Origin of the sequence: Aquiflexum lacus, assembly GCF_015476655.1 — a bacterium.
GTDB classification, from domain to species: domain Bacteria; phylum Bacteroidota; class Bacteroidia; order Cytophagales; family Cyclobacteriaceae; genus Aquiflexum; species Aquiflexum lacus.
On record NZ_JABFHF010000007.1, the window covers coordinates 1 to 216,799 of the forward strand.

Sequence of the window (216,799 nt, forward strand, 5' to 3'; positions counted from 1 at the left end):
CTTTGCCTTGTCACCTCGACGTCAGGAGAGGTCTGCAGCCCGCCTTGATGTCATTCCCTTTCTGTAAATGCCAAATTTTAATTACTACCAATGACAGATTTTGAAATTGATGGTTTAGGACTACAAATAGCATTCAATTCTATTACAGGACTTTGCCTTGTCACCTCGACGTCAGGAGAGGTCTGCAGCCCACCTTGATGTCACAACCTTTTCTGTAAATACTAATTTTCATAACTACCAATGACAGAATTTGAGATTTATACCCTTGAACTGAAAAATGCATTCAAGACTATAAAGAACTTTGCCTTGTCACCTCGACGTCAGGAGAGGTCTGCTACCCGCCTTGATGTCATTCCCTTTCTGTAAATGCCAAATTTTCTCCACTACCAATGACGTAAACGAAATCTTCCGTCTCCTGTCTTCCGTCTTCCGTCTATTTCCCCCAAACATTCCCCAAATTATTGTAATACTTGATCTTCTCATTGAGCATCTTAAAATCTAACTTGCCTTTTACATCCTTGAGGTGTTCGATGATGGCAAGGGACTTGTTGAGTCTCGAATTGGAATTTTTAACTTTGGTGACAAGGTAGACAAGACTTCGTTGTTTACCCTTGGTAAGTGCATTAAATAGCTCATTTCCCAGATCATCCTGATCCAACAATACCTGTAACTCTTCGGGCATCTCGTGCCCATATTCTGAATGGTCTTTTTCAATTTGAACTATCAGTTTTTCACCTTCGTTGATTTTTAGTTGATCTCTCAAAGATTTGTTGATGAGTACAAACCAATACGCCTTACTTTTCATCAAAGCAGCAGGGTAGGGAGGCAGATCATTCAGTTGGCAGAGAATTCTCTTGTTATCCCCTTCAATAAAAGTAAGGGCAATTTCCTCAGGAACAGGGGTGTGAAACTGCCATAAATTAGTATGAAAATTTTCAAGTGTAGAGGCAAAAGATTTTTTCATTTATGAAAATATTATATTTTTAAGAATATATGCATAAAACATTCCTCTTGTTTCTCAAATACATACTTAAATCTACCGGTTTGGGTCTCTTGGTCGGTTTGATCATGTATGTTATAGCCAAGTTTTCAGGAACGGGGGTAAATTCAACCATGATTGGGGCGGTCACAGCTTCAGTAGTGACTGTTATAAATCCACCCAAATTGTTTTCCTCAAAATCAAAATAAGCATTATGAAAAATCTATCTTTTAGGTCCAGGTTTTTTCTAAATATTCTAATCGGAATACTCGCAGGTCAACTTGTTCATATTTTGCTGCGTCTGTTTGAATTTCCTTTTCGAGATGCAGCAGTGAATATTACAACTTCAGTAGTGATAGTGGTGTTGTTAGGCCGAATGGAAAAAAAGTATGATGAGGCTCAAAAATGAAAATTATTTTTTTTCCAGGAATAGAAATCAGCCCATTCTCAAATAAATACAATACAAACGGGGGCCACAGCCAAAAAGGATGGATGTGATTTAAAGAAAAATTTTTCAAAGCCCGTGCTACATCGGTCATTAAACAAAACCTAAATACGGATAAAAAAGCAGAAAGCCCTAAGTAATCATTAATTAATAAGCTGATTGCCATTTATTCTTAAAGTAATTTTCATCCTCTTCATTGTGCGGGAGAAAATTGATAGAAAAATCTTTTGGATCGGTATGTTTGTTATTACTGTCATGGGAATTCAAGGGGAAAAGTGATCCGAGCATAAACCCAAGCACACCTCCCCAAACCGCACCTACGGAAAGAGAAGTGATGAGAGTAGCTATTGGTGAAAGAGAAGTACCGCTATCAGAAAAAAGCATAATCAACCCAACTATACCACCGGTAATGATTGCTCCCAAAATAATCCCCAATTTTAATCCTTTAATGGATTTTCTTAAAGTAGCATTCCCGGAATTCTGATATTGAACCAGGTCTTCTTCTTCGCTTTTTTTCCTTCCCGGCGATTAATTTTTATTTCATCATATTGATAGCCTTTAGCTAACAATGAGTTGAGGGCCGATTTGAATTCTTCCCTGTTGTTGAAAATTCTTGTCAGTTGTTGCATTTCAAACAGATTAATATTTTGAATAAAGTCAATGAACATTGACACCTTGAATAGGCATCAAGTTATTAATTTTGGTATGAAGGAAAGATCACAAATTATATTGAAAATTATGTTATAGATTTCCGGGTTAGATTTACAACCCTTACATAATTTCATTAGAATTTTGTAAATGGAAAATAAATCCTTACAACATTTACAGAAATATCAAAAGCATTTTTTTTAGTATTCGGAACACAAGTTGATTAATTGTATATTTACAAATAAGGTTTTGATTATTGTTCTTAATTCTTAAAATAGGGCTATTCCTTCCCTGTCTACAAAATTGTATATGGAAAAATCAGGGAATAAAATCAAAGTTAAAGATTCAAGTTCAGTCATTGGTTTTCCAATAGTTGCTATTGGTGCCTCGGCGGGTGGACTTGAAGCTATCACAGAATTGTTGAAACACTTGTCCCCAAAAACGGGCATGGCTTTCATATATGTACAGCACCTCAAACCTGACCATAAAAGCATGCTTACACCGCTTTTGGCTAAAACCACGTCTATGGTGGTAAAAGAAGTTGAGGACAAAATGCTGATAAAGCCTGATTGTGTTTACATCATCCCTCCTGACAAAGAAATTTCCGCTGAGAATGGTCACATCATAGTCAGACCAAGACCCGATGTTCCCAAATTTAACCTTCCGATTGATATTCTTTTTTCATCGCTTGCCAAGATCCATACTGAAAATGTCATAGGGATTATTTTAAGTGGAAGTGCTACAGATGGCACCAAAGGGTTGAAGGAGATTAAGCAAAACGGTGGACTTACTTTTGCCCAGGATGGTTCTGCCAAATTTGACAGCATGCCCAAATCGGCGATTTCAGCAGGTATTGTGGATTTTATATTACCTCCAAAAGAGATTGCCTTGGAGCTGAATAAATTAAGTAAACATCCGATGATCATTAATTCAGACCGGAAGAACAGAGAGGAAGATCTAATTGATGATGACAATGATGACCTGAGGGCGATTCTTACCTCTCTTCTCCAATTAACCGGAGTCGATTTCACGGTTTATAAGATGAGGACCATCAAAAGAAGGATTTTGAGAAGGATGCTCCTCAATAAGGTAAAGGACCTCAAAGTATATTTAAATCTGGTGGAGGAAAAAAAGGAAGAACTCGATATACTTTATCAGGACTTATTGATCAATGTGACGAGTTTTTTCAGAGATTCTGATACCTATAAATATTTGAAGGAGAATTTGATTCCGAAGCTCCTGAAAGCCAAAAACGATGGCGAACCTCTCCGAATCTGGGTACCTGCATGTTCCTCAGGTGAGGAAGCTTTTTCCATCGCCATGATGATCTTGGAAGTTCAGGAAAAAATGGACAAACCCACTCCTATCAAGATGTTTGCCACAGATCTGAGTGAAAAAGCGATCAATAAAGCCAGGATTGGCATATATACCAAAAGTGAATTGGAATCTGTCTATCCCAGGCGATTGCAGCGTTTCTTTTCGAAGAGTGACGGCAATTACAAGATTTCCAAATCAATCCGGGATATCTGTGTTTTTGCTACCCACAATGTTCTTAAAGATCCTCCATTTTCAAAGATAGATTTTATCAGTTGCAGAAATCTGTTTATTTATTTTGACATACAGGCCCAGAAAAGGGTACTTGCTACTTTTCATTATGCACTGAATGAAAACGGGTATTTGATGCTCGGAAAAGCCGAAACTATCAGTTCTTCTGCCCACTTGTTCACCCAGCTTAACAAGAAGTATAAAATTTATTTGAAAAAAAGCAATACGGATAACGTCCTGTTTACATTGCCCAACAAAAGAATGCCAGAAAAAGAGAATCACCCCACAAACCAATCAGACCATCACAAAACACGGAACGTTGTTTCTGAAGATAATGCCAAACAGAGTAGTATGGGACTGGCTGAGGCCATAGATGCCATTATTGTTTCGGGCTTTTTGCCACCGGCGGTGGTGATCAATCAGCAGCACGAAATCAAACAGTTCAGGGGCAATACAGACATGTATTTTAGCCATGCGTCGGGAAAGGCCTCACTGAATATATTTAAACTGGTGCGGAAAGAAATTTCCTTTCATTTAAGAAATCTTATTTCAAAATCCTTCAAAACCAATCAGCGTATCCGAAAGGGAGGTATTGAGATAAAAATCAACAATACGCCATTTATCATTAGTATTGAGGTAGCCCCTATCCAACTTGATTCTGAGGAACAGCTGATGTTGGTGGTTTTTTCACATCATGAACAGATTTTGAGTCTGAGGGAGTTCAAAGGAAATGAAGAAGGAAAGAATGCACAACTCAAGCTTCAGGAAGAAAGAATTAATCAGCTTGAGGAAGAGTTGGCTGCTTCTCATCAGGATGCTGTCGAACTTGCGCATGAACAGGAGGGCTTTATTGAAGAACTACAAAGCGCGAATGAGGAAGTGGTCTCCAGTAATGAAGAACTGCAGACAGTCAATGAGGAACTGGAAACTTCTAAAGAAGAGCTCGAATCTTCCAATGAAGAACTGATTACGACCAATCAGGAACTACAGACACGAAACGACCTCCTGAGCGAATCCTATGATTATTCCAGAGCCATTATTTCAACCCTGCACGAACCATTGATTGTGTTGGATAAAGACTTTAGGATAAAAACATCCAATGATTCATTTTTTAGAACCTTTGGAATAAAAAAAGAAGATATGGAAGGGAATATTCTGTTTGACCTCGAAGAAGGTGAATGGAATATTCCAAGCTTGAGAGAATTGCTTGAGCATATTATTCCCAAAAACTCATCCTTTACTAATTTTAAAGTGACTCATGACTTTCCAAGGATTGGGGAGAAGGTCTTTTTGCTCAACGCCAACCGCATCATCCAAAAAAGTCACGGGGAGCAATTGATCTTACTTTCCTTTAATGATATTACCGAGACTGTAAGGCTCCAAAAAAAGGAGATGGAAGTTTTTACAAAGGATATTGAGGAATCTAAAATAAATAACCAAGAACTGGAAAAAGCGGTAAAGATAAGAACCAAACAATTGGACCATTCCAACAGAACTTTGGAAGAAAGAAACAATGAACTTGGAAAACTGAACAAAGAACTTGAGTCCTTTGCTTATGTCTCAAGTCATGATTTGCAGGAACCTTTGAGGAAAATCCAAACTTTTGCAGAAAGGATAATGGAAAAAGAATTGCCTAATTTATCACCAAGTGGAAAAGTCTATTTTAAGCACATGCAGCAGTCGGCCAACAGGATGCAATTGCTGATAGAGGAATTATTGACTTTTTCGAGTCTCAATTCTGCTGAAAGGAAATTTGAAACCCTTCATTTCGAAGACATTGTCAAAGATGTGGAAAGGGAATTAAAAGATGAATTAGAGAATAAAAATGCTTATATTGAACTACATGAAACCTGTGAAATCAGTGTTATTCCATTTCAGTTCAGGCAATTGATCCAAAACCTGACCCGAAATTCATTGAAATTTTCCAAACCCGATACCCCTGTTAAAATAAAAATCTCCTCCCAAATTGTAAAAAGGGAAGATTTCAAAACGACAGAAAATCTAAGCCATACACATTATTGCCATATCACCTTTACAGATAATGGAATAGGATTTGATCAGCAGTACAGTGAAAGGATATTTGAGGTTTTCGAAAAACTCCATAGCAAAGATGAATACCCGGGAACGGGGATTGGGCTTGCTATCGTAAAAAAAGTGGTTGAGAATCACCATGGACTAATAAATGCAACAAGTGAATTAACTAAAGGAACTAAATTTGATATTTATCTCCCAGCAAAAATATGAGTGATACATCCCTAAAAATACTACTCGCAGATGATGATGAAGCAGATAGACTGCTTTTTAAAGATGCATTTACAGAACTAAAATCAGGAATTACCATTGCAACCGTAAATGATGGTATTGAATTGATGGATCTTCTGTATCAAACTGAAACTGAGGACTTGCCCCAGATTTTGTTTTTGGATATCAATATGCCACAAAAAACCGGCATAGATTGCCTGAAAGAAATCAGGGCTGACCATAGATTCAAAGATCTGACAATCGCCATTTATTCTACCTCTTCAAACGAGAAAGACATGGAACAGACCTTTATCTATGGCGCCAATGTGTACATTCACAAGCCCAATAGTTTCGAAAAATTGAAAAAGGTACTGGAAAAATCAATTATGAATTTCAAAGTATATCAAGAACCGCCATTCAATAAAGAAAATTTTCTCTTAAACGCCGAGTAATTGGTATAATCAATATAAAATTGGAAAATCAGAAATTACATATCAAATACATGGTAAGCCTCCGATGCATCATGGTGGTGAAGGAAGAGCTGTTTAAATTAGGTATCAAGTATGTTAATGTTAATTTGGGAGAAGTTGAATTGTTGGAGAAAATCTCCAAAAATCAAATGGATGACCTCAGAATTAATTTGAAAAACATCGGACTTGAACTCCTGGAAGACAAGAGGAATATACTGATCAATAAAATCAAAAATGAAATTATCAATTTGATTCATCATTCTGATAGTATCCTCAAAGTCAATTTTTCAGAGCATCTCAGCCAACAGCTGGGATACGATTATACTTATTTGTCCAATTTGTTCTCCGATGTCATGGGAATAACTATACAACAGTTTATAATTTTTAATAAAATTGAGAAAGTAAAAGAACTCTTGCTTTACAATGAGCTTAATCTGACAGAAATCTCCTATAAGTTGGATTACAGCAGTGTTTCCCATCTTTCCAATCAATTCAAGAAAATAACAGGCCTGACACCCTCTTATTTTAAGCAAATGAAAGAATTTAGACGGGCTCAACTACAATGATATTTTGTAATTCCTAACTGTAAATCCGATATTGAAACTAGAGTTTAATCCAGCAGATTTTTTTCTTAGATTGGGATTTTAATTTTTTCTTGGTGATTGGGCGGATTACCCAAATGGATAGAAGAAGCCCAAAAAGCTAGCCGTTAAATTATGGTGAAAACACAGCAATTTGAGAAATAAACGACTTTTAATCTGATTTTTTTAAAAAATTATACTCCGTTAAATTGGATTTAATGGAATTTTTAAACTGTTAATTTCATAATATATTCAAAATAAGATGTAATTATTCTGATGTAATTATCCTGAAATTTGTATTGTGTAAATTTTCAATTACATAAAACAGAATCATGAAGAAAGCGCAGAAGAAAAAGTCAATTCCTGATAAAGGTGTTTTGTCAAAATTAAATGACAATTCGGATCAAAGCAAAAAGGTAGCCCCCGCTGACAAGAAAAATGGGATTCTATCGGAACTGAATGATGATCCCGATCAAAAAGAATGAAATTTCTTTACTCTTCACAATGGAAGTTAATGTCCTGATTTTCAAAGCGAAATTTTTTAGATAAAGGAATCCAAAATGTTCAAGATCCGAATCTCCATATACCTGAATTAAATAACCACATACGATCATTTTAACTAAACCACAGAGATATGTTCCATCATGTAAAAGAATTACAATTCAATGCCAGGGTCTCAAAGCCAGATGTACGTTTCGCGAAATTATTGCTAGAACAATTTGGAGGGCCAAATGGAGAGCTTAAAGCTGCCATGCAATATTTTGTACAGGCCTTTGGCTGTAGAAAAGCCTTTCCTGACAAATATGATATGTTAATGGACATTGCGACGGAAGAATTCAGCCACCTTGAAATTGTTGGGGCGACCATTCAGATGTTGCTTACCGGAGTGACAGGCGAGTTGAAAAATGCAGCAGATGAGTCAGACCTGACAAAAATGTTGGATGGTAATGCGGCCAAGGAAAATTACATCCACGATGCCATGGTCAACCCACAATTCTTCATCGTCAGTGGTGGAACACCCACCCTGACTGATAGTGTAGGCAATCCTTGGAGTGCGAGCTATATCATGGGTATGGGTGATTTGACAGCTGATTTACGATTAAATTTAGGTGCTGAGACAAGTGCAAAAATGGTCTATGAAAACCTGATGAAATTTACAGACGATGTGTATGTCAAAGAAACGCTGCGTTTTTTAATGACCAGAGAAGTAGCCCATTATCAGATGTTCCAGGCGGCTTTAGATACAATTCAACCCAACTTTCCTCCGGGGATTTTGGAAAGTGATCCCAAATTCAGCAACAAGTATTTCAATATGTCAAAAGGCGAAGATTACAAGGGTCCTTGGAACGAGGGAAAAAGCCCATTGATGGGAGAAGAATGGCAGACGGTGGAAAATCCGGTTCAGCATGTCAGGGATACCGATGGCCTGTTGGAGGAAGAGTCCAAGGGAACAGACCGAACTGAAAAATCAGTCCAATCTGCCAATAAAAAATTGAGTGCCGAAAGGAAAGAAAAAATAGATAAAGCAAATGCTCCAAAAAACGGAGTGATGAGTTGGTCGGAATATGAGGACAATCAAAAATCAAGAGACGAGAATAAATCTCTCATTTCAAAATAAAACAGCCTTGAAGTAATTACTTAATATTTAATCTAAAACAATAACCAGCTAAAATGGAAAGTAAGAAAACCACATCTCCAAGTTCAACCAAAAAAAGTTCGGACATAAATGGATCTGAAAAATCAAATTCGGGTACAAAAGCATCCATGAAATCGTCGCAACTATTGAAATTATCTGATGTGGCCATGGAGGCAATCATTGTTGGGGCAGCGGTCTAATTAATAAAAAGATGAATAACATATTCAAAGGTCTGATAGCAGGCTATGGTGCAAAAAAATTAGGAGGAGGGTGCTTGGGTACAGTAGTAGTCTTTGTAATCATATTCTTTCTTTTGGGCCAATGTAGCTGATCCGTAAAAATTTAACACATTCAAAAAAATATAAATAACTTAAAAATGGAAAATCAACGCAATGAAAATGATCTTCTTCAGGATAGGACTTCTCAAAGAAATGAAGGCCATAATGAATGGTCCTCAAAACAAAATGAAGATCTAAATGAGAGGACTTCTGAAAAGAGAGTCCTGACAGGTATGTTCCGTGACCGTGAAAGCGCAGAAAATGCATATAATTCCCTTCACGAAAGAGGGTATTCAAAAGACGAGATTAACCTGATCATGTCTAAAGAAACCCGTGAAAAAGATTATGACGAAAAAGGAACAGAAAAAACTGAGATAGGAACCAAGGCTGCTGAACATGCAGGCAAAGGTTCTGCTATCGGGGGTACAGTAGGTGCTATAGTAGGTGTGATTGCCGCTATCGGTACAAGTGTGGCGATTCCTGGATTGGGAATACTAATTGCCGGACCTTTAGCTGCAGGATTGGTTGGAGCCGGTGCAGGTGGAGTTACAGGCGGTCTTATCGGTGCCTTGGTTGGCTCCGGTATACCAGAAGCAAGAGCCGAACTATATGAATCAGGTATCAAAGAAGGCAATGTAGTCATTACGGTAACCCCTAAAAATGAAGAAGACGCCAGATACCTGGAAGAAAACTGGAAAACAAACCAAGGTGAAGAAGTTCACTGGTAAGATCCAAATATATGCAAGGGATATTTAAAAACCCCTTGTGTATTTTATGTAAAACTAAACCAATTAATACTATGAAAAATCTAATTAATTTTAAATCTATCCCAATCCATTCTTTAGGTTTGGCAGGGCTACTTTTATTTGCCACATCTTGCTCAGAAAATAAAACTGTTGATTCAAGAGAGGCCGCTGAAAAAGAGAACATTGCCAGACTGGCTACTGATGATAGAACTGCTGTGGTTATCGATAATGATAGTGATGCGCAGTTTTTGATGGATGCTGCTGAAATGCAACATAAGGAAATCAGATTAGGGCAATTAGCACAACAAAAAGGAAATGCTGCTCATGTAAAAGAATTGGGCAAGATGATGGAAGACGACCATAGCAAGGCCTTTTCCGAACTTCAGACATTGGCACAATCTAAGTCAATCGCAATCCCTACTTCAGCAACAGAAGATTCAATGGATACATACGGTGACCTTAATGATAAAACCGGTAATGATTTTGACAAATCGTACAGTGATTTGATGGTCGAACATCATGAGGATGCCATTGAATTATATGAAAACGCAGTGTCTGATTCAGAAGATGCAAATATCAGAGCTTGGGCTTCTGAAAAACTTCCAGGTTTAAGAACTCATCTTAGACATGCTGAAGAGAGCAGAGACAAATCTGATAATAGGGATTAATTTTTTGATTGAAAGCATTTTTGATAGTACAGTAATTTATGACGGAGTTGTAAATCTGCAACGATTGTTTCCATGTCAGAAATGAAAAAAAAAAGAGTAGATAATCTTTTGGTGTGCAGCGGACAATGTTTGCTGCACATTTTTTTATATCACTGATTCTTTGAAAATCAGGATAAATAGTATTATCTATAAAATAATATTTAATAAGTTAAATATATAAATAATAGAATATTTAATATAATTAAATAAAATATTTATAATATATATTTGTATAAAAATAATATGAAAAAAAGTATAATAGTACTCTTGGCCATTTCGGCCTTTTATTTCCAGGGATGTGATGATTTTCCTGATGGCCCTGCTGTAAGTCTCTTATCAAAGACAGAAAGAGTGGCAAATGACTGGGTAGTTAGTGAAGCATTGAATGAGGGAACAAATGTTTCCGATAATTATGAAAACTATGAATTGAACCTGACAGAAGGTGGCTTAGCAAGCCTTACTGCTAAATATAGTTTGCTTGGAATCTCTTATGATTACACAACAGCGGGAACATGGGAATTTGTTAGCAATGAAGAAAAGATTTCCTTCGATTTTGATAATAACCTTGCGGATGGGGTTTACGAAATATTAAGATTAAAAGATGATGAAATGTGGTTGAAAGAAGATGCAGGAACACTAGAATTACATTTCGTACCAAGGTAAATCAAGGTATTATCTTTCAATAATCCAAATAATAGAAATTATGAAAAATAAAATGAAAACAGCGAAGTCAAATAAAAAAGGCAAAGTTTTAAAAACCATAATGATGGTGATTGGGGCAGGCGCATTAGCGGTTTATTTTTCCAAAGAAAGAAACAGATCCAAAAGCCAGGAAAAAGCATTGGAACTGGGAAATTACCTTCTGGGAAAAATGAATGATGAAAAGAGAATCTTGAGTAGCAAAGCCAAAGATTTGATAAAAAGAACAAAAGCCTCTGGCAAAGAAATCGATAATATACTCTCGGAGTATAATAACTAAAAAATAAAAATTTAAAAGATAAAAAAAATGAAAAAGTTAACAACAGAAATATCGAAAATAGCAGTTGTAAGCGGCCTAATAGTATTTGGCTTATTCGGCTGCGCACATCCTAATGCCAAGGATATTGATAGCAATGAGAATGATAGAACAGAGGTTGGTAATGAAACTACACATGATATGAACTCAAATTCTGAGTCTACCATGTCAAGCACCGGTTTACAGCAGGATTATGATACCTACGCTTCGGAAATTGATGAAAGGTTTAATCGAAATACTGAGACATTGAATGAAATGACAAAAAACTTGGAATCTGGAGTTAATGCAGGTCAAACTGAAATTAATCAAGAGCTTTATGAGTTGAACAAGAGAAATCTTGAAATTCAAACCAAAGTGAAAAATCAGAAAAACCAAGGTTCAGAATCATGGGATGATTTTAAAGAGTCAGTCAACAATGAGATGAATGAACTTGAAAAGTCTATCAAAACTTTAGGTGAAAAAGATTCCTAATAAGTTTTAGGAAAATCAAAAGCCGATTGAACCTTACAAAGGTCTGATCGGCTTTTTTTTGGTATTTGGTTTGCTTTATTTTGTCGACAAGGTCAAGTAACATACCTAATATTTTTGTCGGAATTGAATCATCAAATAACCTTCCGTATCGCGATACGTTCTGTAGACACATTCATTCTCATTTGCGCTGATCAAAATACTGCATCGCTAATTTATGATGAGTTATTTATATAATTTAAAATATAATATTTATAATTAAATATATTAAAAAATTAATAAATTTGTATAAATTTAATATTTAAAAAGTGCTTTATGCCTTAATCTCAATCTCCTATTTATTTACAAGGCTGTGAGATATTCCCCAATTGTTTTGTGGTGAGATAGATAGCTTACTTTTAGGATAAAGAAAAAAAATAAAAATGAAAAACATAAAAACGAAAATTTCGAAAATAACAATAATGAGTGGCCTCGTGGTATTTGGCCTGTTTGGTTGCGCACATCCCAATGCCAGAGAGATTAATAATCCAGAAAGGATTACCAAAACAGATAGTTTGGCCCTAGCGAAAATAAATCCTCTTTCAGAAATGGAAAGATCAGACGACTTGTTGGATTATATTGATCACAATGCACAAATTGATGCAAGATATATTCAGAATGTCGAAGCGCTGAATGATATGGCAAGTAATACCAAATCTGATGTCAATGCTGTACAAATGAAATATGATCAGGGCCTTTATGAATTAAAAAAGACAAATCTGAAAATTAAATCCAAGGTAAATAATCATGTTATTCAAGGAAAAAATTCCTGGGATGATTTTAAGACATCTACTAATAATGAGATGAATAGTCTTGAAAACTCCATCAAAGTTTTTGCTGAATAATATTCTCAATATAATTGGAGAAATATTAATGCCGATTGGACCTTAAATGTGGCAGATCGGCTTTTTTGTTTGGGGGTATTTAGCTGATTTTCTGTTATCTTTGATAAGGTCGCTATATGCTGATCCCGGATAAAAATATAGCACAGCGTGGCCGGTGGTTTTACTCCTTAATAAAAGAAGCAAGGTATGGAAAGTCAAAAATTAGAGGGAATGGGTTCAATTTTGGGCGAAAATGGCGTTACTTTTAGGGTCTGGGCACCACATGCTGATCAGGTTTTTGTAATGGGTGAATTCAGTGAGTGGAGAGAGGAACAGTTTCCTCTGGATCATGAAGGAGACGGTTATTGGGCAGTCCATGTCAATGAGGCCAATGCTGGCGATGAGTATAAATTCATTATTATCAACGGAGATCAAAGGTTGCATAAAAATGATCCCTATGCCCTCAAACTCACCCATAGTAATGGGAATTCTGTGATTTATAATCCATTTGATGATTGGAAGAACCATGAGTTCAGAATAGCCCCATTCAATGAATTGGTAATCTATGAACTGCATATTGGTACTTTCAACAGAGAGGGTCTAAATGACGGGGAAGTAGGGACTTTTTATTCTGCAGTTGAAAAACTGGATTATTTACAGGAATTGGGCATCAATGCTATTGAATTGATGCCAATCAGTGAGTTTTCCGGAGATAGCTCTTGGGGATATAATCCATCTCATCCATTTGCTGTGGAGACGGCCTATGGAGGACCTGAGGGATTGAAACATTTCATTTATGAGGCACATATCAGGGGAATAGCAGTCATCTTGGACGTGGTGTACAATCATTTTGGTCCCTCAGACATGGATCTTTGGCAGTTTGATGGATGGAGCGAGAATGGTTATGGAGGTATTTACTTTTATAATGACGAAAGGGCTAAAACACCATGGGGAGAAAACCGTCCTGATTTTGGAAGAAAAGAAGTCAGAAATTATATCAGAGACAATGCCATGATGTGGTTACATACGCATCAATGTGACGGGTTGAGGTTAGATGCCACTGCAATGATTCGGTTTCTGGGCTACATAGATCCAACAGATCGGACAATATTGGAGGATGGCTTTTCTTTCCTGCAGGACCTGATTGCTGAAATCAGGGCTGAGTTTCCTCATAAAATTCTGATCGCAGAAGACTTGAAAGAAGATGCCGCCGTTACAGCACCTATATCAAAGAACGGGCTCGGTTTTCATGCCCAATGGGGGGTAGGGTTTGCGGATTATGTCAAGAGGGTCTTGTTGGAGGTGGAAGACCGGCACCGAAATCTTCAAATGATAGTGGAATCCTTGTTTTTTTCTTTTAACAATGACGTTTTTCAAAGAATCATATTCACAGAGTCTCATGATGAAGTAGCCAATGGTTCTTCCAGACTTCCTGAGGAAATTGATCCCGGAAATGCTGATGGCGAATATGCCAAGAAAAAATCCACACTAGGTGCCATTACCCTATTTACCTCTGCTGGAATCCCAATGATTTTTCAAGGTCAGGAATTTATGACCCATGGTTATTTTTCAGATTCCGAGGAATTGAATTGGGAAAAACAAAAGGAAAATCAGGGGATTTCACAAATGTACAGGGATTTGATCTGGATGCGTTCGGGAAGAGATAAAGATTTGGTGGGTTTGACAGGTCATAAAATTGAAACCTTGCATTTCCATCAAGATAAACTAGTATTGGCATTCAGTAGAACTCATTTGGATTTTCAGGATCGACCTGTCATTGTCATTCTAAACTTCTCAAGCAACGAGTACTTTGGGTATCGAATCGGTATTCCCTTTGAATCTGAACTTGACGTGAAGTTCAATAGTGGATGGAAAGGATACGATGAAGATTTTTCTGATACAACCCTTTCAGGTGTTCAGATCGAAGGGGCATTTGAAGGTCAAGCGCATTCTATAAAAGTGGATCTGCCATCTTTTGGTGGAGTGATTTTAGTGAGGAAGTAGCTTCAGAACTACCAATGACAGATTTTGAAATTGATGGTTTAGGACTTCAAATAGCATTCGAATCTATTACAGTACTTTGCCTTGTCACCTCGACGTCAGGAGAGGTCTGCAGCCCACCTTGATGTCACAACCTTTTCTGTAAATGCCAATTTTCATAACTACCAATGACGTAAAACCAGGGATGTCACTCTGATGAAGAGATGCCTACCCAGTCCCGATAGCGGGATTCGTGGAGCCTCAACCCGAAGGCTTGTTTCCTTCCGTTCCTGTTGAAATAAGGGTCTGGCAGTACCTCCTTTTGGATGACGCCAGCCTGCCAAAAACAGGAGTAAACTCTTGTCATTCCTTTTCTGAACATTTTAAGAATGTTAGGGATTCGCAATGATGAAAAATCTACCTTTTTTGATCTAATTTTTTCACAAAAATATACCAGATTATTCAAATAGGCAGAAATAATATTTAGTTTTGTATTCACCTATTGATACCCATCATGAAAAGAAATTCACAATTAATTCAGGCCTTTGCAATCATATTGTCAGCTACCATATTTTTAGCGGGATGTGGCAGTACCACGATGATTCAGTCCAGACCGGATAATGCCAAGGTCTATTTGAATGGAGAGTATATGGGGACTACACCCTATGCCCATAGAGATACCAAAATAGTGAGCAGTACAACCATCGTAACTTTGGAAAAAGAAGGTTATCAGCCTTTCAACACATCATTTTCAAGAGATGAGGAATTGGATGTGGGAGCATTGATCGGAGGTCTTTTTCTTTTGTTTCCTTTTTTATGGATCATGAAATATAAGCCTTTCAGGACTTATGAAATGAAGCCTGATGCAGAATATCAGGAGAATGAAATCCCTGAAGTACCAATTGAAGTATCCCACAATTAATTGGATTTGGGATTATGGTATTGACCATAATCCCCGCTTTTGCTTTCTGGCATCCTTTTGAAGCTTAACAAAGAGCTCTGCGTGTTTTACATTTGGTATAACGGTCATAACCATAGCATAGCCATTTTCCACTAAATGTGCATTCAAAAAAGTGCCGTCTTCAAGATAGACGTAGGCCAAAGTTCTTTTGTACCGATCATATTTACCCACATCATATTCCAAACGGATTTTTTGACCATCCAATAGCTTTACCACATAAGCAGCAGCTTCTTTGCCATAATACCCGATATCCTTTTTTCCGGTTCTCCTCGTCTCCGGTGTATCAACACCAATCAATCTGATCTTTTCACGTTCACCTTTGGAATTGGTAATCCAAAATGTGTCCCCATCTACAAACTTGGAGATCTCAACCCATTCATGCTGAGTTTGAGCAGGAAGTTCAAGTAGGGGAAAGGTAAGGAGGAGAAGAAAGAAGTAGACTTTTTGAATTGGGCGCATCGTTTGGAATAAAGGGGCAATATAAGAAGCAGGAATCAAAAGAACCAAGAGGCAAGAATCAAGAGGCGAGAATCAAGAGCCAAGAGTTAAGAGCCAAGCGCCAAGAATGATAAATTCTTAGGAGAAATATTTTACAATATTGAACTATGTGCTCTCCTATGTCACTCCTATCTGGTAAATAATAAGCATACCCTTAAGTAAAAGGAGGATTTTTTCTTGAAGATGTTATTCTCTTAAACATCAAACTGTTAGGTTAAAACCTTTGAGGTCTTTTTTAGACCTCGAAGGTTTTGTAACCTTTAAATCGCCCATTTTCTATCATTGGTAAACGCCACGTTGAGCCACTTTTTAAGTGAAATGGGCTGCATTTGGGCGAGGATTTCTTCCCGAATATTGTCTTGTTCTGAAAGTGTGGGTTGCCAATTGTCAGGTGATACAACAAAGTCAATTTCTATAAATAATTTCGGGCCTGATTTGGATACACGGAGAAAGGATTCTTGAAATTTATACTTTTCCTCTACTCCGGCTACGATCTCTTCACAGAGACCAAAGTATTTATTTTCAGCTTTCATATCCAATACTTCCCGGATCTGTCTGCCCATATTGGTGATGGGAACTTTCAGAAAGTAGCCTGATACCAATACCACCATCATCGGATCCATGTAGGCCTGAAGATATTTGTAATCTGTATACCCTAAACCAAAGGACAAAAGGAATCCTGCAAGAACAGCTAGGCTGAGGTAGGAGTCCATCAGCCATTGCAACGATTCCGCTTCCACTAGTCCGGAGTGGTTGGTCTTTTGTTTCTTTTTGAGAACAAGATAGACTAAAAAACATCCAATTGTTGCGATAAATGCATAGATGACTCCTGATCCTGCATTGACTTCCTGACCTCCGGAGAGCAAAGTCGAAAAACCCGAAAAAAAGGAAAATAGACATAAAATGGTGATGACCAAAAATTTCCCCAAAATGATGATGGGTTCGATCATTTCCTTGCCGTAAGGGAATCGGTCATGATCCTGTTTTTGCATAAATGATGCCGTAACCAAGGAAATTATGGAAAGTCCCACACTGATCAGGGAATAAATACCATCAAACAAAATGATTTTGGAGTTTTCCACTACTCCCCATACCACCGCCAGTAATGCAAAAAATAAAGCTCCATAAACAGAGACTTTTAAAAGCATTTTTTCATTGTTCATAAGTGCTTAGTTTGAATGGTAATAAATATAATGCTTATGGCATCCCGATACAAAACCTTGAATACAAGGTAAATTCTAAAAATAATTCTATAAAGTCTTTTTTTTATTCTTCATTTTAATAAAACGATTGAATGCTATAACTCTTTCTAAATTTTGTATAACACTTTTTCTTTCATTTTTGAAGAAATTTGTATTTCTGCCATCTTACTTTAAACCAAATAAATCAGATTTGAGATCTAAATTCTTTGAATAGGCAAACCAAGAGCGGTATTGTCTAGGCATAAATCTGTGTTGAAATTCATTTATAGTAACGTGCAAATGGCCTAAGATTTAAAATCACTTAATCGTAAACTATGATCATTGAAAAAAACATACCCATGCAACTTGTATGCTTTTCCCATTTGTCTTGGAAATTTGTTTATCAGCGCCCGCAACACCTGTTAAGCCGATTTACAAAGCAGTATGATGTTTATTACATAGAAGAATTTATTTATGATACCGAAGAAGATGGCTACTATATCAATGTAACCAATGAGAATGTTTCTGTCATCGTGCCCCATTTAAACAGTAGCCTTCAAGGACAAAAGCATGAAGCGAAGAGAGTAGAGGTTATCCTTAAAAATCTGTTTAGGCAGCAGTCCATACAATCATACATTTTCTGGTTTTACACACCGATGGCACTTGCTTATACCGAAAGCTTTCATCCAAAAGCCACAGTATATGACTGTATGGATGAATTAAGTGCTTTCAAATTTGCGCCACCTGAGTTGAAAATTTTTGAACAGAAATTATTTAAAAAAGCTGATGTCGTTTTTACGGGTGGCAACAATTTGTACAAGTCAAAAAAAGCACAACATCATAATATTTATTCTTTCCCAAGTAGCATAGATAAAGCACACTTTAAAGCAGCTAGAGCTTTCAAACAGGAAATTTCAGATCAGGCAGCTATACCCCATCCTCGGCTTGGGTTCTATGGGGTAATAGACGAGCGCTTTGATATTGAACTGATAGAGCAGGCAGCGAATGCAAGACCGGACTGGCATTTTGTATTGGTAGGACCGGTTATAAAAATTGATCCCGCCACCCTTCCAAAAAACAAAAACATCCATTATCTCGGCGCTAAAACTTATGAGGAGTTACCTTTTTATCTCAGTGGATGGGATATAGCCTTGATCCCATTTGCCATCAATGAATCTACACGGTATATCAGTCCCACCAAAACACCGGAATACCTCGCAGGGGGCAAGCCGGTGATTTCTACAGCCATTACAGATGTGATAAACCCCTATCATGAATTAGGGTTGGTGCATATAATCCAAAATGCTGAGGACCTTGTGCAGATAGCCACAACAGAATTGAGTAGTACCGACAAGAGTGATTGGTTAACAAAAGTGGATGAATACCTGAGCGCTATTTCTTGGGATGCTACCTGGCAAGGTATGGATGAATTGATGCAGATTGAAATAGACAAGAATCAAAATAAATTAACCGACAAAATCAACAAACATGTACGATTATTTAATAGTGGGGGCAGGACTGGCAGGGTCGGTACTGGCAGAGAGGTTGGCATCAATAGCCAATAAAAAAGTATTATTGATAGACAAGAGAAACCATATCGGTGGCAACACCTTTGATTATTACAACAGTGATGGCATTTTGGTGCATAAATATGGGCCTCATATTTTTCATACCAACAGCAAAGAGGTTTTCGATTATCTTGGTAAATTCACGGAATGGAGACCTTATGAGCACCACGTTTTGGCAAGTGTGGATGGGCAGTTGGTGCCCATACCTATCAATCAAAATACTGTTAATGCTTTGTATGGTTTAAATCTTTCGGGTGAGCAAGTTCAGGAATTTTTTGATGCAAAAGCAGATAAAAAAGACCAAATACTAACCTCTGAAGATGTAGTGGTAAATGTAGTAGGTAAGGAATTGTATGAGAAATTTTTTAAGCATTATACCTTAAAACAATGGGCGCTTGACCCCTCGGAATTGGATGCTTCTGTAACAGCTAGGGTACCTACCCGAACCAATAAAGACAACCGATATTTTACGGATAAATTTCAGGCAATGCCTCTGCGCGGCTATACAAAAATGTTTCATAACTTATTGGATCATCCCAATATCCATATCATGCTCAACACAGATTACAAAGATGTGATGGATGAAATCAATTTTAAAACATTAATTTACTCAGGGCCTATTGATGCCTATTTTGATTATTGTTTTGGTAAGCTGCCTTACCGTTCCATCGATTTTAAAAGCCAAACCATAGACAGTGAAAATTATCAGGCAGTGGGAACAGTAAACTATCCCATGAGCCAAGCCTATACCCGCATTACGGAGTTCAAGCACTTGACAGGGCAAAAGCATGATAAAACTTCCATTGTATATGAGTACCCCACAGCAGATGGCGACCCATATTATCCAATTCCACGCAAAGAAAATACGGAGATATACAATCAGTATAAAACATTGGCTGATTCGGAACCAAATACTTTTTTCACAGGGCGGTTAGGAACTTACAAATACTATAACATGGATCAGGTAGTTGCACAATCGCTAGCCTTGTTTAAAAAATTAAATATTAAAGAGGTGGCGTTTGTAAATGGCAATGGATCCCATAGGTAATGGGTTTATTTTATAGTAGTAAAATAAAAACGAAATAAGTTTCGATGGAAAATCAATACCCTTTTCAAAAACCTGAGATTTGGGGTGGTATAGAGTGTACAATTAATCGTATTCAAAATAACTACCGGGATCAATTGGCGCTATTAGGTCATTATGATAGACCTGATGATGTAAATCACATTGCCCAATTAGGTATAACAGCATTACGTTATCCGGTTTTATGGGAACACCATCAACAAACCTTGGGACAAGTAATCAATTGGGATTGGATAGAAAATCAATTTAATTTAATTAGAGAACTCGACATAGTTCCTATAGCAGGCTTGGTTCATCATGGAAGTGGACCTTCATTTACCAATCTTCTTGACGATCAATTTCCGTATCACCTTGCCAATTATGCCTACCAAGTGGCTTCAAAATTTCCCTACCTGGAATATTACACACCAGTTAATGAGCCACTGACCACTGCCCGTTTTAGCGGACTTTATGGTTTTTGGTATCCCCATGCTGCCAGCGATTTAAGTTTTGCAACCATGCTCATTAACCAAGTTAAGGGCGTGGTACTTGCCATGAAGGCAATTAGAAGAGTAAACCCAGCGGCAAAACTTATTCAAACAGAAGATCTAGCCAAAACCCATAGCACGCCTTTATTAAAATATCAGGCAGATTTTGAAAATAATAGGCGTTGGCTGACCTACGATTTACTCTGCGGAAAAGTAAATAAAGAACACCCACTATACGAATATTTTTTATTTGTAGGCATCCAGGAAAAAGAACTTATTTTTTTTCTGGAAAACATTTGTATTCCAGACATCATAGGACTGAATTATTACATCACATCGGAGAGATACCTTGACGAAAATCTTGCAAAATATCCAAGCAATACCTACGGGGGAAATGGACGACATTGCTATGCAGACACAGAAATGGTAAGGGTTACTGACCGCAAAATTGAAGGATTCAAAGCTTTGGTAAAAGAAACATGGGAGCGATATAAATTGCCGATAGCTATTACTGAAACTCACCTTAGTTGTACACGGGAAGAACAAATGAGGTGGTTTAAGGAAATTTGGAATGAAGCAAATCAATTATCACAACAAGGAATTAATCTAAAAGCAGTTACAGCGTGGTCGCTTTTAGGGGCTTATGATTGGAATAGTTTGTTGACAGAAAGCAATTTTCATTACGAAACAGGCGTATTTGATATTCGTAGTAAAAAATTACGGCCAACCGCTGCCGTAAAATTGATTAAATCATTAAGTGGGAATTTAGATTATCAACATCCTCTTTTGGACCAAAAAGGGTGGTGGCATAATTCCGAACAAATTAATGTACCAACCAATCAATCGCCAATTCTGATAATTGGGCAAAGTGGAACGTTAGGCTCTGCTTTTATTAAAATTTGCAAAGCTAGAAACATTCCATTTATTCCAATTTCAAGAAATGAACTTGACATTTTTGATATGGAAAGTATAAAAAAAGTTTTCAATAAATATCAACCTTGGGCGGTGGTCAACGCAACAGGATATGTAAAAGTAGATGATGCCGAAACTGATACTCAAATTTGTTTCGCTGTAAATTCTACAGCCCCTGCATTGCTTTCTCAAGTTTGCAAATTGTTTGAAATACAATTTTTGACATTTTCATCTGATCTCGTTTTTAATGGTTCGAAAAATAATCCATACACTGAAACAGACCTTGTAAACCCTTTAAATGTGTATGGAGAAAGCAAAGTTGTAGGAGAACATTTAGTATTTACAAACAACCCAAATGCTTTGATTATCAGAACGAGTGCTTTTTTTGGACCTTGGGATAAGAGTAATTTTGCCTATCATATTTTGCAGGCACAACATCAACAAACACCAATTTCTGTTTTGAGTGATGTCGTTGTTTCACCAACATATGTGCCCGACTTGGTAAATACGGCACTAAATTTATTGATAGATGAAGAAAAGGGTATTTGGCATTTGAGTAATCAAGGTAGTTTGACATGGGCAGATTTTGCTTCTGAAATTGCCTTACGAGGAGGAATGGAGCAGAAAAGAATTCAAACAAAAAAATTAATACAAATGAAATGGAAAGCTAACCGGCCCCTTTATAGTGTATTACATAGTGAAAAGGGCATTCAGCTTCCAGCTTTAGAAAATGCTTTGAATCGATTTTTTGAAGAAAAAATTTATTAATAATCTTGAAAAACATGCAAGGAAGTAAATTTATGTTCGCCACGGGGATTGAGAATAGTTATCCCAATATTATGTTGCCGGACGGCACTACCAAGCGGGTGGATGAAATGGAGAAGACCGGTCATTATACCCATTGGGAAAAGGATTTTGAATTGGTGAAAGAAATGGGGATTGAATTTTTGCGCTATGGACCTCCTTACTATAAAACCCATCTAGCACCTGGTAAATATGACTGGTCATTTACAGATATTACTTTTAACCGTCTCAAAGAAATGGATATTACGCCATTGGTTGACCTTTGTCATTTTGGTGTTCCGGATTGGTTGGGAGATTTCCAAAATCCTGAATTTCCCCATCATTTTGCCGAATACGCAAAAGCTTTTGCCACTAGATTTCCTGACCTGCAGTTTTACACTCCGATCAATGAAATATTTATTACTGCGATGTTTTCTGCGCAGTATGGATGGTGGAATGAAAGGCTGAGTTCTGACAGGGCTTTTGTAACTGCATTAAAAAATCTTTCCAAGGCAAATGTCATGGCCATGCATGCCATTTTGAAAATACAGCCGGAAGCTACCTTTATTCAAAGTGAGTCCACCGAATATTTTCATGCTATCGAGCCAAAAGCTTTGCCCCTAGCCCGTTTTCTAAATCAAAAAAGATTTTTATCGCTTGACTTGACCTACGGCTATCCTATCAATGTGACCATGTATGAATATTTATTGCAAAATGGTATGACCAAAAATGAGTACAATTGGTTTGCACAAAATCAGGTTAAAGCGAGGTGCGTCATGGGCAATGATTATTATGTAACGAATGAGCATCTTGTACACCCTGACGGGTCAACCCAAGCCTCAGGGGAGATTTTTGGATACTATGTTTTGACCAGTCAATATTACAAAAGATACAAATTGCCCATCATGCATACCGAAACAAATTTGAAAATGCCTGCAAGCAAAGAATGGTTGTTGAAACAATGGGCCAATCTACATATGCTCAAGCAAGATGGGGTACCTATTATAGGTTTTACTTGGTATAGTTTAACACATCAGGTCGACTGGGACTCTGCACTGAGGAACGATGCAGGAAATATCAATGAGCTTGGCTTATACGACCTTGACCGGAATATCATGCCGGTGGGTGTAGCCTATAAAAATCTGATTGAGGAATGGAAAGATATTCTGTTGGAAGAAAGCTATGGACTTCTATTTCACCACCATTAATTACCTGGTAAAAATGACATCCTTCTTAATGATGTCAGCGGTATAGTGTGAAAATAGGTCATGTGCATTGATATGATCTGGACTTTCTATATCAGTTTCACAAGGCATCTCCTTAAATGGTTGAATAAACGTATTGACAGTAACTTTGATTTGCACGTTTTTTCTAAAGGTCTTTCTTTTCAATCTAATTTTTGAAGTATTCATATTCGTACATTTAAATTTAATGAAACTGTCTTCTTACCAAAGTAAGAAATGGTGTAATTCTACAAAATTGCCATAAAGAGCTATTAAAGGTGTTATACAAATTCTCTTTTTTATTATAAAAAATGAAGGTATTGCCAGTGACTTGATTCAAGCAAAATTTTAAATAGAATTTTTTCCCAACATGAGTCTTGCTAATTGAGATTTTTTCTTACAATTTAGAGATCTTATGAAGGTATAATTTTTCTTCGGCCATTTTGCCTGCATGCGAAAGCTCAAATCGCAGGTTATCTCCAACTCCATTTTTGGATAAATCCTTCATATATGACATTCAAAACATTTATACAACATTTCAAAGCTGCTGTAAGTGGTCTAGAGGACGACTTCACCAATATCAGCATCAAAAAAGCCATATTTTATCTCTCTGTTCCCATGATTTTGGAGATGGTGATGGAATCGCTCTTTGCAGTTGTGGATATTTTCTTTGTAGGTAAATTGGGAGTTTACGCTGTTGCCACAGTAGGTCTTACTGAATCTGTTCTGACAATTATCTATTCCATTGCCATTGGCCTGAGTATGGCAGCAACAGCCATAGTTGCTAGGAGGATCGGGGAGAAAAAGCCTAAAGAGGCCTCTACTGCAGCTTTTCAGGCGATTATTGTGTGTTCTTTTTTTGCGGTAGCAGTAGCAATATTGGGGGTGTATCAAGCCAAAAACATGCTGGCAATTATGGGAGGAGAATCAGATGTCATTGAGTTGGGATATCGCTATACGCAAGTAATATTTGGGGGTAATGTCTGCGTCATGCTGCTTTTTCTCATCAATGGGATTTTCAGAGGAGCCGGTAATGCAGCTGTTGCGATGAGGGCTTTGTGGATAGCCAATGGATTCAATATTGTGCTGGATCCTATTTTGATTTTCGGATTGGGACCTATACCAGCCATGGGGTTGGAAGGTGCGGCTTGGGCCACCACTACAGGACGGGGTATAGGCGTGATTTATCAGTTCTACATCCTCTTTAATGGTAAATCCATTATCAAATTTTATTGGGAAAGCCTGAAGATGAACTGGAAAACCATATGGACTATTCTGAAAGTGGCTTCAGGAGGCATGGGGCAATTCTTGATTGAATCTGCCTCTTGGATATTCCTGATGAGGATTATTTCAGAATCAGGTTCTGTGGCTTTGGCCGGATATACCATTGCAGTGAGGTTGATCATTTTTGCTTTACTTCCTGCTTTTGGTTTATCCAATGCCGCTGCAACCTTGGTTGGCCAAAATCTTGGAGCATTGCAACCCGGGAGGGCTGAAAAATCCGCATGGCTATCGGCACATTATACTGCGATTTTTCTGGGATTTTGCTCGATTATTTTTATAGGTGGAGCAGGGTTCTTTATTGGGATTTTCAATCAGCAACCTGATGTAATTGAAGTTGGAAGATTGGGTCTGACCATCATTTGTTTGGGGTATGTGTTTTTCGGATATGGGATGGTGATGAGTCAGTCTTTGAACGGGGCCGGAGATACCAAGACCCCAACCATCATCAACTTGGCAGTGCTTTGGGGTTTTCAGATTCCATTTGCCTACTTTTTGGCAAAAACATTGGGCATGGGTGCAACAGGCGTATTTGTAGCCATTGCGGTCAGTCATTCGCTTCATGCTGTGGTGAGTACTTTGGTATTTAGAAGGGGGAAGTGGAAGTTGGTGGAGGTGTAGGGTGTACGATGTACCAAGTATCAAGTACCAAGTACCATGTACGAAGTACAATGAGCCAAGAGACAAGATGTGAGGAGCGAGAGCCGAGAGGCGAGATGTGCTGCTGTTCGTTACCGAAGGTTCGGTAGTGGACGACAGATAATTAGGATTCGTAATCCTGGTTTGGGTTAAGATGAAGATTTGAATTACAAATTCCTTTCATCTGACCTCGCGGTTGCAAATCACGAAGAGTGGGTTCCCCGAGAATTTTTGGAGAAATATAAAAGCAGGGATCAATCTCTTTTTTAAAATATCATTATATTGTGATACAACCACTTAGTGCCACTTTGAAAAAGATGGAAACAAAAACAATCAACCCAGCAGACCGGGATAGTCCCAATAAAAACCATAAGGAAATTCCGGGCAACCCATCCACTGCCACTAGCAGCAAAATCCGTTTGAACGATCGCTCCAATGGTAAATCTCTAAGAGTTTTATCGGAAGAGGATTGGCAGTTTTGGATTCACAATGGCTACGTGGTCATTAAAAATGCTGTTCCAAAGGAGCAGGTCTCAAAAACGGCGGCCTTCTTATGGGAATTTGTGGAAAAAGACCCAAACAATCCAAGTACCTGGTATGCCAAACCCCATCAGGAAATGGAGATGAAGGAATTAGTAGGCACAGGAATGGTGGAAGTGTACAACCATCAGGAATTATGGACCAACAGGCAAGTGCCAAAAATTTACGATGCATTTGTGGATATTTGGGGTACAGAAAAACTTTGGGTAACGATTGATAGGGCAAACCTGAATTTTCCGATCAGAGCAGGTCATGAATACAAGGCGTTTATCCATTGGGATTATGACCCTGAAACCAAGCCCCAAAATGTTCAGGGTGTTTTGGCCTTGGCCGATCAGACAGATGAAAATATGGGTGGCTTTCAATGCATTCCTGAATTGTACAGGACTTATGAAACATGGAAGCTCACTCAACCTAAAGACCGAAACCGTTTTCAACCCGATATTTCAGCATTCAAAGATCAAATTGTCAAAGTAAAACTGGAAGCAGGTGATTTACTCATTTTCAACAGTCTGCTTCCCCACGGCATCAGAGCCAATCATTCCGATAAAGTCCGAATAGCCCAATACATTTCCATGATGCCTGCTGAAGAGGATAATGAAGCCCTCAAACAATGGCGCATCAATTCCTGGAAAAACAAAATAGCTCCTTCAGGCTATGCCTTTCCCGGCGATCCAAGAAACTGGGAACAAACCAAGTATGGGGTTGCTGAACTTTCTGATCTAGGGAAGAAGCTGTTGGGGGTGGAGAAATGGGAGTGAAGAGGGTTTATAGGCAAGAGTTTAGAGCCAAGAGTCAAGAGCCAAGAATCAAGAAACAAAGCCTGCCCCGAGTATCGGGGAGTCAAGAGACAAAATCAATAGACCTAAAATTCAAGAATTAAAAACCAATTTGACAAAATGCCGTAGGTATGACCGATGTAATAGCCCGGTAATTTATTGCCGGGTTTATTGGATTAAGTGTTTGTTTCAAAAGTGCCGTAGGCAAGGGCGATATAAAATTTCATGAAAAAGAGCTCTAAATACCAATAAACATTATTTATAACCAGGGTCAGAAACCAATGAAAAAGATGGAAATTAGTTTCTAGCCCCAACTGTTATTCTACAATATTATAGAAATGTCAGTTACCACGACATCGAGGTTTCTTTTTTTATTGCAAAAATCCACTGAAAATAAATTAATAGCATAAATATTTGAATTAACTCAATAGGATGAGTAAAAGGAATTATGTCGTGTGAAAATCTTATGTCTCTTTCAATTTCTCAGAGATGTAAACCTTTATAAGACTTTGGCGGGTAATTCCTAATCGTTGGGCTGCCTTATCCAATTCCTGAACCATCCATTCAGGAAAATCCACACTGACACGTTTGGGCTTTAATCCTGGTTTGCTTGCCTTTTCTAGGTTTAAAAAATCAGACAAATCCTCATTATCCTCAAACTTTTGATCAAACTCAGCCGCTGTAATAGATTGCTTTTTCATTTTCTCTGGATTTTCTTACTGAAATTATTCTTGTCATATCATTTCTGATGGTGAATATTGCCGACCAAATACTATGATTGAATTGGGCAATCAATAAATAGCGTTTTTCATCGATTGTTTTTGCCTCAATAACTACTCCGTTTGGGTCATCCTATAATTGCTTTGCTTGATTAAAATCAATACCATGTTTAATTCTATTTGATTCACTTTTTTGAGGGTCGAATTCAAACATTTCTTAAATTTAAGTCAAACAACAATTGATAGTTTGTCAAAAATAAGTAAAAACGGCTTAATTAACGTTGCTTTTTTGCATGTTTCTTAACTTCAATTATCTATACATTTAAAAAGAATCAAGCAAAAACTCCCCAGCGGATATATGAATTGAACTCTGCTGAATAAGGAAGGAGTTTTATTGATTTTATACGCTGCGGTTGGCAGTCTGAAGACTGCAATGGGGTGGTCCAAGTCTGAAGACTTGAACCAATCCTGTCCGAATGTGGATTAATTCTGTCCATGCCTGCCAAAGGTAGTTAGGTCTGAAGACTTGAACCAATTTGAAGTCTTGAACCATTCTGAGCGAATGTTGTAATTTATTCAATCCCCTCAAAAATCTTTTTTCCTAAATACCCGCATCGCCACTCCCAATGGCCATAACATCCATAGCAGCATCATCGCTGAAGAGAGCAATATTCCCTTGGCAGATCCGAAGAAATTCTGGAAAAAGGCCCCTGTATATCCCATCAAGGCGGAGATGTCCAACTGCATCAGCATAATGATACGCCCAAGGTCAACGGGATTGAAGAAAACTAAGCCCAAGGTGGTTTTTTCCAGCGGGTAGTCAGCGAAACTGTAAATCAGGTACAACACAAATCCATCATAGATCAGCGAGAAATAAATCCAGAAGGATAAGCTGATACCAATGGCCTTAGCTTTGTCCCGGGTAAGTACGGAGGCAAGGAAGGCCAACCCTGCAAAAACCACACTCAGGGCTATCCCTATTCCCAACAAAGTGAGAACAGTACTATCTGCTCCCCATAGTATCATGGGGATGCCAAACCCAATGACAATGGCTGCGCTCAACATGATGACCACCGCCAAAACCTGACTCAAGAAAACATCTCGTCTCTTTACCGGTTGCGCGAGCATCAGCTCGGTAAATTCCAAATTATTGAAAAAGTGTGTGGTAGCAAATACGGCAGCTATCAAGGGGACAATCATCAACATGATATTGAGCAAACTTAAAGAAACCTTGCTCATGTCTTCAGAGACCTGATAGATGGAAACAGCCACCAAAATCATAAAGATGGTATATAGTATCGCAAACCTACTTTTCACAATATCGTAAAGCGAGTATTTCAGTAACTTAAACATGGCTTAAATCAGTTATTTTCTTCTTTTTTTTTAAACTCCATTCCATCAATCTGGCTATGGCTGTTGAGAATTTTTCTTCCCCTGTGATATCCTTTAGGCTGTTAATGGTATCATTGAAAAAGACTTCTCCCTCATTGATATAGATGGCATGGTCAGTCAACTCATCCAATTCACTGAGAATGTGGGAGGTGATCAAGATGAGTTTGCCTGTATCACGTTCTTTCTTGATTTTATTTTTCAAGGTTTCCACCGCCATTGGATCAAGACCTGCGGTGGGTTCATCCAAGATCAGGATTTCAGCCCTGAACATAAAGGCAAGGGCGGCACTCACCTTTTGACGGGTTCCCCCACTTAGGGTGTGCATGGGTTTGTCCATGATTTTGTCTAGGCCAAAAGCTTCTATCAGATCAAGGTCATATTCTTTTATTCCCGGTCTCATGTCCTGCATCATGCTGAAAAGTTGTCCAATACGTATATTGTCAGGGTAGCGACCTATCTGAGGCATGTAACCAATATTGGATCTGTAAGCAAAATTTCCTTTGATGGATTCTCCCTGAACAAACACTTCCCCTGTGTTGGGAATGACCATGCCAAGGATAATTTTGATCAGCGTGGTTTTTCCGGAACCGTTTGGCCCCATCAATGCATAACTTTTGCCTGCATCAAACTCTAGGTTGAAATCTTTCAAAACTTCAAGTTTGCCGAATTTTTTATGGATTTGTTGTGCCGAAATCATAAGGTTTCATTTTAGGGGAGTTGTCAATCATATTTTCAGGAGTAATGGAAGGAATGACTTTTTCCATTCTGTCCAAGAGCGTTACCATAAAACTTCTCCAAAGTATTACAGCTGAGGGTATTTTTTCGACGATGACGCTAAAGAGGCTAATGGGTCGGTATGGGATATCACCGATTTTATCTTTGTCCAAATCATATCCCTCGTATTTATCCCAGTAGTTTTCCTGAAGCTTATTCAGAACCAAACTGCCATTGGTGCTGATGTCGAAAGTATTGGCAAAGAAGTTATTGGCTTCGAAAGTATTTTGATCACAGCTTGCCATCAACTTCAAAGCCCAACCATTATTATTGAAGGAATTGTTTTTGAAGATGGTCCGGCTGCTTCCTTCCATATAAATACCAATGGTGTTCTTGCGGAAGATATTGCCAACAACTTCACTGTCACTGATATCTTTGAGCAGGATGCCATAAGAACTTGGACCTTCATTCTCTTCAAAAATATTTTCTTTCATCAGTACATTTTTGGTATACATAACAGCTACACCTGCACCATTTTTTTTGAAAGTATTTTTGATGTAGCTGTTGTCATGTGAAAACATAAAATGTAGACCATACCTGTTATTTTCTTCTATGAAATTACCCTGACTGACAGTGTTGGTGACAAACTCAAGGTAAATTCCGTCCCGGTGTCCTTTCACATAATTCTTTTCGATATGGGAGTCTTTACATTTCCAGAGGTGGATGCCATTTCCAGTTTGGTATTCTTTTTCTGCTGTCGAAACCAAATGATTATTTGTGATGGTCATGTTGGAGGAGTTCGAAAAATGAAGACCAAAAAAAGTGTTTTCCAATTGCACATTATCCACACTGCAATTTTTCGAATCAAAAAACTTGATCCCAGCAGAATCGTCCATATTTGATTTTCCAGTGTTGATGATTTTGATTCCCTTGAAGTGAATATTTTCACCGGCCACCAAAAATATATTTCCTTTGTCCCGCCCATCGATAATTGGAAATGATTCTCCCAAAATGGTCAATGGTTTTCGGATGATAATTTCATTTTCCTGATAGAGACCTGAACTCAGAAGTAAAGTATCTCCGTCAGAAGCATTATTTACAGCCTCCTTAATGGACTGCCCAGCCCTAAGCCGAATAGTCTCCGCCCCAGATGGAAAAGCCATTAGGACTGTCAGTATCAATGTGAATATTGCTTTCATTTTACTGTGGTTTAATTTTTTGAGAACCAAAGCCTCCCCGAGTATCGGGTAGCCAAGAATCAAGAAGCGAGAACCGAGATGCGAGAGCCAAGAAGCAAGAGCCAAGAATCGAGAGCTGAGATAAATTCCATATTTAACCCATTTCTAATCGATAAACGCCTCAAGAGATGTCGCACGATGGGCTACCCTAATTATAAAGGTTACTAGAAGTGCACCTCCTGCCAAAGGCAGGCAGGCGCAATGACGCCCTTGAATCTTGTCACCCTTCCTCCCTCATCCTTCTTCAATCTAAAATCTACCCTCTACAATCTACCTTCACTTAAACTGCGTCACCAATTCTCCCCAAGCCAAATACACTCCGCCATGCTCTTTTTTATACTTCTTGAGCGTTTCATAATCTGAAAAGGCAATGATATTGCTGGCCATAGGGGTTTTGAAAGCTTCCGATTTGAGGTAAAATGACATCATCGCATCGGAAAGTGATTCCGGTTGATCGTAATCTGTAATCAGGATATGTTTAAGGTCTTGTTCATTGACCTCATCAGAATCCAGAAAGGACATCAGGCAATTGACATCATCAAAGATGTAAATCTTTCCTTTTTGCGTGACCACTTCTGCACCATAATGCGGATCCATCAATTTCATTTTGCAATGATGACAGACATCCTCTCCGTAATTGATAGCTCGTGGGTCAGCACTGCAGCCAAAGAGGAGAGCGATTAGGAGTATGTTTATGAGATGTTTCATTTTTTGAGACATAAGACGTGAGACATAAGATGTGAGATTGGAGAAATAAGAACCGAGATGCGAGAACCGAGATGTTGGTGATAGAAACAAGACCCAAGATGTTAGAGCCAAGAAACAAGATTTGAGATATAGCCTAATTTAATCCCCCCCGATACATACAGAGGCCTAAATCTTCAATCTAAAATCTAAGATCTAAAATCCTTCCTTCATCCCTCATCCTTTCTCCTTCATCTTTTCTGCTTCCCCCATACTTGGTACTTTGTACATGGTACTTCGTACTTCACTTCCTCCTCCATTCAGTTACCACTACTACTATCATTATCAATGCCGATACAGTTATAATCCAACCTCCTATATCAGGCCCAGAGTATGAAAGGAAATTCAACAGCTGCTTATATCCGATCAATGGTGGCTGATAGGCCATTCCGGGGACTTTTATAGCTGCGGTGGGATCCAGATTATGTCCATAATCATATCCCCATATATACATATCTACGAGTACTCCAATTCCCATTAGGACAATAAGTCCGAAGAAGGAATATACCATCCATTTTTTTGCAATGATCGCAGATAAAATGCCAAACCCAATGATGGCTCCAAATACATAAATGAGGTAAGTGAATTCAGGAAACATTTCTACCCCTATATGTTTCATTCCTATGTAATGGTTGACTCCATTGATGATATCCACATCACCACTGAGCTTGTCAATCCATATTTTCATATTCAAGCCTTCAGGATATTGTGGTGCCCAAAGACTGATTTGCCAAAGTGGTGTGAAGTAGGCTGAGACCATTAATAGGGCAGCTATTAACACCAAAACTCTGTTTATGGGAAGGAGATTCTTCATGTTGATTTTAGTAAACCGCCAGCATTTTTGCTGGCGGTATTTGGATGTTAGGCAACTATTCTGCCTCGCCTGTTGAGAATTTTAAAGGTGTATTGCTGCCTGCTGCCGATACCCTGATATACCCTTGCATCTCCTGATGCAATGCAGAACAGAAATCTGTGCAATAGAAGGGGAAAATTCCAACTCTATCCGGCACCCATTTCAGCGTAGCTGTTTCACCTGGCATTACAAGCAGTTCAGCCGTATTAGCTCCTTTTACTGCTAAGCCATGTGGTACATCCCAATCTTGTTCCAGGTTGGTCATGTGGAAGTAAACTTCATCACCAACCCTTACGCCTTCAATATTGTCGGGTCTGAAATTGGATCGAATACTGGTCAGGTAAATGTGAATTTTATTTCCATCTCTCTCTACCCGGGCGTCGTTGATTCCTTTGAGTGCTCTAGGATGATTATTGTCTTCCATTTTGTAAAACTTCACCTGCTTATCCATGATCAAAGATGCAGGAAATGCTTCTGCGTAATGTGGCTCACCAATAGTAGGAAAGTCAAGAAGAAGCTGCATTTTATCTCCGGAAATATCATATAGCTGTGCGGAATGTGCCAATTCCGGACCAGTTGGCAGATATCTGTCCTTGGTGATTTTATTGTAAGCAACCATATATTTTCCATGAGGCTTCCCTGTAGGACCGCCCGGGATCATTAAGTGACCAACTGAATAATAGGTGGGTACCCGATCCACCACTTCAAGTGTTTCTATATTCCATTTTACAATTTCAGAGGATACAAACATAGAAGTGTAAGCAAAACCTTTACCGTCAAACTCAGTGTGTAAAGGACCTAAACCGGGTTTCTGCACTTCTCCGTGCAGGACAGACTCGTAGTTCAATACGGGCATTCCCTGCAATGAGCCTTCAAAATCCTCATTTTCAATGGCTTTTAGCATCTTGGTAAATGAAAATACCGGAATTATTGCAGCTAATTTCCCACTACCAATAATATATTCACCTGTAGGATCAGTATCAGTACCGTGAGGAGATTTGGGGCAAGGGATAAAATACACCATGTCTTTCAATTCCGTTGGGTCTAGGACCAAAACCTCGTTTTTGATGGTAGATACCCCTGTATGTGTATGCTCATCCCAAACATTATGTGCGTATTTCACACTTTGTTTTTTTCCTTTTCCCTGCTTGATATATTCCTCTGCTTTCTTCCAATTGACAGCCATGATATAATCCTTGTCTTTTTGGGAGGCGTTGACTTCAAGAAGGGTGTGCGCCATTTCTGTGTTATAAGTGGAGAAAAAGAACCAGCCATGAGATTTTTTCTTACCAGCCCTTGCTAAATCGAAGTTGAAAGGGGGCGCCTCAATTTGGAAACTGAGGTCCATCTGACCGGATTCAGGGTCTACACTGATAAAACTGATGTGTCCCTTGAAATTTTCCTTGTAGGTTGAGATGGGTACGTCCCTGTTTTCATCTGAACCGGTTGGAACAGAAAATCTAGTGCCTGCTACCACATATTCAGTGTTTTCTGTAATATATGGAGAGGAGTGATTTCCTGCTGAATTGGGAATTTCTATGATCTCCACAGTTTTGAAAGTAGTCAGGTCCACCCTAGCTATTCGCGGGGTATTATTTGCGTTGCCAAATGCCCATCTTGCGTCGTGTTCCGCATTGGTGGTAGAAATCGATATATGGTGCAAATCATCCCAAGGGACAAAACCATTTGATGTGTTCAACATAGGTTTGGTCTCCTCTGAAAATCCATATCCGTTTTCGGGATGAACTGAAAATACCGGGAGTATCTTGAATACCCTTCCTGATGGAAGCCCTACGACCGACATCTGACCGTTAAATCCACCTGAAACTATGTTGTAAAATTCATCATATTGTCCAGGTGGGACATATACTTTACTGGCTGCATCACCGGAGATCGTGCTTTGCGCTCCTTTAGGTTTACATCCATAGGCAAAAGCCATTGCTATCGCAGCCCCTGCCAATAACCACATTCTTGTTTTCATTTTTGTTTGGGATTTAATTGGAATTAATTTATTGCGGCATCTTTAGTACCAGTTCTTTCAAGATCATTTTGGCGGAGAAATTCCAGAATGTCTCTTGAATCATCCAAAGTGATGTTTTGATTGGGCATCCTTGTGAGACATTCCTCTAAAAGCGCTTGAGCAACAGGATCTTCATCGAGCATCACCTCTACATTGGTAATCATGTTCATGATCCACTCAGGACGTCTTCTGTTGGTAACACCTTCAAATCCAGGCCCAACTAATCGCTTGTCATTGTATTGGTGGCATGCGGTACATTTCATGTCAAGAATTGCCTTACCATTGTTTGCCATGGATTCGTCTATTCCATCACCGAGATCTACATTTTTGATTTCACCGATACCCTTTGGATCAGCGGGTTTCTCTGTTTCGGCACTTGGTGGGGTGTAGGAGCCTTGGTTTTCACCTCCTCCACCTCCACAACTGATCATGAGGAGTAATGCTGCTCCAAATGACATGAGCATTGAAGTTTTCATAGTTTGTTTGTTTATTGAAATTTGAGTTTTGGATTTTATTTGATTTAGAATGTTTGAAGGGGTTTTTTGGTTTTTCACCATGCTGATCAAGAGTAATATCAAGGCCAATGGAAATAGGGTGGAGGAGAGGAATAATAGCAAGTGATATTGTGGGATAAATCCCATTTTGGCCCAAAGCAATGTGCCTTGTCCCAATAAGAGGATCTCGGAACTGATAAATCCAAGGCTCAGAATGATCCAAGCCCATTTGGAGGTGCCGTTGGCAGGGAGCCAACCATTTTTAACTGCAAGACCACCGATACCAAAAGTGATGGCACCGAGCATCACCAAATGAATAAATCCAATGACATACATTCTGATGGTAAATGCCATCGTAGCCATATCGGGAATGACCAGGGTAATCTGAATGATTGCTTTTGCCAGCAAACTCAAAATTCCAAGATAGATCATGCCATCTATCCAGTGGTTTGGAATTTTTAGAAAATCCGAATTGAGGAATCTTGTAGATTTTAAAATCCAGATATAGGCGATACCTTGAAGCAGGACGCCAAGTGTATTGAAAAAATAAAGACTTTCAATTGGTGTGCTCCAGGATACTGCTAAAGCAAAAGTGAAGAATAAAGATAGGTTGAGCAGAAGAAATGTGATTTTGCTGATATTGACGGTAAATCCTTTTTGGATGGCGAAGTGCACCAAAAAGCCCAACAAAGCATAGACAAACCATCCATTGAGTTGGAAGTGTAGAAACCACTGGACACTTATAAAATATAGCGGGTGCAATCTTCCCAAAATTGACCCAATGGGTGCAAGGGCCCATAGTCCTAAACTGGAAATCAAAAGCCAATAGATCGAATATCGGATCAGTTTGATGGAGGGTGAGTTGGTTTGTTTACTCAAATCATTTAAAAAATAAAAGGCGAAGGCATAGCTCACCAAAAGATGAATGGTTGAAAAAGTAATACTGATCATTCCATAGCCTTGAAAGGGGAAACTGAACATCATACCGAAATTGGCAATGACGGCTAAGAAAAATAATTTTCGGTAGATATTAAGCCGGCTCTCTTCTTTCACCAAAGTAAACACCATTACTCCCGAAACCAACAGATATCCCCATCCCAATAATGCGATGTGGGAATGGGCATGAAGCAGGTGTTTGTATTCAAAGTAAGGGATCTCTCCAAGGTGAAAGTACCTCATGGCCAATCCAAAAAAAGAGGCAAACAAAAAGAACAAGACTGCCCATCCCATCCAGGTCTTGGCAAGCAAATGACCTAAAGTAAATTGCCTTTGAGTTGTGGTATAGGGATGGGCAGTATGCATCTGCTTAAGAATTAAGATTGTTGTATAGCACAGTTGCCTTTGGAAATAGAATATTGTTTTCCAAGTGGATATGGGTATGCAGATCAGATTCAAATTCCTTTAGCATTTCAAATGCTACCCGGTATGTCTGACAGCCATCAGAAGGGGTTTTATATCCATCACTCAGTTTTGAAATTGTCCTGAATCTTTCACCTTCTGTTTCATGCTCATCTTCCATCATATTGATGGGATTATCTATATGACCAAAGTGAGGTTTTGATAGTGGGAAGCCACTTTTTTCAGCTTCTTCCATGGCTTTGACATATGGGAAGAGTATCAGTTCCTCTTTTTTCATATGAGATGTCAGGGCATATGATGCCGCCATAAACTCATCCCGGATCTGAAATAATTCGGGGTGTCTTTCACCATGGACCGTAGCAAGTTTTTGTAAATAGGCTTTCAATGCCGGTATGGCATTTTCCACATACTGATGGTGGGTGTCTATAATGTGGTCTATTAATCGGCTCAGCCCAAACTCCTTGTAATGCACTTCTTCTGGTAAGATTGTAGCTTTTTGAAGTGCTGCGGTTACTTCCTGAAGGTTTACTTCATTTTTGGAACAGGCATCTTGCAGACTGATACCCCCTTTGCAGCAGAAGTCGATTCCATATTGTGTGAAGACTTTTGCGGTTTTGAAGTTTTCGGCCACTATGGCTCCAACTTTTCTATTTTCCAGTTCTTTGATCATGGATTTGAGTTTTATATTAAGACTTTTTTATCTTTTATTTGGTTAAATTTTTTTCAATACCTGAGAAAGCTGATTCCAGTATTGACCCTATCTGCTACATCTCTCAAACTAGTGGTCATCAGCATACCTGTAAGGTGATCTCTGACCGCTTTGAATTTGTGATGAACAGGACAAGGATGGTCTTCAGAACATTTTTCCAGTCCCAATGCACAACCTGTGAAAATCAAGTCACCATCTATGGAATGCACTATTTCGGAAAGAAATATTCGGGAGGGGTCTCCTTGTAAGTGAAATCCACCATTTGGTCCTTTGACTGAATTGAGTAATTCATTTTTGACCAAATCCTGTAATATTTTAGCGGTGAAGGCCTCAGGAGAATTTATTGCCTTGGAAATTTCCTTTAGGCCAGCCCTTTCTTGACCCTGTGGTAAAGTGGCCATGTAGATCATGGCGTTGATGGCATATTTACAGGCTTTGGAAAACATCTCTTCTTTAATACAGGACAAATATATCCTTTTTTATAATAAAGACAAAAATATCTTTTATTATTTTTTTATGCTGTTCGATATTTGTAATGTCGAACGACAGATAAACAGGATTTGTAATCCTGGTTTCGTTTAGGGAGGGTTGTACTGGAATTGCAAATTTCATTTATCTGTCCTCGGGATTGCAAATCCCGAGGAGCAGCCCCAAATATTGACTTTTTAACATCCTGACATTTTCTTATGAGGGAATCATGCAACATATACCAATCATAGTGTAATGAATAAACTTAAGATGTAACGTACTTTTAGTGAAGTAAACTTTATGCAATCCAACCAATTCTGATTTATGTAATATGCCAAGGCAAAAGGAGCTATAGTTTATACTACCACTAGCTCAACAAATGTAGAATGGGTCAAGGCATTCCTTAATTCCCCAAAAATGGAGCTAGTGAGTGTCTTATTTAAATTAAAAGGAAAAATCATGAGTGAAAGAAAAAATGTATTAGTGGCAGGTGCTAACGGAACCACAGGGAGAATCATCATCGATTTATTAAGAAGATCAGAAGTCTATCAACCTATAGCGATGGTCAGAAAACAAGATCAAAAAGATTATTTTGAAAAGCAAGGCGTATCAACGGTGCTTGCCGATTTAGAGGAAGATGTAAACCACGTAATGAAAAATGCGGATAAAGTAATTTTTGCGGCTGGATCAAAAGGTAAAAATATAATAGGTGTGGATCAGGAGGGCGCAAAAAGGCTAACAGATGCTGCTAAGGAGGCAGGACTTGAGAAGTTTGTCATGTTGAGCACCATGGGAGCAGATAATCCATCTGTGAGTGACGAACTTGAAGATTATTTGAGAGCAAAGCAAAATGCAGATGATCACCTGCGTTCAAGTGGTATGAATTATAGTATTGTAAGACCCGGTCATTTGACGGACGAGGATGGAACAGGAAAAATTCAACTCAATGAGAAACTGAAAATTCAGGGGAGTATTTCAAGAGCGGATGTGGCTAAAACATTAGTTGAATCCTTGGGAGATGGCGTTAAACAGAACCAGGTTTTCGAAATTCTGAGTGGAGAAGTTCCAATAGAGAAAGCCGTCCAACAAAATTAAAAATGAAAATTATGAATAAAATAATCCTTTTGATTGTGGAAATATAAAAAACAGAATCTATGAAAAGACTCGAAAATAAAATTGTCTTTATCACAGGTGGTAATTCAGGAATCGGAAAAGCATCTGCATTGGAGGCCGCCAAAGAAGGCGCTACCATTGTAATAGCTGATCTATCCACAGCCGACTATTCTGAAACGTTAAACGAAATTGAAGCATTAGGTGCAAAATGTATGTTTGTTCCCATTGATGTTGCTGATGTGGAAAGTGTCAAAAACGCCATTACAAAAACGGTTAAAGAATATGGTAGACTAGATATTGCACTAAATAATGCAGGTATCGCTGGCACACCATCAGGTATACATAATATGCCGGAAGAGACTTGGAATAAAATCATCGCTATAAATCTTACAGGCCAATTTTATTGCGTGAAATACGAACTACAACAATTTTTAAAGCAAGGAGGCGGTGTAATTGTAAACATGGCATCACTTGGAGGCTTAATAGCAGAGCCAGGATTAGTCCCCTACACGGCTGCTAAGCATGGGGTTTTAGGCATTACGAAAAACATTGCAGTACAATACGGAAATGAAAATATCCGAGCTAATGCTATTTGTCCTTACTACGTTGAAACGCCCATGATAAGCGCTGCTCCTGATGAAGCGCAAAAAGCTTGGATTGAAGGAACTCCAATGAAACGACTTTGCAAGCCGGAAGAAGTTGCTAAAGCATTTATTTATCTGGCATCTGAAGAATCCAGTTACTGTAATGATACCCATCTTATATTAGATGGTGGTGTTTTGGCTTAATCTTGCGAAGATCCATGATTCAAAGTAACTAGACAGGAATTCAAGAATTTGTCAACAAGAAACTTATTCGGGTGAGTAAGTCCATGATGGATAATCCAAAGATGATGGAAATGATGGAGAAGATGAAGGAAAAGGACACAAATTAATCTGACTGATATTTGAAAATAAATTAATCGATTAAATACATAACGTTACGATGCATAATGGGGATTACGGTTATATGGGAATGCACTTTGGTTGGTGGTTGTTCATATTTGTATTGGTACTTGTGGCTTTCGTAATGTTTTACAGGTCACGTAGGAGAAGAAAATAATTCAAACAATATCAGGAGCAGCTGTTCGATATTTGTAATGTCGAACGACAGATGATCAGGATTTGTAATCCTGGTCTCGTATAAGGATGGTTCTACTGGAATTACAAATTCCACTTATCTGTCCTCGCGATTGCAAATCACGAGGAGCTGGAATTACAAATTCAATTCATCTGTCCTCGGGATTGCAAATCCCGTGGAGCAAAAAAAAAGCCCGGTTTCCCGAGCTTTTTCACAAACTAGCCTTTCGGCTTACTAATCAATCACAATTAACCATTAACCAACACTTTCTCTTCTGCTACCCAATCATTCCATCCACCTGAATAATTCAGGATATTGTCAAATCCATTGGCTTTTAAGATAGAGTAGGCGATAGCTGCCCTGCCTCCTGCCTGACAATGGATGATGACGGGTTTGTCTTTGGATACTTTGTCAAGATTCTGGGGTAGTTTTCCAACAAATAAGTTGACTGCGTCTTCTATATGACCTTGATTGAATTCAGAGGCACCCCTTACATCAACTACCTGAACATCTTCGTCCAATTTAGCTTTTACGGTTTCTTTATCTATTGGCGTGTAAGTTTCAAGATTTCCTTTTTCAAAATTGGCCAATTGGGCAGGGGTGATATAACCTGACAGGTTATCCAAACCAATTCGCATCAATTTCCTGGTAATATCCTCAACCTGGTTTTCCTCGGCGATGATGATGAATTTTTCTTCGTAGTTCAAATACCAACCCATCCAAGTGGAGAAGGAATTATTATTGGTGATACTCAATGTGCCATTTAAAAATCCTTTCGCATAATCTTCCCAAGCTCTGGTATCAATAATTTTCAAGCCTTCTCGCTTTACTTTTTCAAATGCTTCTTTCGAAAGGTTTTCAATTGTAGGAACCTCAGTTACCAATTTTCTGTCCACCTTGTTGAGTTTTTTCATCATGGCGAAGTACTTTGGCGGCTCAGGCTGACCGGCCAACAATTCCTTGGCAAAAGCTACTTTGTCATCCAAAAGCTGTAAGGCCCAGTTTCTTATTTTTTCGTATCCTACTGTAGTCGATGGTACGGCACCGAGGGCTTTACCACATGCAGAACCTGCACCATGTCCTGGCCAAACCTGTATATAATCTCCCAGTTTGTTGAATTCCTGTAAGGAATCGAACATCTGTGCAGCGCCAATGTCCTGGGTTCCTTTGAGACCGGCTGCCTGCTCCAACAAATCAGGTCTTCCCACATCACCTACGAATACGAAGTCACCCGTAAATAGCATCACAGGCTCTTTGGTAGCAGGTTTGTCAGTCAACAAAAAGCTGATACTTTCAGGTGTATGTCCAGGAGTATGTAAAACTTCAAAAGTTAAATTACCCATTTTGACCACATCACCATGTTTGATTTTGTTGTGTGGAAATTCGTATTTCCAGTTTTCATCACCTTCGTCAGATAAGTACATTTCTGCATCGGTCAAAGCTGCCAATTCTCTTGAACCACTCAGGAAATCCGCATGGATGTGGGTTTCCAGGATATGGGTAATTTTCAAGTTGTTGGCTTTTGCAATGTTGATATAGGTATCTACATCTCTTTTTGGATCGATTACAGCAGCTATTCCTGCCGCCTGACATCCGATTACATAACTGGCCTGCGCCAAACTTTTGTCATAAACGAGTTCGAAGAACATATTTTTCTATTTTTTATTTTCTGATTATTTAAAGCTTCGGCTTATAATAAATCCCAAGCTTTTTGAATTTATGATTACAAATATAAGCTTATTAAAACCCTTTAAAGTGTGATAAAAATTACCTAAGGGAAAAACTGTTCAGCTGTTCGATATCGAATGTTCGGTGTCGAATGACAGATCAGTAGGATTTGGTATCCTGAGGAGAAAACTTTAGAAACTCCTGTTGTTTTGATATTTTTAAACAAAAGAGTAAAGAAATAAATTATTTTAGGTTACATTTTTTGAAGTTATAGCGACTAATTATTGCAAACATGGCCAAAGAGAAGCAAAAACTTACTGATAAAGAAATTCTAAATGGGATTCGGGACAAGAATCAAATCAACGAGGTTCTCAAATACCTTTACAGTAATTGCTATGCTTATTTGGAAACTTGTATTCTAAGAAAATATGGGGATCAGGACGATGCTGCTGATATTATCCAAGAAACGTTTCTGGTTTTCATTGATTTGGTCATCAATGAGAAGTTTAGAGAACAGGCAAGTATCAAATCCATGCTTTACAGCATCGCAAATAATTTGTGGGTTTCTGAATTGAGAAAAAGAAGTAGTATGAATAAAAGAAACGAGGCGTATGAATCTGAAAAAGACATTGTACAGATGGACATGGTAAAAAGACTTGAACAATTTGAGAACAAAAAATTTGTCATGGACATTTTTGAAAGTCTTGGTTCATCCTGCAAAGATCTTTTGATCAAATTTTATTACTTGGAGATGTCGATGAAGGACATACTCTTATCGGAAAACTACGCCAATGAGCAAGTCCTGAGAAATAAAAAATATAAATGCCTTCAGGGCATGATCAAAAAAATAGAAAACAATCCCATGTTGTACCAATCACTCAAAACAGCACTCAAAAATGGATGACTTTACAATATTAAAAGAAATCGAGGCTTACTTGGATGGAGAAATGACTATTGAACAAAAAACTGCTTTTGAGGAGGAAATTCAAAAGCAGCCGGAACTCCATGACCTGTTGAACATCATGAAAATCAGCCGGGAAGCCATTATTTTGGCTGGGCATCAAAAGACAATTTCCGATACCCATGATGAGTATATGGCATCAAGAAAATCTTTGGGTGAGGAAGTCGCCCCTTTGAAAAAGTCAAGAGTACTGCCATTGTTTTTGAAAGGAATTGCTGCAGGATTTGTCCTTATTATGTTGGCTACTTCGGTTTTGATTTATGACACAAGTCAGAATTTTTTTGATAGGAAGTATTTAAGTTATATGATCCCGGTAGAAAGATCATCAGAACAAAACATTGAGAACCTGACAGCCTTATATATAGCAGAAAAATGGCCTGAAATAATTGACTTATCGATTTCCAATCCCAATGACTCCAAATCTTTGTTCTTTGTCGCCATGGCGAATTTTAACATGAAAAATTACGATCAGGCCAAGGATAAATTTGGACAAATACTGGACTTGAGTCGTAAGGGCCAAGCAACTTCCTTTGTAGATGAAGCAGAATTTTATTCAGTATTTACTTTGATCAAAATGAAGGATTATTCAGAAGCCTTGACCATGATCGAAAAAATAAACAGTGAACAGGAACATAGTTATCAGGGCTATTTTTCGAAGTGGGATCAATTCAAATTAAAACTTTTGAATATTTTTTAAAAAATAACAATCCTTTGGTTACGTTTTTGATTATAGGTTCGACTAAGTATTGAAAACAAACCAAATTTAAACATTATGAAAAAGATTAATTATTTATTGGTCACCGTTATGATGCTGATGTATTCATGCAATCAAGAAGAAAATGTTCCATCATTAGGAGAAGGTAATGGCAGGCTAGGTCTTGGATTCGTCATCTCTTCAAATACTGATCCGAATGCCAGGGTGTTACAGGATTATCTTGTCATTGAAAGCGGGTTTATTCAGATTGAAGAATTGGAACTAGAATTGGAAGGCAGAAATGAATCGGGAAATTTTGAAAAGGAACTTGAGATTGAGTTTAATGAAATCAAGAAAATAGAATTTGACAGATTTGACACTACTGAGGACTTTTTCATCAATATTCCGGAAGGAGAATACAAAGAAATTGAGTTGGAATTAGATCTTATTGACTATAGAAATGAGCCATCAATCTATCTATCCGGGACATTTAATGATTCAGAAAGCAATGCTGTTCCTCTAATTTTCGAATTTTTTGATGACGAGATTGAATTTGAAGTTGAAATAGAGGCTGAAGATGATGATGAATATTTCAGAGTAGATAGGATTGAAAACCCTTTGGTTTTATTTGAATTAAATCCCGGAAAATGGTTTAGCGAAGTGAGTTCGGATGACTTGGAAAACGCAGAAAGAACTGATGGAGTAATCATTCTTAATAAAAACTCGAATCGTGTACTTTTTGATAAGGTATCAAAAAAAATAAAAGAGGCTTCAGAAATTGAAATTGAAATAAAATAAAAGGAAAGAAGTCGCTTAAAACCATAAAACTACCTCAACTTTTTGAGGTAGTTTTTTTTATATAGTAAAAGTAGAATTCCTAAAATAAAGGATATAATCATTGCTGCAATTAGCCAATTAGGTTGTGCTAGTTTAGCTGGACTACCAATGTATATAAAGGGAGCCCAATATTTTGGATGTCTATATTGGACCATGATTGGATCGCTCAATAACTGGATTTTTGCAAGCTGAAGAGCTTGTGAAAAACTCTTCCCCTGATTTACATTTTCATAAAAGGCTTTGCTGATATATTCAGAAACCTGATCGGAAGTCTTCCATTTTGTTGTAATCATATTAGGATAGCCTGCGTAGGCAAATGCTCGGGATAAACCTAGGATGCCTTCACTGTTACTGATTTGTCCTGCGTTGGATTCGCAAGAGCTCAAAAAAACAAATTTGCCGATTTCAATATTGGCTCTCATTATTTCGTCGAGGTACAATTTGTGGTCTATTTCATCTGGATAAAATGCCACAAAAGACCTTCCTATGTCAGCAAGATTTACTTCTGCGTGTGTTGCTAAATGGAGAATTGGATATTGATTGAAATGCTGAAGGAAAAAAGCTTTTGTCGCTCCACTACCAATTTTTGAAGTACCCTGAAGTTGCTGCACTTCACTCAATGTTGAAGGTAAATCTGTAAAATTGCTTTTAACAATAAGCTCATCTTGCACTGCAAAAGGTGCCATCGATAGGATCTTATGAAAATCAGACCTTTCAAAATCATTTGATTTCAAAAACTTAGAGGAAAACATATAGCTAATTGCAAAGTTCTCAACTAGGAATTTATTTTCCTCGTTTTTCAAAACTTCAAATGGTATATCATTAAGGGAGGCATGAGGGATTAAAATCAAATGATCCAATGAATTTGTTTTTTCAAAACCTAATAGGAGGGAGTACAAAATCTGATTTTCAGTCGAATTATTGAATTTTTCGCCCAGACTTGAATTGAATACCTGACTGTTAAAAGCGTCTATGCTAGTGTCCAAATTTTTAGGTAGTGGATTTACAAATGCTTGAATTGTATTTTTATCAACAAAGAATGTGTAGAGTATCCGATCAGCTACATAGTATGATATTAAACCGGTATTTTTGAGAAGTATGTTTTTCTGAATATTGTCAAGGTCAATTTCACTTTCGGCAAATTTAATATCTACAAATTGTTCGCTTTGATTGAAATCATCATGTAAACGGGACAATTCTAATTTGATATCCAACAATTCCTTTTGAAGCTCATCGATGGTAGTTATATCATTTTCATTGTTTAGCTTGACCAAGATACTTGAATACCTGAAATTAAGATTTCTTTCTTTTTCCAGAAGTTCTGTAGGTAATCCAATGGAAGTTTTGAACCGGCTTTCTGCATTCCCGATCAATAGGCCGATAGATTTGCTGCTTTCAGCAAAGAAAAATGCCTTCTTAAGATATTCTACATTGTTGTCGCTGATATATTTACAGTAAGCATACTCCACCGCAATATTGTAAGCATCAATCACAAAATCTCCCAAGAAAATCCTGGCCTCGTCATTATCGTAGATTGCACTCAAGTATTTCACCCGATTAAATGCCGACTCAAAAGTCTCAAATGCTGCATCCCAATATTGTTGATCATTTTTTTGTTTTGCGATTTCAGCCAACGCTTCAGCCTTTTTGATGTAACTTTTGAACATGGTGAAAGCTGCAAAACTTATCTCTCTTTGGTCAGGATTGATAAAAAAATCAGGATCATTGAATGAAGGATCAAAGTGCATGAGTGAGGTATGGAAATGATCTAAAGCTTGATCCAATTTTTTTTCCTCCATAAAAATTTTACCTAACAAATAATGAGACGTACCAATCCTAAAATCCTTTCCTGCTACATTGAAATCACGGTACTCCCTCTGAATATTTTCAATGGCTTGGTTCAATAATTCTTTAGCTGAATTCAAACTATCTTTTAGTATGAAAACCTCAGCCTGTTGATTGATGAACCCTATATTTTGATAAATTTCAATATTTGAAATCTGATCTAGGTAATACCCTGCTGAATCCGGTAATTCTTTTTCAATAAAAATATCAGCAAGATGAAGGTAGATGACGTCATTATTCACATCCAACGGCAATAAAGACTTGAAGACATGCACAGCAGTATCCAACTGATTGGTTTTCATCATTGATGAAGCGATGTTATTTAAAAAAGAATGGTGGGCATATAAATAATAAGGATTGTCCAAATCCCCACCTGTTTCCTGTTCCACCAAATCGTCTGCTTTTGTAAAATAATTGATGGCTTGGAAGAAATTACCCATCTCATAGTAGATTACTCCTAATGAATTGTAAAGCCTAGAAGCCTCAAGTTTTGAATTTTTATACTCAAAAATATCCTCCGCAATGTTCAGAAATGCTGCTGCACTGTCTAATTTACTAATGCTATAATATGCTTCTCCCAGAAATAAATTAGAGGCAAAAAATATAGTGTCCTGAATATTATGCTGAAGCTCCAGACTTTTTCTGAATATGCTGATAGCTTCATCATTCTTATTTTGTTCAAGCAATAAGACACCTGTATTTTCAAAAATTCCAACTTTTATTGCAGTATCAAATACCTCGTTAAAAGAACTGTGGCCAATCACCTTTTGGTAATTAAATAAGGCCAAACTATCATTCTTAGAATCAGGCGTCTCAGTATAAAAATTTAAGTCTGCCTCCTTCAGGTACTGATGTACAGTATCTTCTCCCTGACCTATTGCCAATGTAACTAACACCATTAAAAAACATAAGACAGGGAGAGACCTTTTCATCAATGAAATCTAACCATAAATTCACTATTTACTGAAGCCTTGCCACGATTACAAGATATGGTGGCCTTGGTTTTCTTTTAATAACATCATCCTGCAGCGTCCGAAAATTAGGCCCGACTTCTCCGGAGGAAAGAATCAAATCTCTTTTTTCTTGAATTTCGTCTATTAGTTCTTGAGGGACATCTGCCATAGTTTCATAATAAAACAGCCTCACACCGATCTTATTCAATGCACTCAAACTTTCATCAGATATCCTGTAGTACAATGTAAAGTCTCTCGCATCCCCATTGATCGGGTTTTCACCAAATGTTTCTTCTTCCAAAGTTTCGAGCATGTCTATTTCACCGGTATCATGGTCTACGGAAACTCCAAAGTCAGCTAATTTATTCCCATCAGGGCCATCGATATCAAATTTACAACTGTCATCGTCGTCATCTTCTTCGTCTTCTTCATCCTCTTCATCTTCGCTATTGTATTCCTCACATGGAATTATCCCGTCTTGATTGCCATTGTAAATTGCCTTAGCAAACCTTTCACCTTGATCTAGGACAAAGATTTCATCTAGATAATTGATTCCGGCAATTGATAAAAAAAATGAACAGGAAGATGCATTGTTGGAAGGCTTAAATTCAATTCTGTATTTCAAACCTGTTTCACTTTTATTGATATCGATTGCTCCTGTGATCGAGTCTAATTCAAGTCCTTCAGGAAAGGATTCGAACGTCCCCGATAATTCATTGACTGGAAGAATAATTTGCTCTGGATCAATATTAATATGATAAAGTGTGTCACTATAGCTGAAGTTGTTACAGTCAAAAGTAGTACCCGTTGACCCATTGTTGATACTGCCGCCACCGTTGATGTTTATGTCAGTGCTACCATTTTCATTTCCCCTAAGGTCCTCTTGAGACATACAGGAAGCCATGCTGATTAATCCTAAGATTAAAAATGGAATTCTATAAATTGTATCGAAAGTTTTCATAAACTAATTATCTGTTTCGAATCACTTTGAGTAAGATCATCGAAAAATTATCTTTTGTTTTATTTTTACAGGTATTGTAAATATTGATACACAGTTCTTTAATTTCTGTGGTTTTTGTAAATCTATCTTCAATAACAGTTTTGTTAACTTGTTCCAGCAACCCATCACTACAAATCAGAAAAAAATCACCTTCTTTAATTTCTTCCACATCAATTATTTCTGGCTTGATTTCTTTCTCTGCTGCAACTACCCTTGTAATTTTATGTCTTTTTGGATGAAGTGCCACATCTTGTTGGGAAAACCCCTTTTGGTACATGAGGTAATTCCCATAAGAATGATCCACTGTTTGAAACATAATTTTACCATCTCTGATATGAAATGCAATGGAATCTCCTAACCATACAATTTTCAAACCAAATTTATCTGCAAATATGCCCGCCAAGGTAGTTTTCATACCTAGGGTTTCCGGATAAGCTGACTCTTTTACCTTTATTGCTTCCTTAGCTGCTTCCAAACTTTGAAGAATATCAACTATTTTGATTTCCTCCAATTTACTCTGTGAAAAATAATCTCTAATGGTCTCACAGGTAATTTGAGAAGCAACTTCACCCGCTGGATGTCCCCCCAAACCATCGCACACCATGTATAGATGTATACCTGATTCAAGTTTACAAACCAAAATACTATCCTCATTGTTTGGTTTTTTTCCTATTTCTGAGAAGGATTCAATTTGAAAACCCAAGTTTGTGGAATATTGTTCTGTCATCATTTGATTTTTAAAGAGTTTCAATTAACTGTAACAACTGATAGCTGAAGTAAAGGGACAATTTGGCTTGGTTAAATTTGCTCAGGGATTCATTTAAGATATCTCTGGCAGTGAGTAATTCTACTGAAGATATTCTTCCAAGTCTGAATTTCTCTTCTTGAAGTTCATAGGATAGTATGTTTTTTTCAAGTGCATTAGATGTGATCTGATACTTTTCACGATTGGCAATAAAGGTATTGTATAGCTGAAGGGTATTTGAAACCAAAGAGTTTCTGGTCTCATCCAAATCCAATTTGGTATTGTGAAGTCTTATTTTTTCTTCCCTCACCTTATTGAGATTTTGCATTTGGGTAAAAATGGGGATACTCAACCCCACACTGACATACTGTCCAAGGTTATTGAATACCTGTTCCATCACCATGGTTTCATTGGGTATTGGTTGGCCTATGTTTACACTGTAGTTGGACAAAACACTCGCTCCAAGTCTTAATGACGGATAAAATGCCCTATTGGCACTTTTTAAAACCATCTCTGACACCTTCAGTTCTTCTTCAAACTGTCCAATTATGGGATGATTGTTCATTACCTGAAGAACCACCTCCTCTTTGCGAATAGGCAAAAAGATGATATCCTGCAGTTCGGTGTTGTTCACTTCCTGTAACTCAACATCTGCATCATATTGAAAATTGAGCAATTCTTTTAATTGTTGAAGGATGATTTCAGATTCATTATTTAGCCTGATCATTTCAGCTTTTTCTGTTTCCAGCCTTGCTTCAAACGCATATGCCTCGTATTCCGTCAACCTGCCTATTTTTATTTTTTCATGGATTATTTCCAACTCATTGTTAAGGGTTTCGATATTTCCGGATACTGCTTTGACATTTTCCTGAATGATCATATAGCTGGAAAAGAGGTCAACGATCTGAAAGCATACTTCGAGGAAAACAGCTGATTTGGCATATTCTGCTGACCTTTGTCTATGGACATTTTCGGAAATGGCAAGTAGGTTTTTAAATCCTGAAAAAATATTCATCCGAAGCCTAAGACCCATTTCTCCCCCGCTAAATTGTTCAAAAGCAAAGCTGTTTGTAACCGGATCAATGTTTTTGCCAAAAGAGAAATAATGGTTCAGGTCATAAGATAGGCTTGGCAAAAGGGCAAACTTGGAAGAGGATTTTCTGATATTGGCTATTTCTATTTCGTTTTCGGCCTGTTGGACAGAAATGTTCTGATTTGCTGCTATCAAGAAGCAATCGTCCATCGACAGTCTCGTCTGCCCCTGCAATGAAAGCATGGGCATCAGAAATGCCAACAATGTAAAAGTCAATATGGAAGTAGCATTCCTCATATCAACTGGCGTTTCTGAAGATTTTCCTGAAAAAGAACTTATATACCGGTAATCTGTCTTGGATAATTTCTCCCCGTAGCTGATATCCGGGTTTCAAGGCAAATCGCTCATTTTTGACTATTTCGATAAGTGCAAAAAAAGATTCGTTTTCTTTTCCTTCTCCCACAAAACTCACCTTTCCCTCCAAGGCACCAAATTCAAATTGGTTGAACGCACTTAATTTCAGTCTGGCTTTTTGTCCCACATTGATCAAAGGCAAATGGTGTTCAGGTATGGAAACTTTGGCATAGTAATCCATGGATTGGGGGATGAGAGATATCAACATTCCGCCTTTTAAGATATAATTGGTAGACTGACGCGTGTTGAATAAGAAATTGACATTCCCCTCTTTCGGTGCGATGATGTATTGCATCTTTAATTCCTTTTCCAGATTGGATAAGGATTGCTTGGTTAGGTTCAACTGACTTTTATGTTCAATCAGGTTTTGCTCCAAATAGGCAATCTCCTCCTGCAATTCAAGTTTAGCTACTTGCAACTGTTGGGAAGTCCTGTTCAGGTTATTTTGTGACAACATCTTATCTCCTGCAAATTGTCTTGAGATATTTGAGAGTTCAGCCACCTTTTCCTTCATGGCCAGGTAGGCATCTTTTGCATCCATATATTCATATCGGCTCAGCATTCCTTTATGAAAGAGTATAGAATCTCCCTCAAACTTTTCTCTACTTGATTCCAATCTTTCCGCCAATAGAGACTGTTGCTCTTTGGTCATCGAAATATGATTGTCCAGCTGACTTTGGTTGAGATCAAATTCATTTTGGGATAGGCTTTGTCCATTGAGTAAAGCAGTCAGCTTTTTTGACTTTGCGGCTATCAATTCTGAAATGGATTGTATTTTTTCGGTCAAAAGATTGGCCTCAATAGATGCCTTGGCTTTTTGGTCCTCCAACTGAAGGTTTTCCAGAATCAAAAGCGTGTCATTTTGAGCTACCTCCTGACCTTCATTTACCAGGATAGACTTGATCTGCACATCATAAGGTGCAATAAAGTCGATCTGAGGGTCTTTGGCGATGATCTCACCTTCTCTGATAGCCACCGAATCATTGATCTTTAGGCTGATGAAAAGTACCAAAACAGATACTGTGATCAGGATCAAGACTCTGAAGAACCAGGTGGTAAACCTATCCTCAGTGATATTGTAGCTGTAATTTTTCGATTGTTCCATCACTTAAATACAATGTTTTGTTAAACTCAATGTGCTCCAATGGCTCATGGGATATCACTATGAAAGTCCGGTCAGTTTGTCGGTTAATGAATTTTTCAATATTTTCTCTTGATGCCCTATCGATACCGGACAAGGTTTCATCGAGAATGATCATTTGCGCATTGGACATAAAAGCCCGCATCAATAGGACTTTTTTCCTTTGTCCTGTTGAAAGGTTTTTGCCTTGTTCATTGATGAGAAAATCAAATCCCTCCGATTTTTCATTTATAAATTCATAGAAGCCCAGTTCTCTTGCCAGATTTAGAGCTTTGGAAGTATCTATATCGTAGTCAAAATTGATGTTATACTCAAGGGTGTCGTTGAACACGATATCCTCATTGCTGACCAAGAGTATCCTCTTTCTCAATGAACCCTGACGAAAGAATCCCGATTTTTCCCCGTTGATAAACACATCTCCCTGTTGGGGATCATAAAGCAAGGCAAGCACTTTACATATTGTGCTCTTACCTGCACCATTTCTTCCTTCCAAAAGGATCTTTTCTCCTTTTTCAATTTTCAGGTTCAGGTCAGTGAAGATTGGTTTTTGGGGCAAGTAGTAAAATCCCACATTCCGGAATTCAATACTGTCAATGTCTTTGAGTGCTATCCCTGATTTGGATTGATTGGGTAAATGCCGATCAGTATTGCCGAAATCAAAATACCTTCTAAGGATGATTTCATTTTCCTGAATGTCCAGACTTTGCTCAAGCAGGTTTTTCACTGCCGAAAATATCTGTCCGGTAAATGCCAAGAACGTGATAATTTGTCCAACTGAAACTGATTGGTCAAGAATGGAACTACGGGTAAGAAAATAAGTAATTCCGATCGTTGAGGTCACTACAATAAGATTGACTACTACAGAATTGACCAAACTTACATACCTGACCCTTTTTTGAACATTTAAAATACTCCTGATAGAAGGCACAACCCGTTGGAGGAATGCCACTTCTATTCTGAATGATTTGATAACCTGTAGTCCTTCAATATTCTCGAAGAGTAGAGAAAACAACCTTGATTTTTCAAGAAAGCGCCTGTTTTCATTTGATCGAATGTAAGGTGTAATGACATAAAACCAAACCACGAAAAGGGACAGAATAAACATCACCGCCAAAGTCGCCTTCCAATGGATGGCAAACATAAATGCCAGTGCTGCAAAACTGACAAATGTGTCCAGCAAGACAGTAGTAAAGAATTTTATAAAGAAGGTTTTTATCTTCAGACTGTCTTTGACTCTTTCCGTCAAATCTCCTTTGCTAAAAGTCTGAATATAATGAATAGGGTAATAATTGAGTTTTTCTACAAAGCCTGTCAGGAAATAGTTATCAAAAATATTTGACAGGTGTATCGAAATGTATTTTTTGTAAATATTGATTGACAAGTTGAAGATCTTGAATAAAAATAAACCTAAGGCAAACACCAATAAAAGATTGAGGTCTTTATCAGGAAGTATATGATCTATCAGAATCTGACTTTTAAATAGCGTAAACTGGCTGAAAAAAGAAACCAACACTGCTGTGGTGACATACATAAACCACAGCTTGTGGTAAGGCTTCATTTCATCGAAAAGTCTCCTATATGGGTTATTATGCGTAAAAGTTTCCCGATTAGGAGTCTTGATTTTTTGGTTTTTCTTTACTGTCAGGATAACAGGGACTTTTAGCTTCAGTTTATCCTCTTTGATTTTTACAGATCTGAACTGTTTTGGAAGAAAGTTGATGTCCTGATTTTGCAGCAGGTCAAGTAGAAACTCCTTTTCGGAATTTTTATCGGCGAATCCAAAATTGTCTTTCAAATAGGAAAAATACGTCAGCTTATTCATAAGGACCCCAGGGCTTTCTGTCAGCTCCTGAGTATCAATTTGATATTCAATGAGTTCAGTTTTGATAAGTTGATCTATGACATGACTATTGCTGACCAAGTCGTAATTGACAGAGGCCAAATGGACTTTATTGAACAATTCTCCATGTGACCACCTGATCATCTGACCATGTGCAGGGTCGATGACCACATACTTTTTATTTTTGATTTCCTTGATCACCACGAAGTGCAAACCGCTTCTGCTTTTGACAGAAATGATGCAGGGAAGCATGGCTTTGATTTTTTCGGGTTGGGTTTTGAGGGTATGTTGATCCAAAAGATTGAAGTTTGATTCAAATCCCTGATCTGAAAAAAAGCGCTTGATATCCTGTAGACTGGACCCTGATTCACTTAAGAAAATATTGTCAGCAATAAATTCTCTGTCCACCGGGATTCCGTGAAGATCATAAAGAATCTTTGCAGAACTGATTCCACAGTCATTATGCTTTAATTGCTGTTCAGTTATCCTTGCCATATCTCTTATTTTTGAGCGGAATTGAGGGTATCCGTCAACCTTAAAAAATCCTGATAAATGGCTTCTGCTGTTGAATACCTTTGGGTAGGAATTTTGGAAGTACAGTTCTTAATCAAATTCTTATATTCGGTTGAGATAGGTCTTCCCCAAGCAGTTTGGGCTGGAAAATCCAGATCTTTTGTCTGAATTTGATCAGATAATTCTTCCCAGATAAATCCGGAAAAGGGCACTTTTCTATAAAGCGTAAAATAGACAATCATTCCTATCTGATACACGTCTGACAAAAAATTCGGTCTGTAGGAAAATTTATCTATGCTGATGGAGTTGATTCTTTCAGGGGGTAAATAATATAATACCCCACCTACCTTGACGATTTCATTCCCTGAGTTAGCAGCGTCAATAGACATACCAAGATCAATGATTTTGACCTCGAGATCTTCACTCACCAATATGTTTGATGGATGGACATCTCCATGAATTATACCTCCTTTATGAAGTTCTCGAAATCCACGGAGTACATTATTGATCAACTTAAATTCCTGTTGCGCTGTAAGTGGTTCTGATTTTCTAAAAAATCTAGGTATCCCCACACCACTGACCAATTCCAAAACCATATAGGCGAATTGTTCTTGCTCCTGATAATCAAAAAGTTGATAAATGGCAGAAATTCCAATTCCTTTCTTCAAAAGGCTCTTTTCCAGTCTAAAAAAGCCCAGTTCTTTATTATAACTTTTTTTATTAGCAGCTTTTTTCCCATTGAGCAATTTTATGACTCTGATTTCATTGGTAGGTAAGTGGAGGACCTTGTAAATGTCAACCAATTTTTTGTTTGAAATCACGGAGATTACTTTGTAATCACCTATATGATCATCCGGTTCAAAAAATGGATCAATGGATGAAATACTTTCTTCCTTTGTTTCAGGGATGAGGAAACCTTTTTTTAGGGAGATTTTAAAAATACCCGAACAGTGATTTTTAAGGCTTTCGGAACTATGGTCAAATTCTTTTTCAAATTCCAAGACAACCTCATCCAAGGATTTTGGGGTTTGAAACTTTTCTAAAAAATGTTTGATAGAATCATTGATAAGGAAATCTCTTTTGATAAGTGGACTGGAGATTTTGTAAGAATTTCCCCTGTATTGAGGCTTGATTTTTTGTGATGTTTTTGCGTCGAGTTCTCTGATCTTTAGGAAACTTGACATTCTGTATCTTTCCATGATCATTGGATTTTATAATAAATACTGCTTTTGTAGAAACCACAGAAGGGCAATATGATCGCCCTTCTGTGGACCCACATTAAGAACTGAATGAGCTTTCGGAGCTTTCAGAACTTAAAGATTCAGCGCTCAATGAAGATTCAGAGCTGATTGAATCTGAGCTTGAAGAACCTGCTGCAACGATTTCGTTGATGGCTTCTCCTTTCAACTCGTTCATGAATTTTTCTAAAGTAATCATGGTTGTGTTTGTTTAATTGTATGGCTACTCTATTGAAATGGATTTTCGCCTTCCCCCAAAATACCTCCTCTAAAATCTGAGAAGATGTGTGCCCCGAAGAGCACGGTACAGGTTACGTAACATAGATATGTCGAAGCCATACAAAAAAATGTAACCACTTAGAAGGGGAAAATTAAAAAAAGTCGTTTTGAGGTGTGGTATTTTTACCGATAGCTATCGGTAACGAACCCAGATAAACAGGATTTGTAAGTCCGGTCACCTAGGATATTCTAAGTCAATGGAATTACAAATTCCATTCATCTGTCCTCGGGATTGCAAATCCCGAGGAGCGGCAAAGCAATTCATTTTATTTTTTCCTAAATACACAAAAGCTGTAATTCTGACTTAGTCCTGAAGGAGTGATATGGTCAATGTTGAAACTTCTGACAGTTTCAAAATAGGGTGAAAAGGTTTGCTGCAATTCTTCCAATGCATATTGCATGACAGGAAGGCCACTGCAGGTGTCAGGTCCTTTATCTGAAAAAGTGCCTATAATCATCAAACCATTTTCGTTGATTCCATTTTTTGCTGTTTCCACATAGTTACTGATGTCAGCTTCTTCTGTCAGGAAATGGAATGCGGCTCTATCATGCCATAAATCGTATTGGCGATGGGGTTCGAATTCCCGAATATCTGATACTATCCAATCGGGAAGTTTACTTTTTTCGGCTAATCTCAGTTTTGCTTTTTCGATAGCCTTGGTAGAAATATCCAACACGGTCACATTCCTGTAATCATCGGCCAATAAGAAATCTACCAAATGGCTGTCCCCCCCGCCAATATCAATAATTTGAGAATCTTTGGGTATGGCAAGTTCTTCCATCAAAGATAAAGTCAAAGCAGGTCGTGGTTGGAACCAACCTACTTTTTTTGTGTCTTTGGTCGAGTAGATGTTTTCCCAATAGGGTTTTGAATTGGTGTGATTCATTGTTATTGATGGTATTTTTATTGGTTTTTGAGAAGCTTTTTAGAAACATAAAATTTATCCTCAAAAATGACTGTTAGGATCAAAATCTCATTACCCGAATTGTTTGGGACACGTATTATCAGGTCATTTCTTCCGATTACTTGATTGGTATAATTTCCTTGCTTGATAATTTGTCCATGGCTATTTGTGATGAAATAGTCTGTTTTGGTAATTCTATTCAGTTGGAACCGAATGGTTATCATGTCATCAAATGGATTTGGAAATACCAGGAAATCAAAAGGATTACTTCCGTCCACAGGAAGAATGCTTGATATAGGACTTTTAATCAATTTGACTTCAAATATAGAGGGTTCTGCACTTGTTGTATTGGTTTGGTTGTTGGAAAATGGATTTCGGGTTGGGCTGGTAATTCCCCCGTAAATATGTCCAAGAACATAGGATTCCTCTTTGATGTCAAAAAGTTTGACAACCTTATTGGCGTAAAGCGGTAAGTCGAAATTGGGGATAAACTCGGCGCTCGCACCTTGAAGATTGGGCATTTCAAGAGGTAATAAATATTCCTTTAGACTCCCATCTTGGTATCTTGTAACCCTACTGATGGTTTTGGTAAATGGAACAAGATTGTCTTGAATCAACTCTCCATTTTGGTAATAATACTGGCTCATTCCCCCAAAAAAGAGTGAATGCATCTGTTCGTTTTCTTTATCGTATACGCCGACTTTAGCCCCGTGATAGTTGCTTAGGTATTGATTGAAGGTAGTTCTAGGAGTGTAGCCGTCTTCAGTGATATCGACAGGATATAAAAAAGGCAGATTAGCATTTATCTGAAATACTCCTGATGAAATCATATATCCAAGTTCTTCATGAGCAAAGACCTGAGGAACCAAGTTATAATCTCTTCTTCTTAAGTGGACAGGATCGGTGATGGTTTCGTAATCAGTAACTGCCAATGGACCAATGGTAGGAGCAATTTTGAATTTACGGATTTGGTTGGTGTATTCTTGGGAGTAGGAGGGGCCACCAAATGGATTATACCTACCATCAAAACGATTGCCACCGATTAAGTAGAAAACATCTGCGATTTTTCCCATTTGACCTCCTGATACCGCAAATCTTTCATCTTGAACCTGAATGAAATATGGCGAAATGTCTGACTGATTTACAACGGCTTCAATAAGGCCATATACATCAATTGCTGTGAGGAATGGAAAGGTGACATGATTTCCCCTGGATTCCGAAAACGCATATCCACCCGCAAAATATAGTCTAGTTCCATCTTGAATAAAATTCATGTTGGTAGTCTGAAGCTGTTCTCTTAAATCAGTTGAAAGCTGATTAATGGAAGCAGACCAAAATTGTTTCTCTTTTATGTCAACCACATAAATATTGGTGTTATTTGCGCTTGCTGGAAAGGCAGTATTTGGCGTGCGGGCATGTAAACCATCGGTTCGGCCCCCAATTATCAACCACTTTCCTTCATGCTGCGCGAAGGCATAAGAATGAATTCCGGGAAGATTTGGGATTTCTATTGGATTGATTTCGAGTATATATGGAAAAAAATCCACTTGAGCTTTAGCGTATGAACTCCAAAAGAATGCCAATAGGAATAGTGCTTTTTTCATGACTCTTAGGGAAGAAGAATAAACTTAGTGATATTGAAAAAGAAATAAAGTGACAGCTGTCACCTATTAAACTTTATTTTATCAAGGTTTACTGGCTCTTTAAAGCCAATATTTTTTATCAAGATGTATATCCAAACTGTAAAAAAACCATCTGATTTTAGATTAATATTATGAACTAAATGGTTCAAAAATTTTGTCAGCCTGAACGAGGAAACTAGTCCGCTGATGATCAAAATTATATTCTCAATCCTCCATATTTTTTGATTTTCCACGCCTCACCAACTCCCAAAAAGTACCTGCATCTTTAGGTATTGGAGTTTTTTCGATTTTAAAATTGATCTTGTTTATCCCTATGGCAGATAGATAATGGGTCAGGTCTTGGAGTGAAAAAGTAGTTTTGTATTCATCCCGGACTTCTTCTGCATCTTTCAAACATAAGTTTGGGGTAGGATTAGATTCAAATGTTAAGTCTAAGTTTGTTTGAAATTCATTCATTAAATCCTTAAGGGTTCCATCTTTGGCTTTTTGTTGAATTTGTTTAATCAATTGATATTTTGGGCTATCCATTAGCTTGTGTCAGAGATATTTTTAAGTTCAATATAAGTAATCTTTAATAAAAGGTTATTAATGGATAGGTCGTCACTTCAAAATTAAAGATATCCCTATTAAAATAAATCAAACAACTGAAATCGATATAACTGGAGAATAAAAAAGGATAAATAGGTCTTTTATTATATTCTTTGTATATTTGTTGAATCAGTATGGATTAAAAAGCGCTTTTTCTTAATAAGTTACAAAAGAAATATTCACCATTTAAACAATATTGTCATGAGAAGATTTGAAGAATTTACATTGGGAGAGATCTTGGAAGCCGACTTTAGGTCCATCAGGGTTTTTAGGAATTTGGGAATAGATTCTTCCACTTTTAAAGAAAGAACGGTGAAAGAAATATGTAAGAAATATCATATTCAATCAGAAAACCTATTGGACAGTATCGTTGATAATATGGAGTCAAAGGCTATTTTCGAGTCACATGAAGTAAGTTAAGAGCAAGTCACCACCAATATTTCAGGTTTTATCAATCTTTGAGATTTTTAGAATCGAGTGGTGGGATGAACCATTTTTGAGTCCTTATAAGGTAGTTCATGAAAATTCACAGATTTTATATCCGCTAAATGAGCGCTTTCAATCGAAGTCATCATGTTGACTTCATCGGTTTACAATCCAGATAGTATCAAATAACAAGGAGCTACCTCAGCGAATTGATATATGCAGCAATTTTCAGAGCCTCATCTCGAGGAACCTGAGGCATTGCAGCCATAGGCGTGGAATAATCCGGCCAATTTTCAGGCTTGGGGTTATAGATCAGTTCTACAATCTGCTCGTTGGTATATTTCCTTTTTGCAATATCCGCGTAGGAAGGACCGACCTGTCTTTTATTGGCCTGATGACAGGCTGTACAAGTGTTTTTGGCTAATAATGAATTGATCACTTCCATGGAAGGTACTTCTTCGGCTTTTGGTGTGGCTGGTTTAACAGCAGCAACAGCTACCGGTTTCTTTGAGGTTGCTGCTTTTTTTGCCTCCTCAGCTTTGATCTTTTCCTGTTCTACTATAGAATTATACCGACTGACATCGACAAGGTCTAGTTTTTCGCCTGTTGGGATATTGTTTAAGGTGTAGTAGGCTGTTGGATGGACTAGGGAATGGGAGTCTTTTCTCTCTCTTATACCATCCAATGAGATACGATGGATATAATATTTTCTCAGTCCGTCAACGATGATCCTGACTTTCATCCCATCATCCGAAACTTGGACACCTAAAATATTATTGTCCACAATATTTACAGGAGGACTACCGTATACAGGGGTGTATTTATAAGTAAAACTTTGAACGGCATAGGAGGCCAGGTCAGTGGCTAATTTGAAATCAACAGGTTTGGTAAACTCAATTTCAAATCCATCAGGCATGGCTTTGACGGTTCTCATTTCAAAAGGTATCTCGTTGTTCCAAACCATTCTTTGAAGGCCTTCATTGGCTTCTCCTGCTGAACCCCAACCCCTGTTGGTTTCTCCGACAAAAAGTGATTTATCAGGAGCAAATGCCATCCTTAAAACCCCGGATTGAAAGCCACTTCTAAAATCTATGGAAGCACCTTGATACTCACCATTTACTTTTTCAAGGAAAATCCTCATGATCTTACTTTGTCCTTGATCACCGATCAGAATCTGACCTTCAAAAGGGCCAAGATGTCCTTTCGGGATCTGTAAAGGTTCTGCATTGGAAATGCCATGTATGCCATGTGGAAGCCAAACTGCCGGTAATTTTAGGTCGGGCAATTTCTCCTTGGCCTGATACATGGTCACAAATTCCTCATCAATTACATTTTCAGGTTTGATGTATCGGCCATTTTCATCCTTTACTTTTCGGGGATCCACCACAGCATCAAATTGGGCAGAAGTAAGCTTCAAAGGAGAACCTTCCATTCCAGTCCAAGCCAAGCCGGCCGGATGTCCTGAAAAATCCCCTTTTTCCAAATGCCATAAACCTCCGGAACCTATATAATCCCCTTGATTTTCGGTATAGAACAATTCACCGTCGATAATTCCCAATCCTGCAGGTGAGCGCATACCTGTTGCAAATGGCTCAATGGTTCCGTTCGGAGTGATTTTGATCACCCAACCTCTGTAAGGAACCCGGCTTTCACCTCGCCACCATTCCTGATTGCCGAAAGCCACATTTCCTGAAACATAGAAACTACCATCTTTTCCAATTTTTGGTCCAAAGCTATATTCATGGTAATGTCCTGAAATCGGCCATGAAGCAAATGTTTCGTAAAGATCAGCCACACCATCCTGATTGGTATCTGTCAGCTTGGTCAGTTCCCCTCTTTGGGCACAATAAAATGAGCCGTCTTTGTAAACCAGTCCGAGTATTTCGTGTAATCCAGAAGCGAATTTCCTGAAATAGGGTCGGGGACTTGTGGGATTTTCCACGATAAAAACATCACCTCTTCGAGTCGCAACTGCAAGGTGTCCATTGGGTAACATCACCAGCCCACCTACTTCCAGTAAAGTGCCTTCCGGTGAACTTACTTTCATAATCTTGTAGTAATCCTCCTCCATAGGAGACTCTTGGGCAAATGCCTGATTCATTAAAATACCTGAGAGGCAAAGCAAAAATGAAAGCGTATAAATTAAATAGAATTTTTTCATCAGTTTATGGCAATAGGTTAAAACAAGAGGGAATATTGTAAAGGAAGGCTGATAGAAACCATCAGGTTTTGACCATCGGTACCGCTTTCAATGGACGGCTTGGACGGTGATTTTGGGTCCATTTGGATATAGTAACCTTTGTCTACTACCCAATACAAACCGTCCTGAATCATTTTAATTTCTCCGCCCGAAGCGATGCTGTAACGCTTATTGGCAGTGATCCCTTCTGTAGTAATTGATCTATCCAATCCTTTACCATCTGCCCTTGCGATTATAAAATCCTGAAATTTCACACCAATGTTCTGATACTGGTATTCTACGCCTCCATTTTTAAGCTGATAGCCATTGGCTTTAAACTTTTCACTCATGGCAGTGAACTCTGTATCATGGAGATTTTTTTCTGGATTCCCCAGAAAGACCACAGCGCCCATTGGTCTGGAGACACCATTTCCGCGGTTGTTCCACATGGGCGTGGCATCCAAAAATTCACCCCGCCATACCTGGGCAAGGTTGCCTTTACTCAGGTCAAAAGAATAATGCACTTTTTGGGCACCTGCAACCGAAACTGCGTGGGTCAATCTTTTTCCATCAGGTAAATCGATAAAACTTCTGAGAACAGGGACTTCGTTGGGATTTACCAAGATTGGATCGACCATATTAGTGGTTGATATGTTGCTTTTGGAAAGGGGGGAAAGACGGAGACCGGGACCTGCAATACTTAGGTCCAGGCCTGTGTCAGACCAGTCCTTTGTTTTGGAAACCAGAATCTCTACAGGAACACTTCCTTTCTCAAGCTTGATTTCCTTGAATTGATAGCCTTCCTGTATGGGTAGTAGGTTGATTCCATTGATATAAAACGCTCCCATTCCTGAGGGAACCCCCATCAAAAAGGTGTAATTTCCTGAGGAAGGAATCTCCAGCTTGCCTTCGTACCTGATGAGGTTTTGTTTGGTAGGAGTATAGACTTGATCATTGATGTTTTTAATTATTCCTATCCCGGATTCATTCAATTTGTCAAATTCCGGAACTTGGTTAAAAAAACCTTCATATACCATATAGCGCAGGTCTGACAGTACCGGGACTTCCGCATCAAATTTGGTGACTTGAATATTTCTAAAAGCCACAGCACCATGGTCACCTTGAATGCGGATGGGTCCTTTTGGTATATCATTTGGCTTCAAGGAACCTCTTGTTGGTCCAAATACTTCCAGATTTTCATGGATCAATACACCGTTAAGGTGGACAGATAGGAATTTTGCATTTTCTGTTTTTTCACCCTGATCATTGAATCTTGGGGCTTGGAAAGATACTTTTAAGTTTTGCCAGACTCCGGGTGCTCGGCTAACATTTTGGCGAGGGGCATAGCCTTGATATCCTTGCTGTCCATCGGGCTCGTTATCATCCCATCTTTCATAGACACCACCCATATCTCCTGCACGTGCTGTGGTTTTACCCCAACTGTCGAGTATCTGAATTTCATACTGTCCCATCAGGTAAACACCGGAATTGGATTGTGGAGCTACCATGACTTCAAGCTCCAGGTCAATATCACCGAATTCTTCCAAAGAAATCAGGTCCTGTCCATTGTTCTTTTTGGTAGGTTGGTTGACCAGAACCCCTTCACCTTTGTTGAAATTCAGGAGATTGGGCTTGTCCAAATTACCCGACACTTCTCCTGCATTGTGCCAAGTGCCGGTATTGGGTTTAAAGTCTGAAAGGGAGTTGATTTGTACGGTCTGTTGGGCAATGAGTCCTGCTTCAGGAAAAAATCCGGTCAGAAGCAGACAAGCAACACAGGTCGCCCAGTTTTTTAAATTAGTTATGGTCATTTTTTCAAAATAGGGGGTATGGTATATTGAAATTTTACTGACCCTAAAGATGCCCCAAAAGGGAGGTTTTTCCAAATGTTTTGGATTGGTTGAGACCTAAAGAGATTAAATTTCTACTAAAAAAATTCCAAGTTAGAGAGGATGGAAATGACAAGAGGTTAAGCTAAATGAATTTATTGGATTTTTTGCTAAGATTACTTTCTGATTGAATACCGGAAGGTTACTTACTTTTAAGAAACTTCTTAAGATTAAAACGCTATAAAAATAGAAAGACAGGTTAACAAACCTGCCATTCTTTCTATGAATAAGCCCTAATGATTATCTATTGTTCTTAAAGATTTTTTCCAAGTCACCAATCATTGTCTCCAATAAATCAATTTTTGAGTAAAATCTTATGTTTCGCATTTTCTCTACAAAGAGAAAAAAAATTATCCATTTTCAGCCAGTGTCGGTATAATTAATTCACCCAAACAATTCTACCAAATTAAAAGTGTCATTAGCAAAGTGATTTCTCCTCTAAATAAAATCACTTACTAAAATGTTCACTCGCCTACTCATGGATAATCAAAAAAAATGCTGTTTTCTTTGTAGAATCCTCAATATTACTGATCACTTTTGATCATTATTGTTTTCCTAGTGTCTAAGTCAAATACTTAATTTTGTTATTACAAAGGTGGTCAATGATTTTCGTATCCAGCTTACATTAAGTCCTCTTAATGTTGCATACATCCTTGATTTTCTATTTTTTTGGAAGATCCTGGAGGCAGGAATCAGTCATGGATCAAATTGGTTTTCTACCGCTGATGACTCTAAACAGTACTGCGATTATAGCAATGACCAACAGAATGTGAATGATGCCCCCACTGTTGTAGCCTAGGAATCCTACAGCCCAAATGATGACCAATATGACTGCGATAATGTATAGTAAATTTCCCATGATTCTGTTTGTTAGATGTGTATGTTTAAATGAATATTGTTTTTTGTTGATTTTTCTACAGTTGCCAAATTATGAAATGCAATGTCCAGTCACTGGCCTATGAAATCAAAGCAACAAAATCAACAATACAATGACCAAAATCAGAGCCCCAACGGATAAATAAACACCTCCGTTGTTTCTGGTGATTTCTTTTTTGGTTTCTCTCAACTCCTTTCGAAGTTCTATCCTTTCTGCTTTCGTCAAGGAAGATTTGTCCATTTTCTTAATTTCTTCCAATCTGTTTTTCAGGACCTCAATTTCCACAGGGGTCATGGTAGACTCAACTGGTGTTTTTCCCTTGCCGACGGCCAAGACAGGACTCAGAGAAAGTGAAAAGAAAATAAAGACTGTAACCCAGGTAATTCTTAAGTTTTTCATGTGAGCAGTAAGTTGTTTTGTGCTGGGTGTAATTGACAGCGCTTGATTTGATTACTTTGATTTCCAATCATCATAACAATACAAATGTAAGATGATATTCGCCTAAAAATTTTATATAAAATCAGGTACTTATTGTATAAATTACATAAAAAAAGTAGGTTTGAGCATGATGAAATGCTTTTATTGTTTTTTCTAATCCATTTGGATAATGTCACCTTTTGGCACATCTTTATCCTTGATTTATTAAACAAGTCTTTTTAATTCATAATATTACCATGACCAACAATGACATCCTCCGCAGCTTACGTTATACCTTTGATTTTGGAGATGATCAAATGATCGGGCTTTTTGAGTTAGGGGGTAAGGTCGTTACCCGTGCTGAAGTGAGTGACTGGTTAAAAAGGGATGAGGATGACGGTTTTAAAGGAATTTACGACAAAGATCTTGCATACTTTCTAAATGGTCTGATCATCAAGAAAAGAGGAAAAAAAGATGATGCGCTACCTGTTGCTGAAAAAACCCTTACCAATAATATGATCCTCCGAAAACTGAAAATCGCTTTGGAACTTAAGGATGAGGATATTTTAGAAATGTTGGAGCGATTGGATATCCACCTCAGCAAGCATGAACTCAGTGCTTTTTTCAGGAAACCCACCCAAAGCCAATACCGACTTTGCAAAGATCAGGTTTTAAGGAACTTCTTGCGTGGCCTTCAATTAAAGTATAGAGCAGATTAAGTTAATTTTTTTGTTCACTTAGCCGGAATTTTTATAGATACCTGCATGCCGGGAGGCGGGCGAGATTTATGGATATTTATTTGCTACACTAAAGAAACACAAACGTATCAAGGTCAATAAAATAATGCTTTAGATTTTTATTCCTGATTTCAGACGACCTAAACCTAATCGTTTCTGGTAAAAGGCACGAAGCGAACTGATCCAAGGTTTGTGGTTTTGACCTTTCCTTTCACCTTTTCAATTAATATCAATTCCTGAACAGCCCCCTCTTTGCCGACGGGAATCACCATCCTTCCGCCTTCTTTGAGTTGGTCAATAAGTGGTTGTGGAATCTGTTCGGCAGCAGCAGTTACCAAAATGGCGTCAAACGGTGCCTCAGAAGGCCATCCTTGATAACCATCCCCGATTTTTACAAAAACGTTTTTGTACCCTAATTTTTCAAGGTCAGCTTTGGCTTTTTTCCCCAGATTCTCTACGATTTCTATGGTAAAAACCTGATCTACGATTTCTGCTAATACCGCAGCCTGATATCCCGATCCTGTCCCGATTTCCAATACCTTCATGCCTTTATTGGGCTTGATGATATCTGTCATGTGCGCTACAATATATGGTTGCGAAATGGTCTGCCCATCACCAATGGACATAGGCCTATCTTCGTACGCATTGGCTTTTTGCTTTTCGGGAACCAACAAATGCCTTGGAACTTTTCGCATTGCCTCAAGAACCAAAGGATTTTTTATCCCTCTGTTTTCTATTTGTGACCTGACCATATTTAACCGTTCGGTATGGTATGCGTCAGCTTGAAAGAATGCGATTAGTATCATCATTATCCAGATATGCTTCATTTTTTAATTCAGTTTTTATTCTAAATCAGTATCAATTTAAGGCTTAATTAAAAAGATTACAATTCGAGGTATTTAATCCTCCAATTTTTTAATTCATTAAGCCCAACTCCCATTCTTTCTAACTTCCAATCTTTTAATTACATGACAAAAGTCACCTTGTTTAATGAGTTATGCTTTCTATTTGCAATCAAATAGAGGATAGTTTTGTCAACTAATATATATTCTACGCAATAGGAGACCAAAACACTAATTCTTGTAAACAATGATTGCCACTCAAAACACACTACATAAATTCCATATCCCTGTAATGGGTTTAGGATTTACCGTTGACTCTCCGATAAAAATTGCCAAGTATGGTATTTCTTCTGCCGTATCCATAATGGATGATCACTTATTGGAAGATATGAGACGGATTTATAGTAGAAAACTAAATATTCCTTATCTATACATTGATGAAAAAGAGGAAGATTACAGAGCAAAAAGAGTAAAAGCATACTTGAACCTCCTTCATCAGGCAGTTGAAAATCAAATACAGGAACTCAAAAATCAGAATTTTGATAGCGATTTGGAAATCAATCAATACTTTGAATTGTTGCCAGAGGAGCATGATTTATATCAATTATATAAAAAACTTTCCTATGTGACTGATTCTGAGAGGGTCCAATTTGAGAATACTTTAAGGGAAAACATTATTCCAGGAAGTATTGATGTCAATATCATGACTAAAGTGGATAAAATCAATCATGATTCTAAAGGCAATGAATTACCAAGGGAATACTCTGACGCGCTATCAGCTTTGAGAGGTTTTGCAGAAAGTAATCTCAACAGTGCTGTGGTTTTTTCAGCTGGATTGAATCCCGCATTGTATAGTTATATCGAACAATTCCCCGATTTTTTTCCTGATGCGAACGGAAACATCAAAAAAAGAATAATCCTCAAAGTTTCAGATTATAGGTCAGCATTGATCCAAGGCAGGTTTTTGGCAAAAAAAGGAATATGGATATCAGAATTCAGAATAGAATCAGGTTTGAATTGTGGAGGCCATGCATTTGCGACCGATGGATTTTTGGTTGGTCCCATTTTGGAAGAATTCAAGGCAAATAGGGAAAGCTTAAAAGAAACCTTATTGACCGGATGCCAACAGGCTTTGCAGCAAAAAGACCTGCCATTGCTGCCGGAAAACATCAAACCTAAGATTACTTACCAAGGAGGAATTGGTAATGCAGAAGAAAACAGTTTTCTGATGGATTATTATCAATTGGATGGAACAGGTTGGGGAAGTCCCTTTCTTTTGGTTCCCGAAGCTACAAGTGTGGATAAAGATACTTTGGACAGATTGGTCAAATCCAAAAAATCCGATTATTACCTCAGCCATGCTTCACCACTTGGGGTGCCTTTCAATAACCTGAGAATCAGTAGCGGCGAAGAGCAGCGAATCGCCAGAATTGAAAAAAACAGGCCAGGAAGTCCCTGCTATAAGAAGTTTCTGACTTTCAGCAAAGAGTTCTCTGATAAAGCCATCTGTACAGCATCGAGGGAATACCAAAATCTTAAGGCCAAACAATATCAAGCAGGGGAAACTACGGAAATGGAGTTGAATGAAGTACTTGTAAAGGACTGCCTTTGTGAAGGGCTTAGTGCGCCTGCAATATTGAATGCAGGAGAAACACCCCGTCGAAATCTGTCTGCTGTGACGATTTGTCCGGGGCCTAATTTGGCTTATTTTAAAGGTGTCTTTAGCCTCAAAGAAATGGTGGGACACATCTATGGGAAACTCAACATTAATTTAGATACCGAAAGACCCCATGTGTTTGTCAAAGAACTGCAATTGTACATGCAGTACTTGAAATCTGAGATGGAAAAAGCACTTCCAGAAAACAGTAAGAAGTTTGAAACTTATGTTGAGAAATTCCAAAAGAACCTTGAATCAGGAATACAGTACTACAACGAACTTACCAATGCGGTGACTATAGGAAAAGAAGATGTCACCAAAAAAATGAAAGACCAATTGAATGCCATTCTCCTCGAGATTCATGGGACGGCTTCTATTGTCTGATCAACTTAAATCCACACTAAGATGAAAAATTTCGAAGATTTTACCGTAAATGAAATTATAAAGGCAGACTTCCGGGCAGCAACGGTATTCAGAAAATTTGGGATTGATCCGGTTTTGAACAAGTCAAAGACTATCCAAGATGTCTGTTTTCATTTCCAACTGGATTCGGAAATGATTTTGGATGAAATTATTGAACAAATGGAAGTAAAGGTACCAATGCCTGTTCAGATGATTGCGTAAAGAAGCTTTGCATAGTGTTTATTTACCTAGTTTCAGTATCCTCAATGCCCCTCTAATTACGATAATAAATACAATCATGCCCACAACTAAATCCGGATATCCTGATTGAAGCCAATTGACCAATACCCCGGCAATGATTACTCCAATATTGATGACAATATCATTGGAAGTGAAGATCATGCTGGCCTGCATGTGGGCCTCATCGCTTTTTGCTTTTTGTAAAAGATAAAGTGAAAAAGCATTGGCGATCAAAGCCAAAATTGATACGATGATCATGGTAGAAAAATCCGGCATTAATTCGGTTCCAACAAACCTTCGGATAATTTCGGTTAATCCGATTGTAGCCAGAATAATCTGAAAATAGCCTGCTATGCGTGCAATTTTCTTTTTCAAAAAGATACTGCCACCTACTGCAAAAAGACTGATTGCATAAACAAAGGCATCTGCCAACATGTCCAAACTGTCAGCCACCAGTCCCATTGATTTGGAAATAATCCCTGTAGTAATTTCAATGAGGAAAAAAGAAAAATTGATCAGCAGAACCGCCCAAAGCATTTTCTTTTGTTGGACTTGGGAATTAAATGAGGTGATTGATGATTCTTCTGATGATTCTAAGGTATCACCTAGGTTCAAGGAGCCTATCAAACTTTGGATTTCCGAAATGCCGGCTTCGTGATAGATTGTCAATTTTCGTTCATTTAAATCAAACTCAAGGTTTTTGATTGATTCTTGATCTGCTAATTTCAACCTTAATAAATTTTCCTCAGAGGGACAGTCCATCTGTGAAATTTTAAAAACTGATTTATTCATAACCTAAGATATGTCTCAAATTGTAAAACTTTAAAAAAAATTTAAACAAAAATAGCTTTGTCTTTGTATCATTTAATACGGATAGAAAGATGATAATATCTTTATTTACGGACTTGTTTACCTCAAAAAAAAATTATGTTCTCTAAAGCTTGTCAATACGGAATCAAATCAGTGATATATATCTGGAAACAAAGTCAGATTGGCCATAAAGTAGGTGCTAAAGAAATAGCGGCCTTTGTTGATGCACCAGAACCATTTACTGCAAAAGTTCTCCAAGAACTTGTCAGAAAGAAAATAATCGGTTCGCAAAAAGGACCCATGGGTGGCTTTTATGTAGGAAAAGAACATGAGAACTTTACTTTAAAGGATTTGGTGGTTGTCATTGACGGGGATCATCTTTTTTCAGGATGTGGTCTGGGACTGAAACAATGTTCGGAAGATAACCCATGTCCCTTGCACCATGAAATCAAAAAAATAAGGCTTGATCTGACCCAAATGCTTACTCAAAAAAGCATTAAACAACTCGCAGAAGAAGTTGAAAGTGGGGAAACTGTACTTTCAAGATTAGTTTAATTAAGGTCATCAAACCACTAGTTGTTTAACCTCTGATTCCTTTAATTTTTTATATTTTACAACAGCCAAGACTGATATAGTCAATAGAATCAAAATTACCCAATAAACCCAATTGGGAACTGGGACAGGATCACCGGCTGCATAAGAATGAAGGCCTGATAAGTAATAATTGACCCCGAAGGAAGTCATGATGATTGAAGAAAAGGCCCATAAGCTTGCAAGGTTGAAGACCAGACCATCTTTGAATTTGGGGATCAATCTTAAGTGCAAAACAAAGGCATAGACAATCACTGAGATCAAGGCCCAGGTTTCTTTTGGATCCCAAGCCCAATACCTTCCCCAACTTTCATTGGCCCAAACACCACCAAGAAAAGTTCCGATGGCCAATAGAAACAATCCTATGGTAATTGACATTTCATTGACCATTTGAAGTTCCCGGATACTGTTCCACCATTGTTTCCCTGGAATATTGGGTTTGAATATGGTCAGCATCAAACTTAGCAAAGCAATGATTGCGGCTAGGGCCAAGGGTGCGTAACTGCTTACGATAATAGCTACGTGTATTTTCAGCCAATAAGAATTCAAAACAGGCATCAAGTTGGTGATTTCAGGATTGAGCCAGTCCAAGAATCCTACGAAGAGTAAGGTTCCCGAAAAAAGCAGTCCAAGTGGCAATGTGAATTTTGACTTGGCAGAAAACAACAACCCAAAAAGCAACACACCCCAAGCCACAAATACCAGCATCTCAAACCCATCACTCCAAGGCGGATGTTTGGCGATGTACCATCTCAAACTGAGGTGGAAAGTAAAGGTCAGAAAACCCAACCAAGTCAATATTTTACCGACTGACCAGACTTTTTTCCAAATGCCATCATTATTGAAAAGCATCAAAATTCCCAAAAAGAGCATTGCTGCACCCAAAAGCCAAAACAGACCAAAAAGTCTGGTTCCAAGATTCAATTTGTTATAGAGCAATTCTGCTTGGATTTCATTGGATGTGGGATAGACATCCTCTCCGATTTTTTCCTGATACAATGCAATGTATGACAAGGTTTCTTCGGCTTCCTCCCAATTTCCTTCTTCAAGGCCTTTGGTGAGTGCACTGAGGTAGAGTGGAGTAATGTTTTTGACAAAAACAGCATCTTCTTCATCAAAACCCTGCATATACTGCTGGCCGGTAAACCATGTATTGTTTCCGTCCAATTTGTTTGGGAATAGCCGTAAAAAGTCTCCTGTAAGCAAACCATAGAAAATATTGAACCTTTCATCAGTTTTGAGTAACTCTTTATGTCCTTCATTTCTTTCGGAAGGTTTGAGTTGATTTGCTTTTTCTACCAAATCCTGTATCAGGTAATTTCCTTCCTCATCCAAAAAATCCCTGAAACTGATCCTGTCACTTGCTTCCTTACCCAAAAGCTGAAAAACCTCAAAGGACTTTGTCTTGTCAATTTTTATCAGGGGTAAATGACTGTATGTACTCGGGTCCATTTGTACCGCAAGGAGGAATTGTTCCGGACTTAACCTGAATTCGTCTTCCTGATTTGGGATAGTTACGTATGTTTTCCCTGTTAGCTTTCTCGTGATTTCATTGGCCAATGTATTCAAAGGCTTCATTCTTCCATCCAAATCCTGAACAATGAGTTTGCCATAAGCCTCCGCTTGTTCCAAAGGGACTATGGCGGGGTTTATTGATTCTGATTCTTGGGCAAAACTGTTGGAAGTTGTACCCAATAAAATCAGAAGAGATGCAGCGACTTTTTTGATATTTCCGAGTTTGGTATTCAGGATTCTGAACCTGCTACCTTTTGCAAAGAGTGTTAGAAACATACCCACCGTCAAAAGTAGATATCCCAAATAGGTGATATAGGTGCCGGGCCTGTCTTGATTGACAGAGAGTACCGTACCTCTCTCATCGGTATCATAAGAAGATTGGTAAAACCTGAACCCTTTATGATCCAATACATTATTCATGAAAATACGATAGGGAACCTCTTCTCCCTGATCCATCACCATGACTTCGCTTGCATAGCTTGCAGGGCTTTGACTTCCGGGATATCTTTCCAGTTCGAATGCATTAAGGTAAAGACCAAAGGGCAAGTGTATGGGTTTAGGGCCAAAAGTGGCCGAATAGTTTTTGCCTTCATAAGAAAAAGTAGTCCAACTTGGATTGAAGCTGACCATCTTCACAAATGCCTCTGTAATGTTTTGACCTGATTCATCCTGAATGCTGTATTTGATGACATCCAACAGATTTTTGGCTAATTCGGAATCTTCTTCCCCTACATAGCCCAGTTTGGCGTTTTCATGAATTCCTTTGACCAAAAATGCCCCACCTTCCCATTGATAAAGCGTCCGCAATTGGAGTGGTTGGGTTTCTCCGGCATGTTGATTTCCCATTTGTTGGGTAGCCATCTCCATCAGTTGTAAATGTATATCTGATTCAATGATCCAAGATTGATTTTCTTTGTAAATCCGAATAGTGTGGTTTGGGTCATTTTTGGTACTCAATGTGATATCACCCATTTGAATAAATTTACCTTTATCCACCAAATAATCTTCCCGTCCTGCACCAATGGCAACTGCCAAATCAACAAAAGTCTCCGTTCCGTCCAAGAATTCTTCCTTTGCACCTTGAATATATTTTTCAAAGACCACCTTGAATTTGGAGTCACCCAAATTGGCAAAGACGGTTTTGGGCTTGAAGTCCTTAGGGAGTAGAAGGAGGGGTTTTTCAAAGGAATGTATGCCATCTTCATTGCTTTCATTGATCTGCAGGTAATGGGCAGTGGTGTAAAAAGTATTCTCTTCTTGGCCCTGACGGATATGCATAATTCCTTCTTCACTAAAGTATCGTGTCACTCCTGCACCTAAGATGATGATGACAAATGAAATATGGAAGAGCCCGATAGGCCATCGGTTTTTATGAAACAGTCGGTATTGGTTGATATGCGCCAAAAAGTTGATGGCCATCCAAATCATGATAATTTCAAACCACCAAGCATCATAAACCATGGAGCGGGCTACTGGAGTTCCATGGTCATTTTCAATAAATGTAGCCACCGCCATCGATCCGGCAAATGCTATGAACAAGATCAATGTGACTTTGGTGGAAAGCAGTATTCTGATGATTTTCATGTTTTTAGAGCAAAATACCGATAAATTTATTTTTCATGGTTGGCCTGAAGATCAACATTAGGTAAGCCCAGTTTTGGGTTCCTTTTGGATTATTGTTATTCTGAATGTAAGCAAATGAATCGGTACTGAAGAATTGACTGTAACCACTTTGGATGGAAAATGCATCATTGACAATATATCCCAATGAAAAATCCAATTGTGTTCCAAAGTATGCATCCAATTGGTTTGAACTGCCCGGTTCTTCTAGCCTGAATATTTTATTCTGAGCAAAGAAAGCATGGATGTCACCTTGGAGAAAGAACTTTTTGTTGAAAGCATACCTGGATCGAACAAAATAATCTTCCAAACCAACATTGTCCTCATGAGTTCCTCCCACAAAAAATAAGTCCATATAGCCATTGAATAAATGGTTGGTGCCATAAAGAGGGTTATACGAATTGTTTTTTTCGGTTTCATTGTTAGCTGTGCCACTGATATGTTCAGTGCCCACGGATACAGTCCAGACTTTACCTTCCTCTGCATTGATTGGAAATGTATGGTTATATGCGATGCTGAAATTGTATGCGTTCAGATTTCTTCCCGCGATGTCCTTTCCGAATTGATGGTAATAAAATGCAGAAACTTGAGAATTTCCGGAATTGTATTTGAAAGTAGGAACGCCCAAAGTAGATCTATATCGTATACCTTTTTCCAACAGTGCTCCGTTGGTATCAAAGTTTTGCCATTCTCGCCCATCATTCCAGAACAAAGCAGAAAATTGGACTTTGCCCCATTTATTTTCATACCGGGCCATTTGGGCTATTTTGTATTGGTTGGGGATTAGAAATGGCTGATCTACAAGCGCCTGGGAAGCTTGGTTATAGGCGCCTCCAAAATGGAACTTCATGTTGTCTTTTTCGTGCATTGCCAAAGCAAAATCATGTGCCCGTCCCTGCAATGCCCAATCCAAGTTTCCCAAAAACCTGAAGTTATCATAATTGAGTTCCTGTCTTCCTAATTTCACCTTCCAGGTATCCGAAATTTTAGCCATTGCCCAAGCTTCATGAACTGATAGGAAATTGTCAGAGGCTTTTACCTGCGGTGTATTTCCCCATACCCTAACATCCTGTATGCTCATATAGAAAGTGAAATTTTCCATTTCATATGCTGCTTGTAGCCTGGCACGGTGACCTATAAATGCAAAGGGTTTTTGATCTTCGGAGATAAGTCTTCCAAATCCGTTTCGGAATTCCGAACGTTGAAGAATTTGTCCATCTATTTTAAATTGGGCATACAGACTTTGGTAGGAGAGGAAAAACAAAATTCCCCATCCCAATATCAATAGCTTTTTCATGGCTTGGGAATTAAAATGATTGGTTATTTGCTGCTAAGGACTTTTACTTCTTTTTTGGCTTCCCGAGCTTTACCATCCTTTAGCCATTGCGGTACAACCTGCTCTAAGAATTTGGTTTTCTCCAAGAGTTCTTTTTCCATATCAAGTCCGATGTAGGCTTGTAAAGCAGCTTTATCATTGAAGTCAGGCATATCAACAGGTTTATTATGTCCCATTGAAGCCAGCAACCTTGTCAGTTGGATTCTGCTTTCCTGAATAGTACTCATGGCAGAGGTGATAATTCTACTGGACTCCAAAGGTGCATGAAAAGCACCTCCATGAGAAGCCACTACAAAATCCCATCTCCATTGAGCATGGCGGATTCCTTTCAGAATCTCTTTCATTTGCTCTTCTGTGGCCCCTAATTCCCAGGCTTTGCCGGCCTCGATGTGTGCCATGGCCAATTGTTTTTGTAATTTGGAGGATCCTTCTTTGACCTTTCTTTGCCTATCATACACATCGGTCATGAGGTCTTCCTGTTTTTCCCGGTGGCAAACGAAACAGGAGTTTTCCACATTGCTGAGGGGTGAACCGATATGGTGGTCTGTGAATTTCTGTCCACCTTCGTTTTTGTACGGCATATGGCAATCTGCACAGGATACACCTCTTTTGGCATGGACTCCCATTTCAAAAATTTCATAATCAGGATGCTGTGCTTTGAGCATTTTGGCCTTGCTGATGGGATGTGTCCAATCTGCAAAATCAATATTGTCATAATAATTCTCCATGGCTTCCACACTCAACCCATCTTTCCATGGGAAGGTGAGGTAATTTGCATTTTCTTTTCCCGGCTTTGTCTTGTCAAAATAATATTCCACATGACATTGAGCGCAGACCAAAGAGCGCATTTCCTGATGGGAAGCCTGATTGATGTCTTTGCCCATGGCTTCAAAAGCTTCAATTAATGCAGGACGCGTGATGGTCAGGTTCATGGTTTCAGGATTATGGCAATCAGCGCATCCAATGGGATTGATCACCTCAGAACCCAAATTAGATAATTTGGTGCTGTAATATTCAGTGACTCCCATTTCGCTCATTAATCTAGGTACATCAGGGCTTTTACAAGTCCAACAGGTACTGGGCATCACACCATCACCCGGCTCCATGGGCGAACCAATTCGAACTGAGTTTAATACATCCGTGATGGCATAGGCATGACCCCTTGGTTGATTATATCCTTTGCTGAAGGCATATCCTGCCCAGAGAACAATTAGTTCAGGCTGATCATCCAATACATCCATAAAACCACTGGTATTGTACATACTTTTGAAAGTAGTGTCTTGGGTCTTCATATAGGATTGATACTGTCTGGGGTAATTCAACCCCCATACCGAATCCCTTGGTTCGATTCCTTCAATCTGTACTTTAGGCTGATAGGCAAATCTTGCCTCAGTTTTTCTGTCCATGATAGTATAGGCCAACATAGCCAGCAAAAAGACTATTACGGCTGTTAATCCAAAAAGAATCCAATTTTTCATGAGTGTGGGGTTTTGAAAATGATGTTTTTATTGCTTGTTTTTTTGCATGCTTTCTTTGAGCCATTGGGGAATAATTTCCAAGTCCGGTGGGGCATGGGCACGGATGGGTTCAATCTGATGCCCTACTGAAGCCAAACTCCTTATTTTTCCATGAGGCACTTCCCTATGACACTCCCAGCAGATTCTATCGGTTCGATGTGGATGGTGATTTTCTACAAGCCCTATCAACTTTGCATCTGTCACCTGATCCTCATGGCATCGGATACAATTACTTTGTATGACTTTAATGGATGGTTCTAAAGCTTTGATAACCTGTGGTTCAGCCCTTAGGGTAAAAACTGAAGCATGGTACAAACCATCTTTGGCTTTGAAGAAATATTTGTTGGCAATATTGTTATGAGGTACATGGCAATCATTGCAATGTGCTACTTCCCGGTGTGAACTGCGTGTCCACGTGATATATTGGGGTGTCATGATGTGGCAATTGACACAGGCCTGAGGATCATCCGATAAGTAGGATGCTGCGTTGCTTAAGCGTATCAGGTATAATCCCAAGCCAAAAATAGCTGCAACCAAAACAGTCGCATAAGGTCTCCAAACTCTAGGAGGGACTAAGTTGTATTTGAATAAATTTCTTTTGATTTTTTGACGTTTACCCATAGGGTGGATCTTTTATAGGACAAAGTTGTCTACTATTTTTTTCTCAAAACATGACAAAAATCATGAGAACTTTAAATTATAAAATAATTTGTGAATTTAATAGAATAGATAGTATTTATGATAAAAATAAATCTGTTTTTATAATAATGTCATTCAAAAAATGCCTTACTTTTTTTAGTTATCTTCCTTTATCAGTAAAGAAGATAGGGCTTCGAGGTTTCGGGAAGAAGGAAATGTTCCTGATATCTAAACTGAATTAAAAACAGTAGTTTGGCAATATTGATCAAAGAAGATATTCCCAATAATTTTTTATCAAATGTTTTCAAAGTATGATCTTTATCATAAAAGATAAAAATGTCTTTTTATATATTGCGCTCATATTCAAACCCAAGACAAAATGAAATCGATATTTAAATCCTTTACAATTATTGGTTCGCTCCTATTGATTATAGGATGTGGGTCTTCAGAAAGTCAAAACAGCAACAATACTGCTTTGGAGACAACACATGTAGGTCAATCTGGAGTCAAAGATGATGTGTCAAATCCCAATATAGTGCAGGTAGCTGTAGGTTCTGCCGATCATTCTACTTTGGTAGCAGCATTGAAAGCTGCTGATTATGTAGATGTCCTAACGAACGTGGGACCTTTCACTGTTTTTGCACCTATCAATACTGCTTTTGATGCTTTACCCGATGGCACACTCACAACTTTGACAAAAAAAGAAAACCAAAGGCAACTTAGGGATATTTTAGAATACCATGTTCTCCTAGGAGTATACAAAGTGGAAGACTTTGTAAATGGCAGAAAGCTTGGCACTGCACATGGTGCTTCTGTAGTAATAGAGAAGTCAGACGATGGTACCGTATTGGTCAATGGAGGCAAAATCGTAGGAAGCGTTCCCGCTTCAAATGGTATAATCCATGTGGTGGACAAGGTGTTGTTGCCCGATTGAAAATACTTATTCTATTTAAATGGATGTTGGATTTTAGAAGCAATTAATTTGGCAAGGAATACAGGCATTCCAAACACTGCTCATGGCCTTATATGGGCTAGGTACTCACCTGACAAGCTATAAATCTCCTAACGCATCTCGGGGGTCACAAAGCTATATCCCTCCAGGCCCATCCTTCAGGGTCATATACTTCCATAAAAGGAGCATAATCATCCGCCTTCATTAACCTTAACAATACTGCTGAAGTGGAAGCGATTCCCAATTCGCCATGGATTTCACTGCTTTCCTTTTTGATCAAGTAATTTCTTGCCAGCTCGACCAATTCGGTTTTTTCGGACACCGTCAAGGGTTCAAGGTTGGCATATTGGCTAAATATGATCTCTAGGAAAATAATCCTGAACTGGTAACTTCCAACTTCCACAGGTTCCCAATCCATACTGTATCCTAAAGGATCTATTGTCTTATATTTACTAAGCAATTCGGTACCACGGTCAGGTCTGGATTCTAATTCCCTGGCACCTCTAAACCTCAAATATATTAAGGAAGTATACCCGTGCTGTTCATTTGAGCCGGCCAAGATTAAATAAATATTGGGATAATCTAAGACAGTAGGTATCAAGCCTTTCGTGGATATACATGCAGCTAATTCTTCTGGAAGATCCCAATATTCATCTATTTCCTCGCGAGTCATGCCATGATTTTTTGGGAGTTCTGGAAATTGATAAACCCCATCTATCAAAACATGACATGCCTCCATACTAGAATCCTCAAAGTTGCACGAACTCAATAAAATCAATAGAACAAAAATTAACCTAATCTTAATCATTTTGAAACTGGTAAGATGAATGTAGCATGAAATGCATTATGTCAATGTTCTTGATATTACTTATGTCTAACAAATTTCTGAAGTAAATATCAGTATCCTTGAAGTCATTAAAATTGAATCATGTGATACTTAAAAGCCTTTAGCATTGAAGTATTCAATCTATCAATTGTAAAAAAAAAAAAAACAATTCCAAATTTTAAATTTTTGGTGATATTGAATGACATAGGAATTTATTTCTAAACTTATATTTTTAGTCAGTATAGCCTACTGAGGTAGAATAGCTTTATCAATAGCCGGAGTTGTGGCAAATACTAAAACAGAACTAACGATAAAAAAACTTAACTTTGTAGAATATAAATTTCGTACATGAATATTTCAGAAAAAAAATTAGAACGAATAAAGCAACTTTGTATAGAGTATAAAGTCAAGAATTTTTCAGTTATTGGTTCTGTACTCACAGATAACTTTTCTGCAAATTCTGACATTGACTTTGTCGTTGATTTTGACGAAAATGACCCGATAAAATATACAGATTTATACTTTCAACTAAAAGATAAATTGGAAAATATTTTAAAGCGTGAAATTGACTTAATTGAGGAACGGGGTATTAAAAACTCATTTTTCAAGAAGGAAATTGACAAGTCTAAAGTTGTAATTTATGGATAACAAAATAAATGCATGGCTTGAGGATATTTTAAGATCGATTGACGAGATTTTTGATTTTTTACCTGAGAATAGAGATTTTTTCGAATTTCAAAAAGACATTAAAACTAAAAAAGCGGTTGAAAGAAATATTGAAATTATTGGAGAGGCGGTAAACAGATTAACTAATTACAAAAACACTAGCATTGAAATTCAAAATGCTAGGCAAATTATTGGGACGAGAAACAGAATAGCTCACGAATATGACAACATTTCTGATGAAGTAATTTGGACAATAATTGTGAGAGAATTACCAAAATTAAAGGACGAAATAATAAAACTCAGAAAATGAAGCACCTGATTGGATAAAATAATTCATCATGTATTCTCCTTCCAAACACTTTTCTCATTCTCCAAAATCTCCTTCCCCCAAACCGGAACTTCTTTTTTGATTTTTTCTACCAATTCTTCACAGGCATCAATGGCGGCTTTGCGGTGTTTGGAGGAAGTAAATACAAAAAGACAGATTTCTCCGGATTTGACTTCACCAAGACTGTGGTAAATATGCATGCAGGAAAGTGGGTATTTGGCGAAAATGGCCTCGCGTATTTCAAATGCCTTCTCCAATGCCATTTCTTCATAGGCGGTGTATTCTATGGCAATGACTTTTCCTTCCTCTTTTTGATCTGCTCTTACCTGTCCCAGGAAAATACTGTGGCCGCCAATATCGGTTTTCGTACTGTGGTTAGCGATGGATTTGGCAATTTTATCAGGAGAAATGGCCCCCTGAACAAATATGTTTTTTGGTGTTCTTTTAGTTTCCATGATAGTTTTTGTTGATCGGTGAATCCAATGCTTCTATACCTCCCGAAATAGAATGGATTTTTTTTCCGGGAAAAGCTTTTTCCAATATTTTTACTGTTTTTAAACTTCTGATACCGCTTTGGCAAAATAACAATACGGGATCAATTGAATTCAAAACGCCGATAGTTTCTTCAATTTCAGAGACAGGAAAAGACAGGTGTTTTATTTTTTTAAGCCTAGGGGCTTCATCTTTTTCTCTGACATCGATCAGCTTTCCATCAGGAAATTTCTTCAAAAGTCCAATGGCTTCTACCCAGTTAATACTGTCACCATTTCCACAAACAACAGCATAGTCAACTTCCATGAATTCGGCAATGGTATTTGGCATCGAAAGATGGGCATCAGGATTTTTATTCAGGCCAACTTCGTAGGATTGGTGATCAAGCAGATTGTAGAAAAGCATTTTATCTATCAAGGTACTGCCAAATCCTGTTATAAATTTAATGGCTTCTGTTGCCTGAATTGTCCCGATAATGCCTGGCAATACGCCCAAAACACCCGTCTCGTTGCAATTGGGAATTTCATAAGCAGTAGGCGGATCAGGGAAAAGATCTCTATAATTGACGCTATTGGAATCTTTTGCATTGAGGATTCCAACTTGTCCCTGATTTTGATAAATGGCTCCAAATACCAAAGGTTTTTTCAATAAGACACATATGTCATTGACCAGGTACCGGGTGGGGAAATTGTCCGAACCATCTAGGATCAAGTCATATTTTGAAATTACGGGTGCAGCATTTTCGGTGGTGATAAACTCTGGAATACAATCAATATGGATATCAGAATATTTGGATTTCAAAAAATGAGCGGCAGTTTCCGCTTTGTTTAATCCAAGGTCACTTTCACCAAAAAGTATCTGTCTGTTTAGATTGGACAATGAAACCATATCACCATCCATGATGCCTATAGTACCCACACCTGCAGCAGCCAAATATAACAATGCCGGACACCCTAATCCTCCAGCACCAATTACCAATATTTTGGAATGCTTAAGTTTTTCTTGGGCCTCTTTTCCAAATCCGGGCAATACCTGTTGTCTTGCAAATCTGTCCATAATCATTTCCTGTTCCAGTGTTTCAGTTCTTCCCTACTATTAATATTTGTCAAAGCATTTGGTTCTATTTTTTCAAAATGATCCATTTTTACTTTGTGGTGGTTTTGGGAACAAATAAAATCCTGCATCTTGAGTCGGTCATATTTTAAATGCACCTTTAGCTCAGGAAGGATGGATTTGGGATAAATGGCCAATAGGGGATTGATAAATCCATTAGTCTCGGCCACTGTAGTCATATTTTCTCTGCTATTGTCAATCAAGTGATCGATGGCTTTCTTGGTAAGAAAGGGCATATCACATCCCAACAGTAAGACATAAGCAGCGGAGGTCTGTTGTAAAGCAGTCATCAAACCTCCCATGGGACCTTTATTCTTAATTTTGTCCTTGTATAAAGGTAAGCAAAATTGAGTGTAATCGGGATTTTCTGTAATCAATTTTACCTCCAAAGGGATCGATTGTAAGGTTTTGATGACTGAGGTAATCATTGGTGAACCATTTAATAATGCCAGGCCCTTATCTTCCCCCATTCGAAGGCTTTTACCACCGGCCAATATAAAGGCTTCTATGTCTTTAAATAAAATCACTGAATTCTAGATTTCCCAAAAGAAAAATAACCAAATAACCAACCCATAATTTATCAATACCCCATCGCTCAATCACCCTCCCGAAAAAGGTGGCAGCAGTGCCACTTCGGCACCAAGGGGTATCATGGTTTTTCCAACTGCCTGCTTTCTATTGACCGCAAGGCTGAATTTGATATGTTTCAGATCGGGAAATTGTTGGTGCAGAAACCCAAGGAGGACTTCTGTGTCAGGCATGTATTGCAATTCCAATTCATTCGTCCGGATTTTTTCTGCTACCATTCCGAAGGCTTTGACCTTAATCATAAGCTATTATTTTTTTAATTTAAATTTAATCAAAATCTATTAGCCAGTCCATATTAATTTAACAGCAGCAATGAACAGGACCACAGTCAGCAAATATTTGATGGCAACAGGATTGAACTTTCTGGCACCCAAATAAGCGCCAAGCCCTCCTCCTAAAATAGTCAGAGGCATCACAATCCATAACTGCTGATCAATCTGAATCTGAAAGCCATCAGCTCCCAGAAAGCCGGAAACAGAATTCAGGAAAATAAACAGGGCACTGACCGCGGCGGTTTCCTTCATAGTGGTCCAGCCCAGCATCAACAGAATGGGGGAAAGGATGATTCCACCACCAATACCAATCAGGCCGGAAAAGAAGCCTATCAATAATCCCAAAAGAGGTGCCATCCACCATTTTTGTTCGACTGAATTGCCTTCATTGATAGGGAAGACATTGAGAAATCTCAGGATGGGGAAGAAAAGCAAAATTCCTAATATCCTTTTGTAAAGGATGGTATCTACCAAAATTGAACCGCCTAGATATGCTGCAGGAATGGAAAAAATGATCAGGGAAAGAAACAATCTATTTGGAAAAACCACAGTCTTTCTGAATCCAAAAAAAGCCATCATGGACACAAACATATTCATGATGAGTGCAGTGGGGCGGATTTGCTCAGGAGCAAAGTTCAATAAAGCCAATACCATCAGATAACTGCTGGCACCTCCATGGCCCACTGAAGCATATAAAAATGCCACCAAGGGTAGGACGAGATACAGAAAAAGATCGCTCAGTTCCAATGCCATATTTTACCAAACATAAACATTGACAGGGGCGCCGGCCTGTAGAGATTCCACTTCTTCCCCGATTTCTGCAATGCAATTGGCAGTCCCATAAGAAATCAGGTTAAAAGATTCCTGTCCTGGAAGGATGTGAACTGAGCCATTTTGTAATTTTGCTTTGAGAAAATGGGAGATCCCGGCTTTTTTTATATAATCATATACCAAAGGGAAACTCCCCGTTGGTTCCCAAACATTGGTTTTGCCCATCCATGCCATCAGACAAGGCTTGACATATTGGTTGAAGCAGGTGAGGGTGGAAGCCGGATTTCCAGGTAAGGCAAAGATCCATTGGTTTTGTCTTTGGCCGACGAAAAGCGGTTTGCCGGGTTTTTGCCTGATTTTGTAGAAAAGTTCTTTTACTCCTGCTTTTTCCAAACTCCCTTTCACAAAATCATAATCGCCTACTGAGATTCCTCCGGAAATAAGGACGACATCGAATTTTTCAATAAAGCGGTCTATGGTTGCCTGCAATTTAGCCGGTTCATCCAAGGCCGTGGCCAATTCAATTTCATCTATTCCCAACTGTTTGAGGTAGGTTTTGAGAACAGGGCCATTGGAATTATACACTTTTCCAAAACTTAAAGGCTTTCCGATTTCCTCCAATTCATCCCCTGTCAGAATGATTCCTACCGTAGGTTTTGAAAATACTCTGACTTCATGGAGTCCAACTGAAGAAAGCAAGCCAATCATTCCCGGAGTGATTTCAGATCCTTTTAAGGCTATGATATCGCCAACCTTATTTTGTGCTCCTTGAGACCTGAGGTTGGACCCTTTTTCAAATATATCTGTCTCAAATGATAATGTATTTCCGTCTATCTTCACCCATTCCTGAGGAATAATGGTATCTGCACCCTTTGGTACCGGGGCTCCTGTAAAGATCCGTATGGCTTCATTTTCATCCAACACAAAATCCTCCAATTCCCCAGCCCTGATTTTGGTCTCATTCCTCAGCTTTCTTTTGTTGTCCCCATCCTTCCAAGCAATGGCATAGCCATCCATGGCTGAGTTGTCAAAAAATGGTATATCATAACCGGAAGGAATATCCTCGGCCAAAAACATTCCCAAGGCTTCCTCTAAAGGCATGTAAACAGGTTGACCCTTTATGATGTATTTGGATAAAATCTCTTTGGCTTTAGTTACGGATATCATCTTTATGTTTAAATCTTTGGGGTTTTTTAGGTTTCCAAAGATCAATCAATTCTTAATGCGATATTGATTGATATTTGGATATTAAGATATTGTTTGGTAGGCCTACATTGAATTATCTAGATTTGAATATTATGGATGCTCTATTGATTTTACTTCGTGAAAAATCATAAAGGAATTAACCTCCTATTTTGATCATGCTACGGTTTTCGATTTTATCGGCATCAGCCTTTTCATAGTCTTGGGTAAACTGTCCACCTAAGATGGCATGCTTCCTGAAAATAGAAAGTTTGATCAAAGGAAGTATATCCTCACCTTTTCTTAAAGTCCCCAATAAATCCATTTCTTCTTTTCCAAAAAGGCAGTTTTTCATTTTTCCATCTGCTGTGATTCTCATCCTGTTGCAGCTGCCACAAAAATGCTCGCTCATGGTGGTGATAAAGGCAAAGGTGCCTTGATGACCAACTGCTTTGAATTTTTTGGCGGTGTCATGTTTTTCGTCTACCAATTTGACGGTGTCAAATTCAGTCTGTACCATTTCCAGCATTTGACGGGCAGTGATTACTTTATCACTTTTCCAATGATTGCCTGTAAATGGCATGAATTCTATGAAACGTACATGAAGCGGTAATTTTTCGGTAATCTTTACAAATCCCAAAAGCTCTTTTTCAATAATTCCATTGAGAGCTACCGCATTTATTTTGACCCGGAAGCCATTATCCAAAAGCAAAATGATATTGTCCCAAACTTGTTGGAATTGATTTCTTTTGGTCAGTTTGAAAAAAGTCTCCGGATCCAAAGTATCCAAACTGACATTCAGGGAACGGATGCCGGCCTCTTTGAACAACTCCAAATGCTTGTGCACCAATACCCCGTTGGTGGTCAGGGTCAGTTCAACAGGAAGTTTGGATAACCTTCTTACAATCTCGGGAAACTCTTTCCTTACCAATGGTTCTCCTCCGGTCAACCGGATTTTGTTCACGCCCAAGCCTACAAATGTCTTTGCTATGGACTCGATCTCATCAGTGGACATGAGTTTGGAATTGGGCATGCATTCGATCTCCTCATTGGGCATACAATAGGCACAGCGGAAATTGCAGCTATCAGTGAGCGATATCCGGAGGTAATTGTGAATCCTTTGATGTTGGTCTATGAGCATGCAATCCTTCTTGGATGAAAAACAAAGATGTCTAAAAAGTGAAAGAAATGAAAGGAATATGTGTTGGATAGTTGGGAGACGGAAGACCGAAGACCGAAGTTGGTCGTAAGTGAAATTCAAGCTTCTCTTTGTTAGAGAGCTAAAATTGGTGAAATTAGTCGATTCCAAATAGAAATGTTTGGCTATACAGAGGAATGGAAGTATTTTAAAAAAATATGACTAGTAATTCAACTAATTTTCGTCTTGATAAAAAAACTTAGAACTTCCCTTTATGGAACATATTCTAAAGACAGAGAGACTTATAATCAGGAAATTGAATCTTGATGACACACTCTTTATAGTAAAATTGCTTAACAGCCCCGGTTGGTTAAGGTATATTGGCGATAGGGGAGTCAGAAATTTAGAGGATGCAAAAAATTATCTTCAAAATGGCCCTTTGCTCAGTTATGAAAAATATGGGTTTGGACTTTATCTAGTTGAGTTACTTGAGTCGGGTAATCCCATTGGAATGTGCGGAATTCTCAAAAGAGACAGTCTAGAGTATCCTGATATGGGTTTTGCTTTTTTGCCGGAATATATGGGGAAAGGATATGCTTATGAGGCAGCTGATGCGGTCATTCAATATGCAGGTGAACAGTTGCGGATCAAAACTTTATTGGCCATCACACTTCCTGAAAATGCAACTTCAATCAAACTGTTGGAAAAAGTAGGGATGAAATTCGAAAGTGTAGTTAAATCACCTGACGGGAAAGAAAACCTGAATCTTTACAAATTGGAATTGAAGACTGATTAATGTTTGTTTTTAGATTTATGGAACGCAGATGACGCTGATTGGGCTGATGCACACAGATAAAAAATCAGTGGAAATCAGCTTGATCAGTGTCATCCTCGTTCTATCAAACGATTCTACAGAATCTCATGAATATTAACTGATCAAAGAAGTTCGATTTCTTTCAGTGATTTTATCACCTCTTTTTCAAATCTGGTTTCTTTGACCAAGGGCTTCTCTTTGACCAAAGGCTTCAGAATATTTTCCCATTTTTTGACCAACGGCCATTCTCCATCAAGATCCGATAACTTATCACAATCATAGATTTCCAAAACATGGGTTTTGTCCATACATTCTATGTGGATTGCCAAATGATCTATGATCTGTCTCTTGTCTTTTCCATTGCTTATTTCGTGCTCAACTTTCTGAACAGAAATTCTATGGGATTTTTGGAGATCTATGATCGTCGTTTCTGAAGGGGTTCCGAAATATACATAAATGAGCTTTTTATTTTTGATATCGAGACCCATGCCGTATAATCCTCGCCAATGATCTTCATGGTCAAATTGAAGTTGGGATGCCTGACGGATATTGTCAAGAAATTCTTGCTGCGATTTCAATCTCCGTTTTTGTTTTCTGCTGTAATAATATAGTGGCCAGATAAAAGCCAACAATGCGATCAGGGATATACCCAATGACGCAGGATCAATGTCTAACATGATGTAAGTGTAAATTTGTGAATGTAAAAGGAAGAATTTGGGATAACCGAAGTTTATCGGGAATCCATAAATCAGCTTAAAGGAGGAATTGGACCTTTAGCTACTCTTTCAATTCACATTTAAAGAAAAAAATGGAAGGGGTAAAGTAGTTTTTGAATATCAAAAAATCTCAACTTCTTCTTGAACCAATCTGACCGGAGGGTTCCAATTTCTAGTAATGTCGAACCTTCATTTGAACCAAGACCCAAACCTGCATCTCCCAGATCCTTAATTTTAATAGAAGGAATAAGGATTTTTTCAAATGATGTTTCTACAAAAAAATGGAAATCTCCATCAACTTGAGAATCGCTAAGGAAATCCTGCTCAAATGAAAGCAACTGTTTATCCTCAATTTCGGAGAATCCGCTCAAAATACTGTTTGATCCAATGACCAATACCAGCAATAAGGATAAGGAGTTAAAGAGGCTTTTCATTTATCTTTTGAGGATCTCTCAATATGGGGCAAATATCATTTTATTCTTGATCAAAATGTGAACCATATCTTAATTTATTTTCAACAAAGTGAAAAAATATTTCCAACAAACACGACATTTGATTCAATTTCTCTGAACTATGGTAATTCCTGTCATTTTATTGGTTTTAGGTTTTGTGCTTTTGGTTTTTGGAGCGGAAAAACTCGTTGATGCTGCATCTGCATTGGCTGCGAATTTCGGTATTCCCAATATTGTCATTGGCTTGACCATTGTCGCTTTTGGCACTTCTGCCCCTGAAATGGTGGTCAATATTTTTGCTGCTGTCAGTGGCTCATCTGAAATGGTCATGGGCAATGTTCTGGGAAGTAATATTTTTAATGTGCTGGGGATTTTGGGGATTTCTGCTTTGATCTATCCGCTCACTGTCAAATCCAATACAACCTGGATTGAGATCCCATTAAGTTTATTAGCAGCAGTTTTGATTTGGGTTTTGGCCAATGACATGCTTTTAGACTTTCAGGTTGGGAATCTGATTTCCAGGTCTGATGGCTTGGTGTTGATCTTATTTTTTGTGATTTTTTTGGTCTATAACATTACGGTTGCAAAAAACTCCCAAGAAACAGATGAAGCGGTAGAAATTCCTCAAGGCTATACAACAACAAAGTCTATCTTTTGGATTTTAGTTGGATTGGCAGGCTTGATATTAGGTGGAAAACTGATAGTAGACAATGCCGTTGAATTGGCCCAACTATTCGGCATGTCAGAAAGAATAATTGGACTGACCATAGTTTCTATCGGTACTTCCTTGCCGGAATTGGCCACATCTGTTGCGGCAGTTAGGAAGAAGAAAGTAGACATAGCCATAGGGAATGTGGTGGGTTCCAATATTTTCAATACCTTTTTGATTTTGGGCCTTTCATCCATCATTACACCGGTACAGGTCAATCAGGCAAGTAATCTTGATATCCTGACCAATATTTTAGCGGGGCTGTTGTTGTTTATGTTTATTTTTACAGGAAAGGGTCGGGCTTTGGAGCGATGGGAGGGAGGCCTTCTTTTGGCTTTATATATCGGTTATCTTCTGGTTTTGGTGATAAACTGATTTTCTTTTAGACGATGAAAGTATTGAAATGGATGATTAATTTGGATTTAGTCAGAAATGGAAAAAATAAATCTTGGAATTAGTCTCTCATACCATCAAACTCAACCATCCGAAAACTGACCCAATAAATCCGCCTACAATGAGCTCTAATTCACTATGTCTTTTTAACCTCAATCTGGACCATGAAATCAGCAAAGCCAAAACCAATAATAGAAAACCAGACCATAAGCCAATGCTGAAAACAGATACAGCAATATAGAATGCGATCCCAGCATGCATGGAAGCTTTTAACCGAAGGTTGATCAATGCCATCAGCAAGACCATTGCAAAAAACACCAAAGACTTTGAAATCACCTCTATTGGGAAGTCAAAAAACCAAAAGACCAAAAGCAAAACAATAAATAAAGTAATGGCAAAGGGATAAAAACCTTTCCGCTGTTGCTGATCCGAAACATCAAAGTTGGTATAAGTTCCCTTTTTTGTTTTTCTCCAATTATTAAAAATAATGGGGATCGTAATCAGTCCGATAACAGAAATAGAAACGGCCATTGCCGTGTGTTTTGGCAGGTTATGAAAACTCATCAAAATCACATATAAGGTTCCCAAAAGTAGGGGATGGCCAATAATTGAAATGGTTCTAGCCAAGTTCATTGCTATCTTCTTTTTTATGGGCCGACAGGGGCTCAATGAGATCCCATAGGTTACCATATAAATCTTTGAATACCGCCACTTTTCCATAGGGCTCATTACTTCGTTCTCGGAAAATACTGATCTTTTGATCAAGGAGATTCTGGTAGTCTCTATCAAAATCATCGGTATATAAGAATAAAAATACCCGACCACCACTTTGGTGGCCTATTGCCTTCTCTTGATCTTCTCCTACCGCTTTTGCCAATAAAATTTCACAGTTTCCCTCCTGAAATCCTGGAGGGGCAATTCTCACCCACCTTTTGGTTTCTGACATAGCCGTGTCTTCCAATAGTTCAAAATGTAGTTTTTGGGTATAAAATTCGATGGCCTCATCATAGTCTCTGACCACCAAGGCAAATCTGGAAATAAATTGTTTCATATTTTTTTGATTCATAAAATCCAATGGAAGGCTTGTTTTCGTAAATCTACGCACTAGAGCGTTTTATTATCTATCTCGAATTAAAGCACTGTTTACTGTTTAGTTTGTGGTTAATTTTTTGGACATACAGGTGGCCCCTTACGGGTCACTTGTATTTTTGGAAGGATAGAAGAGTCGCTTTTGCCAACATTGCATAACCGGTATCTGAGGGATGTATTCCATCCGAAGCCAATAGATCGGAGGTCATTTCAATTTTGAAGTTGTTAAAATCCAAAGCAGGAATCTTCTTTCCCAAAGACTTAAGTTCACGGGTCAGGATACTCCTGTGAAGACCGAGAAAAAATCGCATGGGTCCTGGAATTGAAGGAAAATGTTGTACAGGTGCTATGGATGGGATGATAATCCTTTGGACTGACTTTTCTATTTGTAATAATTCAATGAAATCTTTCAATTGATACCGGAATCTTCCCGGAGGTGTGAATTTGAAACAGTCATTGGCCCCGATCAATATGATGGCAAATTCAAATTTTTGAGGAATTTCCTGTTTTGCATGGGTCAATAGTCTTTTTAATTTTTTAGCTTTTAATCCATTTTTGCCAAGGTTATGGATATTGTAAGTTTGTTGACTTTGATGATAAACCTGTGAAGCAAATGTGTTCTCTTTGGTACTTGCTCCAACTCCTGCTGCGGTAGATTCTCCGATGATCAAAATATTTTTGGCATCCTTATCAAAACCCAATTCAAGGAATTCACTTTGAGGTTTCAATTTAATAATGGTCTCTCTAAGTTTTTTTCCTTTAAAATAGAAAAATGGAAAAAAAGGAAGCAATAGGATTAATTCGAAAAAATAGCGAAGTCTGTTTATCATTTCATTGCCGGTTATTGATTTAAAGAAAACACCAAGCTTATTTAAAACTTGGTGTTCAGTAGATTGATCCAGGTAAGGATTGGTTTCATGAAAGAGTAAAAATTTCCCGGATTTTTGAGCTTAAAACAAACTTTCGAATAGCAGACCTTCGAGGTTTGGAAAAAACCTCAAAGGTCACTGGTGTTATCCGCCGGATTTTTTGGCTTTATAACCCTCCTGAAGTAAGATTTGCAATACCTTATCTCTATGGTCTCCTTGGATGAGTATTTCACCGTCTTTGGCACTTCCCCCAACACCACATTTGCTTTTCAGAAGTTTGCCGAGTTCTTTGAGGTCATCTTCCTTACCAATAAAGCCATCAACCAGAGTTACTTGTTTGCCTCCACGTGATTTTTTATCCAACATCACTTTCAGATTTTGTTGTTGGGCAGGAAGCGTATTGGCTTCTGCACCAGCTCCAAAATCAAAATTGAAGTCATCACGGGTCGAATACACTACCCCATCTCTTTTCTTCCAATCGTTGTTTTTATTTTTGGACATGTTATTTTTTTGATTTCATGGTCCATACAGGTCTTTTGGCTGCATTGACCACATCTTCAGCAATACTGCCACTCAAAAGGTGTAAAAATCCTGTTCTTCCATGCGTGGCCATTGCTATCATATCAGCATTGATATCATCTGCATATTCCAAAATCCCATCTTCCTCTGAAGAGCTATTATAGACTTCCATAGAGGCGGCATCCAGTTCAAAGTCCTCTGCAAATGATTTAATTTTTTGAATTGATGTTCTTGTATTTTCAAAAATACTAGGTGTATTGATTTTTACAAGATGTAGTTCAGCATTGATGATGGTCATAGAAGTTTTGAGTCTGTTGATCACATCAGTGGGAACTTCATTGAAATCACTGGCAAAAACAACTTTGCGGATATCCTTAGGTGAGATCTTACTTTTTATGGTGAGTACGGGACAGGATGCGTTTCTGACCACTTTTTCAGTATTACTACCTATCAATACCTCTTCAAGTCCTGAAGACCCTTTACTTCCCATAATAACAATGTCTGCCTTCGCATCGACTATCTCCTTGGATATGCCTGCAAAAGGATTTCCAAAAACCATCTTAGTTTCGAAAGAAAAACCCTTATCAGCAAATTTGGCCTCGAATTCAGCCATCTGTTTTTTTCTTTTTTCAACCAATTCAATCATGAAAATTTGGGAAGATTCATTACTAAAAGTACCAGCTTCTCCCATACTGTTAAAACTCTGTGGTGTGGGGAGTTCTATTACATGGAAAAGTTTTAAATGGTTCTTAGTCCTTTTCGCCATTTCACAGGCAAATTCAAATGCATATTCCGCTTCTTGGGAAAAATCATAAGGTACGAGAATTGTTTTCATATCTAAGGGTGTTTTTTGATTCAGGAAAATACAAAAAATACATTAAACCCATCAAAAGCTTTCCTTTTTTATCTAAAAAAATATTAATCCTGTCCCAAAGGCCAATACCCAAAGTAAGGTGGAGATTGCCATTTTTTTCAAATATGGATCTAATTCTTTGGAGCTGGTTTTTTTACTTATGCCTTTCCCAACTTGTAGCATCATGGGAACTGTAATCAAAGCAAGTAAGCTACCCAAACTCTGAACTGAAACAGCAAAAAACAATAAAAAAACATTTCCACCAATGATTAAAATCCAATTATAAAATATTGCTTTTTTTCTCCCGATTCTGACTGGAATTGATTTTTTTCTGGCTTTGGTGTCGGAGTTGATGTCCCTGATATTGTTGATGTTCAATACAGCAGTACTAAAAAAACCCAAAGAAAATGCAGGTAATAAAATGATGGAGTCAAAAGAGAGACTATGAAGGAAGTATGTGCCCAAAACTCCCAATAAACCAAAAAAAACAAAAACTGAAACATCTCCAAACCCCGCATAGCCATAAGGCTTATTACCTGAAGTATACGTGATGGCAGCTAAAATGGCAGCGATACCTAGCCCCAAAAACAAAAGGAATAATTGCAAATCCTGAAGAGCAACATATAATAGAATCAGACCTGAGATAAGAGAAAAAGCAGTAAACAGAAAGATGGCTTTTTTCATATCTGAAAGACTGAGGATTCCTGACTGAACCGCACGAATCGGGCCTTCTCTTTCCGAACTGTCAGCACCATGCACACTGTCTCCATAATCATTGGCAAGATTTGAGAGAATTTGTAAAAAAATGGTCGTCAGGGCCGCAAAAACAAATACTTCCCACCGAAAGGCATGATTGTGGGCAGCAAGGAATGTCCCGGTCAGGATACTCGATAAAGCCAATGGAAGGGTTCTCAATCTGATGGCATGAAGCCATGCCTCTTTCTTATTTGATAAGGTAATCTCCACGGTTTGTTTTTTGGCGAAAATACAAAAAAAGACCTATTTCCTGAAAGGAAACAGGTCTGATGGGATTCAACAACTTTTTTATGCTTGAATTAATTTTATAATCTCTTCATCCATTGGTTTGACTGATGAAGGAAAGAATTTTACCAACTCCCCATTTTCATTGATAAAATACTTACAAAAATTCCAAGATGGTTCCTTGTCATTCCAACCGTTCATGTCTTTGTCAGAAAGCCATCTGTAAAGAGGATCTTTGTCAGCACCTTTTACAGAGACTTTATCCATCATTTTGAATGTGACACCATAATTTTCTGAACAAAACTGCTTGATTTCTTCATTAGTGCCAGGCTCTTGACCTCCAAAATTGTTGGCAGGGAAACCGATGATGGTCACTTTGTCTCCGTGTGCCTCATGTAATTTTTGAAGATCAGCATATTGGGGAGTGTAACCACATTTCGATGCAACATTTACCAATAATAATTTTTGACCTTTGAATTCAGAGAAATCAATCAATTCTCCATTGATGTCTTTCATTTTGAAATCATAAATTGATTTTTCCATAAGTAATTGTTCCAATGTTGTGATTTGACTTTGGTCAGTTTTTTCTTTTTGAATGCTGGAAGTGCAAGCAAATGCGATAATGGCGAATAAGAATAGGATTTTTTTCATAATTACATTCTATCTGGGACATTTATACCTAATAACCTCATGCCTGCTTTGATTGTTTTCGCAGTCAAAGAAGAAAGAGAAATTCTAAATGATTGAACTTTTTGATCAGATTCATTGAAGATAGATAATTCCGCATAAAATCTGTTATATTCTTTAGCTAAATCAAAAAGATACTGGGCAATTTGGGAAGGTGAAAATTCTTCACCGGCCTGTCTGATTTTTTTCTCGAAGTCATTCAAAACCACAATTAGATCTCTTTCTGCATCTTCAAGTTTTGCCAATCCTTCAAATCCCTTAAGAGAATAATCTACGCCAATTTGATCTGCTTTTCTTAGAATAGAGGATATTCTGGCATGAGAATATTGGATAAATGGGCCTGTATTTCCTTGGAATTCTATAGACTCCTGTGGATTGAATAACATTCTTTTTTTTGGATCCACCTTCAACAAGAAATATTTCAATGCCCCCATGCCTAAAGTTTCGTATAATTCTGATGCTTCCTCAGCAGTAAATCCATCTATTTTACCCAATTCTTTGGTGTGGGACGCAGCAGTGGCAACCATCTCATTCATCAGGTCATCCGCATCTACAACCGTGCCTTCTCTTGACTTCATTTTTCCTGAAGGTAGATCCACCATACCGTAAGAAAGATGGTACAATCCATCTCCATATGGCCGGCCTAGTTTCCGCATGATTTTGAAAAGGACGTCAAAGTGATAATCCTGTTCGTTGCCTACGACATACACTGATTTGTCAAATTTGAAATCGCTGTATTTGAGTTCACAAGTACCCATGTCCTGGGTAATATACACGGAAGTGCCATCCGCCCTGAGAACAAGTTTTTCATCAAGCCCTTCTTCACTCAGGTCTACCCAAACAGATTCATTTTCTTTTTTGAAGAAAACTCCTTTTTTCAGTCCTTCTTCGACGATATTTTTTCCCAAAAGGTAGGTGTCTGATTCGTAGTAAAATTTATCGAAATCTACGCCCATCTTTTTGTATGTGGTATCAAAACCATCATAAACCCAATTGTTCATGGTTTTCCATAGTCCAACAACTTCACTGTCCCCAGCTTCCCAAAGTCTCAACATCTCTTGGGCTTCAACCATCAATGCGGCTTTTTTCTTTGCTTCCTCCTCCGTATCGCCATTTTCAATCAAATGGGCTATTTGCTTTTTATATTCCCTGTCAAATATCACATAATATTTTCCAGCCAAATGATCTCCTTTTAATCCACTTGACTCTGGTGTTTCTCCATTGGCAAAATGCTTATAGGCAACCATTGATTTACAAATATGGATACCACGGTCATTTACCAGATTGGCTTTGATGACTTCATAGCCATTGGCCTTCAAAATTTCTGCTACCGAATATCCCAGAAAATTGTTCCTGAGATGACCGAGGTGAAGGGGCTTGTTGGTATTTGGTGAACTGTATTCCACCATTACTTTTTGACCGTTTTTCGGGAGTTTTCCCAAATCTGGATTTTTGTATAATTGAGTAAAAATATCAATCCATGAAGTTTCTTGAATAGAAATATTAAGGAATCCTTTTACCACATTAAAGCTCTTGACCACATCAGAATGGGTAGTAAGGTATTCACCGATTTTGGTACCGCTGATTTCAGGGTTAAGTTTGGTGACTCTCAAATAAGGAAAAACCACAAAAGTATAAGTACCTTCAAATTCCTTATTGGTGGGTTGAAGGGATATTTGATCACTTCCAACTTGATGGTCAAACAGCTCTTTGAAAGCTTGTTGGATTGTAGCAGATATTTTTTGTTCTAAATTCATTAATTAGACATGAGATTTGAGACCTGCTTTCCGGCAGGAAGTTGTGAGATATGAGATGTCCGCTACGCCACAGGCGTAATTGCTTGGCAGACAGGATTTTTTAGAAATTGTCCACCAATGATTTTGTGGTGGCTTCAAGGATGTCAAAGGCGTTTTCTGCCATTAGATTTTCAGAATCCAAGGTAGGATTTACTTCTACAATTTCCCAACAGCACACCCTTTTGTCCTTGATCAATTCCTCATTGAGTTGTAAGGCTTCTTCCACTGTCAATCCATCAGGAACAGGCGTACCCGTCCCAACCGAAATCGAAGAATCAAGGCTGTCTACATCAAAGGAAATGTAAATCTGATCACAGCTTTTAAGAATCTCCAATGTTTCAGCGGCAATGGTTCTGATTCCTTTTGACCTCACTTCAGCAGTCGGGAAATTTTTGATTCCATATTTTTTAATCAGGTGGTCTTCTGGTTCTTCTGTATCCCTTACCGAAATAAACACAATATCCTCAGGCTTCACCTTTGGGGATTCACCTCCTATATTTTTGATTTTCTCCCAAAACTGTACAGTATCTTCCGAAGGGTCATTTACCTGACACTCCAAGTTGTCGGTTTGAATGCACATTGCCAAAGGCATTCCGTGCATGTTTCCAGATGGGGTAGTATATGGTGTGTGGAGGTCAGCATGCGCATCGATCCAAATGACGCCGAGACGTTTTTCAGGATGGGCTGCTTTGATTCCCATGATGGTACCTGCTGCAGTGGAATGATCTCCTGCCAGTACAATAGGGAATTTTTTATCCAATCTGAGCGATTCAATGCTGCTGTACACATTTTTGAGCACATGGTAAACGCCATCAATATATTTGGCATTTGGAAATTTATTGCCTCTGAAAAGGAAATTATTTGCATCTTGAACATGCACAGGTTCAAATTGAGTAAAAAAGTCAGAAGTTTTGTCAAGACTTGCTATTTTCAGGGCGTCAATTCCCAAACTTGCGCCCCTGGTGCCTGCAGCAATTTCAGATCGGACTTCTACTAGCTTGATATCTCTCATAAAATTATATTGTAGGGTTTATTGAATTTGCTTTTTGGTGTCGCAAAAGTAGGGATTTGAGCGTGGAGAACCAAGGGAAAGGGGATAGGGTAGATTTAAGATTTAAGATTCTAGAACTTAATAACGGGGTTGGTACCTAAAAATGTAGCGGTTCCAAAAAACAAGAGCTAAGAAGCGGGATTCCAAATGCGAGATAGGATAAGTTAGAGACTTGAGATAAGATAATAGAGGCAAAGCTGGACCTCACTAAAATGGAAATAATATGGATGCCTGATTTAAATTTTGATTAACCAGTTTAAGTTTGTGATTAATTGCTTAACTGATGTGGATCCCAAATTCCAATTTCAATGACTGCTTATAGGCTGGGATGTTTGTCCTAAATGAACTGAGCTAAGCTTTATTCAGAATTAGCTTATTGAAACCTTAACAACCATTGAAACTTTAGAATCTATAAAAACTTATAACCTCAAAAACTCCTTCAGCCTTTGGAAATTAAATACAAAATTGGATGGAAAACTGCTTCGGGTCTTGTAATCGCCAGCATGATCGGGACAGGGGTTTTTACCAGTTTGGGTTTTCAGGTGATGGAAAGTCAAAATACTTGGAGCATAGTCCTTCTTTGGCTTATTGGAGGATTGATGGCATTGGTTGGGGCATTTGTCTATGCGGAACTTGGTACCCATTTCAAAAAATCCGGTGGAGATTATATTTTTCTTTCAAGGACAATCCACCCTGTAGCTGGATATCTATATGCGTGGATTTCCCTGACGGTTGGTTTTTCTGCACCCATCGCCATTGCTGCTATGGCCATGGTTCAATATTGGGAACCACTGATTGGGTATACTTATAGCATGGGATTGGGAATAGGCGCTATCCTGTTGATGAGCACTTTTCATTCCTTTTCTGTTGAGCAATCTGGTAAAGTGCAAAATGTACTGACAGCCATCAAATTACTTTTTGTGTTTGGATTGATCTTCTTGGGAGCATTCCTTGCTTCTCAAATAAATGGAGAAAGTTTTGATTTCACATCTTCCTGGAAACAGGAGGTCATCAGTCCTGGCTTTGCTGTATCCCTAATCTATGTTTTTTACGCCTACACAGGTTGGAATGCTGCAGCTTATATTGTGGAGGAAATTGATAATCCAAGAAAGAATCTTCCCAAGGCGTTAATTTTTGCTTCATTGCTTGTCATGGCAGTCTATATTGCCATTCAATTGGTATTTTTAAAACATGCCTCTATTGATCAATTGTCGGGAAAGGTACAGGTGGCCACTCTGGCATTCGGCAATCTTTTTGGCAATCAGGGTATTTTTTGGGTAAGTCTATTTATTGGAATTCAATTGGTGGCTACCATATCAGGATATACTTGGGTGGGGCCGAGAATCACCAATGCCATGGCAAAGGAATTCAGACTTTGGGCGCCTTTGGCAAAAACCAATGCCGCAGGGATTCCGGTCCGTTCTATTTGGTTCAATACAGCAATTAGCCTTTTATTGGTGTTTTCGGGTTCTTTTGAAGCTGTCTTATTGTATGCGGGATTTGTCCTACAATTGATGGGTACTTTAACAATCAGTGCCTCACTTAAAGTAAAAAACATTGAGGGTTTTAAAAGTCCATTTAAACCTTGGCCACAGTTGATTTATATCCTTTTCAGTGTTTGGGTGATGATCTTCATGTTAATTGACCGTCCAAAAGAAAGTCTTTTTGGTTTGGGAATAATCTTGGTAGGTTTTGTTGTATTTTTATTAGATCGTAAGACAAACCACGAATTGAAAACAATTGACCATGTTTGAGTCTAAATTACCACAGGTAGGAACAACAATATTCACAGTAATGTCAAAAATGGCCACCGATCACGATGCCATAAACCTCTCACAAGGTTTTCCCGGTTTTGACTGTTATCCATTTTTGAAGGATCTGGTAAGCCAATACATGGGTAGTGGCCACAACCAATATGCCCCAATGAGTGGGGTAGAGGATTTGAAAAACAGACTGGCGGAAAAAACAAAAATTGTACAGGGGATCCAATTGAATGCGGAAGAAGAGATAACGGTAGTCTCAGGAGCCACCGAAGCACTTTATGCAGCGGTGACTGCTGTGGTCAGAAATGGAGATGAGGTCATTCTTTTGGAACCTGCGTATGACAGTTATGCTCCTGCAGTGGTGCTGAATGGTGGTATACCAGTGTATGTTTCCTTGAATTTACCTGATTTTTCTGTTGACTGGGAAAAGGTGAAAGCTGCCATAACCGATAAAACAAGGTTGATCATGGTCAATACGCCTCACAATCCCTGCGGCTATGTGTGGACTCAGGAAGACCTTAACACACTGGCCGACCTGATCAAAGACAGGGAGATTTATGTGGTCAGTGATGAGGTATATGAGCATATTACATTTGATGGTAAAAAACACCTCTCTTTAATGACACAACCACTACTGAGAGAAAGGACTTTTGTGTGTTGTTCTTTTGGCAAGACCTTTCACATTACAGGTTGGAAATTGGGGTATTGTCTGGCTCCAAAGGACTTGACGACCGAATTTAGAAAAATTCATCAATTTCTGACTTTTAGTAGCTGTACTCCAATGCAATATGCTTTGTCTGAATACTTGATAGAACCCTCCCGATATATTTATCTTAATGACTTTTATCAAAAAAAGAGGGACTTCTTTTGTGAAGGACTCAAAAATACACCATTTGAATTTACACCGGCACAAGGTAGTTTTTTTCAGTTGGTTTCTTATGGACATTTGTCAGATGAATCTGATTATGATCTTGCTGTCAGGTTGACCAAAGAGATCGGAGTAGCAAGTATACCGGTATCGGTTTTTTATCATGACAACAGAGACCACAAAATGTTACGGTTTTGTTTCGCAAAAAATGAAGATGTACTCCAAAAGGCTTTGGACCTACTCAGTAAACTATCCTTCTGATTTAATCGATTTTTGATAAGAGAATAACAATAGAATTTGACTCTAAATGATAAGAGCCATTAGCAAGAGGTTTTGCATGTTGCCAAAGACAGATGTCATCCGGTGATTCTTTAGCCGTGTCTATCCATCTTCTCCAAACTACTTTTTTTCCATCCACTTCCCTGGGCACCTCAAAAGTCAGGGGTTTCCTGTAAGCATTGACCATGTAGTGCATCGCCATTTTTCCGCTCAGAGCATTAATGGTCATGGCTATACTGTGGGAGTTTTCTGACCAATCAGGCTTATCAAGTTCTACACCATGCCATTGAATGGTGGACTGTGTCAGGAATTCCCTAAGATTGAGATTGAAATTTGCTTGTGCAGACTCCCGCTTGAGCCTTTTTTTGATCAGAATTTTTACAAACCTGAAAATATCTTTGTTTGTATTGATCAGGTCCCAGTTAAACCACGATAATTCGTTGTCCTGACAGTATGCATTATTATTGCCTTTTTGGGTATGAAGAATTTCATCCCCCATCAACAGCATCGGAGCTCCAAGAGAGAGCATATTCAATGTTAAAAAGTTTTTAATCTGTCTCCTTCTAAGTTTTAATATTTCGCGATTGTCAGTCGGACCTTCTACGCCACAGTTCCAACTTAGATTTTCATTGGCACCATCTCGGTTGTTTTCGCCGTTGGCTTCATTGTGCTTCTTGTTATAAGAAACGAGATCATGTAAGGTGAACCCATCATGACAAGTGACAAAATTGATACTTTGTTCCAGTTCCCGTTCTTTAGCTTCATACATATCAGGACTACCGATCAACCGGGTCACAAAAGCACCTACTTTTCCTTTGTCTCCTTTCATAAAACTCCTGACATCATCCCGGAATCTTCCATTCCATTCTTTCCAGCTGTCTCCCGTGAAATTGCCGACTTGATACAGTCCAGCGGCATCCCAGGCTTCAGCAATCAACTTTGTACCTGCAAGGATAGGATCAGACTCAATGTCCCAAAGAATGGGTGGGTTTTCGAAGGGATTGCCTTTTTCATCTCGTGACAAAACAGAAGCCAAATCAAATCTGAAGCCATCGACATGCATGTCTCTGACCCAAAAATGAAGACTTGAAATGATCATTCTTCGTACAATGGATTGATTTGCATTGAGCGTATTACCTGTCCCTGAATAATTTTTATACTTGGACCTGTCATTTTCCAAAATGTAATAAATGCTGTTGTCAATTCCTCGGAAAGTGTAGGTAGGACCATCTTCGTGGTTTTCTGACGTATGGTTGTAAACCACGTCCAAAATAACCTCAATCCCAGCTTTATGGAAAGCTTTGACCATATCCCTGAATTCATCCAAAACCTGAAGTGGGTTTTTTCCGGTACTGTAACCCTGATGTGGGGCAAAGAATGATATCGGGCTGTACCCCCAATAATTCACCCTGCCCTCAGGTGCATCTTGCCTGTCAAACTGAAAAACCGGAAGCAGTTCTACTGCAGTAATACCCAATTCAACCAAATAAGGAATTTTCTCTATCAAACCCAGAAAAGTTCCTCTTTTACTTTCTTCCACTCCAGAATTGGCCATTTTGGTAAACCCACCAACATGCAGTTCATATATCACTGTTCTGGAAAAAGGGTTTTTTGGATGCTTATCCCCTTCCCAATCATATTTGCTAAGGTCTATCAAAACACTTTTCATTGACCTCGCTGTTGAATCCCCAAAAATGCTCAATGCCTTTCGGTTGTAACCTTCAGGAATCGCAACAGATTTGGCATAGGGATCTAAAATCACTTTTGAGGCATCGAAACGATGACCTTTGGAAGGCTCAAAAGGGCCGTGTATGCGGTATCCATATAACTGACCCGATTTTATACCTTCAACAAACACATGCCAATACTTGTATGTCTTGTTGATATTTGGATCTAATCGGATGGTGTGGGTGGGTTCTATGTCTTCTGCTTTGTCAAAAAACAATAATTCCACCCATTCTGCATTTTTGGAGAATAAACAAAAATTGATTCCTCCTTCTACAAAGGAAGGACCAATAGGAAAATTTTTCCCAGGGCTGTGCTTGTATTTCAATTTACGGGGTGACATTGGGGTGACTTATTTAACAAAGGAAAGGATAAAATGTTAACAAACAATGGTTTTATAGCGTCTTTCAAAAGACCAATTAGTGTAAAGTTTTCTTAAAAAGCATAAACTACTTATTCGTTTGTTTATGAATCATTATCTTGATGTTTTAAGTAAATGTAATTTAAAAAAAATAAAAAATCCATGGAGTAGTTTATTGGGTTTTTTAAGAAAAAATCATTGTGGAAAAAAGGGAATACGATTCGATTGTGGTTGGTTCAGGGCCAAACGGTCTAGCAGCAGCCATAAGGATGCAGCAGAAGGGATTGGATGTGCTCTTGATTGAGGGAGAGGATACCTTGGGTGGAGGGATGCGGACCAAAGAATTGACTTTGCCAGGATTCCGTCATGATGTTTGTTCTGCAATCCATCCTTTGGCTGTTTCCTCGCCATTTTTGAAAACCCTGCCATTGGATAAGTTTGGTCTAGAATGGATGTATCCTAAGGTATTGGCAGCCCATCCTTTTGACGATGGTACTGCTTCATGTCTATATCGATCAATTGATGAAACCGCAGGAGAACTGGGCCTGGATGAAAAAGCTTATAGAAGCTTGATTCAGCCGATTGTCAGAGATTGGGAAAATCTTGCTGTCGATTTTTTGGCACCCTTGGGAATTCCTCAAAATCCCGTTTCTTTTACCAAATTCGGCATCAAGGCTTTAAGATCTGCCAATGGACTGGCCAGGTCAATTTTCAAAACCGAAAAGGCCAAAGGGCTATGGGCCGGTATGGCTGCCCATTCGATTCAGCCATTGGATAAACTCACCACATCTGCAGTGGCACTTGTACTGTTGGCTTCAGGTCACCACGGATCCTGGCCGGTTCCTAAATTGGGTTCACAGTCGATAGCTGATTCCATGTCAGCTTATTTTGAATCCTTGGGAGGAGAGATCCAAACCGGGTTATATGTCAGGCATTTAAAGGATTTGCCAAAAGCTAAAGCTTATTTGTTTGACATTACTCCAAAACAATTGATGGAGATAGCAGGGGAAGAATTTTCAAGGCTATACAGATGGCAACTGAGCAGGTTTAATTATGGTATGGGAGTGTTCAAAATTGATTGGGCATTAAAGGAAGCCATCCCATTTTCTGCTCAAAAAGCCCGATTGGCGGGAACAGTTCATCTCGGTAACACTTTGTCGGAGATAGCAAAATCCGAAAAAGAAATTTGGGAAGGAAAGCACCCAAATCACCCTTATGTATTGCTTGCGCAGCAAAGTATTATCGACAAAAGCAGGGCACCCGGAGGAAACCATACGGCATGGGCTTACTGCCATGTGCCACATGGATCTAGGCAGGACATGACTGCAATCATTGAAGCTCAGGTAGAAAGGTTTGCACCTGGTTTCAGGGATATTATTATTGGAAAAAGCACCATGAATGCCATGGAGATGCAGGATTACAATCCTAACTATATCGGAGGTGATATCAATGGTGGTGCTATGAGTATTACCCAACTTTTCAACAGACCGGCCCTGAGGTGGTCACCTTACCGGACTTCCTCCAAAGGGATTTATATCTGCTCTTCATCCACCCCACCCGGTGGAGGGGTTCATGGGATGTGTGGATTTCATGCGGCCGAAAGGGCAATAAAAGACCTATTCGAATAAAAGTTTATTTATAATCCTATTAATATTATAGGGTAATTAGGAAATTAAAATACCATCACTTACTTTTGGATCATTCATTTAAACTCTCAGTTATGAATTCACATTCATTATCTTCACAAATCGCAGCAAAAGATTCGTTTTCATTCCAGAAAATCACCAAAAAAGAAGGTGCCTTTATCAAAGGTTTAAACCCATTGGAAATCATAAAAAGCTGCGAAATGGTGAATGTGTTGGAGACAGCATCTTTTGATTTTCCGAATTTTCCGGAAGCCAAAAAGAGTTTCCAAGTAATCTACTTTGAGCTTTCCGAAGAATTTCAGGCAATAAAAGGGTTATTTAATGGTCTAATCAGTTTTGGTCATAAAAGCACCGTTATCCTTGATTTTGAGAAGGAATTGTCAAGGTATTCTTTAAAATTCTATCTTTCTGACGAAGAGGTAGTCAACAACTATTTAAACAAAATATTCAGTTTCGTATCGGATGAGATAAGGTTTAAACGCATCCTTAAAAAATCAATTGAAAATCAAAAGGCATTTGCCAAAGAGGAACAACTTCTTAGAATGGAGCTTTTCTCATAATGTTTTCCAAATATTAAATCTTGTAAAAAAGGGGAGATTCCAATTGGATTTTCCCCTTTTTTCGTTTGAATTACCAATATTAAAAGCAAGTTTTGTAGTTGGTTTTCAAGCATTAAATCGACTATTAATATGAATAAATACATTGATCTCATTCAGCAGACCTTTGATTTCCCCACAAAAGAATTTCATGTAGATAATAACGAGCTTCATTTCAACGGTGTCAACCTTATGGAGATCATCAAAACCTACGGCACACCGCTTAAGCTGACCTATCTGCCCAAGATTTCGGAGAATATCCAAAATGCGAAAACCTTTTTTGGCAACGCAATAGAAAAGCACGATTATAAAGGAAAATATACTTATTGCTATTGTACCAAGTCTTCGCATTTCAGTTTTGTGTTGGATGAAGCTTTGAAAAATGATATTCATATTGAAACCTCTTCAACCTTTGATATTCCTTTGGTCAAAAGTCTGTATGAGAAAGGAAAAATCAACAAACAGACTTACATTGTCTGTAACGGTTTTAAAAGACAGTTATACAAACAGTATATCACCGAATTGCTCAATGATGGTTTTGTTAATTGTGTGCCTGTATTGGACAATTTGAGTGAGATTGATTATTACCTTGAGCATGTGAAAGTGCCGTTTCAGGTTGGAATTAGGATTGCTGCAGATGAAGAACCTAAGTTTGGTTTCTATACATCCAGATTAGGTGTCAGGTACAATGACATCATCAAGCTCTATGAAGAAAAAATCAAAGACAATCCCAATGTCAGCCTTAAAATGCTTCATTTCTTTTTGAATTCTGGTATCCGGGATACTGCCTACTATTGGTCTGAATTGACGCGGTTTATCCAAAAATATGTAGACCTGAAAAAGGTAGCTCCAACCTTGGATACAATGGATATCGGTGGAGGCTGGCCCATCAAGACCAATGTGTTTTTTGACTACGACTACCAATACATGGCAGAGCAAATTGTAAAAAACATCAAATGGATGTGTGCTAAAAACCATACCGAAGAGCCACATATTTTTACCGAATTCGGTAGCTATACAGTTGGGGAAAGCGGGGCTGTACTTTACTCCATTTTAGATGAAAAGCTTCAGAATGACAAGGAATTGTGGTATATGATTGACGGTAGCTTTATCACCCAACTACCCGATAGTTGGGGATTGAACCAAAAGTACATTATGCTGGCCATAAATAATTGGGAGGAAGAATATCATAACATTAGTTTGGGAGGGCTGACCTGTGACAGTATGGATTACTACAATTCGGAAGCGCATCAATTCAACATTTACCTTCCAAAAATCGAAGGAGGAAGAACTCAATATATTGGATTCTTCCATACGGGTGCCTATCAGGAATCCCTTGGAGGCTATGGCGGTATACAACATTGTCTGATACCTGCACCCAAGCATGTCATCATAGATAGGGACACAGATGGCAGTATCAAACATTGGTTGTTTTCAGTTGAACAGAATAGTGAAAGCATGATGAAAATATTGGGCTACTGATAAAAAGCAAGGAATAAAAAGCAAGGATTATTTGGACCCTATGGAAGTGGTTAGATTCCCATTTTGGCAAAAGGGGTTTCTACCACTGTATTTTTGTTTGAAAAATCCCTAAAATCCATGACCTCACAAAATTTAAACTCTCAATTATGGATTGCCTACGAGGGATTTAAAGAGAAAAATTGAATTATTTTATTTCAAGGTTGTTCTATTATTTATGGTTTCTAAAAAATCCAACTATTTAGTCTTTGTTTTTTTGATTTGTTTGATTCCAAATTCCCTATTTGGCCAAACACCTTACAAGGGTAAATATATTTTTAACGGGATTGACGGGGAGGGTGAATTTACCTACAAATTAGGGGCAAACAACCGTGCTATTTTAGATGGTGAATTTGAATTCGAAAGCAAACGAATTGATTCACTTGACAAAAGAAAGTTATATAAATTAAATGTCACAGGGAATTATTCCGACAATAAGAAAACGGGTCAATGGAATTATATCGATGAAAATCATTTGATTTATTTGAACGATGTTATGGAATTCGTTCCTGATATTTCTTTGGAAAGTACAAGGAAAGAAATTAAAGCAAATTATAAAGAAGGTGTTCCCCATGGTTCTCTGGAATTTAAGGAAAATGTTTTTATAGATGAAAATCTCAGGATTCAGGCTAGAAGTTATAATTTAAGTTTTTTTGAAGGTAATCTTCAAGGTGAATTTCGATTTGAAAAATTACATCAGGGTAATATTCTCAAGATTAAAGGTGACGCTACAGAAAAGGGTGTTATGACTGGAAATTGGGAGTTCGAATACCTTGAAAATGGCATTCTAATAAAGGAAACTAGAAGGTATGAAGATGGTTTTCTAATCGGTTTGAATAAAATTGAAAAAGATTCAGGGACTACTATTCAAGAAGTTATTTATTACAATACCATAAATAAACTGAAGGCCATTGATGAAGAAGAAGATGTACCGTATAGGATTTCGGATAATTATTTCGAATTGACTTTTAATGATGGGTTCCGCAATTTATCTAATGAGTTTTCTGGGCAGACAAATGGGAATCAACTATTGGGTGAATTTCTATTAAAAATTTTAACCTATGATACGCTTTATGTCAATGCACAAAATGAACTTATAGCGTATCCCTTGCATACCAAAAGGTTTAGATATGACTTGTCTGATGAAGATAAAAGTAATATAGACTCCTTGGAAAGAGAATTTAATAAACTGGAAAATGATGTTACTGTCTTAGCATCAAGGAATGCGCTTGCAATCAACAGAAACAGAAAGGACTCTTTAGCTTTTGCGTATGAATTTTTTCAATTCAACCAGGAAAAGATCATGGATTTCAGGGATGTTGTCGATATTTTTTCGTCTGATGACATTTACTACATTGATCAATCTAACTTTTTCAGAGAGGGTTTTGATTTTTTGACTTCAAAGGATGTTATCCGATATGAATTTGAGGAAAAAACTTATGAAAAGGTGATTGAATATAATTCTTTGGATAATAACTCTAAGAAATTAATTGAATTATTCAGGGTTTATATCAACGAAATTCAACAAAAGGTAAATGAGGTTGGGGGTTATGTTTTGGGTGAATTAAATCAAATTAAGCAAAGCGAAGATCTAGAAACGATTGAAGATGAAATCCTTCAAGCTAAGAATCAATTAGATTCCCTTTATTCAAATTTTGAATCTGAAAGCATTTCAGTGAATTCAGTTGCTTTCCAGATAAGGCAGAATATTCTTAATAATCAGTTTAACGATTTGAATGAAGAATATTCTTCTCTTGAAAATTATGAAGAAAGATTTAAAAAAGGGTTGGAAATCATGGTATTGCTTGAAACAACGGAAACTGTTTTCCAATCTTTGCCCAAACTTTCAGTTGCATGGGAGGGAATCGTAGAATTATATACCGATGTTACCTTGGACCCATTCACCTTCAACCCAAGTTTTAAGGTATTAAGGAAAAGAAGGATTGTTGAAGCAGGAGAGAAAGTGTTTTATTCATATTTAGAGGATATTAAAAATGAATCATCGTACAACAATCTAAAAGATCATTTCCTCGACATTGATAATTTACTTTTCAGAATGGAAGAATTAAGGGAAGGTAATACTAGTAGGTTGGAAAGAAGGCTTGGGTCAGAAACGGATATATCACAAATCAAAAAAATGTTAGGGATATGATGTTAGGGTTTGTAAGGGTGAAAGTGTCCAAACAATATTTTTTTTCTTTTCTATTGGTCAATCTTTTTTGTCTGATGATGGCGCAGAATTCAAATGGGCAGCAATCAGAAACAGATTCATTCAGAAATACTGAGTTCTATAATTCGCAGCTTTTGTGGAATGGTATTTATACAAAATATAGAATCGGCGAAAAGTTGTGGTATAATGGGGAATATCACGTCCGTACCAGAAATAACTTTGTAAATGAAATGGCTCAACTTTATATCAGAATTGGGTTATCTTATCTTGTGACCAAAAATTTTGAAATCACAGGTGGAATTGTAACTCCGTTTTATTGGGTAAATGAAAAAGATTATCCTGAAAATACACCTTTGGATAAAGTAGTTCCTCAATTTCGTTTTTGGCAACAGTACCTTTTCATTCAGTCTGTTGGAAGGAGTAAAGTATACCATCAAATCAGAACAGAACAGAGATGGAGAAGAGACTTTATTGTAGATTCTCCATTTGAATTAACACATAGGTTCAGATATAAAATAATGGCTTATATACCAATTAATAAACCTGAGTTGCAGACAAAAACATGGTTTGTTTCCCTTTACAACGAGGTTTTTATCCAAGCTGGGAAATCTATTCAGTTAAATTACTTAGAAGACAATAGGACTTTCGTAGGGATCGGTTATATCCTTAATGAGAATATTCAATTACAGACAGGTTACATGAAAAGCTTTCAGCAAAGGGCGAATGGATTTGATTTCAATAATAGGGATATCTTAAGAATCAGTGTATACCATAATTTTGATTTTTACTACAAAAAGAAGATCAGTCAAGGTGAGAGTCTATTACCTAATTTTTATTAAGTCAAATACTTAGTGAATGACAATCAAATTCAATAATTATTTACTGGAGGATTAATGTTGGGTATTCATTTTTCAAACTTGGTTGTTTATAATTTTTGAGGTTATAGTTTTGAACAGGCGGAATGCTCAAATTAGACGATGAATTTGGGATCAACCATGAGATTAGGTTTCAGCCTATCTGCAGAAATGATTTAATGTTTAAGCTTGGAGCTGTGTATTTTATAAATTAGCCTCCGCATGGTCAACTGTTTCACCATTGATGGTGAGGTATCCCTTCATACAATCCGCAGTCATGCAGCTATGGATCGGCAGAATGCCCAATAAGTCGCCCACTTTCACTTGAGCAAGGAGTTCATCAGAAGCTTTGACAAGACCATGTTCTTGGGAAATACTTTTCAGAAAAGAGCGGCCTTGAGGAATGGTCCAGCCGTTTTCATTCAAGATTACCACCTCGCCAAAGTTTTTACCTCCATCAGGTTCTGTCAGGACATCCTTGGCCAAGTGTACCCCTCCGCCATGGATCAGGATTTCTTTTCTCTCTTTTTTGATATCCACTATCGGCACCGCCAAGGCGACTGCGATATCTTCTCTTTTACAGCTACCAATATTGACTTGCATCATGTCAAAGAACACAAAGTTTCCAGGGCCAATTTCATCTACATCACCGAAGTCTTCAATCACAGCACATCCTGGTGTGTCTCCTATCCGGGTGATCAGTTTCGGGTATTCAGAGCGGTATTTGTTTTTAAGCATATTAAGGGCAGAGAGGCTTTCTTCATAGATCTTGACTTTGTCAGCAGTATAGTATGTGTGTCCCGGATGAATATAAAACCCCTTGAATCTGAGTTTATCTGTACTTTTTGCCTTTCTTAAAATGGCTTCAATCAGTCCAAAATCAGAAACTTCCACGCCGGTCCTACCATATCCTGCATCGATTTCAATAAAAAAACCAACAGGGTGATTCAGTTCATTTGCCAGTTTTTCAGTGACAGCTTCATTGATCAGCTGTACAGAAAGAGATTGGTTTTTGGCCAGATCACTGAGTTTTTTGGTTTCTAAGGGATTGAAGGGGAATGCGATGTGGATATTTTCCCAGCCATGGCCGCAAAAATATTCAGCCATTTTGATGGATGAAACCGTGATTTCTGTAATCCCATACTCCTTTGCCCATTCCCCCACTATATGGGATTGTGCAGTCTTAAAATGCGGAACAAGTTTCTTTCCCTGAAACTTTGCTTTCATAGCCATTTTTTTCAGGTTGCTCCTACATATTTTTTCGTCCAATAATAAAGTGGGGGATGTGATTCGGGATAAGTATGACATGTAAATATTGTTATAATGGTTTCAAGCCTGAAATTAGGAAAAATAGCCTGAATAATTCAACCCTTTCAGGGTTGGGTGTTTAGGTAGGTTCATATTTCTTCAATCCCCCGGATTTCCATCCGGGGCAAATAACCTTGCGGTATTCAACCCCTGTCGGCATTGGTGGTCAATGTACCTTTTACCCAAATAGAGGATTTTCTGGAAGTCAACGAATACGATATCAAATAAAAGACTTTAATCTTCTATGTATGCTGAAGGAAAACACCTCCGGATAGAAATTGAATACAGCATGTTCATTAGTTTACTAATCTTTGAGAAATGACTATAAATAAAAACCCAAAACCCCGCAAGGGTTAAATACCTCTAAGTTATTTACTTCCCCGATGATCCTGATAGCTTGAGATGTAGGGGTAAATGGTCTTCTAGTCATCACCGCACCCAACCCTACAGGGGTTTAATACAGCAAGGTTATTTACCCGGGATGATAATCCGGGGGTGGGGAGGCAGTACGGTTATTACCCCCACCAACCCCGACAGGGGTTGAATTATCCTTTCAACCCCAACACACCTTAGCACGGACTGCCTGCCGGTAGCCAGGATTGAATTCTACTCAACCCTCCAAATTCCTCTTGGCTTTTCCCCTCCACATTGACTCCTAAATCACCTCCCCAAATCCCCAATCCACCATTGTCCCAATTACCTTATCTTTCCTTTTAGGTTTTTTGGTATATTTAGAGCCAATTGAAAAAACCTAATAACCTACAACCGCTTTATGAAAGTATTCACCCGTATCCCCAATCAATCCATTGCAATTCTGTTACTGATTTCATTTGGGTTTTCATGTGCCGAAAAAACACCTGTGGACCTTCGTATCAAGCAGATGGAACAGGAAGAAGTCAAACAACTAGCTTCCACCATTGAATCTATGGTCAGCCCCAAATTGGCAGAAGGCCTTAGCCTTTCCTTATGGGCGGTGGATTCCCTGATTTTTGACCCCATTTCTATTCAGGTGGATGATGAGGGTACGCTTTATTATTCAAGGACCAATCGTCAAAGAGATTCTGAATTTGACATCAGAGGACATCAGGATTGGGAAATAGAATCCATCAAATTGCAGTCTGTCGAAGACAAAAGAGCTTTCCTCAGAAAAGAATTATCTCCTGAAAGATCTGAATTCAATACTTGGCTGAAAGATCTCAATGGCGATGGTTCGCATGATTGGAGGGATATGTTGGTCCAAAAAGAACAGATTTATAGAGTTAAGGATACCGATGGTGATGGGCTAGCTGATTTTTCTCAGGTGATGGTAGAAGACTTCCATGAAGAGGTGACTGACGTAGCCGGTGCAGTATTGATGCATGAGGGAGACCTGTTTGTAGGCGTAGGTCCAGATATGTGGAGACTGAAAGATACAAACGGAGATGGGCTGATGGATGAAAAAGAATCCCTTGCTCATGGTTTTGCGATCCATATAGGATTTGGTGCTCATGGGATGTCCGGAGCAAAAGTCGGCCCGGATGGAAGGATTTATTGGGGGATTGGAGATATAGGCTTCAACGGGACCGACAAAGAAGGCAAAGAATGGAAATATCCTAATAGAGGTGTAGTAGTCCGATCAAACCCTGACGGATCCGATTTTGAAGTATTTGCCATGGGAGTCAGAAATACCCATGAATTTACCTGGGATGAATACAATAACTTGATTTCAGTAGATAACGACGGAGACCACAGAGGCGAAAGTGAAAGGTTGGTCTATCTCGTCAACGGTTCAGATACAGGATGGAGGATCAACTGGCAATTTGGCAAATACCGTGATCCCAATAACAATACCTACAAGGTCTGGATGGACGAGAACATGTACAAACCAAGACATGATGGACAGGCTGCTTACATTACCCCACCCATTATTAATTATGTGAATGGACCAACAGGAATGGTCTATAATCCTGGTACAGCTTTAAGCCCGAAATGGAGAAACCACTTTTTTGTGGTTGAATTTGTGGGAACACCAGCTGGGTCTGGAATCCATGCCTTTACCCTGAAGCCAAAGGGAGCAACCTTTGAATTGGACAAGACTGAAAAAGTACTTGGCGGTGTTTTGCCGACAGGATTGGATTTTGGACCTGAGGGTTCACTCTACCTTTCGGATTGGATCAACGGTTGGGGCACCAAAAACTATGGTAGGGTGTGGAAATTGGATGATGAATCCGAAAAAAATTCCACAGTGAGAATTGAAACAAAAAGACTTCTTGGTCTCGACTTGAAAAAATTATCCGAAGCTGATTTGGAAAAACAACTTTTTTATGAGGATTTAAGGGTGCGGAGAAAAGCCCAGTTTGAACTGGCCAAAAGAGGGGAAAAGGGCGCGGCAGTTTTTGAATCAGTAATGAAGCAAGAGCAAAACCAAATGGCCAGAATCCATGCCATTGTGGGCACAAGTCAATTGGCAAGAATGGTGGATATGAAATATGCTAAAGCAATTTTACCTTATCTGAAAGATCAAGATCCTGAAATCAGAGCACAAGCGGCAAAGTGGTTGGGCGATATCAAATATCAGGATGTCGGACCAAATTTATTGGCTTTGTTAGTAGATGAACATCCGCGTGTCAATTTTTTTGCGGCAGAAGCCATTGGAAGAATCGGATACGAACCAGCTACCCCTTCATTGTTAGCACTGTTAGAAAGAAACAATGATGAGGATGCATATATCAGACATGCGGTCACTTTGGCTTTGGCAAGATTCAATAACCCAGAACCTTTAATTGGCCTTTCAAATCACTACAGTAAGGCGGTCCGGCTTGGTGCGGTCTTGTCTTTGAGAAGGATGCAGGATGCAGGAATTGAGAAGTTTCTATCGGAAAGTGATGAATATATTTTGACTGAAGTCGCCCGGGCAATCAATGATGATTTTTCCATAGAATCAGCCTTACCTGCTTTGGGAGATTTATTGACTACCACAAAATTCACCAATGAAGCCTTGATCAGGAGGGCAATCAATGCTAACCTCAGGGTAGGCACTGAGAAGTCCATGCAAAATCTGATCATTTATATGTCAAACCCTTCTGCTCCAATCTCAATGAGAAAAGAGGCCATTGACGCACTTTCCACCTGGACCAAGCCTTCTGTCTTGGATAGGGTTGATGGAAGGTATAGAGGAGAAATAACAAGAGAGCCCGATTTGATCAGGGAAAAAGCATTCAAACCGTTGGTGACCATCCTTGCAGGACAAGAAGAGTCCCTTCGTGAAAGTACCGCCAATGCCTTGGGAAAACTTGGTATTGAAAGTGGATCAGAAGCATTATTAGCGTCGGTAAAACAGGATAAATCCAGTAAAGTTCGCATTGCAGCCATTCAGGCATTAGCCAAAATGAATGCAGGGAATACGGCCCAGGGAATTGAAGTAGCATTAGCAGATAGGGAAAAATCAGTCAGGATCGCAGGCCTTACCTTGTTGGAGCAATTGGATCTTGATGTACAGCTCAAAGTTAAATTATTGACTGAGGTAATTGAAAAACAGACTACCGAGGAAAAACAGGCTGCGATAGTGGCATTGGGCAAATTGCCTTATTCAGCAACCAAAGAAAGCTTTGATGTATTGATTGCCAAAATGGACAATAAAAATATCCAAACAGATGTTTTGTTGGAATTATCAGAAGCTATCGAAAATATCAATGATCCCGGACTGAAGGATAAATACGCCAAAAGTGAGGCTTCATTTTGGGAAGGCAATCAATTGGCCTCTTATCAAAGCAGTCTGAATGGTGGTGACCCTGTAAAAGGGAAGAGTTTGTTTTTGCAATCTCAAACTGGTCAATGTATGCGTTGCCATGCCATTGATGACATGGGCGGAAATGTAGGTCCCGCGATGGATGGAATAGCTTCCAAACTCAGCAAACAAGAATTGTTGGAATCACTGATTGATCCCAGCAAGCGCATCGCCCCAGGTTATGGTATAGTAACCTTGGACTTGGACAATGGGCAAAAAATCAGTGGTATATTGGGTAAAGAATCTCAAAAGGATTTGTTGTTGCAACAAGGATCCAAACCTGATACCTTGATTCAAAAAACCAATGTAGTAGCGCGAAAGGACGCTGCATCGAGTATGCCTGATATGAAAGCAATATTGAGCAGAAGGGAAATCCGTGATCTTGTGAGTTATCTATCAACTCTGAAAGATCATTGATGAAGCAGGTTGCGATAGTTATTTTGGTTGTTGTTTTAGCGGTAATTTTTTTATTGGCATTTTTGATGCTGTGGGGTAGGTTTATGCTTCATAATTCAGAGATTCCTGTCAAAAACCAATTGATAGAAGAGACTTCTCCCCAAACCATCATGACCTTTTTCTCCCATCCCGATGATGAAATTGCTGTAGGAGGAACTTTACTTTCTTTAAAAGAAGCTGGTCACAAGATTATACTTGTCTGTCTGACCAAAGGTGAGGCGGGACCTACAGGAGGGTTGGTAGAAAAAGAAGTTTTAGGGGAAACAAGAGCAAAGGAATTGCAGGAAGTGGCTTCAATTTTAGATGCCAAACTGGAACTCTTTGATTTTCCTGACAGCGGCTTAATAGAAATACCTCTTGATACCTTAAAGCAGGTTGCCATTGAAATGATTGAAAAACATCAGCCGGATTATATCATCAGTTATGACAATAAAGTCGGGTTATATGGCCATCCTGACCATGTCATGACTTCCAAAGCAATGGAAGAAGTTTTCCTGGAAAATGGAGAAAGAGAGAGGTTTCCAGTAAAGAAACTTTTCCAATTGACCTTATCTCCTAAACAGATTCAGATAGCTTTGAAAATTGCTCCGGGATTCCAAAGGAATTATCCCAAAGAAGGTCCCGGCTTACCTGTTCCAGACTTTGCTGTGAAGACAACTCCTTATTTTGAAACCTTGGTCAAAATGATTGAAGCCCATGCTACGCAGCAGGAGGTATTCAGAGATTTATTGCCCTACAGGGAAGAGACTCCTTCATTTATTTATTCGAGGATATTTGATAGGGAGTATTTTGCGGAGGTGAGGTGAGAAAAGGATGAAGGAGAAAGGATGGGTTTAGAGACAAGAACCAAGAGACAAGAACCGAGATGCGAGAGGAACCTTATCAATAGCTTGTAGCTTCGTGATGTAGAGTCTTGTAACGCCCATTTTTAGGGCTCTGTTTTGAATGGAAACACTCACAAATAAAAAAAAGCCCAAGGTTGATACCATTGGGTCTTTTATTTATTTTGAGAGGGGTCAAATTATTTTACAAAATCAATTAAGATTTTAATGAAAACCGTATTTAAAGTTCCATCGTCATTAAAATCTTCCATTTCCTCTTCTGAAAATGAAAGGCTCAGCTTATTATTAGTTAATTCTTCCACATCAAATTCCTGAGGACCCTCGCTTGAAGTGATCGTTAATTTGGTGTTGTTGCTATTAAGCTGATAGGTACCTGATTCCTGTACTGCTCCGTTTTCACGTACAGAATAGGTTCCGTCTGCGTTGAAAACAAAAGACGAACCCTGAAGGTCTAGTGAATCTTCAAAGATACTTTCTATCAAACTTTCTAAAGCTGCAGCTTCTATTGGATCTTCACCATTGGCTATCAAGAACGCAGCAATACCCTGATTGTCAACTAGGAAAGTAAGTTCTGAGTCACTATATGTCCAAGTCCCTACAATAGGGGAGGAATTATTTGGCAAATCATCATCGTCACTTCCGCAGGATGCTAATAGAGAAACTATTGATATTGCAGAAATAAAATAAAAGAGCTTCAATCTGGTTTTCATAGTGTTTTGATTTAAATTAAAAATTGATTTTTAAATGATATTTAAAAGTAAGCCTAATAATCAGAATTATCAATTAAAATACCCTATATATCAACAATTGGATTTGTAGTTAATTTATTAAAAATCAGTAATTTATCAACTAACTCCTTCAAGCTACAGATGTGGTCTTCCATTTGTTTATTCAAAAAAAGCCAACAATCTAAAACGCGCTAAATTACTGATATCAATTAGGTTGACTTGTCTGATCTTGAATCAATACAGGAGGTATTTTTCCCTCATTTCTTTATAGATTTCAAGATCATTATGCCACGAATCTCTTATTTCTGATTCAGTTTTACCAGCTAAAATGTCTTTTCTAAGCTGATCATTTCCGGCAAGCTTGTCAAAAAAGTTATTGAAGAATTTTTCCTTCTTATCTGAAATATGATATGCCTCCAAAAGATATTTGAGGGTGAATTGATGGTCCAAAGGTTCGTTTCTTAAATCCTTTCCGTAGCATTTTTTATCTTTTTGGGGTGGATTTTTTGACATACCATCGATGCTGACAGGCATAAAAGTAAAATCCCCGAATTTAGGATCAGGATAGCCATAGACCTGAAAGGGAAAATAGGTCCCTCGGCCCAATGACACATCAGTACCTTCAAAGTAACAAAGTGAAGGATAAAGTCTGATGGCGGTGTCATTGGGTAAATTGGGAGATGGCTTTACCTGAAGCCCGTAGGGTATGGAATGATTCCAGTTTTTCACAGGAATAATCTGGATGTTGCTTTTAACCTTTCCTTTTAACCAACCTTCACCGTTGATCATTTGAGCCAATTCACCTACAGTCAATCCATGGACTACTGGAATAGGATGCATGCCTACAAAGCTTTCAAAGCCTTTTTTCAGAACCGGGCCATCCACATAATTCCCATTGGGATTGGGCCTGTCAAAAATCAAAAGCGGCTTTTTGTTTTCTGCCGCACTTTCCATGACATAATGCATGGTACTGATGTAGGTGTAAAACCTAACTCCGACATCTTGAAGATCATAAATGAGAATATCCACATCAGATAGGGTGGGGGCAGAAGGTTTTTTATTGTCCCCATACAAGGATACGATGGGCAAGCCTGTACTTTTGTCGATTTCAGAATTAACTACTTCACCAGCATCGGCATCTCCACGAAAGCCATGCTCAGGCACAAAAACTTTGACTACATTCACCCCTTCCATCATCAGGTAATCTACCAAATGCATATTATTTTTAGTGGTCAGGATTGAAGTCTGATTGACAATCAGTCCTACTCTTTTTCCTTCCAATATTGGCAGATATACCTCAGGTTGATCTGCTGCGGGTAATATCTGGGCTTGGATCACCTCATTCTCGGCAAAAACTGCTTTGTCAGGGTTTTTGCAAAATGCTGTAGTCTGTATTAAAAAAAGAACAAGAATGATACATTTCAATGACTTCATATTAATTTGCGCTAGATTTCCACCAAAATAATCAAACTTCATTGAACCTTTCCTATTTTATTGCCAAAAGAATCAGTTTTAAGCGAACAGGTGGGTTTACAGGTACCATTCACCGCATAGCGGTCGCTTCAGTCGCCATTGGCATAGCAATATCGATTATTTCATTTATGATATTGGGTGGGTTTCAAAATGAAATTTCGGACAAAGTTTTTTCTTTCACGGGGCATTTTCAAGTGCAGAAGTTTATGTCAGGAAATGCTTTTGAGGAGTCTCCTACCTCCAAATTATCTGACTTTTACACTACCTACACCCAAAATGAGCTGATCAGGCATGTACAGGTCTATGCGCACAAACCTGGATTATTAAAGGGAGATGAAGAGGTAGAAGGTGTCTTGATGAAAGGAGTGGGGCCGGATTTTGATACACTTAGATTCAAGGATTCAATCATCAAGGGCCGCTTTATTCAGTTTTCAGATTCGAGTGCCAGTAATGAAATAGTGTTGAGCAAAAAGATTGCTGACAAACTATTGTTGGATGTTGGGGAAAGGATTACCATGTATTTTGTGCAGGAACCTCCACGCTTCAGGCGGTTTGAGATTGTCGGATTATATGAAACATTTCTTGAAAATTTTGATGATAAAATCATTCTTGGAGACATTCAAACCATCAGAAATCTAAACGATTGGACGGATGATCAAGTAGGAGGTTTTGAAATCTTTGTACATAATCCTTCAAAGATGGAGGAGTTCAGTGACCCGATCTATGAATCTTTGGATTATGATCTTAAGCTGATCAAAGTGACGGACAAATACATTGAAATCTTCGATTGGTTGATTTTGCTCAATAATAATGTTTATATCTTTTTAGGTTTGATCCTTTTTGTGGCAGCATTTAATATGGTTTCCATCTTATTTATCCTGATCATGGAAAGGACTCAAATGATTGGGGTATTAAAGGCACTTGGAGCAAAAAACAAACAGATAAGAAAAATTTTTGTCTGGAATGGTGTGCGGATAATTGGCAGGGGTTTACTTTTTGGGAATGCCATTGGATTGGGTTTCGGTCTGTTACAACAAAAATTCCGGTTTATTTCTCTTGACCCCGAAAGCTATTATATGTCCTTTGTCCCAATATCCTGGAATTGGCCTGTATTTTTGATTCTCAATATTTCTGTATTACTGGTAACTACCTTGGTTCTGTTTATACCTGCTATGCTGATCAGTAATATTCAACCCATCAAAGCGATACGTTTTGATTAGGTTTGTAAGATTTAAACCAACTCATCACTTTCATTTGAAACACCCCAATTACAGCTTCCCTGAAGATTCTTGTGTTCATTTTTGAGGTTCCTTTGGTTCGATCTGTAAAAATGATAGGAATCTCTTTGATCTTGAAACCAAGCTTCCATGTCGTGAATTTCATTTCGATCTGAAAAGCGTAACCGATGAATTTGATCTTATCCAGTTTGATGGTTTCCAACACATTTCTTCGATAACATTTGAATCCGGCAGTGGCATCCTTAAATGGCATTCCTGTAATGAACTGAACATACTTGCTCGCAAAGAAGGATAGCAAAACCCTTCCCATTGGCCAATTGACCACATTTACCCCTGTAACATATCTTGAGCCTATCACCAAATCATAACCTTCCTCAGCAGCAGTTTTGTGTAATCTGATCAAGTCATGTGGATTGTGGGAAAAATCAGCATCCATTTCAAAAACATATTGATAGCCGCACATCAGGGCATATTGAAATCCTTCCAAATAGGCTGTTCCAAGACCAAGCTTTCCTGGTCTTTGCAGCAGGTGAATTCTTTCGGGGAATTCATGTTGAAGTTTTTTTACTTCCTCAGCAGTTCCGTCGGGAGAATTGTCATCTATCACCAACAATTCAAAATCACCCTCCAAAGCCATGATAGCCAATGCAATGTCCCGGATGTTTTCCAGTTCATTGTAGGTAGGGATGATGACCAATTTATCTTTTCTCATAAAAACCAAAACCCAAAAATATGATTAATAGCATGTAATTTTTGATTTGTTGCCATTAAATGCAAAAATTGATATATAATTGTTTGAAAATGAGAATAACAAAATGATGAAAGTAGCCATAGTTACCTATGATTCTAAAGGAAGCTATCCTGATTATAATGAGGAAGATGAAAATTTAGTATTGGGAAATATTTTAAAGAATTTAGACTTGGATTACAAATTGGAAATCTGGTCTGATCCTCAAGTGGATTGGACACAATTCACTCACTTGTTGATCAAGTCTCCTTGGGATTATTTTGATAGGTATCCCGAATTTTTGATTTGGTGTAATTATGTCAGAAGTCTGGGATTGAAGATTTTCAATAACATGGATACCATTTTGTGGAACTCAGACAAAAAATACCTTTTGGATGTTCAGAAAAAAGGATTTCAAATTGTGCCTACATTTTTTCTTGAAAAAGGAAATGAACCTGATTTGGAAATTTGTTTCCAAAAATTCGACACAGATCATTTGGTGATCAAGCCTACGGTAAGTGGCGGGTCAAAAAACACTTTGAAACTCGATAAAAATAATTGGAGAATTCAGAAATCTACCATTGATTCTTTTCTGGAATCTGAGGATTATATGGTGCAACCGTTCATAGAAGAGATTGCATCGGTAGGGGAGTATTCTTATTTATATTTTAATGGACAGTTTTCACATGCTGTATTAAAAAGTGCCAAAACAGGAGAGTTCAGGGTACAGCATTACTTTGGTGGGCAGGTCCAACAAGTAAATCCTTCGTCAGATCAACTTCATTACCTTCAAAAAATCGTGAATGAGTTTGCTAGTGAGACACTTTACGCTAGGGTAGATGGCATTTGGATTGAAGGTGTTTTCTATCTGATGGAACTAGAACTGATAGAGCCTTATCTATTCCTGTTTACATCCGAAAGCGCGAAAAACAATTACAGGGAAGCAGTGAAAAAGAAGTTGGGGGTTTAGAAATATTGAAAACGTATTCCTGGCAACGATCACATTGAGTCTTTACATATTTTTTTTAAAAAACTTCAGGAATTATGCCTGAAGCTATTAAAACCATGTTAAACTTTATTTTATGATAAATATCTATCAATATCCAACCCGCCGCCCGGAGGGAAGGTATCAACGAATATCTATTGAGTTAATAATGACGGTCAATTTGATGATTGTCAGATTTGCGGACATTCACTGAACAACCCTACTCACAGTACTCCATATGCATCTGAGCATAAACACTTCCCTTTTCAGCAGCCTCTTTAAGATCTTTGCAACCTGATCTATCATCCATTTCAAGTTTTGCGTACCCCCTTCTTGCAAGTGCCTCAATATGATTGGGGTTGACTTTCAGAATATCATCAAAATCTTCCATGGCCCATTCAGAATATCCAATCAGCAAACGGATTAGACCCCTGTTATATTTGGCAGGAAGGTTGTCCGGGTCAAAGTTAAGGCACATATTAAAGGAACCTGCGGCACCTAAGATATCACCTATTTGGGATCTTGCCATGCCCTGATAGAAATACACTTTGGAATCCTTTGGCCTCATTTCTTTGGCAAGCTGTAAAAACTCATCAGCACTTTTGTAATTTTTATTCATCAGCATGGCCCTACCCAAAAGATAAATAATCTCAAAATCTTCCTCATCCTGATTGGCGGCCAATAAAAGGTATTTTTCAGCATTTTTATAATCCTCCTGTTTCCAATATAACTTTCCAATGCCTGCATAAGCTTGGGCATAATTGGGTTCAAAACGAATAATGGTCTTATAATCCTCCAAGGCTTCCTCATATTTTTCAAGCTCTTCATAAGATCGGGCTCGCAGATGTAGCGATTTGACATCAGTGACATTTAAAAATAACGCTTTAGAAAACTCAGAAACTGCTTGTTCATATTTTGCCTGATGGAAGTACATTTCACCTTCCGAAAAACTACCAAAACAGGAGGGCAGCATTAAAAGTAGACACAAATAGAAAACCAAGCGCATAATGATAAATTGTATTCATCCAAAACTAATAAAATAATTAAATTTACACAAATAATCTACTATGCTTTTAATATAAAATCTGAACATTGCCCTCTGCCCACTACAACACCCCCTTCGTACTCGGAAGTTGATTCAAGGCATTCAAGTCTCTTTTGACAGCCATCTTTATTGCCCTTGCAAGCCCTTTGAAAATTGCTTCAATCTTGTGGTGTTCATTGGTGCCTTCGGCTTTGATGTTCAAGTTACATTTGGCGGTATCACTAAATGATTTGAAGAAATGATAAAACATTTCGGTGGGCATATCCCCGATTTTTTCTCTTTTGAATTCTGCATCCCAGACCATCCAAGGCCTACCCCCAAAATCTATTGCAACCTGTGCCAAGACATCATCCATAGGCAAAAGGAAACCGTAGCGGTAAATACCTTTTTTGTCACCAAGGGCTTTCAGATACGCTTCCCCTAAAGCCAATGCAGTATCTTCGATGGTGTGGTGTTCATCTATATGCAGGTCCCCTTTGACTTCGATCAAAAGGTCAGTTCCACCATGCTTGCCCAATTGTTCCAACATGTGGTCAAAAAAAGGTAATCCTGTAAAGATTTCGCATTTTCCGGAACCATCAACATTAACCCTGATATGTATTTCGGTTTCAGAGGTTTTTCGAAACACTTCTCCAATTCGGGATGGCATTTTAAGGTGTTCATAGATTTCATCCCAGTTTTTGGTGCAAAAAGTAGCCTCCTTGTTTTGTTCACCTATAAATATGGACTTGCAGCCCAGGTTTTTGGCCATTTGAATATCAGTTTTCCGGTCACCGATCACATAAGAATTGGCCAAGTCATAATCGCCGTTCAGGTATTCCGTCAACATGCCAATGCCGGGCTTTCGTGTAGGAAGCTTTTCATGTTCAAATGACCTATCGATATGAACTTTGGAAAAATGAATGCCTTCATTTTCTAAGGTCAGCATCATTTTATTATGGGCTGGCCAAAAAGTATTCTCTGGAAAAGAATCGGTACCCATTCCATCCTGATTGGTCACCATCACCAATTCATAATCTGTTTCCTCCGCAATTTTGCGCAGATTGGATATTGCCTTAGGCAAAAACTCAAGATCCTCAAGACTATCAATCTGGAAATCACTGGGTGGTTCTACTATAATGGTACCGTCGCGGTCGATAAAAAGTACTTTTTTCATGGGTTATAGGTTTGTTTGATTTTAATCTAATTATTCAGAAATGGTGCCAATTAGGACATTCACTTTATTTTTGGACGGAAGACGGGAGACCGAAGTCTGCGAGGATTGATTGTAAAGCATCTCTATGAGTTTACAGCTATTTATTTTAATAAATTTAGATATCCATTCTCTTCAAGAATCATAGTTTGTCACGTTCTAGTTTACTTTTTCATTTATTCTAGAGACCTTCGAGGTTTTAAAAACATCAAAGGACACGGTCTTCCGTCTCCTGTCTTCCGTCTTCATGCCTAAAGAGAACTGCATTAATAAAATTAAGAGTCATAATACCTGAGATACATATTTTTCCAATTCCCCGATCAACTTTTGATTTTCTTCCTCAGTTCCTACCGAAATCCGTAAACAGTCATCGCAGAGAACCACTTTTGACCTGTCTCTTACAATGATCAGATCATTGATCAGATGGTCATATACTTTTTTTGCTCCTGACATTTTGACCAAGACGAAGTTTGCATTGGAAGGGTAAATATGTGAGATAAAGGGAAGTTTTTCCAATGCTTTTGATAAATGGTCTTTTTCATTCAAGACTTTCTGAACCAATTCTTCAATTTTATTGGCTTGCTCTAAGGATTCAAGTACTTTTTGTTGCGTAAGTCCTGATATGTTGTAAGGTGGTTTGATAAGGTTAAGAATCCTGATGATTTCTTCAGACGCGAAAGCCATTCCTATTCTTAAATTGGCCATTCCCCAAGCTTTAGAGAAAGTCTGCATCACCAATAAATTGGGGAAATCATTTAATTCGTTGGTAAAACTTGGCTCGTCACTGAAATCAATATAGGCTTCATCTACTACCACCAATCCATTAAAGCCTGCAATAATGCTTCGGATGTCCTGCCTTTTCATTTTGTTTCCACTCGGATTGTTGGGTGAGCAGATAAAGATTATTTTGGTACAGGAATCTACAGATTCTATGATTTCCTTTGGTTTTAATTGAAAATCTGCTGTAAGGTTTACTTTTTTTACAGCAATGTCATTGATAGAAGCCGAAACCTCATACATCCCATAAGTTGGTGGCAGCAAAATGATATTATCCTTTCCGGGAATGCAAAATGCCCGCATCAATAAATCTATGGCTTCATCACTTCCATTGCCCAAGAAAATCTGAGTAGGTCGAACACCTTTGATAAAAGATAGCTTTTCCTTTATCTCCAACTGATATGGATCGGGGTAGCGGTTAAAAGGCTCCCCGGTCAATGAACCGTAAGGATTTTCGTTGGCATCCAGAAATACACCTTCTTTTCCTGAATATTCGTCGCGGGCAGAGGAATAAGGTTTGATTCCCAAAATATGGGGTCTCAATAAGTTCTCTAATGAAAAAGACATTATTTTTTCTCTTTTAGGTATTTAAGGCGGATACTGACAGCATTCTTATGAGCATCCAACATTTCATTGGCAGCCATGAGCTCTACTATAGGGCCGAGTTTTTTGATACCCTTCTCCGTGATTTTTTGATAAGTAATCTTTTTGACAAAACTATCTAAAGAAACCCCGCTGTAGTTTTTAGCATAACCATAGGTAGGTAAGGTATGGTTGGTACCTGAAGCATAATCACCAGCAGATTCGGGTGTGAAATTACCTATGAAAACTGATCCAGCATTTTTGATTTGACGGACCACTTCATCTTCATTTTCAACACAAATGATGAGGTGTTCGGGCGCATAGTCATTGATCAGGTCGATCGCCTTTTCCTGTTTGGCGATTATAACTGCAACAGAGTTTTCAAGTGCTTTTTTGGCCATATCCTTTCTTGGAAGTTTGGGAAGTTGTACTTCTATTTCCTCTAGGATTTTATTGGCAATTTTTTCAGAGGAAGCTACAAGGATGACCTGTGAATCAACTCCGTGTTCTGCTTGGGAAAGTAAGTCTGCTGCAACAAAAGCCGGTATAGCAGTATGGTCTGCATATACCAATACCTCCGAAGGACCCGCAGGCATGTCAATGGCAACGCCTTTTTTAACTGCCAATTGCTTCGCTGCAGTCACATATTGGTTTCCTGGACCAAAGATCTTATCCACTTTGGGAACGGATTCAGTACCATAGGTCATGGCGGCAATTGCCTGTGCCCCTCCGGCCTTTACAATTTTATCAATTCCGATTAAATCTGCCGTGTAGAGAATTGCAGGGTGAATATTCCCTTCTTTGTCTGGAGGTGTACAAAGGACAATTTCTTCACATCCTGCAAGATTAGCGGGAATGCCCAACATCAAAACTGTGGAGAAAAGTGGCGCTGTGCCGCCGGGAATATACAAACCAACTTTTTGGATTGGAACAGACCTCCTCATGCAGGTGACCCCTTCCATCACTTCCATTTCTAGGTCCGGGGTTGTTTGGGCTTCATGAAATTGCTCTATATTTTGTTTTGCAACCTGAATCGCTTCCTTTAGTTTTGGATCGACAGTCTCCCTTGCATGAAAAATCTCTTCCATCGATACCAATAGGGTTTTAATTTGAACATGGTCATACTCCAATGCAAATTTTTTCAATGCCTTGTCGCCCAGTCTTTTGACCTTTTGCATGATCGGCTTGACGATCTTTTCAATTTCCTTGGTTTTCTGAACAGGTCTCTTTAATTCCTTTGTCCATTCGGATTTTGTGGGGTTGTATATGGTTTTCATTTCAAATTCATTGATGGTTGGAAAAGCTTGCCCGCCGTGGCGGATTATTTGGTTATTTCTTGTGTATTAAGTCTCAGGTTATCAATTTTTTTAGCCCTTTCCCCTAGAGCAACGTTTGATTTTAGTTCAATTATCAATATTCTCTCATTTCAGGAACCAAATGCCCGTTCTATATCATCCGTGCCGATGGCACTCCGGGGACTTTCAATTGGTCTATTTTCCCTTGTTGTGCCGAGGGGTTCCCCAAAATTCATCGGGGAATGCTTCCACTTCGCTAAAGTGTTAACATTCAATTTCAAGGTTCTCCTAAGCTCGTTCAGAATGACGATTCCTAAGTTTCAGCCAAACCAACATCGGTCATCCGTCATAGGACAATGTAACAACCCCTCACACCAGTCATGCTGTCACCCATCTCAAGTCTCACATCTCAAATCACCATTTTCTCAATCGGAACCACCAAAATCCCCTCAGCGCCAGCAGCTCGAAGTTCTTCGATGTTTTCCCAAAACTGATCTTCGCTCAAGACGGAATGGACGGATGACCAACCTTCTTGTGCCAAAGGTAATATGGTAGGACTGCGCATTCCAGGAATCAAGCTAATGATTTTTTCAAGTGATTCATTCGGTGCATTTAATAGGACGTACTTATTGCTTTTTCCTTTTTGAACTGCATTGATTCGAAAAAGCAGTTTATCCACAATGGCTAACTTTTCCTCAGAAAGGAATTTATTAGCGATCAGTACTGCTTCTGATTTGAAAATTTCTTCTACCTCTTTCAAGCCGTTCATCATCAGAGTAGAGCCTGAACTCACAATATCACATATCCCTTCGGCTAAGCCTATGCTTGGAGCTATCTCCACAGAACCACTTATTTCATGGATTTCGGCATTGATATTTTTTGATCTGAGATAATCTCCTAGTATTTTGGGATAAGAGGTTGCTAGACTTTTGCCTTCAAAATAACTTACATTTTCGTAATGTTCCCCTTTTGGAATGGCAAGGGAAAGGCGACATTTGGAGAATCCCAATCTCTTGAGTATTCCAACTTCTCTGTCCTTTTCAACCAGTTCATTTTCCCCAACGATTCCCAAGTCAGCCACACCATCGGACACATATCCTGGTATATCGTCATCTCTTAAGAAAAGGAACTCAATGGGGAAATTGGTGGAGGTAGATTTGAGTTTGCCTGTACCATTATAAAATTTGATACCACATTCTTTGATGAGGCTGAGTGAGTCGTCGCTGAGTCTGCCGCTTTTCTGGACAGCAATACGGATTATTGAATTCATGGGTGCAATATACGTTTAGTATCAAAATGCCAATAAGAATTTTGGATGATTAGGCGGTATGATTATATCAACAGCCATCCGGGGCGATATGTTAAAAATTTTCCTCTTACGAGGAATGATGGATATGAAAAACATTGCCAAATGTGGTTTTGGCACAAAAAACTGAGCTATGTAGGATTGAGCTTTTCATAAGATGTACAAAGTTAACAACAGCTTTTGAACATCCAAGTTTGATTAACTTTTTTAACTTTTTGATAACAATATTTTAATTGGAATTAAGTTTACATTTCCCAAAAATGGCTTTAACTTTAAGAAAAGATTATAAACCCAAAATGCTATCTCGCCAAAATAATACTTTTACAACTGAAAATTCTTTGGAAAACAGCAGTTTAACTGTGCCAAAAGAGGATGTTGTTTTATGGGATTCCTTTAGGGATGGAAATGAATCGGCATTTATCCGTATTTATGAGACTTATTTTGAAATGCTTTTTGCGTATGGTTGGAGGATTTGTAAAAAAGAAGAGCTGGTCAAAGATGCCATTCAGGATATGTTCATAGAACTTAGAAAACACCGTAGCAATCTTAGTCCGACAGATTCAATTAAATTTTACCTTTTCAAATGTCTCAAAAGAACAATCATCAAGGAAGAAGGAAAGTGGTATAGTAATTTAGAAGACATTGATAACAGTTATTTTTTTGATTTTACATTTTCACATGAAAAGCTTTTAATCGACAGGCAAATCAACGAGGAGATAAAAGAAAAACTCAACAAAGCCATTGCTTTACTGAGTCCCAGAAAAAGAGAAGTCATTTATTATTTTTTTTATGAAGGTCTCAATTATCAGCAAATCCAGGAAATCATGAAACTGGATAATATCAAATCCGCCAGAAACTTGATTTATAAAGCCCTTGGGTTTTTGCGTCAGGTGATGAAGTAAGCAGATTTGGATTTAAAAGCCTTCAATAATAAGTCTGTATTTCAAAATAGCAGTAGTTAATAAACAGGCTTTAACATTAAGAGTGTAGGAGATTTTACAGTAAAATTACTGTCTCCCCACCCCCAAAGGGATAAATAACCTGACAGTATTCAATCCTTTTCGGGATAATTAATGTCACTTTTCGGCATCAGTTCGGTAAGGCTTCCAGGATTCACATACCCAGTTACGGTAAACTTTCTCAAAATTTATTTTCCTTAAAATCAATATCTTATGATAGATAAATAATTTTTTTTCAAAAATAAAGGTGTCATTTTGACTTTTTTTTTCTTTTGATAATATAGTAATAAGCCTCAAATGAATAAAGTTGAATTCTTATTGACCAACCCTGAATTTGTGCGTTGGGTCAGATATCCTGATAAGGATTTGGATACCTATTGGAAAAACTGGATGGAAGCCAATCCTGAAAGGGTTGAAGATATTAAGTCGGCAAGAGAAATAGTGAAAGGAATTCAATTTGAAGAAATACTTCCAAATGTTGAAATCAAAGATGAAGTCTTGGCCAAAATTTTAAAGGAAACAAATACAAAGGAAAAAGAGAGTTCCAAAGATTCTCAAAAGAAAAAATCTTTGATCGATTGGTTTAATCAAATCGGTCAGATTTATAAAGTAGCTGCCATCCTGATTATTGCTATGGCAATGTATCTGCCAAATTACCTTCATAAAAACACATCTTCTGAAGGGCTGGAATCAGACAAGGTCCTTTGGGTTGAGAAATCAACCTCAGCAGGAGAAAAGTTGACTATCACGCTTCCGGATGGATCTAGGGTTTGGCTGAATTCAGGAAGTAAATTAGAATTTCCCGAGAAGTTTAATGAAACGGAAAGGTATATGTCGCTAAAAGGTGAAGCGTATTTTGAAGTAAAAAAGGATTCTCTTCGGCCTTTCAGGGTCGAGTCAGATGGAATTGTTACCACAGCATTGGGGACTTCCTTTAACATCAATACAAAAAGTAACTCATTGTTGAAGGTTTCTTTGGTGACGGGTAAGGTCCGAGTTGACAGAAATCTTGAAGCGGAACAAGTGGAACTGATTCCAGGCCAAGAACTTCAATTGAATAAAATAGTGAACGATCTAGTGGTGAAAAATTTCGATCTGGAAAAAGTGCTGGCATGGAAAGAAGGAAAAATAATTTTTGAAAATGCCAACCTTTCTCAGGTAGTGGAGACATTGGAAGATTGGTATGGTGTGAAATTTAACCTGATCAATGCGGAAAATGTAAAATGGAATTTTTCGGGAGAATATCAAAACCAAATACTTGATAACCTGCTGAACAGTATGAGTTATATTGAAAATTTTGAATACGAAATAATTGGGAAAAATGTAGAACTCAAATTTTAAAGCTATGTGGGAGCAAAATACATCGTAAAGAAAGCCGACAGATTAGATAATCCGTCGGCTAGGACCGGTCTGATGATGGTCTACATTGGGGAATGGGAGTCATCAAAAAACCGCATTTAATGAATAGTTAAATTCAATAAACCTTTAAAAATATGAAAAATAAACTACTTAGTGTAATCTATATGTTTTCCAGGTACTTCCTATATGGATTTATAGTCCAATTGATGGTATTTAACCTTGTATTCGCAACCGAAGTCAATGGTCAGTACAAAAGCATAGAAGAAGTGAATATCAGTTTTCAAAAAGAAAACTACAGTCTTGGCCAGTTTTTCAGCCAGGTAGAAAAGCAAACAACTTTCAAATTCTCATTTGATAAAAAAGACATTGAAACATCTAAGCCCATTTCACTGTCCCAATCTTCAGGAACTGTTGAAGAGTTTTTGAAGGAAGTAGCAAGACAAACCCTTTTGAGTTTTCGTCAGATCAATAATAATATTGACGTAAAAAAAGGGATAGTGGCAGAGACTGCAACTGTTATTGTGCAAGATCTAATCACAATAACAGGGACAGTACTTGACCCTATAGGAGAGCCTTTACCAGGAGTCACTATCATCATTGATGGAACCAATACAGGAACTGTCACAAATATTGATGGCCAATATTCTCTCGACGCCAATGAAGGAGATGTGTTGATTTTCTCCTTTGTCGGATTTGAAAAAGTGAGAAGGATAGTTGGTACTTCCAATGTGATTGATGTAACCATGGTAGAGGACTTGAGTACTTTGGGTGAAGTGGTTGTAATAGGATATGGTACACAAAGAGAGCAGGATAGGATTTCTGCGATTTCCACAGTGAAGGCCGAAGATATTGTCAAGACTCCGGCCACCAACGCAATGCAATCTCTTCAGGGACGAGTTGCTGGTGTGCAGATAGTAAGTAGTGGTGCGCCTGGTGCGTCTCCTACAGTTCGGGTAAGGGGTATTGGATCATTTGAGGGAGGAGGAGCTCCTCTATATGTTGTTGACGGAATGTTCTTTGACAACATTGATTTTTTGAACCCAAATGATATCGAAACAATGTCCATTTTAAAAGATGCTTCTGCATCTGCTATCTATGGAGTAAGGGCTGCAAATGGAGTTGTTCTGATAGAGACGAAATCTGGATCTTACAATCAAAAACCTGAAATAGTATACGATGGGTATTATGGCACCCAGGTCCCCCAGAATGTCCTCAAAATGGCGAATACACAACAGTTTGCGCAATATGTAAATGAGACAGGTAGCCCCGCAGATATTGCATTTTTAAACAATGCTATCCAAAGATTTGGGAGAAGTAGGGTAGACCCCAATTTACCGAATGTGAATACAGACTGGTATTCGGAAATAATGAGCCCTGCTTCTATACAAAATCATTCCCTGACATTTAACGGAGGGGGAGATCGTACAAGATATTCCATTGGGGGTAGCTATTTTGAACAAAACGGACTGATGAAGGAAAGGAGAAACGAATTTAAAAGACTTAATTTTAGAGTTAAATTGGATACCGACATCAATAGTTGGATGACAGTAGGAGGTAATCTTAACATCAGTACAGCAAGAAGATATAATGCAGATGATGGCGCATGGTTCAGGGCTTACAATACGGTTCCTATTTTACCAAAATTTGATGAGCTCAATACGGGAGCTACAGGAACTGAAATTCCCTTATCTAATGCCCAATTGATCGGTTATAGGGGTAATCAAAACCCTTTCTATAGCATCCTTTTCTCGGACAATAGAAATAATATTGCAAAGGTAATGGGTAACTTCTATGCAGATATGGAATTAATTCCAAACAAGATTTCATTCAAAACAGCGTACAATTACAACATAGACCAAATCAATACCAGAAATGTATCATTTGCCTATAATGATGGAGTTACAGAAAGGCAATCTTCACTAAGCAGGAGCAATTTTACCAGGTATAATCAGATTTGGGATAATTTCCTTACCTACACCGATAATTTCGGAAAGCATAATTTAACGGCAGTATTGGGACAGTCCTTCAGGAGTGAAACCTTTGAAAGTTTAAATGTAAGAGGTGAAGGCCTTAACCCGGAACCGGCTTTTGGTCAAGAACAATTCTGGTACCTCTCCAACTCAACCAATTTTGACTTGAATGCCATTGGTGACGGGGGAGGAAAGTTGTTTTTCCAGTCATTTTTTGCGAGAGTGGCTTACAATTATGACGACAGATATTTGGTATATGGAACTGTCAGAAGAGACGGAAATAATAAATTTCAGCAAAAGTGGGGTAATTTTGCTACCATAGGAGCTGGTTGGGTTGTCTCTTCAGAGAATTTCTTTAATGTACCAGCAATCAATTTCCTAAAAATCAGAGGTTCTTGGGGGCAACTTGGAGATGATGGAATAAGCCCTTCAGTAGGTGTACCTACCTTGCAGGAAAATAATTTGGCCATCGATGATGTGCGGATTATCGGTAGAAGGTTGAATCCTACGTTTGATCTGATTGATAGGTGGCAAACGACAGTAGAAAGAAACTTTGGCCTAAATGCTACGATGTTTAGAGAGCGACTTTCCATTGAAGCGGATTATTTTATAAGAGATACTAGAAACCTAGCAGTAAGCATCATTCCACCTGTGTTCAGAGCGACAGAGAGAAGAAGTGTCGGTAGAATTCGGAATCAAGGTCTGGAAATCTCGATGAATTGGGATGACAGAATCAATGATGATTTCTCCTACTATATAGGAGGAAATATTACCACGTTGAAAAATACGGTTTTGGGTCTTGGTGGACCAAATCACTTGGATGCGGGTTCTGCTGAATTCCGTCAACGCTCTATTGTTGGACAGCCTTTTATGGCATTTTATGGATATGAGGTAGAAGGAGTTTTCCAGAATCAGGAGCAGATTAATAACAGTGGCTACTCGCAGGAATTTATCAATGATAACAGCCTTGTACCTGGCGACTTTATATTCAGAGATCAAAATGGTGATGGAATCATAAATGATGAAGACCGTGTGGTACTGGGTTCTTTCTTACCTACTTTAAACTATGGATTAAATGCGGGTTTTAGATACCGTAATTTTGATTTTTCTGCCTTGTTTCAAAGTCAAAGAGGTCATAGCATTCTCAATAGAAAAAGAGGAGAACTTATTTTCACCAATGATACTAACCTCGATGCGGAGCTTATTGACAATCTATGGCGAGGAGAGGGTACATCCAATGTTTATCCTTCAGCATCTGGTCTCCGAAGGGGATGGAATCAGAATATGAGCAGTTATTTTGTGGAAGAAGGATCTTTCTTCAGGATCCAAAATGTGCAGATGACTTATTCATTGATCGATCGGGAGCTATTTGGCGTCTCAATGCCATCTACCAGAATTACATTGACTGCTGAGCGTCCACTTACCCTGTTTAATTATAATGGATTCAATCCCGAGGTTGCCAATGGTATTGATAGACAGGTATATCCTATACCGGCTATTTATACCGTGGGATTAAATGTAACATTCTAACCTAATCGAAATACAGTCATGAAAAATATAAAATTTATAAAAAACACGCTGGCTTTGATGATGGCCTTTTTGGTGACAACATCCTGTTTGGATTTATTGGATGAACCGCTCGAAAATCAGATAATAGCCGGCGAAACTGACTATTCGCAGTCCAGTAATATGATCTTGATGCTATATGGTGCTTATGGTGAACTATACCGTTCTCAATGGGAGACTTATACGCTTCTATCTGTAAGAGGTGATGATGTAACCGCAGCAGGTGACCAGTTTCCCTTGATTGAAACTGATGAATTCAGGTATGACAGGAATTTCTGGATGTACAATTCAGTTTGGCTCAACCTTTATACTGATTTGATATACTGGCATGGAGCGATTGAGGAAATCAGAAAGTACCAACAAGCAGGCGCAAATGCTGCCAATGCAGAACAGTATATAGCGGAGATAAAGGTCATGCAAGGTTTCGAGCTTTTACAATTAGCACGTACTTGGGGAGCTATACTGATACCAAATAGCTCCCAACCAGGCGAGCTGTTTAATATAGAGCTTTCATCCTTTGAAGAAGTTATGTCGCATATATCTTCATTGATGGATGAGGCTATTCCGCTATTGCCCACGGTGCATCCCAAAGACCGCTCCGATGTGAGAGGAGGAGTTACCAGAGGTACAGCTTTGGCGGTTAAAGCTATGGCAAACCTGGAATTGAAAAACTATCCTGCCGTGGCTGAAGCTACAGGTCAGATAATTGGTAGTAACAATTATGTATTGGAACCAGATTATTACCAGTTATTTAAAATACCCGGTAAATTAAACAGTGAAAACATCCTGGAATTCCAATATTCAGATTTTGGAACGCCTACAGGTACAAGAACTACTTATCCCTTTGTCACCTACGGCCCTGCATCATGGACTCCGGCTGTACCGGGAGCTTCGACAGGTTGGGGTTTTTTCGCACCTAGTCCAAAATATGTAAAGTTTATGCTGGATCGTGGAGAACAAGAGAGACTTCAGACTACTGTCCTGTTTACTCCCGATGGTATGGATGAAATAATGTCAGATCCACAATATGCGACTTTGCCTGCCTGGGTTTCAAATGTGACACCTGACGGAGATAGGTTTAATAATCACCCAAGATATAATTTCCTAAGTGGCAAGCATTATCTCCCATCTACCCAGCTTATTCCGGGAAGGTTCGGTTATGGATCAAATAAAAACTTCACTGCCATACGATACTCTGAAGTATTGTTGATGCACGCAGAAGCATTGGTAAATGGAGCAAGCAGTTCGGTGCTTTCTGCTGATCAAGCGGTAAACCTGGTAAGGGAAAGAGTAGGTCTTGGTCCGCTTAGTGGCGTAACGCTAGATGATGTGTTGAATGAAAAGTATGCAGAATTCGGCATGGAAAGCGGTATAAGATTTTATGATTTAATGAGATATGGAAGAGCTTCTGAACTGAATTTTGGAGGAAGAAATTTCAATATAGATATCCATAGGTATCTTCCTTATCCTTTGGAACAAGAAAATATACTTCCTCAGCTGACAAAACCAGAATAATAAAATTGAATAATTAAAACATGAGATCATGAAAAGATATAATTTAATAATCATAGGATTGGTATTTTTCATCTTTGGATGTACAGATAGTTACATTGATGAAATTGTAGCAGTAGATCCGGGTCCGGATATGGAGGCTCCCGAAGTTATCATTAACTTCCCCTTGGAAGGTACCCTGATAAGAGTTCCTGAAGAAGTCACCCCTATTAACATCAATTTTGAGGTGATGGATGATATTGAAATTGAATCAATAAAAATCCTTTTGGACGGAAATGAAATAGGAAACTACAATGAGTTTTTGGATTTCAGAAGAGTTGTAAAAATCCATACTTATGAAACTCTGGGGAATGGTCCACATACCCTGACCATAGAAGCTAAAGATCTATCGGGCAAAAGTTCATCAAAATCGGTTTCGTTTGAAAAAGTTGAGCCTTACACTCCAATTTACGATGATGAGATCTTTTATATGCCTTTTGACGGCGACTTCATGGAGTTGGTTTCTACAGAAATTGCAAGTGTTCAGGGAAGTCCAACATTTGCCAATGGTGTCATAGGTACTGCATATAATGGGACAAATAATGCTTACCTGACTTTCCCAACTACGGGGCTTTTACATGATGAATTCAGTGCAGCTTTTTGGTACAATGTCAATGGTGACCCCAATAGGGCTGGAATCTTGGTAATTGGTCCTCCTGACACTGTTAATCCTAATAATATGAATAACCGAAGAAATGGATTCAGGTTGTTTAGGGAAGCAGCAGGGTCCATGCAAAGGGTAAAATTAAACATAGGAAACGGGACAGCAGACAATTGGTTTGACGGCGGAGCCGCCGCGGATATAGATCCTGCTTCCGGAGAATGGGTACATATTGCAATTACGATCTCACAGAGCAATGCTGCAGTTTACATCAATGGAAATGTGGTCAGAGAAGGATCTTTTCCTGGAGTTGATTGGACAGAAACTGATATACTTTCCATAGGTTCGGGTGCTCCGAGATTTACGGGGTGGGGCCATTTGTCCGATGGTAGTTTGATAGATGAATTGCGGATTTTCAGCCGAGCATTAAATCAGTCTGAAATTCAGACAATCATTGATGCTGAAAAACCATAATCAGTGAACAAAATAACCCAAAAGGGAATTCAGATACCCATCTGAATTCCCTTTTATTTTCTAAATACCTATCCATGAGTAAAGTGATATCATTGTTGTTGGTTTTGGTTGTTTTTATTAGCTGTGATAAAACTGAATCTGAATTATCCCATTTAAACCTGATTCAGGTAGATATTGGAGGACAGGAAATCAGTTTATCAGAGCCATACTCAGAAAATATTCCCATTGACCGACCCATTACCTTACTTTTTTCCGGACCCCTTGACCCTGCAACAGTTGCAAACAACATTACGCTTTATGAGGGAATCGAAACTGTTGATTTTTCAACAAGCCTTATTTCAGACAATAAAAGTCTCATTATTTACCCTGAGGGAGTTCTGAAAACCAATACCTGGTATAAACTTGTGATTTCAGAGTCTTTAGCAGGTCACAACACTGGTATATTCTCTGGTAAAGACTTTAGCTTCAGGACAATAATGGGATCACTTCAGGTTACTCTGGAAATAACGGAGGCTCAAATAACTAAATCTGGTCGAATAGTAGATGTTCCGTTAGACTTAAAAGCCACACTTCAGTTTTCAGATCCTGTAAATAAAAATACACTGGAATCTGCCATCAAGTTGACTGGGGCAAACAGTTCTGGTTTACAATTTTCATATTCAGAAGATGACAGGAATGTAGAGATAATTACTTCTGCTCCCTTGCAATACCTGACCAAATACAGCCTTGTTATTGCTAATACACTAGAAGGTGCTGAAGGGGAAGCATTTGCAGGATTGACCAATACTTTTTTCACTGAAATTGACCCAAATCCTAAATTCCCTCAAATCTCTGAGGAGGCCCTATTGAACCTTGTGCAAGAACAGACCTTCAAATATTTCTGGGATTTTGCCCATCCAAACTCCGGTTTGGCCAGAGAAAGAAATACCTCAGGAAATCTGGTTACTATCGGGGGCTCAGGTTTTGGTGTCATGGCTCTTTTGGTGGGCATGGAGAGAGGTTTTATCAGCCGAGAAGAGGGGGTGGAAAGACTGGAAAAAATAGTAAACTTTCTAAATACCGCTGATAGATTTCATGGTGTATGGCCACATTGGCTCAATGGCAACTCAGGCCAGGTAATCCCATTCAGTCAAAGAGACAATGGTGGAGACCTGGTGGAAACGGCATTCATGATCCAAGGCCTACTGACTGCAAGTACTTACCTAAACGAATCCAACACGCAGGAAAAATCCATTATTGACAAAATAACCCAACTTTGGCATGAAGTGGAATGGGATTGGTATACAAGGGGTGGTCAAAATGTGCTTTATTGGCATTGGTCTCCGGAGTATAATTGGGAGATGAATCTGCGTATTCTAGGTTGGAATGAATCCCTGATCATATACATTTTGGCTGCAAGTTCTCCGACCCATGCCATAGATAAACAGGTTTATGACAATGGTTGGGCCCGAAATGGTGCAATGCGAAACGGAAATACATATTATGGCATTGACCTGCCTTTAGGATATCAATTTGGTGGACCACTATTCTTTGCCCATTATTCATTTTTGGGTCTTGATCCCCGTAATCTCAGCGACCAATACGCCGATTACTGGGAACAAAACAGAAAACACTCACTGATCAACCAAGCGCATGCAGTGCAAAATCCCTTGGGATTTGTAGGTTATTCGGAAAATTCCTGGGGTTTTACCGCAAGTGATAATCACTTGGGATATAATGCTCATTCACCCACAAATGATTTAGGAGTCATTACTCCTACAGCAGCCCTTTCATCATTTCCTTATACTCCTGAAGCTTCGATGAAGGCGTTGGAATTCTTCTATTATCAAATGGGAGATAGGCTTTGGGGAGAGTACGGATTCTATGATGCCTTCAATGTTACTGAAGGATGGTATGCCAATTCTTATTTGGCCATTGATCAGGGGCCGATCATTTTGATGATCGAAAACCACAGGTCTGGATTACTATGGGACTTGTTTATGCAGAATCCGGATGTTAAATCCGGCTTAGATAAATTGAATTTTAATTATTAACCCAACAGATGATGAAAAGAAATTTAATATATGTTTTGATGATCCTATCGACTATTTTTTCTTGCTCAGAAAGGAAAGTTAGTACAGCTGAAATTCAAGAAAGCGAAGAAATTTCGGACGATTCCCTGATGAATCTTGTGCAATACAGGACATTCCAATATTTCTGGGATGGAGCAGAACCCACATCGGGTTTGGCAAGAGAACGATTCCATGTGGATGGAGAATATCCCCAAAATGATAAAAATGTGGTCACTTCCGGAGGCGGCGGCTTTGGTGTAATGGCCATTTTAGTGGGAATTGAGCGGGGATTTATTACACGTGAACAAGGACTTGAGAGGTTGGAGAAAATCGTAAATTTTCTGGAGAATGCTGACAGCTTTCATGGTGTTTGGCCACATTGGTGGAATGGAGAAACGGGTGAGGTAAAACCTTTCAGTAAAAAAGATGATGGAGGGGATCTTGTTGAGACCTCATTTATGGTAACAGGATTATTGACTGTGCGACAATACTTCCGTGATGGAAATGAAAGTGAGCAAGCTTTGGCAGAACGGATCGATAAGCTTTGGAGGGCAGTTGAATTTGATTGGCACACCAAAGGAGGTGAGGACATACTTTATTGGCATTGGAGCCCAAACCACGGTTGGGATATGAATTTTGGGGTCAACGGATATAATGAATGTCAAATCATGTACATTTTGGCGGCATCTTCGCCAACCCACAGCGTACCCGCTTCTGTATACCATAAAGGATGGAACAGAGACGGAGATATCAAAAATGACCCAAATCACGAAGCATACGGATATCATTTGGCACTTAAACATAATGGAGCTGAAAAATACGGTGGACCATTGTTCTGGGCTCATTATTCCTATGTCGGTTTGGATCCAAGAGGCCTGAAAGACCAATATGCTGACTACTGGGAACACAATACCAACCACACCTTGATCAACCGGGCATGGTGTGTAGAAAATCCTTTAGGTTATAAAGGTTATGGTCCTGAAAGTTGGGGATTGACTGCAAGTTATTCAGTAAAAGGATATGCTGGACATGCCCCGGGAGAAAATCGTGACAGGGGAGTGATAACCCCAACGGCAGCCCTTTCTTCTTTTCCATATACTCCTGAATACTCCATAGAGGCCATGCGTCATTGGTATGAAAATCTTGGAGATAAATTGTTCGGTGAATACGGCTTCTATGATGCCTTCAGTGAAACAGAGGATTGGTTTCCTCAAAGATATTTGGCCATTGACCAAGGACCGATTGTGGTGATGATGGAGAATTATCGCAGCGGATTGCTTTGGGACTTGTTCATGAGCAGTCCTGAGGTTAAAGAGGGTTTAAAAAAATTGGAAATGGAAAGTCCTCATTTGTAATGATATAGAACTTTCTTAAGGAAGTCAAAATAAAGGTAGTAGTGAAAAAAACAATTATATATACCATCTTCTTTTTATTGATATCTTCAAGTGTTCAGGGACAAAATAGGCCTTTCAGACTCGTGGTATTACCAGATACCCAATCCTATTTGGAATCCTGTCCTGAGATTATGAAATCCCAATTTGAATGGATTTCCGCTAATGCATCAAGTATTGATTATGTACTCCATGTTGGGGATATTACCCAAAGTAATACTCCTGTAGAATGGGCGTTGGCTTCCGAATATTTTGATTTGATTCATGGTAAGATTCCTTATGCTTTCTCCTTGGGCAACCATGATTTTGGAAGTGCTCCTGACAAGTATGCCGACAACAGGGATTCCCGCTGGGTCAATAAATATTTCCCGATATCCAAGATGAAAGAGATCGCAGGTTTCTCAGGTGCTTTTGAGGAAGGAAAAATCGATAACACTTATCACAAACTTGAATATGAGGGACAAAAATGGCTGATCCTCGCTTTGGAGTTCGGTCCCAGAAACAAAGTTTTGGATTGGGCCAATGAAATTGTTGAGATGCACCCCGAACACAAAGTGATTTTACTTACCCATGTTTATATGTATGTCGGAGATACACGACAATCTGAAGGAGACAATTGGCGACCGCATGCTTATGGAATTGGAAAGGATACAGGTGACGATGCAGTAAATGATGGTGAAGAGATATGGGGAAAGTTGGTCAAAAAACACTCAAATATTATAATGGTTTTTTCAGGTCATGTCCTACTAGAAGGATATGGGCAACTGGTAAGTGAAGGAGATGAAGGAAATAAGGTTTATCAGTTTTTGGCAAACTTTCAAAGAGGAGTTAAAACTCATGGAAATGGGTGTAATGGCTTCCTGAGGATAGTGGATATTGATCTAGAGGGCAAAACTCTTGAAATAAAAACCTATTCACCGTGGTTGGACGAATGGTTAGGGGATGACAACCATGAATTCAATTTCAGTTTAAAATAAGCCCAATGACTGTTGATATTGAAAGCTGGCAAGTAAGAAATCATTATGGATATTGAAGGTTGTTTCTATAAGATTTCGGAGATTCTGTTGATTAAGGAAATACCCAAAATACTATAGAAATTGAAAAAATTTTATTCAGATAAAATAAAAAAATTGACATTATGAAAAATACAGGAATAATTCTTTTCAGTATTGCTATAGCAATTTCACTATGTATCCCATCCTTTGCTCAAACTTCCACTGAAGCACGATTTATTCAAAAGGCCGATTCCATAATATCTCTGATGACCTTAGAAGAAAAAATCGGGCAGCTGAATCTTCCTGCGGTGGGTGATTTTACCACAGGTCAGGCCTCAAGTTCCAATATTGCAGAAAAAATAAAAGCCGGAAAAGTCGGGGCACTTTTTAATATCAAAACAGCTGCTAAAATCCGGGATGTCCAAAAGGTTGCTGTGGAGGAAAGCCGATTGGGAATTCCATTGCTATTTGGGATGGATGTGATCCATGGATATGAAACTATTTTTCCAATACCCTTGGGCATAGCCAGCAGTTGGGATATGGAACTGATTGAAATGTCTGCCAGAATTGCAGCAAATGAAGCCAGTGCTGATGGGATCAATTGGACTTTTTCGCCCATGACGGACGTGTCCCGAGACCCAAGGTGGGGCAGGGTTTCCGAAGGAAATGGAGAAGATCCTTATCTCGGCGCCCAGATTGCCAAAGCCATGATTAAAGGCTATCAAGGCGATGACCTAACACTCAACAATACCATTATGGCCTGTGTCAAGCACTTTGCCTTATATGGGGCGCCGGAGGCAGGAAGGGATTATCATACCGTGGATATGAGCAGACAGAAAATGTTCAATGAATATTTCCTTCCCTACAAAGCTGCTGTAGAAGCAGGAGTAGGAACGGTCATGACATCCTTCAACGACATTGATGGAATCCCTGCAAGTGGAAATAAATGGTTGATGACAGACGTACTTAGAGAGCAGTGGGGGTTTGATGGATTCGTGGTGACCGATTACACGGCCATCAATGAGATGACTGATCATGGATTGGGAGATTTGCAACGGGTATCTGCTATGGCACTCAATGCCGGAGTGGAAATGGACATGGTGGGAGAAGGGTTTTTGACCACTTTACAAAAGTCCTTGGAAGAGGGCTTGGTGACAGAAAAACAGATTGAAAATGCAGTTAGATTGATTTTGGTGGCAAAATATAAGCTTGGCCTTTTTGATGATCCCTACAAGTATTGTGATCTTGACCGTGCCGAAAAAGAGATTTTTACACCTGCAAACAGGAAAATAGCCAGAGACATCGCAGCCCAGTCTTTGGTCTTGCTGAAAAATCAAGATGGGATTTTGCCTTTAGCAAAGAAAGGAACCATTGCTCTGATAGGTCCTTTGGCTGACAATAGGGAAAATATGACCGGGACTTGGAGTGTAGCTGCCAAATTCGAAAAATCAGTTTCAATACACGATGGTTTGAAAAACGCTGTTGGTGACAAAGCAAAGATAGTGTATGCCAAGGGAGCAAATGTGGTCGTGGATTCCTTGTTTGAATCAAAGTTCAGTATCTACGGAAAACCGACTTACAGAGATAACAGACCAGCAGATGTGATGATTCAGGAGGCCTTGGATGCTGCCAAAAATGCTGATGTGATTGTAGCCGTTATGGGAGAAGCTGCAGAGATGAGCGGCGAGTCTTCCAGTTTAACCAATATTGATCTGCCAGAAAACCAAAGAGATTTATTGAAAGCATTACTAAAAACCGGTAAGCCTGTGGTGATGGTATTGTTGGCCGGAAGACCGATGACGATCAAGTGGGAGGATGAAAATGTGCCCGCTATTCTGAATGCTTGGTTTGCCGGTTCGGAGGCAGGAGACGCCATCGCTGATGTGCTTTTTGGAGATGTCAATCCATCCGGTAAGTTGCCCGCAACTTTTCCTCAAAATATTGGGCAGGTACCGATTTATTACAACCAAAAAAGTACAGGTCGTCCGCTTCCTGAAGGTCAGTGGTTCCAAAAATTCCGATCCAATTACCTGGATGTATCCAATGACCCACTATATCCATTTGGTTATGGTTTGAATTATACTACTTTTGAATATGGTGATCTGAAATTCAGTAGTACGGATTTGAAAGGAGATAATAAGCTTCAGGTAAGTATTGATTTAAAAAACACGGGAAAATATGATGGGGCAGAGGTAGTTCAATTGTATATCAGGGATTTGGTGGCAAGTATGACAAGGCCTGTCAAGGAACTGAAAGGGTTTCAGAAAGTTTTCCTGAAAGCAGGAGAATCAAAAACCATAACATTTGACATTTCCACGGAAGATTTGAAGTTCTACAATTATAACATTGAGTTTGATTGGGAGCCGGGAGAATTTGAAATCATGGTAGGTGGCAATTCTAGGGATTTGGTCAAGGGGAAGATGAATTGGGAAAAATAATTTATTGAGAAGTGCCAGTTATTATTATTCCACAATAGTAGCATTGGATATTGATGGATATTTAGTGGAAATTGGGATATTGTGGGGTTTCTGATCGGATTAGGTGATATTTGAACCCATCTGGATTAAAGGTTAGTAATTTTCTCACGGATAAAAAAACAATTCTTATGCGCCACCCCTTCTGTCTTTCATTATTTCTCCTGTTTTCTTCGATTTCCTTTGCCCAAAATCAAGATTTAAAAAAGCTCCTTGATAAAGAAGCTTCCAACTTTCAGGGAGATGTTGGGATATATGTTCTTCATCTTCAAACCAAAGAGGAAATCGCCATCAACGCGGATTCGATTTTTCCGACTGCCAGTATTGTGAAAGTCCCGATTTTGGTTGGCGTAATGGACAAAATTGAAAATGGTGAATTGGAGTACCATCAAAAGTTGGTTTACAGGGATTCCATCCAATACGGTGGTTCCGGTTTGATGCAGTTTTTCAAAGACAGTGTGGAAACGGAACTGAGTGTATTGATGTCCTTGATGATCAGCTACAGTGACAACACCACCTCTCTTTGGTGTCAGGCTTTGGCCGGTGGCGGAGAGCGGATCAACGAAATCATGGAGGATTTGGGATTGGAACATACCAGGGTCAATTCCAGAACTCCAGGCAGGGAAGAAATCTGGAAAGTCTACGGTTGGGGTCAGACCACTCCAAGGGAAATGGTGCAATTGCTGGTAAAAATCAGAAAGGGAGAAGTTATCAGTCCTAAAGCTTCTGAACGAATGTACCGCTTGATGTCAAACATTTTTTATGATGAGTATTCTCTATCCGCAATTCCACCTTATATACAAACGGCTTCAAAACAGGGAATGGTCAATGCCTCAAGATCTGAATTGGTGATGGTCAATGCCCCAAAGGGAGATTATGTATTTTATATAGCGACCAAAAACAATGAAGACCAACGCTGGGAAGAGGACAACGCTGCTTATGAATTGCAACGAAAGGTGAGTAAGATTTTGTGGGAGTGGTTTGAGGGGGAATAAATGATTTTAAATAATTTTCTACTAATATCAATCCAAAAAATACATCTTCATGATACCCCTGTTTTTCATTTCTATTTCGCCTCGAAAAGTGCATGGGAAGTCACCTTTTATTTTCTCATAGGTGGTTTCAGAAATGTTGATTTTTCCGGGAAGTGAGGCAGATTCCATGCGGGAAGCTATGTTTACAGTATCTCCCCAGATATCATATTGCCACTTTTTGATCCCTACTATACCGGCAACCACAGGTCCTGTATGTAACCCGATTCGGACATCAAAATGTGGCATTCCATCTTCATTTTGCTTTTCCTGCTCAACAAAGGCCAATATTTCTTTGGCTGCTTTGATAATCTTAACCACATGGTTTTCATCTGGAAGAGGTAGACCACCTGCACACATATAAGAGTCACCGATGGTTTTTATTTTTTCAAGTCCATATTTAGAAATGATTTCATCGAATGCCTTGAAGTAAAAATCAATACTGTTTACCAGTTTTTTGGATTCTATATTTTTTGCCAACACAGAGAACTCAACAAAATCTGTAAATAAAACTGTGACCATATCGATTTTTACAGCCTCAACTTTCCCATTCAGCTTCAGTTCTTGGGCAGTTTCAAAGGGTAAAATATTGAGAAGGAGTTTTTCTGATCGTTTTTTCTCAATCTGAATGTTTTTATAATACCAGTATAATGTGCCCAAAATAATAGCTCCCAGAAAAACTATGATAATCAGCCCAATCATCACAATCCGCGTGTTTTTTTTGGCTTGATTGAGCATATCCACTTCCGCCTGTTTTTGTGCCACTTCAAAATCTGTCCTTAGGTCAGCCATTTTCTGGATGGACATTAAATTATTGACACTGTCCCTGAAGGCGATATGGTTTTTATAGTATTTTAAGGATTCTCCAGTATTTCCGCTCTTTTCGTAAAGTTCAGAAAGTTTAAGGTTGGCATTTGAGATTTGCTCTTTGAGTCCATGGACTTCTGCCAATTGTAAACTTCTGATTGCGTATTCCATAGCAGTACTTTCATCACCTTTTACCGAATAGATATCGGACATGTACAGCAGATATACACAAATCGGATAAAAATCTTCCAATTCTTCAAGAATCATAATGGCCTCATTGATATTTTTTTCTGCAAGGTCCCGCTGTCCAATATTGGCATAAACCATACCAATATTGCCCAAACTATATGCCTTTCCTGTCAGGTAATCCAACTTTTCGAATATGAGGCTTGATTCCTTAAAGTAAACATAGGCAGAATCAAACATGTCCCTATTCAAAAATTCATCTCCTGCATTCAAAATATTTGACGCCAAGGCAATGGAATCATCAGATTGCCGCAAAGTCGAAATAGCTTTGCGGTAATAAAGCATGGCATTGTTATGATTATTGGAAATAGAATAAATATCTGCGATTGCACCGTAAGTAATGCCTTCTCTTGTCAATGAATTTGCATTGCCAGCAGCTTCTGCACTTTTGATGTAAGCTTCCAGTGCTTCATCCAATTCCCCCATTTTTCTTTTATGAGTTCCTTTCAAAAAATAGCCGCTTTGTTCAGATAGAGGACTGGTAAGTTGTTTTGAAAGCAAAATCAGTTCTTCAGCATATTTGATAGCTTGCTGAAGATCTTTCATTTCATTGAAAGACAAATCCTCAAGCAAATCTAATTTTTCAGAATCAGTCAGTAAACCTTGTTGGTATATTTTGGCAAGACTGTCAGCAATTTTTTGATCCTGACCAAATGCAGTACCTGAAAAAAACCAAATAAAACCAATAAATGAAAAATAGTATTTCATTTTGGAATACATCTGAATATGCTATGGTTTAACTGAAATTTTAGGATCGTGTGAACCGCTACCACTTTCGGATTTGTATTTGATCGTATAAGTTTCTTCTGATTTACTTTTGAATTTAGATTTCACTATCCCGAACCACACTTTCGAATTTTTGATCTTTGAGGGACCTTTGGTAAAGATATTTTTTCCTTTGGTTTTAGAAATTCCAGAAATGCCAGTTACTTTGGATTTTGGTGCTATTGTCCAAAATACCAAATCTCCTGGGTTTACTTTCGTATCACCATGATCTGATAGTTTCAGTTTTCCGCCTTCTTTAATAGCCAATATTGTGATGTAGTGAGTTTTCATAATCATTAAAAATTAATTTGAAAGAAATTGTTTAAAATCGAAGTAAAGCAATGTAACGATTTTCGTACAATTTTTCAATGAATATGTATTTAAAGCCAATAAAAAAGTATCTAATGATTTCTATTCACTCTAAAGTTTAACCGAAATTTTTGGATCAAACATCCTGTTGGTTGTGGATCCGTTTTTGGTATAGGCAATGTCATACTCTTCTTCAGAACCTCTTCCAATGTTTGGATTCACTGTTCCTCTCCAGTTTTTCGAATTTCCGACTCTTGAAGGCCCTTCACTGAAGATATTTATTTCTGAATTATTGATGATACCCGTGATTTCATTTACTCCAGAGCGAGGATGGATTATCCAGGTCACAGTGTCTCCCGGGTCTACTTCAGTGTTACCTCTGTCGGAAAGGATAAGCCCACCATTGGAGTCAATCCCTTCAATTGTAATTGGATGATTTGGCATATTAAAATCATTTTTGACGTAAAAACACAAATAAATTACCAAAGCAATATATGCAATAATATGTATTTATATTAATTCAAACCGATTTAAAATATTTATGAAAAACATAAATCTGTGGGTATATTAAGTGAGGGGGAATGAGAATACTTAATAATTTAAATTCAATTCTCGCCTCAAAAACTCATCTTCAGATTTATTCTTGGTCCAATAATCCACGATTTTCAAACCTTTTCTTTTCGCTTTACTGATTTCTTTGGTACCATCTTGTTTGGTTTGACTCTCTTCCCAACCCATAATTTGATAAGGAAACTCTTTTTCAAAATCAATCTTCAATACCCTGATGCCAGAACTGTAAGTTACTTCCAATTGACTGAGGTTGTTACTGATGTCAGTTATTCTGATAAAAGCCTCTTCGGTTTTAAATTCATCATGTGTAAACCGCTGATAAAATAGTGAAGGCATCATTTCTACACTTCCTATTGGGATTTGGTTGGGATTGATTCTGATCAGATTCCAAAGCTCATCCTCTGGCAATCCAGAAAATGAAAAACTGTCATCGCCCTCTTTTTCGAAGTAGGAAAAAACCTCTCCCTGATAGCTGTCTTTGCTCTTCAAATTGAGTTGTGTGAAGGTATGACCGCACCATTCCTGCGAACTGGCATTAATCTTTTGACTTTGACTTTTTTCTTTTGTTGGCGTAAAAACAGATAGCATCATATGGTAGGGGTAAATTCCTGTCACAAAATCCCTTGTTTGGTTCATTTTAATTACCGAAATCTTATCAGAACCCGCATTTTCTGCTTGATCCAATTTAACATGGTTTTTTCTTGAAAATTCTTCAGTTACAAATATCAAAACTGCCTCACCCGTTCTTGGTTCCCCGTATCGGTACTGTTCCAGATCAAAACTCGATATTTCGGCCGTGCCCTGAAACCAATATTTTCCCCAAGCATCAAAATCTATTTCCTCACGCTGAGGTCTAGAACAGGAGGCCAAGAGTAAAATTGAAAAGGAAAGGAATACTATGATAATTCGCATATTAACTGGTTTTTATTTCAGAACAGGAAATCTTTAGATCAATCCGGGATTTTGTAGTATGCTTTCACAGCCTTATAGTCTTTCAAATTTACAGGAGCAATCCTTCCTGAGGTTGGAGTCCCCCCAGGAATTATTACATACCTGAAACTAACATCAGTGCCTATAGGTATGATTCCCATCGCATTATCTTCATTCGAAAGTGTCATTAAGATTTTATTCAATTGCAAATAATGGGTCAATCTTTGGCTTTTCAATTGAGTAATGGTCTGTGTGATTGGAAGAGGTTGGACTATATCAGGGAATAAATCAAACCTGATAAATACTGCTACAGTTCCCCTATCTACAATCCCGGAAGTTACTTGAGGCTCATCTACGGTATAAACTATGCTGTTTCGGCCAAAAAACATCGTATTTGCACTCCATCTGGACTCATCAAATGGTATCCAATCTGAGTAAATGACATTTGCCGTACCGGCTTCTCCTTGAGGTCCTGTTTCTCCTTGTGGACCCTGAGGTCCTATTGGACCAGTCGGTCCTCTATCGCCTTGAGGTCCTGTTGGTCCAGTCGGTCCTTGAGGTCCAGTTTCTCCTTGAGGCCCTCTTGGCCCAGTGGGTCCGGCAGGGCCTTGTGGTCCTGTTTCACCCCTAGGACCCGCGGGCCCCTGAGATCCGGTTTCTCCTTGAGGTCCGGCGGGTCCTGTCGGTCCGGCGGGACCTTGAGGGCCTGTTGGTCCTTGAGAGCCAGTTGGTCCCTGAGGTCCACTTGGTCCCGCAGGTCCCTGTGGCCCAACAGGCCCTCTTTCACCAGCTTCTCCTTGAGCTCCCTGTTCTCCATCTCTTCCTGCTTCTCCTTGTTCACCCTGCGGACCCTGTTCACCCTGAGGTCCTTGTTCGCCAGGCTCACCCTGAGGTCCTCTTTCACCCCTTGGACCTTGGATTCCGGGAGGGCCCATAATGGGTTCATCATCACTGACACAGGAAACAACCGCGAAAGCAACCATTACAAATAAGCAAAGCCTTATCAATGTTTTCATATAATTGGTGGTTTTAAAAATTTTGTAAAGAATTAAATAATTCAAATTCTTGTAAAGTGAAAATTTGGTATATCTCTTTTCATTTTGAAATTAAATCGTGTTCAAGGATGAATTTGGAGATTTTCACTTATGATTTCGGTCTCAAAAGAATATATTGATTAATTATGATGGTGTTAACAATATGTCTTTTTAGCCAATCGAAATGAGTCCTTAAAAGTTTTAAATTCTAAACAGCCATAATTTAAACATCAAATACAGATAAAAAAATAAAATCAACATAAATCTGTATGGTAAAGGGATACATCTAATGTTTTTCTTAATTGCAGTTATTTTTATTTGGCTAAACTCAAAAACTGAAAATCTGCCTCATATTAGAATTATTAGGATTCTTGAGCAATGGGTTTGTTATTTCTTGACCATTCACTCCAAGATCCTACATATAGCTTTGGGATTTCAATTCCTGCATGGGCAAAAGCCAGTAAAGTATGGCATGCTGTCACTCCCGAACCACAGTGTACAATGATGTTTGAAATAGGCTTGTTCTTTAAAATGTCACTGTAAAGTACCTTCAATTCCTCAGGGGATTTAAAAAAACCATTTGGATTTAAGTTTAGGGAAAAGGGTATATTGACTGCTCCAGGAATATGTCCCGCCACAAGATCTATGGGCTCTTTCACACCATTGTACCGTTCAGATTCTCTGACATCAATGACGAGATAGTCTTTGTCCAAAGATACTTTTTCGACTTCTGACAGATCAGCTTCTGGCAGTATCCATTCATTTTGTTTGGGATAACTAGACGGTATTGGTTCAGTATTTTCACCTCTTGCTATGGTTATTCCAGCTTTTATAGCGGCATCCAAACCTCCATCAAGTACCTGGATTTTTGGATGGCCAATGGATTTCATCATCCACCAAAACCGGGAAGCTGCATTTGATCCGTTTTTGTCATCATAGACTACCACATGGCTTTCAGGGCTTATTCCAAGTCTTGAAAGGAGGCTACAAAACTGACCTTCACTAGGTAAGGGATGCCTGCCCCCGTTAGCAAAATCTTCTTTTATATCAGATAATTCGGTGTTCAGGTCGACGTGCAAGGCTCCTTTGAGGTGTTTGTTCAAGTAGTTGCTTTTTCCAAAACTGGCATCTATGAGAATAAACATTTTATTTTTTTTTAAATCAAGCAGCGCTTCGGGAGAAATGATGGGGGATGAATATTGAGTCATTGTATTTTCTTTTGATATAAATATCCCAAATAAATGATGAAAAACCAGATAAGATTTTATGTCAATTTAAAAGCAGGCCTTGACCAGGTGACTTGTCGGACCCCATCCTTTTAAGTAATTTATAGTGTGATACAATCGCTCCCCACATGCTTTCTTCATGGTATTGAATATTAAACTCTTCTGCAGTTTGTTTGATGATTTCAGAAAGAGCGATGTAATGAACATGACAGATATTGGGAAAATATGATGGATAATATGAGTATTGAGTCCTCCAAACAAGAAATTTGCGAGTTTACTTTGTCTTGCGAAATCTATGGTATTTTTGAAAATATGAAAAGTCCAAGTGTCCAATAATTGATCTTTTTGGTCCACAGTTCCAAATTCTGACTCATTTACCAATTGCTCAGCAATAGCCCATATAATATACAGAAAAGTGTCAAAAGGAAAATGGTTTTCAATGAAGCTTCCCAACCTCCATTTTTGGATTTTCCTGTTTCTTTAAAGTAGTTTTCAACTCTCAAAACAATGGTTTTGGAAAAGTCATCGAACTTCGATTTTTAAAGATTGGCTTAGCAGTCACAGGCTTTTTTTGGTTTAAAGAAGTAGACATAGCATTATGATTTTTTTGAAACTATTTTTTATGTTCTGAAAAACTCAAAAGTCACTTGGCGTTTTTATTTTATTGAAATAATATTTGTCAATTAATTTTTGGTTTATCCAAATTTTACAAAACATAAATTTGAAGGGAAGATATTTTTTGGAACAAATTATTATTTTACGTCTATTTTAAGAAATGAAATTCTTAAACTGTACAAAATCAGATTGAGAATGGAATAATCAATCAATTAATCAGTAAAAATTGCAGATGTAATTTTGACCTTTTAAATTTTTTAAAAAATTTAGCTGGAAATTGATCTGTTTGAATTCGAAGTAGAATATCAAATCAATCTAATATTCTTAATTTTTAATACTTGACTATGTTATTTCACTGAATCAATCAAACTGTTAGCAATTCATTAAAAACATTTTTATTTTGGAAAAAATATAATCATATGCAATTGAGATATCCGAGCCCTCTTATCCATCTATTTCTGTTTTTATCCTTTGTTTCTTTTCATTCTGAGGCCCAAAAAACCAATTTTACCGTGGCTGATGCTATTCAGGTCAAAGTAATGGGAAGCCAAAATCTTTCTGATGATGGAAAGTATTTGGCAGGAGTTATCAGCGATGGTTCCGCACGCTTCCAAACAGATCATTTTAGATTTCAGGATCCATCCTATATGAATGTACTGCCGGGAGAATTTGTAATCATCCAAACAGAAACAGGAGAGCAGTTGAAGCCAAATGCTGGTATTTCAAGAGTAACCTCTTTGTCTTGGTCACCCACCAATAAGGAAATCGCATTTTTGGAACAAAGAGAGGATAAACTCCATTTGATGGTTTATGATATAGGAAGAAAAAGAAAAAGGGAAATAAAGATTTCAGGCAATCCCATTTTGGCCAACGAAAGTCTGCTTTGGGCACCTGACGGAAAGTTCCTTTATATAAAAAGTAGAGAAGCTGACTGGTTGGAAAAAGCCATGCCGCTTTACGAAGAAGCCACAAAAGGACCTATTGTAGTCTATGATGGCTCAGAGCCTTTCCTCAAATGGGATAAAATCCGAAATACAAATGCACTGACGAATATTCTGAAAGTAAATCCTAAAAACGGGGATAGTGAGAAGATTTTACCCGAATCCATTTATTCCCAGCTGAATATAACGGAAGACGGATCAAAATTGATTTTCACAGAAAATTTTCCTCTAAAAACTTCTTATGTACGCGATAAGGGAACGGCCTATCAAGTTGCCTACATTGACCTTGCCACTGCCGATTCTGCAAAAGTAATTTATAAACGCAATGAAAAAAGAAGAAATTTTAACTGGTCTGATTCCAAAACAAACTATGCTTGGGTGGATTCGGGCTATGTGTTTGTGAGGAAATTGGGAAGCAATGATTCCATCAATCTGACAAAGGGAAAAGCCTTTGAAGAGGAGGAAAAAAAGAAAGAAGTGAAATTCAATGTCCTTTCCTGGAGTCCTGATGAAAAAGGCTTGTTATTGAGTACAGATAAAGGGTTTTGGTGGGCAGATGTGCAGGGCGAAAGCCTTGAGATGATATATGATTTCAAAGAGGAAAAGGAGAATAGACCGGAGCTGGACCTGATCAAGTGGACTGAAGATGGGCGTCATATCTATTTCAGTTATTCAGCCAAAAAAGAATGGAAAAGAGGGTTTGTGAAGTTGGATATAAATGAAAAACAAATGTCTGAAATCCTGTTGGACACAAAACTGTATACCAGCGTCCAATTTGCCAAAAATGGGGAAAAAGGAATTCTGAATCTTTCTGATGGTGACCTGCCTTCGGATGCCGTGGCGGTTGATTTATCATTTTCCAGTATGCAGCCTTTGACAGATATGAATCATTGGATAAAAGATAAGAAGCTGACAAGATCGGAATTGATCACCTATAGAAATGTGGATGGAAAGGAAATGAAAGGGATTCTTTATTATCCTGTGGACTATGAAGAAGGTAAAAAATACCCACTTGTCTGTGAAATTTACGAGATTTTCTTCACCAATGGATTCAACAGAAACATGAATCTTTTTGCTAATCAGGGTTATTTTGGTTTGCGACCTTCAGTTGATTTGGAAATGGGTTATCCTGGGGAAGCATGGGTGAAAGGGATCACTTCTGCCATCAATAAGCTGGTTGATGAAGGAAAGGTGGATAATGATAAAGTGGGAGTTCAGGGCGGAAGTTATGGCGGATATGCCACCTCGCTTTTGATTACACAGACAGATCGCTTTGCCGCGGCGATCAATATTTCAGGTAAGGTCAATATCATCAGTTTTCTTGGGGATAGCCCTAAAATCGGAACAAGGAACTATACCGCTGCAGAATATGGTCAGGATAGAATAGGAGGTTCCCTTTGGGATGAACCGCTCAAATACTTTGCAACTACTGCGGTTCTTTATGCAGACCGGATCAAAACCCCGCACCTGATTTTGACCGGTGAAGGTGATTGGAATGTGCCTGGTGGGAATTCAAGAGAGCTTTATTATGCCATGAGAAGGTTGGGCAAAGACGTCACTTGGGTCAATTATCTTAACGGAGGTCACGGCGCCGGAGTCGCAAGTAATGAAAGTGATTTTCATGACCATTGGAAGCGTGTTTTTGATTTCTATGAAAAACACTTCAACAAGAAAAAAGAAAGTGAAAAAGACAAGGTTGATGAGAATTGATTGGTTTTGTTTTTTTCTATTATGAATCAAAATACTTATAGATATAAGATCCCATGAATCTAGCAGCCATCGATATTGGTACCAATTCCATTCACATGATCATCGTCAAGGTGACTTCCAAACAGACTTTTGAGGTATTGGTACAGGAAAAGGAAATGGTCAAGTTGGGTGTCGGTGTTTTTGCAAATAAAATGTTGAGCGAAAGGGCATTCAACGCCGGCATTCAGACCATTTCCAGGTATGTCCAATTGGCAGATGAATATGGGGTCGAGCATATCATCACAGCGGCCACATCTGCAACAAGGGAAGCAAAAAACGGAAGGGAGTTTTTGGATCGCCTTATTCAGGATATTGGCCTTTCACCTCAGATGATTTCTGGAAAGGAAGAATCGAGGTTGATTTTTTTGGCGGTAAGAAAAGCCATAGACCTTCAAAAAAGAAAGGTATTGGTCATTGATATTGGCGGAGGAAGTACAGAGGTGGTAATCGGAAATAAAGAATCTGTACTCTACAAATGCAGTATGAAGCTTGGTGTATTGCGGCTATTGGATAAGTTCGGAGACCAAGAGCAGCATTCTAAACAAACCCGGGAAGAGCTGAAGTCACATATCAGGGGGATTGCCGAAAAGGTGTTTGTAGATGCAAAGGGAGTTGGATTTACAAAGGTGGTCGGTACTTCAGGAACCATCAGGGCAATAGGTGAGGCCATTCTACTGATGAATGGCAAGGATATACTCAATTCCGTCAATGCTGAGACAGTCAAGGTCAAAGACATTGAAAAGATTGTAGAAAAGCTATGGGAACTGCCTGCTGAAAAAAGAGCCACAATCCCAGGAATCAATGAAAACAGGGCGGATGCAATTCACTTGGGTGGAATGCTTTTGCTCGAATTGCTCAATTTGGCCGATGTGAAGGAAATGACACTTTCAGATGCTTCTCTTAGAGATGGACTGATTGTGGATTATGTGGAAAAAAATGGCCAAAAACTTGAAGATTTGGTTCAGGGAAAAAATATCCGTGAAAGAAGCTGCTTATTGAATGCCATGAAATATGAGTCGGATATTTCAGAAAACAAGCATGTGGCCAAGTTGGCTTTGCAGCTGTTTGACCAATTGAAAGACCATCATGGCATGAACGATAGTGCCAGAGACCTGCTTTACCATGCCTGCCTTATTTATGACATTGGTACTTTCGTCAATTTTCAGGATTACCACAAGCATTCAAAATATTTGATTTTACAGGGTAGGTTGAGGGGGTTCACCAACAGTGAATTGTTGATATTGGCCAACCTTGCCAGGTACCATCGGAAGTCAGGACCCAAAAAGAAAAAGATCAAAGACCTGGTCAAGAAAGACCGGAAGTTGGTTTTGGGACTTTCGGGAATTCTTCGGATAGCGGTAGGGCTTGACAAAACAAAAAACCAATGGGTGGAGAATGTTTACTGTGTGTTTGAGGATGATAAACTGACCATAAAGATTTTTGGGGATGCAGGCATGGACCTGGAAATCTGGGAGGCCCAGCGGTTTTCAGATACACTTACCAAGTTTTTGGGAAAAAAGATAGAGGTGGTAAAGGGGTAAGTTTGTTCAACAATTTCCGTCTTTTTCTTTTGGTTAAAGCCCATTTTGCGATATGCATTCATTTGAGAATGGGGTAAAGCCACATTCCTATTGATATAGAGACCAAATCTGGTGGAACTCATATCAATTGCCTCCTGCTATAGTTGGAGGAATATATTGGTAAAACACCATTTTAGCTTTAGCCAAACATTTCTCCTTGAATTTCCAAAATCCAACCACTATTTTGCTATATGTATCAATTGATCCATCAGACAGTCAGTCAGGTTGCTAGTCTTAGTCCAAGAGAGAAAAGGATTTTTGAGGAAGCCTTTACATTTAGACAGGTGCCGAAAAAGTTTAGGTTGATCGAAGAAGGGAAAGTAGCCAAGGAGTTCTATTTTGTTAACAAAGGATTATTGAGGCTGTTTTATACTAAAGAAGGGGAGGAGATTACGGCTTTTATTTTTCAAGAGGGGCTATTTGGAGGTGCTTATGACTCCTTTCTTAGGCAATGCCCTAGTATACAATCTTTGGAGACATTGGAAGACTGTGAACTGCTTGTGATCACAAAAGAGCAGATGGATGACTTGTATATGAAATTACCCATCTTGAATACCATCACCCGTAAAATAGCCGAACAACGTTTTATCAATGCACAGAAAATTTTGTCTTCATTTATCTTAGATAGTCCCGAAGAAAGATACAGGAAGTTTGAGGAAGAGCACAGAGACCTGATTCAGCGGGTTCCACAGCATTATATTGCCTCATTTTTGGGGATAACTCCGGTGAGTTTAAGCAGGATCAGGAAACGGTTGATGGAGAAAGGATGAAGGTAGTTGAAGAGGCAAAAGGACGGAAGACAGGAGACCGAAGACGGAAGAGAAAAAAAAGGTCTTTATGTTTTAACAAGCTTAAAGTGGAATTTGGGACTTCAGGGATATGAGTGAAGGTACTTACATTGGCCCCTATAGCATTGAGTCCGAAGCTGGAAGTAGAAAGAATATTCAAATTGTAAATTCATTTATTGATTCATCGGATCAATCCAATGAGAAAATTTAAATTTTTTTTCAAACAAAAAGAGACTTCTTAACAAAAGATAACGAACCTAAGGGTACCGATTATCTACTTTTGACAGGAACATCAAACGATACGCTCATGAAGATCAGAACTGAAATCATCATCAATGCATCCAAGGAAAAAGTATGGAATATCCTGACGGATTTTGGAAATTATAGCAGTTGGAATCCATTTATCATCCAAAGTAAAGGGCAGGCTGTTGTTGGAAAAAAATTGACCAATACCATGAAAAACGGTGATAAAGACATAACCTTTAAGCCCACGATACTAAAAGTTGAAAGCTATCGGTATTTCGATTGGCTGGGGAAATTATGGATCAAAGGTTTGTTTGATGGCCATCATTATTTTGAAATCGAAGAAATCAACCCAAACCAGGTCAAATTAAACCACGGTGAGCATTTCTCAGGGATTCTGAGCAGTATGATTTTGAAGAAAATCGGGAAGCAGACCAGGGAAAACTTTGTCAAAATGAATATGGCATTGAAGGAGAAAGCGGAGGGTTGAATTTTGGCGTTACAATACTCAGGGTCACGAAGCCAAAGGCTTAGGACAACTTGCCTACTACAATTCATCTTCAACCTTTTAAAGTTCCGCAGGGGATTCTTCACTTCGCTTAAGAGTTTTCTGGAAAATAATAAGTTTTATAAAGCTCGTTCAGAATGACGTCAACTTCATACTTCGGACTTCCAACTTCCAATCTCATTCCTTATCGCAATCGGTGCCCCAATGCAGCTTTCGGGAATGTCAAAAGCATCCGTAAGAGCAAGGGCATTTTTCCTAACTTCCCAGCAGAGTTGATTGACTTCCTTACGGATGGCTTTGGTTTTGTTTCCTTCCATGTAACCCTGTTCCAAATACCAACCTCTGTTTTGTTCAATGGTATGCAAAGCGTATAGCTGACAAAGTTGGGTCAGGGCTGATTTGCAGTTTTCATCGGTGATTTCGTGAACTTGTTTTTGGAACTCTTCCAAGACTACCCTCTCAATATAAGCTTGTCCAACATTGAGCAAATGGTGCTGGGCCACATTGAATGCATCGAAGGAGTCCATACCTTCATCAATATGCCTTTTGAGCCTTTGTGCTGCGCTGCTCAAGATGGCTTTTTCTCTATACATAAATGCACTGAGATGAAAGTTGAAATCTAAGAGATGGTCTTGGTCAGTACTGCGGATGATGATGGGGTTTTTCTCAATAAAGGAAGTCTTTGCTTGGTTTGCTATATAATTGAAAACGGTGAAAATGTTCATATCCCCAAACTCCTGTCTGAATTCAGTCAGCCTATTTTTGGCCACCAATTGCATCAGAACTACATTATCCCCTTCAAAAGTCGTGTACACGTCCGTATCATTCTTGAGCGCATCAATCCGGTTTTCGGAAAGATATCCCTTTCCACCACAGGCTTCCCTGCATTCCTGCAAAGTGGAGGTTGTAAACCAGGTTGTATAGGCCTTAAGTCCTGCTGCCAAGGCTTCGATTTCCTGGGCATCCTCTTCTTTTCTCTCCAAAAATCTTTGGGTAAGGTATTTTAGGGCAAAATGAAGTGCATAGGATTTTGCTAAAGGAGGCATCAATCTCCTCTGATGCATGCGGTAATTCAGGATAGGCACCTCTTCTCCACCTTCTGGACCAAACTGCTTTCTTGTTTCCCCATACCTGATGGCGATGGTCAGACCTGTCTTGCTGGCTGAAAGTGCTGAACGGGGAATACCGATTCTGCCGCCTACCAAAGTTCCCAACATGGTGAAAAACCTTCGGTTATCTGAACTGATTGGACTTTCAAATTCTCCTTGCTCATTGACAGCGGCAAATTTATCCAGCATGTTTTCTTTTGGAATAACTACTTGGTCAAAATAGATAACACCATTGTCCACCCCATTGAGGCCCATTTTTCTGCCACAGTCTTCTATCCTCACACCTTTGATGCTTTTTCCTTCGGAAGTTCTCAAAGGAACAACAAAAGCATTAACCCCATAATCTTCCCCATCAATGATCAGTTTCGCAAATACAGTTGCAGCTTGACCATGAAGTGCTGCATTTCCAATATATTCTTTTCTGGCTTCGGGATTTGGGGTATGGATGACAAAGGTTTGGTCTTGGTGATTGTAAGAGGCGGTCGTTTCCAATCCCCTCACATTGGAACCATGGCCGGTTTCGGTCATGGCAAAGCACCCGGGCAGTTTCAGGCTTCCGATATCTTGGAGGTATTTTTTATGGTGCTTTTCTGTTCCCAAAAAGAAAACACTCATACCCCAAAGTCCAAACTGTACCCCAAATTTGATCACCATGCTCAGATCATGATAGCTCAAAGTTTCCATGATGGTGAAATACCCCTCCATATCATCTTTGCCTCCGGCATATTCAGGGAATGCCCAGGAACCATAACCTTGTTTTGCCAATTCCTGACACCATTGCAAGACTTGCTCTCTTTGGTCGAAAAGGCTGTCGTATTCTCTGTAGGCAAATGTGGGATCAGCGATAATTCTTTTTACATTTTTGATTAAAGTGTGTTGGCTTCCATCCAATAAGGAAGTCATTTGACCTATATCAAAGTTGCTTTCTTTATGATACTCTGTGGTAATGGTCTTATGGTCTGATTTGAAAGTGTAACCTGCTTCCTTGCTCAATAAACCCAGGGCCAACTCTGTTTCCTGAAAATCGGTTTGAAGGCTTGATTTGAAGTTCAGCTTTTTCTGTCCCGAATGATGAGTGGCCAAAGCTTTCCCGATTTCATATAGATTTGGCAAATTGTTCAGATCCAGTTTTTTGACAGAAGATTTCCAGGATTTGAAGTCTTTAGGTTTTGGAGGTTTGCTTGGGTCCAACAGTGAAATCAGCCAATTTTTCTCCTCTGCATTGATCCAGGATTGTTTATCGATCAATGAATTGATTTCTCTAAGTTCTGATGGGGTCAGTACCCCGTCCGCCCAAAGCGTATAGTAAAGTGGTAAAAAAATATAGAGTTTTGGGTTTTCTGTGATAAATTTGGATTTGAGCATGTCTTTGGTAATTTGGGATTAAAGTATGATGAACTTAGAAAGCCAGTAAAATTTTTAGTTCTGAATGGAACTGTAGACGTACTCTTTATAACGGTGCCAGCTGAGAATGGATTGTTTATTTGATCAGCCGGTGTTTTTAAGACCACTAGCCAAAGCGGTGGTGATTTCCAGCAGTTTTTTTATCATAGGCTCTGCCACATCCGGATTATCTGTTTTGAGTTTTCTCCACTCCCCCAATTTTTGTATTTGAAATTTATGCAATGTGTTCAAAGCAAATTCCCTTCTTTTCATGTTGTTGATTTGGCTGGTTCTTCTTGTTTCACGATCACTATCAAACATATCTCCGATTTCATCCAGACTTCGTCGGTGCTCTTCCAAAATGATTTCCATAATTTCATTTTTGACATTTTTATTGTTGACCAAATCTGAATACCGCTCCATCAAATTGGTGTCAGAATTCATGAGATTGGTTTCCAGTTGGATAAGTATATACATGAGTAGTGGCCACTCTCCTGTAAGGCTCCGCAATTTTTGATAATCTTTTGGCTTTTCCTTTCTCAATCTAGACAGTGCATGGCCTATACCAAACCAGCCTGTAATATTGAATCTGGATTGACTCCAGCTGAATACCCATGGAATGGCCCTGAGGTCTGAAAGTGACCTTGTTCCGGTACGTCTTGCAGGCCTGGATCCGATTTTGGTAAGTTCCAGGACATCAATAGGAGTTGCCTCACCATAAAACTCAATAAAGGATTTGTGTTTGATCAACTGTTTGTAATATTCCAAAGAAAAATCTGAAAGCAATTTCATGATTTCATTTGGGTATTCCGGTATTCCGTTTGGATGCTTGAAATAAGCCGTTTGCAAAGCAACTCCCGACAGCAGCATTTCCATATTGTAGGTTCCATTGAGCAGATTGGCAAATTGTTGGGCAATGGTCTCACCCTGTATGGTAAGTTTGATTTCACCGCTTAGACTTCCTGCGGGCATACTTTCAAGAAACCTGTGGTATTTGCCACCTCCTCTACTAATGGTACCGCCGATTCCATGAAAGTACTTGAAGCGAATACTATGGTCTTTGGCAATCTTGGACAATCTGAGTTCAGTTTGGTAAATATTCCATCTGCTGGAAAGTATCCCTCCGTCTTTATTGCTGTCACTATAACCCAACATAATTTCCTGTATATCACTTTTTGGAATAAAAGGATGGGATAGGTAGGCATCCATGATTTGGTCCGAATGGTCGAGGTCATCTATGGTTTCAAATAGCGGTACTACATGAAACTGATTTTTATCCAAACCAACTTCTCTCATGAAAACAAAAACCACCAATAAATCTGCAACGCCTCTCGTCATGCTAACAATGAATGAACCAATTCCCTCATTACCAAATTTGTCCGAATGTTCTTTGATCACTCTGAAACAGTCCAGTACTTTATCCGCCTCCTCGCCAAATGATTTTCCTGAAGCTGCAAATGGTCTTCCGCTTTTCAGTTCCTTGCTCAAAAAGTTGATCTTCTCTTCTTCTTCCCATGTACTGAAGGAGGAGTTTTCAAACCCGGTTTTTTCTAAAATTTGTTGTATGGCCCGATCATGAAATTCACTGTTTTGACGGATGTCCAATTTGGCAAGGTGAAATCCAAAGCATTGGACAAACCGCTGCAAGGGGAAAATCGATTTTTCGATAATCCTGAATGCTTTTATTTCTAAAAGGCTCTTTCTAAGAATTTCAAGATCTTTTGCCAATTCGTTTGAACTCGAATAATGCTTGTTTTCTTCAAAATTCCCGCCTATTGTGTTTTCAAGTTTCAACAACATCAGGTTGATATATTGTCTCCAAGGTTCATAAGTATTCCTTTCCACAGCTTTTTTTCCCTGTTCGCCAAAAACTACCGACAAGTTGTTGATAGCTTTTACAAGATCAGGAGGAACTGGGTTTCGGATCTCAGAAAAACTCATTTCTGCTGCAAGGGCAACCAATTGTTTTTTGAGAAGCCAAAGCGCTGCTTCTCTATGGGCTATCAAGGTATCCTTTGTAAGTGCTGCGGTGACATAGGGGTGTCCATCGCGGTCACCACCCACCCAACTACCAAAAGTCATTTGCGGGAATTCCTCTGCCATGCGTAAAGATTGTGGATCAAAACCTGCTTCAATCCAGCTCATCCTTAATTTCTCGTCACTTTTTTCAAGGATTTTTGGAAAAACCTTGGTAAGGTAATGCATGACATTATTGCGTTCAGCTTTCACAGTAGGCTTTTCCAGATAAACTTCACCTGTCCTCCACCACCTTTCTAAAAGTGTGGTGATTTCTTCTTCAATGGCTTTTCTTTCGATATTAGAGTAAATGCTATTGTCCAGCTTGAGTAAAGTGAGGTACAACTCTCTATGAAGTTCGAGAATGGATATTCTTTTGGCTTCTGTTGGGTGGGCAGTAAGCACAGGGGATACATTGACCATCTGGATGATTTCCAAGATCTGTGATTCTTTCAGTCCCCGTTGTTTCCACCTATTGAAAGTCTCTGACCAAGAACCTCTGATGCCGGGCATTCCGGCCTCATCTACTTTTTTACGCCTAAACTGAACAGCCGCATTTTCTTCAACCAGATTCATCAGTTGTAAGTAAATGCTGAGTATTTGGATCTGCTTTTCTTCCAAATTAGGTCCCAGATCAGCTATTTTGTTTAGATCGATTTCTTTTTCAAGGAGTCCTGATAGCTCAGTCTCACCCAAGCTGTTCAACACTTTTTTAAAACAAGTAGTCAAAAATGACATGTCTGAGTCTATTTTATCAAATAAAAGCAGCGGTGATAGTTTATTCATTAGTTTAAATTTTTAAAATTGAAAAATCAATCAATTTATAGGTTTGAAGTTTGGTTAAATGTATTCATCAATGCAATAAATGAAAGTGTCCTATATATCAGTCATCCGACTTCGGTCTTTAATAGCATAATGGGTCATTGGCAAAGAAGCGTATAACCATGAATAAGAAATTCAGATAACTTAAATTTAAGTATATATTTAATAAAGACTAAATTTATTCTTTTTAAAAAGGCGAGAGGCTTCGTATTTGGAAAAATTTTAATTTTAGGGTAATGAAAAAAATAATAGATAGTAATATTCATTGGGGAGTATTGGGTGTAGGCAATGTCTGTGAAATAAAATCAGCACCTGCCATGAATCTCATACCCAATAGTCGCTTGGTGGCAGTAATGAGGAGAAATGAGGAAAAAGTCAAGGATTATGCAAAAAGACATCATGTTCCTAAATGGTATACCTCAGCAGAGGAATTGGTCAATGACCCGGAGGTTAATGCCATTTACATTGCCACCCCACCTCATATGCATTTACCATATACCAAATTGGCTGCTGCTGTCGGCAAAGCCGTTTATGTGGAAAAGCCTATGGGAAGGACACATGATGAATGCAAAGAAATGATAGCCGTTTGTGAAAAAGCAGGTGTACCACTTTATGTGGCTTACTATCGGAGGGCTTTACCGCATTTTCTGAAAATCAAAAAATTCATTGAGGAAGGTGCATTAGGGGATGTCAGAACTGTACATATCAATTTAAAGCAGGTTTTGATCCCTGAATTGGTGGCTAAGATGGGTGACAATTGGAGAATACACCCGGAAATAGCAGGAGGAGGGTACTTTTTTGATCTAGCTTCGCATCAATTGGATTTATTAGATTTCTTTTTTGGACCTATTGTCCAAGCCAACGGTTTTTCTGCCAATCAGGCCAAGTCCTATCAGGCTGAAGATATTGTCGGTGGGAGTTTTGTTTCTGAAAATGGGGTACTCGGGACAGGAAATTGGTGCTTCACTACTTCCAAAACTTCGGAAATAGATGAGATCATTATATACGGTAGTAAAGGGAAAATCAGCTTTGAGACTTTTGGAAAGGGAGAGTTTGTCCTAGAAAAAGATGGTCAAGAAACGATGCACTTCCAAGTGGACCTGCCACATCATATTCAGGAGCCTTTGATCAAAACTGTTGTTGAGGATCTTTTAGGTTCAGGAGAGTGTATGAGTACCGGGACTTCAGCTGCAAGGACCAATTGGGTGATGGATAGGTTGGTGTATAGGAGAGGGTAGATTTTAGAAGGTAGATTTTAGATTTGAAAAAAGTACAATCCGCCATGGCGGACAAGTCGTACGACGTACCAAGTACCAAAAAGGGGCATGATCAAAAGCAGACAAGTAGTGCAAAGTTAAAAGTAGGATGATTTGAGAATTCATTCATTACCATATAATCCATTTTATAAATCTAAAATAAAAAATCACAAATCTTAAATTTTATCCGTGGACTAAGCGTGGATTTGATCTACACCTTTATTTCATTGCAATTTGTAATTCCAGTATATATGGCTTAATGTAATGGCAAATTGGCACACCTTTAATTAGAAATTCAACCTCAAGAGGGTAAACATCTTAGTTCCTATGGGACCGGCCGACAGGTCTAAAATCTCACGTTTCAAGTCTCAACTATCGAATATGGATCATAAGGGCAATCCACCTGGAGTGAGATTTAAAACATCTTTAAAATATTGGCTACCAAAAAGCCCAGATAATTCCCAATGGCATATCCAATGATTCCTATGGTAATACCAGATACCATAATTTGTCTGTTTCGTAATGCACCGGCAATGACTGGCACAAAAGGGGGGCTACAGATAAAAGCTACCGAAGTGATCATGGTGGTGTCGGCATCAATTTTGAAAATTTTACTCAGTAAAACGTGGACTGTCAGCGATCCAAAAACAGCCAAGGATATATAACCCAATAGGGCAGGGGTGAGTCCTTCAAAGTTTCTGATATCAGCCATAGATGCCACCACAAGACTGAATATCAGGATCAGATACATACCGGCATCAAATGATTTTTCTACTCGGTTGATTGCAGGGATGAGCGAAGCCAATATACCCAAGGTGGTAATGCTGAGGATTACTACTACCATCAGCAAGTTCTCCGGGACCATGAGCGATAATCCTCCGCCAATGCTCAAAATGCCAATTGCCACCAGCAAGGCCTTTCCCAATTGAAATAGTGTTTTTTTATTTAAAAAACCCCAAAAGTTTTCTTTTTCTTCATTTTCCTGAAGTTCGAATTGTCCTGTAGGCAAAGGGAATTTGGTAAGGTATTTATTAAAAAATCTATGTCCTACGGAAAGTAAAAACGAAAGGTAAAAAACACCAACTATCAGGTCATAGGTATGCGTCAATATATAGGTGTTGGCATCCACATCCAGCATCATTTTCAAAGAAGCCAAATTTGGAGTTCCTCCTGTATAAACCCCGATCAATAAACCTGAAACTTTCCATAAGTCTTTAATACCACTTTCCCGAAAAATGAAAAAGCCAATTACAATCACAAAGACTACTGAAAACAGACCGATCAATAAGGAGGAAAACGTTTTTCCAGCCATTTCCTTCCATTGTTTGATATTGGAAGAGAATAGCATTAAAGGAATGGCCAAAAGAATACTAACACTCATTAAGACGTCTCTTAATTTATAAATCTGAAAAGCAAGTAAATTTTCTTCAACGATTTGACCATTATCCAAGAGTTCTTTTATTTCCTCAGGACTTGCTTTGGGATTGGTGACCAGAAATTCATTCAGGAAGGTCCCCATACTTGGCAGGAGTCCTGTGTTACCCAATAATATTCCAATGATATAAGCGATGATGACAGGGCCAAGTTTATTGAGTGTGGGGTACTTGAAACAAAAGTATAATATAATTGCTGGCATCAAGATATAGAAAATTGCCAAAAGAATGATACCTATTGTCATGGGTGCTTGTTTTGAAATTGAAAATAGTAAAAAATACTGTTCCAATTCATATAGTTATTTTTTTTGATCCTGTAACCACGACGTCAGTTAAGGATTTGTTAGACATTATTTGACTGAATAGTGGAAATTTGGTACAAATATTCTTTGGTTATAAAAACATGACTTTTATCTGAATTGGTTGGTAGATATATGAATAATAATATCTTTGTCGGATTAAAATTTTGACAGTAAACTCTTAAAAAGCATTATGGAACAAATGTTTATTTATTTGGTCCCTGTATTGGGGATTATAGGCCTGATAGTGATGGCATTTAAATCTGCTTGGGTAAACAAGCAGGAAACCGGGGATGAAAATATGGTGGAATTGGCAGGCCACATTTCCAAAGGTGCCATGGCCTTTTTAAAAGCCGAATGGAAAATCCTTGGTTATTTTGTAGTTATCGCCGCAATTATTTTAGGTTGGTCAGGAACATTGGTGGAAACCTCAAGTCCGGTTATTGCAATTTCATTTATCATTGGGGCCTTTCTGTCGGCCTTTGCGGGTTACATGGGTATGAATATCGCTACCAAGGCCAATGTAAGAACAACACAAGCAGCCAAAACAAGTTTGAAAGGCGCATTGAATGTGTCCTTTACCGGAGGTTCGGTGATGGGCCTTGGAGTTGCTGGATTGGCAGTACTTGGTATGGGTTCTCTCTTTATTGTATTTTATAATATGTTTGTCCTTTCCACGGGGGGAGATGTAAATGGAGCTGCCATGGAAACTGCCCTCGAAGTATTGGCAGGGTTTTCATTGGGTGCTGAATCCATTGCATTGTTTGCGCGTGTGGGTGGTGGTATTTATACCAAAGCCGCTGATGTAGGTGCTGACTTGGTCGGTAAGGTTGAAGCCGGAATCCCTGAAGATGATGTAAGAAACCCTGCTACCATTGCCGATAACGTTGGGGATAACGTAGGAGATGTTGCGGGGATGGGAGCTGATCTTTTTGGTTCTTATGTAGCTACTATTCTTGCTTCCATGGTATTGGGCCGAGAAATTGTTTCTGCTGATAACTTCGGTGGAATTGCTCCTGTCTTATTACCATTGGTGATCGCAGGTTTGGGATTGATGTTTTCCATCGTAGGAACTTTCTTTGTCAAGATCACTAAAGAAACTGATAGCGTACAGGCTGCATTGAACAAAGGAAACTGGATTTCTATTTTGTTAACTGTTGCGGCGTCTTACCCATTGATTATGTATATGTTGCCTGATGGTGATTTGATTTTATCAAGAGGAGGTTCAATTGTCTTTACAAAAATGGGTGTTTTCGGTGCCGTAGTTATCGGTTTGATTGTAGGTGCTTTGATGAGTATGATTACCGAGTACTATACTTCTATGGGCAAGCGTCCGGTGAATTCGATTATCAAACAATCTTCTACAGGTCATGCCACTAACATCATTGGAGGACTTTCTGTGGGAATGGAATCGACTGTTGCACCGATTCTGGTTTTGGCTGCCGGTATTTACACTTCCTTTTTGGCTGCCGGATTATATGGAGTAGCCATAGCGGCTGCAGGTATGATGGCAACGACAGCCATGCAGTTGGCGATTGATGCTTTTGGTCCTATTGCAGATAATGCAGGTGGTATTGCTGAAATGTCAGGTTTACCAAAAGAAGTAAGAGAGAGAACTGATATCCTCGATGCTGTTGGAAACACTACTGCTGCGTCAGGAAAGGGATTTGCGATTGCATCTGCTGCTTTGACGGCCTTGGCATTGTTTGCCGCCTATGTTGGAATTGCGGGAATTGATTCCATAGATATTTATAAAGCAGACGTACTGGCAGGTCTTTTTGTCGGAGCGATGATACCTTTTATTTTCTCTTCCTTGGCAATTGCAGCTGTAGGCCGTGCTGCCATGGACATGGTCAATGAGGTCAGAAGACAATTCAGAGAGATTCCCGGAATCATGGAGTATAAAGCCAAGCCGGAATATGAAAAATGTGTTGAAATATCCACTCAGGCGTCATTGAGGGAAATGGTTGCACCAGGTGCAATTGCTTTGTTGACCCCAATAATCGTTGGCTTTGCGTTTGGCCCGGAAGTGTTGGGGGGAACCTTGGCAGGCATTACAGTATCAGGGGTACTGATGGGTATTTTCCAAAACAATGCCGGTGGTGCCTGGGACAATGCTAAAAAATCTTTCGAAAAAGGAGTGATGATTGATGGTGTGATGCAATATAAAGGTTCTGATGCCCACAAGGCTTCTGTTACAGGAGATACAGTAGGCGATCCATTTAAAGATACCTCAGGTCCATCTATGAACATATTGATTAAATTGACCTCAATAGTAGCCCTGGTAATCGCACCGCATATTTCTGAAGGTGATAGACATACAAGAACTCATAATGAGGTAGAAAAAATAGAAATTCAAGAGGTAGTTCCTGATGTTTCGAAGGAAATCGTTTCAATAGAAAATATCGAGATACAGTAGAAGTACCAAAACCGATTTAAAAAAAGCCGTCTTGAAGATGGCTTTTTTTTTGACTATGACATATTAGAGTATTTTAAGTCTCTTGTCAATAAATCTATAGAAAGAAGTGTAAGAACACTGTAATGAAGAATTTTCTGCATATTCTTTTAATATTCAAAAACATATTTTTTAAATGTATTTACACAATGATGCCAGTTAAATGGTAATTCAATAAACTTCTAGTCAGGTAATCGAAATGTACGATACTTCCAACTTCGGACGTCCGAACTGTTAATTGAAAAATATTGAATTACTGGCAATGAGGCGAATAACTTTTTTTATCTAAAATCTAATTTGTAAATTTTTGCAGTAATTAGAAATTATATGTCGCAAAATAACTTAATTAAAAATGAAATTTTATTTTTCGACTTAAAGTAAAATTATAATTTTTTGTTAAATTAAATCAAGCCTATTTGTTGTAAAATTTTATAAAATGTAATAATATAGGTTTTTATAAATCTTAAAAACAGTTTGGTTTGCTTCTAAAAATCTGTATAAAAACCAGAAGATATGCTGGTTTTTGCTGTTTTGATTCAAAGAATTAGATTGATCAACCTGTTTTAATGCCTTTGGTCTGTTATTTTAATGACGGTGAATATTGAAAACTAATCTTTAACCTTAATTCAAACAACTATGAAGAGAAAATTTACTGGTCTCATTCTTTTCTTATGGGTGATTTCTTTTGGCATACCGGATGTGTTTGCCCAAGACGCCACCATTAGAGGAAAAGTAACTTCCCGCGATGATGGACAGCCACTTCCGGGAGTATCTGTTTTGGTTCAGAATACTACCATCGGTACTGTAACAGACATTGATGGAAATTATTCTATTAGTGTACCTACAGGAAACAGTGTATTGAATTACTCATTTATTGGTTTTGAAAGCCAATCTGTTCAAATTAACAATCGGTCTACAATTGATGTGGTGATGGTCACTGATACCAAGCAACTTTCAGAAGTGGTAGTGACTGCATTTGGTATCGAGCAGGATAAAAAGACTCTTGGGTATGCTGTTCAAAGAGTAGACAGTGATGATATCATCAGGACCAAACAACCTAATTTGGTCAATTCATTACAAGGTCAGGCAGCGGGCGTTCAAGTGACCAATGCAGGTGGTGCACCTGGTCAAAGTGCCAGAATCGTCATAAGAGGGATCAATTCATTGAGTCCAGGAGCGGACAATCAGCCCCTGTTCATCGTGGATGGTATTCAGATTGACAACTCTACCGTCGAATCTCCAGGAACACCTAGAGGACTATCCAATAGGGTGGCGGATCTTAATCCTGATGATGTGGAATCGATGAGTATTCTTAAAGGAGCCGCTGCAACTGCTCTTTATGGAGTTCGCGCGGCAAATGGTGCAGTCATCATCACCACCAAAAGAGGAAAAGCAGGTCAAACTGAGGTAAACTTCAGTTCTTCTGTGGGTTTTGAAACCCCAAACCGAATCCCAAGACTTCAGGAAAATTTCGGTCAAGGATTTAGTGGTGTTTTTGATCCAACGAGCTTTTGGCCTTCCTGGGGCGCTCCTATCTCAGAGGTAGCCCAGACTGTACCTGGACACAAATACCAGAATAACTGGGAAAGGGTTTTTAATACAGGTGTTCAGGTGTCCAATAATTTAAACATTTCGGGAGGAAGTGAAAATGCCACATTCTTTGGCTCTTTTGGAAGGTTTGACCACGACGGTATCATGCCATTTAGTGGATGGTCAAGAACCTCGGCAAAATTAAATGGACAGATAAAAGTCTCAGAGAAATTTAATTTTTCAAGTTCCCTTAATTATATCAATTCAGGTGGAAACAGAGTCCCTCATGATAGGTTCATGGAAAGAATGGTTTATTGGGCCGAGACACAAGATGTAAGGGATTACATCAATCCTGACGGAACCATGAAAACATATGGTTCTAACACAAACCCGATCTATGATGCAAGGTTCAGTACCTTTGAAGATAATGTGGACAGGTTGATAGGAAACGTTACTTTAAACTACAAGCCTGCGGATTGGATAGATTTTACTTATCGGGTTGGAGCAGATGTTTTTTCCGATAGCAGGACTGAAATCACCCCTGGCCCTAAAGGGATCGATGGCGAAAGGCCTTTGAGTGCCACAGGTTTTATCAGAGAAATAAGGATCAATAGTAGAGATCTGACTTCCACTTTTATTGTTTCCATGCAAAAAAGGTGGAGTGACAAATGGCATACCTCCCTGAGATTTGGGAATGATATATTTGAGAGAAAATTTGACAGATTATCTTCATTAGGACAAGATTTTGTTATTCCTGAGTTTTTTAACTTATCCAATACAAGGCAGGTATTCAGTGATCAGGGAAAAAGTATCAGCAGATTGGTAGGTTTTTACGGGGATGTTACTGTGGATTATCAGGGGACAGTTTTCTTGAACATTACAGGTAGAAATGATATATCTTCCACCTTGCCCCAACAAAACAATTCATTTTTCTACCCATCCTTCAACTTAAGTTACCTGTTTTCTGAAACATTTGATTTACCATCTTGGATGTCTTTTGGAAAAATCAGAGCTTCCTATGCAGAGGTAGGTAAAGATACCAACCCTCATTTGCTTGGGGCGACCTATGTGACACCGTCGATTTATCCATTGGATGGGCAAGTTGGTTTCACAAGATTTGGTGGATTTGGAGATCCTAATTTAAGGCCAGAGAGAACATCATCCATAGAATTAGGTACTCAACTTGGTTTTTTGAATAATAGAATAGAGGTTGATATTGCCTATTATAAAAATAACACCAAGGATCAGATTATACCAGTACCGGTATCGCCAGCCACAGGATTTACTTCCTACATTACCAATGCGGGTGAGATTCAAAATGAAGGAGTGGAATTCATGATCAAAGCTTTGGCCATGCAAAGAAGTGATTTTAGGTGGAATATCAATTTCAATTTATCCTACAATGATAATCAGGTCAAATCTATCAGAGAGGGTATTGATGAAATAATCATTGGCAGCCAATTTGGATATGTCGGTAGTACGGTTACCATGAAACTGATTGAAGGAAGGCCTTATGGGGATATTTATGGAAGTAGCTACACTAGATTTTATTCAGGAGGAAGACCTGAAGGGGTAGAAACCCTGGATAGAAACCTTCCCCTTGTGATAGGTGCTAATGGATTTCCTGTTCGAGACGGAACCCAGTTGATTTTGGGTAATGCCATTCCCAAATGGTTTGGTGGAATCCGAAATGATTTCAATTATAAGAATTGGGATTTCTCCTTCTTGGTAGATTGGAGATGGGGTGTAGATCAATATAATCAATTTGATAACTTCTTGTCCGCATTTGGACTCAATGAATACACAAATGACCGAAATGATACTAAGGTATTTGAAGGTGTATTATCCGATGGATCCCAGAATACCCAAGAGGTATGGTTAGGTCAAGGAGTAGGTCCTGATGGGAGAAATTATGGAGCGGGTTTTTATAGAAATACCTATAGGTCAGTCAGTGAAAATTTTGTGCAAGACGCGAGCTTTGTGAAACTGAGGAACATCACACTTGGCTATAATTTCAACCCAAGGTTATTGGAAAAGACCTTTATCAGATCTCTGAGGGCATCGGTTGCTGCTAACAATATCATCCTTTACACACCTTGGGATGGATTTGACCCTGAATCGTTCAGTGCGGGTGCAGGCGGTAATGCTGTCGGCTTTTCAGGTCTTGGATTCCCGGCGGTTCAAAGCTTCTTTTTTACTTTAAATCTTGGATTCTAAAAACCAGCAATCATGAAAAACTTATCAAAAATTAAATTAATCTTGATAGCATCGATGATGGTGTTTTTGGCATCTTGTGATGAATGGCTCGATGTCAATGAAAACCCAAATAATCCAACTGATGCCCCTATCCAAGGATTATTGACAAATGTAATACTGGAATCTACAATGAATGTATATAGAGCAGGTTCTATTTCCAGTAATTATGTGCAGCACCTCGCTTCTCCAAATCCATCCAGCTCATCTGATATCATGGATCCGTTGGATTTCAGTGGTACTTGGGGTTCCTTTTATTCGGTAATGTCTGATAACACTGATTTGATCAGGAAGGCGGAAGATTTGGGAGCCTCACACTATGTGGGTGTTGGCCAGACCATGATGGCTTTGAATCTTGGAATGGTCGTGGATATGTGGGGTAATGTCCCTTTTTCTGAAGGTTTTACCTTTGAAACTGTAACGCCGGTATTTGATAGTGATCAGCAATTGTATGCTGAGGTCATTTCTTTACTGGATCAGGCAATCACCAATTTTAACAGTACATCCACTGTCACGCTAAGGGGAGATGATTTTATATATCAGGGAAATATCCCTCAATGGATCAAATTTGCGAATTCACTTAAAGCAAGGTTTTTAATCCATACCAAAGGTAAAGCCGGATACAATGCTGCAGATGTTTTATCCGCAGTTTCAGCTGGATTTGCTGCAAACGCTGATGATGCCAAGATGAATTTCTTTGAGCAGAGGAGAAATCCTTGGGAAATCATTGCACTCAACAATCAAAACCTTCTTTTAGGGGGTTGGATTTCTTCCCAATTTATTGAAGCTTTGGATGGTACTTCTTATCCAGTATCAGACCCGAGGTTACCATTGATGGTAGGAGCAACGGACGCTGGTGAATATATCGGAGTACCAAATGGCGCAGGAAGGGGCGATGCTCCTGAAAGGGGAGCCAGATCAGTGTTGATTCCAGGACAATATTATACTTCCAGAATAGGACCGGTTTTGATCATGACTTATTCTGAACTCAAGTTCGTTGAAGCGGAAGCAGTGTTTGAAACGGATAAACCACGTGCCTACGCAGCTTACCTTGAAGGCATAAGAGCCCACATGAACATGTTATCTGTGGACAATGCATCCTTGGAGCAATATATTGCCCATCCATCAGTGAGTATGGGAGTAGCTGTATTCACTGTCAACGATATCTTTAAAGAGAAATGGATCGCTACTTTCCTAAACCCTGAAACTTGGAACGACGCCAGAAGATTCAATTACGCTTATCAGGATATGACACTTCCTGAAAATCTTAATCCTAATCTCAATGGTCAGTTTATCCGAAGGTTGGCTTATCCTGACTCAGAGGTGAGTAGAAATGGGCAGAATGTACCATCGGTGACACTTCTGGATAGAATTTGGTGGAACCAATAAAACAGAAAGTAAAAAAGTCCTCACACCGTTGAGGACTTTTTTGTTTTTATTTCAACTTAAATTTGTAAATTATTTTTTACACATATAACCTAAGGTAAATGAAGAAGTATCTACTCAACACATTCATAAGTTTCTGTTTGGTAATTGGTCAATCTTATGCCCAATCATTTACAATAGAGGAAATTTCATCTTTTTCCTTTCCTTCCGAGCTTGTCAGTGCTCCATCTGAAAATAGATTTGCTTGGTCAATGAATGAAAAAGGATTGAGAAACATATATGTTGCTCAATACCCTGTATTCGAGGCTAAAAAAGTAACTTCTTTTGATAAAGATGATGGGCAGGAAATCACCAGTCTACAGTTTTCCAAGGATTCTGAATGGTTGGTTTTTGTCAGGGGTGGAGAACATGGAAGCAATTGGGAGTATAATGTAGGGATCAATCCCTCCCAAGAACCATTAATACCCAAAGTCGAAATATGGAAAGTGCCCTATAAAGGAGGTAGTGAACAGGTCTTGGCGATTGGAGACAATCCTAAAATATCCCCTTTTGATAATACCATTGCATTTATCAAAAACAGGCAGGTTTGGACTATCCCGCTAAGCGGTGATAAAGAATCCCAACTATTTGAAATAAAGGGAGGGATTTCTGGTTTTGAATGGTCTCCTGATGGCAAAAAGATTTTATTTTCAGTAAACCGAAATACACATAACTTGATCGGCATCTATGATGTTGAGTCAAAAGCAATCCAATACCTAGCGCCTTCTTTTAGTAGAGATGGTATGCCTAAATGGTCTCCGAACGGTGAACAGGTTGCTTTTATCAGGAGGCAGGGAGGTACAGGAGGAGTTTACCCGATTTTGGAACAAAGACATATTCCTTGGGAAATTTGGGTGGCAGACGTAAATACCGGTATGGGGGAATTAAGATGGAAAGCACCTGAAACTTTAAGAGGATCGGTGCCCACAACTCATGGAGGACCCAATCTACATTGGGCCAATGACACTACGCTGGTTTTCCTTTCCTATGGTGACGGTTGGCCACATATGTATGCCCTCAATGCCAAGACCGGGCTTCCCCGTCAACTGACCAAAGGTGAATATATGGTAGAGCATATCAGTTTGAGCCAAGATGGGTCCTACTTGGTCTTTTCAGCCAACACAGGGCCTAATGAGGAGGATATAGACCGAAGGCATATTGGCATGGTGCCGGTTTCCGGTGGCGAAATGGAGCTTTTGACCCAAGGAAAAGGAATAGAGGCTATTCCTGTTGTTTTGTCTGACAATGATCACATAGCTTACCTTTCTTCTACAGCCCAAAGACCCCTCCTTCCTGCTGTTTCCCGCAAATCATCTGGCGAAAGCACGTTAATTGGTCAAAATCTGATTCCTTTTGAATTCCCGGAAAGTAAATTAGTGGAACCAAAACAAATTAAATTCAAGACTTCCGATGGGTTCACTGTGCATGGTCAGATCTTTGAAAAGGAAGGTGGTCCAGAGAAGAAACCTGCTGTTTTGTTTGTACACGGAGGTCCCCAAAGACAAATGCTGCTAGGCTGGCATTATGGAGATTATTATTCCAACACTTATGCCGTTAATCAGTATTTGGCTGAATTGGGATTTGTTGTTGTTTCAGTCAATTTCCGTTTAGGGATAGGCTATGGATATGAATTTCATAAACCTGCTAGGACCTATTGGCAAGGCGCTGAGGAATATATTGATGTCAAAGCTGCGGGGGAATATTTGGCAGGATTATCCCAAGTAGATCCAAATAGAATCGGGATTTATGGGGGGTCTTATGGAGGCTATTTAACAGCCCTTGCCTTGGGAAAGGATTCAGATCTTTTTGCAGCCGGAGTAGATATCCATGGTGTTCACGAACTTTCAAGTAGATTACAAATGCCGGAAGGCTATGAAAAAGTCCCGGATTTTGATAAAGCGATGACAACAGCTTGGTTTTCTTCACCACTTGCTTATTTGGATACCTGGACATCACCCGTACTGTTTATTCATGGTGATGATGACCGTAATGTTCAGGTCAGCCATACCACGGATTTGATCAGGAGATTTGAGGAAAGAAAAATGCCTTATGAATATTTGATCATACCGGATGATTCACACCATTGGATGAAGCATTCAAACCTCGTCAAAGTCAATAGAGCTACTGTTGAATTTTTAAAAAAACAACTTAATCCATAATGAATAGGTCTTTTGTAATTCTCATAATTTTTCTTGTTGCATTTACCAACCAATCAGAAGCTCAAAAGTTGAGAGAAAGAAAAGTGCGGAAAATGTTGACAAATTCTGAAATTATGAATGAACATTTTGTCGGATTTATGCTTCAGGAAGAAAGTGGTAAAGTAGTTTATGCACAACATGAGGACATCCATTTTGTACCTGCTTCCAATACCAAATTGTTGACATTATACACGGCCATGAATGTCCTGGGAGATTCTATCCCGGCTTTCAAATATCAGATACTTGGGGATTCCTTGATTATTTGGGGGACAGGCGATCCTTCGTTTCTTCACCCAAAGTTGGATAACAGAAAAACTTATGATTTTTTGGTAAATTCTACTTATAAGATTTTTTTGGCAAATGAACCTGATCTGGATTTTGAACCTAGCTATTGGAGATCAGACCTAAGTTATTTCCCGATGTATGGAAATATGGCAACGATCAAAGCCGATCCTTCATTAGGTTTATTTGTTTTCCCAAAACCAATTTCCAGATATGTGGTACTGGATTCAACAATTACCTCGACAAGGTTTAATATCAATCGGTCAAAAACAGGAAAACAATTGGTATACCCCAATAAGACAATTCCTGAGGATTTCCAAAGGACCATACCATTCCCCATGGACATGCAGGTAACACGGATATTGTTACAGGATACGCTGAAAAAAGAGATCAATTTGATCCAAAAGAAAAGACCTTCTGAAATAAACACTTTTTTTAGTATACCTTCTGACAGTCTGTTTAAGCACATGATGTTGCCAAGTGATAATTTTCTGGCAGAGCAGATACTATTATTATGTTCGGGAGTAATTTCAGACTCCCTGGATGTCAAAACAACCATTGCTTTCGGATTGGAAAACCATTACAAGGATTTTAAAAATCCACCAGTTTGGGAAGATGGATCCGGGTTGTCGAGGTTCAATCTTTTCACACCAAATACAGTCTTGGAGGTTTTGAACCTTTTGGAAACTAAGATTGGCGATAAAGAGCGGCTTAAATCATTATTGCCAGCTGGGGGTGTGAGTGGGACACTCAGAGCAGCCTATAAAACGGACAATGGTAAACCCTTTGTTTGGGCTAAAACAGGCTCTTTAAGATATATGCATCTTCAAAGTGGTTGGCTTGAGACAAGGAAAGGAAAAGTTTATAAATATGTCTTTATGAACAATAATTTTGTTCGACCTACCTCAGAAGTAAGAAATGAAATGGTAAGGATAATGACCGAAATACATGAAAAATATTAAGGCTTCCAAAAATATTCTTGTTACCATTTCTACCTGTTTTTTAACATAATGTTGCTATAGTCATCCCTTGATAAACATAAATAAAATAATCTATTTTAATCAATAGGCTTAAATAATTGTTCTGATTTATATTAAAATGCTAATATAATAGATTGAATTTTACATATTTTTTGTCAAAAATACCCTGTTTACGGGATTGTTTAAAGAGTTTCTAGTTGTTAAATTTGGTAAGTCCTAAATAATTCGCAGATTTTTAAATTTTCGCTTTTATGTACATCGAAAGAAAACATTGTGAATACTGTGGCAAGATGGTTCATGGTAGATCTGATAAGAAATTTTGTGATGATTACTGTAGGAGTAGTTTTAATAATGAAAGAAGGGTAGTCGATTCCAAAGAGATGAGAAATATCATCAACACCTTAAAATTGAACCGAAATATCCTCGAGAGCATTGTTGCCGGTGGAATTGAAAAAGTCAGGGTTCCTAAGGAAAAGCTAGCTCGATTGGGCTATAATTTTAAATACCACACGCAAACCAATACCAATTGGAAAGGAAACTCTTATACTTATTGTTTTGATTATGGTTTCCTGCGATTGGAAAATGATTGGTTATTAGTATTTAGGGTAATCAAAGACCTAAATTTTGATGATGAAGATTAATGAATGGAGTTTTTTATGTCAAAATTTTGTTCAGTAATTAATGTAGCGTACAGCGAATAGTATAATGTAATTTACATTGATTTCTGATACAGATATATGCCTTCTCCAAGATTACAAGTTACTGATTTATATGAAGAAATTGCATTTGCGGAACTCACCGCATGGTTGTTTAAAACCAAGCAAAGACCTTCCATATTTAATAAACTTACGAAAAGTACCCAAAATGGTATCAATAATCTGATTCCTGAAAAAATCCATAAAGTAATTACCTACGCCATAAAAAAAATGGTAAAAGGAGTTTTATTTGGAACCAAATTTATAACCCCTCAGCCATTAATTGAAAATAGATTGGAATTGCGGGAGTTTAAAGTCAAAAAAATCATTAAGATTTATAAAAACTCAGCATCTGCTGAAGGTGCAATTACCGGCGCAGGTGGGATTTTGATGGGGTTCGCGGATTTCCCGGCTTTTTTGACCATAAAAATGAAAATGCTTTTTGAAATAGCAGCAGCTTATGGATATGATGTCAAAAAATTAGATGAAAGGCTGTTTTTATTGCACATCTTCAAATTGACTTTTTCAAGTCAGGAAACCAGAAAAAAGACCCTAGCAATCATTGAAAATTGGGATGAGTATATCAAGACTATTCCTGCTGATATAGAACAGTTTGATTGGAGGGAATTTCAATTAGAATATCGGGATTATATGGATTTGGCGAAACTAGCCCAATTGATCCCAATCATTGGCGCGGGAGTTGGGGCAATTGCAAATTATAATCTTGCAAATAAACTTGGGAATATAGCAATGCAATGTTATAGGTTAAGATATTTTGATTGGGATATATGATATCAGCTTATATACAATTAGCTATCGGTTTTCGAAAAATGGTTGGAATCCCGACCGGTTCCTTGGGACGAAGTCTGAAATACCCTGTAATTCAAGATGCTTCCTGACAATGTTTATATTTTGTTATATACTTAAATAATTGGGATATACATATTGGGATATTCGGAATTTGATTATTATTGGATACGCATTCAGAGCTATCACCCATTTTCTATCATAATTTTTATTAAGCATTAAGAATTCCTAAGTAATAAAACATTCTTAAAGTTTTTGTAAAATTGTGGGTTGCATTAGTATAGAATGAAAATTATCGGCCAAGATTTTGCTTTTAAGTTTATTTGATCCAAAAGCTAAAGACCGTAATAAAATAATGGGGATTTTAATTTTTTCAAAAAAAGAAAATTAAAATCTTTATTATCATTAAATAAATATTTACTTTTGCATAATAAAAAATGTACTTTATTTAAATAAAAATGTATATAATAGTTAAAAATTCAAGATTATCTCTTCTCGCATTTATTGTATTGATTGTTTTTTCTGTTGTATCTTACTCTTGTATCAAGGAAGAAGATCCAAAAGCTGTGGTAATTGGAGAGCCTTTTGAAGGTGGAGTTGTAGGTCATATTTTCGAACCGGGGGATCCTGGATTTGTTGATGGAGAGACCCATGGTATCATCATTGCACCAGTTGAACAGGTTTTCGAAGCTCAATGGGGATGTCAAGGAACAGAAGTAACAGGTACTTCTACTGAAGTAGGTTTCGGAAGAATTAATACTGAAAAAGTACTGGCCTTCCATGATGCTTTGCCCAATTTTTACACTAATCCTACCCAGTGTCACCCAGACAATGATGGAACAGTAGCAGCTAGACTTACCATTGGGTTTGAAAATGGAGGTTTTAATGATTGGTTCATGCCAAGTTTGAAAGAAATGGATTTCCTTTATCAAAACAGGGATAAAATAGGAGGGTTTTCAACTGTAGAATATTGGAGTTCATGTGAGTCCAATGCCGTGAATGCTTGTGTGATGTCCTTTATCACCGGAGAGCAGCTTTCAAGACCAAAAAGTGAACTTAGAAGAGTTAGGGTAATCAGATTCTTTTAAAGTTTTATTATAAAAACAAAAGCGGGTCATGAATAGATTTTCATGGCCCGCTTTTGTTTTGCTAAAAATCTGTCCCCTTATTGCCCAATTCCAAATCTTGAATCCAGACATTACGATACAGGACATTATATCCCTCAGCCTGTAATTTAATTCCTCCCGGACGGTCGGTAATACCTTTTCCGCCATCATTTCCACCATCCTGACCTGAATTTGGACCACCCCAAACTTGTTGGATTGACTTGTCTTCATGGATTTTGGTTCCATTAAAATAAATTGTCACGCGCGCTTTTTCGGTCAATTTTCCACCTTCAAATCTGGCAGCCTTAAATAGGATGTCATAAGCATTCCATTTCCCAACGCCATTATATGCTTCCTCTGATGGTAGGTGTTCATTGATAATAGCAGCCATTCCATGAAGTCCATAATCTCCATCAAGGATCTGAATTTCATATCTGTTTTGTAAATAGACACCTGAGTTTCCCCCTTCTTCCTGAACCAAAAATTCAACATGTAACCTGAAATCTCTAAATTCTTCTTTGGTTACAATATCTGCAGCTCCATAGAGACCACCTGCAGCGGCGGGATCGTTGCTGTTCATAGCCGTACCTTTGTCTACAGGATCTTTTACTATTTGCCATTTGATAGGTAGTTGGGCTTTAAGTCTTGGGCCTTCCCAATAAGTCCAATTATTTTCCAGCATTTTTTTACTACCATCGAAAAGCATTTTGGCATTTTTGGGTTTTTTGGTCCCCACACCAACTTGGGAAAAAGATAAGTAAGGAATTGCCAATAGAATAAGGGTCAATAACGATTTCAATGAATTGTTCATGGTTTTTGATTTTGGGTTTGATTCATCAATTTAGTCAGGATTTTTCAGATATGTTGATAGTTTCAATCCTAAAAATTATAAACAAAAGATCTTTATCTTGCTTTTTAATTCCAACCCTGTCTGTTTATGAAAAAAATTGAGTCAGTCGCTTTCGTTTTACCATTCCTAATTGCCTTATGTTTCTGCCAAAACCCAGAAAAATCCATCGAATTTACTTTTGAGGAACATCAGTATGACGTTGAGGATTGGTATGCAAAAAGGGTAGCCTCTTTAAAAGCAGAAGAAGGATGGCTAAATTTAACTGGTCTATATTGGTTGGAAGAAGGAGAGAATACATTCGGTTCAGATCCTAAATCTGATTTACAACTTGAATCAGAGCTGTTCCCCACTTCTTTGGGGATTTTTGAATTGGAAGATGGTAAGGTCTTTTTTACTCCCAAAACAGGTGGTATAAAAACCCAAGATATAGAATTGGAAGAAAGAACCTTGATTTTTGATTCTAAAAATAATAAGGAGCCTTACAAAATTGCCTATCAAAGCCTGAAATGGAATGTCATCAAAAGATTGGATGCTTATGGTGTGCGACTTAGGGATTTGGAAGCCACCGAAGTTACCGAGTTTGAAGGGATTGAAAGATATCCGGTTTCTTTGGAATGGCGATTTGAGGCAAAATATATTCCATATGAACCTGTTAAGGAGATAGCCATTACCAATGTTTTGGGTCAAACAAGTCAAAATCCCTGTCCGGGTTATGTGGAGTTTCAAAAAGGTGGTAAGAGTTATAGGATAGATGCATTGGACGAAGGGGATGAGTTGTATTTGATTTTTGCAGATGAGACGAGTGGGGGAGAGACTTATGGCGGCGGAAGGTACATCTATGTCAAAAAACCAGAACCTAATGGAACCACTATTTTGGATTTTAACAAAGCCTATAATCCCCCTTGTGTGTTTACCCCACATGCAACCTGCCCATTACCGCCAAGACAGAATATACTTGATTTGGCGATTAATGCAGGGGAGAAGAATTATGGGGAGCACTGAAATTAAAGGATGAAGGATGAATTATAAAGGATGAGCTTGGTTTGACTAAATCAAGGTGTTGAAATAAAGTACCATGAACAATGTACCAAGAACCAAAAAGCGAGAACCAAGATTCAAGAGCCAAGAATAAAGATGCGAGAACCGAGAAGCGAGATACGAGAGTCAAGAGGAACCAAGATTTAGAAACATTAAAGTAACATTTTATTCTGGCTTCTAATCAAAAAAAAATAGTCAAAAAATGAAAAAACAGCATCTCCCGACCAAACTTTGTCCTGTATGTAACCGCCCTTTTGCTTGGAGGAAAAAGTGGGAAAAGAACTGGGAAAATGTCAAATACTGCTCTAAGAAATGTTCAGGAAAAAATCCCTGAGTAGCCTGCTTGGAGATTCTCCAAGCAGGCTACTCAGGGATTTTTAATCAATATTCAAAATCGCAAATTAAATCGGTAGTGCCGATGGGCGCGCCATCGGGGATAGCCAACTCTGCAGGGATGCTGAATTCTTCTTTTTGGTTGAGGAAGGTATTGATTTTATCGGCCAAGTATCTATTGAAATCTTCGTTGGTTGCTTTTGCTTGAAGGGATTTGGAAGCTTCGGTTTTATTTTTTGAATCTTTGTTCCAATACAAATAGGCAATTTCCCTGAGTTTATTTCTGCTGATGGCCTTGACAGAGGCAGTCGCCCTAGGATCTTTGGACAGGTTGATCAAATAGTCCGTCATCTTGTTCTGTATCATCAGATTGATTTCTCCCTGATAGGTCCCGTCAAAATCACTTCCAAATACCTGCTTGGTTGTCTTGTCCAAAACCTCTGTAAAAGATGGCAATGCATTGTCAAATAACTTTTGTTGGTGCAACCTGTTTGCCCTTCCTGCTTCAAACATGAACCCGAAAGTCATGTCAACAATATTTTCTCCGGGAGCCAAAGGATCAAAATTCAATCCGTTCCTTGATGGGAATGTCTCCCTGTTTCGGGAATAACCCATGGGACGGGGTGGAAGTCTGTCGATGATTTGATTGGGGACTGCCAATTGGTTGGGATGAATCGTGAATAGCAGGGCATCCAAAGCGCCATTTTGCTTTGAAGCTTCCAATCTGGATTGGAATCTTTGGTTGTCACCTTTTATCTTATAAGTGTAATCCAAGCCTCCCAAAAGCTTGCTTGTCGCTTCTATCTGATACCTGTGCATCAAGAACAAAGGTACAAGCACTTCTTCCATCAAGGCCTCCGGTTGGTTGTCATCAATGGCGTTCAACCCAAAAGTATCAAGCTTTTTGCCGCGCATTTCCAACATCCTCATCAATTCAGCAGAAGCAGACTCGCCATTGTCCCAAAGATGGGAGGTAGGATGGCTACCACTTGGATGTCTGGAATCTGTATCTGAAATAAATGTGTGGCCTGCTGCATAGGTGTCTTCAAGCAGGTTATTTAAGTGGCTTTCCTCAGTTTCACCTTCAGGAACAGGCTCATAACCATACCGGATAGCCCATTTATCCCAATCACCGATTTTATCATCATAGGCATCGCTGAGGTCGATATTTCCAGCGGCATCCATTTTGATTAAGGGGTATGGATAATCCATAACGGAAGCCCTATTGGTAGGAGACGAGGCATAAGCATGTGCCAAGCCAATGGTATGACCAATCTCATGGGCAGAAAGCTGTCGCAGTCTGGCCAAAGCCAATTCAAGCATTTCAGGGTTTTTGGGTTTGCCATCTTCAAAGGGTTGCAATAAACCCTGCGCTATCAGATAATCCTGACGGACTCGTAAGGAACCAAGAGAAACATGTCCTTTCATAATTTCCCCTGTTCGGGGATCCCTTACAGATGAACCATAAGACCAACCCCTTGTTGAGCGGTGTACCCATTGGATGACGTTGTACCTCACATCCATGGGGTCCATGTCTTCAGGAGCCAATTCTACCCTATACGCATTTTTGAATCCTGCAGCTTCAAAGGCTTCCGCCCACCAATTTCCTCCCTCCAACAATGCGGAACGTACCGGTTCGGGAGTTCCCCTGTCAAGGTAATACACGATGGGTTTGATCGGTTCTGAAACTGCCGCTTTGGGGTCTTTCTTTTCCAGTCTATGTCTTGAGATGAATTTCTTTTCCATTGGCCCACCTATTGGAGAAGTGAAGTCCATGTAGCTGATATTGAAATATCCGGCCCTTGGGTCAAATTCCCTTGGTTGGTAATCATCATCAGGAAGCTCTATAAAAGAATGTCTTTGTCTCACTGTAACTGATTCCGGAGAAGGAGTAACCGACCGGATATAACCTCCTGTTGGCGTACCGGTCACAGTCACAATTGCCTCTACTTCGGTATTTTTCGGAAAATTTTTGGTCATAGGGTAATGCAATGCACTTCTACTAGGTTCGGGTTTGTAGGTTCCCTGCTTGGCTCTTCCAAGGGTTTCGACGACCATGTGGGCATCCTGCATGTAGAATGTGGTGGCATCAATCAGGTGTTTTCCTCCTTCTGTACTGCTGATTTCAAATCCCCAAAGCACAGATTCCGCAAAGGCATCCTGAACTGATTTGACCTCAGCTGGATTGTCACTATAAGCCCTAAAGTCATAATTCTTATGCACCAACAATAATTTATTGCCTGCTTTTCGGAACTCAACGATTCTGGTTCTGCCAAGTTGACCACGATCAAGGCCAATGTCATTGGATCCTATACCTGCCGGCATGGAATTGACATAGAGGAATTCATGGTTGAGTTTATCTATTTCCAGGTAAATCTTCCCCTTTTCTTCATCGGTGTAGAAAGTAATGAACCCTTCTTTCTTGGACAGCTTACTTTTATCAATACTTTGGGAAAAAGCCGGGATGATGGAATAAAATCCAAGACAAAAGAGCAATAGTAATGTTTTTTTCATGATAGGTGGTTTTGTTTCGAAGTTAAAAAAAAGGTTCGACTTGGCTTTACCGATAATGGAAATTATCTGTTGAATTGGTACCTCAACTGGAAAACGGTTTCAGTTTGTCGAGAACCGTTGATTTGTTGTAGCCCCGTTCCGATGACTTCCCGATCTGTGTAGATGGTTCTTGAAAATCTGGCCCAAACACTCAGTTTTGGACTCAGCCTGTATTGACCCAAAACATAATACCGCATCCCCTGACCGCTCAAAGCAGGAATGGAAAATTGCCAAAGCACATTCCTTTCATAGATAAATTGCCTGTTGTCCCAATCTTCGGTATCAAACAAGGCAACTCTCGAAGAGATTCTCCATCTCTGAAAATCCACATTCACATCCTGACTGATGGCAAATCCGGTGGTTTTATTCCCATTGAAATTAAATGAACTGGCCATCACCCGGGATTTGATACTCCAATGCTTGTCAATACCATAATCCAAGTTGAATACATAATTCCATCTATTCCCCTGACTGAGCAGATAGGAGGATTGAAAAGAGGGGTATTCACTGATGTTTCTGGCTTTGGATTCCTCTCTGATCTGGACAAATAGCAACAACTTTCTGGAAGGGGAGTAGGCAAACCGGGTCAACCATTCATGCCCCGAGGAAGGTGCATACATCCTGTACCGCAGCCAGGGAAACTTAAAATAATCATAGTAAAATGACCAGGTGTATTTTTGATTGGGCTTGAAGTTAAGACCAAAATATAGCCCATGCTCGTTAATGGGCCTGGTGCCTTCCGAGAATGCATTTCCATAGAAGCTATGAAAGTTTCTGTCAAACCTTCTCCAAAGCACCGAAAAACCCAGTTTGGGATGTAGGGAACTCATCATGCCCAGAATATTTCCTTTACCTCCACTTTTGGAAAAGGCAGATTCCCCAAAGAAAAAGTAATTTTGATAGTTGTAGGCAAAATAGAGGCTATGGACATGGTTCTCCTGTCCATAAAATTCAAATTGGTTATAGATTTGCGGGTTCCTGATAAAAGGTTGTCCGAATCTGGTGAAGAGTGAATTGACACCGAGTTGAAGGCTTCGGTTGGGACTGTTATAGTGGATATTCCCGCCCAAGTTGCTTTCCCGGATCCTGCTTTTGTTTGCAATTTCGGTTGGTGTCCGGTGAAGACCATTGCTTTGAAGTGAGGTGATGATGGCTTCTTCCCTTTCCAAGGTGTCGATTAGAATACTCAGATTCCCATCCCTTGGGGCATTTGATGCCATCAAGGTAATCTTTACCGGTCCAGCTTGATAAGTAGTGGAGACACCCCTGAAAAACCCAAATTCAAGCGCTGCCGTGTAGGGTCTGATACCTATGGAACTTCTTCGGACCGTGGTGATGGTTTCTCCCCCTTTGCCCACAGCGAATCCGGCACCGTAAACCAAGCCCTGCCCAAATTGCATTTGGAAATCACCTATTGAAATGGCTTTCCATTTCCCTTGATTGTAAAGTGTGACATGGTAAGAGAAAAAGTTGAACCCATACCGTTTGGTAGCGGTATCCCAAATAAACTGTTCCCCCGGATCTTTGTCAATGGTAAATCCAAAGCTGAAATCTTTGCTGTGCTGTACCCGAAACCTTCCATATAGGTTGTTGGCGCCACCAAGGTACCTGCTGCTAAGCCTGCCGCCACTCAAGGTGTCAGGTGGTGTGAAGCCTCTTCTTGTCTCCCAAACTCTGCTGTGTCTAAAGATTAAATAGGCATCCCTTGATTCCATGATCCTTTGGGAAAGTGGTCCATGGATTTTTTTACTGTCATCCAAAACCACAAAGGGCAACAATTGGAAAATCGTTTCCAGATCAAATTCGGGGATTGCCTGTAGTTCATATAAGGATAATAGTTTGCCGAAATTATTCCTGTATTCCATAAAACTGTTGATCTGGATCGGGCTTAAAATGTAAATGGATTTCAGCTCCTCAGCATTGGTCTTATTGAGGTTGATGGGATTCAGAAAAACCTGGAGCAAACTCTCATACAGGTCTTCATAATTGTCGTCTGTTCGCTGGATTCCAAACAATTCCTCAACAAAGTTCTCCAAATTGATTTCCCCTTTTCTATAGGTCTGGGCTTTTCCCGGAAAACAGAAAAAGATGACCAAAAAACTGATTGACAAAAGTATTTTCATTTTTCAGCAAATACATAATTGAAAGAAAAATGATGAAAACTCCCCAAGGTCGGATGTTGGGTCATGGCATAATCCAGGTGGAAATTGCGAGGTTTGAATCCAATACCGAAAAACAACTTGCCCGGATTGGTATTCATACCTGCCCTTGCCCAGAACCTGTCCAAGAGGTTGTATTCGACCCCGGTTTTGATCAGAGGGTCGAGTAGGATGTCTTTTTCGGCCTCAATGTTGACCATGACTTTTTCGGATGGGCGATAGGAAATTCCAGTCTTTACCACTGTAGGCAACCTTTCCAAGGAGTTTTTTCCATATTTTGACATGGTAATGTTGTACACATGCGCTCCAAAAAACAGTTCGGGTGTGAGTTCGGCCACCCCACCAAACTCCAGCAATGGGCTTGCACCTCTACCAAATCCCTCGATGCTGGTCTGGAAATAGCTGACTTTGATACCTAGACTTGTGATTCCCAATTGGTTTGAAAATCCGATCCCGATCTGGCTTTGGGAAAACAGTTCCGATCCAAAACTAGAAACTCCCAACCCAAACGCCGAATTCTCCCCCTTTATCACCGCACCTGCTGAAAGCGTGGTCAGCTCATTTATATTCATTCGATGGTCATAGGCAAAAGTGACCTGTGAGGAAGAAATATGGCTCATTGCACCGATATTGTTAAAAATACTCCAAGCATCACCCAAAGTGGAATGGGCATTTCCGATACCCACACTTCTTGCGCCTCTGGGCAAGGCTTCGAGTCCAGATTGTGCCAAAACCTCTTCCTTTACCAGGACAGCACCTAAAAGAAATATAAAAACAAGTCTTCCCATGGGTATAAAAAATAAGATCCAACAAAAAGCCAACAGAATAAATTTAAAAAAGCCGGATATCAGATAAAAGTAAGGGGATGATATTATCCGTTTAATTTCGAGGTAGGCTTCAAAAGTTTAATCATGTCTCTCTTTCCGCCGATGTTTGTGTCTCCACAAAAATCCCTCTAAAGAAGAAGCGAAGTTTCCCCAAAACCATCAAGGATTCAAACCTTCCCTTTTTTTGGCGGAAAGCCAAATTCACTTTTTACATTGTTTCGGCCAAAAACCGGAAATTACCTTCATTTTAACCCCCGGATTTTATCCGGGGTAAATAACCTATTGGTATTTAACCCCTGCCGGGGTTTGGACTAGTGGCTTCATCCTAAACAAATCAATTTGGCAATAGAATTCTAAAAAAAATCCCGATAGGGATTAAACACCGCAAGGTTATTTGCCCCGGATGCAATCCGGTGGAAGAAAAGATCATTCAATCAAAATCTACCAACCCCGACAGGGGTTGAATTTGTCCTCATGGATTAATCAATTTGGCTAAAGCCGTGAGAAAACAAGGTTCTTCCATTATCTTCCAGCTAAAGCAGGAAGCAATTGATGGAAGGCAAATTGTTAGGGTATTATTCTGAAATTGGATTTCGTAAATTACCATTAATAGGTACAAATCCTCTAAATTAACTACTGACCAAGTCTTGTTTCCCCAATTCTCGGGACAGGCTTTGTTTCTTGGCTCTTGGCTCTTGTCTCTCGCCTCTAACCTCTCGCCTCTAAAAAATCTCAAAAAGGTGCCCTGAAATTAAAGAAAAATGCACCTTCATTTTGGTTGTTGAGGGAGTATTCAAATCTGAAAACTATGTCGTAGAGCGTGACAAGGTCCAATCCAAGGCCGTATCCGAAAAGATATTGGTTGGTCAGTCTCAGGTTTTCGGGAAGCTTATTTTTGTCATTGACAAAGCCGTGGTCAAAATTGCCACTGAGGTAGAGCTTTATGGGAAAGTATGCAAATTCATCAAAGGGAACATATTTGCCGATATCATAGCCTACATTGATCAGATTGAAGCGGAGACTGTTTTTGTGGACAACGGTCTGCTGTCCCTCGACCACATTCAGTTCATAGCCCCGGATAAAAAACGGATTATATCCAATACCCCTTACCAAGGTAAATGGTTGCCTATCTCCCAAAAAAGCATTTAGGGAAAGTCCTGATACAAAATGGAATTTTTCATTGAACTTCAGGTACTTGTTTGCATTGATGGTAAATTCCGTGTCATGAACATTATCACTTCCAAAGATACCATACCTCGTTACACCGATATTGAGCAATTGCCCTTCAGTGGCATAAAGCACATTATCCCTATTGTCATGTCTGAAATTGTAGCCCATGACGAAATAATTCAGCTTGTTGCTGCCATGGAGAAAATAATTGGGGTTTTGGGTAAAAACATCCTCATTGATCAAGGTATTGTTGAATCCTAAAGTCACCAAGTGAAAGTTGTAATAACTGCCCCTGTAAGTGTATCTTAGAAATGCAGATCGGTTTCTCCGCAGGACATCTTCGTTTTCATTGGTGTAGAAAACCTGCCGATTGTTTGCAGACTTGACCTGAATGGTTTTTTGGGTAAAATAGGTCAACTGTGCTGCGATACCGTGTTTTTGTTTCTTGTCAATGTATGGGATACTGTATAGCATCTCAAACGACTTTGTAAATCCCAATTGACCTCCTATACGCAATTTTTCGTTTCTTCCCCCTACATTATTATGCATGAGCCTTGCCCCATAATTCACTCGGGAAAAATCCCTGTTTTGGTTGATCCACCATTCTGCCAAATTCCTGTCCGCCAAATTGAAAATGATATTGGGCAAAATATACCAACGCTCAGTCACAGCTACAAGCAGTTCAATGTCTTCGGTTCCGGTAAAAAGTGGTGTGATTTCTACATTGTTGAAAAGTTGTAGATTATATATTTTCTTTTGATCTGCCTCGATCATCAACAATAATTCCGCCCAATCATACGTGATTCCTGTCTGAAGGTCTATTTCACGGAGAATGATGTTCTTCTTTGTTTTTTCATTTCCAATAATAAAAATATTATTGATCACAACTTTATCCGGAATCTGAAGACTATCCAACAGACCATCTTGAGCATAGACCATTTGGACTTGGGTTATACCAAAGCATATCAAGTAGAAAAGGAGGATATGTAATCTGATGTTTTTCAATGGTTCTGTAAAACTGTTTATGGATTGGAACTATTGAAGGGTTAAATGTTTTATTTCAGAAATATCAGATTTGAAAACCATTATTCGCAAAATTGCCATTTTCCCTGTTTTGGTATATCAATACCTCATTTCTCCATTGTTCCCTTCAAGTTGTAGGTATTCACCTACCTGCAGTCAATATACGAAGGAAGCCATCTTAAAGCACGGGATATTTAGGGGAGGTTGGTTGGGAATAAAGAGGATTGCAAGTTGCAACCCTTGGGGCGGTCATGGACATGACCCCGTTCCTTAGGGTTTTTCAGGTTTAAAGCCCTTTTTTAAAGCCAAACCCATCAACACCAATCCGCCGATCACCAAAGGGATACTTAATGCCTGACCCATATTAAAGGTCAATCCTTCCTCAAAATCCACTTGATTTTCTTTGAGAAACTCCCAAATAAACCGCATTCCAAATACGGAGACCAGGAAAAATCCGAGAAACAATCCATCAGGAAGCCTGGATTTATACCTGTTCCAAGTGAGATAGAGTATCAGAAAGATGATGAAATAGGAGATTGCCTCATATATCTGTGTGGGATGTCTTACTACTCCCTGTGTATAGACAGTCGCTAGATAATGATCACCCCGGTCGCTCAAGTCCATTTTCAATGGGGTAGCAGGATCTTCTGAAAGGTATTTCTGGGAACTCTTGAACCGCGTCAACACATATTTGACATCTGTCTCCAAGGCAGTCCTGAGGTCACTTTCGCTGTAGCCACCTTTTTCAATTTTAATTTCAAAATTGACAGGAACAATCCCGTTACCAGTAAGTTCCTCTTGTCTGTTGTCCGGTTTATAGGCACTGATAGATTCAACCGGTATTCGGAGTGTTTCCATAATTTCTTCTGCATCTCTGGCAAATACAAAGCCACTGTCTGTACCGGTTGGCTTGCCGCCAATCTCTGAATTCATCAGGTTGCCTACACGGATCATGGCTCCTACCATGGCCACTACGATGACAATCCTGTCCACTACCCATAAATAGGTTTGAGTAGGGATTTTCCTAGCATAAAGGTACAATGCAAACAAAATAGCAATGGCGGCACCATGAGAGGCCAAACCGCCTTCCCAGACTTTTAGAATATCTATTGGATTGCTCAGGTATTTTTCGGGTTCATAGAACAGTACATGGCCAAGTCTTGCGCCTATGATCGTAGCAATGACCATATAAATGGTCAGCCTGTCTACCAGTCTTTCATCTTGATCCTCTTTTCGGTAAATATAGATCATGATCTGCTGGGAAATGATAAATCCCAAAGCAAAAAGCAGACTGTACCACCTTAGCCTTTCAAATCCTGAAAAAACCGAAGGATCGGGACTCCATACAACATAACTCAATATACTTTCAATAGTCATCATACTGTGTTTTTATAAACAAGATGGTGAAATTACCCTTTGTTTAGTAAGTATCCAATTCCTTTAATTCTTCCTGAAATCCTCCTGACAAAATCGGAAACCTGCACCAGGTCTTTGGATCAATATTGAATTCATCCAAATGGAAGGATGGTGCTAGTCTTTCTCTTTTCCACTGATTTTGTGCCCAAAGTCTGAAGAATTTTTTGATATAAGATTTCAATAAATCACTATCTGCGTCCAATTCTTCCTTTAGGATCAAAAATACATCCAAAGGCGATCGTCGGTCCCTGATGGCCAACCTTTCTATTTCCACTATGATAGCATAGGGCATCAGGTCATTTTCATCAGTCTGTTGGTTTTCGGCAGGTCTCAGTTCCGCGGTGGGCTGTAGGCTGTTTACTTTTTGCAGCCCCTGATAATTCAGTTCTTTCTCTGCCCAACTAAGCCATTGCAAGACAAAGTATTTGTCCACAGCGGCGATGGGGGAGATGCTTCCACTTGTATCTCCATCCATGGTGGTATATCCTACGTCTCCTTCACTTCGGTTGGAAGTACTTAACAGCAGGGCATTTTTTACATTGGCAAGCATCCAAATAATCGGAGAACGGGCCCTTGCCTGAATATTTTGCAGGGCGATGTCATCGGTTTTCCAATTCATTCTCCTTCCGAGGGCTTTTTCAATCTTTTCTGTGTAAGATTTGACTTCGTCCCCGATTTCCCAATTCAAAAAAGCTGCCCCGATACTTTCTGACAGTAATTTTGCGCTCTGAAAAGTAGCAAAAGACGAATTTTCTGAAGACTGATAAGCCGTAGTGAGAATTTGGCCTACAATTTCTTTGACGGGGTTATTGGTTTTGGGATTATATTCCAATCCCAATTTTTTCAAAAATACAGTGACTCCCAATTCTTCTATTCCCCTTCTGACCATTTCCGAAACCAATATGGCAATGGTGGAGGAATCCGCCCCACCACTCAGTGAAAGTACAAAGCCCTTGCTTTTGCTTTTTCTCAAATAGTCGAATAATCCTAAAGCCGAGGCTTTAGCAAACTCTTCATTTTTATCATGGAAGCTTTCAACTTCCTGATTAGATACATCTCCTTTTCGGTAGTCAAAAATTCTAAGCTGGAAATCTTCAAAGGACAGCAATTCATTTTTAAGTATCAGTTTGCCCTCATGCGCGACCATGATTTCTCCATCGAAGATCATTCTTCCGGCCTCATTTCCCAACAAATTGAGGTAGAAATAGGTGGCATTGAGTTCTAAAGAACTTTCTTTTACCAGTTCCTCTCTCAGGATACTTTTGCCCATGGCAAAATGACTCGCACTGGGATTGAATATCAAGTCTATATTTCGGTCTTTCAATCTATAGCCAGGTCTATGCGGACCGCGCCATGCGTCTTCACAGATTTCAAATCCATAGGAAACACTGTTTTTTTCAAAAACCAAGTCACCCAATTGAACACTTTGACCAAAAAAATCCATTTCAATCACTTTGCCATGTTCCCAAGGTGTAAACCATCTGAACTCATAATGTACCCCGTCAATAGCCATAAACTGTTTGGCTACAATCCCCTTTAGTGATGCGTTCTCAATGATGGCCATACAGTTGTACACTTGAGAATCAATTCTCACCGGTACACCCACTGCAACTGTAATATCAGTGCAAAAAGGAATCAGTTCCTGTAGTTTCTGAAGTGCTTTTTTGGGATACCAATAACTCAGAAACAGATCTTCACTCCCATATCCGGTGATGGCTAATTCAGGGAAACAAAGGAGATCTATTTGCTGTCTTTGGGCTGAATTGATTGCCTCGAGGATATGATTGAAATTTCCTGCCCAGTCCAAGGGTGTTTGATTAACTGTGGCGCAAGCTGTTTTTAATATTGACATGTATTGGTTCTAAAAAGATAAAACTCCAATTCCAAAGATACTGTTCTAAACCGCTATATTGAGAATCTCGCAGGCATTTTTAGCAGCTTCCTGTTCTGCTTTCTTTTTGGTAGCACCTTTGCCTGTAGCAACGACCTCATTGTTGATATACAGGTCAACAGCAAATTCCTTGAATCTTTGAGAACCGCTTACAGAAACTGTCCTGAAATCCACCTCCATGCTTTCTTTTTGGGACCACTCAATTACTTTGCTTTTAAAATTTGAAGTCGTTCTGATGATACTGTCCAGGTCAAAATGGATGATAATTCTTTTGAGAACAAACTTTTTACAAAAATGATATCCTCTGTCCAGGTACACTGCGCCAACCATGGCCTCTAGGGCATCACCATATATTGATTTATGTGAACTCAAATTTTTACCCTTGTATTCTTCCTCGATTATTTTGGAAAGACCGATTTTCAATGCGATTTGGTTTAGGGCTTCCCTGTTTACCATCCTGCTTCGGGTTTCGGTAAGAAAGCCCTCGTCTCTATAAGGAAATTTGATAAAAAGAAACTCTGCCACTACCGCGCCTAAAATGGCATCCCCAAGGTACTCCAATCGCTCATTGGATATTTTCATCCCATTGATAGATTCTTCTGAGGCAGCAGCATGTTTAATCGCGAGCTTGTACAAAACCAAATTAAAAGGCTTGCTCCCTACCATATGTTTGATGGAGGCAGCAAGCCTTTTTTCATATTTTGAATAGAACAGGGACCTAAGCTGGAGTATTCTGGAGAATTTCAATTTACTCACTGATTTTTTTGAAAATGACAGAACAATTGTGTCCTCCAAATCCAAAAGTATTACTTAAGGCAGCCCTGACTTCTCTTTTTTGAGCTTTATTGAAAGTCAGATTCAATCTTTTATCAAAAACCTCGTCATCCGTGAAATGGTTGATGGTAGGAGGGATTAGGTTATTTTTTATAGCAAGTATGGAAGCTATTGCCTCCACGGCTCCTGCAGCACCAAGCAAATGACCTGTCATAGATTTGGTGCTACTGATGTTGAGATTAAAGGCATGTTCACCAAAAACCTTTTGAATGGCTTTTACCTCGCTCACATCACCCAAAGGAGTGGAAGTCCCATGTACATTGACATAATCGATGTCTTCAGGCTTCATCCCTGCATCCTCTAATGTTTGGAGCATCACATTACTTGCGCCCTCACCTTCAGGGTGCGGGGCTGTGATGTGATAGGCATCAGCTGTCATTCCGCCACCTACTAACTCTGCATATATCTTTGCTCCACGGGCTTTGGCATGTTCATATTCTTCAAGAATCAGGATTCCTGCACCTTCTCCCAAAACAAATCCATCACGATCTTTGTCAAAAGGCCTTGATGCTGTTTCCGGAGAATCATTTCTTTGAGACAAAGCTTTAAGGGCATTGAAACCTCCAACTCCTGCTTCTACCACAGCTGCTTCTGAGCCACCACTGACAAAAATGTCAGCTTTTCCCAAACGGATATAATTGAATGCATCAATAATGGAATTTGTAGCTGAAGCGCAAGCTGAAACTGTTACGAAGTTTGGTCCTTTAAATCCGTATTTGATAGAAATAAAACCTGCGCTGATATCAGCGATCATTTTAGGAATGAAAAAAGGATTGTACCTAGGTGTTCCATCACCCAAAGCAAATCCTGAAACTTCATCCTGAAATGATTTTAATCCTCCTATTCCGGCACCTAAGATGACACCAACCCGCAAAAGATTTGTTTTTTCAAGATCCAATCCTGAATCCCGGATTGCCTCATCGGCAGCAATTAAAGCATACTGAGCGAAAGGATCCATTTTCCTTGCCTCTTTTCTTTCAATGAATTGATCTAAGTCAAGTCCTTTGACTTCACAAGCAAATTGCGTCTTAAAAAGCGAGGCATCGAATTTAGTAATAGGCGCAGCACCACTCACACCATTTGAAAGACCTTTCCAAAATTCAGGAACGGTATTACCAATCGGTGTAAGGGCACCTAAACCTGTTACTACAACTCTTCTTAAATTCATAAATGAATTTTAGTGATTTATTATTTGACGTTAGCTTCCAAATAGCTAATAGCCTGACCTACTGTACCGATTTGCTCAGCCTGATCATCCGGGATAGAAATGTTGAATTCTTTTTCGAATTCCATAATGAGCTCAACTGTATCCAGTGAGTCTGCACCAAGATCATTAGTGAAGCTAGCTTCAGGAGTTACTTCAGATTCTTCTACGCCTAACTTATCTACGATAATGGCTTTTACTTTTTGTGCAATTTCAGACATTTTTTGAACAGTTTAATTTAAAACACTCCGCAAAGAAATATATTTAAAACCTTATTGCCAAAAAAATGAGGTACCTAAATCAAGATATTGTGTGAGAACCTTGAAGTTGGGAGATTATTTTTACCTTTGCCTGACATAATTCTTCCATCATGAAGAAAACAAAATTATTCGTTGAACATCAATATGATTTTGATCTTTTAGGTCTTATGGCGCCTGTTAAGGATCATAAAATGGCTTGGTGGATCAATAAATCATTGGGAACAAAATTGGTCAAAACAGACGATTTTGTGCTTGAACTGATGAATCAGTCCACTCTGAAAATTTCAAAATATTTTCAGGAAAAAGAACATGGATTTGTACAATTGCTCAAAAACAGGTCTTATTCTGAAGGATCAAATTCATTATACCTTGTTCCCGAACTAAAGATCATGGACTACTTTCTGTTGCTTCAAGACTACACTTTTGAAATGGATTTAAATCGCTATATTGACAATCTTTCCGACAGTCAGTTTGTCCAAAATGTAGTTAAACTTGATATTTATAAATTGAAATCAAAAGATAATTTACTTACCTATTAATCCCTTATTTAAAAATGAGTATTGCAACCTATAACAAAACAAAAATATTAGCTACAATAGGACCCGCCTCCAATAATCTTGAAGTATTGAACAGTCTTGCGAAAGCAGGAGCAAATGTTTTCAGATTAAATTTCTCTCACGGCGACCACAAAGGTCATGCTGAAGTGATCAAGATGATCAGGTCTATCAACGAAAAAACCACTAACAAAATCGGGATTTTACAAGATCTTCAAGGCCCAAAAATCCGGGTAGGAGAAATGGAAAATAACGGGGTGGAAATTTTGCCAGGTCAAAAAATCACCATTACCAATGATCCGGTTATCGGTAATGCTGAATTGGTCAGTACTGTGTATCAAAATCTTCCCAATGATGTAAAATCAGGAGACAGAATCCTTATTGACGATGGAAACATTGAATTGGCAGTGAATAACACGGATGGTAAAAATGTAAAATGTGTTGTGATTCACGGAGGAATTCTTAAATCAAGAAAAGGGATCAATCTTCCAAACACCCGTGTTTCTGCACCATCACTTACGGAAAAAGATATTGAAGATCTTGCATTTGGACTTGAAAATGAGGTAGACTGGATTGCTTTGTCTTTTGTCAGATCGGCAGAAGATATCATTGATTTAAGAGAAAGAATCGTAAAAGCCGGAAAGCATTGTAAAATAGTTGCCAAGATTGAAAAACCTGAAGCACTGGAGAATATCGATGAAATTATTGAAGCGACCGACGCCATTATGGTTGCTAGAGGTGACTTAGGGGTTGAGGTCCCTATGGAAAAAGTGCCTCTGTGGCAAAAGAAGATAGTCCAAAAATGCAAGCTTGCCTGCAAGCCTGTGATTATCGCCACCCAGATGCTGGAGAGTATGACGAATCATCCCAGACCTACAAGGGCTGAAACAAATGATGTGGCCACAGCAGTACTTGATGGTGCCGATGCTGTCATGCTTTCTGCAGAGACTGCCTCAGGTCAGTTTCCCATTAATTCGGTGAAGGCCATGAGCAGCATCATTCATTATATTGAAAACAATTCCGATGTGTTCCACCACCTTTATAAAATCCCCGAAGATGACCCTAATTTTTTGAGCAAGAACCTGACTTTGATGGCAGCGAGGTTATCAAGAAATGTAAAGGCAAAGGCGATTGTCGGCATTACCACATCAGGAATGACAGCTTTGAGATTAGCTTCCTACCGACCTTTGGCGAATCTTCTCGTTTTCACAAGAAATGAAACACTGATGAATCAGCTAAGCTTGGTGTGGGGTGTAAGAGCTTATTATTATGAAAGCAATATATCTACGGATGCGACCTTTATGGATATTCAAAATCACCTCAAAGATGAAGGCTATGTCAAAAAAGGAGATATCATCATCAACACGGCAAGTATGCCTTTGAAGGCCAAAGGAAAAACCAATATGATGAAGATACATATAGTGGAGTAGGTTAGTATTGATAATGCTGGAAGTAGGAAGTGGGAGTAATAGAAGCAAGACACAAGACGCAAGACATAAGATGGTTTTAATCTCTGGTGCTCGAAGTAGAGAATGAGAGGTTGTCACTTTGGTAAGGTTGAATTCTTCAATAAATAGCTTTGAGATATAAATTGAAATTGATTTAAAAGTGTTTAAAAGCCTTCAAATGGAGGCTTTTTTTTTGCTGTAAAAATTGATTTTTTGAAATGGGCTTGCAAAATCCCAATCAAATAATTTACAAAGTAAACGCACTTGTGACATCTTGATTTTTCTTGACACATTATTTGTGTGCACGCTTGACTCTGGGTTCTCACTGAACTTCGGACTCTGGACTTCCAACCCCAGACATCAACTCTTTTTAACAACTCATTCTCCTAACCTTACCAACATCTTACCTGATTTTTAACTACAGTTCATGACGCTTTATGAACAGTCTGTGGTAGAAATATTACAACTCAACTAGGTTTGAAAAATCACTTTCTGGAATTATATGTTTATACATCAAACTAAACATCTTAACTATGAAAAATTTCCTAAAGTATCTTTTGACAGGTTCGCTTTTATTTGCGATTTATTCCTGTAATGATGATCCAACACCAGAACCACCAGCACCTAATTTGGTGCAGGCAGCAAATGCAGCGGGTTTAACCACTTTGCTTAATGCAGTTGAAGCCATTCCAGGTCTTGGATCAGCGTTAACTAGTGCTCCGGCCATTACAGTTTTTGCACCTGATAATGCTGCTTTTGCTTCTGCACTAACAGAATTCGGTGCTACAGATTTAAACGATTTGGTAGCTAAATTGGGAGGCGCCCAAAATTTGGAAACTGTTTTAGGTTTTCATGTTGTTCCTGCAGTTGCTTTTTCTACTGATTTGGCAGCAACAAATACTTTTCCTACCCTATCAGGGCAGAGTCTTACAGTAAACTCTTCAGGAGGTGCAGTCACAGTAGTGGATGCAGCTGGAAATACAGCCAATGTTACCACTGCAAATGTTGAGATCGAAAATGGTGTGGTGCATGTAATCAATAGAGTTTTAATACCTGAAATTGATTTACCAACTCCAAATTTGGTTGAGGCTGCTACAGATGCCGGACTTACTATACTCTTAGATGCTGTTACGGCAGTAGATGGCTTGGCTGATGATTTGTTGAATGCTGATGCAATTACAGTTTTTGCGCCAAGAAATGAAGCATTTGTAGATGCTCTGGAACTTTTCAATGCAGCAAATTTAGACCAATTGGTTGCTAGGATTGGTGGTATTGAGAACTTAGAAACTGTGTTAGGATTTCATGTTGTTCCTGCTGTTGCCTTTTCAGGTGATTTGGCAGCAACAAATACTTTCCCAACATTAGGAGGTCAGGAATTGACGGTTACGAAAAATGGCAGTACAGTCACTGTGACTGATGCCAATGGCGTGACTTCTACGGTAGTTGCAGCCGATGTTGCCATTGAAAATGGTGTAGTCCATGTGATTGATAAGGTATTGTTGCCCGAATTGACTTTACCAACTGTAGTTGAGGCAGCGACTGCTGCGGAATTGAATATATTGTTAGAAGCAGTAACCAAAGCTAATTTGGGTGGCGCTTTATTGGATGCAGAGGCAATCACTGTATTTGCTCCAAGGGATGAAGCATTTCTAGCATTATTGGAAGCTCAGGAAGTTGATACTTTAGACGAATTAATCGCCAAATTAGGTCCTGACAATATTAGTAAAGTTTTGACTTTCCATGTTGTTCCAGCGACGGCATTCTCCTTTGATCTTGCAGAGGGGCCACAGTCTGTACCTACACTTGCTGGGGAAAACCTAACGGTAACCAGAACTGGTGATAGTGTTACGGTAACTGATACTGCTGGAACCACTTATAACGTGACCATAGCCAATGTAGCTATTCAAAACGGAGTAGTCCATGTAATCGATGGCGTAGTACTTCCTACATTAGAATAATATTTAACTACCCTTCATATTGCTTTTACAAAAGGGGGATTTATATTCCCCTTTTGTTTTTGAAAGCCTTTTAAAAAATAAGAAAAAGCATAAAAAATGTTTAGGCATAAGTATAACTTTATATTTCCAGCGCTGTTGGCATTGTATTCATTCCTGAATATTTTGGTTCTGGAAGGAGATAGATTATACCAAGCAGAATTACCTTCGGATAGTTTATTTTACATTATTTTTTTTCTCAGTTATGCAGTATGGTTTGCAAATTCCGGAATTGAAAAATATGTGATCAATACCCTAAATGGCGTACATCCATTATTGGTACAGTTTGGGTTTAGTATTTTGATAACTTTATTGATCAGTTTAATTTCTGTTTATGCAACAGGATTGATTATGGGTGATCCCTTTACTTATTCTTGGCAAAATTTTCTTTTGACAAGCGGATTCACTTTTAGAATCAACCTGTTTTTGAACTGTATCAATGCCATTTATTTTTTTAGCAAAAAATTTAAAGAAAAAGCTGTTGAAGCTGAAAAGCTACATACCTTGAATGTGGCTGCAAAATTAGAATCTTTACATGCACAGATTAATCCACATTTTTTCTTTAATAATCTCAGTGCATTGTCTGTATTGATCCATCAGGATGTAAAAGCAGCAGATGCGTATTTGCAGAAACTTTCAAATATTTATAGATATATATTAAATAAAAAGGATCAGGAACTGGTACCCCTTTCGGAAGAGATGGATTTTTTGAATAATTATATTGATCTCCTTGCTATCAGGTTTCAGTCCTCATTGATTTTTGATCTGGAGGTTGATAAACAATGTTCAAACTTTTTAATACCCCCGGCGGTCCTTCAATTATTGGTCGAAAATGTAGTCAAGCACAATTATTTCACCAAATCGGAACCTCTTGAAGTGGTCATAAAATCAGATTGTAAGACGATAACAGTTTTCAATAAAAAACAATTGAAAGAAGCAGTGGAATTCTCAAGTGGCATAGGTTTGCAAAACATATCCGACCGTTATAAGTTCTTAAATTACGCTGTCCGTGTTTTTGATATGCCGGATTATTTTAAAGTTGAACTTCCATTGATAAAAACCTATGAAAATAGTGATCGTAGAGGACGAACCTTTGGCCTTGCAAAGAATTAAGTCCATCATAAGTGATAATAAAATTTCTTGGGAGGTTGTAGGAACTGCACAAAGTATCAAAGAGCTTGTAGCTATTTTTGAAAGCGAGTTAAATTTTGACCTGATGATATGTGATATCCATTTGGCAGATGGGCTGAGTTTTAAAGCTTTTAGGGGTAGGAATATAGATTTTCCAATCATATTTATTACAGCATTCGATCAATACGCCCTACAATCTTTTGATCACAATTGTATAGATTACGTGCTGAAACCCATTCAGGAAGAAAGGCTTTTGAAAGCCTTTGAAAAATTGGAATCTCTCACTTTAAGTAATTCCCCTACCAATTTTAATGCAGACTTTGTCGAGACTTTTTTAAATTCCTATTCTCAAAAAAACTATAAAAAACGATTTCTCTCCAAGACAGGAAATAAAATTCGATTTGTTCCAGTTGAAGATGTTGCTTATTTTTATTCTGAAGGCGGGATTACTTACCTTGTCGAAACTGGCTCTGCCAAAAAGTATATCGTCGATTTCAATCTGAGTGAATTGGAAAATCACCTACTTGACCCGATGAGGTTCTACCGCATCAATAGGTCGATGATCATCCATTTGGACAGCTTGGTAGAGATGAAACCCTATTTCAACGGTAGGTTAATGCTGTATATGAGTGCTGCTTTTGAAAACGACATCGTAGTTGCCCGTGAGCGTGTGAATGAATTTAAAAACTGGATCAACCAATAGAACATGCAAAAGGTTTACATCGCTACATTTTTTACATTCTGGTTTGTCTGCAATATAAATGCACAATCCCAAGAAAAAATAAATCTTGATTCTCTGGTTAATGCAGTGGTCAAATTGGAAAAAGAGGTTTATGAAGTTCAGCTGAATTTGCATCAATCCCAAAAACAATTAAAGACCGGGATTTTTGTAGCCACTTTGGGCTATACAGTCACTATTATAGGTGGTCAGTTATTGGGAACCCGTCCGGAACTAGGAGAGGCCTTGTTGTACACGGGAGGAGCAATCGGAATTGCAGGTACAGTAGTGTTGGTAAAAGGATTCAATAAAATTAGTTTAGGGCCTCCCCGAAAACCAAAATATTATTAAAAGATATTTACGTTTAATCACGAATGATCTTCCTGAGGTCCTTTTGGTGGTACCATCAGTACACTTTCTTTATCAACCATAACGGCCCCCGGGGCAGAACCTTTTATCTTTCTTACATACTTTGAGGGGGTGTAAATCACCGGTGCGAGACTATCATTTTTGTTTTTGGAATAGTAGGCCGCCAATTCTGCTGCCCTCTCTATCACTGATTTTGGGAAATTAATTCCGGATCTATATTTGATCAGCACATGTGACCCCGATACGTCTTTGGCATGAAGCCAAAGGTCTTCTTTCCAGGCAAAATTCCGTAACAGTTCATCATTGGCTTTTGCAGATTTCCCTACCAAAATCTCAAAACCTTCAATCTCAAAACGCTTGTAGGGCACTTGTTCTTCCTGTTCTTTTGATTTGGGGGTAAGGTGATTTCTTTTGATAAAATCCCTCAAGGATCTGAAATCTGAAAACTCTTTAATCTCGGCTATCCATTCGTTAGTTTGGCCCAGAAGTTTTTCTTTTTCGATCAGGTTTAGAAAAAGTTGTTCAGTTTCCTTTTTTCTGTTCTTGGATTTCCGATATAGGTTTTCAGCATATTTCTGAGGACTCTGTTCTCTTTTGAGTTTGAATAGTTCGTGTTTACCGCTGTAAAAATTGAATAGTTCAATATCCTCTTGCCCCTTTTCTATTAGGTGCAGGTTTGCCATGATGATATCGGCAGTTTGCGAAGGAGATATCTCATTTTCCAATCCTTCAAGTTTCTGGGTAGTTTTTTGAATATATGCTACTGTCCTTTTATTCTGATCTTCAAGTTGCTTTAACCAGTGATTTTTTTCCTTTTCGAATGACTGAATGACTACTCGGTACCTAAACAGTTCATTGCAGGCTTTGATCGGATCCTCGGTTTGAAATAATGAATCAGGTGCAGGTAATAGACTCAGCAAATATTCATTTCCCTGATGTACAATATGATATAGCGGACTCTCCAACATGTCCAAAAGCGTGGTCATCAATTCCCATTTTTTGTCTATGCTACCTTCGAGGTATCCATTGCTTTTTAGCCATTCCCTTGGGATTTTTCCTAATGTGGGGAGGAATTTGGAAGCATTTCCTTCCAGAAATTTGAAAGTATCATAATCTAAAGTCAGCTCTTTGGCAAGAGATTCTATTTCTATCTCTTTATCATCTCTTAGTTCATTTCTGAATAAAAGAAGTGGTAGTTTAGATCCAACGTGGAAATATAGGATATTGCTACGTGTCCCATGTAGCTTAAACAATAGATTGCTTCCATCGGAAAGACTAATTACGAAAGCCCTTTCAAATTTGATAGGATCAATTCCTGTTATCTTTTTCCCGATCAATTCCGGAAAGAGGGAGATGGTGTTTTTTTTACTTCTTTTGAATCCATCAGGAAAGGCCAAGCATGAAACAGACGGCAATAGATTGGCCCTTATATAAGCTTCATTATTTTGTAATGAGCAACCTATGACCAATTCGTCTTTGTTTTGGGAAAAACATTCCATAATTTCCATACCAACAAATTTCCTCTCCAATTCTGGGATCAGGAATTTCAAAAAATGATAATTAAAATGCATGGTTATATTTCTATTTGAAGTCCGTCATAAGCTAGACGGATATGAGGGGGCATTGTTTTCTCGACTTCATTGTGTGTTCCTAATTTGTGGCTTATGTGTGTGAAATATGCCCGCTCAGGTTTTAAAAAATCTACAATTTCAATGGCTTCTTTTAGGGTGAAATGGGATAGGTGATGGGTTTGTTGAAGCGCATTCAACACCAGTACTTTTGTCCCTTTGATTTTTTCAAGTTCAATGTCGTCAATATACTTTGCATCGGTGATGTAAGTGAAGTCACCAAACCTAAATCCGAACACAGGCAACCGATAATGCATCACTTGAATTGGAACAACTCTTATCCCCTCCGCTTCAAATGGAGCATTGGTGATTTCATGGGTGGTTACGGAAGGGACACCGGGATATTTGACTTCTTCAAAAATATAAGAGAACTCCCGTTTTATTTGATTCAGCACTTTTTCAGTCCCGTAAATGGGCATGTCCTTTTTTTGAAGAAAATTGTAGGATCTGATGTCATCTAATCCTGCTGTATGGTCTTTGTGTTCGTGGGTGAAAAGTATACAATCCAGCTTTTGGATTTTTTCTCTGAGCATTTGCTGCCTGAAATCAGGCCCTGTATCAATGACGATATTTTTGTTTTCTATTTCTAAATGGATGGCACTGCGGAGTCTCTTGTCTCTGTAATCCAGAGAACTACAGACCGGACAGTCACATCCGATTACTGGAACACCTTGGGAAGTACCTGTCCCTAAAAATGTAACTTTCAAAGTTTCAATTTGGTTTGTTGCAGTTCAGAAATCAGGTCCTGCAGTTTTTTATCAGAAAAATCCTTGGTGCTGAAACCAATTTCTTTGATGATATCAATCAAAGTATTGATTTTGCCGTCGAGGGTATAATATTTATTGATGATGACAATTTTATTTTCTTTAAGGATACAATATCCCGATTTGAAATTGCCTTTTTCGTATCTCAAAATATATTCTGAGGAAGCAAATAGGTTTTCAAGCTTATCCAGAAAATTTTTGGTGTACTTAATAGTCATTCTGTTGATGTCAGATGTTTTTTTACTGTAGCCAATAAATGGTCATAATCCAGAGGTTTTTGAATATAATCATTTAAACCTGCTTTTTTGAAGTCATCAAGGGTGTAATTCTTGTAATTCCCGGTGATAGCAACAATTGGAATATCTGCTTTCTTTTTGTCTTCTAAATTCCTAATGGCTTTGGTACATTCTATACCATCCATTACAGGCATATTGATATCCATTAGTATAAGATCAAAATTCTCTGACGAAAGTTTATCCAATACCTGTTTACCATTTTTTACGGCTGTGATATTGTAATTTTCAAACATCAACACATTTTTTGTGAGGTTGATGATAACTGAACTGTCTTCAGCGACCAGAACTTTTTTATTTTCCGTCATGGATTTAACAATTGAGAAGTTTTAATTTTGGATTTGAATGATTGTATAAGGGTTTTCAAATATAGAGATTCTTCTAACGTATTTTCAAAATTTTGGGTTTTTATGTTTTTTTCAAATTTTCTGCAGAAGTTAAATATTTCCATTGCCCCCAAAGTCCCGGAATTCCCTTTGATAATATGCAACTTTTCTCCAATTTCATCAAATTGTTTATTTGAAATGAGATTTTCAACATCTAAGAGAATCTGATCTGATTCTTCCATGAACTCATCATACACAGCACGTATATTTTCTGGTGTATTAAATCTCAAAAGCTGCTTTAAAACTTTTACATCTAATTCATTGTCAGGGTCTATTGTAGGATTGGATAAAGGTCCCGTATCGGTTCTTCTTATATGTTGGTCTATGCATTCCAAAAGCATTTTTGGTTTGATAGGTTTGGGGACAAAATCATCAAAACCTGTTGCCAAAAAATAATCCCGGTCACTCTCGTTGGCATAGGCGGAGACAGCAATGATAGGACAATTGCATATCTGTTCGTTTTTGATGATTTTCAGCGTGTTTATTCCGTCCAATACAGTCATTTGAATATCCATAAGGATCAAGTCGAAACTTTCCTCTTTTAACTTTTCAAGTGCTGCCTTGCCATTTTGGGCTGATTCAAAGAGATATAGTTGGCCAATGATGTGCTCAAAAACCTTTCTGTTTAGCGCATTGTCATCCACTATCAGCACCTTTTTGTTATTCATTTTATTTTATTGGTAATTTTGATACTTACACTAAACCCTCTTTTTCAATCTTGGATCCTAAAAATAAACATTTATTAGTAATTGCTGGCCCTACGGCGGTTGGAAAAACAGAAACATGTCTAAATCTAGCTGGATTTTTTCAAACAGAAATCATCTCTTCTGATAGCAGACAGTTTTATAAAGAAATGGATTTGGGTACAGCAAAACCAAGTCAGGAGGAATTGTCAGTCGTACCCCATCACTTTATTGATTCTCTTTCAATTCATGAGGAATATGATGTTAAAAAATTTGAGCATGATACCATGCAGCTTCTTCAAAATCTTTTTCAAAAGCACGATGTGGTTTTGATGACCGGTGGTTCAGGTTTGTACATTGATGCTGTTTGTCATGGATTTGATGACATTCCTGATCTTGACCCTTCTATCAGAAAACAACTAATATCGGATTATGGAGAAAAAGGAGTCGAATACCTACAAGTAATGTTGGAGAGGATTGATCCTGTTTATTATAATCTTGTCGATAGAAATAACCCCCAAAGGTTGATGAGGGCTTTAGAGGTTGGTATTGGGACCGGAAAGCCCTATAGTTCTTTTAGAAAAAACAAAAAAAATATCCGTGACTTTCAAATCATCAAGATTGGTCTAGAAAGAGATCGAGAAGAATTGTATCAGCGTATTGATCAAAGAATGGACCTGATGATAGAAAAAGGATTATTTGAAGAGGCAGAGCAACTATTTCCGCTTCGACATTTGAATGCATTGCAGACAGTGGGTTATTCTGAGATTTTCGGATTTTTGGAAGGTAAATATAACAAAGGAGAAGCCATACGTCTGTTGAAAAGAAATTCCAGAAGATATGCCAAAAGGCAACTGACATGGTTCAAGCGAATTTCAGACATGAAATGGTTTCATCCTGACCAATTCAAAAAAATGTTGGATTATATCACTTCTGAAATCGAATAGATAGATCAACAAATCATAGAGGGTTTAAATGGTTTTGTGCCCCATTAAGCTTGCAACAAAGCTATATGGTCTTTTTCCGATCAATTTATTGTATTGTGCTTTGGTAAGTTTAAGAGACTGAAACGGTACTTTTACTTCTGTGTCAAAAATGTTGTCGTTTTTAGCTTCAAGACCTGACTTTGTTTTTTTATACGCCCCTTCTATCAGCTCAAAAGTCTTTTCATCAATTTTGGGTTCAGTCTTGACCTGATTTCCAAATTTAGACAATCCTTCAATGATTGAATTCTGATAGAGGAGAATTGCCTTTTTCTTTGAATTTAAGGTGTTGTTGACAACCATAAAGAATAAGGCTACCACCGCCCCAAGAATAATTATTAAAGGAATGTATCCCATATTTTTTTATATACTTAAGATTTCGATAAGTTTTAGATGGTCTCCAGTGAGTGGTTTGGTTTTATTGATACAATCATCAAATGGAGTGTATAAAACCTCTCCACTTACCACTCCTGCCATACAATTGGATTTGCCATCAATCAAACCTTCAACAGCTGCCATCCCGCATCTTGAGGCCAATACCCGGTCACGAGCAGTAGGGTTTCCTCCCCTTTGAATATGTCCTAAAGTCGTCACTTTGAATTCCTTATCTTCATCCTGGATTTTGTTTTTGACTTTTTCCATGATTTGGTCTGCGTTGCCCTCTTCACCCCCTTCTGCAACGACAATGATACTCGAGGATTTAGTTTTTCGAAGATTCTTCAGGGATTTCACAACTTTCTTGATATCAGTTTCGGTTTCCGGAACCATGACAAACTCCGCACCTCCTCCAATTCCACATTCGACAGCAATATAGCCACTGTCCCTTCCCATCACTTCCACAAAAAATATCCTATCGTGTGCTGCTGCGGTATCCCGGATTTTGTCAATAGCTTCCAAAGCTGTATTGACAGCAGTATCAAAGCCAATGGTATAATCTGTACCATAAATATCGTTGTCGATAGTACCGGGGCATCCTATCACCGGAATGCCAAACTCTTCAAAAAACACTTTTGCACCTGTAAAAGTACCGTCCCCTCCGATGGCAACCAAACCTTCAATACCATTGGCACGAAGTTGGTCATAAGCTTTCTTTCGACCTTCTTTGGTCATGAATTGCTCACTCCTTGCAGATTTGAGGATGGTGCCACCCCGTTGAATGATATTGCTGACTGAATGGGATTGCATTTTTTTGATATTTCCATTGATCATCCCATCATATCCGTAACTGATACCATAGATTTCCAATCCTTTAAAAATTGATGTCCTGACTACTGCCCTGATACAGGCATTCATCCCCGGCGCATCTCCACCTGAAGTATAAACTGCTATTCTTTTCATGTTCAATAGGTCTTTCGAACCTTAAAATTACTCATAAAAAGATGCTTTTGTTCATAGAAAGACAAATTTTTGACTTATTTGATATTTAGGAATTGTTAGACCCTAAGCTCCAAAAGAGTTACTGTCATCAATCTCAATGAGTTAAAAAAATGAATTGGTCAGCGGTTGTTTTTTCCGCTGACCAATTTGTACTCAAACTGAAGTCACTTTTTCACCGAGGAGTAAAACTTCATCAATCTGCACTTCTGAAAAATATTTTTTGTTTCCGTCTTTATCGTTGTAGGATCTGTTGATCAATTTCCCACCTACTGCGACCTCTGAACCTTTGTCAGTGTATTTTTCGATGATTTCGGCCGGAAGACCCCAAGCTATAATGTTATGCCAAGTGGTTTCTTCCACTTTTTCCCCTTTGTTGTTTTTGAAAATTTCTTTGGTGGCCAACCTAAAAGTTGCCTTGATCGTTCCTTTGTCAAAATGTTTGACCTCTGCTTTGGCACCCAATCTCCCGATTAGTTGTACCTGATTTCTGATTCTGTTCATGATTTTTTGTTTTGATTTGAAAAAAGGACTTTTGTTCCTGATAATTTGGAAGCAATGCTACAAAATTGATTGATTCATTGAAAAATAGTCGGGTTACAGTCGTTTGTATCCGTTTGTATCCGTTTGTGATACGGATAAATATCAAGTTTTCTCAATTGCCATGTACTGATTTTAGTTTAAATGAATTTCTAAATAAGACATATGTCCTTTATAAAAAATAGGATGGAGGTATTCATGAATTTATTTAGCTTTAAGCATCAATCAACAAAATATCTTATATGAAAAAATTAATATTAATACTAAGTCTGTTTGTCTTTTTTGAAGGCCAATTGGTGGCCCAAGAAAAAACAGCTGAAAAAGCAATACCTGAAGGTGAAGTTTTTAACTCAACACAAACTGTACGAATCAACAATGTGACCCACACGCTGAAGACCCGTGCAGGAACAATGCAGCTCAGGGATGAAAACAATGAACCAATTGCGCTACATGGCTTTACAGCTTATTTTAAGGAAGATGGCCCTTCCAAAAGACCGATTATCTTTTCCTACAATGGTGGGCCAGGTTCATCATCCTATTGGTTGCATATGGGAGTAATGGGGCCAAAAAGGATAGTGGTGCAAGACCCTGGTTATACTCCTGCCGCTCCGTATCAATTGGTCAACAATGACTATTCAATTTTGGATGTTGCAGATGTGGTGATGATGGATCCTATTGGTACAGGATTGAGTATGCCAATTGGTAAAGCGGAGGGCAAAGATTTCTGGGGGGTAGACCAGGATATCAGAGCGATCAGTTTATTCATTATGCAGTTTTTAAAAGAATATGACCGCCTGCAATCCCCCAAGTATTTATTGGGCGAAAGTTATGGCACCATGAGAAATGCTGGAGTAATGAAATATCTATTGGACAAAGGATATGCCCTCAATGGGGTAGTTATGGTATCCTCAGTGTTTGATATCAGGTCATTGGCATTTCCTGTCCAAGAAAGTAACTCATACCTAGTGCATTTCCCTACTTATGCTACTACTGCATGGTACCATGACAAGCTGCCTAACAAGAATCCAAATCTGGAAGCTTTTGTAGATGAAGTGAGGGAATTCACGGAAGAAGAGTATTTGCCTGCTCTTTTTAAAGGAAGCAGGCTTAGCGATGCGGAAAAAAACAGTGTTGCCGAAAAGATGGAAAAGTATGCAGGTATTTCGAAAGATATCTGGAAAAGGAATAACCTGAGGATGACAGCCCGGGAATTTTTCAATGAATTGCTAAGAGAAGAAGGCATGACCGTGGGTAGATTGGATTCAAGATTTAAGGGCATTAACCCATTGCCACAAAATCAAAATGCAATTACCGACCCACAGAGTGACGCGATTTCCCCTGCATATACAGCGGGTTTCTTGGATTACTTTCACAGAGATCTTGGTGTCAGCAAAAATTTGACTTATAAGACATCAGCCTATGCCTCACCTGGCTTCAAATGGGATTGGTCCCACAGAGGAAATGAAGGATGGGGCAGTATGATTTCCATCAATACAGCCATTGACATGGCAGATGCCATGAACAAGGATCCCAACGTCAAAGTATTGATGATGAATGGATACTATGATCTGGCCACCGTGTTTTATGGAGTGGAGCACACCGTTGATCAGATGAACTTAAGACCGGAAATACGAGACAATATCATCATGACCTATTATGAGGCAGGACATATGTTTTACACGCATATGCCTTCTTTGGTGAAGTTCAAAAAAGACTTGGCAGACTTTATCAAGGATACGAGCAGATAGGTCTGTCTAAAGTTTGATTATAAATTATAACTAAAAAAGAAAAGCACCGGCAAGTGGCCGGTGCTTTGTTGTTAGTGGTTCAAATAAATTAGTCTTTCTTTTCTTTGCCAGTAGCATCATATTTTTTGGACATCTCTTTGCCATTATGATCGAATTTGATCGCATAGTACATTTTGCCATCTTCCCCCCTCATCTGCCAAGCTTCTTTTATTTCCTCTTTGCCGGTTTTTTCATCCTTTTTGAAAGCATCTCTTACAGCTTGAGGTAAATTTTCCTTTTCAATCTTCACTTTATCTTGCTTGTCTTGTTTTTCTTGCTCTTGAGTGAAATTAGACTCAATTGCTGTCACATCAAGTGTATTTGACATAGCTAACATAGGAGCAGTTGCAAGTCCTAAAATTAAAATTCCTGTGGTCATTAATTTGGTTTTCATGATAATTAATTGGTTTAGTTAAAAGATAATATGTATAAGGCACGATAAACGTATCAAAACTGGAAATCAAAAATGAGATCGGACTTCCTTTTATGGTTTTATCCATTTAAATAGCTGATTTTGTAGTAGATGCAAATTAAAATTTTTGCAATTTGAATTTTTTTACAAGGTTAAATTTTAAATTTATAAAATATGTCAACCTTAAAATAGATGAACTTATGTCCAATTATTCTAAGTTTTCAAAAACCACATTCTTTTTTTGCTTCTTATTGATCTTATTTTCGTGTTCCTCTCAAGAAATTCAAGATCAAAATCACCAAATTGAAATTGAATCAATATGGGATGTATTTGTAGCATCATGGCATAGTCAGGATGCAGCTTCCTGTGCTTCAATTTATTTGGAAAATGGATTGAATATCGCTCCTGAGTTCCCTGTGAATCAAGGAAGGGAAAAGATTGCATCATTTTATGATTTCCTGTTTTCCGATCACATTTCGAGTGTCTATCAACATAATATTTTGGAATTGACACCATCAGGAGAGGATCTTATAGAAAGGGGAGAATTTCAGGTTGATTGGGTCAGGAATGACCAAAGTACTTGGACATATCGGGCAAGAACACTCACCCACTGGACTAAAGATGAGAAAGGCAATTGGAAAATCAAGAGTTTGATTTTCAATCAAGCACCGGAAAAATAACCCATTTATAAGATTGATTTTTCAATAATCAATGGATTACGATCAATAAAGAAGACAATCAGTGATCGGAGAAAGAACTTGAAGGAATGGGATTATGAAGTTTTTGATCGGATGTTGATCTGGCAGGCTTTACAAAATGATCTTAATCTATTCAGAGACGGTGAAAGTATCAAATTATATATAGACTGTGGTTTAAAGGTAGTTTGGTAATGGAAAGAAATAAAAGATTATCGCTATGAAAATGGACAAGAAAGCATTTACCATCCAAACATTCAAAGAGGCATCAGACCATCAAAAGCACTATAGGAATCTACCCGAGGAGGAGAAAAAAGACCTTTTTTTCAAACTGATGCAGGCAGCTTATGGTTTTGTTGGAGAAGATTGGCCAAAAATGGATAAGAATCATTTTGAGGTGAGGACTTTTAAGCGTGAAAAGTAATCACCTCGGCAAGCTCGGTGACCGGATACTTGTTGTTGAAGGAGGGGGAAGGAAATGCGGCAAAGCCGCATTTCCTTCCCCCTCCTTTTTAAATTTAAAACACTCCGGTGGTCGAGCTTGCCGAGACCCTTTTAAGAATTTCCTTTATTGGTTAAAAGTGGGTAATTTTATTGTTATAGTATCTAATCAATCTGCTTTAAATGAAAACTCTTGTCCATTTATTTTTTATCCTAACGCTTGGCTTTTCACAGGCTTTGTTCGCCCAATCTCCCCCAACCATCCTGATCACCTACCACTCCCAATCCGGCAAAACCCAAGCCATGGCCGAGGCAGTGGCTAAGGGAGTAGCAGAGGTCCAATGCCTTGAATATATCCTCAAGCCTATAGCTGATGTGACTGAAGATGAAATTTTGAATGCATCAGCCATCATTTTAGGCTCACCGGTTTACAATGCCAATATGACTCCTGAGGTGCAAGCTTTTATCAATTCATGGCCTTTTGAAGGTAGACCATTGAAAGATAAAATCGGCGCTGTGTTTGTCACAGGTGGAGGTTTTTCTATTGGGGAAGAAGCAGTGATGTTTAGTATGATTCGGGCCATGATGATTCATGGAATGATCATAGTCGGAGGGGATGAACTGGAAGCTGCTTTTGGTGCTTCAGCCATTACAGGAGAAGGGGATTTTGCAGATAAGGAAGTAAATGAGCTATTTTTAAAAAAAGCAGAGGGGTTGGGCAGAAGAGTTGGGGGATTTGTATTGAAAGTTAACTAATTACAAATCACATTCGCATGCCTGGCCTATATCATCCATTTGCCATCCTCTATCATCCAAAAATTGGTATACCGTCTTAAGACTTTTTGACCGGCTCATGGAGCCCCTTCCTTGGGATAGACTGTTTCAAGCCCATTTCGATCACTGTATTTACCAAAATCCTAATACCTTCAATATTCCTTTCAAAGGAACTGTAATTAATAATTCCCTTCTTCATCCTATTAAGAACCATGGACCTTCCAATGATGACTGAAATAGAAGGGTTGACCATAAAAGCAACTCATAACCTTTGCAGCAAACTTCTAATTTTGCCGTAAAAGTTATGAGGTTGTTAAAGGCGTAACAAATACAGAATAATTTCTATAGACAAGTTCATATAAAAAAATTCCACCAATCCCTTCCCCTAATAATACACATATTTTGTGAATTCTATTCCGCTTGGGCCGGTCAATTTTCTTTCTGTAACTTTTCCTAAGGCATCAAAAGTATAGTTGAATTGGTAAGTAAAAACTTGTCCATCTTCTTCTACTTTCATTTTGAGGGGCAAAGTTGGTTGTAAAAGTACTCCCGGGATTTCATTGTAATAAGGAATTGGATTGTTTTTCATGCTATAAGCTTCATAAGTGATTTTTTGGACAATCTCCAACTCTCCCGTTGAGCGATATTTAGATACTGTCATGGACTGTACACTGCCACTACTGAAATAGGTAAAAAAGGTATGGCCTAACAGATTCAATTCACCGTTTGGTAGCTTTCTGAAATGTTTAATGGTCTGTATCCTTCCTGATTCGTCAGTTTCAAATTCATCAATTTCCAGAAACTCATTGTGATTGGCTCTTTCCACTTTTTTCAGCTTTCCATCTTCATAAAGAAACTGTTGCTGAGGATGGCCCACATCACCTTGGATTTTGGATATTTTACCAAAATCATTATAGAGATACATATTTTGGGCAAACAACGGCTGATTTTCATTGTGTCTGAACAATACCCTTTTATAACTTCCAAAATGATTGTATTCATATTCTCTTTTATGGTATCCCATTCCTGTGGTTTCTATGGATTTTAGCAGCCCAAGAGATTCATTGTCCAAGATCGTCAAGTCAAAAAAGTTGTTTGAACCTTTTAGCAGACCATCTGACAAAGCAAAAATCTCCAACCTGAATTCCTTATGTCCCAAGCTCAGGTTATCATCAATTGGTATAATTTTGAAGGATGCTTCTGTACTGCCTTTTGGAATTTCGAGGGTCAACTCATTCATTTGGTCAAATGCAGGCTGAACGACAAATGGTAGCGTTGTATAGTCATTTTGGATTTTTACTTTGAGTGTTTCAGCTTGCGGTGCTGGAACAGTCAAGGAAATTTTAATATCAATTCCGACAAAGTCATTTTCATAAACAATGGTTTCAGGTGAAGCAAAATTGACCACAGGGGTTTTGATTATCGGCAATACTTCCTTGTTGTCGCAGGAGAGGATCGCCAAAGCTGAAAGAAATGCTAACAAAATCTTTTTCATGGTTTTCTTAATTAAGTTGGTTTTAGTGTTTGATGGTAATTGATATTTGGGAGTTGCATCCCACAGTTTTTTATTCAAAAAAAATTTCTCTAATGTGATTTTTCTTACCTTAAAACTCAATGTATCACATCATCATGTGATGGAAATCAGTTGATAAATAATTACTTTTAATGGTATTTTTAATTTAAACTCTTTTTCCAATGTCCCTACAAACCACTTCCGAAACCGAGTTGGTAGACCACTCCCCCAAACCATCAGTACTTATCAATAGAATTGATATCATAGATATAGTCAGAGGGGTTGCCCTTTTGGGTATTCTGATTTTGAATATTCCGTATTTTTCGATGGAGGAGTATTATTCTGAGCCTTGGAATCAGGACACTTCAAGCACCAATTTTTGGGTACATGCGGTGAACATCATCTTTTTTGAAGGTAAAATGCGCGCACTTTTTTCCATGGTCTTTGGGGCCGGGATCATACTTTTTAACACCAACAAGGAAAAAGCCGGAAAATCGGCTACATGGCTATTTTGCAAAAGGATGATATGGTTGACCTTGTTTGGCTTGGCACATGCCCATCTTTTACTTTGGATGGGGGATATTCTCTATTATTATGGACTGATCGGCATGTTGGCTTTCCTTTTCAGAAATATGAAAGCCAAATACTTGGCCATGGGTGTGCCTATTGTAGCCATTATTGGATTTGTTGCCAGCACGTTGTTCATGCAGAATATCCGGGGAAAATATCTGGATTACAAAGAAGCAATCGCTATACAAGACGCTGGCAATGAATTAGGGGAAAAAGAATTGGCCGCAATGGAAGCTTGGGAAGAAACCCGAAAGGATATGATTCCCAATAAAGAAGAGGTGGTGGAACATACCGCCTTGATGAAAGGAAGCTACTCTGATGTAGCAAGCCATATCCGTCCCAAGGCTTGGGAGGGACAGTTCAAATACTTGATTTTCTCAATTTGGGATATGCTGGCCTTGATGCTGTTGGGAATAGCATTGTACAAATGGGGTTTTCTGACTTTGAAATGGACTCAGGCCCAGTATATCAAGACCATTTGGATAGGTTATGGCATTGGATTGCCTTTGGTGATTTTCTCTTTTGTTTACAATACCATCCATTTTCCCAATGTTGAAGCAGGATTAAAATATATTGAAACCCATTCCATCATGTGGGTATCCCTGATTTATGACTTTCAAAGGATATTGATCATGATGGCCCATGTGGCTCTGGTCATTTTGATTTACCAAAAAGGATATTTCAAAAGGTTAATGAGCGGACTTAGGGCTGTGGGACAGACTGCTTTTACCAATTATATCATGCATTCTGTTATTTGTACGCTCGTCTTTTTCGGCTATGGATTTAACCAATATGCACAATGGGAATATTACCAGCTTTATTACTTGGTGATCGGTATTTGGATTTTTCAATTGATTGTCAGCCCGATCTGGTTGAAATATTTTTTGTTCGGACCATTGGAGTGGCTATGGAGGTGTCTGACTTATGGCAGGATTCAGCCTTTTGTAAGGAAGCCAATTTCTTCCTAGTTCTTCAGCATTTATCCAATTGAAAAAATATTTGTCCTAATTCCCTATATTGATTAGCTTGAATCCCTTTTGGAGTATTCCTATCTTTGAGATCTTCCTTCATCAATATGAAAACAGAAAACATAACCCTTTTAATATTAATCTTAAGCATAAGTATGGCATGTTCCCCCCAAGAGTCAACTTCCAGTTTGCCTGACTTACACCCACCCGTAGCTGAAATAACACCTTATGAAATCACTTCTAAGCATGGTGATAAGCGCATTGATAATTACTATTGGCTCAATGACCGTGAAAATCCTAAAGTGATCGATTATCTGACGGCTGAAAACCAGTATTTGGACACCATGATGGCCCATACCAAAGGGTTTCAGGAAAAGCTTTTCAATGAAATGAGAAGTAGGATAAAGGAAGATGATTCCTCTGTTCCTTACAAATTGGACGATTATTACTATTACAGCAGATATGTGGAAGGAGGAGAATATCCCATTTATGCCCGGAAAAAAGGTTCTTTGGATGCTCCTGAAGAAATCATCATGGATGGCAATGAATTGGGAAAAGGGAAATCTTTTCTCAGCTTTTGGACTTCTATAAGCCCGGACCATAATCTTGCTGCGATCATCATGGATACCGTTGGCAGGAATTTTTATACGGTCATGATCAAAGACCTTAGAACCGGTGAAATGCTTCTGGATCAAATTGAAAACATCAGAAGCAATGCAGTATGGACCAATGACAACAAGTCTTTTTATTATTCAATTCCTGATATGAAGACTTTGAGAAACTACCAGATCAAAAGACATATTTTGGGAGAATATGCGACGCAGGATGAGGTGGTCTTTGAAGAAAAAGACCAAACATTGAGTTGTGGAGTAGAAAAAACCAAGTCAAAAAAATACATCATTATTGGTTCAGGCCGGACAGATGCTTCTTATGCCATGTATTTGGATGCAGATAATCCCGGTAAACCAAAGTTAATAAACCCTGTGCAGGACAATGTACAGTATAGTGTGGACCATGCTGGTGGCGACAAGTTTTATATTTATACTAACCGGGATGCAGTCAATTATAGGTTGGTAGAAGCGCCCATTTCAAACCCAGAAATAGGTACATGGAAAGATGTAATTCCTCATCGCTCCGATATTTTCCTTGAAAGTGTAGACTATTTTAAGGACTACCTCGCCATCCAAGAGACCAAAGAAGGGTTGGCCAATATCAGGATTATCAAAACTGCTGACAATTCAGAACATCAAATGGAATTTGAAGAACCAGCCTATTATGCAGGTTTGGGATACAATCCAGCTTTCGATACAAAAATATTGAGGTATTCCTATACTTCCCTTACGACTCCCAATTCCACCTACGATTACAATATGGAAAGTAGGGAGAAAACATTGATGAAAGAACAACCTGTGTTGGGTGATTTTAATAAGGAAAATTATCAGACCGAAAGGATCATGGTGCCAGCCAGGGATGGTAAAAGGATCCCCATGTCTATAGTTTACCGAAAAGATACTTTCAAAAAAGACGGCAGCAGTCCAGGATGGATTTATTCTTATGGGTCTTATGGTTCTTCTACAGAATCTGCTTTCAGCAGCACCCGATTAAGTTTGTTGGATCGGGGATTTGTTTATGCAATAGCACATATCAGAGGAGGTCAGGAAATGGGAGGAGAATGGTATGAGGATGGTAAAATGATGAACAAGAAAAATACCTTTTTTGATTTTATAGATTGTTCCAAATGGTTGCAGGACAATAACTATGTGGCAAAAGATAAGCTTTTTGCCTCAGGCGGAAGTGCGGGAGGTCTTTTGATGGGTGCTGTGACCAATATGGCACCTGAAGTTTATAGGGGTGTTATTTCACAGGTTGCATTTGTGGATGTGATTACGACCATGGAGGATGAGACTATTCCATTGACCACATTTGAGTGGATGGAATGGGGCAATCCAAATATTAAGGAACAATATGATTATATGATGTCCTATTCTCCTTATGATAATTTGGAGGCCAAGGATTATCCTCATCTTCTTTTGACTACCGGTCTTCATGACTCACAGGTCCAATATTGGGAACCTGCCAAATATGTAGCAAAGTTGAGAACCCTGAAAACCGACAACAACAAGCTTTTCCTATATACCAATATGGACGCCGGACATGGAGGCGCCAGCGGCAGGTTTGAAAGCCTCAAAGAATTGGCGAGGGAGTATGCTTTTGTGTTTGATATTTTGGGGATTAACGAATGAGAAGCGAGAGGCGAGACCTTTGAGGTTTTTCGAATCTCGAAGGTCTTTTCCTTCTAAATGAGAATCAAGAGACAAGAGCCAAGAAAGAATCGAGAGACGAGAATCGAGAGCCGAGATTTTAGAACCAAGAACCAAGAATCAAGAGCCAAGAGGGGAGAATCGAGAGGCGAGAATCGAGATATTTTATTTGCGACGGGCGAGAGGGTGAAATAAGAGAAAGTTAGGTGGCAGAATTGATATTAAATAAAGAATAAAAATAAAGATTTAAAGTGAGAGGAAGAAGTTGGATTTTGCCTTCAATTTTATGTCTTGAGTCTTGAGTCTTGTGTCTAAAATCTAAACTCAAATCATGTTCAACAACAAAGTCATTTGGATCACAGGCGCCTCCTCAGGGTTGGGAAAATTTATGGCTTATGAATTTGCCAAGCAAAAAGGGATTTTAGCCCTTTCTGCACGTAGAGTTGGCGAATTGGAAGAAGTTCTGAAGGAAGTAAAAAAACTTGGCGGGGAAGGAATAATCGTTCCCTGTGATATTTTGGAAGAGCATCAAATTGAAAGTGCTGTTTTGGAGATTATTAAACAATATGGTCGATTGGATGTGGCTATTGCCAATGCAGGTTTTGGAATTTATGGTAAATTAGAGAAGCTTACCGCAAAAGACTGGAGAAGGCAGATGGACGGCAATGTTACAGGATTGGCCTTGACTGCTAAATTTGCTATTCCTCATTTGAAAAATAGTAAAGGAAGATTGGCATTGATTGGAAGTGTAGCAGCTTATCTCCCTAATCCCAATACAGGAGCCTATGGTGCGTCCAAAGCAGCAGTTCGCTCCATTGGGCAGACTTTACAACTAGAATTGAAAGGCACAGGTGTAAGCTGTACAGTCATTCATCCGGGTTTTGTGGATTCAGATATCACCCGGGTAGATAATGATGGGATATTTCATCCTGAAGGAAAAGATCCGAGACCAAAAAACCTCATGTGGCCGACAGACAAAGCGGCCAAAGTCATGGTCAAAGCTATTGTAAAAAGAAAGAAATCATTTGTTTTTACCGGACATGGCAGAATTTTGGCATTTTTGGGGCAGCATTTCCCTGGAGTTGGCAGATGGCTTATCGGGAAATTGGGGTAAGTTGATTTTTTGATTTCCTGTTTGCTGCTAGTTTTACAAGAATTCAAATTGGCTAGTAGCTAGCCTTCCGGCGAGCAGGGACATAAGACTGAAGACCAAAGAAAACATCGGTCATCAATTAAAGCCGGAAGATTGCCTCCTCTCACTGAGGAATATTCCAAAAAGCCAAGGATGTAGAAGTGCTCCTCTTACCAAAGTTAGACAAGTCCAAGGACGCCAAATTTCGTCTTCAGTCTTCCAACTTCCAAACTTCGGACTTCCAACTTCCAACAAACATTTTTCCAAATACCTTTACAGTTTCTACGAATTAACGGTTAAATTCAAGGCAGCAAATCAGCCTATTATGAAATTGAAATACTTTACATTTTGTTTTGCAATTGGATTTTGGTTTTTTTCCTGTGACACCTCTGATGAAAATATTTTCCCCCAAAGAGAAGATATTTCAGAGTCTGTTTATGCATCGGGATTGATCAAAGCCAGGTACCAATATCAGGCTTATACAAATGCCAATGGAACTGTCCAGGAGATTTTTGTTGAAGAAGGCGATACAGTAGAGATAGGAACACCGATTTTATCCATTTCTAATACAGCGACAAGGTTAAACCGGGAAAATGCCGAAATCAATAGGACTTATGCTGATAGGCAGGTCAATCAGTCTAGGCTAAATGACTTGGAAATGACCATTGAATACTCCAAAACTAAATATCAAAACGATTCTTTGCTTTTGGAAAGACAGAAAAGATTAATGGATCAAGGTATAGGAACTAAAGTTGATTTGGAGCAAAGACAACTGGCTTTTGAAAATTCCAAAACTGCCTATGAAACTTCCAAGCTACGGTACCAGGATCTTAAACGAGAAATTGAATATAACGAAAGAAGTGCCTCAAAAAATCTGGCGATTACAAAGGCTCTTGAAAGTGATTTGGTACTCAAAAGCGAGATAAATGGAATTGTTTATGCAATTCTCAAAGAGAAGGGAGAAATGGTCAATGCCCAAACTCCTCTTGCGATAATTGGTAGTGCCAATGAATATATTTTGGAATTGCAGGTAGATGAATACGATATCGTCAATGTATCAAGGGGACAGCGAATTATTGTTTCCATGGATAGCTATCGGGGAAAGACTTTTGAGGGAATTGTGTCCAAAGTCAATCCAATAATGGATGAATTGAGCAAGAGTTTTACTGTTGAGGGCGTGTTTGTCGATGAACCTACTGTTCTTTATCCAAACCTTACACTGGAGGCCAATATCATTATTCAGACCAAGGAAAATGCACTGACCATCCCCAGGTCATTTATCATCAATGATCAATTTGTGCTCAATTCCAACGGAGATACCATTGCAGTTCAATTAGGTATCAAAGATTATCAAAAAGCCGAAATAATCGGGGGAATAGATGAGAAAACAGTACTAGTCAAACCTCAATAATGAAAATAGGGTTGATCATAAATATTGCTAAAGCCTTGATGTTGGCAAGGTTTAAACAGACCTTCATTGCTGCTATAGGAGTAGTATTCAGTATTACCATGTTTGTGGCATTATTGGGGTTTATGAACGGCCTCAATCAATTATTGGATGGACTGATTTTGAACAGGACACCTCATATTAGATTTTACAATGAAGTCAAACCCAATCCAAACCAACCCATTGATCTTTCTGAAAATTTCACCGGTTTTTACAATATCATCCGATCCATCAAACCTGCAGCAAGCCGGCTGAGCATCCATAACAATGAAGCCATTATCCGGACTTTAAAGCAGGATCCCAGAGTTTTGGGAGTTGCACCAAAAATCTCAGCACAGGTTTTTTACAATGTAGGTACCATTGACATTACAGGAGTTATTAACGGGATTGATGTAGAGCAAGAAGCGAGATTGTTTGCATTTGAAGATTATGTGACTGTTGGAAATTTTTTAGATTTAAAGAATACGGCCAATAGTATCATTTTAGGAAAAGGTGCAGCAGATAGGATGATGGCCGAGTTAGGGGATGTTATTCAAGCTACCACCGCACAAGGAAATAGAATTCAACTTAAAGTCGTAGGATATTATCAGTCCGGTTTGGGCGATTTGGATAACGTACAGAGCTATGCATCCATCAACACTACCCAGAAAATGCTTGGAGAGTCAACATCTTATATCACTGATATTCAGGTGAAGCTGAAGGATTTTGAAAAGGCTCCGGCAATGGCCAAAGAATACAGAGAGATTTTTGGAATTGATGCCGACGATATTCAGACCGTCAATGCACAGTTTGAAACAGGAACGCAGATTAGAACCTTAATCAGTTATGCAGTTGGTATTACCTTGTTGGTCGTATCCGGTTTTGGGATATACAATATCCTGAATATGATGATATATGAAAAAATGGACACCATTGCCATCTTAAAAGCGATTGGTTTTTCTGGTGGTGATGTAAACAAGATCTTTATCACTATTGCTTTGACGATTGGTGTTTTTGGTGGGATTATCGGATTGTTGCTCGGTTTTGCAGCAGGTTTGGGAATTGAACGGATTCCGTTTGAAACTGAGGCACTGCCCACTGTCAAGACTTTTCCTGTTGATTTCAATCCCAAATACTACATCATCGGAGGGGTTTTCAGTCTGATTACCACTTATTTTGCAGGCTATTTTCCAGCAAGGAAAGCCAGTGGAGTCGATCCGGTGGATATTATCAGGGGGAAATGAAGGTTGAGACATGAGACATAAGACGTTAGACAAAAGAAGCGAGATGCGAGAACCAAGAATCAAAGCCTGCCCCGAAGAATTTCGGGGAGACAAGAACCAAGATGCGAGGGTCGTGTACTGAAATAGGTTGACACAATTTAATTTAAAATTGTAAACCTATATA

186 protein-coding genes are annotated in these 216,799 nt (G+C 38.7%); 89 read left to right on the plus strand and 97 right to left on the minus strand.

The genetic code is table 11. The features are described 5' to 3' along the window. Positions 1-433: 433 nt before the first annotated feature. Positions 434-964: a YdeI/OmpD-associated family protein gene (locus HMJ38_RS08195; protein WP_194973900.1), complete on the minus strand. Its 531-nt coding sequence runs from the start codon at positions 962-964 to the stop codon at positions 434-436. A 229-nt stretch (positions 965-1,193) separates the two neighbouring features. Between HMJ38_RS08195 and HMJ38_RS08200 the strand changes: the two genes are divergently transcribed. Further along, positions 1,194-1,388: a hypothetical protein gene (locus HMJ38_RS08200; RefSeq protein ID WP_194973901.1), complete on the plus strand. Its 195-nt coding sequence runs from the start codon at positions 1,194-1,196 to the stop codon at positions 1,386-1,388. A gap of 183 nt (positions 1,389-1,571) precedes the next feature. On the opposite strand, the gene HMJ38_RS08205 is transcribed toward HMJ38_RS08200, so the two are convergent. Together HMJ38_RS08205 and HMJ38_RS08210 are read right to left on the minus strand one after the other, a co-directional pair. Continuing rightward, positions 1,572-1,847 (minus strand): hypothetical protein, encoded by a 276-nt coding sequence (locus HMJ38_RS08205; RefSeq protein WP_194973902.1) that lies wholly within the window; start codon positions 1,845-1,847, stop codon positions 1,572-1,574. A 35-nt stretch (positions 1,848-1,882) separates the two neighbouring features. After that, positions 1,883-2,053 (minus strand): hypothetical protein, encoded by a 171-nt coding sequence (locus HMJ38_RS08210; protein ID WP_194973903.1) that lies wholly within the window; start codon positions 2,051-2,053, stop codon positions 1,883-1,885. A 328-nt stretch (positions 2,054-2,381) separates the two neighbouring features. Between HMJ38_RS08210 and HMJ38_RS08215 the strand changes: the two genes are divergently transcribed. From HMJ38_RS08215 to HMJ38_RS08280, 14 genes are all read left to right on the plus strand, one after another. Continuing rightward, complete coding sequence (locus tag HMJ38_RS08215; RefSeq protein ID WP_194973904.1) at positions 2,382-5,861, plus strand: chemotaxis protein CheB; 3,480 nt, start codon at positions 2,382-2,384, stop codon at positions 5,859-5,861. Then, positions 5,858-6,310, plus strand: a complete 453-nt coding sequence (locus tag HMJ38_RS08220) for a response regulator (protein WP_194973905.1) — start codon at positions 5,858-5,860, stop codon at positions 6,308-6,310. Before HMJ38_RS08215 ends, HMJ38_RS08220 begins: the two co-directional genes overlap by 4 nt. 20 nt (positions 6,311-6,330) lie before the next feature. Further along, positions 6,331-6,894 (plus strand): helix-turn-helix domain-containing protein, encoded by a 564-nt coding sequence (locus HMJ38_RS08225; RefSeq protein WP_317174509.1) that lies wholly within the window; start codon positions 6,331-6,333, stop codon positions 6,892-6,894. 347 nt (positions 6,895-7,241) lie between these two features. After that, complete coding sequence (locus HMJ38_RS08230; RefSeq protein ID WP_194973906.1) at positions 7,242-7,394, plus strand: hypothetical protein; 153 nt, start codon at positions 7,242-7,244, stop codon at positions 7,392-7,394. Positions 7,395-7,543: 149 nt separating this feature from the next. Further along, positions 7,544-8,527 (plus strand): manganese catalase family protein, encoded by a 984-nt coding sequence (locus tag HMJ38_RS08235; RefSeq protein ID WP_194973907.1) that lies wholly within the window; start codon positions 7,544-7,546, stop codon positions 8,525-8,527. 53 nt (positions 8,528-8,580) lie between these two features. Beyond that, positions 8,581-8,745 (plus strand): hypothetical protein, encoded by a 165-nt coding sequence (locus HMJ38_RS08240; RefSeq protein ID WP_194973908.1) that lies wholly within the window; start codon positions 8,581-8,583, stop codon positions 8,743-8,745. Positions 8,746-8,921: 176 nt separating this feature from the next. Further along, complete coding sequence (locus HMJ38_RS08245; RefSeq protein WP_317174510.1) at positions 8,922-9,551, plus strand: hypothetical protein; 630 nt, start codon at positions 8,922-8,924, stop codon at positions 9,549-9,551. Between the two features lie 71 nt (positions 9,552-9,622). Next, the gene (locus tag HMJ38_RS08250; RefSeq protein ID WP_194973909.1) at positions 9,623-10,237 is read left to right on the plus strand and encodes a DUF4142 domain-containing protein; all 615 of its coding nucleotides are present in this window, start codon (positions 9,623-9,625) and stop codon (positions 10,235-10,237) included. A 282-nt stretch (positions 10,238-10,519) separates the two neighbouring features. After that, on the plus strand, positions 10,520-10,939 hold the full coding sequence (locus HMJ38_RS08255) for a hypothetical protein (protein ID WP_194973910.1): 420 nt from the start codon (positions 10,520-10,522) through the stop codon (positions 10,937-10,939). Between the two features lie 40 nt (positions 10,940-10,979). After that, positions 10,980-11,255, plus strand: a complete 276-nt coding sequence (locus HMJ38_RS08260) for a hypothetical protein (protein WP_194973911.1) — start codon at positions 10,980-10,982, stop codon at positions 11,253-11,255. Between the two features lie 27 nt (positions 11,256-11,282). Beyond that, complete coding sequence (locus HMJ38_RS08265) at positions 11,283-11,762, plus strand: hypothetical protein (protein ID WP_194973912.1); 480 nt, start codon at positions 11,283-11,285, stop codon at positions 11,760-11,762. Between the two features lie 419 nt (positions 11,763-12,181). Continuing rightward, the gene (locus HMJ38_RS08270) at positions 12,182-12,643 is read left to right on the plus strand and encodes a hypothetical protein (protein WP_194973913.1); all 462 of its coding nucleotides are present in this window, start codon (positions 12,182-12,184) and stop codon (positions 12,641-12,643) included. Between the two features lie 186 nt (positions 12,644-12,829). After that, positions 12,830-14,626 (plus strand): alpha-amylase family glycosyl hydrolase, encoded by a 1,797-nt coding sequence (locus HMJ38_RS08275; protein ID WP_194973914.1) that lies wholly within the window; start codon positions 12,830-12,832, stop codon positions 14,624-14,626. 490 nt (positions 14,627-15,116) lie between these two features. Next, positions 15,117-15,524, plus strand: coding sequence for a PEGA domain-containing protein (locus HMJ38_RS08280; protein ID WP_194973915.1), 408 nt, complete (start codon positions 15,117-15,119; stop codon positions 15,522-15,524). A 12-nt stretch (positions 15,525-15,536) separates the two neighbouring features. Here the strand turns inward: HMJ38_RS08280 and HMJ38_RS08285 are convergent, their stop codons facing one another. Beyond that, positions 15,537-16,022: a thermonuclease family protein gene (locus HMJ38_RS08285; RefSeq protein ID WP_194973916.1), complete on the minus strand. Its 486-nt coding sequence runs from the start codon at positions 16,020-16,022 to the stop codon at positions 15,537-15,539. 299 nt (positions 16,023-16,321) lie between these two features. Continuing rightward, positions 16,322-17,224, minus strand: coding sequence for a cation diffusion facilitator family transporter (locus HMJ38_RS08290; RefSeq protein WP_194973917.1), 903 nt, complete (start codon positions 17,222-17,224; stop codon positions 16,322-16,324). Between the two features lie 353 nt (positions 17,225-17,577). Here HMJ38_RS08290 and HMJ38_RS08295 point away from each other — a divergent pair, with 353 nt between their 5' ends. From HMJ38_RS08295 to HMJ38_RS08310, 4 genes are read left to right on the plus strand one after another with little or no spacing between them, the layout of a single operon-like run. Then, positions 17,578-18,807, plus strand: coding sequence for a glycosyltransferase family protein (locus HMJ38_RS08295; RefSeq protein ID WP_194973918.1), 1,230 nt, complete (start codon positions 17,578-17,580; stop codon positions 18,805-18,807). After that, positions 18,731-19,858, plus strand: a complete 1,128-nt coding sequence (gene glf / locus HMJ38_RS08300; RefSeq protein ID WP_194973919.1) for a UDP-galactopyranose mutase — start codon at positions 18,731-18,733, stop codon at positions 19,856-19,858. Before HMJ38_RS08295 ends, glf begins: the two co-directional genes overlap by 77 nt. Before the next feature lie 44 nt (positions 19,859-19,902). Continuing rightward, positions 19,903-22,041 carry a family 1 glycosylhydrolase gene (locus HMJ38_RS08305; RefSeq protein WP_194973920.1) on the plus strand — a complete coding sequence of 713 codons (2,139 nt, stop codon included), beginning with the start codon at positions 19,903-19,905 and terminating at the stop codon, positions 22,039-22,041. A gap of 14 nt (positions 22,042-22,055) precedes the next feature. After that, complete coding sequence (locus tag HMJ38_RS08310) at positions 22,056-23,264, plus strand: family 1 glycosylhydrolase (protein WP_194973921.1); 1,209 nt, start codon at positions 22,056-22,058, stop codon at positions 23,262-23,264. Here the strand turns inward: HMJ38_RS08310 and HMJ38_RS08315 are convergent, their stop codons facing one another. Then, positions 23,265-23,468 carry a hypothetical protein gene (locus HMJ38_RS08315; protein WP_194973922.1) on the minus strand — a complete coding sequence of 68 codons (204 nt, stop codon included), beginning with the start codon at positions 23,466-23,468 and terminating at the stop codon, positions 23,265-23,267. A gap of 321 nt (positions 23,469-23,789) precedes the next feature. On the opposite strand from HMJ38_RS08315, the gene HMJ38_RS08320 reads away from it, so the two are divergent. After that, the gene (locus tag HMJ38_RS08320) at positions 23,790-25,181 is read left to right on the plus strand and encodes an MATE family efflux transporter (RefSeq protein WP_194973923.1); all 1,392 of its coding nucleotides are present in this window, start codon (positions 23,790-23,792) and stop codon (positions 25,179-25,181) included. 335 nt (positions 25,182-25,516) lie between these two features. Beyond that, the gene (locus HMJ38_RS08325) at positions 25,517-26,500 is read left to right on the plus strand and encodes a phytanoyl-CoA dioxygenase family protein (RefSeq protein WP_194973924.1); all 984 of its coding nucleotides are present in this window, start codon (positions 25,517-25,519) and stop codon (positions 26,498-26,500) included. Positions 26,501-26,982: 482 nt separating this feature from the next. Here the strand turns inward: HMJ38_RS08325 and brnA are convergent, their stop codons facing one another. From brnA to HMJ38_RS08380, 11 genes are all read right to left on the minus strand, one after another. Next, positions 26,983-27,219, minus strand: coding sequence for a type II toxin-antitoxin system BrnA family antitoxin (brnA, locus tag HMJ38_RS08330; RefSeq protein ID WP_194973925.1), 237 nt, complete (start codon positions 27,217-27,219; stop codon positions 26,983-26,985). After that, on the minus strand, positions 27,191-27,313 hold the full coding sequence (locus tag HMJ38_RS25775) for a hypothetical protein (protein WP_394355060.1): 123 nt from the start codon (positions 27,311-27,313) through the stop codon (positions 27,191-27,193). Before HMJ38_RS25775 ends, brnA begins: the two co-directional genes overlap by 29 nt. Positions 27,314-27,822: 509 nt before the next feature. After that, the gene (locus HMJ38_RS08340; RefSeq protein ID WP_194973926.1) at positions 27,823-28,590 is read right to left on the minus strand and encodes an ABC transporter permease subunit; all 768 of its coding nucleotides are present in this window, start codon (positions 28,588-28,590) and stop codon (positions 27,823-27,825) included. Beyond that, on the minus strand, positions 28,583-29,326 hold the full coding sequence (locus HMJ38_RS08345) for an ABC transporter ATP-binding protein (RefSeq protein WP_194973927.1): 744 nt from the start codon (positions 29,324-29,326) through the stop codon (positions 28,583-28,585). The genes HMJ38_RS08340 and HMJ38_RS08345 overlap by 8 nt, the downstream gene beginning before the upstream one ends. Then, the gene (locus HMJ38_RS08350) at positions 29,301-30,542 is read right to left on the minus strand and encodes a nitrous oxide reductase family maturation protein NosD (protein WP_194973928.1); all 1,242 of its coding nucleotides are present in this window, start codon (positions 30,540-30,542) and stop codon (positions 29,301-29,303) included. The genes HMJ38_RS08345 and HMJ38_RS08350 overlap by 26 nt, the downstream gene beginning before the upstream one ends. Positions 30,543-30,857: 315 nt before the next feature. Next, positions 30,858-31,289, minus strand: coding sequence for a nitrous oxide reductase accessory protein NosL (locus HMJ38_RS08355; RefSeq protein WP_194973929.1), 432 nt, complete (start codon positions 31,287-31,289; stop codon positions 30,858-30,860). Positions 31,290-31,569: 280 nt separating this feature from the next. Continuing rightward, positions 31,570-32,139, minus strand: coding sequence for a hypothetical protein (locus HMJ38_RS08360; RefSeq protein ID WP_194973930.1), 570 nt, complete (start codon positions 32,137-32,139; stop codon positions 31,570-31,572). A gap of 55 nt (positions 32,140-32,194) precedes the next feature. Beyond that, a complete protein-coding gene (gene nosZ / locus HMJ38_RS08365; protein WP_194973931.1) occupies positions 32,195-34,159 on the minus strand; it encodes a Sec-dependent nitrous-oxide reductase in 1,965 nt (654 codons plus the stop codon). 23 nt (positions 34,160-34,182) lie between these two features. Then, entirely contained in the window at positions 34,183-35,994 is a 1,812-nt protein-coding gene (locus HMJ38_RS08370) for a c-type cytochrome (protein ID WP_194973932.1), read from the minus strand. 4 nt (positions 35,995-35,998) lie between these two features. Further along, positions 35,999-36,721: an iron-sulfur cluster repair di-iron protein gene (ric, locus tag HMJ38_RS08375; RefSeq protein ID WP_194973933.1), complete on the minus strand. Its 723-nt coding sequence runs from the start codon at positions 36,719-36,721 to the stop codon at positions 35,999-36,001. Positions 36,722-36,774: 53 nt separating this feature from the next. Then, on the minus strand, positions 36,775-37,206 hold the full coding sequence (locus HMJ38_RS08380) for an RrF2 family transcriptional regulator (protein ID WP_194974071.1): 432 nt from the start codon (positions 37,204-37,206) through the stop codon (positions 36,775-36,777). 481 nt (positions 37,207-37,687) lie between these two features. Between HMJ38_RS08380 and HMJ38_RS08385 the strand changes: the two genes are divergently transcribed. Both HMJ38_RS08385 and HMJ38_RS08390 read left to right on the plus strand, forming a co-directional pair. Then, positions 37,688-38,323, plus strand: a complete 636-nt coding sequence (locus tag HMJ38_RS08385) for an SDR family oxidoreductase (RefSeq protein ID WP_194973934.1) — start codon at positions 37,688-37,690, stop codon at positions 38,321-38,323. A 59-nt stretch (positions 38,324-38,382) separates the two neighbouring features. Further along, on the plus strand, positions 38,383-39,129 hold the full coding sequence (locus HMJ38_RS08390; RefSeq protein ID WP_194973935.1) for an SDR family NAD(P)-dependent oxidoreductase: 747 nt from the start codon (positions 38,383-38,385) through the stop codon (positions 39,127-39,129). Positions 39,130-39,708: 579 nt separating this feature from the next. On the opposite strand, the gene HMJ38_RS08395 is transcribed toward HMJ38_RS08390, so the two are convergent. Continuing rightward, positions 39,709-41,109, minus strand: coding sequence for an MBL fold metallo-hydrolase (locus tag HMJ38_RS08395; protein ID WP_194973936.1), 1,401 nt, complete (start codon positions 41,107-41,109; stop codon positions 39,709-39,711). Positions 41,110-41,420: 311 nt separating this feature from the next. On the opposite strand from HMJ38_RS08395, the gene HMJ38_RS08400 reads away from it, so the two are divergent. From HMJ38_RS08400 to HMJ38_RS08410, 3 genes are all read left to right on the plus strand, one after another. Beyond that, the gene (locus tag HMJ38_RS08400) at positions 41,421-42,032 is read left to right on the plus strand and encodes an RNA polymerase sigma factor (protein WP_194973937.1); all 612 of its coding nucleotides are present in this window, start codon (positions 41,421-41,423) and stop codon (positions 42,030-42,032) included. Next, a complete protein-coding gene (locus tag HMJ38_RS08405; protein WP_194973938.1) occupies positions 42,025-42,786 on the plus strand; it encodes a hypothetical protein in 762 nt (253 codons plus the stop codon). Before HMJ38_RS08400 ends, HMJ38_RS08405 begins: the two co-directional genes overlap by 8 nt. 75 nt (positions 42,787-42,861) lie before the next feature. Then, the gene (locus HMJ38_RS08410) at positions 42,862-43,581 is read left to right on the plus strand and encodes a hypothetical protein (RefSeq protein ID WP_228779961.1); all 720 of its coding nucleotides are present in this window, start codon (positions 42,862-42,864) and stop codon (positions 43,579-43,581) included. A gap of 29 nt (positions 43,582-43,610) precedes the next feature. Here the strand turns inward: HMJ38_RS08410 and HMJ38_RS08415 are convergent, their stop codons facing one another. The 11 genes from HMJ38_RS08415 to HMJ38_RS08465 all read right to left on the minus strand — a co-directional run bounded on the left by HMJ38_RS08415 (position 43,611) and on the right by HMJ38_RS08465 (position 57,676). Next, positions 43,611-46,397, minus strand: a complete 2,787-nt coding sequence (locus HMJ38_RS08415) for a CHAT domain-containing protein (protein ID WP_194973939.1) — start codon at positions 46,395-46,397, stop codon at positions 43,611-43,613. Between the two features lie 28 nt (positions 46,398-46,425). Next, positions 46,426-47,379 (minus strand): molybdopterin-binding domain-containing protein, encoded by a 954-nt coding sequence (locus HMJ38_RS08420; RefSeq protein WP_194973940.1) that lies wholly within the window; start codon positions 47,377-47,379, stop codon positions 46,426-46,428. 7 nt (positions 47,380-47,386) lie between these two features. Continuing rightward, positions 47,387-48,148 (minus strand): PP2C family protein-serine/threonine phosphatase, encoded by a 762-nt coding sequence (locus HMJ38_RS08425; protein ID WP_194973941.1) that lies wholly within the window; start codon positions 48,146-48,148, stop codon positions 47,387-47,389. A gap of 7 nt (positions 48,149-48,155) precedes the next feature. Continuing rightward, positions 48,156-49,493, minus strand: coding sequence for a TolC family protein (locus HMJ38_RS08430; protein ID WP_194973942.1), 1,338 nt, complete (start codon positions 49,491-49,493; stop codon positions 48,156-48,158). Position 49,494: 1 nt separating this feature from the next. Further along, entirely contained in the window at positions 49,495-50,715 is a 1,221-nt protein-coding gene (locus HMJ38_RS08435; RefSeq protein ID WP_194973943.1) for an HlyD family secretion protein, read from the minus strand. Further along, positions 50,678-53,086: an ABC transporter transmembrane domain-containing protein gene (locus HMJ38_RS08440; RefSeq protein ID WP_194973944.1), complete on the minus strand. Its 2,409-nt coding sequence runs from the start codon at positions 53,084-53,086 to the stop codon at positions 50,678-50,680. Before HMJ38_RS08440 ends, HMJ38_RS08435 begins: the two co-directional genes overlap by 38 nt. A 5-nt stretch (positions 53,087-53,091) precedes the next feature. Further along, positions 53,092-54,303: a serine/threonine protein kinase gene (locus HMJ38_RS08445; RefSeq protein WP_194973945.1), complete on the minus strand. Its 1,212-nt coding sequence runs from the start codon at positions 54,301-54,303 to the stop codon at positions 53,092-53,094. A 79-nt stretch (positions 54,304-54,382) separates the two neighbouring features. Next, positions 54,383-54,541, minus strand: a complete 159-nt coding sequence (locus HMJ38_RS08450; protein ID WP_194973946.1) for a hypothetical protein — start codon at positions 54,539-54,541, stop codon at positions 54,383-54,385. A gap of 346 nt (positions 54,542-54,887) precedes the next feature. Beyond that, positions 54,888-55,508, minus strand: a complete 621-nt coding sequence (locus HMJ38_RS08455; protein ID WP_194973947.1) for a class I SAM-dependent methyltransferase — start codon at positions 55,506-55,508, stop codon at positions 54,888-54,890. Between the two features lie 17 nt (positions 55,509-55,525). Continuing rightward, on the minus strand, positions 55,526-57,130 hold the full coding sequence (locus HMJ38_RS08460; protein ID WP_194973948.1) for a T9SS type A sorting domain-containing protein: 1,605 nt from the start codon (positions 57,128-57,130) through the stop codon (positions 55,526-55,528). 243 nt (positions 57,131-57,373) lie between these two features. Further along, positions 57,374-57,676 carry a hypothetical protein gene (locus tag HMJ38_RS08465; protein ID WP_194973949.1) on the minus strand — a complete coding sequence of 101 codons (303 nt, stop codon included), beginning with the start codon at positions 57,674-57,676 and terminating at the stop codon, positions 57,374-57,376. A 282-nt stretch (positions 57,677-57,958) separates the two neighbouring features. Here HMJ38_RS08465 and HMJ38_RS08470 point away from each other — a divergent pair, with 282 nt between their 5' ends. Then, complete coding sequence (locus tag HMJ38_RS08470) at positions 57,959-58,177, plus strand: hypothetical protein (RefSeq protein ID WP_194973950.1); 219 nt, start codon at positions 57,959-57,961, stop codon at positions 58,175-58,177. A 202-nt stretch (positions 58,178-58,379) separates the two neighbouring features. On the opposite strand, the gene HMJ38_RS08475 is transcribed toward HMJ38_RS08470, so the two are convergent. The 4 genes from HMJ38_RS08475 to HMJ38_RS08490 form a co-directional block, all read right to left on the minus strand. Beyond that, a complete protein-coding gene (locus tag HMJ38_RS08475) occupies positions 58,380-60,344 on the minus strand; it encodes a c-type cytochrome (RefSeq protein ID WP_194973951.1) in 1,965 nt (654 codons plus the stop codon). Positions 60,345-60,361: 17 nt separating this feature from the next. After that, the gene (locus HMJ38_RS08480) at positions 60,362-62,173 is read right to left on the minus strand and encodes a 3-keto-disaccharide hydrolase (RefSeq protein WP_194973952.1); all 1,812 of its coding nucleotides are present in this window, start codon (positions 62,171-62,173) and stop codon (positions 60,362-60,364) included. Positions 62,174-62,954: 781 nt separating this feature from the next. Next, positions 62,955-63,110 carry a lmo0937 family membrane protein gene (locus HMJ38_RS08485; protein WP_194973953.1) on the minus strand — a complete coding sequence of 52 codons (156 nt, stop codon included), beginning with the start codon at positions 63,108-63,110 and terminating at the stop codon, positions 62,955-62,957. Positions 63,111-63,215: 105 nt separating this feature from the next. Next, entirely contained in the window at positions 63,216-63,527 is a 312-nt protein-coding gene (locus tag HMJ38_RS08490; protein WP_228779962.1) for a hypothetical protein, read from the minus strand. Positions 63,528-63,802: 275 nt separating this feature from the next. Between HMJ38_RS08490 and HMJ38_RS08495 the strand changes: the two genes are divergently transcribed. Further along, positions 63,803-64,264 carry a YehS family protein gene (locus HMJ38_RS08495; RefSeq protein WP_194973954.1) on the plus strand — a complete coding sequence of 154 codons (462 nt, stop codon included), beginning with the start codon at positions 63,803-63,805 and terminating at the stop codon, positions 64,262-64,264. Between the two features lie 164 nt (positions 64,265-64,428). On the opposite strand, the gene HMJ38_RS08500 is transcribed toward HMJ38_RS08495, so the two are convergent. Then, positions 64,429-65,091 carry a protein-L-isoaspartate(D-aspartate) O-methyltransferase gene (locus HMJ38_RS08500; protein ID WP_228779963.1) on the minus strand — a complete coding sequence of 221 codons (663 nt, stop codon included), beginning with the start codon at positions 65,089-65,091 and terminating at the stop codon, positions 64,429-64,431. A 280-nt stretch (positions 65,092-65,371) separates the two neighbouring features. On the opposite strand from HMJ38_RS08500, the gene HMJ38_RS08505 reads away from it, so the two are divergent. Both HMJ38_RS08505 and HMJ38_RS08510 read left to right on the plus strand, forming a co-directional pair. Then, a complete protein-coding gene (locus HMJ38_RS08505; RefSeq protein WP_194973956.1) occupies positions 65,372-67,165 on the plus strand; it encodes a hypothetical protein in 1,794 nt (597 codons plus the stop codon). A gap of 21 nt (positions 67,166-67,186) precedes the next feature. Then, entirely contained in the window at positions 67,187-67,405 is a 219-nt protein-coding gene (locus HMJ38_RS08510) for a hypothetical protein (protein WP_194973957.1), read from the plus strand. Between the two features lie 18 nt (positions 67,406-67,423). Here HMJ38_RS08510 and HMJ38_RS08515 read toward each other — a convergent pair whose 3' ends face one another. Further along, a complete protein-coding gene (locus tag HMJ38_RS08515; RefSeq protein WP_194973958.1) occupies positions 67,424-68,215 on the minus strand; it encodes a cation transporter in 792 nt (263 codons plus the stop codon). Positions 68,216-68,350: 135 nt separating this feature from the next. On the opposite strand from HMJ38_RS08515, the gene HMJ38_RS08520 reads away from it, so the two are divergent. After that, entirely contained in the window at positions 68,351-68,788 is a 438-nt protein-coding gene (locus tag HMJ38_RS08520; protein WP_194973959.1) for an RrF2 family transcriptional regulator, read from the plus strand. A 9-nt stretch (positions 68,789-68,797) separates the two neighbouring features. Here the strand turns inward: HMJ38_RS08520 and ccsA are convergent, their stop codons facing one another. Genes ccsA through nrfH form a run of 4 tightly spaced genes read right to left on the minus strand, consistent with a single transcriptional unit; the run spans position 68,798 to position 75,433 of the window. Continuing rightward, a complete protein-coding gene (gene ccsA, locus HMJ38_RS08525) occupies positions 68,798-71,923 on the minus strand; it encodes a cytochrome c biogenesis protein (RefSeq protein WP_194973960.1) in 3,126 nt (1,041 codons plus the stop codon). A 4-nt stretch (positions 71,924-71,927) separates the two neighbouring features. Beyond that, positions 71,928-73,256 carry a hypothetical protein gene (locus tag HMJ38_RS08530; protein ID WP_194973961.1) on the minus strand — a complete coding sequence of 443 codons (1,329 nt, stop codon included), beginning with the start codon at positions 73,254-73,256 and terminating at the stop codon, positions 71,928-71,930. Between the two features lie 23 nt (positions 73,257-73,279). Further along, positions 73,280-74,773 carry an ammonia-forming cytochrome c nitrite reductase gene (gene nrfA / locus HMJ38_RS08535; protein WP_194973962.1) on the minus strand — a complete coding sequence of 498 codons (1,494 nt, stop codon included), beginning with the start codon at positions 74,771-74,773 and terminating at the stop codon, positions 73,280-73,282. A 27-nt stretch (positions 74,774-74,800) separates the two neighbouring features. Further along, positions 74,801-75,433, minus strand: coding sequence for a cytochrome c nitrite reductase small subunit (gene nrfH / locus HMJ38_RS08540; RefSeq protein ID WP_194973963.1), 633 nt, complete (start codon positions 75,431-75,433; stop codon positions 74,801-74,803). 397 nt (positions 75,434-75,830) lie between these two features. On the opposite strand from nrfH, the gene HMJ38_RS08545 reads away from it, so the two are divergent. Continuing rightward, the gene (locus HMJ38_RS08545; RefSeq protein ID WP_194973964.1) at positions 75,831-76,385 is read left to right on the plus strand and encodes a fasciclin domain-containing protein; all 555 of its coding nucleotides are present in this window, start codon (positions 75,831-75,833) and stop codon (positions 76,383-76,385) included. Positions 76,386-76,530: 145 nt separating this feature from the next. Here the strand turns inward: HMJ38_RS08545 and HMJ38_RS08550 are convergent, their stop codons facing one another. Continuing rightward, positions 76,531-77,076, minus strand: coding sequence for a hypothetical protein (locus HMJ38_RS08550; RefSeq protein ID WP_194973965.1), 546 nt, complete (start codon positions 77,074-77,076; stop codon positions 76,531-76,533). A gap of 501 nt (positions 77,077-77,577) precedes the next feature. Here HMJ38_RS08550 and HMJ38_RS08555 point away from each other — a divergent pair. Together HMJ38_RS08555 and HMJ38_RS08560 are read left to right on the plus strand one after the other, a co-directional pair. Continuing rightward, the gene (locus tag HMJ38_RS08555; RefSeq protein WP_194973966.1) at positions 77,578-77,877 is read left to right on the plus strand and encodes a nucleotidyltransferase family protein; all 300 of its coding nucleotides are present in this window, start codon (positions 77,578-77,580) and stop codon (positions 77,875-77,877) included. Beyond that, positions 77,870-78,205 carry a HepT-like ribonuclease domain-containing protein gene (locus HMJ38_RS08560; RefSeq protein WP_194973967.1) on the plus strand — a complete coding sequence of 112 codons (336 nt, stop codon included), beginning with the start codon at positions 77,870-77,872 and terminating at the stop codon, positions 78,203-78,205. The genes HMJ38_RS08555 and HMJ38_RS08560 overlap by 8 nt, the downstream gene beginning before the upstream one ends. A 26-nt stretch (positions 78,206-78,231) precedes the next feature. On the opposite strand, the gene HMJ38_RS08565 is transcribed toward HMJ38_RS08560, so the two are convergent. The 7 genes from HMJ38_RS08565 to moaA form a co-directional block, all read right to left on the minus strand. After that, on the minus strand, positions 78,232-78,678 hold the full coding sequence (locus tag HMJ38_RS08565) for a molybdenum cofactor biosynthesis protein MoaE (RefSeq protein WP_194973968.1): 447 nt from the start codon (positions 78,676-78,678) through the stop codon (positions 78,232-78,234). Next, on the minus strand, positions 78,668-79,771 hold the full coding sequence (locus HMJ38_RS08570; protein ID WP_194973969.1) for a HesA/MoeB/ThiF family protein: 1,104 nt from the start codon (positions 79,769-79,771) through the stop codon (positions 78,668-78,670). The genes HMJ38_RS08565 and HMJ38_RS08570 overlap by 11 nt, the downstream gene beginning before the upstream one ends. 2 nt (positions 79,772-79,773) lie before the next feature. Further along, a complete protein-coding gene (mobA, locus tag HMJ38_RS08575; RefSeq protein WP_194973970.1) occupies positions 79,774-80,355 on the minus strand; it encodes a molybdenum cofactor guanylyltransferase in 582 nt (193 codons plus the stop codon). Between the two features lie 72 nt (positions 80,356-80,427). Further along, the gene (locus tag HMJ38_RS08580) at positions 80,428-80,658 is read right to left on the minus strand and encodes a MoaD/ThiS family protein (RefSeq protein ID WP_194973971.1); all 231 of its coding nucleotides are present in this window, start codon (positions 80,656-80,658) and stop codon (positions 80,428-80,430) included. Between the two features lie 39 nt (positions 80,659-80,697). After that, positions 80,698-81,441, minus strand: coding sequence for a sulfite exporter TauE/SafE family protein (locus HMJ38_RS08585; RefSeq protein ID WP_228779964.1), 744 nt, complete (start codon positions 81,439-81,441; stop codon positions 80,698-80,700). 3 nt (positions 81,442-81,444) lie between these two features. Further along, entirely contained in the window at positions 81,445-82,626 is a 1,182-nt protein-coding gene (locus tag HMJ38_RS08590) for a molybdopterin molybdotransferase MoeA (protein ID WP_194973972.1), read from the minus strand. Positions 82,627-82,801: 175 nt separating this feature from the next. Beyond that, positions 82,802-83,782, minus strand: coding sequence for a GTP 3',8-cyclase MoaA (moaA, locus tag HMJ38_RS08595; RefSeq protein ID WP_194973973.1), 981 nt, complete (start codon positions 83,780-83,782; stop codon positions 82,802-82,804). Between the two features lie 271 nt (positions 83,783-84,053). Between moaA and HMJ38_RS08600 the strand changes: the two genes are divergently transcribed. Then, positions 84,054-84,575, plus strand: coding sequence for a GNAT family N-acetyltransferase (locus HMJ38_RS08600; RefSeq protein ID WP_194973974.1), 522 nt, complete (start codon positions 84,054-84,056; stop codon positions 84,573-84,575). 140 nt (positions 84,576-84,715) lie between these two features. On the opposite strand, the gene HMJ38_RS08605 is transcribed toward HMJ38_RS08600, so the two are convergent. Then, a complete protein-coding gene (locus HMJ38_RS08605; RefSeq protein WP_194973975.1) occupies positions 84,716-85,270 on the minus strand; it encodes a hypothetical protein in 555 nt (184 codons plus the stop codon). A 119-nt stretch (positions 85,271-85,389) separates the two neighbouring features. Further along, a complete protein-coding gene (locus HMJ38_RS08610; RefSeq protein WP_194973976.1) occupies positions 85,390-85,743 on the minus strand; it encodes a hypothetical protein in 354 nt (117 codons plus the stop codon). A 139-nt stretch (positions 85,744-85,882) separates the two neighbouring features. Between HMJ38_RS08610 and HMJ38_RS08615 the strand changes: the two genes are divergently transcribed. Further along, a complete protein-coding gene (locus HMJ38_RS08615; RefSeq protein WP_194973977.1) occupies positions 85,883-86,845 on the plus strand; it encodes a calcium/sodium antiporter in 963 nt (320 codons plus the stop codon). An 87-nt stretch (positions 86,846-86,932) separates the two neighbouring features. Here HMJ38_RS08615 and HMJ38_RS08620 read toward each other — a convergent pair whose 3' ends face one another. The 9 genes from HMJ38_RS08620 to rocF all read right to left on the minus strand — a co-directional run bounded on the left by HMJ38_RS08620 (position 86,933) and on the right by rocF (position 94,669). Next, the gene (locus HMJ38_RS08620; protein ID WP_194973978.1) at positions 86,933-87,496 is read right to left on the minus strand and encodes a hypothetical protein; all 564 of its coding nucleotides are present in this window, start codon (positions 87,494-87,496) and stop codon (positions 86,933-86,935) included. After that, complete coding sequence (locus HMJ38_RS08625) at positions 87,483-87,914, minus strand: VOC family protein (protein WP_194973979.1); 432 nt, start codon at positions 87,912-87,914, stop codon at positions 87,483-87,485. The genes HMJ38_RS08620 and HMJ38_RS08625 overlap by 14 nt, the downstream gene beginning before the upstream one ends. A 145-nt stretch (positions 87,915-88,059) precedes the next feature. Next, positions 88,060-88,782 (minus strand): SGNH/GDSL hydrolase family protein, encoded by a 723-nt coding sequence (locus HMJ38_RS08630; protein ID WP_194973980.1) that lies wholly within the window; start codon positions 88,780-88,782, stop codon positions 88,060-88,062. A 183-nt stretch (positions 88,783-88,965) separates the two neighbouring features. Then, complete coding sequence (locus HMJ38_RS08635; protein ID WP_194973981.1) at positions 88,966-89,322, minus strand: translation initiation factor; 357 nt, start codon at positions 89,320-89,322, stop codon at positions 88,966-88,968. Between the two features lies 1 nt (position 89,323). After that, on the minus strand, positions 89,324-90,175 hold the full coding sequence (locus HMJ38_RS08640; RefSeq protein WP_194973982.1) for a universal stress protein: 852 nt from the start codon (positions 90,173-90,175) through the stop codon (positions 89,324-89,326). A 72-nt stretch (positions 90,176-90,247) separates the two neighbouring features. After that, the gene (locus tag HMJ38_RS08645; RefSeq protein WP_194973983.1) at positions 90,248-91,159 is read right to left on the minus strand and encodes a 1,4-dihydroxy-2-naphthoate polyprenyltransferase; all 912 of its coding nucleotides are present in this window, start codon (positions 91,157-91,159) and stop codon (positions 90,248-90,250) included. Positions 91,160-91,237: 78 nt separating this feature from the next. Next, positions 91,238-91,825: a glutathione peroxidase gene (locus HMJ38_RS08650; RefSeq protein ID WP_194973984.1), complete on the minus strand. Its 588-nt coding sequence runs from the start codon at positions 91,823-91,825 to the stop codon at positions 91,238-91,240. A gap of 2 nt (positions 91,826-91,827) precedes the next feature. Next, the gene (gene argS / locus HMJ38_RS08655) at positions 91,828-93,618 is read right to left on the minus strand and encodes an arginine--tRNA ligase (protein WP_194973985.1); all 1,791 of its coding nucleotides are present in this window, start codon (positions 93,616-93,618) and stop codon (positions 91,828-91,830) included. A 100-nt stretch (positions 93,619-93,718) separates the two neighbouring features. After that, entirely contained in the window at positions 93,719-94,669 is a 951-nt protein-coding gene (rocF, locus tag HMJ38_RS08660; RefSeq protein WP_194973986.1) for an arginase, read from the minus strand. Positions 94,670-95,154: 485 nt separating this feature from the next. Here rocF and HMJ38_RS08665 point away from each other — a divergent pair, with 485 nt between their 5' ends. Continuing rightward, the gene (locus HMJ38_RS08665; RefSeq protein ID WP_194973987.1) at positions 95,155-96,462 is read left to right on the plus strand and encodes an APC family permease; all 1,308 of its coding nucleotides are present in this window, start codon (positions 95,155-95,157) and stop codon (positions 96,460-96,462) included. Next, entirely contained in the window at positions 96,455-97,600 is a 1,146-nt protein-coding gene (locus tag HMJ38_RS08670; protein WP_194973988.1) for a methionine aminotransferase, read from the plus strand. The genes HMJ38_RS08665 and HMJ38_RS08670 overlap by 8 nt, the downstream gene beginning before the upstream one ends. Before the next feature lies 1 nt (position 97,601). Here the strand turns inward: HMJ38_RS08670 and glgX are convergent, their stop codons facing one another. Next, positions 97,602-99,686 (minus strand): glycogen debranching protein GlgX, encoded by a 2,085-nt coding sequence (gene glgX / locus HMJ38_RS08675; protein WP_194973989.1) that lies wholly within the window; start codon positions 99,684-99,686, stop codon positions 97,602-97,604. 218 nt (positions 99,687-99,904) lie between these two features. Between glgX and HMJ38_RS08680 the strand changes: the two genes are divergently transcribed. The 5 genes from HMJ38_RS08680 (at position 99,905) to HMJ38_RS08700 (ending at position 106,473) form a co-directional block, all read left to right on the plus strand. Next, positions 99,905-101,332: a phytoene desaturase family protein gene (locus HMJ38_RS08680; RefSeq protein ID WP_194973990.1), complete on the plus strand. Its 1,428-nt coding sequence runs from the start codon at positions 99,905-99,907 to the stop codon at positions 101,330-101,332. A 92-nt stretch (positions 101,333-101,424) separates the two neighbouring features. Continuing rightward, complete coding sequence (locus HMJ38_RS08685) at positions 101,425-101,910, plus strand: hypothetical protein (protein WP_194973991.1); 486 nt, start codon at positions 101,425-101,427, stop codon at positions 101,908-101,910. A 129-nt stretch (positions 101,911-102,039) separates the two neighbouring features. Next, positions 102,040-103,428 (plus strand): arginine decarboxylase, encoded by a 1,389-nt coding sequence (locus tag HMJ38_RS08690; RefSeq protein WP_194973992.1) that lies wholly within the window; start codon positions 102,040-102,042, stop codon positions 103,426-103,428. 262 nt (positions 103,429-103,690) lie between these two features. Next, on the plus strand, positions 103,691-105,616 hold the full coding sequence (locus HMJ38_RS08695; RefSeq protein ID WP_228779965.1) for a hypothetical protein: 1,926 nt from the start codon (positions 103,691-103,693) through the stop codon (positions 105,614-105,616). After that, complete coding sequence (locus HMJ38_RS08700) at positions 105,613-106,473, plus strand: DUF2490 domain-containing protein (RefSeq protein WP_194973994.1); 861 nt, start codon at positions 105,613-105,615, stop codon at positions 106,471-106,473. Before HMJ38_RS08695 ends, HMJ38_RS08700 begins: the two co-directional genes overlap by 4 nt. A 219-nt stretch (positions 106,474-106,692) precedes the next feature. Here HMJ38_RS08700 and HMJ38_RS08705 read toward each other — a convergent pair whose 3' ends face one another. Continuing rightward, positions 106,693-107,796, minus strand: a complete 1,104-nt coding sequence (locus HMJ38_RS08705; protein WP_194973995.1) for an alanine racemase — start codon at positions 107,794-107,796, stop codon at positions 106,693-106,695. A gap of 772 nt (positions 107,797-108,568) precedes the next feature. On the opposite strand from HMJ38_RS08705, the gene HMJ38_RS08710 reads away from it, so the two are divergent. Further along, positions 108,569-111,979: a HEAT repeat domain-containing protein gene (locus tag HMJ38_RS08710; protein WP_194973996.1), complete on the plus strand. Its 3,411-nt coding sequence runs from the start codon at positions 108,569-108,571 to the stop codon at positions 111,977-111,979. Then, complete coding sequence (locus tag HMJ38_RS08715) at positions 111,979-112,824, plus strand: PIG-L deacetylase family protein (RefSeq protein ID WP_194973997.1); 846 nt, start codon at positions 111,979-111,981, stop codon at positions 112,822-112,824. The genes HMJ38_RS08710 and HMJ38_RS08715 overlap by 1 nt, the downstream gene beginning before the upstream one ends. Positions 112,825-113,039: 215 nt before the next feature. Here HMJ38_RS08715 and HMJ38_RS08720 read toward each other — a convergent pair whose 3' ends face one another. Together HMJ38_RS08720 and HMJ38_RS08725 are read right to left on the minus strand one after the other, a co-directional pair. Next, positions 113,040-113,570 carry a lipocalin-like domain-containing protein gene (locus HMJ38_RS08720; RefSeq protein ID WP_194973998.1) on the minus strand — a complete coding sequence of 177 codons (531 nt, stop codon included), beginning with the start codon at positions 113,568-113,570 and terminating at the stop codon, positions 113,040-113,042. A gap of 252 nt (positions 113,571-113,822) precedes the next feature. Further along, on the minus strand, positions 113,823-115,022 hold the full coding sequence (locus tag HMJ38_RS08725; RefSeq protein WP_194973999.1) for an exo-beta-N-acetylmuramidase NamZ family protein: 1,200 nt from the start codon (positions 115,020-115,022) through the stop codon (positions 113,823-113,825). 41 nt (positions 115,023-115,063) lie between these two features. Between HMJ38_RS08725 and HMJ38_RS08730 the strand changes: the two genes are divergently transcribed. After that, entirely contained in the window at positions 115,064-116,281 is a 1,218-nt protein-coding gene (locus tag HMJ38_RS08730) for an ABC transporter permease (RefSeq protein WP_194974000.1), read from the plus strand. Here the strand turns inward: HMJ38_RS08730 and HMJ38_RS08735 are convergent. Continuing rightward, positions 116,259-117,011: a polyprenol monophosphomannose synthase gene (locus HMJ38_RS08735; protein WP_194974001.1), complete on the minus strand. Its 753-nt coding sequence runs from the start codon at positions 117,009-117,011 to the stop codon at positions 116,259-116,261. The two genes, HMJ38_RS08730 and HMJ38_RS08735, sit on opposite strands and share 23 nt — an antisense overlap. A gap of 103 nt (positions 117,012-117,114) precedes the next feature. Here HMJ38_RS08735 and HMJ38_RS08740 point away from each other — a divergent pair, with 103 nt between their 5' ends. Beyond that, on the plus strand, positions 117,115-117,996 hold the full coding sequence (locus HMJ38_RS08740) for an ATP-grasp domain-containing protein (protein ID WP_228779966.1): 882 nt from the start codon (positions 117,115-117,117) through the stop codon (positions 117,994-117,996). Positions 117,997-118,231: 235 nt separating this feature from the next. Here HMJ38_RS08740 and HMJ38_RS08745 read toward each other — a convergent pair whose 3' ends face one another. The 5 genes from HMJ38_RS08745 to hisG all read right to left on the minus strand — a co-directional run bounded on the left by HMJ38_RS08745 (position 118,232) and on the right by hisG (position 124,172). Beyond that, complete coding sequence (locus HMJ38_RS08745) at positions 118,232-118,984, minus strand: tetratricopeptide repeat protein (RefSeq protein WP_228779967.1); 753 nt, start codon at positions 118,982-118,984, stop codon at positions 118,232-118,234. 133 nt (positions 118,985-119,117) lie between these two features. After that, a complete protein-coding gene (hisB, locus tag HMJ38_RS08750) occupies positions 119,118-120,212 on the minus strand; it encodes a bifunctional histidinol-phosphatase/imidazoleglycerol-phosphate dehydratase HisB (RefSeq protein WP_194974003.1) in 1,095 nt (364 codons plus the stop codon). Positions 120,213-120,530: 318 nt separating this feature from the next. Continuing rightward, positions 120,531-121,592, minus strand: coding sequence for a histidinol-phosphate transaminase (hisC, locus tag HMJ38_RS08755; protein WP_194974004.1), 1,062 nt, complete (start codon positions 121,590-121,592; stop codon positions 120,531-120,533). Next, entirely contained in the window at positions 121,592-122,884 is a 1,293-nt protein-coding gene (hisD, locus tag HMJ38_RS08760; protein ID WP_194974005.1) for a histidinol dehydrogenase, read from the minus strand. The genes hisC and hisD overlap by 1 nt, the downstream gene beginning before the upstream one ends. A gap of 427 nt (positions 122,885-123,311) precedes the next feature. Continuing rightward, positions 123,312-124,172, minus strand: coding sequence for an ATP phosphoribosyltransferase (gene hisG / locus HMJ38_RS08765; RefSeq protein WP_194974006.1), 861 nt, complete (start codon positions 124,170-124,172; stop codon positions 123,312-123,314). Positions 124,173-124,468: 296 nt separating this feature from the next. Here hisG and HMJ38_RS08770 point away from each other — a divergent pair, with 296 nt between their 5' ends. From HMJ38_RS08770 to HMJ38_RS08815, 10 genes are all read left to right on the plus strand, one after another. After that, entirely contained in the window at positions 124,469-125,110 is a 642-nt protein-coding gene (locus HMJ38_RS08770) for an RNA polymerase sigma factor (protein ID WP_228779968.1), read from the plus strand. Positions 125,111-125,464: 354 nt separating this feature from the next. Beyond that, complete coding sequence (locus HMJ38_RS08775) at positions 125,465-126,508, plus strand: FecR family protein (RefSeq protein WP_194974007.1); 1,044 nt, start codon at positions 125,465-125,467, stop codon at positions 126,506-126,508. 152 nt (positions 126,509-126,660) lie between these two features. Further along, the gene (locus HMJ38_RS08780) at positions 126,661-130,026 is read left to right on the plus strand and encodes a SusC/RagA family TonB-linked outer membrane protein (protein ID WP_228779969.1); all 3,366 of its coding nucleotides are present in this window, start codon (positions 126,661-126,663) and stop codon (positions 130,024-130,026) included. 18 nt (positions 130,027-130,044) lie between these two features. Continuing rightward, positions 130,045-131,577, plus strand: a complete 1,533-nt coding sequence (locus HMJ38_RS08785) for a RagB/SusD family nutrient uptake outer membrane protein (protein ID WP_194974008.1) — start codon at positions 130,045-130,047, stop codon at positions 131,575-131,577. A gap of 28 nt (positions 131,578-131,605) precedes the next feature. After that, positions 131,606-132,688 carry a LamG domain-containing protein gene (locus tag HMJ38_RS08790; protein ID WP_194974009.1) on the plus strand — a complete coding sequence of 361 codons (1,083 nt, stop codon included), beginning with the start codon at positions 131,606-131,608 and terminating at the stop codon, positions 132,686-132,688. A gap of 74 nt (positions 132,689-132,762) precedes the next feature. Further along, complete coding sequence (locus tag HMJ38_RS08795) at positions 132,763-134,721, plus strand: glucoamylase family protein (protein ID WP_194974010.1); 1,959 nt, start codon at positions 132,763-132,765, stop codon at positions 134,719-134,721. Between the two features lie 11 nt (positions 134,722-134,732). Further along, the gene (locus HMJ38_RS08800; RefSeq protein ID WP_394355063.1) at positions 134,733-136,094 is read left to right on the plus strand and encodes a glucoamylase family protein; all 1,362 of its coding nucleotides are present in this window, start codon (positions 134,733-134,735) and stop codon (positions 136,092-136,094) included. Positions 136,095-136,135: 41 nt separating this feature from the next. Continuing rightward, on the plus strand, positions 136,136-137,107 hold the full coding sequence (locus tag HMJ38_RS08805) for a metallophosphoesterase (protein WP_317174511.1): 972 nt from the start codon (positions 136,136-136,138) through the stop codon (positions 137,105-137,107). A 161-nt stretch (positions 137,108-137,268) separates the two neighbouring features. Beyond that, positions 137,269-139,563: a beta-glucosidase BglX gene (gene bglX / locus HMJ38_RS08810; protein ID WP_194974012.1), complete on the plus strand. Its 2,295-nt coding sequence runs from the start codon at positions 137,269-137,271 to the stop codon at positions 139,561-139,563. Between the two features lie 167 nt (positions 139,564-139,730). Beyond that, complete coding sequence (locus HMJ38_RS08815; protein WP_194974013.1) at positions 139,731-140,594, plus strand: serine hydrolase; 864 nt, start codon at positions 139,731-139,733, stop codon at positions 140,592-140,594. 27 nt (positions 140,595-140,621) lie between these two features. Here the strand turns inward: HMJ38_RS08815 and HMJ38_RS08820 are convergent, their stop codons facing one another. From HMJ38_RS08820 to HMJ38_RS08845, 6 genes are all read right to left on the minus strand, one after another. Continuing rightward, complete coding sequence (locus HMJ38_RS08820) at positions 140,622-142,391, minus strand: adenylate/guanylate cyclase domain-containing protein (protein ID WP_228779970.1); 1,770 nt, start codon at positions 142,389-142,391, stop codon at positions 140,622-140,624. A gap of 21 nt (positions 142,392-142,412) precedes the next feature. Further along, positions 142,413-142,739, minus strand: coding sequence for a hypothetical protein (locus HMJ38_RS08825; RefSeq protein ID WP_194974015.1), 327 nt, complete (start codon positions 142,737-142,739; stop codon positions 142,413-142,415). 129 nt (positions 142,740-142,868) lie between these two features. Next, positions 142,869-143,201, minus strand: coding sequence for a hypothetical protein (locus tag HMJ38_RS08830; RefSeq protein WP_194974016.1), 333 nt, complete (start codon positions 143,199-143,201; stop codon positions 142,869-142,871). A gap of 147 nt (positions 143,202-143,348) precedes the next feature. Then, positions 143,349-144,239, minus strand: a complete 891-nt coding sequence (locus HMJ38_RS08835; protein WP_194974017.1) for a hypothetical protein — start codon at positions 144,237-144,239, stop codon at positions 143,349-143,351. 38 nt (positions 144,240-144,277) lie between these two features. Beyond that, positions 144,278-145,273, minus strand: a complete 996-nt coding sequence (locus HMJ38_RS25640; RefSeq protein WP_317174512.1) for a hypothetical protein — start codon at positions 145,271-145,273, stop codon at positions 144,278-144,280. Between the two features lie 380 nt (positions 145,274-145,653). Continuing rightward, positions 145,654-146,499: a sulfurtransferase gene (locus tag HMJ38_RS08845; protein ID WP_194974018.1), complete on the minus strand. Its 846-nt coding sequence runs from the start codon at positions 146,497-146,499 to the stop codon at positions 145,654-145,656. Between the two features lie 1,052 nt (positions 146,500-147,551). Between HMJ38_RS08845 and HMJ38_RS08850 the strand changes: the two genes are divergently transcribed. The 4 genes from HMJ38_RS08850 (at position 147,552) to HMJ38_RS08865 (ending at position 152,923) form a co-directional block, all read left to right on the plus strand. Next, on the plus strand, positions 147,552-149,783 hold the full coding sequence (locus tag HMJ38_RS08850) for an alpha/beta hydrolase family protein (protein WP_194974019.1): 2,232 nt from the start codon (positions 147,552-147,554) through the stop codon (positions 149,781-149,783). A 53-nt stretch (positions 149,784-149,836) separates the two neighbouring features. Next, positions 149,837-151,363 carry a Ppx/GppA phosphatase family protein gene (locus HMJ38_RS08855; protein WP_194974020.1) on the plus strand — a complete coding sequence of 509 codons (1,527 nt, stop codon included), beginning with the start codon at positions 149,837-149,839 and terminating at the stop codon, positions 151,361-151,363. 230 nt (positions 151,364-151,593) lie between these two features. Beyond that, positions 151,594-152,172 carry a Crp/Fnr family transcriptional regulator gene (locus HMJ38_RS08860; protein ID WP_194974021.1) on the plus strand — a complete coding sequence of 193 codons (579 nt, stop codon included), beginning with the start codon at positions 151,594-151,596 and terminating at the stop codon, positions 152,170-152,172. Between the two features lie 325 nt (positions 152,173-152,497). Continuing rightward, on the plus strand, positions 152,498-152,923 hold the full coding sequence (locus tag HMJ38_RS08865) for an SRPBCC domain-containing protein (protein WP_194974022.1): 426 nt from the start codon (positions 152,498-152,500) through the stop codon (positions 152,921-152,923). Between the two features lie 167 nt (positions 152,924-153,090). On the opposite strand, the gene HMJ38_RS08870 is transcribed toward HMJ38_RS08865, so the two are convergent. Together HMJ38_RS08870 and HMJ38_RS08875 are read right to left on the minus strand one after the other, a co-directional pair. After that, positions 153,091-155,415 carry an acyl-CoA dehydrogenase family protein gene (locus HMJ38_RS08870; protein WP_194974023.1) on the minus strand — a complete coding sequence of 775 codons (2,325 nt, stop codon included), beginning with the start codon at positions 155,413-155,415 and terminating at the stop codon, positions 153,091-153,093. A gap of 123 nt (positions 155,416-155,538) precedes the next feature. Beyond that, the gene (locus HMJ38_RS08875; RefSeq protein WP_228779971.1) at positions 155,539-158,235 is read right to left on the minus strand and encodes a phosphoenolpyruvate carboxylase; all 2,697 of its coding nucleotides are present in this window, start codon (positions 158,233-158,235) and stop codon (positions 155,539-155,541) included. A 272-nt stretch (positions 158,236-158,507) separates the two neighbouring features. Here HMJ38_RS08875 and HMJ38_RS08880 point away from each other — a divergent pair, with 272 nt between their 5' ends. Continuing rightward, a complete protein-coding gene (locus HMJ38_RS08880) occupies positions 158,508-159,509 on the plus strand; it encodes a Gfo/Idh/MocA family protein (protein WP_194974024.1) in 1,002 nt (333 codons plus the stop codon). Positions 159,510-159,942: 433 nt separating this feature from the next. On the opposite strand, the gene HMJ38_RS08885 is transcribed toward HMJ38_RS08880, so the two are convergent. Further along, a complete protein-coding gene (locus HMJ38_RS08885; protein ID WP_194974025.1) occupies positions 159,943-161,205 on the minus strand; it encodes a DUF819 family protein in 1,263 nt (420 codons plus the stop codon). A 247-nt stretch (positions 161,206-161,452) separates the two neighbouring features. On the opposite strand from HMJ38_RS08885, the gene HMJ38_RS08890 reads away from it, so the two are divergent. From HMJ38_RS08890 to HMJ38_RS08925, 8 genes are all read left to right on the plus strand, one after another. Beyond that, positions 161,453-163,678: a sodium-translocating pyrophosphatase gene (locus HMJ38_RS08890; protein ID WP_194974026.1), complete on the plus strand. Its 2,226-nt coding sequence runs from the start codon at positions 161,453-161,455 to the stop codon at positions 163,676-163,678. 672 nt (positions 163,679-164,350) lie between these two features. After that, positions 164,351-167,461, plus strand: coding sequence for a SusC/RagA family TonB-linked outer membrane protein (locus HMJ38_RS08895; RefSeq protein ID WP_194974027.1), 3,111 nt, complete (start codon positions 164,351-164,353; stop codon positions 167,459-167,461). 12 nt (positions 167,462-167,473) lie between these two features. Next, positions 167,474-168,886 (plus strand): SusD/RagB family nutrient-binding outer membrane lipoprotein, encoded by a 1,413-nt coding sequence (locus HMJ38_RS08900; RefSeq protein WP_194974028.1) that lies wholly within the window; start codon positions 167,474-167,476, stop codon positions 168,884-168,886. A 98-nt stretch (positions 168,887-168,984) separates the two neighbouring features. Continuing rightward, positions 168,985-171,081: a S9 family peptidase gene (locus HMJ38_RS08905; protein WP_194974029.1), complete on the plus strand. Its 2,097-nt coding sequence runs from the start codon at positions 168,985-168,987 to the stop codon at positions 171,079-171,081. 92 nt (positions 171,082-171,173) lie between these two features. Continuing rightward, positions 171,174-172,364, plus strand: a complete 1,191-nt coding sequence (locus tag HMJ38_RS08910; protein WP_262892883.1) for a D-alanyl-D-alanine carboxypeptidase — start codon at positions 171,174-171,176, stop codon at positions 172,362-172,364. 269 nt (positions 172,365-172,633) lie between these two features. Beyond that, positions 172,634-173,023 carry a DUF2116 family Zn-ribbon domain-containing protein gene (locus tag HMJ38_RS08915; protein ID WP_194974031.1) on the plus strand — a complete coding sequence of 130 codons (390 nt, stop codon included), beginning with the start codon at positions 172,634-172,636 and terminating at the stop codon, positions 173,021-173,023. 96 nt (positions 173,024-173,119) lie between these two features. Continuing rightward, on the plus strand, positions 173,120-173,869 hold the full coding sequence (locus tag HMJ38_RS08920) for an EcsC family protein (RefSeq protein ID WP_194974032.1): 750 nt from the start codon (positions 173,120-173,122) through the stop codon (positions 173,867-173,869). 473 nt (positions 173,870-174,342) lie between these two features. After that, positions 174,343-174,972 (plus strand): hypothetical protein, encoded by a 630-nt coding sequence (locus tag HMJ38_RS08925; protein ID WP_194974033.1) that lies wholly within the window; start codon positions 174,343-174,345, stop codon positions 174,970-174,972. A 61-nt stretch (positions 174,973-175,033) separates the two neighbouring features. Here the strand turns inward: HMJ38_RS08925 and HMJ38_RS08930 are convergent, their stop codons facing one another. Further along, positions 175,034-175,801, minus strand: a complete 768-nt coding sequence (locus HMJ38_RS08930) for a 3-keto-disaccharide hydrolase (RefSeq protein ID WP_194974034.1) — start codon at positions 175,799-175,801, stop codon at positions 175,034-175,036. A gap of 126 nt (positions 175,802-175,927) precedes the next feature. On the opposite strand from HMJ38_RS08930, the gene HMJ38_RS08935 reads away from it, so the two are divergent. Next, a complete protein-coding gene (locus tag HMJ38_RS08935; RefSeq protein WP_194974035.1) occupies positions 175,928-176,842 on the plus strand; it encodes a DUF1684 domain-containing protein in 915 nt (304 codons plus the stop codon). A 238-nt stretch (positions 176,843-177,080) separates the two neighbouring features. Continuing rightward, positions 177,081-177,212: a DUF2256 domain-containing protein gene (locus HMJ38_RS08940; protein WP_194974036.1), complete on the plus strand. Its 132-nt coding sequence runs from the start codon at positions 177,081-177,083 to the stop codon at positions 177,210-177,212. A gap of 47 nt (positions 177,213-177,259) precedes the next feature. Here the strand turns inward: HMJ38_RS08940 and HMJ38_RS08945 are convergent, their stop codons facing one another. From HMJ38_RS08945 to HMJ38_RS08960, 4 genes are all read right to left on the minus strand, one after another. Then, complete coding sequence (locus tag HMJ38_RS08945; RefSeq protein WP_194974037.1) at positions 177,260-179,725, minus strand: zinc-dependent metalloprotease; 2,466 nt, start codon at positions 179,723-179,725, stop codon at positions 177,260-177,262. A gap of 62 nt (positions 179,726-179,787) precedes the next feature. Then, positions 179,788-181,887 carry a ComEA family DNA-binding protein gene (locus HMJ38_RS08950; protein ID WP_194974038.1) on the minus strand — a complete coding sequence of 700 codons (2,100 nt, stop codon included), beginning with the start codon at positions 181,885-181,887 and terminating at the stop codon, positions 179,788-179,790. Further along, the gene (locus HMJ38_RS08955; protein WP_228779972.1) at positions 181,884-182,711 is read right to left on the minus strand and encodes a hypothetical protein; all 828 of its coding nucleotides are present in this window, start codon (positions 182,709-182,711) and stop codon (positions 181,884-181,886) included. Before HMJ38_RS08955 ends, HMJ38_RS08950 begins: the two co-directional genes overlap by 4 nt. 771 nt (positions 182,712-183,482) lie before the next feature. After that, on the minus strand, positions 183,483-184,859 hold the full coding sequence (locus HMJ38_RS08960; protein ID WP_194974039.1) for a BamA/TamA family outer membrane protein: 1,377 nt from the start codon (positions 184,857-184,859) through the stop codon (positions 183,483-183,485). A 136-nt stretch (positions 184,860-184,995) separates the two neighbouring features. Here HMJ38_RS08960 and yidD point away from each other — a divergent pair, with 136 nt between their 5' ends. After that, positions 184,996-185,217, plus strand: coding sequence for a membrane protein insertion efficiency factor YidD (yidD, locus tag HMJ38_RS08965; RefSeq protein ID WP_228779973.1), 222 nt, complete (start codon positions 184,996-184,998; stop codon positions 185,215-185,217). On the opposite strand, the gene HMJ38_RS08970 is transcribed toward yidD, so the two are convergent. Genes HMJ38_RS08970 through HMJ38_RS08990 form a run of 5 tightly spaced genes read right to left on the minus strand, consistent with a single transcriptional unit; the run spans position 185,214 to position 190,509 of the window. Continuing rightward, a complete protein-coding gene (locus HMJ38_RS08970) occupies positions 185,214-186,323 on the minus strand; it encodes a prolipoprotein diacylglyceryl transferase (RefSeq protein WP_194974040.1) in 1,110 nt (369 codons plus the stop codon). The two genes, yidD and HMJ38_RS08970, sit on opposite strands and share 4 nt — an antisense overlap. Positions 186,324-186,363: 40 nt before the next feature. Beyond that, positions 186,364-188,211: an NAD(+) synthase gene (nadE, locus tag HMJ38_RS08975; RefSeq protein ID WP_194974041.1), complete on the minus strand. Its 1,848-nt coding sequence runs from the start codon at positions 188,209-188,211 to the stop codon at positions 186,364-186,366. Between the two features lie 45 nt (positions 188,212-188,256). Then, positions 188,257-188,997, minus strand: coding sequence for a ribonuclease III (gene rnc, locus HMJ38_RS08980; RefSeq protein WP_194974083.1), 741 nt, complete (start codon positions 188,995-188,997; stop codon positions 188,257-188,259). Between the two features lies 1 nt (position 188,998). Continuing rightward, complete coding sequence (fabF, locus tag HMJ38_RS08985) at positions 188,999-190,252, minus strand: beta-ketoacyl-ACP synthase II (protein WP_194974042.1); 1,254 nt, start codon at positions 190,250-190,252, stop codon at positions 188,999-189,001. A gap of 20 nt (positions 190,253-190,272) precedes the next feature. After that, positions 190,273-190,509, minus strand: a complete 237-nt coding sequence (locus HMJ38_RS08990; RefSeq protein WP_008629501.1) for an acyl carrier protein — start codon at positions 190,507-190,509, stop codon at positions 190,273-190,275. Positions 190,510-190,658: 149 nt separating this feature from the next. On the opposite strand from HMJ38_RS08990, the gene HMJ38_RS08995 reads away from it, so the two are divergent. The 6 genes from HMJ38_RS08995 to HMJ38_RS09020 all read left to right on the plus strand — a co-directional run bounded on the left by HMJ38_RS08995 (position 190,659) and on the right by HMJ38_RS09020 (position 196,744). Continuing rightward, on the plus strand, positions 190,659-191,087 hold the full coding sequence (locus HMJ38_RS08995; RefSeq protein ID WP_194974043.1) for an IPExxxVDY family protein: 429 nt from the start codon (positions 190,659-190,661) through the stop codon (positions 191,085-191,087). Positions 191,088-191,101: 14 nt separating this feature from the next. Next, positions 191,102-192,532: a pyruvate kinase gene (gene pyk / locus HMJ38_RS09000; protein ID WP_194974044.1), complete on the plus strand. Its 1,431-nt coding sequence runs from the start codon at positions 191,102-191,104 to the stop codon at positions 192,530-192,532. Between the two features lie 551 nt (positions 192,533-193,083). Continuing rightward, positions 193,084-194,508 (plus strand): fasciclin domain-containing protein, encoded by a 1,425-nt coding sequence (locus HMJ38_RS09005; RefSeq protein ID WP_194974045.1) that lies wholly within the window; start codon positions 193,084-193,086, stop codon positions 194,506-194,508. 96 nt (positions 194,509-194,604) lie between these two features. After that, the gene (locus HMJ38_RS09010; RefSeq protein WP_194974046.1) at positions 194,605-195,657 is read left to right on the plus strand and encodes a sensor histidine kinase; all 1,053 of its coding nucleotides are present in this window, start codon (positions 194,605-194,607) and stop codon (positions 195,655-195,657) included. Next, positions 195,608-196,378 (plus strand): LytR/AlgR family response regulator transcription factor, encoded by a 771-nt coding sequence (locus HMJ38_RS09015; protein WP_194974047.1) that lies wholly within the window; start codon positions 195,608-195,610, stop codon positions 196,376-196,378. Before HMJ38_RS09010 ends, HMJ38_RS09015 begins: the two co-directional genes overlap by 50 nt. Before the next feature lie 3 nt (positions 196,379-196,381). Continuing rightward, positions 196,382-196,744: a hypothetical protein gene (locus HMJ38_RS09020; protein ID WP_194974048.1), complete on the plus strand. Its 363-nt coding sequence runs from the start codon at positions 196,382-196,384 to the stop codon at positions 196,742-196,744. Positions 196,745-196,761: 17 nt separating this feature from the next. On the opposite strand, the gene HMJ38_RS09025 is transcribed toward HMJ38_RS09020, so the two are convergent. Genes HMJ38_RS09025 through HMJ38_RS09045 form a run of 5 tightly spaced genes read right to left on the minus strand, consistent with a single transcriptional unit; the run spans position 196,762 to position 200,501 of the window. After that, positions 196,762-198,333, minus strand: coding sequence for an NFACT RNA binding domain-containing protein (locus tag HMJ38_RS09025; protein ID WP_194974049.1), 1,572 nt, complete (start codon positions 198,331-198,333; stop codon positions 196,762-196,764). A 2-nt stretch (positions 198,334-198,335) separates the two neighbouring features. Further along, positions 198,336-199,097: an MBL fold metallo-hydrolase gene (locus HMJ38_RS09030; RefSeq protein ID WP_194974050.1), complete on the minus strand. Its 762-nt coding sequence runs from the start codon at positions 199,095-199,097 to the stop codon at positions 198,336-198,338. Then, positions 199,094-199,372 carry a hypothetical protein gene (locus HMJ38_RS09035; RefSeq protein ID WP_194974051.1) on the minus strand — a complete coding sequence of 93 codons (279 nt, stop codon included), beginning with the start codon at positions 199,370-199,372 and terminating at the stop codon, positions 199,094-199,096. The genes HMJ38_RS09030 and HMJ38_RS09035 overlap by 4 nt, the downstream gene beginning before the upstream one ends. Further along, positions 199,369-199,755: a response regulator gene (locus HMJ38_RS09040; RefSeq protein WP_194974052.1), complete on the minus strand. Its 387-nt coding sequence runs from the start codon at positions 199,753-199,755 to the stop codon at positions 199,369-199,371. Before HMJ38_RS09040 ends, HMJ38_RS09035 begins: the two co-directional genes overlap by 4 nt. Further along, positions 199,752-200,501, minus strand: coding sequence for an Hpt domain-containing response regulator (locus HMJ38_RS09045; protein ID WP_194974053.1), 750 nt, complete (start codon positions 200,499-200,501; stop codon positions 199,752-199,754). Before HMJ38_RS09045 ends, HMJ38_RS09040 begins: the two co-directional genes overlap by 4 nt. 50 nt (positions 200,502-200,551) lie before the next feature. On the opposite strand from HMJ38_RS09045, the gene miaA reads away from it, so the two are divergent. Further along, complete coding sequence (gene miaA / locus HMJ38_RS09050) at positions 200,552-201,463, plus strand: tRNA (adenosine(37)-N6)-dimethylallyltransferase MiaA (protein WP_194974054.1); 912 nt, start codon at positions 200,552-200,554, stop codon at positions 201,461-201,463. Positions 201,464-201,487: 24 nt separating this feature from the next. Here miaA and HMJ38_RS09055 read toward each other — a convergent pair whose 3' ends face one another. The 3 genes from HMJ38_RS09055 to HMJ38_RS09065 all read right to left on the minus strand — a co-directional run bounded on the left by HMJ38_RS09055 (position 201,488) and on the right by HMJ38_RS09065 (position 203,377). After that, positions 201,488-201,856 carry a hypothetical protein gene (locus HMJ38_RS09055; RefSeq protein ID WP_194974055.1) on the minus strand — a complete coding sequence of 123 codons (369 nt, stop codon included), beginning with the start codon at positions 201,854-201,856 and terminating at the stop codon, positions 201,488-201,490. Between the two features lie 6 nt (positions 201,857-201,862). Next, a complete protein-coding gene (gene pfkA, locus HMJ38_RS09060) occupies positions 201,863-202,837 on the minus strand; it encodes a 6-phosphofructokinase (RefSeq protein ID WP_194974056.1) in 975 nt (324 codons plus the stop codon). Between the two features lie 192 nt (positions 202,838-203,029). Further along, complete coding sequence (locus HMJ38_RS09065; RefSeq protein WP_194974057.1) at positions 203,030-203,377, minus strand: single-stranded DNA-binding protein; 348 nt, start codon at positions 203,375-203,377, stop codon at positions 203,030-203,032. Positions 203,378-203,655: 278 nt separating this feature from the next. On the opposite strand from HMJ38_RS09065, the gene HMJ38_RS09070 reads away from it, so the two are divergent. Further along, positions 203,656-205,161 (plus strand): S10 family peptidase, encoded by a 1,506-nt coding sequence (locus HMJ38_RS09070; RefSeq protein WP_194974058.1) that lies wholly within the window; start codon positions 203,656-203,658, stop codon positions 205,159-205,161. Positions 205,162-205,249: 88 nt separating this feature from the next. Here HMJ38_RS09070 and HMJ38_RS09075 read toward each other — a convergent pair whose 3' ends face one another. Then, entirely contained in the window at positions 205,250-205,594 is a 345-nt protein-coding gene (locus HMJ38_RS09075) for a hypothetical protein (RefSeq protein ID WP_194974059.1), read from the minus strand. Positions 205,595-205,812: 218 nt separating this feature from the next. Between HMJ38_RS09075 and HMJ38_RS09080 the strand changes: the two genes are divergently transcribed. The 3 genes from HMJ38_RS09080 (at position 205,813) to HMJ38_RS09090 (ending at position 207,504) form a co-directional block, all read left to right on the plus strand. Then, positions 205,813-206,292 (plus strand): YybH family protein, encoded by a 480-nt coding sequence (locus HMJ38_RS09080; protein ID WP_194974060.1) that lies wholly within the window; start codon positions 205,813-205,815, stop codon positions 206,290-206,292. Positions 206,293-206,527: 235 nt separating this feature from the next. After that, positions 206,528-206,731 carry a hypothetical protein gene (locus tag HMJ38_RS09085; RefSeq protein ID WP_194974061.1) on the plus strand — a complete coding sequence of 68 codons (204 nt, stop codon included), beginning with the start codon at positions 206,528-206,530 and terminating at the stop codon, positions 206,729-206,731. Positions 206,732-206,931: 200 nt separating this feature from the next. Then, a complete protein-coding gene (locus tag HMJ38_RS09090; protein ID WP_194974062.1) occupies positions 206,932-207,504 on the plus strand; it encodes a flavodoxin family protein in 573 nt (190 codons plus the stop codon). 403 nt (positions 207,505-207,907) lie between these two features. Here HMJ38_RS09090 and HMJ38_RS09095 read toward each other — a convergent pair whose 3' ends face one another. Then, entirely contained in the window at positions 207,908-209,017 is a 1,110-nt protein-coding gene (locus HMJ38_RS09095) for a hypothetical protein (protein WP_194974063.1), read from the minus strand. 200 nt (positions 209,018-209,217) lie between these two features. On the opposite strand from HMJ38_RS09095, the gene HMJ38_RS09100 reads away from it, so the two are divergent. The 5 genes from HMJ38_RS09100 to HMJ38_RS09120 all read left to right on the plus strand — a co-directional run bounded on the left by HMJ38_RS09100 (position 209,218) and on the right by HMJ38_RS09120 (position 216,636). Continuing rightward, positions 209,218-210,573, plus strand: a complete 1,356-nt coding sequence (locus HMJ38_RS09100) for a DUF418 domain-containing protein (protein WP_194974064.1) — start codon at positions 209,218-209,220, stop codon at positions 210,571-210,573. A gap of 155 nt (positions 210,574-210,728) precedes the next feature. Further along, positions 210,729-212,816, plus strand: a complete 2,088-nt coding sequence (locus HMJ38_RS09105) for a S9 family peptidase (protein ID WP_228779974.1) — start codon at positions 210,729-210,731, stop codon at positions 212,814-212,816. Positions 212,817-213,165: 349 nt separating this feature from the next. Continuing rightward, positions 213,166-213,948 carry an SDR family NAD(P)-dependent oxidoreductase gene (locus HMJ38_RS09110; protein ID WP_194974066.1) on the plus strand — a complete coding sequence of 261 codons (783 nt, stop codon included), beginning with the start codon at positions 213,166-213,168 and terminating at the stop codon, positions 213,946-213,948. Between the two features lie 343 nt (positions 213,949-214,291). After that, positions 214,292-215,377 carry an efflux RND transporter periplasmic adaptor subunit gene (locus HMJ38_RS09115; protein ID WP_194974067.1) on the plus strand — a complete coding sequence of 362 codons (1,086 nt, stop codon included), beginning with the start codon at positions 214,292-214,294 and terminating at the stop codon, positions 215,375-215,377. Then, on the plus strand, positions 215,377-216,636 hold the full coding sequence (locus tag HMJ38_RS09120; RefSeq protein WP_194974068.1) for an ABC transporter permease: 1,260 nt from the start codon (positions 215,377-215,379) through the stop codon (positions 216,634-216,636). The genes HMJ38_RS09115 and HMJ38_RS09120 overlap by 1 nt, the downstream gene beginning before the upstream one ends. Positions 216,637-216,799: the final 163 nt, after the last annotated feature.

Excerpts from the sequence above, each read along its gene's own strand:
- HMJ38_RS08195 (WP_194973900.1), bottom strand. The coding sequence starts at position 964 with ATGAAAAAATCTTTTGCCTCTACACTTGAAAATTTTCATACTAATTTA.
- HMJ38_RS08200 (WP_194973901.1), top strand. The coding sequence starts at position 1,194 with ATGAAAAATCTATCTTTTAGGTCCAGGTTTTTTCTAAATATTCTAATC.
- HMJ38_RS08210 (WP_194973903.1), bottom strand. The coding sequence starts at position 2,053 with ATGCAACAACTGACAAGAATTTTCAACAACAGGGAAGAATTCAAATCG.
- HMJ38_RS08215 (WP_194973904.1), top strand. The coding sequence starts at position 2,382 with ATGGAAAAATCAGGGAATAAAATCAAAGTTAAAGATTCAAGTTCAGTC.
- HMJ38_RS08220 (WP_194973905.1), top strand. The coding sequence starts at position 5,858 with ATGAGTGATACATCCCTAAAAATACTACTCGCAGATGATGATGAAGCA.
- HMJ38_RS08230 (WP_194973906.1), top strand. The coding sequence starts at position 7,242 with ATGAAGAAAGCGCAGAAGAAAAAGTCAATTCCTGATAAAGGTGTTTTG.
- HMJ38_RS08235 (WP_194973907.1), top strand. The coding sequence starts at position 7,544 with ATGTTCCATCATGTAAAAGAATTACAATTCAATGCCAGGGTCTCAAAG.
- HMJ38_RS08240 (WP_194973908.1), top strand. The coding sequence starts at position 8,581 with ATGGAAAGTAAGAAAACCACATCTCCAAGTTCAACCAAAAAAAGTTCG.
- HMJ38_RS08245 (WP_317174510.1), top strand. The coding sequence starts at position 8,922 with ATGGAAAATCAACGCAATGAAAATGATCTTCTTCAGGATAGGACTTCT.
- HMJ38_RS08250 (WP_194973909.1), top strand. The coding sequence starts at position 9,623 with ATGAAAAATCTAATTAATTTTAAATCTATCCCAATCCATTCTTTAGGT.
- HMJ38_RS08255 (WP_194973910.1), top strand. The coding sequence starts at position 10,520 with ATGAAAAAAAGTATAATAGTACTCTTGGCCATTTCGGCCTTTTATTTC.
- HMJ38_RS08260 (WP_194973911.1), top strand. The coding sequence starts at position 10,980 with ATGAAAAATAAAATGAAAACAGCGAAGTCAAATAAAAAAGGCAAAGTT.
- HMJ38_RS08265 (WP_194973912.1), top strand. The coding sequence starts at position 11,283 with ATGAAAAAGTTAACAACAGAAATATCGAAAATAGCAGTTGTAAGCGGC.
- HMJ38_RS08270 (WP_194973913.1), top strand. The coding sequence starts at position 12,182 with ATGAAAAACATAAAAACGAAAATTTCGAAAATAACAATAATGAGTGGC.
- HMJ38_RS08275 (WP_194973914.1), top strand. The coding sequence starts at position 12,830 with ATGGAAAGTCAAAAATTAGAGGGAATGGGTTCAATTTTGGGCGAAAAT.
- HMJ38_RS08280 (WP_194973915.1), top strand. The coding sequence starts at position 15,117 with ATGAAAAGAAATTCACAATTAATTCAGGCCTTTGCAATCATATTGTCA.
- HMJ38_RS08285 (WP_194973916.1), bottom strand. The coding sequence starts at position 16,022 with ATGCGCCCAATTCAAAAAGTCTACTTCTTTCTTCTCCTCCTTACCTTT.
- HMJ38_RS08290 (WP_194973917.1), bottom strand. The coding sequence starts at position 17,224 with ATGAACAATGAAAAAATGCTTTTAAAAGTCTCTGTTTATGGAGCTTTA.
- HMJ38_RS08295 (WP_194973918.1), top strand. The coding sequence starts at position 17,578 with ATGATCATTGAAAAAAACATACCCATGCAACTTGTATGCTTTTCCCAT.
- glf (WP_194973919.1), top strand. The coding sequence starts at position 18,731 with ATGTACGATTATTTAATAGTGGGGGCAGGACTGGCAGGGTCGGTACTG.
- HMJ38_RS08305 (WP_194973920.1), top strand. The coding sequence starts at position 19,903 with ATGGAAAATCAATACCCTTTTCAAAAACCTGAGATTTGGGGTGGTATA.
- HMJ38_RS08310 (WP_194973921.1), top strand. The coding sequence starts at position 22,056 with ATGCAAGGAAGTAAATTTATGTTCGCCACGGGGATTGAGAATAGTTAT.
- HMJ38_RS08315 (WP_194973922.1), bottom strand. The coding sequence starts at position 23,468 with ATGAATACTTCAAAAATTAGATTGAAAAGAAAGACCTTTAGAAAAAAC.
- HMJ38_RS08320 (WP_194973923.1), top strand. The coding sequence starts at position 23,790 with ATGACATTCAAAACATTTATACAACATTTCAAAGCTGCTGTAAGTGGT.
- HMJ38_RS08325 (WP_194973924.1), top strand. The coding sequence starts at position 25,517 with ATGGAAACAAAAACAATCAACCCAGCAGACCGGGATAGTCCCAATAAA.
- brnA (WP_194973925.1), bottom strand. The coding sequence starts at position 27,219 with ATGAAAAAGCAATCTATTACAGCGGCTGAGTTTGATCAAAAGTTTGAG.
- HMJ38_RS08340 (WP_194973926.1), bottom strand. The coding sequence starts at position 28,590 with ATGTTTAAGTTACTGAAATACTCGCTTTACGATATTGTGAAAAGTAGG.
- HMJ38_RS08345 (WP_194973927.1), bottom strand. The coding sequence starts at position 29,326 with ATGATTTCGGCACAACAAATCCATAAAAAATTCGGCAAACTTGAAGTT.
- HMJ38_RS08350 (WP_194973928.1), bottom strand. The coding sequence starts at position 30,542 with ATGAAAGCAATATTCACATTGATACTGACAGTCCTAATGGCTTTTCCA.
- HMJ38_RS08355 (WP_194973929.1), bottom strand. The coding sequence starts at position 31,289 with ATGAAACATCTCATAAACATACTCCTAATCGCTCTCCTCTTTGGCTGC.
- HMJ38_RS08360 (WP_194973930.1), bottom strand. The coding sequence starts at position 32,139 with ATGAAGAATCTCCTTCCCATAAACAGAGTTTTGGTGTTAATAGCTGCC.
- nosZ (WP_194973931.1), bottom strand. The coding sequence starts at position 34,159 with ATGAAAACAAGAATGTGGTTATTGGCAGGGGCTGCGATAGCAATGGCT.
- HMJ38_RS08370 (WP_194973932.1), bottom strand. The coding sequence starts at position 35,994 with ATGCATACTGCCCATCCCTATACCACAACTCAAAGGCAATTTACTTTA.
- ric (WP_194973933.1), bottom strand. The coding sequence starts at position 36,721 with ATGATCAAAGAACTGGAAAATAGAAAAGTTGGAGCCATAGTGGCCGAA.
- HMJ38_RS08380 (WP_194974071.1), bottom strand. The coding sequence starts at position 37,206 with ATGTTTTCCAAAGCCTGTAAATATGCCATCAACGCCATGATCTACATG.
- HMJ38_RS08385 (WP_194973934.1), top strand. The coding sequence starts at position 37,688 with ATGAGTGAAAGAAAAAATGTATTAGTGGCAGGTGCTAACGGAACCACA.
- HMJ38_RS08390 (WP_194973935.1), top strand. The coding sequence starts at position 38,383 with ATGAAAAGACTCGAAAATAAAATTGTCTTTATCACAGGTGGTAATTCA.
- HMJ38_RS08395 (WP_194973936.1), bottom strand. The coding sequence starts at position 41,109 with ATGTTCTTCGAACTCGTTTATGACAAAAGTTTGGCGCAGGCCAGTTAT.
- HMJ38_RS08400 (WP_194973937.1), top strand. The coding sequence starts at position 41,421 with ATGGCCAAAGAGAAGCAAAAACTTACTGATAAAGAAATTCTAAATGGG.
- HMJ38_RS08405 (WP_194973938.1), top strand. The coding sequence starts at position 42,025 with ATGGATGACTTTACAATATTAAAAGAAATCGAGGCTTACTTGGATGGA.
- HMJ38_RS08410 (WP_228779961.1), top strand. The coding sequence starts at position 42,862 with ATGAAAAAGATTAATTATTTATTGGTCACCGTTATGATGCTGATGTAT.
- HMJ38_RS08415 (WP_194973939.1), bottom strand. The coding sequence starts at position 46,397 with ATGAAAAGGTCTCTCCCTGTCTTATGTTTTTTAATGGTGTTAGTTACA.
- HMJ38_RS08420 (WP_194973940.1), bottom strand. The coding sequence starts at position 47,379 with ATGAAAACTTTCGATACAATTTATAGAATTCCATTTTTAATCTTAGGA.
- HMJ38_RS08425 (WP_194973941.1), bottom strand. The coding sequence starts at position 48,148 with ATGATGACAGAACAATATTCCACAAACTTGGGTTTTCAAATTGAATCC.
- HMJ38_RS08430 (WP_194973942.1), bottom strand. The coding sequence starts at position 49,493 with ATGAGGAATGCTACTTCCATATTGACTTTTACATTGTTGGCATTTCTG.
- HMJ38_RS08435 (WP_194973943.1), bottom strand. The coding sequence starts at position 50,715 with ATGGAACAATCGAAAAATTACAGCTACAATATCACTGAGGATAGGTTT.
- HMJ38_RS08440 (WP_194973944.1), bottom strand. The coding sequence starts at position 53,086 with ATGGCAAGGATAACTGAACAGCAATTAAAGCATAATGACTGTGGAATC.
- HMJ38_RS08445 (WP_194973945.1), bottom strand. The coding sequence starts at position 54,303 with ATGGAAAGATACAGAATGTCAAGTTTCCTAAAGATCAGAGAACTCGAC.
- HMJ38_RS08450 (WP_194973946.1), bottom strand. The coding sequence starts at position 54,541 with ATGATTACTTTAGAAAAATTCATGAACGAGTTGAAAGGAGAAGCCATC.
- HMJ38_RS08455 (WP_194973947.1), bottom strand. The coding sequence starts at position 55,508 with ATGAATCACACCAATTCAAAACCCTATTGGGAAAACATCTACTCGACC.
- HMJ38_RS08460 (WP_194973948.1), bottom strand. The coding sequence starts at position 57,130 with ATGAAAAAAGCACTATTCCTATTGGCATTCTTTTGGAGTTCATACGCT.
- HMJ38_RS08470 (WP_194973950.1), top strand. The coding sequence starts at position 57,959 with ATGAGAAGATTTGAAGAATTTACATTGGGAGAGATCTTGGAAGCCGAC.
- HMJ38_RS08475 (WP_194973951.1), bottom strand. The coding sequence starts at position 60,344 with ATGAAAAAATTCTATTTAATTTATACGCTTTCATTTTTGCTTTGCCTC.
- HMJ38_RS08480 (WP_194973952.1), bottom strand. The coding sequence starts at position 62,173 with ATGACCATAACTAATTTAAAAAACTGGGCGACCTGTGTTGCTTGTCTG.
- HMJ38_RS08485 (WP_194973953.1), bottom strand. The coding sequence starts at position 63,110 with ATGGGAAATTTACTATACATTATCGCAGTCATATTGGTCATCATTTGG.
- HMJ38_RS08490 (WP_228779962.1), bottom strand. The coding sequence starts at position 63,527 with ATGAAAAACTTAAGAATTACCTGGGTTACAGTCTTTATTTTCTTTTCA.
- HMJ38_RS08495 (WP_194973954.1), top strand. The coding sequence starts at position 63,803 with ATGACCAACAATGACATCCTCCGCAGCTTACGTTATACCTTTGATTTT.
- HMJ38_RS08500 (WP_228779963.1), bottom strand. The coding sequence starts at position 65,091 with ATGATGATACTAATCGCATTCTTTCAAGCTGACGCATACCATACCGAA.
- HMJ38_RS08505 (WP_194973956.1), top strand. The coding sequence starts at position 65,372 with ATGATTGCCACTCAAAACACACTACATAAATTCCATATCCCTGTAATG.
- HMJ38_RS08510 (WP_194973957.1), top strand. The coding sequence starts at position 67,187 with ATGAAAAATTTCGAAGATTTTACCGTAAATGAAATTATAAAGGCAGAC.
- HMJ38_RS08515 (WP_194973958.1), bottom strand. The coding sequence starts at position 68,215 with ATGAATAAATCAGTTTTTAAAATTTCACAGATGGACTGTCCCTCTGAG.
- HMJ38_RS08520 (WP_194973959.1), top strand. The coding sequence starts at position 68,351 with ATGTTCTCTAAAGCTTGTCAATACGGAATCAAATCAGTGATATATATC.
- ccsA (WP_194973960.1), bottom strand. The coding sequence starts at position 71,923 with ATGAAAATCATCAGAATACTGCTTTCCACCAAAGTCACATTGATCTTG.
- HMJ38_RS08530 (WP_194973961.1), bottom strand. The coding sequence starts at position 73,256 with ATGAAAAAGCTATTGATATTGGGATGGGGAATTTTGTTTTTCCTCTCC.
- nrfA (WP_194973962.1), bottom strand. The coding sequence starts at position 74,773 with ATGAAAAATTGGATTCTTTTTGGATTAACAGCCGTAATAGTCTTTTTG.
- nrfH (WP_194973963.1), bottom strand. The coding sequence starts at position 75,433 with ATGGGTAAACGTCAAAAAATCAAAAGAAATTTATTCAAATACAACTTA.
- HMJ38_RS08545 (WP_194973964.1), top strand. The coding sequence starts at position 75,831 with ATGAAATCGATATTTAAATCCTTTACAATTATTGGTTCGCTCCTATTG.
- HMJ38_RS08550 (WP_194973965.1), bottom strand. The coding sequence starts at position 77,076 with ATGACTCGCGAGGAAATAGATGAATATTGGGATCTTCCAGAAGAATTA.
- HMJ38_RS08555 (WP_194973966.1), top strand. The coding sequence starts at position 77,578 with ATGAATATTTCAGAAAAAAAATTAGAACGAATAAAGCAACTTTGTATA.
- HMJ38_RS08560 (WP_194973967.1), top strand. The coding sequence starts at position 77,870 with ATGGATAACAAAATAAATGCATGGCTTGAGGATATTTTAAGATCGATT.
- HMJ38_RS08565 (WP_194973968.1), bottom strand. The coding sequence starts at position 78,678 with ATGGAAACTAAAAGAACACCAAAAAACATATTTGTTCAGGGGGCCATT.
- HMJ38_RS08570 (WP_194973969.1), bottom strand. The coding sequence starts at position 79,771 with ATGGACAGATTTGCAAGACAACAGGTATTGCCCGGATTTGGAAAAGAG.
- HMJ38_RS08580 (WP_194973971.1), bottom strand. The coding sequence starts at position 80,658 with ATGATTAAGGTCAAAGCCTTCGGAATGGTAGCAGAAAAAATCCGGACG.
- HMJ38_RS08585 (WP_228779964.1), bottom strand. The coding sequence starts at position 81,441 with ATGGCATTGGAACTGAGCGATCTTTTTCTGTATCTCGTCCTACCCTTG.
- HMJ38_RS08590 (WP_194973972.1), bottom strand. The coding sequence starts at position 82,626 with ATGATATCCGTAACTAAAGCCAAAGAGATTTTATCCAAATACATCATA.
- moaA (WP_194973973.1), bottom strand. The coding sequence starts at position 83,782 with ATGCTCATAGACCAACATCAAAGGATTCACAATTACCTCCGGATATCG.
- HMJ38_RS08600 (WP_194973974.1), top strand. The coding sequence starts at position 84,054 with ATGGAACATATTCTAAAGACAGAGAGACTTATAATCAGGAAATTGAAT.
- HMJ38_RS08605 (WP_194973975.1), bottom strand. The coding sequence starts at position 85,270 with ATGTTAGACATTGATCCTGCGTCATTGGGTATATCCCTGATCGCATTG.
- HMJ38_RS08610 (WP_194973976.1), bottom strand. The coding sequence starts at position 85,743 with ATGAAAAGCCTCTTTAACTCCTTATCCTTATTGCTGGTATTGGTCATT.
- HMJ38_RS08615 (WP_194973977.1), top strand. The coding sequence starts at position 85,883 with ATGGTAATTCCTGTCATTTTATTGGTTTTAGGTTTTGTGCTTTTGGTT.
- HMJ38_RS08620 (WP_194973978.1), bottom strand. The coding sequence starts at position 87,496 with ATGAACTTGGCTAGAACCATTTCAATTATTGGCCATCCCCTACTTTTG.
- HMJ38_RS08625 (WP_194973979.1), bottom strand. The coding sequence starts at position 87,914 with ATGAAACAATTTATTTCCAGATTTGCCTTGGTGGTCAGAGACTATGAT.
- HMJ38_RS08630 (WP_194973980.1), bottom strand. The coding sequence starts at position 88,782 with ATGATAAACAGACTTCGCTATTTTTTCGAATTAATCCTATTGCTTCCT.
- HMJ38_RS08635 (WP_194973981.1), bottom strand. The coding sequence starts at position 89,322 with ATGTCCAAAAATAAAAACAACGATTGGAAGAAAAGAGATGGGGTAGTG.
- HMJ38_RS08640 (WP_194973982.1), bottom strand. The coding sequence starts at position 90,175 with ATGAAAACAATTCTCGTACCTTATGATTTTTCCCAAGAAGCGGAATAT.
- HMJ38_RS08650 (WP_194973984.1), bottom strand. The coding sequence starts at position 91,825 with ATGAAAAAAATCCTATTCTTATTCGCCATTATCGCATTTGCTTGCACT.
- argS (WP_194973985.1), bottom strand. The coding sequence starts at position 93,618 with ATGAATTTAGAACAAAAAATATCTGCTACAATCCAACAAGCTTTCAAA.
- rocF (WP_194973986.1), bottom strand. The coding sequence starts at position 94,669 with ATGAGAGATATCAAGCTAGTAGAAGTCCGATCTGAAATTGCTGCAGGC.
- HMJ38_RS08670 (WP_194973988.1), top strand. The coding sequence starts at position 96,455 with ATGTTTGAGTCTAAATTACCACAGGTAGGAACAACAATATTCACAGTA.
- glgX (WP_194973989.1), bottom strand. The coding sequence starts at position 99,686 with ATGTCACCCCGTAAATTGAAATACAAGCACAGCCCTGGGAAAAATTTT.
- HMJ38_RS08685 (WP_194973991.1), top strand. The coding sequence starts at position 101,425 with ATGAATTCACATTCATTATCTTCACAAATCGCAGCAAAAGATTCGTTT.
- HMJ38_RS08690 (WP_194973992.1), top strand. The coding sequence starts at position 102,040 with ATGAATAAATACATTGATCTCATTCAGCAGACCTTTGATTTCCCCACA.
- HMJ38_RS08700 (WP_194973994.1), top strand. The coding sequence starts at position 105,613 with ATGATGTTAGGGTTTGTAAGGGTGAAAGTGTCCAAACAATATTTTTTT.
- HMJ38_RS08705 (WP_194973995.1), bottom strand. The coding sequence starts at position 107,796 with ATGTCATACTTATCCCGAATCACATCCCCCACTTTATTATTGGACGAA.
- HMJ38_RS08710 (WP_194973996.1), top strand. The coding sequence starts at position 108,569 with ATGAAAGTATTCACCCGTATCCCCAATCAATCCATTGCAATTCTGTTA.
- HMJ38_RS08715 (WP_194973997.1), top strand. The coding sequence starts at position 111,979 with ATGAAGCAGGTTGCGATAGTTATTTTGGTTGTTGTTTTAGCGGTAATT.
- HMJ38_RS08720 (WP_194973998.1), bottom strand. The coding sequence starts at position 113,570 with ATGAAAACCAGATTGAAGCTCTTTTATTTTATTTCTGCAATATCAATA.
- HMJ38_RS08725 (WP_194973999.1), bottom strand. The coding sequence starts at position 115,022 with ATGAAGTCATTGAAATGTATCATTCTTGTTCTTTTTTTAATACAGACT.
- HMJ38_RS08735 (WP_194974001.1), bottom strand. The coding sequence starts at position 117,011 with ATGAGAAAAGATAAATTGGTCATCATCCCTACCTACAATGAACTGGAA.
- HMJ38_RS08740 (WP_228779966.1), top strand. The coding sequence starts at position 117,115 with ATGATGAAAGTAGCCATAGTTACCTATGATTCTAAAGGAAGCTATCCT.
- HMJ38_RS08745 (WP_228779967.1), bottom strand. The coding sequence starts at position 118,984 with ATGCTGCCCTCCTGTTTTGGTAGTTTTTCGGAAGGTGAAATGTACTTC.
- hisB (WP_194974003.1), bottom strand. The coding sequence starts at position 120,212 with ATGAAAAAAGTACTTTTTATCGACCGCGACGGTACCATTATAGTAGAA.
- hisC (WP_194974004.1), bottom strand. The coding sequence starts at position 121,592 with ATGTCTTTTTCATTAGAGAACTTATTGAGACCCCATATTTTGGGAATC.
- hisD (WP_194974005.1), bottom strand. The coding sequence starts at position 122,884 with ATGAAAACCATATACAACCCCACAAAATCCGAATGGACAAAGGAATTA.
- hisG (WP_194974006.1), bottom strand. The coding sequence starts at position 124,172 with ATGAATTCAATAATCCGTATTGCTGTCCAGAAAAGCGGCAGACTCAGC.
- HMJ38_RS08770 (WP_228779968.1), top strand. The coding sequence starts at position 124,469 with ATGGCTTTAACTTTAAGAAAAGATTATAAACCCAAAATGCTATCTCGC.
- HMJ38_RS08775 (WP_194974007.1), top strand. The coding sequence starts at position 125,465 with ATGAATAAAGTTGAATTCTTATTGACCAACCCTGAATTTGTGCGTTGG.
- HMJ38_RS08780 (WP_228779969.1), top strand. The coding sequence starts at position 126,661 with ATGAAAAATAAACTACTTAGTGTAATCTATATGTTTTCCAGGTACTTC.
- HMJ38_RS08785 (WP_194974008.1), top strand. The coding sequence starts at position 130,045 with ATGAAAAATATAAAATTTATAAAAAACACGCTGGCTTTGATGATGGCC.
- HMJ38_RS08790 (WP_194974009.1), top strand. The coding sequence starts at position 131,606 with ATGAAAAGATATAATTTAATAATCATAGGATTGGTATTTTTCATCTTT.
- HMJ38_RS08795 (WP_194974010.1), top strand. The coding sequence starts at position 132,763 with ATGAGTAAAGTGATATCATTGTTGTTGGTTTTGGTTGTTTTTATTAGC.
- HMJ38_RS08800 (WP_394355063.1), top strand. The coding sequence starts at position 134,733 with ATGAAAAGAAATTTAATATATGTTTTGATGATCCTATCGACTATTTTT.
- bglX (WP_194974012.1), top strand. The coding sequence starts at position 137,269 with ATGAAAAATACAGGAATAATTCTTTTCAGTATTGCTATAGCAATTTCA.
- HMJ38_RS08815 (WP_194974013.1), top strand. The coding sequence starts at position 139,731 with ATGCGCCACCCCTTCTGTCTTTCATTATTTCTCCTGTTTTCTTCGATT.
- HMJ38_RS08820 (WP_228779970.1), bottom strand. The coding sequence starts at position 142,391 with ATGAAATACTATTTTTCATTTATTGGTTTTATTTGGTTTTTTTCAGGT.
- HMJ38_RS08825 (WP_194974015.1), bottom strand. The coding sequence starts at position 142,739 with ATGAAAACTCACTACATCACAATATTGGCTATTAAAGAAGGCGGAAAA.
- HMJ38_RS08830 (WP_194974016.1), bottom strand. The coding sequence starts at position 143,201 with ATGCCAAATCATCCAATTACAATTGAAGGGATTGACTCCAATGGTGGG.
- HMJ38_RS08835 (WP_194974017.1), bottom strand. The coding sequence starts at position 144,239 with ATGCGAATTATCATAGTATTCCTTTCCTTTTCAATTTTACTCTTGGCC.
- HMJ38_RS25640 (WP_317174512.1), bottom strand. The coding sequence starts at position 145,273 with ATGAAAACATTGATAAGGCTTTGCTTATTTGTAATGGTTGCTTTCGCG.
- HMJ38_RS08845 (WP_194974018.1), bottom strand. The coding sequence starts at position 146,499 with ATGACTCAATATTCATCCCCCATCATTTCTCCCGAAGCGCTGCTTGAT.
- HMJ38_RS08850 (WP_194974019.1), top strand. The coding sequence starts at position 147,552 with ATGCAATTGAGATATCCGAGCCCTCTTATCCATCTATTTCTGTTTTTA.
- HMJ38_RS08855 (WP_194974020.1), top strand. The coding sequence starts at position 149,837 with ATGAATCTAGCAGCCATCGATATTGGTACCAATTCCATTCACATGATC.
- HMJ38_RS08860 (WP_194974021.1), top strand. The coding sequence starts at position 151,594 with ATGTATCAATTGATCCATCAGACAGTCAGTCAGGTTGCTAGTCTTAGT.
- HMJ38_RS08865 (WP_194974022.1), top strand. The coding sequence starts at position 152,498 with ATGAAGATCAGAACTGAAATCATCATCAATGCATCCAAGGAAAAAGTA.
- HMJ38_RS08870 (WP_194974023.1), bottom strand. The coding sequence starts at position 155,415 with ATGCTCAAATCCAAATTTATCACAGAAAACCCAAAACTCTATATTTTT.
- HMJ38_RS08875 (WP_228779971.1), bottom strand. The coding sequence starts at position 158,235 with ATGAATAAACTATCACCGCTGCTTTTATTTGATAAAATAGACTCAGAC.
- HMJ38_RS08880 (WP_194974024.1), top strand. The coding sequence starts at position 158,508 with ATGAAAAAAATAATAGATAGTAATATTCATTGGGGAGTATTGGGTGTA.
- HMJ38_RS08885 (WP_194974025.1), bottom strand. The coding sequence starts at position 161,205 with ATGACAATAGGTATCATTCTTTTGGCAATTTTCTATATCTTGATGCCA.
- HMJ38_RS08890 (WP_194974026.1), top strand. The coding sequence starts at position 161,453 with ATGGAACAAATGTTTATTTATTTGGTCCCTGTATTGGGGATTATAGGC.
- HMJ38_RS08895 (WP_194974027.1), top strand. The coding sequence starts at position 164,351 with ATGAAGAGAAAATTTACTGGTCTCATTCTTTTCTTATGGGTGATTTCT.
- HMJ38_RS08900 (WP_194974028.1), top strand. The coding sequence starts at position 167,474 with ATGAAAAACTTATCAAAAATTAAATTAATCTTGATAGCATCGATGATG.
- HMJ38_RS08905 (WP_194974029.1), top strand. The coding sequence starts at position 168,985 with ATGAAGAAGTATCTACTCAACACATTCATAAGTTTCTGTTTGGTAATT.
- HMJ38_RS08910 (WP_262892883.1), top strand. The coding sequence starts at position 171,174 with ATGTTGACAAATTCTGAAATTATGAATGAACATTTTGTCGGATTTATG.
- HMJ38_RS08915 (WP_194974031.1), top strand. The coding sequence starts at position 172,634 with ATGTACATCGAAAGAAAACATTGTGAATACTGTGGCAAGATGGTTCAT.
- HMJ38_RS08920 (WP_194974032.1), top strand. The coding sequence starts at position 173,120 with ATGCCTTCTCCAAGATTACAAGTTACTGATTTATATGAAGAAATTGCA.
- HMJ38_RS08925 (WP_194974033.1), top strand. The coding sequence starts at position 174,343 with ATGTATATAATAGTTAAAAATTCAAGATTATCTCTTCTCGCATTTATT.
- HMJ38_RS08930 (WP_194974034.1), bottom strand. The coding sequence starts at position 175,801 with ATGAACAATTCATTGAAATCGTTATTGACCCTTATTCTATTGGCAATT.
- HMJ38_RS08935 (WP_194974035.1), top strand. The coding sequence starts at position 175,928 with ATGAAAAAAATTGAGTCAGTCGCTTTCGTTTTACCATTCCTAATTGCC.
- HMJ38_RS08940 (WP_194974036.1), top strand. The coding sequence starts at position 177,081 with ATGAAAAAACAGCATCTCCCGACCAAACTTTGTCCTGTATGTAACCGC.
- HMJ38_RS08945 (WP_194974037.1), bottom strand. The coding sequence starts at position 179,725 with ATGAAAAAAACATTACTATTGCTCTTTTGTCTTGGATTTTATTCCATC.
- HMJ38_RS08950 (WP_194974038.1), bottom strand. The coding sequence starts at position 181,887 with ATGAAAATACTTTTGTCAATCAGTTTTTTGGTCATCTTTTTCTGTTTT.
- HMJ38_RS08955 (WP_228779972.1), bottom strand. The coding sequence starts at position 182,711 with ATGGGAAGACTTGTTTTTATATTTCTTTTAGGTGCTGTCCTGGTAAAG.
- HMJ38_RS08960 (WP_194974039.1), bottom strand. The coding sequence starts at position 184,859 with ATGGTCTATGCTCAAGATGGTCTGTTGGATAGTCTTCAGATTCCGGAT.
- HMJ38_RS08970 (WP_194974040.1), bottom strand. The coding sequence starts at position 186,323 with ATGATGACTATTGAAAGTATATTGAGTTATGTTGTATGGAGTCCCGAT.
- nadE (WP_194974041.1), bottom strand. The coding sequence starts at position 188,211 with ATGTCAATATTAAAAACAGCTTGCGCCACAGTTAATCAAACACCCTTG.
- fabF (WP_194974042.1), bottom strand. The coding sequence starts at position 190,252 with ATGAATTTAAGAAGAGTTGTAGTAACAGGTTTAGGTGCCCTTACACCG.
- HMJ38_RS08990 (WP_008629501.1), bottom strand. The coding sequence starts at position 190,509 with ATGTCTGAAATTGCACAAAAAGTAAAAGCCATTATCGTAGATAAGTTA.
- HMJ38_RS08995 (WP_194974043.1), top strand. The coding sequence starts at position 190,659 with ATGAAGAAAACAAAATTATTCGTTGAACATCAATATGATTTTGATCTT.
- pyk (WP_194974044.1), top strand. The coding sequence starts at position 191,102 with ATGAGTATTGCAACCTATAACAAAACAAAAATATTAGCTACAATAGGA.
- HMJ38_RS09005 (WP_194974045.1), top strand. The coding sequence starts at position 193,084 with ATGAAAAATTTCCTAAAGTATCTTTTGACAGGTTCGCTTTTATTTGCG.
- HMJ38_RS09010 (WP_194974046.1), top strand. The coding sequence starts at position 194,605 with ATGTTTAGGCATAAGTATAACTTTATATTTCCAGCGCTGTTGGCATTG.
- HMJ38_RS09015 (WP_194974047.1), top strand. The coding sequence starts at position 195,608 with ATGAAAATAGTGATCGTAGAGGACGAACCTTTGGCCTTGCAAAGAATT.
- HMJ38_RS09020 (WP_194974048.1), top strand. The coding sequence starts at position 196,382 with ATGCAAAAGGTTTACATCGCTACATTTTTTACATTCTGGTTTGTCTGC.
- HMJ38_RS09025 (WP_194974049.1), bottom strand. The coding sequence starts at position 198,333 with ATGCATTTTAATTATCATTTTTTGAAATTCCTGATCCCAGAATTGGAG.
- HMJ38_RS09035 (WP_194974051.1), bottom strand. The coding sequence starts at position 199,372 with ATGACTATTAAGTACACCAAAAATTTTCTGGATAAGCTTGAAAACCTA.
- HMJ38_RS09040 (WP_194974052.1), bottom strand. The coding sequence starts at position 199,755 with ATGACGGAAAATAAAAAAGTTCTGGTCGCTGAAGACAGTTCAGTTATC.
- HMJ38_RS09045 (WP_194974053.1), bottom strand. The coding sequence starts at position 200,501 with ATGAATAACAAAAAGGTGCTGATAGTGGATGACAATGCGCTAAACAGA.
- HMJ38_RS09055 (WP_194974055.1), bottom strand. The coding sequence starts at position 201,856 with ATGGGATACATTCCTTTAATAATTATTCTTGGGGCGGTGGTAGCCTTA.
- pfkA (WP_194974056.1), bottom strand. The coding sequence starts at position 202,837 with ATGAAAAGAATAGCAGTTTATACTTCAGGTGGAGATGCGCCGGGGATG.
- HMJ38_RS09065 (WP_194974057.1), bottom strand. The coding sequence starts at position 203,377 with ATGAACAGAATCAGAAATCAGGTACAACTAATCGGGAGATTGGGTGCC.
- HMJ38_RS09070 (WP_194974058.1), top strand. The coding sequence starts at position 203,656 with ATGAAAAAATTAATATTAATACTAAGTCTGTTTGTCTTTTTTGAAGGC.
- HMJ38_RS09075 (WP_194974059.1), bottom strand. The coding sequence starts at position 205,594 with ATGAAAACCAAATTAATGACCACAGGAATTTTAATTTTAGGACTTGCA.
- HMJ38_RS09080 (WP_194974060.1), top strand. The coding sequence starts at position 205,813 with ATGTCCAATTATTCTAAGTTTTCAAAAACCACATTCTTTTTTTGCTTC.
- HMJ38_RS09085 (WP_194974061.1), top strand. The coding sequence starts at position 206,528 with ATGAAAATGGACAAGAAAGCATTTACCATCCAAACATTCAAAGAGGCA.
- HMJ38_RS09090 (WP_194974062.1), top strand. The coding sequence starts at position 206,932 with ATGAAAACTCTTGTCCATTTATTTTTTATCCTAACGCTTGGCTTTTCA.
- HMJ38_RS09095 (WP_194974063.1), bottom strand. The coding sequence starts at position 209,017 with ATGAAAAAGATTTTGTTAGCATTTCTTTCAGCTTTGGCGATCCTCTCC.
- HMJ38_RS09100 (WP_194974064.1), top strand. The coding sequence starts at position 209,218 with ATGTCCCTACAAACCACTTCCGAAACCGAGTTGGTAGACCACTCCCCC.
- HMJ38_RS09105 (WP_228779974.1), top strand. The coding sequence starts at position 210,729 with ATGGCATGTTCCCCCCAAGAGTCAACTTCCAGTTTGCCTGACTTACAC.
- HMJ38_RS09110 (WP_194974066.1), top strand. The coding sequence starts at position 213,166 with ATGTTCAACAACAAAGTCATTTGGATCACAGGCGCCTCCTCAGGGTTG.
- HMJ38_RS09115 (WP_194974067.1), top strand. The coding sequence starts at position 214,292 with ATGAAATTGAAATACTTTACATTTTGTTTTGCAATTGGATTTTGGTTT.
- HMJ38_RS09120 (WP_194974068.1), top strand. The coding sequence starts at position 215,377 with ATGAAAATAGGGTTGATCATAAATATTGCTAAAGCCTTGATGTTGGCA.